The organism is Tardiphaga sp. 839_C3_N1_4, assembly GCF_051811045.1.
In the GTDB taxonomy this organism is placed as follows: domain Bacteria; phylum Pseudomonadota; class Alphaproteobacteria; order Rhizobiales; family Xanthobacteraceae; genus Tardiphaga.
Window position 1 is genome coordinate 1,572,046 of the sequence record NZ_JBPWQD010000001.1, and the last position, 230,686, is coordinate 1,802,731.

The following is a 230,686-nucleotide window of genomic DNA, read 5'->3' on the forward strand; positions in this document are numbered from 1 at the left end:
TCCGGATGGTGCCGACAAGATCGCAGTCGAGACCGTGAAGCTGCCGCCCGGCATCTTGAAGGAAGCCGTGCTCGCCAAGCGCTGGGACTTCGACGCCAAGCCAGCCTGGGACGCCACCGAACGCAAGAGCATCTGGGATACGTTCGAGCGCGCCGTTGCCGCCGGCTTCCATCCAAAGCTGCCTGACGAAGCGATCATCTATGCCCCCTGACGAACCGAGACCTGCCACGCCATTCGAGGAGCCGATCTTCGAAAGGTCACCGCGAAGCCTGATGATCTCCAGCCTGCCGCGCGAGACGATCATATCGATCGTGCTCTTCGCAGCGGTATGGCAGGTCATGTCCTATCTGGCACCATCGCTGGGCATCCCCGCTTTCGCGATCCCGGGCCTCGGCCGTATTGCAGAAAGCCTGACCAAGATCACCCCGCTCGACGTTGCGGTGACGCTGGGCCGCGTGCTGCTGTCGCTGGTCGTGTCATTCATCATCGGCCTGCTGGTCGCAGTGCTGATGTATCTGTCTGACAGCGTCGAGAAATATCTGCGCCCGATGGTGCGTATCCTGATGGCTGTACCGGTCGTCTCATGGATCCTGTTCGCGGTATTGTGGTTTAAGGGCGTCGAATTCCGCATCGTCTTCGTGCTGGTGGTGGTCTGCGCACCGGTCTTCACCGTCGATGCCCTCGACAACATGCGCGAGGTGTCGCGCGATCTGAAGCAGATGATCCGCTCATTCAGGCCGACGCCGTTGCAGTTCTTTCACAAGCTGATGCTGCCGGCGATCACGCCGGGGATCATCACGAGCTGGAAGATCACGCTCAGCCTCGCCATACGCGTCGTGACCATCGCTGAACTCGTCGGCGCAGTGACCGGCATCGGGCATCAGCTCTCGGTCGCGCAGGAATTGTTCTCGGTGGCTGACGTGTTTGCCTGGACGCTGGTGCTGGTCGTGCTGCTGTTCTTCCTCGAAGCATTGCTCGTCAGGCTCGAAACACACGTATTGCGGTGGCGGGCATGACCGGAGCTTCAGCGCCCATTGAGATCTCCGGCCTGCGCAAGGTCTTCCGCCAGACCACATCGGGTCAATCGATTACGGCCATCGACCAGTTGTCACTGCGGATCGATCCCGGCGAACTCATCGCCATAGTCGGCAAGACCGGTTGCGGAAAGTCGACGCTGTTCGATCTGTTGATCGGGCTCGAACATCCTACGGCCGGCAGTATCACCATCGGCGGAAAAACACCCTATGACGACTTCAACGCCTTCCGCGGCAAGATCGCGACGATATTCCAGCAGGACCGGCTGTTTCCGTGGCGTTCGGCCCTCGACAACATCAAGCTCCCGCTCGAACTGATCGGCATCGCCGAAGACGTTCAGCAGGAGCGCGCGATGACCTGGCTGAAACGGCTTGGGCTGGAGAAATTCGCCAATGCCTATCCGCGCGAACTCTCCGGCGGCATGCGCCAGCGCGTGGCCATCGCTCGAGCTTTCGCCGTCCAGCCTGAAATTCTACTGGCGGATGAGTCCTTCAGTGCGCTCGACGAAGTCACGGCCAATGAGCTGCGAAAGACCTTCGTCGAACTGGCACGAGAGTTTAAATCGACCGCGATCCTGATCACGCATCAGCTCGAAGAAGCCATGGCCGTGGGCGACCGCATCGTGGTGTTTGGAAAGTCGGCGACCTTGCTCGCCGATATCAGGATGGCGGACTGGGATCGCGCCGACTATCCCCTGCTCCGCGAAGGCATCCAGAATACGCTGCAGGCAAACGCGCCGGATGCGCGGTTGAAACGCTGACCTCTCAGCCGTCATTGTGAGCGCAGCGAAGCAATCCAGTCATTCATTAAGAAAGAACTGGATTGCCGCGTCGCTTCGCTCCTCGCAATGACCTGGATAGGCCTTACGCCCTCACCCCATAATCGCCTTTGCGGCATTGCCCATGGCTTCCACCGACGCATCGCCGGTATCAGTGAAGCACAGGATACGACACGGGCATGACTCAAGCCCTTCATAGCGCCAGGGGAATGCGCCGATCAGGCAGCGCTGGTTCAGCATCAGCTCGATGTCGCCGCCGATATTCTCGGCATGCAACAGGCCTTCCTGAAACGCGTAGTTGTGGAACGGGAACATGTCGGCAGAGACATGCCGGCCCGAGAGCTTGTGCGTGTATTCGAAAGTGCCGAAGAACTCAGCCGGCGTCTTGCCGTGCTTCTTGGTGAACTGCGCAGCGATGTCCGGACGCATATTGCGGATTGAAGTATTCATCGAGTGATCGCAGGACCCTGTGTCCATACCGAACCACTTTATCTTCTTCTCGAGCATCCAGTGCAAGGTGTCGAGGTTCGGGCCCGGATGATAGCAGAAGTATTTCACCAGATCCTGCTGCGCCTGGCCTTCGTAATATTTGTGCCAGCCGGTGTGCAGGATCAGAATGTCACCTTCGCGAATATCCGCTCCGGACTTCTCAAGCATCTCCGGCGTGATCACCGCCCAGTCGTGCATCTGGCTGGAGATATCGACGACAACGCCGCGATTGAACAGGTAATCCAGCGGCAGCGAGGCCATATCGCCCTTGCGCCCGTCGGTGGCGTGCATCGCGCCGTCGAAATGGGTGCCGGCATGCAGCGCCGTCTCGATCCGCTGCGCCACGATCATCTGCGTCTGCAGGTTCTGCGCATAATACATCTTGTTGCCGGCATAGCCCACCCAGCCGGGCGTGTGGATATTCATGACGTGGGAGAGATCGACGACTTTCATGGTGCTGTCCTTCATCGTTTCGGGGCGCCCACCTGCAGGGTGGAAATCGTAAGCATGCAAACAATTCTGCGCAATGCCCGCAGATGCAGGATCAGGGCCAGAAACAGACCGACAAAGGCTGGGCTGCCACGACAATCCTCGATTGTGAAAGCGCGGTTCAGCGCTTGCGTTGACATCGATAAACCCGGCGGATACGCCAATTTAATGAACTGCTGCAAAGACAGCGTCAGCGATGCGGCCACTGCCGTTTCGGTGCAGGTGCCACGATCAGGCACGTTACCAGGAGTGGCGTTGCCATGATGGATTTCGCCACCCGGGTCCACAATCACAACTACCGGCTTGATCCGATCATCCGGTCATTGCTGGACACCGACTTCTACAAATTCCTGATGCACCAGTTCATCTGGATGCTTTATCCGAAGGTGCCCGTGACCTTCGGCCTGATCAACCGGACCAAGACCGTCCGCCTTGCCGAGATCATTCCGGAAGCGGTGCTGCGCGCGCAGCTCGATCATGCCCGCACGCTTTCATTCCGGGAGAACGAACTGATCTGGCTGGCCGGCAACCGCTTCTACGGCCGCCGCGACATTTTCCGTCCGGAATATATCGAATATCTGCGCAGCTTCAGGTTGCCTGACTACAAGCTTGAGACCATCGATGGTCAATATGTCCTCACCTTCGAAGGTGATTGGGCCGAAGTCACGATGTGGGAGATCTACGCGCTCGCCATCGTCAGCGAATTGCGGTCGCGGATCGCCATGGCCACGCTGGACAAGTTCGAGTTGGATATTCTTTACGCCCAGACCAAGACCAAGATCTGGAACAAGATCAAGAAGCTGAAATCCTATCCGGACATGCGGCTCGCGGAATTCGGCACCCGTCGCCGCCATGGCTTCCTGTGGCAGGAATGGGTGACGGACGCGATGGCCAACGAGCTTGGCCGCAGCTTCGTCGGAACGTCGAACGCCCTGCTCGCCTTCAAGCATTCATTCGAAGCAATCGGCACCAATTCGCACGAACTGCCGATGGTGTTCGCCTGCCTCGCCGAGAATGACGAACAGTTGAAGACCGCACAATATGACGTGCTGGCGAAGTGGCAGGAGGTCTATGACGGCGAATTGCTAATCATTTTGCCCGATACGTTCGGCATGACGCAGTTCCTGCGCGACGCGCCGCCCTGGGCCTCACAATGGACTGGCATGCGCATGGACAGCAAGGAGCCGGTTGCGGCGGGCGAAGAGATGATCGCCTGGTACGCCATGCGTGGCGAAGATCCGCGCAAGAAGCGCGCAATGTTCAGCGACGGTCTCGAAGTCGATCTGATGATCGATCTGCATCAGCGCTTCCGCGGGCGCATTCGCGAGAGCTTCGGCTGGGGCACCATGGCCACCAACGACTTCCGCGGCGCGCATCCGCGCGGGCTCGATTCACTCGACCCAATCAGCCTGGTCTGCAAGGTCACCTATGCCAACGGCCGCTCGGCGGTGAAGCTCTCGGACAATCCGGCCAAGACGACCGGCAGCAGCCCTGCAGAGATCGAACGCTATCTGCGCATCTTCGGCCGTGAGGGCGTCGCCGAACAGCCGGTGATCGTATAGCCAGAACCGCAAACGCAAAAAAGCGCCGCCCGGTTTCCCGGACGGCGCTTTGTTCTTGTGTATCGGAAGGCCGCTTACAGAAGCCCCGCTCCCCGCGCCCACTTGTACTTGGCGCCGAGCACCTCGACCGGAAGTTCAGTCGAATAGGCGTAAGCTGGAATGCCGTTCTGGTAGAGATATTCGGCGGCTTCCTCGACTTCCACGTCGCCCGCGAGCGAAGCCACCATCGGCTTCTCGATGCCCTTGGCCTTCATCTCGTTCTTGATCTCGACCATGTTGCGCGCGAACACCATCGGCGGCGTCACGATCGTGTGCCAGTAGCCGAGGATCAGCGAGTGGATGCGATCATCGGTGAGGCCCAGCTTCACGGTGTTGACGTAAGTGATCGGCGGTTCGCCGCCGGTGATGTCGACCGGGTTGCCGGCGGCGCCGAACGGCGGGATGAACTTGCGGAACGCCGCATCCAGATCCGGCGGCATCGCCATCAGCGACATGCCGTTATCGACCACCGCATCCGACAGCAGCACGCCCGAACCACCGGCACCGGTGATGATCAGCACATTCTCGCCCTTCGGCGTCGGCAGCACGGGAATGCCACGGGCGAATTCGAGCAGCTGGCGCAGCGAGCGGGCGCGAATGACGCCCGACTGCTTCAGCACGTCCTCATAGATCTTGTCGTTGCCGGCGAGCGCGCCGGTATGCGACGAGGCCGCCTTGGCGCCGGCCGAGGTACGGCCGGCCTTCAGTACGACGACCGGCTTCTTTTTGGAGACGCGCTTGGCGGCTTCCGCGAAGGCACGGCCATCCTTCAGATCCTCGCAGTGCTGCGCGATGATCGTGGTGTTGGGATCCTGCTCGAAGAAGGCGAGCAGATCGTCCTCGTCGATGTCGCTCTTGTTGCCGAGACCGACGATGGCCGACACGCCCATCTTGGCGGAGCGCGAGAAGCCGATGATCGCCATGCCGATGCCGCCGGACTGCGACGACAGCGCCGCTGAGCCCTTCACGTCATAGGCTGTACAGAAAGTCGCGCAGAGATTGGCCGGGGTGTAATAGAAGCCGTAGATATTCGGCCCCATCAGACGCACGTCGTATTTCTTGCCGATCGCGACGATTTCTTCCTGCAGCGCAGGCTCGTTGGCTTCGGCAAAGCCCGACGGGATCAGCACCGCGCCCGGAATTTTCTTCTCGCCACATTCGATCAGCGCGCCGGCCACGAACTTGGCGGGAATCGCGAATACCGCGGTGTCGATCACGCCCGGAACATCCTTGACGCTCTTATAGGCCTTGCGGCCCATGATCTCTTCGGCCTTCGGATGAATCGGATAGATGTCGCCCTTGTAGCCGCCGTTGATGAGGTTCTTCATCACCGAATTGCCGATCTTGCCATCTTCGGCAGAGGCACCGATCACGGCGACGGCCTTCGGCATCATGATGCGGTTCATCGCCGTGACGATTTCGGCGTTGGAGCGCGGCGCGGGGCGCGGTTTGTAGTCGAAATCGACGACGATACGCACGTCGGCGGCAATCGCGTCTTTCTTGGTGGCGAAAACCGGGTTGAGATCGAGTTCGACCATTTCAGGGAAATCGCTGACGAGCTGCGACACCTTGACGATGATGTCGGCCAGCGCTTCACGATTGGCAGGATCGCCGCCACGTACGCCATGCAGCATCTCGGCAGCCTGGATGCCATCGAGCATCGACAGCGCGTCATCATTGGTCGCGGGCGCGAGGCGGAAAGTGACGTCCTTCAGCACTTCGACGAGCACGCCGCCCAGGCCGAAGGCCACCAGCTTGCCGAACGAACCATCGGTGATCGAACCGATGATCACTTCGGTGCCGCCCATCAGCATCTGCTGAACCTGGATACCTTCTATCTTGGCGTCGGCCTTGTACTTCTTGGCATTGGCCAGAATGGTGTCGTAAGCCTTCTGCGCGTCTTCGGCGGTCTTGACGCCGACGATGACGCCGCCCGCTTCGGTCTTGTGGAGAATGTCCGGCGAGACGATCTTCATCACGACCGGGAAGCCCATGCCGCTTGCCATCTTGGCAGCGTCAGCGGCTGAGGTGGCCACGCCTTCCTTCGGCACGGGAATGCCGTAGGCGTCACACACAAGCTTGCCCTCGGGGGCGGTCAGGCTGGTGCGCTTGTCGGCTTTGACCGCATCGAGAACTTTGCGGACGGCCTGTTTAGCCGATGGTGTTGCTTCTTTGACGGCAAGATTCGATTGGGACATGGCTTCCTCCTTCACGTCTTTTCCAATAGACGGATTGATGGCATTTGGTATGCCAGAAACTTGATTGTCAAGGCGCGTTGCAGCGCAAAATTGCTGAAATAGCTGTCATCTTGACACGCTGGCATCTGGTATGCCAAAAATTATTGACGTTATTTCTGTGGTAGGACATCTCGACTGGAGATGATTCATGCCCACGCGAAAACAAACCAAGGCGCCGTCCGTCATGTCTGAAGCCGATATCGCGATCGTTCGGATTGCACCGGAGACCAGCTTCAAGACCAAGGCCTATGAAGCCTTGAAAGAAGCCATTCTTAAGATGGACATCTACACCTCGCCAGATCCGGTGATGCTCGACGAGCGCGCTCTGTCGGAACGGCTCGGTGTCAGCCGCACGCCTATCCGCGAAGCCATTGCGATGCTGGAGCAGGATGGCTTTGTAAAGACCGTGCCACGCCGCGGCATCGTCGTTGTCAGAAAGACCAAGGTCGAGATCGTCGACATGATCCGCGCCTGGGCGGCGCTGGAAAGCATGGCCGCGCGTCTGATCACGACCACCGCACGCAAGAAAGATATCTCGGCGCTGCGCGACTTCTTCAAGGACTTCAACAAGGACCGTCTGCCACAGGACCACGTTGAGGAATATTCGAAAGCGAATATCGCTTTCCACCAGGCACTGATCTCGCTCAGCGAATCGCCAGTGCTGGTCGATATGACCAACGATATTCTGCTGCATGTGCGTGGCTATCGTCAGCTGACCATCGGACGCACGGACCGTACGGCGACGTCCCTGCCCGAACATCTGGCCATCATCGAAGCGCTTGAGGAGCGCAACACCGAGCTTGCGGAAAAGCGCGCGCGCGATCACACGCTCGGTCTGGCTTCTTATGTCGAAGCCCACGGCCAGGAATTGTTTACGTAAGCGCCGTCTCGCGACGGTTCACCACTCCGCACCACGTCCAATTGAGCAACGACCAACAGTCACAAGAAAAGTCAGGGAGAGCGGGATGTCCGCAGTAGTCCAGAGCATCGATACCAACGCAGCCGCCGAGCAGGAATTGACCGATGGCTTCCATCTGATCATCGATGCTCTCAAGCTCAATGGCCTCAACACGATCTATGGCGTGCCGGGCATTCCGATTACCGACTTCGGCCGCATGGCGCAGGCCGAGGGGATCCGGGTGCTGTCGTTCCGCCACGAACAGGCCGCAGGCTATGCCGCATCGATCGCCGGCTATCTCACCAAGAAGCCCGGCGTCTGCTTGACTGTGTCCGCCCCCGGCTTCCTCAACGGCCTCACGGCGCTGGCCCACGCCACTACCAACTGCTTCCCAATGATCCTGATCTCCGGCTCGTCCGAGCGTGAGATCGTCGATCTGCAGCAGGGCGACTACGAGGAAATGGATCAGCTCGCGATCGCCAAGCCGCTCTGCAAGGCCGCGTTCCGCGTGCTGCATGCGGCCGACATCGGCATCGGCCTCGCCCGCGCCATCCGCGCCGCAGTGTCCGGCCGTCCCGGCGGTGTCTATCTCGATCTACCGGCCAAGCTGTTCGGTCAGGTGATGAATGCCGATGCGGGCAAAAAGTCGCTCGTGAAGGTGATCGACGCCGCGCCGGCGCAGATCCCTGCCCCGGATTCGATCAAGCGCGCGCTCGACGTGCTGAAATCGGCGAAGAAGCCGCTGATCATTCTCGGCAAGGGCGCCGCCTATGCGCAGGCCGACGATGCTGTGAAGGCACTCGTCGAGACATCCGGCATTCCGTTCCTGCCCATGAGCATGGCCAAGGGCCTTCTGCCTGACACCCATCCGCAGTGTGCGGGTGCTGCACGTTCGACGGTCCTGAAAGACAGCGACGTCGTCATGCTGATTGGCGCACGCCTGAACTGGCTGCTGTCGCACGGCAAGGGCAAAGCCTGGGGCAGCGCGCCCAAGAAGTTCATCCAGATCGACATCGAGCCGAAGGAAATGGATTCCAACGTCGAGATCGTCGCGCCCGTCGTTGGCGATATCGGCTCCTGCGTCACCGCCCTGCTCGATGGCATGGGCAAGAGCTGGCAGAAGGCATCGTCCGACTGGACATCAGCAGTCACCACGAAGCGCGACGAGAACGTCGCGAAGATGGCGCCGAAGCTGATGAACAACAATTCGCCGATGGATTACCACGGCGCGCTCGGCGTTCTGCGCACCATCATCGCCGAACGTCCGGATGCCATGCTCGTGAATGAAGGCGCCAACACCCTCGATCTCGCTCGCGGCATCGTCGACATGTATCAGCCGCGCAAGCGCATCGATGTCGGCACCTGGGGCATCATGGGCATCGGCATGGGTTATTGCATCGCCGCGGCCGTCGAAACCGGCAAACCTGTCCTCGCGATCGAAGGCGACAGCGCATTCGGTTTCTCCGGCATGGAGGTGGAGACGATCTGTCGCTACAATCTGCCGGTCTGCATCGTCGTCTTCAACAATGACGGCATCTATCGCGGCACCGACGTCAATCCGACCGGCGGTTCCGATGTGGCACCGACGGTCTTCGTCAAGGGCTCACGCTACGACAAGATGATGGAAGCCTTTGGTGGCGTCGGCGTGAACGCGACCTCGCCCGACGAACTCAAGCGCGCCGTCAATGCGGCGATGGATTCCGGCAAGCCGACGCTCATCAATGCGGTGATCGATCCGGCGGCCGGCAGCGAGAGCGGCCGTATCGGCAACCTCAATCCGCAGAGCGTGCTCAGCAAGAAGAAATAACACCGCATCCGGCGGGGTCGCGAGACCCCGCCTCCTTTTCTCATATGCCGAGGCGGCAAAACTAGTTTACGGGAGCAAAACAATGACACAGGCGCTCAAAGGCGTTCGCATTCTGGATTTCACCCACGTTCAGTCCGGCCCGACCTGCACGCAGTTGCTGGCATGGTTTGGCGCCGATGTGATCAAGGTCGAACGCCCTGGCGTCGGCGACATCACCCGCGGCCAGCTGCAGGACGTGCCGAATGTGGACAGCCTGTATTTTACCATGCTGAACCACAACAAGCGCTCGATCACCCTCGACACCAAGAACCCGAAGGGCAAGGAAGTCCTCACCGCGCTGATGAAAGAGTGCGATGTTCTCGTCGAGAACTTCGGACCCGGTGTGCTCGACCGCATGGGCTTCCCGTTCGAGAAGATCCAGCAGATCAACCCGAAGATGATCGTCGCCTCGATCAAGGGGTTTGGTCCTGGTCCCTATGAGGACTGCAAGGTCTATGAGAACGTCGCGCAGTGCACCGGCGGCGCCGCTTCCACCACCGGCTTCCGCGACGGCCTGCCACTCGTCACCGGCGCACAGATCGGCGATAGCGGCACTGGCCTGCATCTCGCACTCGGCATCGTCACCGCGCTGTATCAGCGCACGCAAACCGGCAAGGGCCAGAAGGTCACCGCCGCGATGCAGGACGGCGTGCTCAACCTGTCGCGCGTCAAGCTGCGCGACCAGCAGCGCCTCGCTCACGGTCCGCTCAAGGAATACAGCCAGTTCGGCGAAGGTATTCCGTTCGGCGATGCCGTGCCCCGCGCCGGCAACGACTCCGGCGGTGGTCAACCCGGCCGCATCCTGAAGTGCAAAGGCTGGGAAACCGACCCGAACGCTTACATCTACTTCATCACTCAGGCGCCGGTGTGGGAGAAGATCTGCGACGTGATCGGCGAACCGACCTGGAAGACCGACCCGGCCTATGCCAAGCCGGCGGTGCGCCTGCCCAAGCTCAACGCAATCTTCGCGCGCATCGAACAGTGGACGATGACCAAGACCAAGTTCGAGGCGATGGAAATCCTCAACAAGGATGACATCCCCTGCGGTCCGATCCTGTCCATGAAGGAGCTGGCCGAAGACCAGTCGCTCCGCGCCACCGGCACCGTGGTCGAGGTCGATCACCCCGAGCGCGGCAGGTATCTGTCGGTCGGCAATCCGATTAAGCTATCGGAAAGCCCCACCGAAGTGACCCGTTCGCCGCTGCTCGGCGAACATACCGACGAAATCCTCAAGCAAGTGCTGGGCTTCAGCGATCATCAGGTGGCCGAAATCCACGACTCCGGCGCACTCGATCCGCCGCGCAAGGTTGCGGCAGAGTAAAGGCGAAGCGCAAGCATTCAAGTCACGCGAAAGGCCGCCAATGTGCGGCCTTTTTCGCGTCGTCCAAGCGCTGTCCGCTCAGCCGTCATTGCGAGGAACCTTGCGACGAAGCAATCCAGTCTTCGTTTGTGGCGTCTGATTGCTTCGCCGCGCTCGCAATGACAGCTGAGATGTCGCCTCGCACTGCACTTTCGCGGTCTGTTGCTACAGCTCGTAACGATACACGCCGTGAGATCTGAGGTAGGCGTCCAGCCCGGAATCCGAAAGGAACTGGACAAGCTGCAACGCTTTTTCAAGACGGCTTTTCCGATGGACAAACATCGACATATCGATGTGCAGACCGAGTTCAGGCGGAAAGTTCGCAACGGGTGCGACGCCGGGAGCAGCTATAATCCTCGAAAGCGGCGCGATGGCGTACTGTACTTCGCCGTTGGCGACAGCGATCGGCGGCTCGCCAGCGCCCATCGGACGCAAGCGATCTCGGATGTGCTCCTGCAGGCCCATCATTTCGACGGCTTTCAAGAACGTCTTCCCGCTGGTCCCTATGGAGGTGTATGCGATCGAGTCCGCGCTCAACAGGAGCTTGCGCACGGCTTCATGTGAACTGGCGACGCCGTCCGGCGCAGCTGCGGCAGCTCCGATCGTTAGCGGAACGCGCCCGAACGGCACGTGGATATCCGGAAAAACGCACCCAAGCGAGATCATCTCGTCGACATACCAGGGATTAGTCAGCCCGACGTCGAAGTCTTCGCCGTCCATGATACGCTTTGCAACGGCCGGATTCACGTCGTACTTCGCTTGAACCGCAATGCCGTGCTGCCGCTCGAACTGCGGCAGTAGTTCCTCGATCTCCGCATATACTGCCACGGCACTCATGAACGTCAGCCTGTGTTCGGTGGTTGTAGCCATGCGCCCCTCCCCCGCTTCGCTAACATAGTCGGCAAGCCTCCATCCCATGTTGGCGAACGTCAATCTGTCCGAGATGGCCGTCGCCCGCGGCGCCATCTTTGCGAAAGGCTAGCGCCAAACTTCAATAAGAAAATCAAATCGATCCATATCGCACTGCAAAATCCTCATGCTGCCATGCAAACAAGACAATTGTCCTTGGCATCTGGTATACGTACATTGATCCCAGATGATGAGGCGCCAAGACGCGGCGGCCTCCAGCAAAGGATCAAATCATGTCGAAGACTGCTTCTCTCGACCTCACCACGTCCACCAGCTTCTTCGCTCGCTTCATGGCCTCGCTCGATCGCGCGCTGATGGCCAGCGCACGCATCTCGGCCCGCAACGGTGACCTGCCCCGCTTCGGTCTGTAAGGCTGCAACTTCACTAATTTTGCGCGGCCAGCCCGCGCAAAATTCTCTGCGTTCCTCCCGACGACTGGCCCCGGATTTCCGGGGCCGTTTTTTTGTTTGTGTAGTTGCATCGCAGCGACGCCTCGCATTCCCTGCGACATTTCAGCCTGCCCGGCTTTTAACGGCTCTAATCGCTTGCCGCTTGGCATATCGCATACCAAAATGCGCGAACGGTAATGCTTCACGTCTGAATAGAAAGCATACCTGGGGAGGACAAAGGCTGCGCTGCCTTCGCGGGCACGCAATGCCGTATGCGCCATGACAGAGCGATCCAGACCCACTCATCCTTTTTTCAGGCGAGCCGCTTCAAGGCTCGACAGTCTGACGTGCGCATATGGCGCACGCAAGGGCGTGTTTGCACACCTGCAATCAGGACTTTCGAAGGAAGACCCGACCACGCACTGACGATTTCAAAGTCGACGAACGATCGACGCTATCAAAACGAATGGGAGAGAAAAAATGAAACGCCTAGGTTCATGTCTCACGCTGGCCGCCGCTGCATCCATTCTCTGCCTGGGAGCGTCTCTCCCGGCATCTGCTGCATGGGAGCCGACGCGCCCCGTCGAATTGATCGTTCCCGCGGGCACCGGCGGCGGCGCCGATCAGATGGCGCGCACCATTCAGGGCATCATCACCAAGCACAGTCTGATGAAGCAGCCGCTTGTCGTCATCAACAAGTCGGGTGGCGCGGGCGGTGAAGGTTTTCTCGACGTGAAGTCGGCGAACAACAATCCGCACAAGATCATCATCACGCTCTCTAACCTGTTCACGACACCGCTCGCCACCGGCATTCCCTTCAACTGGAAGGATCTCACTCCAGTCGCGATGCTGGCGCTCGACGAGTTCGTACTGTGGGTAAATGCCGACAAACCGTACAAGACGGTGAAGGACTATATCGACGCCGTGAAGGCCGCACCGGCCGGCACGATCAAGATGGGCGGCACCGGCTCGAAGCAGGAAGACCAGATCATCACGGTCGCAGTCGAGAAAGCGATCGGCAGCAAGTTCACTTACATCCCCTACAAGGGCGGCGGTGAAGTCGCGGTGCAGCTCGTTGGCCAGCATGTCGATTCAACCGTGAACAATCCGATCGAGGCTGTCGCGCAGTGGCGCGGCGGCAAGGTGCGTCCGCTCTGCGTGTTCGACAGCAAGCCGATGGCCTATGACGAGCAGGTTGCTGACGGCAAGGGCTGGAAGGACATTCCGACCTGCAAGTCGCAGGGGCTCGATATCGAATATGTGATGCTGCGCGGCATCTTCATGGGGCCGAAAGCGACGAAGGATCAGATCGAGTATTATGTCGAACTGTTCAAGAAGGTCCGCGCGACGCCCGAGTGGCAGGACCTGATGAAGAGCGGCGCCTTCAACACGACCTTCATGACCGGCGGCGAGTACGCCAGCTGGGTTGGCACCGAAGAGAAGCGCCACGAGACCCTGATGAAGGAAGCCGGCTTCCTCGCACAAGCCAACTGACGCGGGCGCTATGAGGCCGGACCTGATCGCACATCAGGTCCGGCACATGCGACATGCTGATCGACGCAGATCTCTCACACAGAGTTGTCCATGACCACGCAGAAATCTCACAACGCAGGCCCGTCTCACAAATCGGTCGAAGCCGGCGTCACCACCGTCATCGGCCTGTTCGGCGCCATCGTCGTCTATGGCAGCGTCAAGGCCGGCATCAACTGGGGCGCAGAGGGACCGAAAGCCGGATTCTTTCCGTTCTATATTGGGCTGTTCATTATCATCTCCAGCCTCGTCAATATTTGGAACACGCTGCGCGAGGACGACGACAGCCTGTTCGCCGAATGGGGCCAGCTGCGCCAGGTCTTCAGCGTCGTCATTCCCACCGGCATCTATGTCGGCGTCCTGCCGTTCATCGGCCTCTATGTGTCGTCGATGATTTTCATCGCATGGTTCATGCGTTGGCTCGGCAAATATGAGTGGCCGATCATCGCCGCTATCTCTCTTGGCATGCCTGTCGTCACCTACCTGATCTTCGAACGCTGGTTTCTCGTGCCGCTCCCCAAGGGGCCCCTCGAGGATCTGCTCGGTCTCTGATTTCCGCGATCTTTAATTCCGTTACGTCTGCCGGTCTCTTTCTGAGGACTACTCGAAATGGAAGAAATTGCTAATCTGTTCCAGGGCTTTGCGGTCGCGCTGCAGCCATTCAACATCGCGGTGATGGTGCTCGGCATCGTGCTTGGCGTCATCATCGGCGTGCTGCCCGGCCTTGGCGGCGCCAATGGCGTTGCGATCCTGCTGCCCCTCACCTTCAGCATGCCGCCGACATCGGCCATCATCATGCTGTCCTGCATCTATTGGGGCGCATTGTTCGGAGGTGCGATCACCTCGATTCTGTTCAACATACCCGGAGAGCCATGGTCGGTGGCCACGACATTCGACGGCTATCCGATGGCGCAGCAGGGCAAGGCTGCCGAAGCACTGACAGCCGCCTTCACGTCCTCTTTTGTCGGCGCCCTGTTCGCCGTCGTCATGATTACCCTGGTCGCGCCGTTGGTCGCAGGCTTCGCCTTACGATTTGGGCCAGCGGAGAAATTCGCTGTCTACTTCCTGGCGTTCTGCAGTTTCGTCGGGCTGAGTAAGGAGCCACCTTTCAAGACAATCGCTGCCATGATGATCGGATTCGCGCTCGCCGCCGTTGGTCTCGATTCCATCACCGGACAGCTGCGGCTCACGTTCGGCTCGACCGAACTCCTCAATGGCTTCGACTTCCTGATCGCCGTCATCGGCCTGTTCGGCCTCGGCGAGATCTTCCTCACCATGGAGGAAGGACTGCGCTTCCAGGGCGGCAAGGCGAAGATCGATCTTCGCGTCGTACTACGTACCTGGATGAGCTTGCCGCAATACTGGATGACGTCATTGCGCTCCTGCGTCATCGGCTGCTGGATGGGTGTTACGCCCGCAGGCGCGACACCCGCGTCCTTTATGAGTTACGGCATCGCCAAGCGCGTCTCCAAGAACGGCAATAACTTCGGCAAGGGCGAGATCGAAGGCGTTATCGCTCCGGAAACGGCCGCGCATGCTGCCGGTACCGCGGCCCTGCTTCCGATGCTCTCGCTCGGCGTCCCCGGCTCGCCAACTGCCGCTGTGCTTCTTGGTGGTCTGCTGATCTGGGGCCTGCAGCCTGGCCCGATGCTATTCGTCGAGCAGAAGGAGTTCGTCTGGGGCCTGATCGCCTCGATGTATCTCGGCAACCTCGTCGGCCTGATCATCGTGCTGACCTGCGTGCCGATCTTCGCAGCGATCCTGCGGGTTCCATTCAGCATCATCGCACCTCTTATCCTGGTGCTCTGTGCGATCGGAGCTTACTCCGTCCACAACTCGACCTTCGACGTGGTGATGATGCTGGTATTCGGAATCATCGGTTACGCACTGAAGAAGTGTAACTATCCCCTCGCCCCGCTGGTGCTGGCCATCGTGCTCGGCGACAAGGCCGAGGAAGCCTTCCGGCAGTCATTGCTGGGCTCACAGGGATCGCTCGGGATCTTCTTCTCGAACACACTGGTCAGCAGCATCATGATCCTCGGCCTGATCGCGCTGTTCTGGTCGGTGATCCAGAACGGCTTCACCCGGCTGCGTACTCGCACTGCAGCAGCGTAAGTAACGATACAAATAACTGTTCAAACCCAAAAGCCGGCGGTCTGGACCGCCGGCTTTGTGCTGTCTTGTAGTATCGCAGTACAGCATTCAGTCATGCGAAACTTGCAGCGGCAAATTGGCAAGATTTCGCTTGTTAGTTGGCATATCATATACCAAACTATCCTTCGCAGCTGTCGAGCTCTCAATAGAACAGCGCTTTAGGAGGAACTATGACTGATGCAGTTCACGGGGTGGCGCCAGCTGCCGCACGTGTCAGCGATGCCTACCGCTGGACACAACTCGCCATCGGCGTTGGCGCGATGGTGATGATCGCCAACTATCAATACGGCTGGACGTTCTTCGTCCCCGACATCCAGAAGAAGTTCGGCTGGGATCGTGCGTCGATCCAGTGGGCCTTCACCCTCTTCGTTCTGTTCGAGACTTGGCTGGTGCCGGTCGAAGGATGGTTCGTCGATAAATACGGCCCGAAGCTCGTCGTCCTCATCGGCGGCATCCTCTGCGGCATCGGCTGGGCGATCAATGCACAGGCGGAAACGCTCAACGGCTTCTATCTCGGCATGATCGTTGCGGGCATCGGCGCTGGCGGCGTCTACGGCACCTGCGTCGGCAATGCCCTGAAGTGGTTTCCTGACAAGCGCGGCCTCGCGGCTGGCATCACCGCTGCAGGCTTTGGTGCCGGCTCCGCCCTCACGGTCGCGCCGATCCAGGCCATGATCCAGGATTCCGGCTTCCAGACCGCATTTCTGTATTTCGGTCTCGGGCAAGGCATCATCATCGTGATCCTCTCCTTCTTCCTGTTCGCGCCAAAGGCTGGACAGGTACCGGCGGTCACGCAGAACGCCAACGTGATCCAGACCCGCCGCAACTACGCGCCGACAGAAGTCATCCGCCATCCGATCTTCTGGCTGATGTACTTCATGTTCGTGATCGTCGGTGCCGGCGGCCTGATGGTGACGGCCAACCTGAAGCCCATTGCGGCCGACTGGAAGATCGACAACGTACCCGTCACGCTGATGGCCATGACGATGACGGCGGTCACCTTCGCAGCCACCATCGACCGCGTACTCAACGGCCTGACACGCCCGTTCTTCGGCTGGATCTCCGACATGATCGGCCGCGAGAACACGATGTTCATCGCCTTCGGCATGGAAGGCGTCGGCATCTGGGCGCTGTATATGTGGGGTCACGATCCGCTGTGGTTCGTGCTGTTGTCGGGCTTCGTGTTCTTCGCTTGGGGTGAGATTTATTCGCTCTTCCCATCGACCTGCACCGACACCTTTGGCTCCAAGTTCGCAACGACCAATGCCGGCCTGCTCTATACGGCAAAGGGGACGGCAGCACTTCTGGTGCCGGTTGCGAACTACATGCAGCAGTCATCGGGCACGTGGGACAGCGTCTTTCTCATTGCAGCCGGCGCCAACATCCTGGCTTCACTGCTCGCCATTGCGGTGCTGAAGCCTTGGCGTAAGGTCGTCGTCAGCAAGGCGCTTGCGACCTAAAAACGCAAAAAGACTAAAGAAAACAACGCGCTCAGCCCCGGCTGGGCGCGTTTTGCGTGGGCGATGCGCTGCTCGCCAAGGCGTGATCGCCTTCACGCAACAATCGGCCAAGACCACCTTGCATCGTGGAATATAATATACCAGTCTTCGACCAAGCGACGCCTGCGGCAATACGCCACAACCTTAGCGACACCACGCCGCAAGGGAAAAAGCGCGCATCGGAGGAAACACGATGGCTCAGCCAGACTTCACCACCGCGTCCAACCCACCCGGCAGCTTCCGCTGGATCCAACTCGTGATGGGCATCGTCTGCATGGCGATGATCGCCAACCTGCAATATGGATGGACGCTGTTCGTCGATCCGATCGACGCCAAGTATCACTGGGGTCGCGCCGCGATCCAGCTTGCCTTCACGCTGTTCGTCGTCGTCGAGACCTGGCTGGTGCCGGTCGAAGCGTGGTTCGTCGATAAATACGGTCCGCGCGTCGTCATCATGTTCGGCGGAGCCATGATCAGCCTCGCCTGGGTGTTGAACTCCTATGCGGACTCGCTGGTGATGCTTTATGCCGGCGCCGTCGTCGGCGGCATCGGCGCAGGTTCCGTCTACGGCACCTGCGTCGGCAACGCCCTGAAGTGGTTTCCCGATCGCCGCGGCCTCGCTGCCGGCGCCACAGCAGCAGGCTTCGGCGCTGGCGCTGCGATCACCGTCGTGCCGATCGCGCATATGATTGCGGAGAGCAGCTATCAACATGCCTTCTTCACCTTCGGCATCGGTCAAGGCCTGATCGTGTTCGTGCTCGCCTTCTTCATGCGTCCGCCTGGGCAGGCCGTGCCGGTGACGAGGAAACAACTCAATCTGCCGCAGACCAAGACGGATTTCACGCCGCCGCAAGTGCTGCGCAGCCCGATCTTCTGGGTCATGTATCTGGTCTTCGTGATGGTCGCCGCCGGTGGTTTGATGACCGCAGCGCAGATCGCGCCCATCGCGCACGACTACAATATTGCGAATTCTCCGGTGACATTGGCCGGCTTCCAGATGGCAGCACTGACCTTCGCCATCTCGCTCGATCGCATCTTTGACGGGTTCGGCCGCCCGCTCTTCGGTTGGTTGTCCGATCAGATCGGCCGTGAACACACCATGTTCATCGCCTTCGGCACCGCCGCGGTGATGCTGCTGACGCTGTCGGCCTATGGTCACAACCCACTCGTCTTCGTACTGGCGACGGCGGTCTATTTCGGCGTGTTCGGTGAGATCTACAGTCTGTTCCCAGCGACGTCAGGCGACACGTTCGGCGCCAAATATGCCGCGACGAATAACGGCATGCTCTACACCGCGAAGGGCACGGCGGCATTGTTGGTACCGCTCGCGAGCCTGATTGCAGCGAGCTATGGATGGCAGGCCGTGTTTGTGATCGCCGTTGCACTCAATGCCACGGCCGCTTTGCTCGCCTTGTTCGTCATCAAGCCGATGCGGCGCGCATTCATTCTGGGAAGCGAACCTGTGGTGACGGAAGCGGCACCGCAGAGCGCCAAAACCGCCTGATCGATCGGGCTATGCCGAGAAGGGGCGCACGCGAGTGCGCCCCTTTTTTTCATGCCCAACTGGCATGCCAGACACCCAACTGGATTCGCCGGTGCGATAGAAGCAGGTCGAAAAACACACGCCACGCAGCAAATAAACGTCAGAAACACTGACTTTCTTTCTTGATCCACCGCCCCTCGATATGCTGGTTTCTGCGTTGACAACTGGCATACCGTATACCAATCTTGCGCTTACAAGATCGATCCTCAGCCGATCAGCCAAGGGAGGTTATTGCCATGCAAGTCGGAGATATCCTGCGTAGGAAGAGCACCCGTATCGCCACTGTCCGCATGAACGAGACCGTCGCCATCGCGGCGCAGTTGCTCCGGACAGGCAATATCAGCGCACTGGTCGTGAAGGACGTGTGCCGCACCGAGGGCAACACCGCGGTCGGCATGTTCTCCGAACGCGACGTGGTTCGCGCGATCGCCGAACACGGCGCCGCCGGCGTCAATCGCAAGGTCTCGGATATGATCTCGGTCCAGGAATTGATTTCCTGCCACTCGACCGACACGCTCGAACACGTCCGCCACCTGATGAACAAGCATCACATTCGGCATGTCCCGGTCATCGACGATCACACGCTGATCGGCGTGATCAGCATCCGCGACATCAGCAGAGCGCTCGACCATGAGGATGCACCGCAAGCGCATGCAGCGGTCGCCTGAGGCCTAGCCTCAAGCTCACTTCGCGTTCCAGACCGCCCGGCGATCTGATCTGCTGCGGCACCTCCATCGGCGTCGGCGTGATGAAGGAGCCGGTCAAAACCGTGACCATCGCCATCGATGGGATCGGCGCGCTGCATAACGAATTCCACCAATAGGAATTAGGCACCCGCCCCGCACTATCCGCATGGCGCACCGCCGGCTGTCCGATGGACATTCCGGCGGTGCAACGGCATCCTCCGCCCCCGAAAGATCAACAAGCCACATCGGGCACACCCGATGCGCCTGCGAGGGAACAGAGGACCAATCATGATCAAGACGCGCTTCACCGAGCTCGTGGGTGTCGAACACCCGATCGTCCAGGGCGGCATGCAATGGGTCGGCCGGGCCGAGCTCGTCGCCGCAGTGGCCAATGCCGGTGCGCTTGGTCTGATCACCGCACTGACCCAGCCGACGCCGGAAGACCTCACCAAGGAAATCGCGCGCTGCCGCGATATGACCGACAAGCCGTTCGGTGTGAACCTGACCATTCTGCCGACCATCAAGCCACCGCCTTATGCGGAATATCGCCAGGCCATCATCGAGGCCGGCATCAAGGTGGTCGAGACCGCCGGCAACAAGCCGCAGGAACACGTCACCGAATTCAAGAAGCACGGCATCAAGGTCATCCATAAATGCACCAGCGTACGCCACGGCCTCTCCGCTGAGCGCATGGGCGTCGATGCCATCTCGATCGACGGCTTCGAATGTGCTGGACATCCCGGTGAGGACGACACCCCCGGCCTGATCCTGATCCCGGCCGCAGCCGACAAGATCAAGATCCCGATGATCGCCTCGGGCGGCTTCGGCGATGGCCGCGGCCTCGTCGCCGCGCTGGCGCTTGGTGCCGAGGGCATCAATATGGGCACGCGCTTCATGTGCACCAAGGAAAGCCCGATCCATCAGCTGGTGAAGGAGCGCATCGTCGCCAATGATGAGCGCGAGACCGACCTGATCTTCCGCACCATGCGCAACACCTCGCGCGTCGCCAGGAACGCGGTGAGCAAACAGGTCGTCGCCATGGAGAAGGAAGGCGCCACTTTCGAGCAGATCAAGGAGCTCGTCGCCGGTGCCCGCGGCAAGCTGGTCTATTCGCACGGCGATGCCGAAGACGGCATCTGGTCGGCGGGCCAGGTCCAAGGCCTGATCCACGACATCCCGAGCTGCCAGGAGCTCGTCTCGCGCATCATGCATGATGCCGAGACGATTATCCGTGCACGCTTCGAAGCTATGCTTGGTGGCGGCCAGCGCCAGGCCGCTGAATAGACGGAACGGAAAGCAGAGCCATGAAAGCTTATGTCTACGGCGCCAACGGCGCTGCGATCGGTGATGCCCCGAAACCCTCACCCACGGGCTCGCAGGTGCTGGTCAAGGTGAAGGCCTGCGGCCTCAACCGCGCCGACCTCGGCATGACCAAAGGCCACGTCCACGGCGCTGCCGGCGGTGTCGGCACGGTGCTGGGAATGGAATGGGCCGGTGAGATCGCCGAACTCGGCCCGGAGGCCAAGGGCGTCAAGGTCGGGGATCGCGTGATGGGTTCCGGTGGTGCGGCCTTTGCCGAATTCGCCGTCACCGATCACGGCCGGCTGTTCCACATACCGGCCAGCATGAGTTTCGAGGATGCCTGCACCCTGCCCGTCGCCATCACCACGATGCACAATGCGCTGGTGACGAATGGCGGACTGCACCCCGGCCAATCGGTCCTGATCCAGGGCGCCAGTTCCGGCGTCGGCCTGATGGCGCTGCAGATCGCCAGGCTCAAGGGCGCAAAGACGGTGATCGGTTCATCCACCGACGCCGCACGTCGCGCCCGGCTGAAGGACTTCGGCGCCGACCTCGCCATCGATTCGAAAGATGCCGGCTGGGTCGATCAAGTGCTCAAGGCCACAGGTGGCGACGGCGTCGATCTGATCGTCGACCAGATCTCGGGGCCCGTCGCCAATCAGAACCTGAAAGCCACGAAGGTGATGGGACGCATCGTCAATGTCGGCCGGCTTGGCGGCACCCATGGCGATTTCAATTTCGATCTCCATGCCGCACGCCGCATCAACTATATCGGCGTGACCTTCCGCACGAGGTCACTGCAGGAGATTCGCGACATCTTCAGTGCGGTGCGTGCGGACATCTGGCCCGCCATCGAAGGCGGCCAACTGAAACTGCCGATCGACAAGGTCTACGCATTCGACGACATCGGAACGGCGTTCGACCACATGGAAGCCAACAAGCATCTCGGCAAGATCGTGGTCACGTTGTAACGCGCGCCCTGCGAGTCATTGATTTCAACGCCGCGCGTGATTCTCATGCGCGGCGTTCCTGTTTCGGACTCATGCAAGTACCGAACAGTGATGAAATTCTCCGGTGGATACGATTTATTTCACGTTAACGTTTCGTTGACTCTCGACAGCCCCCGCAAAGTGGATTCTTATTGGTCTTGCGATTCGAAGTGGCGGGGCAGTTGTTTCGAGCGACGCGGGCGAGATTCTTCGAGGGGGCTTAGGTATGGCGCGTGCGCATGCGGACAACGCATGCGTCCAATCCGATTCGATCAAAGGATTGGCGCAGTCTATCGCGAAGCCGGCCTATCACAGGCTGCTGATCGCAGAGCCGGCACTTCGCCGGGCCGTCCCCACACTCATCATCGCTTTTCTCGTCACGATCTTCTTCGGCGCCTTCGTGCAGGTGGTCGATCAGAGCCGGCAGAAGCAATCCTCGATGAAGCGCGATCTCGCAGCGCTCGCCGATCTGCTCGCCGAGCGTCTCGAACGCAACGGCACCATTCGTCAGGATCGTTCTGCTGCCGTCGAGCGCCTGCAGAGCCTGCTGCCCAGTCTGATCCCATCCTGGGGGATCGCTGGGGGACGCCACGTCATCGTGCTGGGCGCCGATCAGAGCATTCTCGCGCGCGTGCCGATCGACCCGCCACCGGGCGATGCCAATCGCATCCTCGACGTCCTCAGCGCGACGCAGGCAATGGCTGCCCAGGGTCAACGCACTGACGTTGTCGATGTGAAACTGCCCGACAACAGCCATGCATTGGCCACCCGTCGCATCGTCAAGGCGCTGCCGGGTCAGGTAGTTGTCATTCAGGAGAACAACGAGCCGATCTGGCGCTCGGACTCCGCGCTGTCGATCACGCTCTCGGCCACCACCGGTTTCGTGGTGCTGATCCTCGGCTTCGCCTTCCACTGGCAATCGACCCGCGCCCGCGAAGGCGACGCGATCAACGACGCCGTACGCGGCCGTATCGACACCGCCCTCAATCGCGGCCGCTGCGGATTGTGGGACTGGGATCTGTCGCGCGGCCGCATCTTCTGGTCGCAGTCGATGTTCACCATGCTGGGCCTCGACAGCCGCAGCGACCTGCTGACCTTCGGCGAAGTCAACGCGCTGGTACAATCCGACGACATCAACCTGTTCGAGATCGCCGATCAGTTGATTTCGTTCAAGATCGATCACATCGACCAGACCTTCCGCATGCAGCACAGCAACGGCCACTGGATCTGGCTGCAATTGCGCTGCGAACTCGCGCAGGGCCAGAACGATGGCAGCCAGCACCTGATCGGCATCGCCATCGACGTCACCGAACAGAAGAGCCTCGCCGAGAAGACCGTCGAGGCCGACGTCCGGCTGCGCGACGCCATCGAGACCATCCCCGAAGCCTTCGTGCTGTGGGACGCGGAAGATCGCCTGGTGCTCTGCAACTCGCATTTCCAGCGCCTGCACAAGCTGCCGGACTCGGCGGTGTCGCCGGGGACGTCCTACGAGACAGTGCTCGAAGTCGGCAGCATGCCCGAGGTCCGCTCGCGTCTCGCGGAATCCGGCGCTGCGGCCCCTGGCGCCCGGACATTCGAAGCGCAGATCGAGGACGGCAGCTGGCTGCATATCAGCGAGCGCCGCACCAAGGACGGCGGCTACGTCTCCGTCGGCACCGACATCACCCGCATCAAGGAGCACGAGCACAAGCTCGTCGACAACGATCTGCGCCTTCGCGCCAGCGTCATCGATCTCAAGCACTCCCAGGCCGCGCTGGAGAAACAGGCGCTCGAACTTGCGGACCTCGCCCAGAAATATTCCGACGAGAAGAACCGCGCCGAGGAAGCGAACCAGACCAAGTCGAAATTCCTGGCCAATATGAGCCACGAACTGCGCACGCCGCTGAATGCCATCATCGGCTTCTCGGAAATCATGGGCAGCGGCATGTTCGGCAATCTCGGCTCCGACAAATATGCCGAATACTGCCACGACATTCTCACCAGCGGTCACTACCTGCTCGAAGTCATCAATGACATTCTCGATATGTCGAAGATCGAGGCAGGCCGTATGCAGCTGGACCTTGAGCCGCTCGATCTCGGACAGACGCTGTCCGAAGCGCTGCGTGTCGTCTCCGGCCGCGCCGACGACAAGAATCTGACACTCAGCGCCGACATCGCGGCCGATGCACCGGTGGTGGCCGACCGCCGCGCCATCAAGCAGATCCTGGTCAATCTGCTCTCGAATGCCGTGAAGTTCACACCCGATGGCGGCCGCGTTACCGTGCGCAGCCGCGTGCTACGCGACTCCGTGGCCCTGATGATCGCCGATAGTGGCATCGGCATCGCCCCGCAGTCGCTGAAGCGTCTGGGGCGCCCGTTCGAACAGGTCGAGAGCCAGCTCGCCAAGACCTATCACGGCTCGGGCCTCGGCCTCGCTATCGCCAAATCGCTCACCAACCTGCATGGCGGATCGATGAAGCTGCGCTCCAAGCTCGGCACCGGCACCGTGGTCTGCGTCACCATCCCACTCCGCGGCAGACACAGGCCAGCGGAAATCTCCGAGGCCGCCTAGGCGTCGATTGCTTCCCGCCTGAGCGGGCCGAGCCAACGCCCATGGCATGACACTCAAGCGTCAAATGGCCGCTTGGGAGGCGCCCGCCCATACCTATACTAAAGGTTGCAGGTCGCTATATTGGCGCGTCGACACGGCCGATCTGAACTGGGTCCGCGATTCTCCTCAGCACATGGATGAGCCGTCCAGACAAGAGCGACACGGAGATTGTCGCCTGTTCAATAAACAGAAGCATTCCAGTGGAGGAAACGAAGATGAAATTCAGCCATCTCGCCGCGGCGGCATTCTGTCTGACAGTGCCGGGCATGGCCATCGCGCAAGACTATCCCTCGAAATCCGTCACAGTGATCGTGCCTTTCACAGCCGGCGGAGCAAGCGATACGACAGCGCGCATGACCACACAAAAGATGCAGGAAAGCTTCGGGCAGTCCTTCATCATCGAGAACAAACCCGGCGCCAACGGCTCCATTGGCGCAACGCAACTCGCTCGCTCAAAGCCGGATGGCTATACACTGATGGTGGGCTCGATCGGGGTCATCGCGATCAATCCGGTGCTTTACAAGGACCCGGGCTATCACCCGCTCCAGAATTTCGATCTGCTCAGTGTCGCTGTGCGCAATCCCAACGTGCTGATCACCCGCCCCGATTTCCCGGCCAATACCGTCCAGGAACTCATCGACTATCTCAAGAAGAATCCGGACAAGGTCACGTTCGCCTCATCGGGCGTGGGCTCGTCCGACCATCTGACGGCGGTGTTGTTCTGGCAGAAAACGGGGACCACCGGTATCCACACGCCCTACAAGGGCGGCTCGCAGGCCCATACGGACCTGATGGGCGGGCATGTCGACGTCTCGTTCCAGAATCTCGGCGCAGTCGCCAACTACATCCGAGGCGGCAAGATGAAAATTCTGGCCGTTACCAGTGACACGCGCTCCGATTCATTCCCGCAGACGCCAACGATGAAGGAAGTCGGCGTCGACGATCTCAATATCTATTCGTGGCAGGCCTTCGTCGCGCCCAAGGGCCTTCCGGCCGATGTGAAGACCAAGCTCGAGACATCGATCACCACCGCCCTCACCTCGCCCGATCTCAGGAAGCGGCTGACCGATAGCGGCTTCGAGGTCGTCGCCAATACGAGTGCGGAATTTCAGAGCTTTCTGGAAAAAGAGCTCACCCGCTGGAAGACGGTTGTCGAGATCGGCAAGGTGAAGCCGGAGCAGCAATAACCGCATGGCGAAACGCCACGCACATCTGAGCAGGTGAATACGCGCTCACCAAAAGCAAAAGCTGCGGCCGACATCACAGTGGCCGCTCGTCAGACCGATCTGACACGCAGACGATCAACGATATCAGAAATTGAACGTCGTCGAGACCATGTAAGTCCGCGGCGCACCGAGAATGACGTAGCCTTCGTTGGTCGAGGCCTGCCAATAGTTGGTATCGAGCAGGTTCTCGACCGAGAAGCGCACGACCACCGGCTTGGCATTCCACGGCGATGCGAACGTGTAGCGCGCACCGGCGTCATAGCGGGTCCAACTCGGGCCGTAGACCGTGTTGGCCTGGTCCGACCAGTATGACCCCGTATAAATCGCCCGGCCTGTCAGGGTCAGCCCAGGAATGAAGGGCACATCCCATTCGCCGCCCAGATTGAACTGCGTATCAGGAATGTTGAAGGCGTAGCGGCCATCATAGGCGCCCTTCTCTGTCCTTTGCTGGCGCGCATCAAGGAACATGACGCCGCCGAGCAAACGAACACCGTCGGTGACCTCACCGAATGTATTGATCTCGACGCCGCGATTGCGGACCTCGCCGGACTGCGTAAGGATGGACGGCGAAACCGAACTATCGACCAACTGCATCGGCTTCAAAATGTCGAATGCACTAACCGTTGTCGTGATGCGTCCCCAATCCACCTTCACACCCATCTCATGCTGCTTGGTGCGATAGGGCGGCAACACCGAACCCTCGTTCTGATACCCACTCCCGACGATGATCCCCGCCTCCAGTGCCTCAATGTAATTGGCGTAGACCGAGACATTCTCCAGCGGCTTGATGACCAGCGCATAGGCGGGTGTGGTGGCTGACGAATCGTAGCCGCCCGTCCTGATCCCGGTTCCCTGGGCGAAGGATTCAGACTCCACATACTGATGCCGTACACCGACGGTCAGCTGGATACGCCCGTTCAAGACCGACATCGTATCAGCAATGCCGACGCTCGTCAGATCGAACAGACTGGTTGTCCGCGGAGCACCCACATCGCGAATTGAAACAGGGCCCGAGCGCGGATTGTACAAGTTCGAAAAGAAGTTCGTGGCTCCGGAGACATTGATGATCCCGGTATCGGCCGACGATGTCCCCGCATTGACATTGATCGCATGGTTGACCGGTCCCGTATCGACATTGGCACGCAATCCGACCTGCGCCGCGGTCCTCTCATGCTTCTGGTTGTTGCGCCGCGACAATCCGTTGAACTCTCCATCCAGATTCGTCACGCGAATGTCGGAATAGAGATAGCGCGTGTTGCTGGTCCCGATGCCCGCCTGTGCATAGGCCGTCAGGTTATCAGTGATATCCACTTCGCCCTGCACGATCGCATAGCGCGATTCCGAATCCCAGAAGCCCCAGCTCGGCATGTAGTTCGCGCGTGCGTCCGGCGGCGTCGGAACCGCGCGAAGTCCGTTGATATCGACGAAGCGGGTCATCGCCGTGACCCTGTTGTGCTCGTAGCCGATATCCGCGGACAGCCGCACGCGCTCGCCGCGATAGTCCAACCCAAGGAAAGCGTTCCCGACTTCCTGACTCTGATTGGCCAGCTCGGTGCTGCCGCCGTTGTAGCTGCCGTTGAAGCGGACGCCGAACTCCTTGAACTCGCCAAACCGCCGGCCGACATCCAGATGCGTGCCGAACTGCGAAATCGACGAATAGGTATTGGTGAGCTGCGCGAACGGCACTTCGCCGGCACGCTTGGTCACGAGGTTGACGCTGCCGCCAACACCGCCGCCGCTTGGCGGCATGCCGTTCAGCAACGCGGACGGCCCCTTCAACACCTCCACCCGCTCGATCGCCGCAAGCGACGACAGCGAGAACGCCGAGGCAATGCCGTACAGGCCATTGATGCCGTATCCCTCGCTGCCGACGCTGAAGCCGCGGATATTGACCCGATCGAAACCGCTGAGACGCGGCACGGTAACACGCACCGACGGATCGTTCGCGAATACGTCGTCGAGCTTGCGCGCTTGCTGATCCTGAATGGTCTGTGCCGTGTAGCTCGTCTGGTTGAACGGCGTATCCATCACGCCGCGATTACCAAGCAGACCAACCTGGCTACCGGACGCAACTTGCCCGCCGGCATATGCCGCCGGCAGCGCGCCGATCATGCCGGTCGGGGGCGTCGCGGGTACGCGGCGTTCCACGGGCCGAGGCGTTGCCCGCGGCGTGACTGCGGCATTTCGGCGCGGCGCGACACGACGGACCGCACGCGGCGTCGGCGCATGCACTTCAACGGCGGGCAGCGCTTGCGACGTCTGCGCAATGGCGCCCTCACCGGTGTCCAATAACAGCGCAACCATACTGGCTGCAGCTAAAAGGGTTTTCCTGTGAAGTGTAGTCCTGCGCATCATTTGAATAGTCGCCCCAAAAAACATCGTCGACTTCTGTCGACTAACTCAAAGGGGCCTACAGGATGACATGGTGCGGTCACAATGCGGCGCGTCTAGATTCTATCTAATGCTTCACGCCGCTTCATGCGCGCAACGCCGCATGCAACTCACTACCGTTCGCATGCGATTTGACACAGACGATGAATTCTGCAGGACTTTGTTTTACTCTGGAACCTTGCAGACTATCAGATTGGATAGCAACGCGCTCGCATGCCCTCGCGCGCAATCACGATCATCACTGGCGCTTTGACGTGACGTGAACGTGCCCGACCTGATTGGCCTGGGACGTAAACCAGACCACACCATTCGGCCCTTTCGTCATGCCGAAAGGCTGCGCGTTCTCCGTCTTTAGATCGAAGAACGTAACTTCACCCGCTGGCGTAATGCGCCCGATCTTGTGAGATTTGAAAGCAGTGAACCAGACATTCCCATCGGCACCCGCGGCGATACCAATGGGGCGCGTTTCCGCTGGCAATGGAAACTCCTTGATCTCGCCGCCTGTAGAAATTCTGCCGATGTGATCGGAGCCATTCATGGAAAACCAGAGATGACCGTCCGACCCAACCGTGATGTCGCGCGGGCGTGACTTCGGATTACCCAGCGGAAATTCAATGATCTTTCCTGTCTTGACGTCGAGTCGTCCGATCTTCCCGGCCCCGCTTTCCGTGAACCACAAATTCTGATCCGGACCTGTCACCACGCCGTAAGCTTCGGCATTCTCCGTCGGGATTGCGAATTCCAAAAACTCACCGGTCAGCGTCACGCGGCCGATTTTATTCGCCGCCATTTCCGCAAACCAGATCTGGCCATCGGGACCGACCGTAATGCCGCGCGGCCATGATCCCGTGTTGAATTTCGTGGGTGCCGTGGCCCGTGAGGGGATCGCAAATGTTCCGTTGAATTCCCCTTTGGTCGAGATCCGGCGAATGGCGTTCTCTTCGCGTGACGTGAACCAAAGATTGCCGTCAGGGCCAGACGTGATCCCCTGAATAACTCCGACCTGATCGCCCGGAACGCGAAAGGAACTCATCTCGCCGTTCGGCGTAACCCGAAAAATCTGATGCTTGATGACTTCCGTCACCCACAAATTCCCATCAGGGCCGACGACGATCGCCTGCGGGCGCTGCCCCTCTCCGGGAAGTGACTTCTCGATCAGAGAGATTTCATCCGCCTTGGTCCCGTTCGGAGCAAATGCGGCGATCAAGGCAAAAGCAACGGTAGCGGCGCGGAAGCCTAGAACCTGCATGTCGACTCCATATCGGCGGTTTCATTTCAGTGCTGATGCATGACGACATCGCCGACGCTGCGGCATTCGGGCGCAGGCAGCTGCAACATCTCAAGCCGCATGTCATCGGCAAACGAGATGCGGACCTACAGGACGTCAGGGTGCGGTCACAATGCGGCGCGTTTAGAATCTATCCAGCCGTTCACGCGAGATCATGCGCAGCCGGTCACACACAACCCGCGTCATCGCGGAGTGCTGACCGCGCCTCTACTTCTGGCCTGCGACCACCGAGAGGAACACCTGGCGCACGTCAGCCTGCGTCTCACGGACGCGTGCTTGCAGCGAAGAGAAGTCCGGCTCGTTGCTCACGCGTGCGAGCATGCGCAACAGATCAGTGCCTGCGGTCTCCGGCTTGAACTTATCGCTCACGCATAGCCGCAGCACCTGCGTGAGGTCGTGATAGAGCCGCACCGCCGGCCGCAGCACATCGACAGCAGCCGGCGACAGAATGCCCAGTCGCGCCGCATTCTCCAGCACCTGTTGCGTACTGATGCTGAGGATCTCGGTCTTCGCTGCGGCATGCACCAGCTGCAGATATTGCGCGATGAATTCGATATCGACCATGCCACCCGCGGCATGTTTCAGGTCCCAGATATCGTCTTCGCCCTTCTCCTCGGCGATGGCCTGACGCATCTCGGCAACATCGTTGGCGATGATCGTGGTTTCACGCGGACGCGTCAGCACGTCGCGGATGACCCGTTCGATCTTCTCGCGGAACGCGGGCGTCGCCGAAATCACCCGCGCGCGCGTCAGCGCCATGTGCTCCCAGGTCCAGGCCTCGGTCTCCTGATATTCTGCGAAGGAGTCGATGCGCGACGCCAACGGACCAGCCCGGCCCGACGGACGAAGCCGCATATCTACCTCGTAGAGCACCCCATAGTTAGTGCGCGTGGTGAAGGCGCTGATCAGGCGCTGCGTCAGCCGCGCGAAATACTGCGCGCCGTGCAGCGGGCGCGGTCCATCGGAGTCCGGAGCGTCGTGATCGAAGTCGTAAATCAAAATCAGATCGAGATCGGACGCCGCCGTCATCTCGCGGCTGCCGAGCTTGCCCATGGCCACGATTGCGGTCTGCTGGTCCTTGATGCGGCCGTGCTGGGCGACGAACTGATCGAGCACCAGCCCGTGCAGCGTATGCGCAATGCCTTCGGCGACGTCGGCGAACGCAATTCCGGCCTGCTGCGCCGACACCGTGCCCGACAGAATGCGCGTGCCGATCAGGAACAGGCTCTCCTGCCCGAACAGCCTCAGACGATCGAGAAACTCTTCATAGGAATTGGCATCTTCGAGAGTCGCCGCAAGACGCGCCGACAATTCGCGCTGGTCCGGCATGGCGCCGAAGAAGCGCGGATCGATGAGGCCGTCCATGATCTGCGGCTGCCGCGCCAGCATGTCACCCAGACGCGGCGCCGCGCCAAGTACAAGCGCCACCAGCGCGACGAGATCGCGGTTCTGGCTGAGCAGCGAGATCAGCCGGCCGCCGCGCTGCAACGCCTGCAGAAAGCGGTCGAACGCGACGACCGCAAGGTCAGGCTCCTCGGCATCGGCCAGCCCGACGATCAGCGAAGGCACGAATTCCATGAATGCTTGCCGCGTGCCCTCATATTTGAGCGCGCGATAGTCATCCGTCATCCAATGCTGCACCGTCTCCGCCACCATGGCAGGCTTGCGGAAACCGAGCTTGGTGAAATGTTCGAGCAGCCGCTGATCCGTTGCCCCCGCTTTGTAGTCGACAGCCGGAAGATGGACGTTATCGGTGGGATCGCCTTCGAACAGGCGGCCATAATGCCCCTGCACGCAATTGAGATGCCCGAGCAAGTCACTGGCAAATGACTCGCGGCTGTCATAGCCGAAGAAGCGCGCAAAGCGTTCCATGTCACCGACGTCATCGGGCAGCGAGTGAGTCTGTTCGTCGGCCACCATCTGCAGCCGGTGCTCGACACGGCGCAGGAAATCATAGGCGAGCGTCAGTTCGTCGCGCGCCTCAAAGGTGATCCAGTTGCTGGCAGCGAGAATGTTCAGCGCCTCCAGCGTCGGTCGCACGCGCAATTCCGGATGGCGTCCGCCGGCAATCAACTGCTGGGTCTGCGCGAAGAACTCGATCTCGCGGATGCCCCCGCGCCCGACCTTGACATTGTGGCCCTCGACGGAGATTTCATTCTGCCCGCGAAACGTCTGCATCTGCCGTTTCATGTCATGGACGTCGGCCAGCGCGGCGAAATCAAGATGCTTGCGCCACACGAACGGCGCGATCTCGGCCAGCAGGGCCTCACCGGCCTTGAAGTCACCGGCGCAAGGGAACGCCTTGATCATTGCCGCGCGTTCCCATGTGCGCCCCTCGCGCTCATAGTAATGCAGCGCTGACGCGGTCGAGACCGCCACCGGCGTTGAGGCCGGATCTGGCCGCAGCCGCAGATCGACGCGGAACACATAGCCGTCGCCGGTGCGCTGCTGCAGCAGCCGCGACACGCCCTGCGCAATACGCACGAAGAATGAATTCGGCTCGATATCCTCGGCCAGCGTATGCGCCTCGAGATCGAAGAAAACGATCAGGTCGATGTCGCTCGAATAGTTCAGCTCGCCGGCGCCCATCTTGCCCATGGCCAGCACGATCAGGCCGCTGCCCTGCTCCGGATTCTCCGGATCCGGCGGCAGGATGCGCTTGCGTGCCGCGTCATGGCGCAGCAGATAGCGCACCGTCGTCTGGACGGAGGACACAGCGAGATCGGTCAGCGCCCGCGTGACCCGCATCACCGGCCAGACGCCACCGATATCGCACAGCGCAATCAACAAGGCCGCTTCGGATTTCATGCGTCGCAGCAGATGCATGACATCGGGATCGCCGCCAGCGGCAGCGACATTCGCCGAGGTCTCGGCGATCAGAGTGGTGAGATGGCGATCGGGATCGCAATGCAGCAGCCGCAATGCACGTGCGGCATCGGCACGGATCAGATCGAGCAGATAGGGCGACGCCTCGGCGATGCCGAGCAGGATCGCCCTGGCATGCGGAAATTGGTCGGCGATCGCACGAAATGCGGCGGCATCGTCCGGCGCGATATCGGCGAGCCATTCGCCGAAGCGCTGCTCGGCATCGGCGGGGGCGAACAGCTGCGGTCCGCTGACGAATTGCGCGGCCAGCGGAAGCTGGCCCTCGCCTGTTGCGGCTGAAGTCATGCCGACTTCTGTGGCACATTCCCTGTTTGACCCGCAAGGCCTTCGGCGGCCACTGCCGGCAGCGCCAACGTGACCCGCAACCCTGGATGATTGTCGCCGAGCTGCAATTCACCGCCGTGCAGCGTGGCCACGGCAGATGCGAGGCTGAGACCGAGGCCGGAACCCGGCAGTGTACGGCTTGCTTCCAGCCGCACGAAGCGCTCTACCGCATGTTTCCGGTCGGCTTCGGGGATGCCGGGACCATGATCGGACACGCTGAGCAGCACCTGATCGCCCTCGCGCCGCGCCTCGATCACGATGTCCTTGGCAGCCGCAGCGTCCGCGCTATCGGCATTCTCGTCCGTGATCGCAGGTTTGCCATATTTGATGGCGTTTTCGACGAGATTGGCGAGCGCCTGGCTGATCAGTTCACGATTGCCGCGCAGCGGCGTAGCCGCGGTCTTGACGGTCAGCGTAAGATCGCTGTCTTCAGCAAGCGGTTCATAGAGCTCGTGGATGCCCTCGGCCACTTCAGCAGCGTCGAAATTGTCCATATTGCCGCGCGCCTGCCCTGATTCAGCACGTGCGATCATCAGCAGCGCATTGAAGGTCCGGATCAGGCCATCGGATTCCTCAATGGTGCGTTCCAGCGCCGTGCGATATTCGGCCTCATTGCTGGATCGTGCCAGCGCCTCCTCGGCCCGATTGCGCAGCCGCGTGAGCGGCGTCTTGAGGTCATGGGCGATATTGTCCGAGACTTCCTTCAGTCCTGTCATCAGCGCTTCAATGCGCTCCAACATGGCATTGAGATTTTCCGCGAGACGGTCGAGTTCGTCGCCGCTGCGTCCGACCGGCAGACGGCCAGAGAGATCACCCGCCATGATACGCTGGGTGGTGCCGGTCATGGCGTCGATCCGCCGCAGCACGCGGCTGGCGACGAAGATGCCGCCGCCGAGTCCAAGGACGACGACGATCAGCACCGACCACTTCGCGGCATCGCCGACGATGTCGAACAGACGCCGGCGTTCCTCGAGATCATGGCCGATCAGCAGCCGGAAGCCGCTGCTCAATTGCGTCACCTTCACCAGTGCGCGATGGTTGGACGAGTCGGGATCGTCGAGCCGGCGATAGGCGGTCTCGGACCAGCCCGTGGTCGCCATCACGCCGGGCGCCAGTGAGGACACGTTGCCGGCGATGGATTGACCCGCCGGTGTCGTGATCAAATAGAGGTTGGCGCCAGGACGCAGCGCCCGGTTCTCGATGGCGCCCACGATTCCCCGCAAGCCGCGCCGCCCGAATAGATCGCTCAGCTCGATCATTTCGTCATCGACCGTGGTCGTGATCTGATCGTTGATCAGCCGGTGTGTATTCCAGGCGAAATAGCCGAGCAGCGATGCTGCAAACAGCGCGAACAGCAGCAGATAGGCCAACGTCAACCGGAAGGCCGTCGTGCGAAACAGTTTACCGATAGCCGTCACGGGTCACGCTCGGGACGTGCGGAAATGGAAGGTTCTGGAAGTCATGCCCTGTTCTAGCAGGCGCAAGCTGTAACAAACAGGGCATGAATATGAGATGTTGGTAATGTCGCCGTGCTGTGGGAATTTTATCTTTCAGCCGGTTCACTCCGGAAGGCCGGCCTTTCGCAGGCCTTCCGATGCAAGTGCGAAGTCCTGCGGTCGCCGCACCAGCAGCCAGTCGTCAATATTACTGAGCCGCAATGTGGGATCGAGCCGGCGCACATGGCCCATCGCCTCACGCGCCTCTTCCATTCGCCCACCCAGAGCATGCGCGGCCGCCTGGAATGCGGCGACACGGAGAATGTTCGGCACCTCGCGCGACGCCTCCCGCAAGCAATCCAGCGCGACATCGAAGCGTCGCGAATAGAGATGCGACATCGCGATTCCCGTATGCATCTGGAATGTCTCGGGATCGAGCGGACTGAGCCGCATGGCGCGTGAAAAATAGGCGATGGCCTCGTCATGCTCGCCGAGCGAAACGCGTTGATAGCCCCCGAGGTACCAGATCGTCGAGAGATTGGGATTGAGCACCAGCGCACGATCGACATAGGCGACGCAGGCATGCAGGTCGCCGCCGAAATGTGGCCAGGCATGGCCGCCGCGTGTCAGCGCGACCGCGTCGTTCTTGCCAAGCGTCACAGCGCGCTCGGCAAGCCGCGCCGCTTCACGCCCGTCAGCCACACGATCGGAAAGCCAGCGGTTCATCTTGCGCCAGTAGAAGCATCCCGCGGCCATCCCATAGGCCGCAGCGAAGTCGGGATCGAGCTCGATGGCTTTGTAGAAATTCACCAATGCCGCATCGATCCCGTCGCGCGTCGACGCATGAAAATTCGCCAGCCCACGGAGATAGTAGTCATAGGCGTCGAGGCTATCGGTCGGCTTCCGCTTGGCGCGTTCGATCTCAGCGGATTCAAGCTGCGGCGCGATAGCGCCCACGACGCTTTCCGTAACCTGGTCCTGCAGATCGAAGATGTCATCGACGACGCTCTCGAAGCGCTCGCCCCACAGATGCATGCCCGTGGTGGTATCGACGAGCTGTCCGGTGATGCGCACACGGTTCGCCACACGGCGCACGCTGCCTTCCAGTACATAGCGCACGCCAAGTTCGCGTCCGACCTCGCGGACGTCCACGGCACGGCCTTTAAACGTGAAACTGGAATTGCGGGCGATGACGAACAGCCAGCGAAGCCGCGACAGCGCGAGGATGATGTCCTCGACCATGCCATCGACGAAATAGTCCTGCTGCGGATCGCCGCTCAGATTGAGGAACGGCAATACTGCGATGGACGGCCGATCGGGCAACGTCAGCGCGGCGTCCGGGTTCGCCGTCGATGTGGCGTGATCGGCAACCGCCGCGTCAGACTGCGCCGGCATTGCCGTCTCGGTCACATCGCCGACGAAACGAAAGCCCTTGCGCGCCACCGTCTTCAGCAGCCGCTGTTCATCGCCGCTATCGCCCAGCGCCTTGCGTACCGCATTGATGTGACTGGCCAGCGTCGATTCGGACACGATCCGTCCCGCCCACACGGCATCGAGGAGGGCATCCTTGCTGACGACGTGGTCGCGGTTCTTCACCAGATGCAGCAGCAGATCGAAAGCCTGCGGCGTGATCGCCACCTTGTCGCTGCCATGCGACAACTCTCTGCGGTCGGGATCGAGGACATAGCCTGCGAACAGATACGGCACTCGGCGCTCCATGACTGCCTGCGTTTTCGGCCGGCGGCAATGAACCGTCAAGACCTTCAGGAGGCAACAGAACCGACCCCACAACTGGCCTGTCGCGCGCCATCGGCAGCGACGTGCCAGCCGGCCCTTTCTGAACGAACATCCAAGCGAAACTCAAGAGAAAACGAAGGTTGCGGCAAAGTCTTCCTGTGCGCCGCGGCGCATGGTCCGCCCACACGATCGTCACCGTGTAAAAGGGAGAAAATACCATGAAAATCGTCGTCATCGGAGGTAGCGGCCTCATCGGTACGCAGGTCGTGAGCGGCTTGAGAAAGCAGGGCCACAAGGTCTTCGCCGCCTCGCCGTCCACAGGCGTCAACACGCTGACACGGGAAGGACTGGCCGAGGCCATGTCCGGGACAAACGTCGTCATCGACGTGGCGAATTCGCCGTCATTCGAGGACGAGCCGGTGATGGAATTTTTCCAGACATCCAGCCGCAACCTGCTCGCGGCGGAAAAAGCCGCAGACGTCCAGCATCATCTGGCCCTGTCTGTGGTCGGGACCGAGCGCCTTCAGGCTAGCGGCTATTTCCGCGCCAAGCTGGCCCAGGAGGATCTCATCAAGGCGTCCGGAATGCCCTACACGATCCTGCGGGCGACGCAGTTCTTCGAATTCATCCCCGCCATCGTGCAAGGCAGCGTGGACGGCGACGTGATTCGCCTGGCGCCGGCCCTGATCCAGCCCATCGCATCTGCGGACGTGGCAGCCGCCCTGGTGGACCTGGCCCTGGGCACCCCGGTGAACGGCATCGTCGAAGTGGCCGGGCCAGAACCGCTCCCGCTCGACGCACTCGGGCGCAGATATCTGACGGCAAAGCAGGACCCACGCCAGGTCATCGCCGACATCCACGCGGGTTATTTCGGCACGCCGATCAATGATCGCTCCCTGACGCCCAATGCCGGCGCACGCATCGGAGCGATCCATCTCGACGACTGGCTCAAGGGCTGATCGACGCAAGCTGCCTCTCCGCCAACCAAGGACCGACCATGACCGACGACGTTCCGCGCTCGACACCCTCCCGCCGCGATCTGCTCGCAGCTGCCGCCGTCACCGCGATCACTGCCGGCTTGCCCTCGATCGCCGAGGGCAAGGCCGGGGACAAGCCAACCAAACCTCACGCTCACAAAGGACATCGCACCATGAGCACCATCACCACAAAGGACGGCACCGAGATCTATTACAAGGACTGGGGCAAGGGCCCGGTCGTCACCTTCTCCCACGGCTGGCCGCTCAACGCGGACGCGTGGGACGGCCAGATGCTGTTTCTCGCCCAGCATGGCTACCGCGTCGTCGCCCATGACCGCCGCGGTCATGGCCGCTCCAGCCAAGCCTCGAATAACAATGACATGAACGGCTATGCCGACGATCTCGCCGCAGTCATCGAGACGCTCGATCTGAAGGACGCGACGCTGGTCGGCCATTCCACGGGCGGCGGCGAAGTCGCACGCTACATCGGCCGCCACGGCACCAGGCGCGTGAAGAAGGCGGTGCTGATCGCGGCGGTGCCACCGATCATGCTGAAGACACCAGCCAATCCGGAGGGATTGCCGATCGAGGTGTTCGACGGCATCCGCGCCGGTGTGGCCGGAGATCGGTCGCAATATTACAAGGATCTGGCGCTTGCCTTCTACGGCGCCAACCGGCCCGGCGCGAAAGTCTCGCAGGGCACGCTGGATCAGTTCTGGCTGTGGAGCATGCAGGCTGGCGCGAAGAACGCCTATGAGAGCGTGAAGGCGTTCTCGGAAACGGACTTCACGGAAGACCTGAAGAAGTTCGACATCCCTACCCTCGTCCTGCATGGCGAGGACGATCAGATCGTGCCCGTGAAGGATTCCGCGGTGAAATCCGCCAAGCTGATCAAGGGTGCCAAGGATGTCTATTATCCCGGCGCACCGCACGGCATCACGGCGACCCATGCGGATCAGGTCAATGCCGAGCTGCTGAAATTCCTGAAGAGCTAGCACAAGCAACCTTCACGGTCCGGTAGAGCGAGGCGACGAACATGCAACAGATCAATGGCAGGCAACTGGCGGGAGTAACCGTCCCCGATACGGCCATCATCGCCAGCGCGATCGACCACGCCCGAAACAGTTGCGAACCGTACCTGTTCAACCATGTCGTCAGGTCATGGTTGTTTGCGGTGCGGCTCGCTCAACTGCAGAACATCGAGCACGACGGCGAGGTTCTCGCCGTCGCAGCACTGCTGCATGACATCACGCTCAATGAACGTTTCGCCGGGCCGCGTCGCTTCGAAGTGGAAGGCGCCGACCTCGCGCGTCTCTTTGCACGGGAGCATGGCTTCGACCGAAGCCGTGCACAGTTGATCTGGGATAGCGTTGCGCTCAATTCCACGCCGTCGATTGGGCTGTTCAAGGAAGCGGAAGTCGCGCTCTGCACCGCCGGCATCTGCTTCGACGTCGTCGGCTTGCAATATGAGCTTATTCCACCGAGCGAAGTTGCGGCAATTGTCGCGGAATTTCCACGTTTGGGAATGAAGCAGAAAATGACCCGCTGCTTCTGCCATATCGCCCGGACCCAACCCGGCACCACTTACGACAACTTCCTTCGCGATTTCGGCGAACGTTTCGTGGCGGGCTACAAGCCAAGCTCCGTCGTCGAGCGGGTGATGGGCGCGCCGTTCGACGAAGAACAGCCATAGATGCGCGACGCGACCGCTGCTTACTTCATGCCGTCGCGGACCATATAGCCGGCACCGCGGATGGTATGCAGCAGCGGACGCTCGAAACCCTTGTCGATCTTCGAACGCAGGCGCGAGATATGGACGTCGATCACGTTGGTTTGCGGATCGAAATGATAGTCCCAGACATTTTCCAGCAGCATGGTGCGGGTGACCACCTGCCCGGCATGTTTCATGAGATATTCGAGTAGCCGAAATTCGCGGGGCTGCAGGATCAGTTCCTGGCCACCGCGCGTCACGCCATGGGACAGCCGGTCGAGTTCGAGATCACCGACGCGATAGGTCGTCTCTTCGGCGGGACCGCCCTGGCGGCGCGACAGCACTTCGACGCGCGCGAGCAGCTCGGCGAATGAATAAGGCTTCGGCAGATAATCGTCACCGCCGGCGCGCAGGCCCTTGATGCGGTCGTCGACCTGGCCCAGCGCCGACAGGATCAGTGCCGGCGTCCGGTTACCCTTGTCGCGCAGACCGCCGATGACCGAGAGGCCATCGCGCTTCGGCAACATGCGATCGACCACCAGCACGTCGTAATCGCCGGAATCGGCGAGCGCGAAACCTTCCTCGCCATCGCTGGCGTGATCGGCGACATGGCCGACCTCACGGAAAGCCTTGACCAGATAATCGGCGGATTCGCGGTCGTCTTCGATGATGAGCAGACGCATCTGGGGATCGGATTCGCTGTGAATATTGTGAGTCTCGGTCACCATGGCGCGCACCGGGCTTTCATGCAAGGCGGCGGAATGCCCGCCGGTTATCCTTTGGGGCAGAAAGAAGAATAGGCGGTGAAGCTGGGGGAAACTTCACCGCCCATTGACCTTTCAACGGAAGGGGGCTGTTTTCCATCGAAAGGAAGCAGTGGGAGCGAGTTTGTGGCTCGCCCCCTGGAAAGAGCCGTCAGCGGGGGCGACTATGCCGGCGACACTCTCCGTTCATGTGCGGTGATCAGCTCTTCGCGAGGGGAACGGCGACGAACTTCGAGGAGCCGTTCGAGCGAACCCTGATCAGCACGCTATTCTTGTTGTCGTTGTGCGCGGCGACAATCGCCTCGCGCACATCGCCGGGATTGGTCACACTCTTGCCGGCGACTTCGAGAATGACGTCGCCTTCCTTGAAGCCACGCTCGGCAGCGGCGCTCTTCGGATCGACGCCCGTCACGACGACACCGTCCTTGCCGGCACCAGCGACACTGCTCGCGGGCGAGACCGTGAGGCCAAGCCGCGGCACGTCGCTGCCGCGCGCCGACGATCCCTTGTCACCGCTATCGACATCGGCCTTCGCCTCTATCGTGTTCGGCAACTGGCCGAGGGTCATGGACAGAACCTTGTCCTCGCCCTTGTGTAGCACGTTGATCTTCACCGTGTTGCCCGGCGCGAAGCCGCCAATGGTGCGGGCGAGTTCGCGTGCATCCTTGACCGGCGTGCCATTCACCGCGGTGATGACGTCACCCGACTTGATGCCGGCCTTGGCCGCCGGACCATCCGACTGCGGCTCGGCGACAAGCGCGCCTTCCGCCTTCTTCAGGCCGAGACTGTCGGCAATGTCCTGCGTCACCGGCTGGATCTGCACGCCGATCCAGCCACGCGAGACCGACCCCTTGTCCTTGAGCTGCGCGATCACCGTCTTCACGGTGGAGGCCGGAATCGAGAACGCGATGCCGACGCTGCCGCCCGAGGGCGAATAGATCGCGGTGTTGACGCCCATCACCTCACCAGAGGTGTCAAAAGCCGGACCACCCGAATTGCCCTTGTTCACGGGCGCATCGATCTGGATGAAATCGTCATACGGACCGCTGCCGATGTCCCGGCCCGAGGCCGAGACGATGCCTGCGGTCACGGTCCCGCCAAGGCCGAACGGGTTGCCGACTGCCAGCACCCAGTCACCGATCCGCGGCTTGCCGTCGGCGAGCTTGGCGAACGGGAAATCGGTGCGGCCTTCGACCTTGATCAGTGCCAGATCGGTGCGCGGATCGGTGCCGATCACCTTGGCCGAATAGGTCTTGCCGTCATCGGTATTTACCTCAACCTTGTCGGCGCCATCGACCACGTGATTGTTGGTTACGGCGAAACCGTCAGCCGAGATGAAGAAGCCCGAGCCCTGACCGCTGACGACGCCGCGGCCGCCGCGCGGACCACCGCGCATGCCCGGGGGCACGCCGTCCTGGCCGAAGCGCTTGAAGAAGCGCTCCATCGGGGAGCCCGGCTGGAACGGCGAGTCGCCGTTGTTGTCGTCATCCTTCGATGCGACCTTTTCCTTCATGTTGACCTTGACCGAGATCACCGACGGCTTCACGCGCTCGACGATATCGGCGAAGCCGACCGGCTGCGCGGCCTGCGACTTGACCTGCTTGTCGACCTGCGCATGCGCAGTGGTAGTGAAGATATCGACCGGACCGTTGGAGGGCGACAGGCCATAAGCGGCAACACCAAGGCCCGCAACGACCGACGCCATCAGCGCGAATTTACGCGCAGAGAACAGCGAACGGCGGGACGCCTTGTAGGACGGCAATTCGGAAAAATCGTTGGGGCGGTCGGACATCGAGAAAATCTCCAGAGCAACGGCGCGGGGGGCAAGGCGCCTTGTGTGGTCTGAAGATGGAGGTTTCCACCTTACCGCGGGCTGGCAGGGGAATTAAGGTTTGGTAATCTGGGAGATGCAGGTGTGGCGGGGTGACGCAGGGAAAAACGCGCCTGAATCACCCCGATATCGGCAGATGCAGCGGCGGTATCAGCCGGTCTTTTGACCCGTCTCCGGGAACAGACCGGCCAGGATTTCGCCGGCCATGTTGAAGGCTGCAACGCCGCGGAACAGCGCCGCGATTCCGGCGCTTGCGTGCAGTTCCTCGAGCGTGGCCCCGGCCTTGATCGCAGCCTTTGCGTGATTGGCAGCAGCTTCGGACGTCTGGACCAGCAGGATCGCGAACGACATCAGTTGCACTGTCTTCTGATCCAGCGCCGTCGGCGTCAGCGCCGCAATCCGCCAGTCCTCCAGCGCCGTGACCAGAGCGGGATCGACCCGCATGCCCAGTTCCAGCCGCTTGGCGATCTTCGGCGGCGTGAAGCCAATCATCCCCTCGTAGCGGGATTTCAATTCGTCGAGCTCAGCAATTTTCTTCGTCATATGATTCCCGTTTTCAAATCGATCTTGAGGTCCCTACTCGACCTTGGCACCCGCTGTCTTGACCACTTGGCCCCATTTTTCCGACTCGGCGCGCAGAAACGCCGCGAACGCGTCGCCTGACAATGTGCCGGGCTCGGCGCCGACATCGGCGAGACGCTTCACCATGTCGGGGTCCTTCAGCACCTTGGTCACCCCGTCGATCAGCACCTTCGTCACATCCGGCGGCATCTTGGCCGGCGCGACGAGGCCAAACCATGACGACGCCTCGAAATTCGCGACACCCGCCTCCGCCATGGTCGGCAGCTCCGGGAACAGAGGCGAACGTGCTGCGCCGGCGACAGCGATCGCGCGGATCGTGCCGCCCTGAACCTGCGGACGAACCGCCGGCATATTGTCGAACATCATCGGGATCTGACCCGCGATCAGGTCATTCATTGCAGGTGCCGCGCCGCGATAGGGCACGTGGACAATATCGATGCCGGCACGGGCTTTCAGTAACTCGCCCGCCAGATGATTGGTCGATCCCAAGCCGGACGAGCCGAAATTGAGTTTGCCCGGCGACGCCTTGGCGAGCGCGATCAGCTCAGCCACCGTCGTCGCCTTCACGCCGGGATTGACGGCCAACACGATCGGAACCGATGCGATCAGTGCCACCGGCGTGAAGTCCTGCGCGGGATTGAAGGGGAGTTGCGCATAGAGCGACTGATTGACCGCGAGCGGTCCGGGCGCCGTCAGCAGCAACGTATAGCCATCAGCGGGCGAGCGCGCGACTGCATCCGCGCCAATGTTGCCGCCGCCGCCGGCACGGTTATCGATCACCACCGGCTGTCCCCAGAGCTCCTGCAGCTTGGTGCCGAGCAAGCGGGCAACGACGTCGTTCGATCCACCGGCCGGAAACGGCACCACGATCTTGATGCCGCGTTCGGGAAATCCTGCATGGGCCACCTGGCCGACCAGCGAAACCATGACCAGAGCCACCAGTGCAGAAACCACGTGCCGCATGCGAACCTCAAAATAATCGATTTTTCTTGCTTCGTCGATTTTATGTTGGCACTACTTAAGGCTGTCGTCAAATCGACTGATTGCCACCGTTTATTTTCAGCGAACAAAGATCGCTTATTTGAAGGGAGTTGCCACGATGAGTGCGCATACGCCTGGCGCCCCACCGAAGCCCTGCCCCGGCCCCGACCGCCATCCGAAGCGTCCGGCATTCGTGATGCCGCGTGGTGCCTGCGATACCCATGTCCACGTCTTTGGTCCGCAGGCCGAATTTCCGTTCAGCGAACAGCGCAGCTACACGCCCGAAGACTGCACCTATGACGACCTGATGCAGCTCCACGAAACGCTCGGGATCGACCGCGCCGTCATCGTGCACGGCGGTGCTCACGGCACCGACAATAGCGCGACGCTCGCGGCCCTCGACCTCAATCCGCGACGGCTGCGCGGGGTTGCCGTGATCCCGTCGGGCCTGCCGCAGCAGGAGCTGGAAGACATGCACCTCCGCGGCATGCGGGGCTGCCGGATGTCCACCGTCGTCAGCGGCGGCGCATCTTTCGCGCATTTGCGCGGCCTCGCGGACGAGACGTTCGATTTCGGCTGGCATCTCGTGCTGCATTTCAACAGAGCGAGCGAACTGGTCGACGTCGCGCCGCAACTGATGCAGGTCCGTAGTCCGTTCGTGCTGGATCACCTCGCCCGGATCAGCGCTGCGGAAGGCGTTGACTCCGAACCGTTCCGAACCTTGCTGGGATTGCTCGACACCGAGCGCTGCTGGATCAAGCTCGCCAGCCTGTATCGCCTCTCTGCAGAGCCCTATCCGCATCGCGACATGCTGCCGATGATCGCGCGCGTGGTCGAAGCGCGCCCCGACCGCATCCTCTGGGGCAGCAACTGGCCGCATCCGATCTGCCCGGTCGCGATGCCGAACGATGGCGACCTCGTCGATCTCATCCCGCTCTGGCTGCCGGATGCCAAAGCGCAGCAAATGGCACTGGTGGATAATCCGGCTTCGCTCTACGGTTTCGGGAGCATCGGATAGGCCATCATGAGCACCGCACGCACCACCACGGCCGGCGCGATCCCGACCACATTGTCCACCACGCTGGTCGCCCGCTTGCGGGACTCGATCATGCGCGGCGAGCTGATGCCCGGCAGCAAACTCAATCTCGATCGCCTGCGCACCGCTTTCGGCGTCAGCCTCAGCCCGCTGCGCGAAGCGCTGTGTCGTCTGGAGAATGACGGGCTCGTCGCGCTGATCGACCAGCGCGGCTATCGCGTCACGCCAGTCTCTGCGAGCAATCTTGCCGAGATCATCCGGCTGCGCGTCGAACTCGAAGGCCTCGCCGTCAAGGAAGCCATCGAACATGGCGACGTCGCCTGGGAAGGACGCGTGCTCGGCTCGCTGCATCAGCTTAGCCGCTGCAAGCGCGGCTCACGCTCGGCCGCCGAACAGGAAGCCTGGGAGATTGCGCATCGCGCCTTCCACGCCGAACTGATCTCGGCATGCCAGATGCCGCTGCTGCGGCAGTTCTGTGCGACGCTGCACGACCAGAGCGATCGCTATCGTCGCATCTTCCTGAAGAAGCATCAGCCGGATCGCGATGTGCCTGCAGAACACACGGCCATGGCCCATGCGATGATCGAACGGCGCACCCGCGATGCAACGCGGATCTTGAAGGAGCACATTGAACGCACGGGTCGGAATATCCAGGCGGTGTTACCGGCCGAATAGACCGCCGCGGCAACAGCTCCACTAGGTCGATGTCGTCTCGTTCTGCGCCGCGATCAGCTTTTCGATCCGCGCCTCTTCCTCGGCGGTGAGTTTCATCACGGCATCATCATCGCTGCCGCCTGCACTCCCGCGCCGCCGGTTGTGCCACCACAAGGCGAAGCCACCACCGATCAGCACCAGTGGCGTCAGCAGCCACAGCAGCAGCGTGTGCAGGTTGAGCCGCGGCTTCAGCAGCACGAATTCGCCATAGCGCGCCACCAGGAAATCCAGCACCTGCTTGTCGCTTTCGCCGGTGGCGATGCGCTCGCGTACCAAGAGACGCAGGTCGCGCGCCAGCGGCGCATCGGAATCGTCGATGGACTGGTTCTGGCAGACCATGCAGCGCAGCTCCTTCGACAGGTTGCGCGCGCGGCCTTCCTGGGCCGGGTCCTTCATGATCTCGTCCGGCTGCACCGCATGGGCGAGCGGCGCACCGAGCAGGAACATGACGGCGATGAGGCTTGCGACAATGCGTGTCACGCCGTCACTCCGCCGGCTGCAATGCGCGCGATGCCTTTGCCGGCTTCGGCGCGCCGACGCGTAGCCGCCGGTCGGACAGTGACAGCAGTCCGCCAAAAGCCATCAGCACCGGTCCCCACCAGATCATCAGCACCAGCGGCTTGTGATACATCCGCACGGCAACCGCGCCGCCCGCGGCTTCCTCCCCGAGCGAAATATAGAGCTGGCTGGCGCCGCGCGAGAGCAGCGCGGCTTCCGTGGTGGAGGACTGCCGCGCCGCGAAGTTGCGTTTCGACGGTGTCATCTCGCCGATCTCGTCACCACCGCGCGTCACCCTGAAGCGTGCGATGCTCTCACGGAAATTCGGCCCCTGCCGCTGCGTCACATCCTTGAGCGTGAGCTCATAGCCGGCAAGCTTCGCTACATCGTTCGGCTGCATGGTGCCGATATATTCAGTATTCCACGTGCTCTCACAAACGATACCGATCAGCGCGACGCCGATGCCGGCATGAGCGAAGGCCGTGCCCCAGGCGGCACGCGGCAATCCGCGCGCGCGACGGAATGCGGCGCCGAACGGCAGGCGAAACAGCATGGTGCGCTCGGCGATATCGACGATCGATCCGGCAATGACGAACACGCCGAGCCCGATCGCCAGCGGTGCCAGCGCCGCACCGCCCGTGGTCCATGCCCAGATCAGTGCCACCGCCAGCAGCGCAGCAATACCCGCCGCCATCAGCCGCTGCGTGACACCTCTGAGATCGCCACGCTTCCACGCCAGCAACGGCCCGAACGGCATCGCCAGCAGCAGCGGCACGAACAGCGGCCCGAAAGTGAGATTGAAGAACGGCGCGCCGACCGAGATTTTCTCGCCGGTCAGCATTTCCAATGCCAGCGGATACAGCGTGCCGATGAACACCGTGGCGCAGGCCGTGGTGAGGAACAGATTGTTCAGCACCAGCGCGCCTTCGCGCGAGATCGGCGCGAACAATCCACCCTGCTTCAGCGACGACGCGCGCCACATATACAGAGTCAGGCTGCCGCCGATGAACAGGCACAGGATCAGCAGGATGAACACGCCGCGCGTCGGGTCCGTCGCAAAAGCATGGACGGAGGTGAGGACGCCAGAGCGCACCAGGAAGGTGCCGAGCAGCGACAGCGAGAAAGTCAGGATCGCGAGAAGTATGGTCCAGACCTTCAGCGCATTGCGCTTCTCCATCACCACGGCGGAATGCAGCAGCGCGGTGCCGGACAGCCATGGCATCAATGATGCATTCTCGACGGGATCCCAGAACCACCAGCCGCCCCAGCCAAGTTCGTAATAGGCCCAGTACGAGCCCATCGCGATGCCCAGTGTCAGGAAGATCCATGCCACCAGTGTCCATGGCCGCACCCAACGCGCCCAGGCGGCATCGATACGCCCTTCGATCAGCGCGGCGACGGCGAAAGAGAAGGCGATGGAGAAGCCGACATAGCCGAGATAGAGCATCGGCGGATGCACCGCGAGGCCAATATCCTGCAGCACCGGATTGAGATCGCGGCCCTCGAGCGGCGGCTGCGCCAGCCGCAGGAATGGATTCGAGGTCATCAGGATGAACATATAGAACGCCGCAGCGATCCAGCCCTGCACCGCCAGCACATGCGCGCGCAGCGACAGCGGCAGATTATTGCCGAAGGCGGCGACGAGCCCGCCGAACAGTGCGAGGATCGACACCCACAGCAGCATCGAGCCTTCGTGGTTTCCCCACACACCGGTGATCTTGTAGAGCAGCGGCTTTGCGGAATGCGAATTCTCGAACACGTTTGCGACGGAGAAATCCGACGTGACGTAGAGCGTCGTCAGCGCGAGAAACGACAGCCCCGCAAACAGCAACTGCGCCAGTGCCGTGGAGCGCGCGACATTCATCAATGCGGGATCGCGCAGGCGCGCACCGACGATCGGCACCGTCGACTGGATGAGCGCCAGCGCGAGCGCCAGCACCAGTGCGTAATGTCCGGCTTCGGCAATCACTGCGTCACCACGGGCTTGGCAGCGCCCTGCGACATTACCGGCTTGCCGTCAGCGCCTTCCTGCCACCGCCCCTGCTTTTTCAGCGCGTCAGCGACTTCCTTCGGCATGTAGTTCTCGTCATGCTTCGCCAGCACGGTGTCGGCCTTGAACACGCCCGACGCATCCATCGCGCCTTCGGCAACGACGCCCTGCCCCTCGCGGAACAGATCCGGCAGGATGCCCTTGTAGTTCACCGGCAGCGTTGCTCCGCCATCGGACACCTTGAAGCTGACAGCCAGATTGTCGCCGCGCACCAGCGAGCCCTGCTCGACCATGCCGCCGAGACGGAAGCGCTTGCCGACCGGGATCTGCTTTTCGGCAACCATCTGCGGTGTCGAGAAGAACACGATGGAGTCGCGCAGCGCGTTGAGCACGAGCCCGGCCGCGATGGCGAGCACCACGAGCGCTCCACCGATCATCGTCAATCGTCGCTGCTTGCGCGTCATTGGAAGTCACCCATCCAGCCCGGAGTCTTTCAGGCCATCGTTCAGCTTGCGCAGCCGCTCGGCGTCCGTGCCGACCGCCTCCCGTGCATCCGCCAGCGCGCTCTTTGCCTTGTCGCGCTCACCGAGCACCATATAGGCACGCACCAGCCGCAACCATCCCTCGACGTCGCTGCCGTCCTGCTTCAGCCGCGTGGCAAGGCGGTCGACCATGCCTTGGATCATCGCATTGCGGTCGCCTGCATTCATGCCCTGTACCGACGCGATCGTATCTTCCGACAGCGCCGGCAGGTTCGGGCCTGATTTCGGAGCGCTGCCGCCGACGCGCGCCAGAGCCGCCGTGACCACCGGACGCCACGGCGCATCCGCAGGTCCCTTTGCCAGCATGTCGCGCCAGATCACCGCAGCGTCGCTGCCACGCCCATCCTGCTCGGCCGCGAGGCCCAGGAAGTAGCGTGCCTTGACCTCACCGGCATCGAGCGCGACAGCGCGTTCGAATTCGGTCTTGGCATCCGCGGTGATGACACCATTGGCGGCCATCGCCATGGCCTCGCCGAGATCGGCGCGTCGCGCAGCCGTATCGCCGGCATAGGTGATCGCATTGCGGAACGCGCGCACCGCGTCGTCGGTACGGCCGATCTTCGCCAGCACCGGTGCCAGCACGGTCCAGCCGCGACCGTCGGTCGGGTTTTTCTCGAGATGCTGCTCGACCTGTGCGACGAGATTGTCCAGCGGCTGGGTGGGACTCGGCGACTGATTGCGCGCGGCGAGCGGAAAGTCCGGCATGGCAGGCGAACCGAGCGGCAGATAGAAGCCGACGGCCAGCAGCGGCAGGCCGATCAGCGCCACCAGCGCCACCGCGCGGCGAAACCCAGGACTGCTGCCCACGGACGCCGCGCCCTCCGCATCAACGGCCGCCAGCAGACGACGGCTGATCTCGACACGCGCCGCTTCCGCCTCGGTCGGCCCGATCAGGCCGGCGGTGGTATCGCGGGAGATTTCGACGAGCTGATCCCGGTAGACGGTGGCCTCGGTGCCCCCCGCATCGGAGCGGGTCCGGCCAAGCGGCCACAACACGGCGAAAGTCGCCGCGGCGGTCATCAAGGCGAACACAAACCATAAGGCCATCAATGGGTTCCGGCGTAGTCTTGAGTCGATCTAAACGACATCTTTGCCGGGTTACACCATGACCACCGACGCCGCGCAATTGACTTTTATGCCATCGCGACGTCCGGCGGCTTGTTCTGGATCAAGGATTGCGGCGGCTGCGAGCCCGCTTTCCGAGTAACGCCCCTCCGTGACGTGGATGTTCTCCGGGAAGCCCCATCGACGCGATTGACGAAACCGCTATCGGCCCTGTCGCGCGCCGACAAAAGCCGCGGTTATTTCATCCGGTGCAATGATGAAGTGCGCAGAGCGTGCATTCTCGCGCGCCGGATCATGAAGCAACTTGCATTCGCTGAACGGGAATGAACCCGACCACGAATTCAGGATCAAGATAATGAAGCTCTATCACCATCCACTGTCCGGCCACTCTCATCGCGCGCATCTGTTCGCTTCGCTCCTTGGCCTGCCCCACGAACTCATCGAGGTTGACCTGAAGTCGGGCGCACACAAGACGCCGGATTTCCTTGCGCTCAATCCGTTCGGTCAGGTGCCGGTCCTCGATGACAGTGGCACCATTGTCTCCGACTCGAACGCCATACTCGTTTATCTCGCCAAGGCATCCGGCCGAGCCGAGTGGCTGCCCGATGACGCGAAGGGAAGCGCGGCCATCCAGCGCTGGCTGTCTGTCGCTGCAGGCCAACTGGCCTATGGTCCTGCCGCTGCACGGCTGATCACCGTTTTCGGCAGGAACTTCAATCCAGAGGAAGTGATCTCGCGTGCGCACGCCTTGTTGGCACTAGTCGAAGCGCATCTCGCCGATCGCGACTGGCTCGTTGGCAATGGTCCGACCATCGCGGATGTGGCGCTCTACAGCTACATCGCAAGCGCGCCGGAAGGAAATGTCGATCTGTCCGGCTATCCGAAGGTGAACGCCTTCTTGCGCCGCATCGAAGCGCTGCCCGGCTTTGTGCCTTTCGCCAAGACACCCGTCGGCCTCGCGGCTGCGGCTTAACTGCGTGTGTCGGGCGTATCCAGGCATACGCCCGACACCGCTAACGAGAGCGGACCGATGACCGACACCATATCGCTATCAAAACTGGACATCTGGCACGCCGGCGAGAAGGCGATCCAGGAAAAGGTCGGCGTTTCGGCTCATATGGATGAGCTCGGCAAGCGTATCGTGCGCGATTACATGCCGACGCAACACCGGGATTTCTACGCCCAGATCCCCTTCATCGCGCTCGGCAGCGTCGACGGCGCAGGCGACGCATGGGCCACATTTGTCACCGGCAAACCCGGCTTTATCTCATCGCCAACAGCGCAATCGCTCGATATCGATGTCGTCAGGGAGCCAAGCGATCCCGCCAGCGAAGGTATGCACGAGGGCGATGCAATCGGCCTGCTCGGCATCGAACTCCACACGCGCAGACGCAATCGCGTCAACGGCATCATCGGGCCGTCGGACAATGACGCCATTCATTTTGACGTCGACCAAAGTTTCGGCAATTGCCCGCGCTACATCCAGCTCCGCGATTATGAATTCGTCCACGATCCACGCGAACTGTTTACGGGAAATATCGAAGAGAAAGCCGAAATCGACGCAACGGCACGCCGCATGATCGAAGCCGCCGACATGTTCTTTGTCGCGTCCTATGTCGAGCGAGAATCCCGTCGACAGGTCGACGTCTCGAGCCGCGGCGGCAATCCCGGTTTCGTGCGCATTGCCGACGACGGCACGCTCACAATCCCGGATTTCGCCGGCAATCTCTTCTTCGCCACGCTGGGCAACATCCTCGTCAACGGCAAAGCCGGGCTCTTGTTTGTCGATTACGCGACCGGCGACGTTCTGCAGATGACCGGTGACGCCCGCGTCATCCTGGACTCGCCAGAGATCGCCGCCTTCCAGGGCGCCGAGCGCCTTTGGCAATTCAACGCGCGGCGTATCGTTCTTCGGCGCGGTGCCCTGCCCCTGCGCTGGGCGTTCCAGCCGGACGGATGGGCGCCGAGCACACTCATGACAGGCAGTTGGGAGCAGGCGGCCGGTCGTCTGCGGGCTGCAGAACTTGCGACCAAATGGCGGCCGTTCAAGGTCATCAACATCGTCGATGAGAGCGCAACGGTCAGGTCGTTCCATCTGGAGCCGACTGACGGCGCCGGCCTCCTCCCTCATCGCGCCGGACAGTATCTCCCGATCAGACTGCCCATTGACGGAGCGGAAAAGACCGCCATCCGAACCTATACGCTGTCGGTCGCGCCTTCGGATCACGTCTACCGCATCAGCGTCAAACGCGACGGACTGGTATCGCAACGGCTGCACGACGGCATCAAGGTCGGCGACGTCATCGAAGCGCGGGCGCCGGCCGGCGAATTTACAATCGATGCCGCCGAGGAGCGGCCGGCGGTGCTGCTGGCGGGTGGCATCGGCATCACACCGATGCTCGCGATGCTACGGCACGTGGTCTATGAGGGCCTTCGAACGCAGAAAGTTCGGCCGACCGTCCTGGTTCAGGCAGCCCGCGCGAAGCAGGATCGCGCTTTCGGGAGCGAGCTGGACGAACTCGAAAACTCGGCAGGAGGAGCCGTCCGCATTATCCGCGTTCTCGGCGATGTCGCGGATGCCGACGAAGGCACCGACTACGACGCTGCAGGGCGCATCGACATCGCCCTGCTGTCACGCTTCATGCCGATGGAGGACTACGATTACTATCTCTGCGGACCTTCCGGATTCATGCAGTCGATCTATGACGGTCTTCGTGCACTGAACATCGCTGACAACCGTATCCACGCGGAGGCATTCGGCCCCGCGTCACTGGTGCGAACCGTCGACAGCCCGGCGACAGCACCGGCGCGCCGGCCATCGTCGTCGACATCGGTGCATGTGGTGTTCGCGGAGTCTGCGAAGGAAGCGCGCTGGACACCTGTGTCCGGCACGCTGCTCGACCTCGCCGAATCCCGAGGCCTGAGCCCCGATTTCGGTTGTCGGGAGGGACATTGCGGCACCTGCCGAACGAAGCTTCTGGCGGGAACGGTCACCTATGTCACAGAACCTGCCGCTGCGGTGGCCGACGACGAAGTGCTGATCTGCTGCGCCGTCCCGGCCGCACGTGACGGCAGCGAAATCAATCGCATTCAATTGGCGCTCTGATCTCGGGATGAGGCGATGTGGATGTCACGTCGCCCACGAGCCATTTCGCATCGCCTGGCCTAGCCGGCCCGCTTCGGCTTGCGCTCGACCACGACCATGGCCTGTTCGGCGGCGCGGCTCATCAGCGAGGCGTATTCCTGGCCGAACAACACCTGGCAGAAGCGGATAGCGGCCTTGGCCTGCATCTGCCGGTAGCTACGGACGCGGGCATCGCCGGCGCGCAGCGACTGCACCAGCGACTCCGTGGATTTCTCGACATATTGCTGCAGGTCGGAATAGGTCCGCAGCGTCACCTCGTTGATGGCCAGTTCGCTGGCATAGGTCCGGCACACCGCGACGAAATTGATCAGCGCCACGGTCTCCTCGACCTCGGCGAAATCGATCGTCGCCGTCGCGGCAATATCCTTGTCGGGGCGCTGGCGCAGCAGACGCCGCACCCTGCCCGGCACGCTCTCGATCTCCGACTGCAGCGTCGAGGAAATCTCCACCCGGATCGCCGCCATCTGGCGCCCCCAGGTCGAGTCGTTGCGCATGTCGAGTTCGGTGCGCAGGCCGCGCACGCCGTCATGAGTGATCTTGAGATGTTCGGGCGCGCTGTCGAGCTTGCCACGCCTGATATCGGAGCGCAGTTCGGCTGCGACGCGATTGAGATCGGACAGCGCCATGGTCACGGCAACGCCATAGGGCGTGGCGGCCACGCGGATTTCATCGTCCGAGGCCGCGATCTTCACCGCCAGACGAATGATCTGCCATGGCGCCGCCAGCCGCTGCATCACCAGCGAGAGTGCGAAAGGCAGCACCTGCGGCGTGGTCAGCGTCGGCACGTTCAGCGCGCTATTCACCGAGGCGATCTGGCTATCACCGAAGCTGCGCAGCACGCTCGGCAGCTTGCCGGCAAAACCGTCGAGTTGCTCGCGCGCCTTCAGCACCGCGCCGATGGACGGCAGGTCCTCGACAGCATGGGTCGGCCCGATGCGGGCCGCGCCGCGATTGCCCGACGTGGCAGCGGTAATGGCGGCTGCTGCCGCCTGCTGGAATTTCTTGACGGCACGTTCAATGTCAGAAGCGCCCGGCTCAGGCGATGCAGAAACGGCCGCTTCGAACTCGCGCACGGCGTCTGCGGCGTCGCGCTCCAGCCACTGCCAGATCGGCAGCAGCGAGGCGCGCCGGATCTGTCCGGGCCGGACATTGCCGACGCCTTCCACCAGGAACGGCTCGAGCGATTTGAAGACGAGACGGGTCGGATCCTCGACCCGCGGGCGCACTGCATTCTCGTGGCCGCGAACCACGCCGCGCAGCAGGTCGAGCACGAAATTGGCGACCACGACGTCTTCGCCGCGCTCGATCGCGCGCTCATATTCGCGCATCAGCAGCATCTGCGACTGCTCGGGCAGTTGCGCCAAATACTCCCGCAAGCGATCGATCGAGGTTTTGTTCATGCAGCCTAGGAATCCGTGCTTTCCGGTCGATCTACAACCGAAAATCGCCACCGATTTTTGTAGCAGGCGCCCCGTTAAGAAGGCGTTGAGGAACCGGGATCAGGCCGCCGCCCAGGTGCCTTCAGGGCTGCGGCAGGCGGTGCCGCGGGCGGTCTTGAGGTCACCATTGACGGTGACGGTGTGGGAAAAGCCGCGGCATTCCCGTCCCTTCTGGTTGTAGGCCGGTCCGGCAACGATATTGCCATAGCGTCCCGACGTGGCGTTGCGCCACGGGACCGGCGCGCCGGGTGCACCGCGGTCGAGGGCGGCGATCTGGGCCTCGTAGGCCAGCCGGCGATCCTCATCGTTCAACTGCGCGCCCAGCTTGGCGCCGATCAAGCCGCCAAAGGCGGCATTGGTCACCGCCGCCGCTGCGTTTTCCTCGGACAGGCCAACGGCCGACTTGGTGCTGCTATAGGCCCGGGCGATCGTATCGGTGCCGAGGCTCAGCCCGCCGTCCGACGTCGTCACGTCGCACCCACCCAGCGCCAGCGCAACAGCGACAACACAGAAGGCGTTGAACTTGACCATGGACCGCAGACCCCAAACGCAAACCGGAACACAGGAAACGTCAAAGACGTTACGAACGGGATAATTCGGGCGACAACGGGGCGCAAGAAGGCCGGAACTCAGACACCCGGCAGCACCAGTTCGGCCCGCAGCCCGCCGATCGGCGCCTTGCCAAGCGTCAGGCTACCGCCATACAGCGCTGCCAGATCGACCACGATGGACAGACCCAGACCTGACCCCGGCTTGGTCTCGTCGAGCCGCTGGCCGCGGCGCGCGACCTGGGCGCGCTCGGTATCGGACAGCCCGCGTCCGTCGTCATCGACGATGATCCGCAGCTTCGACGCCGGATCGGCACCACCGGTGCGCTCGACCTGCACGCCGATGGTGACGTGGGAGTCCGCCCATTTGCAGGCGTTGTCGACGAGGTTGCCGACCATCTCCTCGATGTCCTGTTTTTCACCACGGAATTTCGCCGCGGCATCGGCCTCAAGGTCGATGGTGATGCCGCGATCCCGGTGAATCTTCTGCATTGTCCGGCACAACGCCTCCAGCGCCGGCGCGACATCGGTGACGGTGCCGACGATGGTGACGCGCGCCGCGATCCGCGCACGCTCGAGATGATGCGTCACCTGATCGCGCATCACATCGGCCTGCTCCAGCACCTTGCTCGCAAAGGCGTCGATACCACGGCTGTTCGCCTCGTTGACGATCACCGACAGCGGCGTCTTGATGGCATGGGCGAGATTACCGACATGGGTGCGCGCGCGCTCGACGATGGCGCGGTTGGCATCGAGCAGCGCGTTCATCTCGCCCGCCAGAGGTGAGATCTCGACAGGGAATGTGCCCTCCAGCCGCTCGGCACGGCCGGACCGGATATCGGCAATGGCATCCGACATGCGCTTCAGCGGCGCAAGGCCGAAACGGACCTGGAAGATCGTGGTGAGCACAAGCACGATCGAGAGTGCAGCGAACGTGCCGCCAAGATAATAGTCGAAGGTGCGGGTTTCCTCGAAAATCTCGGTGGCGTCGCCGGCGACGCTGATGCGGAATTTGCCGTCGGCGCCGAGATCGACGGGACGCTCCACCATGCGCAGGCGCTGGTCTTCCGGCCCGTCAACATAGCCCTGGCGGATGCCCGACGCCGTCAGCTCGATACCTTGATCCTCGAGCTTGGGCAGCTTCTTGTCCCACAGCGAGCGCGACGCCCGCATCTCGGTCTTCGCGCCTTCGGTGGGCGCGATTTCCCAGTACCAGCCCGACAGCGGCAGTTCGAACAACGGCTCACCGAGCGATGGCGCATCGTGATCCGGCGCGTCCGGCGGATTGGCGACTTCCGCCACCAGGGTACGGAGATAGAGATTGAGGCGGCGATCGAAGGCGCGCTCGGTGGCGCTGCGATAGACCGAGGACAGGACGATGCCGGTGATCAGGAGGATCACCACCACCCAGGCCGTCGCCGACAGGAACAGCCGCGTTGCGAGCGAGCTGTTGCGCATCAGCGCATGATCCCGGAGATGATCACGGCTGCGGCGGCGTGAGCAGATAGCCGAGGCCGCGCACGGTCTGGATGATATCGACGTCGAGCTTCTTGCGGATACGGCCGACGAACACCTCGATGGTGTTGCTGTCGCGATCGAAATCCTGATCGTAGAGGTGCTCGACCAGTTCGGTGCGCGAGATCACCCGGCCGGTATGGTGCATCAGATAGGACAGCAGCCGGTATTCGTGTGATGTCATCTTGATCGGATTGCCGGAGACGCTGACGCGGCCGGTGCGGGTATCCAGCGACACAGGTCCGCAAGTGAGCTCCGACTGGGCGTGACCGGTGGAGCGGCGCAGCAGCGCGCGGATACGGGCCAGCACCTCTTCGAGGTGGAACGGTTTGGCGACGTAATCGTCGGCGCCGGCATCGAAGCCCTGCACCTTGTCGCTCCAGCGGTCGCGCGCGGTGAGGATCAGCACCGGCATGATGCGGTTGTTGCGGCGCCAGGCTTCCAGCACCGAAATGCCGTCCATCTTCGGCAGGCCGATATCAAGCACCACGGCGTCGTAGGGCTCGCTGTCACCGAGGAAATGCCCCTCCTCGCCATCGAAGGCGCGATCGACGACATAGCCGGCATCGGTCAGCGCCGTGGTGAGCTGACGGTTGAGATCGGGATCATCTTCGACAACGAGCAGGCGCAAATGACTTCTCCGCGTTCACAATCCGAATTGATGCCCGGACGCGTGAACACTCCATGAATGGCGACGGCGCCAACCTTACTTTTTCTTCACGACCGCTTTCACCAGCTTCTCGACCATGCCGGGTGAATCCTGCCCGGTGAGTGCACTGACCTTTTCGCGGGTACGGCCGCTGATATAGACGCCTAGCACGCCGAAACGGAACCCCCAATAGGTCACCAGCAGCGCCGTGGCATTGACCAGCGCATTGATGGTCTGGATGTCGCCGGTCCAGAATTCGTGCATCAGAACACACCACAGCGCGGCGCATTCTACCGTCAATTCCAGCGCATAGGCCGGCCGCCACCAGCGCTGCAGCGGATCGTCGCTGGCGATCTCGGCGCGGATCGTCGCCTGGGTCTCTGATATCGCCGCGCGCTGGGCCTCCGCCTCGGCGCGGATCATGTCAGCCCAGTGCGCCTCGGCTTCAGCCAGCTTGACCGGATCGGCCGCGGGGAGCGCCGCCTGCACCGCCGCCGGCGTCAGCATCACCGAGCCCACCGCCTTGGCGAGGATCTCGCCGGCCACGCCGCCGAGCGGACCGCCCAATGCCGTCCCCAGCATCGGCGCCCCCAGCGCAATCACCTGTTTGGCAAGGTCACCCCAGTCCATGGTCATGTCCTCCGGAAAGCCGCGACTACAGCGGCAATGAAAGCGGAAAGATTGGTGGGCTTATTGGTGGGCTTGGCTGTCGGCAGTTCGGGCGCCAGCGGCGGCGATGCGATCACGGGCGGTAGCCCCACGGACGGCGCTGGCGCCAGCGACACATCGCGCAGCGCAGCCTTCCATTTCGCCAGCCACGCCTTGCGCTCGGCGAGGCCGATGGTGCCGCCATTGAGCCGACGGGTGACACCGACGATATCGTCGGCTTTCGCGAATGGCAGGCAGCCGCAATTGATGAAATCCGACACGGCGCAAGTGAGGAAGTAACGCGGATCGATCAGGTAGTCGGGTTGGCTGACCACATCGATCCCCGTGGCCTTCTTGACCCGCTCATAGCCTTCGCGGCCCGTCGTCTGCGATCCGCCCCGGCCGCGGAAATTCCAGCCGTCGTCGGAACCGACGCGGTTGCCCATGCGGCCGTTATAGACCTTGTTGGCCAGCGCCCGCGGATTGCCGGCATAAGGCTGCGCACTCGCCATCGTCGGAAACCGCGACGGCCAGACCTGCATCATCCGCCCGGCGCTGTAGTTCATGTTCTCGACGACATCGCGCCCTGCTCCGCATTCGTGTGATATCTGCGCCATCACATGGGCGGCGAGCAGCGACGTGGTGATGCCATAGCGCGCAAACACATCGGGTGCCGCTGCGATGATACCCGCACGCAGTCCGGCCATACAGCTGTCGCCTTGCGGCCACAGACGCATCAACGCCTCAGCGAGTGACGGCTGCTGCATCGATCTCTCCTGCTCATTTGAAGATGGACAACCCGGCCGCCGGGCCAATCGGTCGGCGACGGCGACGCTCGCGCCAACACGCGCAACAAAGTTGCAGCGCCGGCAATGTCGCTGTGAAGAAGTTGTGAAAAACTGCTATTCTTTGATAGCGAATCGCTTTTTGCATTCGGGGCACCTTGTCAACGCGATCTCTCGTTTTGCGTCTTGCCCAAGTCCGATACGACATTTGACCCGTCGAATTATATGAGCTGGGGAGCGTCCATTGCCTATCGCGTTTCATCAGATCAAACAGTTCACCGATTGCTCCGTCACCGCAGATCCGTCAGGCTTCAATATTCAGACCGGCGACCAGCTATGGTCGTTTGCGGCTTTTCTGCCGGTGCTATCGACATCGCGGCGACCCGGAGCAGTCATCATCGAACTCGAATGCCAAGTGCGCAAAGGCATGATCGGTGTCGCGCTGGTAAACCGCGCCCACGAATTCCTCGGCTCCGAACAAGTCATCACCATCGATGACGCACCGTCCATCTTGGTCGAATGCGACCGCGCCGACCTGATGCGTGGCATGATCTTCCGCAACCTCAGCCCTGACGGCCGCAGCGAGGCGCTGGTGCGGAACATAGAAATCGCGCCTTCAACAACCTGAAGTTCCACAATCTAAGGTTTACCTCGCCAAATTCTCCAGATAGCGTTGCGCAATCTGAGGGTGAGGATATTGCGTGTCAAAATTATTGAGCGATCAGATTTCCATTATAGGCAGCAACGCCAGATGCATATTCGATATCGGATCGCATACAGGAGCGACTACCCTAGAGTACTTGGACCATTTTCCGGAGGCGAGACTGCTAGCGCTGGAGCCTGAGCCTAGTAATTTTGACACGGTCTGCCGCACTCTCGCTCCATATTATGAGCGCGTTGACATACTCGACGTTGCATTGGGCCAAAGCGACGGACGTACGGTGTTCCACGTTAATTCTCATAACGGAACACACTCGCTGTTGCCCATCGGGGACATCAGCTATTGGGCGGCGCCCGAAAAGGAAATCGCGAAGATAGAGGTCAGGATGCGCTCTCTCGACAGCATCGCCGCGGAGAGGAACATTGATCTAATCGACATCGTAAAGATGGATATTCAAGGGGGGGAGTTGCTCGCCTTGAAAGGCGCTACGGAACTACTCTCGAAGGCGAGTATTTCGGCACTCGTCCTCGAAGTTGAGTTTAAACCTCTATACGATGGGCAACCCATGTTCTGGGATATCTGCGCCTATCTTCAGAATTTTGGATACTCCTTCTACAATCTATACGAGCCCTTCTATCACCCTCGCAATGAGCGAACTCTTTGTTGGAGTGACGCAATCTTTTTGAGCCCTCGGCTCTGTCAGATCTAGGCTGCGTGGCTGGTGGAGCGCGTTCATGAGTATTTTTAAAGAATTTCTTCGGCGAGTGCGAGAAGGCAAGAACTCGGCAATAGACGTAGAGGGTCTGCTAGCTGACTTTCGAATATCTCATAGCTCATTGAATGATCGAGGAATCATTGTCCATGGACCAATAGGTCCCAGTCGCGTCTATCTAGCAGCAATTGGTCAAACACGCCTCCCCTCTAACACATCACTCTTATCACTCGTTCAGGCTGCGGAGAAACTTGGATTTGCGATAGCTCCACAATCGGACGATTTTGGCGAACTGGTTGCAGTTACAGAAGCGACCAAATTGTCGCTTAATTCGGCACCCGACCGCTGGGTGGAGAAACTTCTTGGCAACAGCCCAAAAGAATATCTGGCCGCACTACATCCAATGATCCGCGAAATATCTCCGATCATTGAAGAACAGATGGTGGCAACACTTCACAAAACGGCCTACCCAAAAAATTTCGTATTCGAGTTCGCCAATGTCTGCAATTTAGCTTGCCCAATATGCCCTCGCCATCACCGAGCAATTCCAGACGCACTTATGAGCCTAGCTTCAGCGAAAGACGTTATTCGCGACCTGGCAGAGGTGAATGAAGAGCTCACTTTGTACCCATATTATCTCGGGGAGACGCTCATTCACCCCGACTTCATCGAATTGGTCGACTTCATTCTTGAGTTCCCAAACATCCAATTGAACATCGTTTCAAATGGAATTCTTTTAGATAAGAAAATCTCGGAGAAGCTACTTTCTCGAAAGATCAAGAGTTATCATTTTTCCCTTCATGACTGCGACACCGCGCTGCACGAAGGCGTCCACCCGAGGCATGCCATATCGGCTCGAAACGTACTGGACTTCCTAAAGATGGCGGAGCCGATCCGCACCAACATTTGGGTTGGCGTATCCATGGTCCCAATCCAACTGGATGAACGAGCGGTCGAAGAATTTCGCGAATTTTGGCAGCCAGTCGTAAATGCCGTAAACATCTATGCGTATCTCACGCCGGAACGGCGCATTTCCGACCCTGCGATCGAGGAAGCTTTCTCCGGCTTTTTTCTCCCCTGTTCGTCCCCATGGGTTCAGCCTGTTATCTCCGTTGATGGGACCGTACTTCCGTGTTGCTGGGACTACGAGCACACAATGAAGATGGGAAACGTCTTCGAAAAACCTTTTAAAGAAATCTACGAGGGAGCCCCCTTTAGGGAACTCCGGCAGGCATCATTGGACAAAAATCTGGATCAGTTTCCCACCTGTGCCAGCTGTTCAAAATGGATCGACTATCTGCCGTCATTCCGGCCCGTCGATATGGAGCATTTCATGTTCCAAAGTACGGGTACCTATCTTTCTTTCCAGACGAAGGACATACAGCCACATATCGTTCACGAACGGCAACGAGAGCTTCAGATCGAAGGAAACGGTAGACAGCACCTCCCGATCCATCGCGCAGGGCGTCCACAAGCGAGGCGCGGATTTCTGCGGTAACTCGCGCCACTCGTCGCTCAAACATCAGAATTTGTCCGTGCATGTGCGTACTAGCTTGCTAGTTAACTTCCTCTATCTCGATTATCTAGCCATCCGAGAGAGACAAGCCAAAGCGAATTTCCAGATCCTATATTGCTCACACCCCGCAACTGGCCGCTGGCATTGGTCTCGATTGCTAATTCGCACATAAAGTAGGTGCCTGCGACGTCGGCTCTCATGTTCCCATTCCCCGCAGGCACATTCGACGTTTGCGTCATCTCGTTCGGTGAATGCCACAAAAACTGCACGCCGCTCACCGACGTATTCCCGAACAGCGCCCGGAATTTCGCTTGCACCTTCACGCCGGTCGGAACGCTCAGCGTGTAGAGCGCGGAGACATTGGTGGGGCTGGCGGCGGCGTAGTCGTTGACGGGCTGGTAGCGCAGGAACAGGTCGCCGTTCTGGTAGACGCGCAGCCAGTTGCTCGAAGCATCGGTGAACAGCGAGAAGATGCGTCGGAACAGTGTGTAGGACGGCGGCAGCACCGGATGCGCCAGCGCGCGATGGGCGCCGCTGCCGGCGCTCGTGGTCGTGATCACCGCCCCGCCCTGCGAGGCCGACACGGTGAAGCTGTCGGCGCCGAGCACGCTGCGAACGAAATAGCGCGTGCCGGCGACGAGGCCTGCCGGCAGCGTGCCGGATGTCGCGAACATCACGGGTGTATTCGGCTTGAGGCCATGATCGATCCAGGTGACGACCGAGGGCGCGGCCTGCGAGATCGTAACTTCAGCGGCGGTGCCGGGCGCAAGCGACACCAGGACATCCACCGCCCCGGTGTCCATGCGCTTGATGAGATGCGCATGATACTGCGTGCTGGCCGTCAGCGTTCCGGCATCCAGAGCGCCATTGCCGCTGCCTGCCGTCCAGGCTGCGCCCGTCTTGCTGAACGTCTGGCCCAGCGTCATCACGTCGCTCTGGCTGCTGTCGGTGGCAACACCCGCCGAGACGCTAAAGATCGCCGCCCCGGCCGTCGAGAAGGTCAGCCCCGACAGGTAGCCACGCAGGATCGAGGCAAGGCCCGCATTGCGCTGCGCCTGGTTCTGTTGAAATGGCGTCAGCGCCTGCGCGGTCGCATAGGCGATGCCGCCGTTGGCGCCGCCGAGAACGCGCCATCGCCCTGCCGTCCCATCATAGCGCAGCAACGCCGCCTGGCCCGCCGCGATTGCGAGATCCGATCCGGCAAACCGGTTCGCCGCCTGCGACGCCGCGTTCTCGCTCAGCAGCGCCAGCGCAGAGTCGCCGACATTGATGACGCAAAGGATGCGCCCTTCCACGCCACCGCCGATGCCCGACACGTTGCGCGCGACATCGGACGACATCTGCAGCACCGCTGCCGTGCCAAGTCCCGCCGGCGCGTAGTCATGGGCGTCGGCCACGATGGGCGGTGGTGCGATCACACTGGCCAGCGCCACGCCGCCTTGCAGCCGCAGCATCGCGTTGCCGGGATCGATGGCGAAAGCCTCGCGCCAGGCGGCGCCATCGGGCGAGACCTTCAGCTTGAACGCGGCATCGCCGACCAGCCCGAACTCGGCGCGGCCGGAATAGGCGTCGGAAAACACCATCGAGGCGGCGTCCGCAGACGTCTCGCGCGACACCTGCAGGCGGATGTCGCCGCTCCCGCCACCGGCCGCGTCGATGGCCGCGAACAGCGCGGCATTCGACTTCACGCTCAGACGATTGCCCGCATCAGCCTCGGTATTGATCCCGAAATGAGGGACGCTATCGAGCGACGGCGTGCCGACATCGCGCCACAGTGCGCCGTCGAACACCATCATCACGTCATCGGCCACCGACCAGACACACCAGCCGGCTTTCGGGACAAGAAAAGCCCAGGTACCATCCTGCCATGTGGCGATGGCCAGCCCATGGCCGCTCCAGGCCCCCGATGCCCCGGCCGCCACGATATGCCGTGCGCCCTCGGCCGGCGACGCCGGCGGAACGGTCCGCGTCACATCGCGCACCGAGATCTGGATCGCCGCGTCGAGAATGCGCAGCGCCTCGTTGTGGGTGACGTGTTTCTGCGCCTGCCCGCTCTCGATGAAGGGCAGCTTGAGATTCGGCGTATCGGTCATGATTGTTCTCTCGATATCGCAGCGGTCATTGCGAGGAGCGAAGCGACGCGGCAATCCAGAAGCAACAAACGCAGGAAGACTGGATTGCTTCGCTTCGCTCGCAATGACGATCAAATTGGAATTATGAGCTCGGAAAAATGTCCGGCGCCAACCGTGCCGGAGAGCTGCGCGACGCGCAGATGCAGGCTCGGCTGCGGCGCGCCGAAATCGGCGACCTCGTCGGCCACCGCATAGAGCGCCTGCGCTGTGGTGCAGGCGATGCTGCGGACGACGGAGCTACCCGAGAGAATCTCCAGCCGGTAGGCCTCGCCGTCCTCGCCGAGGGGCACTTCGGCATTCCAGCCATCGCCATCGAGACGCGTGCGCCTGATCCATGAGATGTGGATGCCATCGAGCTTGCGCGCGGCCTTCATATGCACCGGCGCCAGCGGTAACAGCGCGCTGCGATCCGGCGTCAGCACCAGCGCGACGGCCGAGGCATCGTCATGGCTGCGGCCGTTGCCGACCACGCGCAGCGATAATGGCCGTTCGAGTGCGTCGAGTCCCCGTGCGATCGGTACCAGGCTTCTGTCCAGTATCACGAACGGCGCACCGGCCGGCAATAGCGCTGCCATCGCGGATTCCGACCCCGCCTGTCCGCGCAGCAACCGCGACAGACGATAGGTGTTGGCCTCGACCAGTTCGGCATTGGCAAACTGGATGATCTCCCAATCGCCATCCGCATTCTGCACGGCTGCGGAATTGCTGCCGCCGAGCACCCGCGCATCCGACAGCGACGCCAGCGCGCCGCCATGGAGCCGCACGCGGCATGTCGTGGCATTGTCCCATCGTGCGGTTGGCCCGGCCGGCAGCGCATCCAGCGTCTCGCCGATCACAGCAGGCGTCGCCGCGACCGCAGCCACCTGGAAACTCGCGCCGTCCTTCGATTGCCAGATCACCACCGAGCCCGGCCACGGATTGGCGAAGACAGCGAGCCGCGTCAGCACGTCCGCATTGCCACTGTCGATCACCGGCAGGTTCAGCGCGATCGCCTGCACCGGCCCGAGCGCCGCCGGCACCGGTGGCAACTTGATCTCGGGCGCCAGCAGCGGCACGGCAAACACGTCGGGATCGATACTGCGCGCCGTCACCTGCCGCGCCTGCGTATCGACGAGCCCGCTGATCTCGAACAGCCGTCGCCGTCCGTTCAGCGTCAGCGCAATGACATCGCCGGGTGCGAGCGCCAGCGCCGTCATGCCGACCGCGAACTCCGCGCGCTCGCGCCCGGCCCACAGGTCCTGCAACCAGACCTCGGCGCGCTGCGTCGCCGCCGTATCGCTGGTGATGACGGCGAGATCGGCGTGCAGCATCCGGCTGGCGCCGCCGGTGAGTTTGCGCGATGACACCGCCGAGCGCCGATAATCCGTCAGCGCATCGCTGAAACCGATGCTGACCTGACGGGGCAATTCGGTCTCCTGCGCCCGCACCAGCCGCGCCAGCGCGCCATCATCCGGCGCCACCAGATCGTCTTCGGTGAATTCCGCCACGGGCGCACCGCCGCGCGGGATGAAGCGGAGCGTGCCATCTGCCGCCGTCGCATCGAAAGCATAGGCCACCGACAGCGGCTCGATCATCGCGCGCGGCGCCATTGGCCGGTCCACGACATAACCATCGCAGCCGCCGGCCAGCGCCGAAGCATCGATCCCGGCTATGCCTGCATCCGTCGCGAGCCTGTCGACCAGCGCATCCAGCGGCGCGCCGCCGAGCCGGCCATTCAGCCAGTGGCCGGTATGCCAGTTGGCGCCATCGCCCCAGATGTCATCGGCGGCCGGAAAGATCGGATAAGGCCGCGAGTCCCAGGTCCAGACGTGAATGGCCGATACATCGATCATCCGCCCGCCATAGAGTGGCGACACCGGATTCTCCGCGTCGCTTGCGCCAAAGGCTGGATCGAACATAGAGAGCAGCGCTTCCAGATGGCGCCGCTGCATCAGGTCGTCGCGCGCGCCGCTGGAGAAATACGGCGCAGAGTTCTCCGACGATTTCGGATCGGGAAACACGCTCGGCTGGTTGGCGCCCTTGTCGACGGCGGGACAGCCGACTTCCGTCAGCCAGATCGGCTTGCTGCGCGGGACCCATGCGGTCGAATTGCCCAATTCCGCATGGCCGACGCGCTCGTGATGGGCATTGCCCCACCAGTTCCAGAGATCCTTGACGCGATGGATCCACGGCTTGCCGAGCCCGTCGGTGATCGCAACTCGGTCCTGCGCATCGCGCGCGTTATCATCCGGGTAGTACCAGTCATAGGCCTCGCCGCCCGCCACATTGCTGCGCAGATAGCCGCGATCATAGATCGTGTCGGAGAGATCACGATCGAGATGATCGGCTTCATCGCGCCAGTCGGACAGCGGCGCATAGTAATCGATCCCGACCGCATCGATGGCGGCCGATGCCCACAGCGGATCGAGCGGAAACCTGATCTCCGACGCATCCACGGTTGCGACATGCGCGCCATATTCGGTCCAGTCGGCGCCATAGGTCACCGCCGTGCCGCCCCCGACGATCGCCTTCACGTCAGTTGCGAGCGCAATCAGTTGAGCCACCGCGGGATAGATGCCCGACGCCGAACGCACGCGGGTCAGCCCAGGCAATTCCGAGCCGATCATGAAGCCGTCGACCCCGCCGGCAAGCGATACGAGCTGCGCATAATGCAGCACCATCCGGCGATAGTTCCAGACACCGACTGCAAAGAATTGATCGACCTGCGCGCCGGCCGTTGCGGTGCCATCGGGCGAGCCCGGCTGGCCCGGCGCGGGATCGCAGGTGATGCGGCCGCGCCAGGGATAGGCCGGTTGCGCGCCCGCCCCGCTCCACGGATCGGGCAAACCATTGCCGGATGGCACGTCCATGATGACGAACGGATAGAACGTGATCTTCAGCCCGCGTGCTTTCAACTCGCCGATCAGATGCATGACGCTCTCATCGGACGGCGTGCCGCCGAACGCCGCGCGTCCGTCGATTTGCGACACCACATAGGACGAAGGCCGCGTGACGCCAGCCACCGACCACGACAGCGGGCTAGTCGTCTTGGCGGGATTGTCGATGCCCGGCCGCACGGCGCAATATTCGGCGCGCAAATCCGAACCGAACCACGCCACGACAATGGCGACACGTTGCAGGTTCGGGCACAGGCCCTGCAGATCGTCCAGCGCCGCCACCACATCGGACCGTGCCGAGCCGTGATGGCGGTTCTCCGGCGCGGATTGTCCGGGGCCGAGCAGTTGCACCACCGTGGACGGTTCATAGCCGAATTCGGTCGTGCCGGGGATCAGCGTCACCGCGCGCACCATCGCTTCGAGCAGGCCGATCGGCCGGATGATCTCGAAGGACAGTTGCGGAATCCGGTTGCCGAAATTCGCCAGCGGCAAGCGCTCGAACACGACATAAGCTAGCCCGCGATAGGCCGGCGCGTTCCCCGCGCCTTCCTTCGCGACAATCAGCCCGTCCGGCATCTGATCTTCGGTGCCGCGATAGACGCGAAAATTGATACCGTCGAGATCGAGCGGCTTGCCGTCAGCCCAGATCCGCCCGACGCGGCCGATCACGCCGTCGCACAGGCCCACCGCGAAATTCGCGAAGTAACTATAGGTCGTCGTCGTTGTCGTCGGCCCGCCGCCGAGACCCTTGCCGCCGTCCGTCGGCACCGTCTCCAATGTTGCGACTTCCTCTAGCGGTGTCGCCCAGATCACCTGGCCGCTCAGCCGCGCACGGCCATAAATGCGCGGGATCGGCGCGCCCTCGGTGGACGCCATCACATCGAGATCGGCGAGCTGCGGCCCGCTTGTGCTCTGATCACTTGAGCCGAATAGCGCGCTATCGATCGCGCCACCCAGCGCCGCACCGGCGAGCTGGCCCGCGATCGCGCCAAGCGGGCCGAACATGCCACCGATCGCGCCTCCCGCAGTCGAGAGAACCAGTGTGGACATCAGCTCACTCCGGGAAAGCGGAACGCATAGGCCAGACGACGGTGCCACCACGGCGTCAGCGCGACCTCGCAGACGGCCGCGCCGTCATGGGCGTGGATCATCGTGCCCTCGCCGCTGGCAATGGCCGCATGCTTGGCCACATAACCGTCGCGCCAGCGAAACAGCAGGACATCGCCACATCCGAACCCATCGATTCCGATGGGCACGAGATGCCGCAACGCCGCCTGTGCCAGCGCCTCCTCAGCCCGTGCCTCGGCCCAGTCCGGCGCATAAGGCGGCGGCGCTTCCGGCTCATCGCCAAGGCAATGACGCCAGACGCCGCGCACGAGGCCGAGGCAGTCGCATCCGACATGCTTCACCGAAGCCTGATGCTGATAGCGCGTACCAATCCAGTCGCGCGCCTCGCTGACAATGGCGGCGCGCGTGAGCGTTTCGATCATGTTGTCTGTCCCGCAATCCATAACTGCACTGCGCGCCACGTCACTCTCTGACCGCATTTTGCGACGACACATCTTGTGATCGGCTCTCATTCGATCGAATGACGCTTCGCCTCGCGCGCCGCTGCTAGCAGCATGCCCGGCGCGCCCGCTTTGCGGCGAGGCACGATGCACAAGCAAGAGGAAACGAGAGCAATGACACATGTTGGAAAGTGCTTCTGCGGCGCAGTCGAACTGGAAGTGGATGGTGCCCCGGAAGCGATGGGCTATTGCCACTGCAGTTCATGCCGTTCGTGGTCCGGCGGGCCGGTCAATGCCTTCAGCCTGTGGAAGCCGAACGCCGTGCGGATCACCGCGGGCGCCAAGCATGTTGCAAGCTTCCAGAAGACACCGCTCAGCCAGCGCCAGTATTGCAGCAAATGTGGCGGGCACCTGCTGACCAATCATCCGACGTTCGGCCTGGTCGATGTCTTTGCGGCGACCATCCCGACACTCCGTTTCGAACCCGGTGTCCACGTCAATTATGCCGAGACCGTACTGCCGATGAAGGACGGCCTGCCGAAGTTGAAGGACTTTCCGGCGGAGCTCGGCGGCTCCGGCGAGGCCGTCGCCGAATAGACATCACGCGCGAGGTCCCATGAACGATCACATGAATTGCAAAGTGAAGTGCAGACTGTTCGGGGCGGCGCTCATCGCCGCCCTCGCCGCGTTGACGCATCCGGCCGCGGCTCAGGTGCCGTCCGAGATTGCCGAGCCGGATGCCACGATCGTCGCGATCTATCACGCGGAGGGCGCGCAGGTGTATGAGTGCATGGCCGCCTCCGACGGCAAGCTCTCCTGGACGTTCCGCGAGCCGATCGCCACGCTGCTGTCCAATGGACTGACCGTCGGCCGCCACTATGCGGGCCCGCATTGGCAACTCACCGATGGCAGCACGCTGGGCGGCAAAGCGGTTGGCCGCGCACCAGGTAAAACCGCGAGCGACATTCCGTGGCTCAAATTGACGGTGACTGACCGGCATGGCGACGGCAAGCTCGCAACGGTCGACGTGATCCAGCGCATCAACACCAAAGGCGGCGTTGCCGCCGGCCCCTGCGACGATGCCGGCCAGTTTCTCAGCGTGCCCTATTCGGCAGACTACGCGTTCCTGCACAAGGATTGAGTGTTCCGCATCGGTTGAATTTGGTTCGAATGACGGCGCCGCAAGCGCCGTCATTTTGCTATCAAGGACCGATCGGCGCACGTCCCCGATTTTCGATTTATTCCGCGCATCATCCGGAAAATATTTCGCACGCTGAAACACAGCTTCTGCGCGTTCAGCAACGACATCGCCGCCGGAACCACGTAGCTTTCCAATCACGCATCGTCGGTGTGCCGGCATAGGCACGCATGCAAAGGTGCTGGCTCACCTTCCCGAGAGATAGCTGCAAATGACGTCAGTGACTCCGCTCTGGCCGATGGCCGCCCGGCTCGCATCGCCTGATCTCGCAGAAGGCGCAGAACAGCTCAGCGACCTGATCGGCTGTATCTACGACACCGTCCTCGACTCGTCGTCCTGGACGAATGCGATCGAGCGCGCGATGCAATTCGTCGGCGGCGTCGGCGCCAGCCTCTACACCAAGAACGCCGCCATGCCGTCGGGGCATATTCTCCACGTGGTCGGCATTTCCGCGGACTATCAAAGCTCCTATTTCGACAAATATGTTACGCTCGATCCCACCACGACCGTGCAGTTCTTCGCGGAGATCGATGAGCCGATCGGGATCGAGGACATCCTGCCTTACGCGGAGTTCAGAGAAACCCGCTTCTACAAGGAATGGGTGCAACCGCAGGGACTGGCGGATTGCATCAATTCGGTGCTCGACAAGTCCATCACCAATGTTGCCATGTTCGGCGTGTTCCGGCATGAGCGTGACGGCGTCGCCGACGAGCGCGCGCGTCACCGTATGCGACTGATCGCGCCGCATATCCGCCGCGCCGTGATGATCGGACGGATGTTCGATCTGAAAGCCGCCGAGGCCGCGACGCTGGCGGATACGCTCGACGGGATGAGCGTCGGCCTGTTCCTCGTCGATTCCGCCGCGCGCATCGTTCATGCCAACTTTGCCGGCCATGCCATGCTCGATACTGCGGACGTCCTGCGCGCCTCCTCCGGCCGCCTCAGCGCTCGCGACAGCCAGGCCGATCGCGCCTTGCGGGACGCCCTCGCCGTCGCCGGTGAAGGCGACAGCGCGCTCGGCACGCGTGGAATCGCCATGCCGCTCGTCGGCAGCACTGGCGAACGATACGTCGCCCATCTCCTGCCGCTGACATCGGGCGCACGGCGACAGGCCGGACTGGTCTATTCGGCCACGGCGGCTTTGTTCGTGCGCAAGGCGGATATCGACGCCACTTCGCCGCCCGAACTCATCGGCAAAACATTCCAGCTCACACCGTCAGAGCTTCGTGTCCTGCTGGCGATCGTCCAGGTCGGCGGCGTGCCGGAGGTCGCTGCAGCGCTCGGCGTCGCCGAAACGACGATCAAGACGCATCTCAGCCGCCTGTTCTACAAAACCGGAACCCGGCGGCAGGCGGATCTGGTCAAGCTGTTCGCCGGCTATGCGACGCGCGTGATCGGATGAGCGCCAGATAATTTGCCGCGAGTTCGCCGTATCGGGTCGCGATACGCCGATCGTGCAAAACGGCTTAAGGCCTTACCTGAAGGGCTGGTGACGTTGCGGCGCAGAACAAACACAAGATCCTGACTGAGTTGCGCGACCAGCGCGTTCGCTCACCAGACGATGCGGAAGCCGCCAGTGCCCTTGTAGCTGTGGTTCGCCGCCGCATCCTCAAGGCTCGCGCTATAGGAGACCTCACCGAACACTGCGTAGCGGCCGTTGGCCCAGCTATAGGTGCCGCCGCCGCCGATGCTGCCCCACAGCCGATCTTGCGCGCTGGCGAAGCCGGTGCCGGCGACATCGACACGGGTGCCGTCGAGGAACTCGTAGCGCAGATTGCCGATGCCGTAGATATCCGAGCGCACGATGCCCGCGCCGTCGTTCCAGGTCTTCTGGTGGTTGAGCGCAAGTCCGGCGCGGCCGAGCAGGCTGTCGCCGTCGCGCAGGGACACGGGTGCACCGAACCGATCGGTGAAGCGATCGAACTCGGCCTTCGAATAGGATAGCTGCGCCTGCGGCGTCAGCGACCAGCCGTTGCCGACAAAGAACCGCTTGCCGGTTTCAGCGCTGAAGGCATAGCCCACCCCTTCATTGCCGTGGGTCATGCTGCCGGCCAGCACCGAGGACAGATCGCTGCGATAAAACATCGATTGCGCCTGGCCGTCGACATAGAAGCCGTTGTCGCCGAACCATGTCAGCGTGCCGCCGACGCCCGCTCCTTCGACGCGAATCCGGCCATTGCCGAAGGCCGATGCGATATTGGCGGTTGTCAGGCCATATTGCCCGGCGAGACCGACGATCAGCCTTCCGCGCTCGTTCTCCATCAGGAGACCGTCGAGGCCCGCCTGCACTTTCAACTGGTCGGCTTTGTAGGTGGAGCCTGTGGTGGTGGACGGCTGCAAATCGGATTGGCCGCCTTCGATGCGGCCCCAGAACGCCGTGGGCGTCGGCGACGGCTCACCTGCCGCCGGTGCGACTCCGGCGCGCGCCATGGCATCGCTGCCGCCCCAATAGCGATTGCCGACGCGCTGCTGCATGGTCGGCAGCTCGTTCATGCCGAGCAGCACCTGCGCATAATTTTCGTAAAGCGGAACGCCGGGCTGATAGAGGGGACCAGCCGGAGCAGCCGGCGGAGGATTGATCAGACTGGAGCGCAGATACCAGTCGCCATCGGTTGGCGTGCTGACGCCGTTCTTCTGCAACGTGTAGGCATATGCGCCGCCGACCACCGCCTGCTGGCCCTGAATGACGTAATCGCCGAGCAGCGAGAACGCGCCGTTCGACGCGCCGCCGACATCGATGATCTTGATGCCTTCGACGGTTTGCGCGCCGGTGCCGCCGAGATTGATCACCCGCACATTGGTGCTGCCTGCGGTGTTGCCCGTGACGACAAGCCGATCGGTCGGCGACGCATCGCCACCGAGCGCCGTCTCGATCTGCAACGTTCCGCCATTGCCGGTGTAGTTGCCGGCGACGGTGAGCGTTCCGATGGAATTGCCGGGCGCGACGATGCCTGCGTTCGATGTGTCGCAGACCGTGCCGGTGCCTTGCAGCGTGCCGCCGGCCAGCACGTTCATGGCGCCGCAGACGCTGCCGTTGACCGCGAGCGTGCCGCCGCTCACCGTCGTGCCACCGGTATAGGTGTTCACGCCTGAAAGGGTCTGCATGCCGCTGCTAAGCGTCAGTCCGCCAGTGCCGGAGATGATGCCGGAGAACTGATCGTTCGCATTGGTGATGGTCAGGTTCTTTGCGCCGAGCGCGACGGCACCGCTTCCTGCGAGACTCTGGATGCTAGTGCCCGCCGCAGTAATACCCGAGACATTGAAGGTTGCATCTGCGACCACGCGGCTTGATGCGCTAATCGAGCCAGTACCGGTAAGCGCAAGAGTGCCGGCCTGGATCACCGTCGGGCCCGTATAATCGCTGGATACCCGGAGATTTAATGTGCCGGCACCGATCTTGGTCAATCCGCCGACACCGGAAAACCCGGCGCCCGCGCCCACAGTGAAAGCCTGGGTGTCAACGGTCAGGCCGCCCGCAGCGATATTGAGGTTGCCTGGCAAAAATCCGCTGATGAAGAAGTTGTTGTTTATCCTGGCTCGCAGAATGGCGTTATCGAAATTGACCTGGCCGGTTCCAACACCGGCGCGCGACAGGTTATTGGTCTCGAGCGTGCTGCCACCATTGATGTTGAGCGTACCCGTGCCGCCGGCGAAGGTCCCCAAAGTGACCCCTGATTGGGCCACAACTGCAGCGCCGTTCTGAATGTTAAGGGTACCATTGCCACTGGCGCCGAGGTTGATCTGGCTGCCGGATGTAATCCACTGCGATCCGGCTCCCGTGACCGTCACGGTGCCGTTGCTTCCGCCCGCGACTCCAATCACAAGGCTCGCGCCGTTGCTTGTCAGCGTGCTGCCGTTCTGAATCGTCAGATTGCCAAACGATCCAGTCGTATTGCCGACGAATATTTGACCGGTCGTGCCAACAGCGGGACCGCCCACGCCGAGGATGGTCGGGTTTGGCGACGTCGTGTTAATGTTGACTGAGCTGCCGGCGATTGGGGTTGTTCCGCCCGACCAGTTGGTCCCGACGGTCCAGTCATTGCTCGTTGTTCCGGTCCAGGTTTGAGCCGCGGCCGATCCTGCGGAGAGAGCCGTCAGCGCCGTCGCTGACACGCCCGCCAGGAGCAAGCGAAGCATTTGCGTTCGGGCATTGGCGGATGGAGATAGCCGGGTGCGATTCGGACTCTTGTGGCACCCGTCGTCCGACTGTCGCCCGATCGTCGCAAATCCGATGCATTCGCGCACGCGTTATTCCACTTCGATCGAATCCACACCGTTCGAGGATGCGGATGTTTGTTGTCGTGCAGTCCGCGATGGACACTTCCGAAGCTAGATGAGCCGCAACAATCGGACAATAATCGAAGCGTGTTCACGCTGAACAAACATGCGGCCTGTGCCGTTTGCGCAACGAAAGACGCTTAACAAAGCCTTTCGAGATCGGATGCGGTTGGCACATCGCAAGCTCAATCTATCAGTGCGTGCGCTGGTTCGATGTCTCTCGTGTTGGAACGTCGCCACACACGCAACAGACGAATGTGAAGTCGCATCAGCCGTTCGTAGGACGCTTGATATCACTGCTCCATCGATGATGAGCCACGACAAGCGCATCACTCATCCGGATGGACCATCAATGGCATTACTCGAACGTCTGCTCTACGCCGCCGCGATCGCGTGCTTCGTGATCGTTCACACCATCGCCCTGCAACGAATCGATGCCGTCGCATCACATGCGACCCACACGCCATCCGTCACCCTGCAGGGGACGGATTGATCGTGCTCATCCCCACCCGTCCCTGGCGTCGGGTAACTCATGACGAAATCGTCGCCGGGAATATCGGAGAAGCCGCGGACATTATCGACATTGCCGATACACCAAGAAGCTGTTCGGGGCCGGAGAGCGACCGACGAGTCGGCATCACCGCTCGCGCCTTGCCCCAGCGGTTCATGGAAGCGACGGTGTTATCGACACTAGCTCCGGACGAGATCGCGGCCTTGTTGCTCGAGCCAGTCGCAGAACACGGCGATGTGTGGATCGGTCCGTCGCGCTTCCGGCAGATAGGCGAAGTAGCTTCGCGCCGAGAGACTGATGTCCGGAAACGGCGTCATCAATCGCCCGGCCGCGAGATCATCGGCGACCAATGCGGTCGGACCCATCGCCACGCCGAGTCCGTCGATCGCTGCCTGTATGGTCAGATAGAAATGATCGAAGGTCAGGGATGCCTCCGGGCGAAGGGCGGGCTCTCCGGCCTCAGCCAGCCAGTCGCGCCATAGCCGCGCCATCGAGGAGACGTGAAGCAGCGTGTGACGCGACAGATCGCGGATATCGGTCAGCGGCGCCCGATCCAGGATGGCCGGACTACACACCGGCAGCCGCCGCTCCCCGAACAGGAAACGCGAGGTGTAACCGGGGAAAGTGTCCGGGCCACCTCTGATCACGACATCGAACGGCTCTGCCAGGGCGTCGATCGTCTCGTTCGACGTGCTCAAGCGTACCTCGATGTCGGGATGCTCCGCACGAAAAGCGCCCATCCGTCGCAACAGCCATCGCAGACTGAAAGTTGCGAGAGCGTTCACATGCAGCACGATGGATGGCGCGTCATGCCGTCTGGTTCGATGCTGCTGCACGGCAGCCGAAATACGATCGAGCGCCGGTCCGAATTCGGTGAGCAATGCTGCGCCGGCAGGCGTCAGCACGACCCGGCGGACCGAACGCCGAAACAGCGCCGGAGCACCCAGCCAGTCTTCCAATAGCCGGATCTGCTGACTGACGGCGCCGTGGGTCACGCTGAGCTCAACGGCCGCCTCCTTCAGACTGCCGAGGCGGGCGGCGGCTTCGAAGGCGCGGACCGCATTCAGCGGCGGCAGACTACGGCGCGGGACAAAGGTGGACATACTTGAGAATTTCTAACCCATGACCTGAGTATTACTGATTTGTGACAGCCTGAAGTCTAGTTCAGAGTGACTTTAGCAGCGCCTTGCACGCCGGACACCAGCTCTGGCGCACCAATCTTCAGATTTTCTGCGACTGCGGAGCGTGCGCCGGAAGACCCAAGAAACAGCACATGACCCACAATGAGACCACGGCATCCACCACTACGGCTCCTGCGAACCGGACCCGCGCCGCACGAACGCTTGCGCTGACCGGGCTCAACCACGCTTTGCACGACGGCTTCACGGACGCGATCTATGTATTGCTGCCGATCTGGCAGACCGAATTTGCGCTGAGCTATAGCGTCCTTGCGATCTTTCGCGGTCTTTATTCCGGCACCATGGCATGTCTGCAGATTCCGGCGGGGCATCTGGCGGAGCGGATCGATGCCAAATTCATTCTCTGCTGCGGCACGGCGCTATCGGCGTTGGGCTACGCTCTCGCGGGCATCTCCGGTGGCATCGTCGGACTGAGCTTTGCGCTCGCATTGGCAGGCGCAGGCTCGAGCACCCAACACCCTCTGGCGTCCGCCGCCGTTTCACGGGCTTATGGGCGCGCTGCGCGCAGGCCGCTCGGCATCTACAATTTCACAGGCGATCTCGGAAAGGCGGCCATCCCGGCGCTGATGTCTCTGCTGCTTGTCACCATCGCCTGGCGCCATGCCGTGTTTGCGCTCGCTGCCGCCGGCATCGCCGTGTCTGTCGCCATGGCCGTGTGGATGCCGGCCGTGGGCATGGGGCATGCAGCAGATGCGAAGGAACGATCCAGCAAGACCGGTCGAGGTCGCGGCGGATTCTATTGGCTCCTGGCGATCGGAATGCTCGATAGCGCCGTCAGAATGGGCTTCCTCACCTTTCTGCCATTTCTCCTGATTGAAAAAGGAGCTTCGCTTCCCACCAGCGGTTTCGCTCTGGCACTTCTCTTCATCGGCGGAGCCGCCGGCAAGTTCGCTTGCGGCTGGCTTGGCGACAGGATCGGCACCCGGCGCACCGTTCTCTTCACCGAAGCGGCCACTGCGCTTCTGATCCTCAGTGTTTTGGTGCTGCCACTCATCCCGGTTATCGTCGTTCTGCCGGCGCTGGGGGTGATGCTCAACGGCACGTCATCGGTGCTGTATGGAACGGTTCCTGAACTGACCCCGCCCCATCGCACTGCGCGTGCCTTCGCCCTGTTTTATACCGGCACCATCGGCGCGGGCGCCGGTGCCCCGGTTCTCTATGGTTTTCTGGGCGACGCGTTCGGACCCGCAATGGCAACGGCCGCGACCGCGATGACGGCGCTGGCGATCTGCCCGTTCATGATCCCACTCTCAAGGCATCTGAGCGATGACGTCGAAATCGGTCTGGCATCGCACTCATCCGGACGGCCTATAGCGTTTTCGAGCGAAGTGGAGACCGGTTCGCGTCAAGAAAACGCGTCAAAACAAAAAGCTAGAGCCTGGTTCTGATTCAATCAGAACCAGGCTCTAGATTATGATTTCACCACCACATCAAGGTTCGCAAAATGGATACCGTCTCACAGGCGCCGCTCATTCTGATAACGGGTGGAAGTCGTGGCGTAGGCGCCGCGACTGCGCGGCTTGCTGCCACGCAAGGTTACGATGTGGCGATCAGCTTCGTCTCCAACGAAACTGCCGCCCTTGCGGTGGCGGCTGATGTCGAAGCTGCAGGGCGCCGGGCTTTGACGGTCCGCGCAGATAGTGCAGATCCAGAGCAGGTCGCTCAATTATTCGCGGCGATCGACCGAAAGTTCGGCCGGATCGACGTGCTGGTGAACAACGCCGCGATGCTTGCGCGGCAGTCCCGGCTGGAGGATCTTGGATTCGAGCGGATGCAGCGCATCTTCGCGGTCAACTCCATCGGCCCTATCCTTTGTGCACAGCAAGCCGCAAAGCGGATGTCGTATCGCCACAACGGGCGGGGCGGTTCCGTGATCAACATCTCGTCGGCTTCGGCCCGGCTCGGCAGCCCCGGCGAATATGTCGACTACGCTGCATCGAAGGGCGCCGTCGAGACATTCACGACCGGCTTCGCCAAGGAAGTCGCGCGGGATGGGATACGCGTCAACTGCATTCGCCCGGGGCACATCTACACTGACATGCATGCCAGCGGCGGAGAGCCGGGACGAGTCGATCGCGTCAAGGACTCGATCCCGATGGGTAGAGGCGGTCAGCCTGAAGAGGTTGCGCGGGCGATCCTGTGGCTGGCAAGCGCCGAGGCTTCCTTCGTGACCGGCACGTTCCTCGATGTCACTGGCGGCAAGTGAGCAACAATGTACGGCGCCAGGCCCTGCCCGAAACGCCCTCCTGATCGAAACCGAAACTTTCTCCGGAATAATTGCGGGCGACATTCGCGGTGAGCTCGCGCATATCGGCCACTCGCTAGGGCGTGGACTCATAAGCGCGCAGCCAAATTCGAATGGCTGCGAGCTTTATGAAGGCGAGGTAATTTGCGGCGAGTTTGTCATATCGGGTGGCGACGCGCCGGCATTGCTTTATCCTATTGAAGAAACGTTCCACCAAATTGCGTGCCTGATACAGATATGGGCTAAAGCAGATTGGGTCTCTGCGATTTCGCTTCGAACGAATGTTAGCCCACGCACCTCGGTTACCGGCGAATGCCCTAATCCAGTCTGCATCGTACCCTCGATCAGCCAACAACATCGCGCCTGATTTTAGATCAGACAGCAGCTCGGTGACGAGCCGGTTGTCGTGGGCCTCACCGGTCGTCAGTTCAAGGCGAACCGGCATTCCGTTGCTATCGACGCAAGCGTGTATTTTGGTCGTCAGCCCACCTCTTGACCTGCCGATCAGCCTTGTTTCGGCCCCTCCCGCGCAGCCGCCGTGCTGATATACGCGGACAATGGAGGTGTCGATCATCTGGACAGAGCCATCATGGGTTTCCGCGAGGGCCTCCATGATCGAGTCCCAGATTCCAGCCATCCGCCAACGAACAAACCGGTTGTAGCAGGTCGTGTAAGGCCCAAAGGTCTCTGCAGATCGCGCCATGGAGCTCCCGACCGCAATATCCAGAAGATGCCGTTGAGGACCCTCCGGTCGTCGACCCTCGGCACACCCCGCGGCTTGTTCGGAAGGAACGGCCTGATGGCAGTCCACTCAAAGTCCGTGAGTTCATATCTCATGATTCGAGGCCCCGGTTCGGAAGCTTGAATCATGTCTATCTGAGTGTTCGCAACACCGAACGGCAGGTCCGAGATGGGTCGGATAGCGGACATGCTGCCGACATGTCAAAAGCGACGCGAATGCACCCGGGCCGACATGCTTGCCACCCCCGATACTCGCCCGCATGAACCAAACCGCAGGACCGGGCCACTAATGCACAGCAGTTTGGCCGGTTTTCATTGCCATCGCTTTCGGCCGTGGCACGGTTCGGACGTCACCTTGGCGGATTGGAATCGTCAATGCCCCTTCTCGATTTGCTCTACCTCGTTGTCGTCGAGCCGCTATTGCCGCTGCTTGCCGGCGCCGGCCTGTTCATGCTGACCCGTTCCCACTTGATCGCGGCAGGCCTGTCCGCCCTCGGCTTCGGCGCCCTGGGAGCCTTGTACTTCTCTCGTTTGTCATTGAACGGCCCTTTGTCGGGCGCGCTCTACGGAATAGGAATCGACGGCGTCGCCAGCGGGTTAGTGGCGTTGGCCGGCAGCGGCTATGTGCGCCTGATCGGAGCGGAGGCGCGACGCCTCGGCACGCAGCGCACGGCAATCGTGCACGCCGTCGGCATCGCCTTCGCAGCGACGGCATTTGTTCTGCTCTTCGTGACGCATGGCTCAGACCAGGTCGGGATCGCGCTCTATCTCTTCATGCTCGCGTGGTCGCTCGGGGCCGCGGCTGCAACCGGCAGCTTCGGCGGTGTCGTCGCCACGATGGCGTTGGCGATGGTCGCCATGGTGCATGGCATCTGGGGCGCCGCAATCGCCAGTGGTGTCCGCGATGCCGGCCAAGCCTATATCGCGATCTTCATCGTGCCGCCGTTGCTGGTGCCTGTTCTCGCGATCGCCGCCTTTGGCAGGTGGCTCGGCGGCGCCCTCCGAGTGCGTGGAAGCCTTGGGCGACCAGGATAGGTGGGCCGCGCGGATTAATGTCGCCTGTTGGCACAAAAGGGACCTGAGGCGATGTAGAGCTTGAATCTGCAATGTGCCGAATAGCGGAAACGGGTTGAGCTTGCTTGCGAGCCTCAATTTATGAGTACACGCTCGAACCCACTCATCCCCCGCCCGTCCCCGGCGTCGGATAGCTCATGACGAAGTCGTTGCCGGGGATATCGGGGAAGCCGCGGAAATTATCGACATTGCCGAAGCGATCGCGGCAAGTCGCCAGCGTCTTGTCGCAGCCGGCCGTGACGGTGAATGCATCGCCGGCCGCGATCGGCTCCGCCATGGCCTGCCACAGCGACAGCCGCACATGGCCCGCACTCACGCGATGCTGCTTCACCTCCATGGCGAGTCCGGCATTGGCGCCGCTCGTCCATGTCAGACGCCCGGCAGTGAACAGATCGTCCGCGAAGGCACCGAGGCCACTGACGGAGAACATCGATGTGCCCTCGAGCGCCTCGACCGCGCCAGCCCCTTGCCAGCCTGCGAGATTGATGCGGCATTTGCCGTCGCCGAGATCGGCGCCACATCGCGCCGTATAAAGCCGCCCGCTCTCCTGCGACAGCAGTGCCGCGAGCCCGCGCAATTCGGCAATGAATGCGGTCCCCTCACGTTTCACTTCGCCGAGCGTGCCGCGCGCCGTGAGCACGCGCAGCGAGGTGTCGCTCCAGTCCACCAGCCAGGTCTCCACCTGCGCGGCGTCGTAGCGCCCCGCCGCGAGATCCGCGTCGGTGAGGATGTCGTCGTCCAGCGCACCGGCGATATCGCCGCCATCCACCGACAGATCGAAGCGGCTGGTCGCTTCCGAAGCCGCGAGCCCGGTGCCGGCGCGATAGGTGACGCCATCGATGACGAGATCGCAGTCGTGATCGGTGAACCCCGCAATGACGCCATCGCGCCGCGTCAGCTTCCACACCTGCGCCAGTGTGGTGACGCCGGAATCGAGCCTGGCCTGTAAGGCTGCGGGGATCGCTCTCATAGCCGGATCTCCACCAGCGGAATTTTCGGGATTGCACCGGCGGCAAAGGCCGACAGATCGACTTCGAGATAATCCGTGTCGAACCGCACGGGCACATCGAACTGGAAGCCGGCGGTGATCGCGGCACCTGTCGTGGGAATGTGGCCGCTGGCGAATGTCACGAGCCCGCTCGTCGCATCGCAGGTGAAGGCGCTGCTCGCGATCTCGTCGCCGGCAACGGCAATCCGTACGCTGCCATCGACGGGCTTGGTAATCGGCCGCTGATAGGGCGCAAAACTGCTGCCATAGGTCTTCATCAACTGAAACGACGCGGTCGCGCCGTCGCCGATCCCGATGCCCTGATCCTCAGGCGAGATCGCGCCGCCCGATATGTTCGACGTCTGGTCGAGCCGGTCGCGCCAGCGAAAGCCGTGCAGCCGCCCGCGCCGTTCCTCGAAGAACGCCACAACGCTCTGCAGCGCCGCCAGCGTCCTGATGCCGTAGCCCGCATCGTAGCGACGGCGCGAATGCGCCCAGCGCGCGTTGCGCTCCTCGCGCCCGGAGCCGAACGACACGATCTCCGTGCGTCGCTCCGGTCCGCCCGCGCTTTTCAGCGCGATATCGAGCGGAAACAGGATGTCGTGAAAGGCTGTCATGCAAGTGATCCATCACAGACTGCGCTGTCCGCGCGCCACCGCCCGCGCGATCTGGCCGGTCACGTAGTTCTCCGAACGACGGAAGCCGTCGAGATCCGGCGTCGCGATCTGCACGTTGATCGTGTTGCCGCCGCCCTGCGTGGCGACGCCGAGGCTGCCATCCGCGGCACGTTGCAGCGGCATGATCGCTTCCGGCCCGGATTCACCGGCCAGACCCGTGCCGCCGCCGGGCATCGGGAAATAGCTGGGCGTGCCGATCACGCCGCCCGACGCGAACGCCTTCACCGGACTGCTGACACCAGCCTTGCCCGCGCCGCCGAACAGGCTCGAGACCAGCGAGGAAATGCTCGATGACATCGCGCCCGCGCCGGCCTGCAGCGCGGATTTCATCGTCAGGTCCGACATTTTCAGCGCCAGCGACTTCAGCACGTCGTCGAACTTCTGGCCCGATGCGACCGAACTCGAAAAGGCCTGGGTCATCACTTTCGAGAACGTCGTCGCAGCGGATGTCAGGCCGGCGGTTTTCACCGTCATGCTGTCGAGCGTGCCGGACGCCGCACTGAGGTCACTGGTGTCGCTCATGCAAGGTCTCTCCGGAATCCGGAAACTGTGTCATCAGGTCATTGAGCGCACCGCGATCCATCGGCGTGGACACCGGCCCACGCACCGCCGCGATGGCATACGCCAATTCGCGCGGCGTCATCCGCCAGAACGCATCCGGCGACAGCCGCAGCACGCCGAAGCCGAACTGCATCGCCTCGGCCCATGGAAATGGCGCAGGCTGTGTCATCGCGCGGCCTGCGGCGCGTCGGTGAACGTGGCAGCGATCAGTTCGGCGGCGATGCCGACAAAGCCTGCGGCGCCGCCAGGCACCGTCATGGCCGCAACCTCGTCGTCACTGGTGGCCTCGCCTGCCCCGCGCAACCCGGCGCCGATGATGCGGATGAGATCGCGCGCCGACATCCGCCCGGAGCCGAAACGTTCGGCGAGTGCCGCGAGATCATCGGCGCCGAAGGCGCTTTCCAGCTCCGCCAGCGCGCCGAGCGTCAGCACCAGGTTGCGGCTGCGGCCGCCGAGTTCGGCGGCAATCTCGCCGCGCAATCTGTTGGGCATGGTGATCTCCTCACACCGCCGCAAAGGTCAGCGGCCCCGCCGATTCCAGCGCGAGATCGAAGCTGACTTCGCCGTTGTGCTCGCCTGCGAATTCGAGACTCGCGATCTGGAACAGGCCGGTGATGGTGCCGAAATCGGGCACCAGCACCTGACAGTTATTGATCGTGCCGTCGAAGAACGCCTGCCGTACCAGTGCATCGGAGGCGCCGTCCTTGAACAGGCCGCGGCCGGAGATCGACGCGCGGCGCACGCCGGCGCCAGCCAAGAGCTCGCGCCAGCGATCGACGGATTCCGCATGGGTGATGTCGACGATCTCCGCATTGAAGGCGATGCGCCGGCTGCGTAGCCCCGCCACCGTGACGAATGCCGTGCCACTATGGATCTTGATCAGCAGATCCTTGCCCTTCTGCGCGCCCATCGCGTGCTCCCTTTATACAATAGCGTTTTCAAGCGAAGTGGATGCCGGTTCGCGTCAAGAAAACGCGTCAAGCAAAGATCACTGCGGTTCCGTGATCGCGCGAAACCGCACCACGGCGTGATAGGTCCGGCCATCGGCCTCGCGCCGGATATCGGCGATGGCAAAGCGCAGATTGACGAGGCGATGCCCGCTCGGCGTCAGCGGCGCGTCGTCCAGCGCCTGCAGCAGCGCGCCGGTGATCACATGCGCCTCCTTGTGGCCGCCCTGCCGCGACCAGGCATGCAGCGTGAGCTGATGCTCCTGCACTTGGCCGTCATCGGCGGAGACATCGACGATGCGCGCATCGCCGAGCGTGACATAGGGAAACGCCACATTCGCAGGCGGCTCGTCATAGACCCGGTGACCGCCGAGCGCGAAACCCAGCGCCGTGTCAGCCTTGAGCGCATCAAAGATCGCCGCGCGCAAGGCGACGTGAGCTGCGGGCATGATAGGCTCCGTGACAGCAAAGCGTTTTCGAGCGAAGTGGATGCCGGTTCGCGTGAAGAAAACGCGTCAAGAAAAACGTCAGTCGATGCGCCATTCGGCGTCGATTTCGACGAACCTGCGGTCGTCGATCTCGTGCAGCGCGGTGATGCGATAGATTTTCGCGCCGTCGATGAAGCGATGCCGCAGGGTCAGCGCAAAGCCGCTGCGCAGAACGATGCGCAGATGCACCAGTGCGCCATCGGCGTCGGCCTCGACCTCGCGCGTCATGCGCGCCGGCAGCACCGCGGCCCAGACGGTGGCGACGGCGCTGTAGCTGCGCGCAACGCCGCCCTGTCCGTCATCGGCCTCATCGGGCGCCTCGATCACCAGCCGCGTCTTCAACCGTCCGGGATCGATCATAGCGACAGCCCCCGATACGGCGCGATCAGCGCGTGCAGACCTGCAGGCTGCATCGCAGTGCCGCCGCCGATCGCCGCGAGACCGCGATTGTCGTACCAATGCGCCAGCAGCATCTTCAGCGCGTGAATAAGGTCCGCCGGCACATCGCTCGCCAGCGCGCCGAAACCGCAGATCACATCGAGCTCGATGCCGGCGACATGGCGCCCCGGTGCGGGCAGTGCCCAGCACGGCGCGGCGATGACATTGGCAGCGCTATCGACGACGAAACTCTCGACCTCCAGCGCATGGGCCATGCCCGCCGCATCGAACATGCGCGCCGCGAGCAGCGTCTTGAGCGGCCCGATACGAAGCATGATGCGTCCATCCCCGGGCCATGCATCCAGCACGAACCGCCAGGTCTGTGTCAGCAGCGCACGGCGTGTCAGCGCTTCCACATGCGCGCGGGCGGCGGCGATCAGCGCGGTGATGACTGGGTCATCGTCGGCATGTTCGACACGCAGAAATTGTCTGGCCTCGGCGAGCGACAGCGGTTCGCTTGCCGGCGGCACCAGCAGAATGGCGGACATGGGGGATCTCCGGGTGGCTCGTGTGACCAATCAGGGAATTGACATCGCGGGTCCGCGGGGCTGACATCCCCGCCATGATTCAGACAGGTTCCCGCATGCCGCCGCGCCTACGCGCGACGCGGCGCTCTCTCGCCATTGCCCGCAGCGCCATCGTTAGCCTTGCAATCGCGTCACTATCCGTCCCGGCCTCCGCCCTCGTCGGCGGCGCGAGCGTGCGCGATGACGAGATCGGCCGCGCGGTGATCACCATTGTCGGTTCGCGCGGCAATTTCTGTTCGGGCGCGCTGATCGCGCCGACCCTGGTGCTGTCGGCAGCGCATTGCGTGACGCCCGGCGCCAGTTACAAGATCGTGCTCTATGACGCCCAGCGGCAGCCGCAACTGCTCGCGGTGAAACGCGTCGCCGATCATCCCCAGTTCAATGCGGAAGGCATCAAGGCGCATCGCGCCAGCGCCGATGTGGCGCTGCTGCAGCTTGCAGATCCCTTGCCCGGCAAGACCGCGCTGCCGCTCGGCGTGCCCACCGAGCCCTTCGCCGCCGGGCAGAATTATCTCGTGGCCGGCATCGGCGTTGCCGCGCGCGGCGACGGCAAGAGCGGCGGCACCGTGCGCGCGGCGCAGCTCACCTCCACCAGTCATCCCGGCAAATTGCAGATAAGACTGGTCGATCCCGCGACCGACAATACGCGCGACGGCCTCGGCGCCTGCACCGGCGACAGCGGCGGGCCCGTGCTGCAACAGCAAAATGGCCGCAACATCGTGATCGGCGTGGTGTCGTGGTCTACCGGCGCCAAGAGCAGCGCCGGCTGCGGCGGCCTCACCGGCGTGACGCCGCTGACGCTGTATCGCGACTGGATCCTGCAGACGGCACGCGCCTGGGGCACGCCGCTCTGATCGCAGGCGCCATTCAGGCAACGCTGCGCAAGCAAGCGCCGCGCAAGGCAAGTGTCGTTAAGTTCCGTGAAAGGTTCTCCGCTATGATCCGCGAATCATGGGAGTCTCCGACATGCTGCGCCTGCTCATCCCCGCCGTTTCCGTGGCCATTTCAACCGCTGCCCTGATCGCGGGCGCGCAGGCCGCTGACATGGCCGGCCAGGGCCGCATCGGCCGCCTGTTCGACGAGCCGGTGGTGAAGAGCCGCCGCGTGGTGGTGGTCAAGGACGAAAAGCCGATGGAAGAGCCGATCGTGCAATATGCGCCGGAGGTGGATATCTCCTCCATCGTGCATGGCTATTACGGCAAGCCGAATTCCTATTATTACCGCAACTATTACGGCACACCGTCCGAAACGATCTTCAGCCGCGCGCCCTATGGCTGCGGCTATTACGGCTATTGCTGAGCGCCGCGCGGAACAAGCACGCCGGCCGCGGACGTCTCAGACTGCGACAGCGTTTTCATGCGACAGCGTTTTCATGCGACAGCGTTGTCATGCCACAGCATTGCCTGCGACATTGTGATATTGGCGTCTCTCATTCTTGTGAACTGCATTTCCGAAACGCCTCCCTAGCTAGAGGGGTGCTTCAGAGCATCACGGGAAGCCGGTTATGGGAAAAGAAGAAAAGACCGAAGCCGAACTTGAGGAAATGATCGCCCAGCGCATCGTTGTCGGCGGCGTCTATGTATCGGTCCGCAGGGATGCCCTGCTCGGCTGGCGGCCGATGGTGATCACCGCGCCGAAACACGCCACCTATGCCCAGCAGCTCGCCGACGAAGTGGCCGTGGAACTCCGCAAGAAGTTCGTGCTGAAGGATTGAACCTGTCCGCACCAGGAATTCCGGGCGCATGGTCCCATGCAGCAGTATCGCCTGCGGCAGCAGCCCATGCGCCCGTCTCGCCTAGTCCTTCTTCTCGGTCACATTGCTGATCGTCTTGACGCCATTGCTCTCGGTATAGATCACCGTGACGCGCTCGCCGGCATGCAGCGACTCCGGAACCGTGCGCAGCCTGAATTTCTCCACCGCGCCCGGCGTATTCGCGCCGACGGTCTCGCCAGCCGGCGCCTGCTTGATCACCACTTCGCTGGTAGTGCGATCGAGGATGGTGACGACCCCCGTGAAGGTCTGGTCAGCAGCTTGAGCTGCCGATCCCGCAAAGGACCCCATCACGGCGATTACCGCCGCACACGCGACGCGTTCGGTCAGTCTCATTGTCGTTCTCCCAAGCCTGCGTGAATGGAGGTAACGACGGCAGCGGGGGAATGGTTCCGCAGATTGGCGGAGTGTCAGTGTTATACCGGTTTGAATTCGCCACGATCCAGATAGAGCAGCGTCAATCCGGCCTCGCCGGCATGCGGGAATTCCTTCCGGTCCCGGATCGATTGAAGGACCTCACGCGCCTGTTCTGGAAAAATCGCGAGCGTCGCCATTGCAGCTTCCATACGTACCTGAGGATCGCGATGACTGTAGAACCTCGCCAGGAACCGTCGCTGGTCGCCCTCTCGCGCTTTCAGCTCTTTCCTCACCGCATCAATCCTCCAGTAAAGCCGGTTCGCTTGAGCGGTTTGATCACCCATGATCGCCTCACCTTTGGCTATCGCGAGGGCCAAGAAATCATCGGCGAGCTGTTCTGTTGGCACGCTTTTTAGATCTTTTGTGGTCATGGTTTCAGCACCTCATACAGGATCAGAGCTTCGCGCCCGACACGCATGCGTTCCTCTAGACCCTTATCTGCCAGATACTCCCGCGGTGACAGGCCACCAAATTTGTCATTCTGCCGCCCATACCAGCCTGTGATATCATAGTGCTTCAGCGTCGAATTCTTACGAGATTTTCGCGTGACTCGATTTCACTTCGCGGGAATCCCCAGCGCTCGGCCGCTGTTCGCTCTGCAATATGATGAATCTCCGTGCCCGGCCGGGGCTCATCAACCGCATCCTGCAGCTCCTGCATCGTTCGCGCCGGATCGCGATAAGTCTCAATCTCGGCTGCTTTCTCCTTGATCCACTCTACCTCATTCAACGCACCGAAATATGCATCGACTGCCAAACCCAAACCCAGCGCCCGGCCAATCCAACTCGCGGCGGACCGCAGGAAAGTTGAAGGCGATCGTGAAGGCTTCGTTTCTGGAATTTCCGGCGGATCGCCAAGCGGAGGACCCTGATTATGTCCGATCCCTGGAGGACCCGCTGCAGCCAACAGAAAACTGTCGAGATCATTCCCGAAGCCCGAACCCGAGTCGCCCTCTCCATCGCCTAGTCCTGCGTCTCCAACGCCTTCCCTGCGAGTGATATAGACGCGAGGTCTTTCCGAGCCACTCGTCCCGAACGTGAATTGCCCCCCGCCTTCCTCGCCCTCCGGAATTCGCGGCTGACCTTCATACTTTCGCGCCAGCGCTGGATAGACATCGGCCTTCTCGCTTCCCGGCTTCAGAAATCGCGCAGCGTGCGGATTCAAGTAGCGCGCCGCATCGGCCCGCATGAAGCGCTGCAGCTGATGCCGCAGATAGACGTTCTCGCGCATGACCATGCGAGTCATCCCGGCTATTGGTGAGATAAAACAAAAAGCCGGCCCGCGGGCCGGCTTGGACAAAAGCGTGGGATGGAGTGAGAGGCCCGCCCCTCAGCTCGCCGCTATTTTCAGCAGCTTGATCGCATCGAAGTCCTGCACCCAGCCCCCGACCCGCTTGGTCGTGTAGAACAGCACATAGGGCTTGGCGCTGCAGGGATCGCGCAGCACCCCCACGCCCTGGCGGTCCACGATCAGGTATCCCCTCCGGAAATCGCCGAAGGCGATGGAGAGCGAGCCGACGGCGACATCCGGCATATCTGCGATACACGCCGCGCTTGTCAGATCAGCCTCACACAAGCTCTTTCTGGCAAACATCCATCGCACAACCGTCGCCATCGCTCTCGCGCAGTGACGCGCTGATCAGAAGGAATGCCCGTCGTGCTGCGCCCGCTTGTCTTCGCCTGCATCGCTGCTGCTGTGACGCTGCCGGCGGCAGCCGCCGATCTCTCGGGCACTCCGCGCTATGGCCATGGTCAGGTGGTGGAGCCGGCACCGCTTGTTGGCGGCGGGCGTTTCCTTGCCGTCGAATCCCCGCCATTCGACAAGGTCACCACTTATTCGTCCCCGGTCGGAGCTCCAATTCAGGTTCACCGCTATTTCGGCCCGCCGCAGGTTTCCTACTACTACAGCCACTATGGTGTGCCGCCGGAGCTGCTTGTTGGCCGTCAGCAATTTGGCTGCAACTACCGCTATTGCTGAACCAGGCAATGGCGGGCGACGGCACATCGCCCGCACCGATCGCCCGCCCTCAGCTCACCGCAAACTTCAGCAGTTTGATCGCATCGAAGTCCTGCACGCCGCCGCCCACCCGCTTGGTCGTGTAGAACAGCACATAGGGCTTGGCGCTGTAGGGATCACGCAGCACGCGGACGCCGACGCGATCGACGACGAGATAGCCGCGCTGGAAATCGCCGAAAGCCAGTGCCAGCGCATTCGCCGCGATGTCCGGCATGTCCTCCGCTTCCACAAGCGGGAACGTCATCAGCGTGGCGCGCCCTCCGGCCTGCGCCGGTGGCTGCCAGAGATAGGCTCCGGTGGAGTCCTTGAACTTGCGGATGGTCGCCTGGGTCTTGCGATTCATCACGAAGCTGCCGTTCTGACGATAGCCCGCTTTCAGGCTGTAGATCAGATCGATCAGCACATCCGATGGGTTGGAAGCCGCAAACGCTCCCGCCGCGCCGGAGGCGATGTAACCGAGATTGCCCCACGCCCAGGATGCATTGGCCACCGTGGTGTAGCTGAGAAATCCCTTCGGCTTGTTGACGCCATCGCCTGCCACGAAGGCCGCGCCTTCCTGCATGGCGAAGACCAGCTCGACTTCGGAGGCGATCCACTGGTCGAGATCGACCGCGCTATCATCCAGTAGCGTCGCGGTCGCTGCCGGCATGGCGTAAAGCTCCATCGCCGGAAATGACAGCGCGTCAAATGTCGCCGACGTCGTCTGCGTCCGCGCGTCGGTTTCGCCGACCCAGCCCGTCGCCGGTCCCGCGGTCATGAACGGCTTCTTGTAGACATTGCCCGAGATCTCGCGCACCGACGCAATGCTGCGGATCGGCGAGATCGCCATCACACGCTGATTGATTGCGTGTTCGAGCTCGACCGGCACAAGATAGCCACCGTCAGCATTGCTGCCGACCGACATCGCCTTGGTCTCGATCTGGCGCAGACCATCGACATCGCCGACACGCACATAGGCATCGAAGGCACCCTTGTGCTCGCGCGCGACGCCATCGCGCGGCTGCCGCCGGATGCCATCGATCGAGGGCCGCGCCTGGCGTAGCGCCAGATCATCGAGCCGCCGATGCTGCGCATCCAGTGCCCGGTTGATGCGATCGACCTTTTCCTCCAGCAGCACATCACCGCGCTTGTGCTCGATAACAGCCAGTCGCTCGTCATTTGCGGCCTTGAATTCCTCGAAGGTCTGACGCAACTCGTCATAGTCGTCGCGCACGCCGGTCGAGAAGCCGGCTTTATGTTCCGGGGCAGCATCAGTGATATCGAAATTCATCGGCAGATCTCCATTGAGGGGTAATGGGGGGGGGGTGATGGAACAGAGGTCGCGCGAAGAGAGCCGCGCCAGCACGTTGACGCGCGCCGCGAGGGCTGCGAGACTTGCTGCGCGCGACGTCGAATTTGATCTGGTACAGTGAACCCGCGGGCGGGGTATGGTGTTATCGCCCGGTATGGTGACCAACACGGAGCTGACGTGATGCAACACGCTCAACCACCGATGACGAAATACGAACAGTTCCTGCAGCAGGCGAACGAACAGATGCTCGCCTTCGAGCGGCGCGAAAGTGAATTCCGCAAGAAAGAGCGTGCGGAGCGCGCGGCGGAACTGCACCTGCCGATTTCGCGCAACGAACTGCACTAGGTCCGCTCACGGTTTTCAGGTTTCGGGCGAAATGCGACACAGGCGGTCACCGCGCCGAGGGCCTGCTTGCGATCGGCGCGAGAGCGCAGCGAACAGGTCTGAATAGGCCCGCCTGCTTTGCGCCCGCGCCGTGCCACCGGCGCCGGTGCATCCGTGGCGCCGGTGATGCGTGTAAGATTTAGACTTGCGAGATTTGTCCAGTCGCGCTCGGCCTGCGCGCGCAGCCGCGACATCGGCGCCTCCTTCACGGCACTCACCCGCGCGCCGTTCAGCAGCGGGAATGTGACGATGGACACTTCCCAGAGATCGACCTGATAGAGTTTGCGCACCCGCGTCTTCGGCTCGATCTGGCCGCGCTGGGTGCGATAGCCGATCGACAATCCGTCCACCGCGCCGGCCTGCAGCAGCGCCAGCAATTCGCGGGCGCGTGTCACATCGGGGATCAGCCGGCCCCGCGCCCATAATCCGCGCAGGTCTTCCTTCATCTCGAGCCAGACGCCGACGGGCTCCGAGGGATCGTGCTGGAACAGCATCGGGATCTTTCGCAAGCCCCGCTGCTTCAGCGTCTGCGTGAAGGCGCCGGGCATCACCATGTCACGCGCCTGGTCGATCTCGCCGAACAGCGAGGCATAGCCCTCGATCACGCCATCCGGCGTGAGTGCGAGGCGCGCGGGGGATGGCTGGGGTGATGGCCAGGGAGATGGCAACGGGGCATGCATCGGCGGCCTCGCAACATGCGGGGGAAGAAGAGCGACAATCGATGTCAGGAGTGTCCCCTCCCTCCGGCGCAGCTTCGGCGTGCTTGAGGCAGGGAGAAGAAATCGAACTACACTTTCGCGCGCCGCGCAGGCTTCCGTCGCGCCGCCGGCTTCACCCGCGACTTCACGGCCTGGGCCTTGCGCTGCAACTGATCGAGATGGGCGAGAAATTCTCTGAAGACGCTGAGATGATCCTTGCCCGCTTTGGTCTCCGGGCGGATCGAACGCATCACGTCGTGCAGACTGTCCATGGATGATCCCTTTCAGATGTCATCGGTGTCGTCGCGCATGCGGTGGCGGCGATGCGCACGGCGGTTGAAGCGCGCGAGCTGCCGCACGAATTCGTCGAAGCGGCGCGAGGCGCCGGCGAGTTCGCGCAGTGCGAACAGGGCCGCGGCGCTGGCCACGCTCGCCCACAGAAACAAAGCGAGATGCGCGAGGTCGCCGCGCTCGGTGAAAATGCGGATCAGGTCATCCATGGCGATTGTACTTCCATCTTGCGTGCGCACCCGCTGCCGCGGTCGCGCGCCGTCGAACCTTTCGGCTGACGCCGCCGACCAAGCAGCAACGCCGTCCCGGCTCCCTCGCAATCCGAGCACGACACATGCACCCGAACGCACGATCAGGCCTGTCCTTGCGCCTATCCTTGCGCCTGCCGTTTTGCCGCACGCTGATGGCAATGGCGCTGGCCGCCAGTGCCGCCGCGACGCCGACTTATGCCACCGCCGCCACACTGGCCGGCCCGGGCGGCGATTACGCCATTTGCCTGAAAGGCCGCGGCACGAAGGCGATGGCCGCCTGCGACCGCGCCATCGGGCTCGACTATTACCGCGGCGGCGATCTGGCGGCGCTGCATCGCAGCCGCTCGCTCTTGCATGAGAGCTATAGCGAAACGGATGCAGCCATCGCCGACGCCGACACCGCCATCCGGCTCGAGCCGGACGACGCATCGGGCTACGCCATGCGTGGCCACCTCTGGCAGGTCATGAAAGTGTATGACCGGGCCATCGCCGATTTCAGCGCCGCCATTCGGCTGCGGCCCGACGATGCAGACTTCTACAAGAACCGCGGCAGCATCTGGTTCGACACCGCCAAGCCCGACCAGGCCATTGCCGATTTCGATGCCGCGATCCGCCTTGCGCCGGACGACGCCTCCGCCCATGAGAGCCGCGCCCGGGCCTGGAAGGACAAGCACGATCTCGACCGGGCCATCGCCGATTACAGCGAAGCGATCCGTCTCGATCCCACCAATGCCGTGACAGTCTATTGGCGCGGCCGCACCTTTGACGACAAGGGCGACGGGGACCGCGCCATCGCCGATTTCGAGACAGCGATACGGATCAGCCCGGACTATCCCAGCGCCTATAACAGCCGCGGCGTCATCCACTACATGCGGAACGATCTCGACCGCGCCATCGCCGATTTCGGCATGGCCATCAGGCTCGATCCCGCCTCCGAACTCTATCTGTTCAACCGCGGCGCGGCCCTGATCGACAAGCACGAGCCACTGCGCGCCATCGCCGATTTCGATGCCGTGCTGACGCACACACCCGACAATGCCAAGGCGCTGTATTACCGCGGCGTGCAGAAACGCGTGACCGGCGACGCCGAAGGCGCACTCAACGATATCGCCGAGGCGACCCGCATCGATCCCGACTGGGTCAAGGCACAAACGACGCACTAGACGGCTCTGCGGGGAGCCATGACGCCCTCAGCGCCGCGCATCGGCCATCTCTAGCGATCGCGGTGGACGTCCCAGAAATTGGTCACGCCTTCGTCGTGGTTCCTGCCGCTGGGCGGCGCGCGCGGCGTGTGCAGGAAGGAGCGATATAGAACGGCGAGGATTCCGATCAGCAGCAGCAGCGGCAATACCCAGTCCGGCATCGGCATGTCCCTTCGTGTGTTGCTAGGCCGCGAACAGCGGTTCCATCGGCTGGCCGTCGAGATCGCGCAGATCGTAAGCGGCGCCGAGCGTCACCAGCGCATGATGCAGCAGGCCGAACGGATCGGCGGGAATCCCGAGGCCGAGCTGTTGCTGCAGCAGCGGGCGATTGGTTTCGATGGCCGGATCGTTATCAATGGCGTCCGCGTCCAGGTCAGCGCCCTCGTCATCCAGCATTGCGCGCATCGCGGCCACATCACCGTCGCAGGCCGATGCGATCTGTTCCCACCAGGGATGTTCGACAACGAGTTCGAGGAATTCCTGCAGGCTGGCCGCGACGATGCCGGCCTGCCCTTCGCTCGTCAGGTGCAATACATGCTTGATATCGCCGACCAGCGCGAAGACGCCGCCCGATCCGTTCTGCCCGACGACCTCGAATGGCTGCAGCGCGGTGACATCGATCCAGACCGGACCGTGGGATTGATTGTCCGTGACCGTGAATTCGAACGGCCACAACATGTCGCGCAGCGCCTGGCTGGCGCCGAGCATCGCCGGTGTCACAGTCATGGCGATCGCTCCGTCCGCGTCGTCGCCGCGCGGCGCAGGCGCCAGAACCACACCAGCAGCAACCCACCAGCACCGATGCCGACAAGACCACCAATCACCAGTGCCTGCACGCGCTCAGCGCCGGATGACGACAGTGCCACGGCCGCGCCGGCCACGAGGCAGGTCGCTCCCACGGCGTCCCCGACCCACGGCCATCGCGCTGTCACCCAGCCCCAAACGAGCTCGGCAAAAAATTCGACGACGGTTTCGATGATCGAGGACATGGCAGCGTGCCGGTTCAGTTGCGTTACCGGGTTAGGCGTCGCGGCGCGGTCTTTGGTTCAAGAGGTCACATCCACCTCAAGGCGCCGGCGGCGCAGTGATCTCGATCAGCTCCACCGGCCCGCCCGGCATGTTGTCATCGAACACGCCGATCACCAGCCGGCCGGTTTTCCAGGCATAGGTGTCAAGATTGCTGCGGCCCTGTTTCAGCAGCGGCCCATCGGCATGGCGATCATGGCCATGCACCACATGGCGCGCGCCCTCGCCGGCATCATGGCCGGATGCGTCATCATCCGCATAGCGCTTGGTCATCAGCAATACCGGGTCCTGCTGCGCCAGCGGCAGCGCGGGATCGACGCCGGCATGGACATAAATGCGATGCGCATCCATGTGCCACAGCGGCCGGCCATCGAGCCAGTCGATGTCATGCACCGGCACATCGGCGACGTCGCCGCCATAGGAGGCCAGCGCGGTATCGCCGCCTTTCGTCATCCAGTTCGCCATCGCCACATCGCCGCGCAGCGCCGCGACCATCAGCGCATCGTGATTGCCCTTGAGCATCGCCAGCCGCAGGCCAGGTGCCACCCCTGCCCGCAGCCGCGCAATGACGCGGCGCGAGTCCGGGCCCTTGTCGACATAGTCGCCGAGCACGATCAGCGTGGCGTTTTCACCAGCCCGATGCGTCTCGATCTCAGCCAGCGCGCGATCAAGCAGATCGCGCCGGCCGTGCAGATCGGGGATGACGTAAGTGAGGGGCATGCGCGTATTCAGCCAAATCCCAGCTTGACTAGTGACGGAGCAAACAACTACCTTCAGTTGCATTCCCGCCGAATTTGCTTTGAGCCATGCTATATCCCTTTTTTGGATTTGAGTTCAGTGGCACGGCCGTATTTGGTGCCATTGCAGCCTATGTTTTGCTGAGCCTGTTCGCCATCGTCTTCATTCCGAGACGCGCGGTCCGAGCACCGATTACTAAGCGCCGCCCCTCACTAGATGCGCAAGCAAAACTGATCGAACTCAGATCCAAGGTACGACAGAGTGTCCTCCAGGTCGTGGGCGGCGTCACCGCCGTTTTTGCGTTTATTGTCACGCTACAGCAGATTAGACAGAATGAGGATACGTTCAAGGGAAAGAAAGCCGATCTGTTTTCCAAGTCGATCACCTCACTGTTCGACGAGAAATCGCACCTCAACAGCCGGGCGGGCGCAATGTATTTGTTGTCTTATGTCGCGCGAAGCGACCCCAGCTATCATCGAACAGTATTTGATACTTTGGCCGGGCACATCATTCTGATGTCCTCCAAGGCCTGTCGGAGCCAGACCGTTACCGACTCCAAAACGTATCAAAGAGAGCCGCAGATCCAACTTGCTCTGCGCATCATCGGCGAACGCAATCCGGACCACGATCCAACGGGAAAACGGTTCAACCTTGAAAATTCCTGTCTGGTCGACGTTGACCTCCGCGACGAGGTCAACGTCGTCAAGGGACTTCGAAAGGCCCGCCTCTCAGATTCTCACCTGCTCAGAAGCGACTTCACCAATGCGGACCTTAGCGGGGCTGAACTGAGACGTATCAAAGCAAGCGATTATATGAACAAGGAACAATGGACCGTGGCTATCGGCTTTGAAGTCAATCGCGGTGTCGACGGTGATCGGCGCGGCGCTATCGACTATGCAACAGATCAGCAGCGACGTCAGTTCATCACTATGTTTACCGGCGCCAATTTGGCCGGAGCGGATTTTCAAGATGCCGAGCTTGCTGGCGCCGACTTCAGGGAGTCTGAGCTGCAAGGCGCAATATTTCTCCATGCCAATATTGCCCGCGCCAGTTTCGTGAAAGCGAAGAATATTGAGCCTGACCAGATGATGAAGGCTTGTGTCGGGCAACCCGGGATGGACGAACAGGAATTCGAGGCGCAGCAGCCTTATTTTTCAGCCGCATTTCTCAAGCAGCTTGGAGGTAAGCGTATTCCAAGATGCAAAGCAGAGGATGATCACTCTCCAGACTAGTCCCGCAATATCGAGCACTTTTTTATCGAGCCAGCAAGTTATCATGCCTACGGATCCATAAGCCATGAATGTTAGCCCGCCCCCTATCCCAGCCGATCCCCGCCCTCCACCGGCGCATAGCCCACCGCTTCGCGCTTCTCGTTGAGCGTCAGGAAGTCCGCGCTGCTGACGCGCTCCCACAGCGCGGTGCGATCGGCGGCGAGCGCGTCCACGCGGTCGGTGTCGATGTCGACGCGGATGCCGTCGCCGAACGCAGGCGCCAGCCATTGCGCCAGCGCGTTGCCGGTGCGCGCCGCCAGCGGCAGCACGGTCTGGCGGAAGAACACGCGGTTGGCTTCCTGGAAATTCGCGAATGTGTTGTCGCCGGGAATCCCCAGCAGCATCGGCGGCACGCCGAAGGCCAGCGCGATCTCCCGCGCCGCGTTGTGCTAGGCGTCGAGGAAATCCATGTCCTTCGGCGTCAGCGACATTGCCTTCCAGTCAAGCCCGCCTTCCAGCAGCAGCGGCCGCCCGGCATTCGCCGCGCCCTGATAATTGCCCTCAAGCTCGCGCTTGAGGCGATCGAATTGCGGATCTGACAGCACCGATCCCTCCGGCCCTGCATAGACCAGCGCGCCCGAGGGTCGCGCGGCGTTATCCAGCAGCGCCTTGTTCCATTTCGACGACGCGTTGTGGGTGTCGAGCGCAGTCGCGGCAGCATCGATCGGCGCCAGGCCGTAGTGATCGTCGAGCGGATGAAAGAAGGTCAGATGCAGGATCGGCGGCACGCTGGACGCCTGCTGATCGAAGCGTACACTGCGGCCGCCGACGCTGTAGTCATAGGCCTCGGCCCAGCCATCGCTGCCGGGTACGACTTTCATGCGATCCGGCCGCAGCGCATAGAGTTCGCGGACCTCGTGCTGCCGCGCCTGCGTGTCGAGCGTCACGGCTTCGACATAGGCATTCCCGGCGAGCAGCAGATGCGCATAGAGCGTCTCGAAGAACACGCCGCCATCCTGGCGCGGGTTCGGCCGCGTCAGCAGTTGCGCCAGCGGATGCGCCTCGCGTTCCTGCGCGCCATCGAAGACGAGAAAGCTGCAGGCCGCGGCATTTTCCGCGATCAATCGTACGGCGCGGTGCACGATAGCATTGGAGAGATAGCCCTCACGCGCCAGCGCAGCAAAATCCTTCGGCGTCCAGCGCGCACGCCCGCCGCTCTCGAATGCGAGCACGCGCGCGGTGCGCGACGCCTTCGCCTCGGGCGCCGCCAGATAGGCTTTCAAGCGATCGAACATGATATGATCCCCCTCAGTGGTGCAAAGATACGAGGCTCACAACACCCTGATCCTCGGCCCACCGCCATGCGGCACCAGCGCCAGCGACGCCACGGCCCACACCATGGCGTCGAGACGATCCGGCGAGTGCCCCGACGACAATCCCGAACTCGCGAAGTCGCACATCTCGTCTTCGAGCGCAGCAAAACTGCCGGCATGCTTCACGCGCCCCTGCTCGTACAGTGTCGCCACCGGCTCGGCGCGCAACCATTTTCCGCGCAAGGCGCGCACCGGCGTCACCGGCACGGTGTGATCCACCTCGTTGATCACGCTGCGCACCATCTCGCCGCCCTGGTTGACTTCCACCACCAGCGCATCGGCCTCAAGCCTGCGCCACAGCGCGATGGCCTTGTTGGCCCACGCGGTCGGCGTCACTGCCGAAACGGTGTCATCGGCCATCACATAGACGATGCCGTCCTCGGCGATCCCCGCTGCGACGATGCCGCAGGCATCCGCACGCTTGCCTGACGACACCGGCGGATCGACAGCCACGACGATGCGTCGGAGCGGCGGCACCTCGCACACGCGGCATTGTTCGAGCAGCGCGCGCGACCACAATGCATCGGGCCGATCCTCGATAATCTCGCCGTCCAGTTCCTGCCGTCCCAGCCGCGTGCCGGCATAGCGGCCCATCACGCTCTGCAAGAAGGTCGGCGCGAGGTTGAACGCATTCGCCACCGTCGCGGCGCGCGTCGTCGCCGTCGTCGGATCACCCATCAGGCGCTTCAGCAGCGCGGTCGGTCGCGGCGTCGTGGTGATCATCTGCCGCGGCTGGCTGCCCAGCCGTAGTCCGAATTGCAGCATATCGAAAGCGGCTTCGGCATAGCGCCACTTCGCCATCTCGTCGGACCAGGCGCAGGAGAATTGCGGGCCGCGCAGGCTCTCGGGATCCTCTGCAGAAAACACCTGTGCGACGGCGCCGTTGCTCCATTCCAACCGTTTGCGCGACGGCATCCAAACCGGGCGCTCGTGCCTTTCATGAATCTCCATCAGGCCGGACACGCCTTCGATCATCACTTCGCGCACGTCGTGTTCGGTTTCTCCGACCAGTGCGATGCGCCCGGCCTTCTCAGATGCAAGCGGGGCGCGGCCCATTGCCTGTGCGCGCACCCACTCGGCACCAGCGCGGGTCTTGCCCGCACCGCGGCCGCCGATCATCAGCCAGGTCAGCCACGGCGCGCCATTCGCCGCCAGTACGGGCGGGAGCTGGTGCCGATGCGCAAAGACGTCCCAGCGCTCATTCAGGAATCCCATCTCGCCTCGTGTCAGCCCCGCCAGCAGAAAGTTGCGCCCCTCCTCGGAGGCGTTTTGCAAGACGTTCAGAAAGTCTTTGACGGAGTTCGTCGAGGTCTCGCGGGCGGTCGTCATCTTCTGCAGACCCTTGCTCGTCGTCGACGCGCGCCTTCTTCAATTCGATCAGCGTACGCGCCAGCACCGCCAGCGTGCGGGCGCGACGTTCGGATTCGGTGCGCAGCGCTTCATCCCCGCCTATGCGCCCGACGATGTTCTCGATTAGATCCAGTTCGCGTTCGATGACTTTGGTGACACGCTCAACCAATGAACCGCGCGATCCGGGCTTCGCCCTATCATCGGACGTCATGTTGTCAGCAGGTGCGTCATCAATTGCATCGGGCAATACGAACGCCGGGGTTTCCTCAGTACTCACGACAGCAGCCCGCGCCGGCTTTCTCGCCGGGCGGGCCATTGGCTTTCTGACCATGTTGGGAACTCTTTGCTGCTGTCAGTCGATCATGCCGGACTGACTGAAATTGATCGGCAGATCCCAGGAACCGATCACGTCCTGAAGAACACAAACCAGACCACGCCAAGGATCAGCACAGCGAGGCCGAGGCTGATCGCCAAAAGCGCGAGGATCGACGGGCCCGGTTCGGCCTGGCGTGCCTCTGTCGCGGATTCGACGATCTGTTCGTTTTCCTTGGTTGCCGAATTCCTGATTACCATGGCACCCTCATTTCGCTTGCTGTTGGACGCCGTCATGAAATTTCTAGCGGCACCGTATGGAAAGCAACGCCGGATTGAGGTCGATGTTCCGGGCCATTCACCGCAACTACTCAGCAACGGCGTTTCCTGCGAACCCACTTGTGGAGCATGCCGTAAAGCTACTTCGACAGCGCGACGCTGTCAAGGCTAAAAATCCTATATTTTGAATTTAGTCCTTAAATCGGAATTTTATCCGCGCAATCAACGCGCTGGCTATCGCGGCGGCTGCGACCACGCCGCTCCCGGCGCTCCGGTGATCTTGCCGGGATAGTCGATATTGACCACGCAATTGCCGCGCAGCTCGGCCGCAGCCTGCAGACACTGCTGATAGTCGAAGAACCGGCAGATCTGCGGCACACTCCCCGGCCCGCGAGGGCCGCCGGTCAACACGCAGAACGGTGGAATCCCTGAGCGGGCTGCGACCGATGGCCGCGCCTGCGCAGACTCCACGGTCCGCAACGCGACCGACGCGATGGTGAGCGCAGCCACGGTCCATACGAGCCCACGAATCCATGTTGTCATCGATGCGTCCCTTACGAACGGGCGATCACTTACCGCGCGCGCCGGCGACGTTTTGGCGCCGGTTCCGCAGCAGCTCCGCCGCGATACTCGACATTGCCCACACAGTTGCCTCGCGTACCGACTGCAGCATTGATGCATTGCTGGTAGTCCGAAAAGATGCAGTTGCTCACATAGGAGGATTCGCCGTTGGCGCCACTCTGGGCGATGCAGAATTGCGCACCAGCCGCCGAGGCCGGTGTCGCTCCCGCGAGGACGAATGCCGCAAATCCCAAACCGGCAAATGCCGAAAGATTCAAACGCGAATTCAATGTCATGATGGTCATCCATATGAAAATGCGCAGGCTCCAGGCCCGCGCACGATCATATAGGGTGCAGCAGCACAATCGATAGGACATTCACGACATTGCGTTTCGACAAGACAGCCATGTCCTTTGTCGATTGCAATGGCAGTGCGCCGGCTCCGGCCGGTCTTCGCTGCTCTATTTCAGCGACGTATTCACGGCGGCATAACGCCCGTTCAGCGTGGTGCCAAGGCCCTGCACGGCGACGATGATCGCGAGGCTGATACCGGCAGCGATCAGCGCATATTCGATGGCCGTTGCACCGGACTCATCGTCAATAAATTTCGAAATCAAACGCAACACGGAAATCTCCTCATACGGCCGCGGATTTCTTCCACGCCGTCCCCTGAAAACTGCACTCAACCTAAGCGGCAGAGGTTGCAGGAAGGTTCATGAACAGGATCAATTATGAATTAATCATGCGGTAACTATGTGTGAGCTCGCCCGGGGCAGCGAGACTTGGGAGTATCGTGGAGCCGGGTATCGTCTGCATTTCAGCTTACGCTTAACCAGAAGTGTCGAGGCTTGTCCCAATGGCATTTGAACCTGTCGCAGGCAGCCAATCCGTTGCGGCGTTTATTCCCGAATTCAAAGATCTTGTCGTAGAGGTCATGAAGGAGTGGAAGGTCCCGGGCCTCGCGGTCGCTATCGTGCAAGACTTGGAGGTTGCGTTCGTCGGGACCTACGGCCTTCGCGATATCGAAGCCGGCCTGAAAGTCACGACGGATACGCAATTTCAAATCATGTCGGTCTCGAAGTCGTTCGCTGCTACGGGCCTGGCTCTGTTGGTTGACGAGCAACGCGTGGATTGGAAGAAGCCGGTGCGGGAATACATCCCGGAATTCCGGCTCTACGACGCCGTTGCGAGCGACCGCGTCACGGTGCGCGACCTGCTATGCCACCATTCCGGATTGCCACGTCACGATTGGATCTGGCTGCCCGGCGATCTGTCACCCGCCCAAATGCTGGCAGCGCTGCGCTATCTCGAACCAAGCGCCGACATTCGCAGCGCCTTTCAGTACTCGAACCTCGGCTACCTCATTGCGAGCATGGTGGCCGAGCGCGTCAGCGGCCAGAGCTGGGCCGAATTCACCCGCTCGCTGACCGACAAGCTGGACATGAAGGTGACGTTCACTGTGGAGGAACTTGCCGCAGCCACCGACGCGGCCGTGCCCTACGGGATGATGGGAGACATTTGTCAGCGCACGAAACTCTGGCCCATCAGCGTGCCGGCTGCGGGCGGCATGAGCACGTCGATTACAAGCTTCGCGAACTGGCTTTGTTTTCATCTCGGCCAGGGCGCGTTTGAAGGACAACGTCTTCTGTCATCCGGCTTGATACAAGAGCTCCAGAAGCCGCGCGTGCATGTCGGGGCAACCGGCTTCGCCGAGTACAGCGATGTGCATTACGGTTTCGGCTTCCGCTCGCACTGGTATCGCGGAGAGCGCGTCGTGTGGCACGGAGGCGGCTTCACCGGCACGAACGCGCTGATGATGATGTTGCCCGATCGGGGCGTCGGTGTCGCAGTGCTCGCCAATAATGGCATGGCTCCGATACTCGCTCCGCACATCCTCGCGAATTATGTCTTCGACCGCGTCTGCGGCAAGGAACCGGTACCCTGCTTCGATCGCTTCCGCGAGCAACGCCGCAAATTCGTGACGCAATACGAGGCCTGGCTGCAGGCCGGCAAAGCCGCACCGACGCCGGCCACCCAGCAGCCCCGTGACCTCGCGGATTATGCCGGTGACTACGAGCATCCAAGCTACGGCCGCATGACGATCACGCATGCCGAAGGCAAATTACATTGGGCGTTTCGCGGCATGTCGGAGCCGCTCACGCATCGAAACTCGGACACGTTCGAGCTCCCAGAGGCGCCCAAGTCGCCCGGCGGCCTGATGCCAAGCCGGCTTTCCCTCTCATTTTCCACCGGCCGCGACGGGGATATTGCGAGTGTAGCAGTCCCGTTCGACCCGCTGGTCAAGGACATCGTCTTCACACGCATTGCAGCGGGACATATCTGAAGTCGGCTTTTGGCCATCGCGTCATTTGCGACGCGTGCATCAAACGCAGTCTCGCCCGGCCCCAAACCGGCAGATCACGGCTACTTCTATTCCGAAACCAGTGACGGCTTCGCCTTTGCCGGCCCTGCCAGCGGGCGTTCTTCCATCAGCAGCAGGAACAGTGTCGAGAGCGCCAGCAGCGCTGCCGCGGCTTCGAACACGTAGCGGAAGGCGGTGACCATATCGCTGGCTGCGATTGGATGCGCGCTGCCGGCGTGTTCGCCTGTGATCGAGATCTCCGTGCCCAGCGCCATCAGCAGGATGGTCGTGAAAGCGGCAACGGTGAACGACGCCATCAGCGCGCGGAAGAAGTTCATCGCGCCGGTGGCGGTGCCGATCTGTGGTCGCGGCACGGCGTTCTGGATCGAGACGAGGCTGACGGGAAACACCGTGCCAAGTCCGATGGAGAACAGGCCGAGCATCGTCAGCAGCGCCCAGAGCGGCAGCGGCGTCATCAGCGCCAACAGCAGGCCCATCAGCGCCGACATGGCGGTGCCCGCGATGGCCACGCGCTTGTAGTGCTTGGCCTTGGTCATCATGTGGCCGGCAAAAGCAGCGCCGCCGACCGACACCGCCGCGATCGGGATCAGCGCGACGCCGGCCTCGCCTGCGGTCAGGCCGTAGACCACTTCGTAATAGAGCGGCATGTGCACGGTGAGCCCAAGCATCGCGCCCATGGCGCAGCCGCCGGCGGCCATCGCGAAAGGCACCACCGAGCCCGACATCAGCGGCAACGGCAGGAACGGCTCATCGTGATGGATCGCATGCCAGATGAAGGCGAAAGCCATCACCGCTGCAGCGCCGATCATTGCGACGATGGTCGGCGACGCCCATGAAAATTTGGTGCCGCCCCAAGTGAGCACCAGCATGAAGACAACGGCCGAGGCCATCAGCAGCAGGCCGCCGAGCCAATCGACCTTGCGCCGGCGATGGAACACGGGAAGCTTCTTCATCTTCGGCAACAACAGCGCCAGCGATCCGACGCCGAGCGGAATGTTGATCCAGAAGATCATCGACCAGTGCAGATGTTCGGCGAACAGCCCGCCGATGATCGGGCCGCCGATGCCGGCCGCCACCCACACGCCGCTGAAATAAGCCTGATACTGGCCGCGCTCACGCGGCGAGACCACGTCGGAAATCACCACCTGCACGATGGGCAGGATGCCGCCGCCGCCGAGGCCCTGCAAAGCGCGCGCGATAATGAGCACGATCATGTTCGGCGCCAATGCGCACATGATCGAGCCGACCATGAACAGCGACATCGCGGTGATGATCATGGCGCGGCGGCCATAGATATCGCTGAGCGTGCCGAACACCGGCGCCACCGCGGTCGATGCCAGCAGATAGGCGGTGATGACCCAGGACAGGTTGTTCACGTCCGCAAATTGGCGACCGATGGTCGGCAGCGCGGTCGCGACGATGGTCTGGTCGAGCGCCGCCAAGAACATGGTCAGCAGCAGGCTCATCAGGATGGTGCGGACTTCGGCAGGGGTCAGCGGCGCCTTCGCGAGGAGTGGTGCGTCGCCGGGTTCGATCACTTCTGTGGGGATCCGCGACAGTTCCTGCGCGATTTCGTCCGACAGGAGCTCATCCGACGAGATTTCCTCGGGCAATACCTGATCATCGGCCGCTGACCGGCTCTGTCGCTCGAACTTGTTCATGAAACTTCGGATTCAAGGACTTGGGAGGTAACCGGAGAGCCAGATTGGCGCGAACTCCCGCGCACAGACTCTCTTTGGAAGAAATCTATTCCCCTGCCCCGTGCAGCAACAGTTGTTTCCTTGCATGGGAGCGTCCCGCGGCGATCATCTGACCGTCATATGCGCGCGATCGGACACCGCGCGCCGCGGATTCTACGCCGGCCGCTTCTTCAGCTTCGCCTTGCGCGGCAGCAGCGCCGGCCAGGTCACGATGTGATCCTGCAACTCGTCGTCGGAGATCGTGTCCTCGCTGCCCTCGACCCGCCCCCGCACCGAAACACCGGCCTCATGGACCGTGTCGGCGCTGCCGGAAATCAGCGGATGCCACCAGTAGAGATCGCGCCCCTCGGCCGCGAGCTTGTAACCGCAACTCGGCGGCAGCCAGCTCAGAGTGCGGACATTGTCGGGGGTCAGCCGCACGCAATCGGGAACATGGTCGGAGCGGTTCGGATAATCCTTGCAGGCGCAGAGGCCGGCATCGAGCAATCGGCAGGACACATGGGTGTAATAGATCTTGCCGGTATCCTCGTCTTCTAGCTTCTCCAGACAGCAGCGTCCGCAGCCGTCGCACAGGCTTTCCCACTCGGCGCCGGACATTTCTTCCAACGTCTTGGTTTTCCAGAACATTCCCTCCTGTGCGGAAGGACGCGGGGGACGCGCGGTCATGCGATTTGAATCGATCCAGGTTGCGGCGAAACGCCCTTCTAGGAGTTGCGATGCCGGCTCTGCAAGCAACATCGTGTCGGCCGGCTCGCAAACAAGGGCAAAACCCGGATGTCGTTAGCCCTGCTGCGCGAATGACGAGCAATGCCATTGGTTTATCCGCCCTGCTCGGCTAGAACTTGAACGACTCTCCGGCGGCCGCAAACCTGCCGCCGGGTTGCCGCATTATTTCAGCATGACGTCCGCGCGGTGCCGGTGGGTGCACGCGAGCGCTGCAACAAACCAAGGGCCCCTGTGCCTCAGATCGTGCCATCCCGTTGGAAGACCAAGTTCCGGCATTTCCTGCTGGATCTGGATGCGCGCATCGATTCCGGCCTGTTCTCGTCCGGCCGCGGCACCCGCGAACTCTGGGAACGCTACTCCACCTTCATGGACCGCTTCTATGTCGGTCGCTGGAAGCGCTGGGTGTTCATCGAGCCGCTGTCGGAAATGGCCACCATCGGCCTCGGCGGCCTGATCCTGATGCTCGCTTTGGCGCAGCCGGCGTTTCGCGAAACCGCTGATGAAGACTGGCTGAAGAAATCCGACCTCGCGGTCACGTTCCTTGATCGCTACGGCAATCCGATCGGCAGCCGCGGCATCAAGCACAACGACTCCATTCCGCTGGAAGACTTCCCGGACAACCTGATCAAGGCCACCCTCGCCACCGAGGACCGCCGCTTCTACGATCACTTCGGCATCGACATCGCCGGCACCGCGCGCGCACTGGTGACCAATGCGCAGGCCGGCGGCGTACGCCAGGGCGGCTCGTCGCTGACGCAGCAGCTCGCGAAAAATCTGTTCCTGTCGAACGAGCGCACCATCGAGCGCAAGGTCAACGAAGCGTTCCTGGCGATCTGGCTGGAAACCCGCCTGACCAAGAATGAAATTCTGAAGCTCTATCTCGACCGCGCTTACATGGGCGGCGGCACGTTCGGCGTCGACGGCGCAGCGCATTTCTATTTCAACAAATCCGCGCGCGACGTGAATCTTGCGGAAGCCGCGATGCTCGCCGGCCTGTTCAAGGCGCCGACCAAATACGCGCCGCACATCAACCTGCCCGCCGCGCGCGCCCGCGCCAACGTGGTGCTCGACAATCTTGTCGATGCCGGCTTCATGACCGAAGGCCAGGTGTTCGGTGCGCGGCGCAACCCGGCCGTGGCCGTCGATCGTCGTCAGGAAATCTCGCCGAACTACTATCTCGACTGGGCCTTCGACGAGATGCGCAAGCTCGTCGATACATTCCCGAAATCCTATGTCGAACGCGTCTTCGTGGTCCGCACCGCCATCGACATGAATGTGCAGCGCGCCGCCGAAGCCGCCGTGGAAAACCAGCTCCGCCAGTTCGGCCGCGACTATCATGCGACGCAGGCCGCCACCGTGGTGTCGGACCTCGAAGGCGGCGTCCGCGCCATGGTGGGCGGACGCGACTATGGCGCAAGCCAATTCAACCGCGCGGTGGACGCGATGCGCCAGCCCGGTTCGTCATTCAAGCCCTATGTCTACACGACGGCGCTGCTCAACGGTTACAAGCCGACCTCGATCATCCTCGACGGCCCGGTCTGTATCGGCAACTGGTGCCCGCAGAATTACGGCCACTCCTATTCCGGCAATGTGACGCTGACGCAGGCGATCACCCGTTCGATCAACGTCGTGCCGGTGAAGATCTCGATTGCGCTCGGCAAGGGCGCGCAGAATCCGGCCAAGGCCGGCCGCGTCAAGATCGTGGAGACCGCGCGCCGCTTCGGCATCACGGCGCCGTTGCTTGATACGCCGTCGCTGCCAATCGGCTCCACCGAAGTCACCGTGCTCGAACACGCCGTCGCCTACGCGACTTTCCCGAACAAGGGGCGCTCGTCGAAGCCACATGCCGTGCTGGAGGTGCGCACCGGCGCCGGCGACCTCGTCTGGCGCTTCGACCGCGATGGTCCGAAACAGTTGCAGGCGATCCCCGCCTCCGTCGCCGCCGATATGGCAGGCATGATGAGCCACGTGGTCAGCGAAGGTACCGCGCGCCGCGCTGCACTGGACGGCATTCCGACAGCAGGCAAGACCGGCACCACGAATGCGTATCGCGACGCCTGGTTCGTCGGCTACACCGGCAACTTCAGCTGCGCAGTCTGGTACGGCAATGACGACTACTCGCCGACCAACCGCATGACGGGCGGCTCGCTGCCGGCACAGACATGGCACGACATCATGGTCGCCGCCCATCAGGGTATCGAGATCAAGGAAATCCCGGGCGTCGGCGCGGGTACCAAGAATCCCGCCGCAGCCGTCTCATCCGTGATGGCCGCCAACGCGCAGGACGCCAAGCCCGGCCCGCCGCCGGTGCTGACGCGCCGCGGCGCCGACGTCCTGCTGCGTGTCGAGAAGCTGCTCGACGACGCCAGCAAGACCGCCGGCCGCACATCATCCAACGAACCGTTGAAGCCCCGCGCCTCCTCGGCGCTGGCCTTCCCCGAGAGCTACGCGTCGGCGAATGATGCACCGGATGCCAAGACGACCACATCCGCAACCGCCCCCGCGTCGCGCAAGAACTGAAGCTGCTATCATGACGGTGCGCACGTGCGGCTGATCTTCCTCACGCTTCTGGCGCTCGCGATCGCCACTGCTGTCGGTCTCGGTCTGACCTGGACCACCGCGACCCGCGGCACAGACCTTGGCACGCTCACCATCGGTGCCTGGACTGCGCGCCCGCGCACGGGCACCAGCGAGATCGATCCCTATGCGCGTGCGTCCATTGCACGGTCGGGCGAATTGCCGATCGGCACGGGCGACGGCGTCACCTTTACCGCCACCACCGACGACAAGAAGAAGCCGCTGGACGGTCGCTGCGATATCGTCGTGTCAGGCGTGACACCGGCCGCACGTTTCTGGACGCTCTCGCTCTATGACACCAAGGGCCGTCTGGTGCCCAACACATTGCAGCGCTACGGCTTCACCAGCCAGGAAGTGGTGCGCAATGCCGACGGCGCGTTCGAGATCCGCATCGCTGCACGCTCCCGCGCGGGCAACTGGCTGCCGACATCAGCGCTGGAACGCTATGTGTTGATGCTGCGGCTGTACGATACGCCGGTTGGCGTTGCCACCCGGACGCAGAAAGACGCACCGATGCCCGCCATCGCCACGGTGAGCTGCCCATGATCCGGCTGATGTTCGCGCTCATCGGTGGTGTCGTGCTTGGCGGCATCGTGCATCTCGTCAGCGTGCTGGCGCTGCCGCGCATCGCCACGCAAGACGCCTATTCGCGGCTCTCCTCGGTCACCAAGGAGAATACGGTGTCGCCGCTGCCGCAGACCGAGCCGGCCAATGCGCTGCTGCCATTCATGGACCCGGCCTTCGCCATGGCCGTCTGCCGCTACGACCTGGCCAAAGGACCGATCAAGCTCACCGTGCCGGTCAGCCAGTCCTACACATCGGTGTCGTTCTACACCCGCAGCGACGTCGCCTATTATGCGATCAACGACCGCTCCGCCGGCCGCCGCGTCATCGAGCTCGATCTGATGACCGAGGCGCAGCACGAGGCCCTGCCCGAGGAAGAGGACGTCACGTCCGCCGACCGCCTCATCATCGACTCGCCGACCGCGACCGGCCTGATCGTGCTGAAGGCGCTCGCCGCCGAACCCGGCCTGATGATCCAGGCCCAGGCATCCCTCGCCGCATCGAATTGTCGGGTGCAGACCGATCCGCCGGCTGCGCCGGTGAAGGGCAAGCGCTGAGCGCTCGCTATCGCGCCATCAGCTATACCGAGCTATCCCGTTGCCAGCGGCGTGCCGATATCCGCCACGAGCTTCACGAGATCAGCCTGCCGTGACCTGCCGGTCTTGGCGTAGATCCGGTTGAGATGCGTCTTCAGCGTATTCTCCGAGATCCCGAGCGAAGCGGCGGTCTGGGATGGGTTGAACCCTTTTCCGGCACTCACGAGCACGCGCGCTTCGGCAGGCGTGAGCTCGAACAGCGTTGTCAGGACGGCCTCGGGCATCGGAGAGGCCGAGGTCGTTGTCGAAACGAAGACGGCCGCACATGCGGGGCGGAAAGCGGCGCGCGCCGTACCATCCGTCAAAGGCAAGACATAGGCGACAGCGGGCGGTTGTCCTGCCGCCGACACCGGCAGGCCAATGCCTTTGGCGCCGAGCGAGAGGTCCGATGCAGCGCTTGCGATCGCCTGCAACAAGGCATCGCCCATCAATGCGTTCTGTGCCTGAATGGTTCGCCCCTGACGCAGGATCGGACCATCAGTTGCGAACATGCGTTCGGCGCTTGCATTGGCATGGAGCACAGATCCGACCGCGTCGGTCAGCACGACCGGCACTGCAAGGTTCTCGAGGGATTCGCGAAACAGATGCGCCGTCACGCGCACGTCATCGAGCAGGTCGCTGATCATCGCAGCCCTGCGCAAATGCGGAGACAGCAAGGTCAGAAACCGTTGATCCTGGGCAGACACGGCAGCCTTGTCCGCCCAGGTGGTGCAGCCGAGCAGACCGATGCGATCCGGCGTGTGGACAAACTTGACAATGCACCCTTCCCGCAATCCCTGCGGTCCGGCCCAATTGCGAAAGAACGCGGTCTGCTGCAATTCACTTTCGGGCATCAGCGAGAGCGTGGATACGGGCGTATCGATATCGCCGACAACAGCAGCTTTCAGGCCCGGAATATCATCGAAACTGTAGTCCTGCAGCGCGCGCATGCGCTCGGCATCCCAGGGCGACTGGGCAGCAAACCGGCCGTGATTGTCCGACGTGCCGGCTAGTGCGATCGTGGTGTAGGCCGCGTCCATCGTCTGCGTGATGCGGGTGAGAACACTCGACCATCCCTCACGGTTCAGAACGCAGTCGTAGATATCTCCGATGATTGAAGAGAGTACGTCATTGTCGACAACGTCCATGAACATTCCAAATCCGTGATTACGCGCGCTCTGGTGTGGCAGGGCGAGATCGAAGTCAATTTCCGGACGCGCACACGCAGCATATTTTACCACATCATACTTCGGGGTGATGACACGGAATTCCGCAGCGCTTAGCACTGGCGAAGGCGATTCCGGACTTTCGGGGGCGCATATGAGGGGCCTGCTGTCCGGTGGTCCTGCATGGAAGTCACGTCTCGAAGTGCTGGAGAGCTCGATGTCGAAATCTGCTAAATTGGCCCTGTGATCGGCTGCGTATTGTCTGCTTCAACGCCCGCGCTAACCGCGGACAATCTCGCTCAACCGCACTACAAGGCGCCCCTCGTTGCGCCGGCTCCGTGGAGCTGGACCGGGTTTTATGTTGGCGCCCATGCCGGATATGGCTGGAACGATGCGAAAGTTTCGCTGGTCCCCGGCGCCACCTGGGGAGCCGTGGTGGGCAATGGCTGATCGACAACGGCAGCCCTGCCCTCCAAACATCCGGTGCGCTGGGCGGCCTGCAAGCCGGTTACAATTTTCAGACTGCCAACTGGGTGTGGGGCGTCGAAGCGGACTTCTCGTTCGCAGACATCAAAGGGGGCCGAAGCACCGGTTCATTGGTCCGACCTCCGGCGGCGACGTTGGCAGACCGCTCATTCACCGAGCATGACAACGTGAAATGGGTTTCAACATTCCGCGGGCGGCTGGGCTACGCCGTACAACAAGACCTGCTGGTCTACGCAACCGGTGGCCTCGCGGTTGGACGTCACGATTTCTCGCAAGCCGTCGTTCGATCCGTGGGTTTCAGCTTCAATGATATCCGCAACTCCGTAAGCGAGACCAAAGTCGGCTGGGCGGCAGGCGCCGGCCTCGAATATGCGCTGTCGCGCAACTGGTCGGTCAAAGGAGAGTATCTGTATATCGACTTGGGCAAGGTCGGCACGACCGGGGACAGCAACACGGCGCCCGGTTTTGGCCTCACCATCAACAGCTCAAGCCAGGCCACACTGCATACTGCGCGCGCGGGGTTGAATTATAAATTCGACTAGGACGATCTGCCGCGACCATTTCCCGCGTAGAAAACGTCTAGGGACCCCTCTGGCGTAATCTGCCTGCAATCTCCCGCAGCGAAGCTCCGCATCCATCGCCGACCCACGAATCGGCGCGAATGCGGAGCCTCCATGCAACACGACCAAGAGCCGTCCCATACGGCCGTCACCTATCTCCTGTCCCTGATCTGGTGGCCGCTGCTGTATTTCGGGGCGCTGCTCGGTGCCGGTATGGCTTTCGCCAGCGATGCCCCGCTGTTCTGGTTCAATGTCGTCTATGCCGCGCTTCTGCTGACGATTGTGCTGCTCGAACGCATGACGCCGCATCGCGCCGAATGGCTGGAGCATGATGGCGAAACGCTGAATGATCTCGGTCACACGCTGCTGACCAAGGGGGCGGCGCAACTGGCCGTCGCGGCGACCTCGATTGTGCCGATGGCGGTGGCGACCGTGACGCGTGCAGACGATCACGCCTCGCATCTGTGGCCGACACAGTGGCCGCTGATCGCGCAGGTCGTGCTGGCGCTGGTGATTGCCGAATTCGGCCTCTACTGGTCACACCGGATCGCGCATGAAAACCTGTTCTTCTGGCGCTTCCATGCGCTTCATCACAGCGTGGTCCGGCTCTGGGTGGTGAATACCGGACGCTTCCACGTGATCGACTCGCTGATCAAGATGGCGCTCAGCCAGGCGCCGCTCTACCTGCTTGATGCGCCGTTGCCGGTCTTCCTCTGGGTCGGCGCGGTGACGGCCATCACCGGCCTCCTGACCCATTGCAATGTGGAGACGCGCACGGCGCTGTTCGATCCGATCTTTGCGACGCCAAAACTGCATCGCTGGCACCATTCGAAAACGCTCAAGGAAGGCAACAGCAACTATTGCGAGAACATCATGGTGTGGGATCATGCGTTCGGCACCTATCTCAATCCCGCCAAGGCGTCGCCGGATCGGCTCGGCATCAGTGGCAACGTCGCATCGGATTTTTTGGGACAGATCGTGCAGCCGTTTTCGCGCAAGGGCGCGCGGCAGATTCTTGGCCGCCAGACCAAGCCGGATGATCAGGTGAAGCCAGTGGAAACGTCCGACGCCGTGGCGCGGATCAGCGAAGCGTAATCCGCCCTACGCTTCCAGCCCTACACGTCCAACTATCCGCCGACCTGAAGCACCTTGCCGGGGCGCACTGGCGTGAGACTGCCGGCCACGGCCGTAGTCTGCGCCGCCAATTCGCCGATCAGCATATCGGCGCTGGACGCCATGCCATCGGGGGCGTGGATCACCATGCGTTCCAGCGCCCACTTATAGGACGACACCCGGCGCTGCAGGCATTGCTCGACCCACTGCACGATCAGCGCGTTCTCATCCATGCGCGCGATGGCGTCGACGCGCTCCTTCGGCTCCAGCGCCGACACCAGCTTCAGGCTGGCATTGCGCTTGCGATCGAGCTCGACGACTTTCGCAGCCGTCGCATAGAAGGCTTCGAAGCGAAGGATGTCGTCGCGCGCGTCATCCATCAGCACGCTGTAGCGCGACGTATGCGAGCGATGCGGCTCGTCGATCAGCAGCCGGCCATAGGCCGTGCGATCGTAGGTGACGTTCTGCCGCCATGGCGATGCGATCGGCTTGTAGTCGCCGAACACACTCTTCCACAGGGGGCGCGAATGCGGCGGCTCGATCAGCGGATAAGCGAGATCACGCATCTGGCGCTCCAGATCGGTGAGCTGGAATTCCGACGACTTCAGGCCGACGCTGCCGGTCGCCTCGACACCGATCCAGCGATGCATGTCGTCGGTCACCGCATTGTTGCGGGTACGACCGAAATCGCCGCCGGCGCAGCCGCCGAGCGTGCTGCCGATCAAACTCGCAAATATGAAATACGGCACAAGAAACGACGTCTTGCGCCGAAGCCGTATCCGGTTCGGATGGGATATCGCCGACATCAGAATAATTCCGGGGTCAGGAACGGGCGCGGCGCTTGCGGCGGCGTCCCGGTGCGGTGCCCTCTTCCGGGCCGCTGCCACCATTGCTGTCGTCGATCTGACGTTCGATTCGGATCACCGGCAGGATCAGGATTTCCGCGGAGGTTTCGCGGGGAGATGGCGCCACATTCACACCCAGCCGTCGCGCTGCCGCATCCGCCGGGAACTTGATGATGGTGCTCATTATCCAGTCTCTCCGCGCCGCTTCGCCCGTTTTGCCGACGCACGGTCATTAAGGACATTCATGGTTAATGGCATGTTAACGCCGCGCATCGTCGGGAAAACGGCTCGCAGACACCGCGCGATATCAGCAGATGCGCATGCAGCTTGCGCCGCATGATTGAAGCGACTCGTCGGAATGAGATCTGCCTCGGCCAACGGCCCATGGTTAAACACATATTAATGCGTCTGCGATAATTTGAGGCAAGGTTCCCTTAGTAAGCGTATGCCATGCCTGCCTCACCTCCGATGTTTCCGGGCTTTGACGGATTGCTGACGCTCTCGCGTCGCGAAGGTGTGGACGTGCGACCGACCTTGCTGCGCGTGCTGACGGATCTTTATGTCCAGGCGCCGAACCATACGATCGACGAAGAGAAACAGTTCGTCGAACTCACCGCGCGCCTGATCGATCAGGTCGATGACGCAACCCGCGCCGCGGTGCGCGCGCGGCTGTCGATCTATCCGAACACCCCGCGCGCGATCCTCAACCGGCTCAATCTGCACCCGACCGAACCCGGCCAATCGGTGCCGCTCGCGCAGCCCATTTCCGCCGCGGAATCTCCCGCGCCCACCGTGAAGCAGCCGAGCGAAGCGCAGATGCGCGTCGCCGCCAATATGGCCATGGCACCCAGGGACGCGTCCGAGATCAGTACGCTGTTCTTTGCCGCGTCGAGTAGCGAGCGCGCGCAGATCCTGCATAATCTCGCCGAAACGCCGCTGCGGTCGTCAGCCCGTATTCCCCAGGCGCGCGCCGCCCGCGCCATGCATATCCTCGAAATGGCCGCCTTTGCCGAAGACCGCGACAACTTTGCGCGCGAGCTGAGCGAAGCCCTGATGCTCCCCGCCAGCATCGCCGAACAAGTCGTCAACGATCCCGGCGGCGAGCCGCTTGCCTGCTGCGCCAAGGCACTCGGCATGAAGAGTGAAATCTTCCAGCGCGTGCTGCTGTTCCTCAATCCGGAATTCGGCACATCGGTGACCAATGTCTACCGGATCGCGCGGATGTATGACGTGCTCAGCGAGCGCTCGGCACTGATCATGGTCGCCGCCTGGCGCGGCGCTCATATGGCAGCGACCCGCGCCAAGTTCCGCCCCGCACTCTATGACGATGAACGCCAGCGCGCACGGCCGAGCGCGCCGCAGGCACGGCTGAGCGTTCAGCCGGGCGAGGATGTCACGCGCATCACGCGGAATTCGTCGGGCCGTTAAAATTGAAGCAGTGAAGGCGTCGAGAAAGATACGCTTTTGTACCAAGCTGCCCCGATGAGCGTTTTGCCTTTACCCATATGGGTTCGAAACACACGCAGAACCATCCTATGCGTCGGCATCGGATGGCCCCCGATTGCCTATATGATATCCCTCGACCATGCCGCAGGCGGAACTTGGTTCGCTATAGGCAGCATATTTCTGGCAATAGTCTTTCTTCCGGGGGTTCTGCTTCTAACCTTCGTGCTTCCGACTTACAGAAGCAGAATCATTGCAATTCCCCCGCTTCTACTTTTTATCTTCTGGCTGATATCCCGCCAGTCACACACCTATGACGGCTTCTCGCTACCGGTCCCAATGGTGCTTTGGTTCTGCAGTTTCATGGCCATCGCGATGCTTATTCCGCAATGGTCGAGCATTGAGTTGACCACCCGACGGCTCTTTCGGTGGCAAAGCAATTGGCGCTAAAGAGTTGCCGCTACCCCTTCGCCAATTCCAGAAAATGCCGTCCGGCCTTGTCCTCGGTCTCGACGATCCAGACGTCGGGATCGAACGAGATTTCCTTCTGCAGGCGTTCCTCGATCTTGCGCTCTTCAACGGGCTGAGGCGGTGACGGCGCGAAGACGCGATCAACAGGGCGGCTCTCGTCATAGGCGCTTTGCGGCGCCGGCGTGTAAAGCATCGCGGTGCCATCCAGCAGCGCAACCTTCACGAACACGGCGCCCGCCTCCTCCGCACCACGACGGCGCACGGCGCCGAACACGCCCTCGGTCTGGCAGCGGCGCAAATATGCGGCCACCCATATTGCTGACTTCAATCTCATGGAATCGACGATAAGCCAGCCGCAGGGCTGGCGCTAGTCGATCGCGCGTCCGGTGACGGTGGCGAGTTCGCGCACCATGCGATCGGACACCTGCCCGGTCACCGGAAGCTTGCGTTCGCGCTCGAAGCGCTGGATCGCAGCCGCAGTGTCCGAGCCGACATTGCCGGTCGGCTTGAGCTGACCATAGCCGTATTCGGTGAGCGCCCGCTGAACAGCGGCGACACGGCGCGTATTGGTGATGAGATCGCCAAGCGGATCGGTGCGGGTCGCATTCGGGATCGCCGCAGGCGGGCGTGCCACGGCGCCCGTGGTCGCCGGTGACGCCGGTGGTGCCGGCGCCTTCAGGAGATTGCCGACCGGATCAGCCGCGCGCTGTTCGACGGGCTTTGCCGCGAGCGATGGCTTCGGCTCATTGGCGCTGTTCACCGGCTTGGAATCCAGCATGCGGGAATCGAGCTTGGTGTCCGACGAAGCAGCATCCAGCGGACGCGGCTTGGGCAGCGGATTGGCGACCTGCGCCGGTGCCGGAAACGCAACGACGGTGCTCGAACCGAACATCGGCGACGGATGATGGCCCTTCTGCAGGAAAATGGCATTGGCGATGATGGCGCTGACCGCGGCGAATGCGATCAACCCTGCGAGCATGTCCTTCGGGCTGTGCAGCAGCACGCGCAGGACGATGCCGCGCTCCGCGGGCTCATCGACGATGGCGACGGCGCGGCCGCGTTTGGACTTGATCGCTTTGGAACTGGCTTTAGGCACTCTTCTTCACCTGATGGGCTTGGTCGGACGGCGCGGTGCGCGCCGCGGGATTCAAGATCGCGATATTGCTGACGTGTTCAGCCTGCGGCGTAAACTCCAGCGGCAGCGCGATTGTGATGGTGGTGCCTTCGTCGATCCGGCTCTGCACCTGCATCTCGCCACCATGCATGCCGACGAGGCTCTTCACAATGGACAGGCCGAGGCCGGTGCCCTCATGGCGCCGCTGATAGGTCTTGCCGGCCTGGAAGAACGGATCGCCGATGCGGGCGAGATCGTCCGATGCAATGCCGACGCCGGTATCGCTGACGCGCAGCATCAAGCGTGATCCTTCGACGCCCGCTGCCACGGTGACGCTGCCGCCGCGCTCGGTGAACTTGATGGCATTGGACACGAGATTGAGCAGTATCTGGCGGAATGCGCGCGGATCGCCATTGACCTCAGGCAGATCCTTCGGCGCATCGGTGATGAGATCGATGCCGTTCTCGCGCGCCTTCAGCGCCAACAGATTGCAGCAATTGATCAACGTCGGACGCGGCGCGAAGGGCTCCGGCGAAATCTCGAAATTGCCGGATTCCAGCTTCGACATGTCGAGGATGCCGTTGACCACCGACAGCAGGTGCTGGCCGGAATCGTTGATGAGCTGGGCATATTCCTTGCGCTTGGTCGCATCGAGCATCATCAGCTCTTCCTGCACCAGCATGTCGGAGAAGCCGATAATGGCGTTCAGCGGCGTGCGCAGCTCGTGGCTCATGGTGGCGAGGAAGCGCGTCTTGGAGGCATCGGCGCGCTCGGCTTCGATGCGGGCCTGCGCCAGTGCCTCTTCCTGCAGTTTGCGGTCGGTAACATCGCGCAGCACCGCAACGACTTCCGCATCGGCACTGGGCGACGAGATATCAGCGCCCTGCTCCATCGGCCGGCAACGCATTTCAACCCAGATGAATTCGGCGCCAGACGGGCGCATGCGATCATTGCCGCGCACGACATCGCGGCGCAGGCGGAATTCGACGCTGCGGGCTTCGCCGCCGCGCGCGGCGTCAGACAGAGCCGTCAGATAGGCCGGGCGATCCGCGACATGGACGCGATCGAACAGGCCATGGCCGAGCAGCCGCTGCGCCGGGGCGCCGACCAGTGCTTCAGCCGCCGGCGAAATGAACTGCACGGCGCCATTGTGACGATGACGCGAGATCACGTCGCTCATATTGCGCGCCAGCAGGCGATAACGGTCTTCCTCGACATAAAGCAGCGAGACGCTGGTGCGCGCTAGCGACTCCGCGCCGAAGGCGAGACCGGCAGCGTAGATGGTAGCGGACGCGACGCCGAAGGCCATGAACACGCCATGGCCGGCGACACCGGCTTCGGATACGGGCAACCAATCGAGGCTGGTCAGCACGATGAGAATGCCGACGCAGGATAGCGCCAGCGCCGATGCAAAGGCGACGATACGGCGCGAAGCCGAGAGTGCCGCCTCGATCGGCACCACGACAAGCCAGATCGCCGCGAACGAATTGATGCCACCGGTGGAGATCGCCATCATCATCACGAGGCCGGCGAGTGCGACGGACGACAGCACCTGTGCGCTTTCATAGCGGCCGGTACGCGACAGAAAATATGAGCAGAGGATCGGCGCCATCAGCCAGGCGAAAGCCGCGACCTCAATCGCGTTCGGCGCGCCGCGCAGCGCGAGATAGACAGGAAAAGCCGCAAAGGCCGCAAGGCTGCCGAGCAAACGCGGCGCCATGAATGCACGATGACGCGCACTCGTCAGCGCATCGTAGCGCACTGAAGGGTGCAGCATGGCATCAAGGCAGTCGCGAATGATGGTCGATACTGTCACTGCTCTCGCTTCGGCTTGATCGTCAAATTCAGACGCGCCGAAACGCCTCCTTTTATCGTTGCGCCAACGTGTCAGAGCGACATTAAGCGAACACTAAAGTGACCGCCGCGTTCGCCATGCCTAACGTGTAAGTGCTGATTTAAGAGGAGTTTTCGCGTTTCCATTCGACAACGATGGTGAACGAGACGTTTCAATCGCGGCGCCCATATGGTTTCGAAAGTGTGCATCCCCAACATCGTGTCGGAAAACCCACGCGCCGCTCATCAATGGAAAATTTACGCCAAACCGAATGAAGCGAATTTTCGTCGATTTAACCGCATCGCAAATACTTGCAATTTATCGACTGCTGCTAACTTCGATCCCAATTGCGACAAATCGCAACGGTTCGAAGAGACTAACGGGGTTCGCGATGTTCTTCCTGCTTCGCATGGCATTCTGGCTCGGGCTCGTGCTCGTGCTGCTGCCAAGGGACAAGACGCCAGAGTCGGACAAGCTGCCTCAGATCGGCGCGTCCGATGCGGTATCGGCTGCGAGTGCGGCAATGTCCGACATGGCCCAATTCTGCAAGCGCCAGCCGGCAACCTGCGAAGTCGGCGGCCATGCGGCCACCGTGATCGGCGAACGTGCCAAGGACGGCGCGAAGAAAATCTACCAGATCATCACCGAGAAGAAGCCCGATACCACCGGATCGATCGGTGGCGAAGGCGAAAATCAGGGCGCGGTCGCCATGGCCCGGCCCGACACGCTCACCCAGGACGACCTCGCCGCCGAATGGCAGCCCCCCACCGTTGCTCCCTAAACGGCTGATTGCGGCGGATAATTACCGCAAACGGCGGTCGCTTTCGGCGCTGTTCGTCCCTATATAGGGCCTGACATTGCTTGCAGGCCCCGATGACCACGATTGACGATATCCGCGATAATTTCAAGCTACTCGAGGACTGGGACGACCGCTACCGGTACGTCATCGAACTCGGGCGCAGCCTCACGCCGATGCCGGATGAGGAACATTCCTCCGCCAACAAGGTCAACGGCTGCGCGAGCCAGGTCTGGCTGTCGCGCCAGGTCGCCCGCGACCACGGCACGCCGGTGCTCAGCTATCTCGGCGACAGCGACGCGCATATCGTTCGCGGGCTGATCGCGATCCTGCTGACGCTGTATTCGGGCCGCAAGGCCGAGGATATTCTGGCCACCGACGCCATCAAGGTGTTCGACGAGCTCGGCTTCAAGGAACACCTCACGCCGCAGCGCTCCAACGGCCTGCGTGCCATGGTCGAGCGCATCCGCCGGGACGCCACGGAGACCCTGGCAGATGCGAACCAGGGCGTGACCCCATAGGTTCGAGCGTCCGCAGGCGCTGCGCCAAACGCCCGCCAGGGATCCACTGATAGGAGCGCAGCTGAGGCACGCTTACCGGGCTTCAGCCCCAAGCGCGCCCGACCGAGCCCTCGCCTGCAGCCGGGACACCGCCTCGGCGAGAGGAACGTCGGCCTGCGAGCCGTCGCGCTCGCGCAGGCTCACCCGGCCGTCCCTCATCTCGCGCCCGCCGACGATAGCCATCACCGGCACCGCCATGTCATGCGCCGCCACGATGCGCCGCGAGAGGGTATCGGCACCGTCATAGGCAACGGCCCGGATCCCCGCATCCTCGAACGCCGCCACGACGTCAGCGCCGTATCCGGCCTGGTCTTTCGAAATCGGCGCAACCGCGACCTGGTCCGGCGACAACCAGAAAGGAAGCACGCCGCCGTGGTGCTCGAGCAGGATCGCGATCATGCGGCCAAGCGATCCGAAGATAGCATGGTGGATCATCAGGGGCCTCGCGCGGCTACCGTCGGCGGCGATGTAGGACGCGTCGAGCCGCTGCGGGAGAACGCTGTCGAGCTGCACCGTGCCGCACTGCCAGGATCGTCCCAGCCGGTCGCGCAACGCGAATTCCAGCTTCGGTCCGTAGAACGCGCCTTCGCCAGGATTGATTTGAGGCGCGAGGCCGCATTGCCGCGCGGCATCGCCGAGCTTCGCCTCCGACCAGTCCCACGTCGCGTCGTCGCCAGCGCGCACCGCCGGACGCGTCGACAGCGCCACTTCGTAGTCGGGAAAACCAAGATCGCGATACACCTCGCCCAGCAAAGCGATGAAGCGCGCGACTTCGTCCTCCACGTCCTGCTCGCGGCAGAACACATGCGCATCGTCCTGCTCGAAGGCGCGCGTTCGCATGATGCCGTGGAGCGAACCGGATGGCTCATTGCGGTGGCAAGCGCCAAATTCGGCATAGCGGATTGGAAGCTCGCGCCACGAGCGCAGACCCTTGTTGAAGATCTGCACGTGGCAAGGGCATGACATCGGCTTCAGTGCCATCGTCTGCTCGCCGTCTTCGACCCGGAACATGTGCTCGCGGAATTTGTCCCAGTGGCCGCTGCGGCTCCAGAACTCCTTTGGCAGCAGCTGTGGTGTTTGGACCTCGGCATAGCCGGCTTGACGCATCTTGCGCCGGAGATAGTCCTCCAGCACCCGATAGATTGCGTAGCCACGCGGATGCCAGAACACCATGCCCGGCGCATCGTCCTGTAGGTGCCAGAGTTTGAGTTGTATGCCGAGATTTCTGTGATCGAGATCGTCCATTGCTGTGTCCTTACGAGGGGAAAAGCGCGGACGGGGATCATCAAAAACAGAAAAGGCCCCGTCCGTCGCCGGCGGGGCCTTTTCTGGTTGAAGTACGCTTGTCTCTAGCGCGCGCGACCAGAAGGCGATCCGCCGTGAGCGGTCGCCGTGGTGGTCAATGCAGCTGATCGAATCTCGTTCATGCGCTGTATATGGCGGCAAAACGCACAGGCGTCAACGCAAGCCGCTTGGCGTCGCGGAAACGATGATGCGCGGGCCTGTGAGCGCGGCCAACGACCTGGCCGCCGTCAAGCTCGCATCCATCCGCATCTGGCTGCGTGCGATTGAGTCCATGGCCTAGCTCTCGAACGCCGCATCATCTGCGAGCCAGGTTCGCACTTGCGATGGCTGTCCCCTGACCTCACTGGCGAAGCCGTAATGCCGCGCGAGGCGATCCAGCGCGAGTTGCAACACGACCTTGGCGGAGCGCGCCGGCCAGTTGCGTTCACGCTCGACGTCTTCGAGGCCGCGCAGAAAACAGCACACGTCCATCAAAACCCCTGAAAATTCGGGCCCGCAGGCCTCCAGCGCCTGACTGACGCGCTGGCGCGACGTCACCATGACGTCCGTCATCTCGCCGGGACTGCTGCCGGCCCCGCATGGTCGGCCGCCGGTCGGCGCGGCCCAGTTCGCCGTCATGCGCGGCGCCATGTTGCCGCGCGTGAAATCGGCGCGCAGCTTTTCGCCGGCGATGAACTGATGCGGGCTGATCATGCTGCGGCCATCGCGGCCCTTGCGCCGGGCCAGCCAGCCGAGCGGGCTTTCACTGTCATTGACGAGGACGCTGGCAACGCCGTCCTCGGTGAGTATCTGCCGCGTTTCCAGCGACAGATGCTGCGCGCGATGGTGATCGACGTGATCGGGATGCCTGGTGGTGCTGCGGGACGTTTTCATCGGGGCGACTCCATTTAGGATAATAAGCTCACATCCTGAATGGCCCGGCAAGTAGAATTTTAGACTTTATTCCTTTGTGGGCTTTTATTCAAAAGAACCAGTGCCTTCGCACGATCGCTCGAAGCTGCGGCGTTGAGAAAGCAGGTTTCCGGCGGCGACTGCGATTGATACGCGGCCGGCGCGCGCGCAGAGTTCATCGCAGTCCTCGGCCACGACCTGCGGGCAAAGCCCACTCCCGTCGTCCGACAGATCATTTCCAGAATTCGCGGCACGGTATCGATGCGCGGGATGGCCTCAACGTCTGCTTGAAAGTCTCTCGTCATACCCGCCAAGTTCACGTACCGCCTGCCTGTGTTGTCACACACCAATTGCGCGTGGCGGGAGATGTATCCCGCATCCAGACGTAGAACTTTCTTCGTCTCCGATTTGTTCTATATTGGTTCCTGCGGATGGAACCTGACTTTATTGCTTAGCTTTACTTGTGCGGATTACTTGCCCAGATCGCTTGCCCGGGTCACCTGTCAGGTCACTTGCGCCGGCGGCGCTGCTGGCCCAGCCCCATTTTCTTGGCGAGCTGCGAACGCGCCACCGCATAGTTCGGCGCGACCATCGGATAGTCGGCCGGCAGTCCCCACTTCTCGCGATACTGTTCCGGCGTCATCGAGTACTGCGTGCGCAGATGGCGCTTCAACGACTTGAAGCGTTTGCCATCCTCAAGACAGATCAGATATTCGGCGGTCATCGATTTCTTGACGGACACGGCCGGCTTGGCCGGCTCTGCCGCGACCTCCGGCCGGCCGTTCGACACCCGCACCAGGGCGGCGTGAACCTGACCGATCAGCGCCGGCAGTTCGGACGCCGGTGTTGGATTGTGACCGACATAGGCCGACACGATCGTCGCCGTGAGATCGATGAAGCTCTTGCCGGCGATGTCGTTCATGGTCCGTCGTCTTTCAAGGATTGGAGCCGCACTTTACTTGACAATCATGCGGGCATTACAGCCACAAGGGCAATAACAACGTATAGCGCGCCGGTTTCATTCTGCGTGCAAGATTAGTCGAGATCAGCTGAAAGTGACCGCCAACGGAAATGGCTGAACGGCGTCAGCCCCTGTTGTCGAGATGCTCACGCAACTCGTCGATCGAGGCGAAGCGCATCATGCCTTCGGGCATCTGCGCCTCGATGGAGCCGTCGGAATACAGCGAATAGGCCATGCCATCGACGACCCCCGATTTCAGCACGGTGACGTCCGGTGCTTGCGGCGGCTCTTCAGCCGGCGTCGGCGGAACGTAACGATCCGGGATCAGCGCGGCATCCGGCAGCTTGTCGCTTGGCGAGGACGAGGTACGAGCGGCGCGGCGGATCGCGTCGGAGCGCGACCGATCCGGCTGCGGCCAGGCATCCTCGAAACTCTTCGGCTGCTCGGCGGGCGCCTCCGGCGTTGGCATGGCCGCCTCGAAAGCGGCTGCGGCTTCGGCCCTCTCCCGCTCCCGGCGCGATGACTGGAACAGCAGATTGCGACGCTTCGGCTCCTCAGGCACCGGTGCTTCGGCAGCAGCGGAGGCAAGCCGCTCACGGTCGCGCAGCACTTCGTCCTGCCACGGGGGAACACCAGGCTCCGGAACGGCAGGTCGCGCGGCCGGCTGGTCGCGGCTGAACAGCGGGGCCGGCGCGGGCGCGTCATCCGCCTCCTCTGCGTCCTCCCCCGGAACCGGCGGCAGGCTCAGTTCCCGGCGCGACGACGGAACCGGTTCATCGATCTCGACCTGCGGCCGGAACTTCTTCAACTCCTCAACCGCAAGCGCCATGCTGACCATGATCAGGCCGGTGCAGGCCCCGACCGTCCCGGTCAGGATCAACGTGTTGCCGAAGCCGAATTCCTTGACCGGAATTCCGAAGCCGATCGCGGCAAGGCCCGCCAGAATGACCCCGATCCCGGCAATCAGCAGCAATTTCATAGTCTTCGAACTCCTCGACGGACACCTCGCGAGTCTCGTCACGGGTGCCACGATAGCGTCATATTGCGTGCACCGCCAAACGGCATTTTGCGTTCATCCCTTGTACATCGGCCAGGTGGTAGGTTTTGAGAGAGTTTTCTTCCACCGGAGACAACAGGTTTGGGACAGCCCGCGCCGATCTATCCCTAAACGGTAAAGCTTTTACCTTGTCCTGTTTGTTGCAACGCATTAAGAAACTTCAGCCACAATTCTCAATTACTTCAAAAGAGAAGTGCGCTATATCGATGCCGGGGAAACGAGGCTCAAAGAGCGCTAAAGCCGAGCCATTGGGGACACCGGGTTATCCATCGCCATGTCATCGATTACGACTGCGGCCATCGACACGCCAGTAAGGCGCTCGGTGGAACGGACGTGTGACGACCTCGCCATTCTGGCGCTTGTCGTTGTCAGCATCGTCGCAAGCTTCACGTTCCGGGACTACGGTCTCGGATGGGACGACTATACCCACGCTGAATATGCCGATCTTCTATTGAAGATGTACGGGTCGGGCTTCACCGACACCGGCGCTTTGTCGTTTGCAAACCTCTACATGTATGGCGGCGGCTTCGATATGGCGGCCGCGCTGCTGCACAAGATCATCCCGCTGGAGCTGTTCGAGACGCGACGCCTGCTCGGCGCGATCGTCGGCGTCATCGGCCTCGGCGTCACCTGGCGTCTCGGCCGTCGGGTCGCCGGCCCCGTGGGCGGCCTCGCCGCGCTGCTGCTGCTGGCGCTGTGTCCGACCTTCTACGGCCATATGTTCATGAACCCGAAGGATGCGCCTTTCGCCGTGGCGATGGTCATCCTGATGCTCGGGCTGGTGCGCCTTGCGCAGGAATATCCGAACCCGTCGCCGCGCACGGTCCTGATCCTCGGCCTCGGCGCCGGCTGCGCGATCGGCTGCCGCATTCTCGCCGGCCTTACGCTGATCTACGCAGTGATCGGTTTCATGCCGCTGTGGATCGAGGATGTGCGTACCAACGGCGTCCGCGAGAGTGCGCATCGCTTGCTGCATGTGCTCTACGTGCTGCTGCCGGGCCTCGCTTTCGGCTATCTCGTCATGGGCCTGATCTGGCCGTGGTCGATCCTGGAGCCCGCCAATCCGCTGCGCGCACTGGGCTACTTCTCCCACTTCTTCGAGAAGCCGTGGAAGGAGATGTTCGACGGCGCGATGATCTCGGTGCCGGACATGCCGTGGTCCTATCTGCCGACGCTGTTCGCGCTGCAGCTTCCGGAAGTGCTGCTCAGCCTCACCTTCGGCGGCATCGCGCTGACCATCATGTCGCTGTCGCGCGACACCGTGCCGGCGCGTCGCAAGACCATCCTGTTGATGCTGACCTTTGCCGCCACATTGCCGCTGGTGATCGCCATGGTGAAGCGCCCGGCGCTGTATAACGGCATCCGGCATTTCATCTTCGTGCTCCCGCCGATGGCCGTGCTCGGCGGCGCGGCTTTCGCGGCGCTGATGGATTGGCTGCGCGTCAATCATCGCGGCGCGCAAGCGGCTGCCGTCGCCGTGTTCTCCTTCGGCCTGATGCTGCCGACAGCCGAGATGATCCGGCTGCATCCGTATCAGTACACCCACTTCAACTACATCGCCGGCACCGTTCGCCAGGCCGATGCGCTGTACATGCTGGACTATTGGGGCCTTGCGCTGAAGCAGGCCTCCGACGCGCTGCGCGAGCAGATCATCGAGCGCCAGGAAAGCCCGCCGGTCGGCCGCAAGTGGAAGGTTGCCGTGTGCGGCCCGCAGCGTCCGGCACAAGTCGCGCTCGGTCCCGACTTCACCATCGGCTGGGACAGCCAGTCGGCCGACTTTGCAATGACGCTTGGCGAGTTCTACTGCAAAGGCCTCACGGCCCCCGTGATTGCCGAGATCAAGCGCGACGACGTCGTCTTCGCCAAGGTCTACGACATCCGCGGCAGCAGCATTTCGAGCCTGCTCGCGATCCCCGCGCCTTAGCGTTCCGGCACCATAGGCGCCGGAACAACAGAAGCTCGTGGGTTTCAACGCGCCGCCTGAAACCTGATGTCGCCGTTGTTCAGAAAACACGTCTTGCTGAACAGGCCGAGATCGACAGGATTCGGCAACCGAACATCGTCCAGATCGGGATATGGCTTCACGAAGGGGTCGTAAGACCGGTGGATCTGCGAGATGAAGACGAAGATCAGCCCGCGTTCCCTCGCGAATGACTGCAGCGCGCGCACCTGCACCATCAAGGCCGGGTTCTCGCGTTTCTGATCGAGCAGTTGCAGATAGTCGATCACCACAAGCGTGCCGCGCGGCGCATCCGCCAGTTTCCGGGCGACGTAGTCGGCGCAGATGTCGTCGGAATTGTCGAATTCGAACAGAGTATCGAAACGCGCCCGCTCCACACCGATGGCACTGAAACGGTCCAGCACGTCCTTTTCAGCGTATTCCAGCGAGAAGAACACGCTGCGATGGCCGGATCGCATCGCCTCCACGGCGAGCTTCAGGCTCATCAGCGTCTTGCCATGGCCCGGGCGCGCGCCGACCAGCACGAGATCGCCCGGAGACAGTTGTTCGAACAGTTTCGCGGCGGGTGTCACCGAAGACATCCGCGCTACGAGCAGGCTCCAGGCCGCAAAGCCTTCTCGCACGGCGATGCGGTCGAGTGCCTCGTGCAGCGGAATGTTATCGGTGCGGGATAGAAGCCTGGCCTTGCGCTTCAATTGATAAACAGGCGCAGAAAGACGCATTGTGAGAACCTCCTGGTGCGAGCGTTGTCACAACCCCTCCTTATGCTTGATGCTCGAACAGTTGGTTCGGTGATCAGAGAGCCCGGTATGATCGATACTTTCCCGCTGGAGGGGGGAGGCGTGGGCCGCGCCAGAATCAGAGTGTAGCGCAATCCCCTTCCCCGCGAAATTGCAGATATCCAATCGCTCGCCATCAATTCTCCCTCTTCGCCCGCGAATGACACGCCATGATGATCAATCGACGAACATTGCTGGCGGCTGCGCCGGCGCTCATGGCCTGGCCGGCCTTTGCCAAAGAAGCTGCAAAGGACGCACCGGCGGCGTTGCAAGCCTATGAACGCGACACCGGCGGGCGGATCGGCGTCTATGCCGAAAACCTGAAGACGGGCGCAAAGATCGCGTGGCGCGCCAATGAGCGCTTCGTGATGTGCAGCACGTTCAAGGCATCGCTCGCCGCCTGCGTGCTCGCCCGCATCGACCGCGGTGAAGACAAGCTCGATCAGATGATCCCCTATGCCGCCGCCGACCTTCTGCAATATGCGCCGGTCGCGCGCGACAATCTCGCCAAGGGCGCGCTGTCGGTGGCCGACATGTGCAAGGCCATCGTCGAACTCAGCGACAACACCTGCGCCAATATGCTGCTGGCGCGCGTCGGCGGTCCGGCCGCCCTCACCGCCTTCTGGAACAGGACCGGCGACAGCGTCTCGCGCCTCGATCACAACGAACCGCTTTTGAACCGCTCGCGTCCCGGCAATCCGCAGGACACAACCACACCTGCCGCCATGGCCGGCAATGTCAAACGCTTCGTCACCGGCAATGTGCTGACGCCCGCATCGCGCGATCGGCTCACCGACTGGATGGTGAACTGCAAGACCGGCGACAAGCGCTTGCGCGCCGGACTCCCGAAGACATGGAAGATCGGCGACAAGACCGGCAATAACGGCAAGGACGCCGCCGGCGACATCGCCGTGACCTGGCCGAAGCCGGACCAGCCCGTCGTCATCGCCGCCTATACGCAGGGCGGCACGCCGACGGCTCCACAATTGGAGACGGTGTTCACGGCGATTGGCGAGATGGTCGGGCAGAGGCTGGGATAGGCTGCACGGCGATTGCAGCATCCGGCTTTGAACGCGACATCGTTCCGATGACAATCCCGCCCAGGATCATGGCCATGGCGGCGATCAGCGACAGCTCGATCGCCTCGCCGAGCACTAGCGCGGAGATCGCAACGCCCATCACCGGCGTTGCCAGCAGACCGAGCGATGTAATAGTCGCCGGCAGGCTGCGGTTGATGATCACCATCGCCCAATGCGCCAGCGCCGTGCCGAAGATCCCGCCGAACAGCAGTGCTCCCGCAAGTTCGCCCGTCCATGCGATATCAGGGACACCTTCACGCATGAGCGCCAGCGTGGTCAGCAACACGCTCGCGAGCAGCGCCTGCCAGAACACCAGTTGAAACGGCTCGGAGATCCAGCGGTGGCCGCGGACATAGACGATGTTCGCCGCCCAGCACAAAGCCGCGAGCAATAGCAGCCCGCTGCCGATCAGCGCATTGCCGTTGCTCCAGTCGAATGCCGACGGGTTGAACATGACGGCGATGCCGGCAAGCCCGAGCACGATGCCAATCAGACGTTCTCTCGGAACGGGCTCGCGCAGCAGCAGCCAGGCGGCCGGCGCGACCCATAGCGGCGTAGTGTAGCCGAGCACGATCGAGCGCCCGACCGGGACGAATTGCAGGCCGAAGGCAACCAGCACCGAGAATAGGCCCATATGCAGCACCGCGACACTGACGATCACAGGCATGTCGCCACGCCGCGGAACGATGAATTGCCGGCGCGCGAGCGTAATGGCCGCCAGAGCGAGCGTGGCAACGATCGCACGGATGGCCACCGACCACACCGGCGAAATGTGCTGCACCAGAAATTTCGTCAGCGTCCAGTTCAGCCCCCACATGGTCACGACGACGGCAAACAGCAGCAGCGCCGTGCGGCGCGATGGCGGATGTTCAGACATGGCTTCATCTCACGGCTTCGGTGCATGGCGCACTCGACAGACCGATGACACTAGGTTTTACTGGTCCCAATCAAAGATCCATTTCTGTAAAAATGACTGAGCCAGTTTGATGGACGACATTCTCGCGGGGCTGATCGATATCGAGCGCGGGTCCGCAAGCGGCGAAACGTTGACGCGGCAGCTCTACGATCAGCTCCGCGCGTCGATCCTGAGCGGCGCGCTGCCGCCGGGCCATCGCCTGCCGTCGAGCCGCGACTGCGCGCTGCAGCTCGGCCTCGCGCGCAACACCGTCTCGACCGTCATCGATCAGTTGGCCATGGAAGGCTATCTCGACGTCGCGCAGGGACGACGCCCGACGGTCGCCGCCGCCGAGCGCAAGGCGCTGCTCACCGGACGCAACATCGCCGGCAAGACGCCGAAGCCGCTCGGCCTGTCGCGCTGGGCCGAGCGCGTGCAGAAGTCGGATTGGCCGTTCATCAACAAAGGGCGGCCACTGCTGTTGGCTCCGGCGCTGGCAGATGCGCGGCTGTTTCCCCACGACATCTGGGCGCGCTGCCTGCGCCGCGCGGCGCGACGCGGATCGACCGGCGATCCCGCCATCAATCGCGCCTCGTTGCGCAACGCCCTGCTCCGCCATCTCATCGCCTATCGCGGCGTGCGGGCCGAGGCACGACAGATCATCCTGATGCCATCGGCGCAGTCTGCGCTTGAACTCATCGCGCGCGTGCTACTCGATGCCGGCGATCTCGCCTGGGTCGAAAGCCCCGGCTATGGCGGCGCATATGCGGCGCTCAATGCGGCCGGCGCGACCATGCGCGGCATTTCGCTGGATCGCAGCGGCCTCTCCATCAAGGGCCGCCGCGATCGCCCACGGCTTATCTTCGTGACGCCGTCGCATCAGCATCCCACCGGACGGCTGATGCCTGTCAGCCGGCGGCAGCAATTGCTCGCATTTGCCAATGACATCGGCGCGGCGATCGTCGAGGACGACTACGACAGCGAATTCCACTATGACGGCCGCCCTGTCGCCGCCCTGCAGGGCCTCGATGACAATGGCCGCGTGTTCTATGTGGGCACCTTCTCGAAATCGATGTTTTCGGATGTGCGCAGCGGCTACGCCATCGTGCCGCCGGATCTTGCCGACCTGTTCGAAAAGGCGCAGCGCCACGGCAGCCATATCGTGCCGGCGCCGGTGCAGGATGCGCTGGCCGAATTCATCGACGACGGTCACTTCGCGGCGCATATCCGCAAGATGACGCGTGTCTATCGCAGCAGGCGCGATCACCTGCTGCAGGCACTGCAAGTTCATGCCGGCGATCACCTGACGATCGAACCGCCGGCCGGCGGCATGCAGTTGCTCGCCCATCTCGATCTCGATCGCGACGACCGCGCCATTTCGGCACGACTTGCCGAGCTCGGCGTGACCGGCCGCCCGCTATCGATGTATTTCACCGGACCTGTGACCAGCCAGGGATTGTTCATGGGCTTTTCCGCCTGGAACGAACAGGAGATCGACAAAGCCGCCGCCATCGTCGGGCAGGTCCTGCGCGACACCGCCACGCCGCGCGGCCGCTCCGGCAAAGTGTCGAAGCGGCCCAAGAACTAACACCGCCTTACGCGGCTGCCGCCAGCTTCTTCTCCACCGCTAACGCCGCCGGCAGCGGTCGCCACAGCACCGTCATTTCCTGGATCAGACCGGCATCGTTCAGACGCCAGTAGTCGACACCGTCGAGTTGTTCCGTACCGACGGTGATGCCGAAGAAGGCGGACACGTGTTCGGGGCCTTGTAGCACTTCGCGAAAGTCGAAGCTGTCGACGACACCCAGCAGCGCCGTGACCACCGGCCGGATTGCTGCCTTGCCCCTGAACGGCTCGGCAGCGAGCGGCGTCTTCAGCACGATGTCGTCGGCCATGTGACTGAACATGGCGTCGAGGTCTTTACGCTGCATCGCTTTGGTGAATTCATGGATATGCGTGAGGTTCATGGTCATGATCCTTTCGATCATATTAGAAGCGGCTTGCGCCGCTCACTCCGCCGGTGTGGGCACGATGATGCCGAGCTTTGTCGCGATACGTTGTGCGGTTGCCTCGCGCTGCGCGGTCATGCCGGCCACGGCCGTTCGTGCCTGCTGCAACACGGCAGCCGGCGCCGTCTCCGGCGTACCGCTGTTGAACGGCGGCTCCGGCGCATATTCCATGTAGAGCTGGATGCCCTTCGCCACGTCGTCGCCGCGCAATTCGGCGGCCAGACGCAGCGCGCCATCGATGCCGGAGGTGACGCCGGCAGCAAAGATCCAGTCGCCGTCGATCACCACGCGCTCGTTGACCGGCGTCGCACCGAAATAGCGCAGCAGATGAAACGACGCCCAATGCGTGGTCGCGCGGCGCCCCATCAGCAGGCCCGCAGCGCCGCAGATCAGCGCGCCGGTGCAGACCGAGAAGACGCGCGCGTGTCCGGCCTGTGCGCGGATCCAGTCGAGCACGACCGTATCCTCCATCAGCGCTTCCTGACCGAAACCGCCGGGCACATGCAGCACATCGAGCTGGGGCGCATCGGCGATGGCGGCATCCGGCGTGATACGGAGCCCCCTGTGGTCGCGCACGGGATCTGCGGTCTTGCCATAGATACGATAGGTCGTGTTCGGAATGCGCGACAGGACTTCGAACGGGCCGGTGAGATCGATCTGGTCGAGGCCCTCGAACAGCAGCGAGCCGATCTGAAGATGCTGGTCTGTCGGGATCATCGGTTCCTCCGAATATTTGTGAATGGACAAGCCGACCCTAGCCAGGCACACTCTGGCGGAAATGCCAAAGACCCCTCGTTCTCCGCCAAACACCGTTTCGACGATCCCGCGCGCCATCGACGTGCTGGCGTTCCCGATGGTGCAATTGCTCGACGTGTCCGGCCCGCTGCAGGTGTTCGCCTCGGTCAACGAGATCATGCAGCGCCAGGGCAAGCCCGCGCCCTACAAGCTGCGCGTGATCGCGCGTGGCGGCCATGGCGTCACCGCCTCTGCCGGCCTCGGACTGGCTGCAAGCGATCTGCCACGCCACGCCGAGCCGATCGATACGCTGCTCATCGCCGGCGGTCCCGGTGTCCATGCCGCGGCGTCCGATCCCGCGATGGTTGCCTGGGTGCGCAAGCGCGCGGCCAAGGCGCGGCGTACCGCCTCGGTCTGCACCGGCGCCTTCCTGCTCGCCTCGACTGGCCTGCTGGACGGCCGCCGTGCCGCGACCCACTGGTCCTGGTGCTCCGAACTCGCGCAGCGCTTTCCCGACGTGCATGTGGAGTCCGATCCGATCTTCGTGCGCGACGGCGCGTTCTGGACATCGGCCGGCGTGACTGCGGGAATCGATCTCGCACTGGCACTGGTGGAGGAAGACCTCGGGCGCAGCGTCGCACTCATGGTGGCGCGTCATCTCGTGGTGTTTCTCAAACGCCCCGGCGGCCAGTCGCAATTCAGCGCGGCATTGTCGCTGCAGACCGCCGACGACAAATTCGGCGCGCTGCATGACTGGATCGGCAAACATCTCGCCGACGACATTTCGCTGCCCATGCTGGCAGAACAGGCCGGCATGAGCGAACGCAGCTTCAGCCGGCACTATGCGGACGCCACCGGCATCACGCCCGCCCGCGCCGTCGAGCAGTTGCGCGTCGAAGCCGCACGGCGGCTGCTCTCGGAAACGAAACTGCCGGTGAAACGCATTTCGCAACGCTGCGGCTTCGGTTCCGAAGAGACCATGCGGCGCAGCTTCCTGCGATTGCTTTCTGCCACGCCGCAGGACTATCGCGCGCGTTTCAGTTCCTGAATGTCGCGATCGGGCCTTCTGCCACCCTGGTAAGCATGTCTGCCGCGCAAACCGTCCGGCTTGCTGCCGCAACAGGGCGGGATTAGGCTGGGATCAGCCAAACGCCAAAACACTGCCAGTCAATCCGGGAGCACTCAACATGTCACCAGCCGAAGCCCGCCTCAAGGAAGTGCCGTCGCATATGAGTGAGGGCGAATGGGCCCAGCGCGTCAATCTCGCCGCTGCCTATCGCCTCGTTGCGCTCTACGGCTGGGACGATCTCATCGACACCCACATCTCCGCCCGCGTGCCCGGGCCCGACCATCACTTCCTGATCAATCCCTATGGCCTGATCTTTGAAGAGATCACGGCATCGTCGCTGGTCAAGGTCGATCTCGACGGCAACCAGCTCTCCGAAAGCGAATACAGCATCAACCCGGCCGGCTTCACCATCCATTCCGCGATCCATGAAGTCCGCGAAGACGCCGGCTGCGTGATGCATCTGCACACGCCGGACGGCACGGCCGTGGCCTCCTGCATGGAAGGCCTGCAGCCCCTGAACCAGACTGCTCAGCTCGTGATCCCGGAACTCGCCTATCACGACTATGAAGGCGTCGCGCTCGATCACGACGAGCGCCCGCGCCTGCAGAAGGATCTCGGCACCAAGAACGCCATGCTGCTGCGCAATCACGGCACGCTGACCGTCGGCCGCTCGGTCGCCTCGGCCTTCGAGCGCATGTATTATCTGGAACGTGCCTGCACCATGCAGGTCCGCACCCGGATGCTCGGCCCGACCGCCTATCCGGTCGACCAGATCGTGATCGACAAGAACGCCGAACTGGTCTCGAACCCTGAGAGGTCGGAGCTGCGCTCCACCAAGCTGGTCTGGCCGCCGATGCTGCGCAAGCTCGACCGCCGCGATCCGTCTTACAAGACCTGAGATTTGGTGCTATAGAGGGGTTACATACCTCTACACAGTGATTCAAAACGCCGTCCAATTCCGGGCGGCGTTTTTCTTTGTTCTGGTTTTCTCGTCATTCCGGGGCGCCCGCACCTGCGAGCGAACCCCGAATGACGAGTGCGCATCACGGCCGCATGAACGCAAAGTCCGTATCGGGATCGCAATTATCGGCGACGAAACGCAGCTCCGACTGGACGTCAGCCGCGGTCCTCGTCTCCAGATATTTCGAAACCACGAGATTCACGAGAGAGCGACAGACGCTGTCCTGATCGACCCCGGCGGCCTGCGCTGCCGCCATCGCGGCAGAGAAATGAGTATTGGCGATTTCGGATGCAGACACGGCGCTCTCTCCCTCTTTTGTTTGTCTTTCGATCAGGAAAGCCTGACGCAAGCCTTGATGTGGGTCAACGCGAAGGCATGCTCGTCATTCCGGGGCGCGAACGCCGCTTGGCGATCGCGAACCCGGAATCTCGACATCGGAATCTCCGACAGTGCCAGGCTACATCGGGATTCCGGGTTCGCCCGCAAGAGCGGGCGCCCCAGAATGACGAATGCGCGGCTTACTTCTTCACCTCAGCCAGCGCAGCAATGATCCGCGCCCACGACCGGATGCCCTTATGGAAGCTCTTGAGGTCGTACTTCTCGTTCGGCGAATGGATATTGTCGTCATCGAGGCCGAAGCCGATCAGGAGCGAGTCCAGACCGAGCATGCGCTTGAAATCGGCGACGATGGGAATCGATGCGCCGGAGCCGATCAGCAGCGCCTGCTTGCCCCATTCGTCGGTCAGCGCATCGCGCGCAGCGGCGAGCGGCTTCATGTTCCAGTCCAGCGCGATGGCCGGCGCATTGGAATGATCGAGAAACTCCGCGCTGCAATCGCCCGGCAGTTGCGACGTGACGAAAGCCCGGAACGCATCGCGGATCTTCCCGGGGTCCTGGCCCTCGACGATGCGGAACGAAACTTTCGCCGAAGCATGGGAGGCGATCACTGTCTTGGAGCCCTCGCCCGTATAGCCGCCGACAATCCCGTTGATGTCACAGGTCGGACGCGACGTGATCTGTTCGATCAGTTCGCGGCCCTTCTCGCCGGCCGGAATAGAAAGACCGATCGGCTTGAGGAAGCTCTCCGCGGTGAGACCGAGGCCCTTCCACTGCGCCAGAATATCGGCCGGTAAGTCCTTCACGCCATCATAGAAGCCGGGAATGGTGATGCGGCCATTGTCGTCGTGCAGCTTACCGAGAATATTGGTCAGCACGCGGATCGGATTGCGCGCACCGCCGCCATAGATGCCGGAATGCAGATCGCGATTGGCCGCGGTGATCTTCACCTCTTCATAGACGAGCCCGCGCAGCGACGTGGTGATCGCTGGGGTACTCGGGTCCCACATGCCGGTGTCGCAGACCACCGCGAAATCGGCGGCGAGATCTTTCTTGTTGGCTTCGAGGAACGGCACGAAGTTCTTCGAGCCGACTTCCTCCTCGCCTTCGATGCAGATGGTGAGATCGATCGGCAGCGAGCCCGTGACATTCACCCAGGCCCGGCAGGCTTCCACGAAGGTCGAGAGCTGGCCTTTGTCGTCCTGCGCACCGCGCGCAACGATGATGTCGCGGCCATCGGCATGTTTGGTGACCACCGGCTCAAACGGCGGACGATGCCACAGGTTCAGCGGATCGACCGGCTGAACGTCATAGTGACCGTAAAACAGAACATGCGGCCGCTTGCCGGTGTTGCCCTTGGCGGTGGCGACGATGGCCGGATGGCCCGCGGTCGGCCGTACCTCGGCGTTGAAGCCCAGGCCCTCGATCTCGCCGGCCAGATGCTTTGCCGCCGCCTTGCAGTCCTCGGCGAAAGCCGGATCGGCGGAAATCGACTTGATCCGCAGCAGCGCGAACAACCGCTCCAGAGCCTTGTCGAAATCGGCATCGACGCGATCGAGAACGGATGCAAGCTGCGTATTGGACATGAGCGAATTTCCTTAAGCGTGATGGTCCGGAACTTCGGTGGAATCTAGCAGCACCGGCGGGTGGTGCATATGCCAGATCAGGCCGCCTGCCAGCAGCGCGGTCGCCAGAAGATTATTGCCCCAGGCCTGCAGCATGGCCGGGAAGACCGGGATCGACAGCGCCATCAGCACGCCAACGATGCCAAGCAGCCACCATGTCCCGCTCCGTACATTCGGCCTGGGATCATCGGCGGCGCGATGCATCAGCACCGTGAGCGGCAGGAACAGCCACATGAAGTAATATTGCCGCGCCAGCGGCGATGCCACCGTCATCAGGCAGAACAGGATGCCGAGTTCTTCGGCACGTGAGCGCGGCGTGAGTTTCGATCGCGGCAGCAACGACCAGATGAAGCCGAGGCCGATCAGACCGGAGACTGCGAGCACGATCAGGTTCGCGGTCTTGTAGCTGACATCGATCACATTCATCGTGGCCGATCCACGCTTGCGATCGTCCTGGAAATAATCGATCGGCCGCACCAGGCGATGCGTCATCGCGATGATCGACTGGTTGACCCAGGACCAGTTCTGTTCGTCGCGCTGCCCGAAGCCTTTCTCGGAGCTGGAGCCGACCATTTCGGTGTACCAGGTCTTCACCTCGGCAGCATTGCGTTCGAAGCCGCGAAACGGCGCCGGCACCACATAGAGCAACAGCAGCGTGCAGATGATCATGCTGGCCGAGGCCGCCCAGTGCCGCCGCCACAACAGATAAGGTAGCACCGCCACCGGGAACACCTTGATCGCGGTTGCCAGCGCGAACATGCTGCCGCCGAGCCACGGCCGATCCTTCTGCATCCACCAGAAGCCGAGCAGCATCATCGCCAGCAGCACCAGATTGGGCTGGCCGAGATCGTACATGTCGAACACGAAGGTGATGGTCGCAAAGCCCGGCAGCGCCGCGAGCCACGCCGTTGGAATCTTCTTCGAGCCGGTCATTGCATTGGAGAGCTGGCTGGTGATCGCCCAAGCCGCCGAATTCAGGATCGAGAGCAAGAGATAAAGCGGGACCTTGCCGAACCAGCTCGGGAGCGCCAGCAAAACCGCCGACAGCGGCGGATAGATGAAATCCAGCGCGCCATTGGTCTTCGCTTCATATAGCGGCGCACCATGCAGCACCTGTCGCCCGGCCCAGAACCACAGCGCGTAGTCCTTGGTCTTGCCGTGACCGAAGATTTCCGGGACGAGCACGTCCGCCGTCAGCAGGACGCAGGTCAGAAGAAACAGTACGTCCAGCGGCTGCCGCAAGGACGGCCACCGCAAAACCGGCATGTCGCCGTCACTTTTCGTCACTTCGCAGTCCCGTTCAAAGACCCGCCGGCACGGCGCGGTTCAGACCGCGGTGGGTAGCAGATGGCGCCGCGACCTGCAAAGCCGCGGGCGGGTGCATAATGGACAGTCTGGACGGTCCTTACCGCTTCAAAATCCCGCCCAGCGTCCCGCGCACGATCTCGCGGCCGATCGAGCTTCCCAGCGAGCCGCCGATCTGCTTGCCGACATTGGCGACGATGCCGCCGACGACCTTGTTGGTCACGCTGCGGGTGACGCTGCGCGCAATCACCTGGCCGGTGGAGAGCCTGTTGCGGCCGGTATTGGTGCCGAAGATGGTGCCGACGATGGCACCGAGCTGGCCCAAAAATCCACCACCGCCGCCACCACCGCCCGCCGCGTCGCCGGCCTCGGCGGGCGTCGCCGCCGTGCCGGCGATGCGCTTCTGCAGTGTCTCGTAGGCGGATTCGGAATCGATCGCGGTGTCGTATTTGCCCTTCACCGGGCTGGCATTCATGATCGCCTTGCGCTCCTCAGGCGTGATCGGCCCGATACGTGCGGTCGGCGGACGCACCATGATGCGTTCGACCATCGCAGGCGTGCCGTTGCCTTCGAGGAACGAGACCAGTGCCTCGCCCTTGCCGAGTTCGGTAATAACCGTGGCCGTGTCGAGTTTCGGATTGGCACGGAAGGTCTGTGCTGCCGCCTGCACCGCCTTCTGATCCCGCGGCGTGAAGGCGCGCAAGGCGTGCTGAACGCGGTTGCCAAGCTGGGCGAGTACGCGATCGGGCACATCGATCGGGTTCTGGGTGACGAAATAGACACCGACACCCTTGGAGCGGATCAGGCGCACCACCTGTTCGATCTTGTCGAGCAGTGCCTTCGGCGCATCGTTGAACAGGAGATGCGCTTCGTCGAAGAAGAATACCAGCTTGGGCTTCGGCAGATCGCCGACTTCGGGCAATTCCTCAAACAGTTCCGAGAGCAGCCACAGCAGGAAGGTTGCATAGAGCCGAGGGCTCGACATCAGCTTGTCGGCGACGAGGATATTGACCATGCCGCGGCCGTCGCGGTCGGTCTTGAGAAAGTCTTTCAGCTCCAGCGCCGGCTCGCCGAAGAATTTATCGGCACCCTGGTTCTCCAGCACGAGCAATTGACGCTGGATGGTACCGATTGTCGCCTTGGTGACGTTTCCGAAGCTCAAGGCCGACTTGCGGACATCGGCAAGCGGATCGACCTCGTCCTTCTTCGCGGTCATCGGCACGATGGCGTCGAGCAGTGCGCGCAGATCCTTCATGTCGAGCAGCGTCAGGCCGTTCTCGTCGGCGACGCGGAAGGCGACGTTGAGCACGCCTTCCTGCACATCGTTGAGATCGAGCAGCCGCGCCAGCAACAGTGGCCCCATCTCCGAAATGGTCGCACGCACCGGATGGCCCTGCTCGCCGAACACGTCCCAGAACACGGTCGAGAACTGATCGGGCTGGAACGTCAGCGCCATCTCCTTGGCGCGCTGCAAAATGAAGTCCTTGCCCTCGCCGACTTCGGCGATACCCGAGAGGTCGCCCTTGATGTCCGCAGCGAAGACCGGCACACCGGCACGTGCAAAGCCCTCCGCCATCACCTGCAGCGATACGGTTTTACCTGTTCCCGTCGCGCCGGTAACGAGACCATGGCGATTGCCGAGGGCCAGCGTCAGCCATGCCGGTTGGTCGCCCTTGCCGATGAAGATCTTGCCGTCGGTATCGCCTGACTTCAGTTCGGTGGTCGCCATCGGATCGCCTCTGTCGCACGCATCAAGAAAAAGATTTCAAAAAAATTTGCGGCTCACCATGATCTTACCGCATCTTGGCGAGCGATTGAAACGCAAAGCGTTCCCGCCACACCTGAAACCCGTCCGTTGTTTCTACTGACGAAACGCAAGCCATATTTTTTTGCTGTTTCCAAAGTACGGCGCTGTCGCATCTGCGAACAATTGACCAAAATTTCACGTTTGCTCTTGCATTGGTGCAACACTCGATACGCGATCACACTGAATCGCACGTCGGGCGAGTTGGCGCGCTTGTAATTCGAATCGCAGCGGCTCAAGATCACTTTTCAACATAAGGGCATCGGCACTCAACCGGTGTGAGGCGGGGCATCATGGACGAATTAATCAAAGCGCTGACCGCAAAGGTCGGCATCGATGAAGCCGTGGCTGAAAAGGCTGTCGGCATTATCTTGGGGTTCCTGCGCAAGGAAGCACCGGCCGCGCCGGTCAATGCGCTCATCGAAAAAATTCCGGGTGCGGATGCAGCCATCGCATCGTCAGAGGGCGGCGGTGGATTGAGCAGCCTGATGGGCGGCGGCATCATGGCCCTGGGCAGCAAGCTGATGGGTCTTGGCCTCGGCATGGGCGAGATCCAGAGCGTCGCGCGCGAACTGTTCAAGTTCGGCCGCGAGAAGATCGGCGCCGATGCCATGGACGAGATCGTTGCCGGCACACCTGGCCTGAGCCAGTTCTCCTGACCGTCTGTTACGTCAGCAGCCGCGCGTAAGCGTCAAGCATCTTCATACGTCTGAGTACCATGACATATCCCATCTCCAAGATTGACGGTTTGACGGCCTTCGCCGCGACCAAACTTAAAAAAGCAGGCATCCGCACCATGGAAGGGCTGCTGGACGCCGCTCACTCTGCCAAATGCCGCAAGGAACTCGCCGCCAAGACCGGGTTCAGCGAACAGCAACTGCTCGAATGGGCGAACCTCGCCGACTACCTGCGCATCCCCGGCATGGGCAAGGCCAAAGCCGAACTGCTCCGCGCCTCCGGCGTCAACACGGTACGCGAATTGACCCACCGCAACCCGTCCCGCCTCGCTCAGGCGATGCGCGAGGCCAATGACAAGCGTAAGCTGGTCCGGGTGATGCCCTCGGAGAAGTCGGTCGGCGACCTGATCGAGAAGGCCCGCCAGCTGCCACTGAAAATTTCGTACTGAGGCAACCCATTCTGTCAGCGAAGGCGCGACAGCGCTCCCTCTCCCCGCGCTTTGCGGGGAGAGGGGTGGGGTGAGGGGCGAGGCACACGACCAACCTCTGCTAAAGATCTCTCGGATCGATAAGGCGTTAATTCAAACCGACCCGCGGGTGCGGCCTCTGTTCTTTCTATCGCGCATGGCCCCTCACCCGCCGCGAAGACGCGGCGACCTCTCCCCGCCTAGCGAAGCTTCGCTTCGCAAAGGGGCGGGGAGAGGTTAGGCATCCCCCACCTTGACTCCCTCCCCCCGACCGCGCAAAGCGACCTCATGATCGCGCGTCCGACAACGTCTGCTCCGACGGTCCACCCGGTGCTGGCCGCGCTGCTGGCATCGCCGGTGCCTGCCGTGATGGGCATCCTGAACGTCACCCCGGATTCCTTCTCCGATGGCGGCCAGTTCGATGCCCCGGAGCGCGCGCTGGCGCAGGCGCGGCAGATGATCGCCGAGGGCGCCGACATCATCGACATCGGCGCCGAGTCCACGCGGCCCTATGGGTCCCGGCCTGTCACGGCAGATGAAGAATGGGCGCGGCTCTTGCCGGTGCTGGCCGACGTCGTCGCGCTCGGCACGCCGGTATCGATCGACAGTATGAAGGCGTCCGTCGTCGCCAAAGCGCTCGCCGCCGGCGTCGCCATCGCCAACGACATCTGGGGCCTGCAGCGCGATCCCGACATGGCGCGCGTCATCGCCGAGCACAACGCGCCTGTGGTCGTCATGCATAACCGCGACGACGTCGATGGCAGCATCGATATCGTCGCCGACATGAAAGACTTTTTTGCGCGCTCGCTGGAGATCGCCGCCAGGGCCGGCATCCCCGCGGGCCACATCGTGCTCGACCCCGGCATCGGCTTCGGCAAGACACCTGAGCAGAGCATGATTGCGCTGGCGCGGTTCGACGAGCTGACCAGTTTCGGCCTGCCGGTGCTGATCGCCGCCTCGCGCAAGAAATTCATATCGACCGTCGTGCCGTCGGAGCCGCAGCGGCGCATCGGCGGATCGCTCGCCGCGCATCTGCTCGCGGTGCGGCACGGCGCGAAAATCGTCCGCGCCCATGACGTCGCGGAAACCGTTCAGGCCCTGCGCGTCACCGCAGCCATCGAGGACTTAAGATGACCGACATGATCTTCATCAAGGGCGTATCCGTGCATGCCCATCACGGCGTGCTCGATTACGAAGGCGTCGTCGGGCAGCGCTTCGTCATCGATCTCGAACTCAATGCCGATATCGACCTTGCCTCGCGCACCGACCGCCTTGCCGATACCGTATCCTATGCCAATGTCGTCGCCACCGCGATTGCCGCGTTCAAGGATACCAATTACAAGCTGCTGGAGCGCGCCGCCGGTGCGGTGGCCGATGCGGTGCTCGCGGATTTCCCGCGCATCAGTTCCGTCAAGGTCACCGTGCACAAGCCGCACGCGCCGATCGCCGCGATCTTCGACGATGTCGGCGTAGTGCTGCGCAGGTCGCGGGCGTAACCGATGGCCAGCGTCCTCATCGCACTCGGCGGCAATGTCGGCGATGTCCGCATGACCTTCCGCAAGGCGATCGGCAATATCTGCGGCATGACGCAGGCCGCGCTGATCGAACGCTCGGCAGACTACAGCACGCCGCCGGTGGGCGATGTGCCGCAGGACCACTTCGTCAATGCGGCCATCGAGATCGAGACCGAACTCGATCCGCACGCGCTGTTGTTCACGCTGCACAGGATCGAACACAAATTCGGCCGCAACCGCGTTGCCGAGGGCCACTGGGGTCCGCGTCCGCTCGATCTCGACATGATCGCTTATGACGACGTCGTCATCGCCAAGCCGGAACTACACCTGCCGCATCCCCGCGCCACCACCCGCGCCTTCGTCCTGGTGCCGCTGGCCGAGATCGCCCCGGACCGGGTGATATCAGGCAAGACCGTAAGCGAGCATCTCAAGGCCCTCTCAACCGACGGCATCGAGCGGCTGCCGGATCTGGATTGAGCGCCGGCCCTCTAACCTCTTCCTCGCATCCCGTGCACAGCGAAGCTTCGCTAGGCGGGGAGAGGTCGCCGCGCCTTCGCGGCGGGTGAGGGGCAGCGCGCCGCCCTATCGTCACGACGTCATTCGCGGATCCCACCGTGCGATCCGCTCCGACCAGATTGGTTTAGCTCTGTGCCCCGCCCCTCACCCGTCGTCGCTGCGCGACGCCACCCTCTCCCCGCATTGCGGGGAGAGGGAAGAACGCCCCAATTCCGCGCAGGGCCATGCCCGAACAGGCATTGGCAACCCCTTCTCGGCATGGCATTTTCCGGCTCAACAACGAAGCAATACCGGGAGTGAAGTTCCTAAATGTCGACTCCGACTGACGACCTGCGGCTGGCCGCCGATTTTGCGCCTGCGACCTATGACGACTGGCGCAAGCTCGTCGATGGCGTGCTGAAAGGCGCGCCGTTCGAGAAGCTGATCAGCAAGACCTATGACGGCGTCAAGATCCAGCCGATCTATCCGCGCGCCCGGGATGCGGCGCCGATCGCCGGCCGCCCGCCCGCGGCCCCATGGCAGATCATGCAGCGGATCGACCACCCGGATGCCGCGAAATCGAACAAGCAGGCCCTGCACGATCTGGAAAACGGCGCCACTGGTCTCACGCTGGTGTTCGAAGGTGCCAATGGCGCGCGGGGTTTCGGCCTCGTCGCCTCGCCTGAAACCATCGAGACACTGTTCGACGGCATCTATCTCGATGCCGGGATCGGCATCGAACTCCATGCCGGTCCGCAGTCCCGCATGGCCGTGACGCATCTGGCCGACTACATCAAGACGAAGGGCATCGATCCCGCCACATGCGATATCCGCTTTGGTCTCGATCCCATCGGCGCCACCGCGGTGTGGGGCACCAGCGCCTATAACTGGTGGGAGATGGCGCCCGCCGTCACCGACACCATCAAGAAGCTCGCCGCGCAAGGCTTCAAGGGCCCGTTCGCCGTTGCCGACGGCCGCATCATCCACGATGCCGGCGGCTCCGAAGTGCAGGAACTGTCCTACGTCCTCGCAGTCATGGTGTCCTATCTGCGCGCGATGGAAGACCATAACATCCCGCTTGAGACGGCCCGCAGCATGGTCTATGCGCGTCTCGCGGCTGATGCCGATCAGTTTCTCACCATGGCGAAATTCCGCGCGCTGCGCCTGCTCTGGGCGCGCATCGAGGAAAGCTGCGGCCTGACACCGAAGCCGCTCTTCATCGCCGCCGACACCGCATGGCGCATGCTCACGCAGCGCGATCCCTATGTGAACATGTTGCGCGCGACCATGGCGACCTTCGCCGCCGGCCTCGGCGGCGCCAATTCCATCTGCGTGCTGCCGCATACGCTGGCGCTCGGCCTGCCCGACGGTTTCGCGCGCCGTGCTGCGCGCAACACCCAACTGGTGCTGCTGGAAGAGTCCAATCTCGCCAAGGTCACTGATCCCGCCGCCGGCGCCGGTGGCATCGAGGCGCTGACGCGCGAACTGTGCGACGCCGCATGGGCACAGTTCCAGGACATCGAAAAAGCCGGCGGCGCCTTCCCGGCGCTTGGCAACAATCTGATCCAGCCGAAAATCGCCGCCACCCGCGCTGCGCGTCAGGCCAGCGTCGCCAAGCGCCGCGAAGTGCTCACCGGCGCCAGCGAATTCCCGAACCTGCATGAGTCCCGCGCCACCGTGCTGAAGGTCAAGCCGATCCCCGGCAAGCCCTATGGCAAGGACAAGATCAAGTTCAACCCGCTCGAACCGATCCGGCTGGCCTCGCCCTTCGAGGCGCTGCGCGACAAATCGGATCATCTGCTGGCGCGCAAGGGTGCCCGTCCGAAGGTCTTCCTGGCCAATCTCGGCACGCCCGCCGATTTCACGGCCCGCGCGACCTTCGCCAAGAGCTTTTTCGAGACCGGCGGCATCGAAGCCCTCGACAGCGACGGTTTCTCCGATCCGGCCGAACTCGCCAAGGCCTGGAAGGCCTCAGGCGCCGCACTGGTATGTATCTGCTCGTCCGACAAGCTCTATGCCGGCCAGGCCGCACCCTCAGCAAAAGCGCTTCAGGCCGCCGGCGCGAAGCATATCTATCTGGCAGGCCGCCCCGGCGACCTCGAGGCGCCCTTGCGCGACGCAGGCGTTAGGGATTTTATCATTGCCGGCGGCGATGCGCTGGCGATGCTGGTGCAGGCCTGGAGCCTGATGGAGTAAGCCATGACGGCAACGGCGAGCAAACCCGCGCTGACCGGCGGCTGCCAATGCGGCGCGATCCGCTTTGCGCTGTCGGCTGCGCCGACCCGGGTCAGCATCTGCCATTGCCGCATGTGCCAGAAGGCCACCGGCGCGCCATTCGCCTCGCTTGCCGATATCCCGAACGAGAATTTTGCGTGGACCCGCGGCAAGCCAGCGGCGTTCAAGTCATCGTCAATTGCGGAGCGCGACTTCTGCGCCAAATGCGGCACGCCGCTGAGCTACCGCGCCATTGGCGGCACCAAGATCGAGATCATGACCGGCGCCTTCGACCGGCCGGACCGCGTGGTGCCAACTCAACAGTTCGGAAGCGAGTCCCGTTTGGGCTGGGTCGGCAACGTGTCGAACCTGCCGAGCAAGACGACCATGCAGAATTTCGGACCGGAGAAATGCGCCAGCGTGTTCAGCTATCAGCACCCGGATCATGATTGAGATGATGGGAACTGACTCATGTCTCACCAAAACGAGCTGGATAAACTCGAAGCGGAGCGAGCCCGCTTGCAGTCGATGATCGACTATCACAATCCGACAGTCGATTATCGCAATCCGTCGACTTCCACGACGACCCCGTCGTGGGTCGTCGGGTTGTGTGCCGGAATGCTCTTACTCCTCGGGTGGATTTTCGTGTCCGGAGTGATAGCAGGTGAATACAGTTTGTTGAACGTTGTCGCGCTGACCATCGTCCTGGCGCTCATGGCGTTGACCGGAATGCGCAAGATAACCGTCTTCGGCATTCCGATTACAGTATTCGAACTCATCTTTCTCGTCCCCGGCGGACAAACGGCCGGTGAACCCCAAATACGCCAACGCCTCGCTGACTGCGAAACAAGAATCAAGAAATTGAAGGAACGCCGCTCGTGAGCAAGATTCCAAACTTCGCCGAGATCGATTTCGCCACCCGCGCTGCCGGCGCGCCATCGCAGGGCGAGCCGTGGCTGACGCCCGAAGGCATCCTGGTGAAGCCGGGTTACGGCGAGGCCGACGTGAAGGGCATCGATTTCCTCGACACCTATCCGGGCATCGCGCCGTTCCTGCGCGGCCCCTACCCGACCATGTATGTCAACCAGCCCTGGACGATCCGGCAATATGCCGGGTTTTCCACCGCGGAGGATTCCAACGCCTTCTATCGCCGCAATCTCGCCGCCGGCCAGAAGGGCCTCTCGGTCGCCTTCGATCTCGCCACCCATCGCGGCTATGACAGCGATCATCCGCGCGTGTCCGGCGATGTCGGCATGGCCGGCGTGGCGATCGACTCGATCTATGACATGCGCACGCTGTTCGCCGGCATTCCGCTCGACCAGATGAGCGTGTCGATGACCATGAACGGCGCGGTGCTGCCTATCCTCGCGCTCTATGTCGCCGCCGCCGAAGAACAGGGCGTGCCGCCGGAGAAGCTCACAGGCACCATTCAGAATGACATTCTGAAAGAGTTCATGGTGCGCAACACCTATATCTACCCGCCGACGCCCTCAATGCGGATCATCTCGGACATCTTCGCCTACACCTCGCAAAAGATGCCCAAGTACAATTCGATTTCGATCTCCGGCTATCACATGCAGGAAGCCGGCGCGACGCAGGATCTCGAACTCGCTTACACGCTCGCCGACGGTGTCGAATATCTCCGTGCTGGCCTCGCCGCCGGTATCGATGTCGACCGCTTCGCACCGCGCCTGTCGTTCTTCTGGGCAATCGGCATGAACTTCTTCATGGAAGTCGCCAAGATGCGCGCCGCGCGGCTGCTCTGGGCCAAGCTGCTGACGCAGTTCAATCCGAAGGATCCGAAGTCGCTGTCGCTGCGCACCCATTGCCAGACCTCCGGCTGGTCGCTGACCGCGCAGGACGTCTACAACAACGTGATGCGCACCACCATCGAGGCGATGGCGGCGACGCAGGGCCACACCCAGTCGCTGCACACCAATGCGCTCGACGAGGCGCTGGCGCTGCCGACCGATTTCTCGGCCCGGATCGCCCGCAACACGCAACTATTCTTGCAGCAGGAAACCGGCACCAACCGCATCATCGATCCGTGGGGCGGTTCCTATTACGTCGAGCGCCTGACGCATGATCTCGCGACCAAGGCCTGGGCGCATATCCAGGAAGTGGAAGAACTCGGCGGCATGGCCAAGGCCATCGAGGCCGGCGTCCCCAAGCTGCGCATCGAGGAAGCCTCGGCCAAGACCCAGGCCCGCATCGATGCCGGCCGTCAGGCGGTGATCGGCGTCAACAAGTTCAAACCCGAGAATGAAGAAGCGCTCGACGTGCTCAAGGTGGAAAACTCCACCGTGCGCCGGCTGCAGATCGACAAATTGAAGAGGCTTCGTGGCGAGCGCAGCCAGACCGATGTCGATGCCGCGCTGGCGGCGCTGACGCGCTCGGCCAAGGACGGCAACGGCAACCTGCTGGCGCTGGCCATCGACGCCGCCCGCGCCAAGGCCACCGTCGGCGAAATTTCCGACGCGATGGAGAAGGTGTTCGGCCGCCACCGCGCCGAGATCAAATCCATCACCGGTGTCTACAAGCGCGAGGCGTCCACCATGAACGACAAGGTCCAGAAGGTTCAGGCGCTGATCGATGCCTTCGAGGACGCCGAGGGCCGCCGCCCGCGTATCCTCGTCGCGAAAATCGGCCAGGACGGCCATGACCGCGGCCAGAAGGTGATCGCTTCGGCCTTTGCCGATGTCGGTTTCGACGTCGATATCGGGCCGCTGTTCGCCACCGCCGACGAAGCCGCGCGGCAGGCCGTCGAAAATGACGTCCACATCCTCGGCCTCTCCTCCCTCGCCGCTGCTCATCTCACCGCAGTGCCGGAGCTGAAGGCCGCGCTCAAGAAACAGGGCCGCGAGGACATCATGATCATCATCGGCGGCGTCGTCCCCCCGCAGGATTACGACGAACTCTACAAGGCTGGCGCCGAGGCGATTTTCCCGCCGGGCACAGTGATCTCCGAGGCCGCCGAGGAGCTGATCCACAAGCTGAATGCGCGGCTGGGGCATAGCGAGGCGGCGGAGTAAGGGTGTTGAAGACATTTGCGCTGGTCGCCCTCACCTCTCTGTTCTTCGGTGGGGCAACCCTCGCCGCCGAGCCGACACCCGACATCCAGCTCAAGGCCAAATACACCGAGGTTGCCGTCTTCTTCGATGCCGCGATCAAGTCCGATGCGCCGCTGCTGAAATATCTTACCTCCGCCAGCAATGGCTGGGCTGCGAAGACGCTCAAGGAACTGGCCGAGCAGCGCAAGGACATGCGGGATCTGCCTGCGGACATCCGCAACCGGCCCTGGGAATCGGAGCGCAGCTATACGCAGAGCTCGCTCGTCTCCGGCCGCTATGTCAGCATCATCCGCGCGGACTACAACTACACCGGCGGTGCACATCCCAATCGGGCCAATGACACGCTGCTGTGGGACAGGCAGGGCGGCAAGATGATCAGCATCCGCCCGTTCTTCAACGAACTTGCCGATGGTGGGCCGGCGATGACGGCGATCCGCGATGCAGTCGTCGCCGATCTCAAAGTCGAGAAGAAAAAGCGCGACAACGACAATCCCGACATGAGCCTCGTCGATGCGCTGGAGCCGAAGCTGCTCAAGATCGGGCCGGTATCGCTGGCGCCATCGACATCGGCCGGCAAGAGCTCCGGCCTCAGCTTCCATTACGGCCCCTATGCGGTCGGCTCCTATGCCGAAGGCGATTACGACGCCTTCGTGCCATGGGAGAAATTGAAGCCCTATCTGTCGGCGGAAGGTAGCACGATCTTCGCCGGCGAGCGGCCGAAGGACGACGACAAGGGGCCGCAGTGACGACAGCGCCCCTCGACATCGACGCCCTCGCCAAAGGCCTCCGCGCCGGCAGCCGCGCCGCGCTGGCGCGGGCGATCACGCTGGTCGAGAGCCGCCGCGCCGATCATCAGGCCGCCGCGCGCGAACTCGTGCAGGCGCTGCTGCCCGACACCGGCCGTGCGTTTCGCGTGGGGATCACCGGCTCGCCGGGCGTCGGCAAATCGACCACCATCGATGTGCTCGGCATGTATCTGATCGAGCGTGGCCACAAGGTCGCGGTGCTGGCCGTCGACCCCTCCTCGGCACGCACCGGCGGTTCGATCCTCGGCGACAAGACGCGGATGAACGATCTCTCCGCCCATCCGAACGCCTTCATCCGCCCCTCGCCGTCCTCCGGCACGCTCGGCGGCGTCGCGGCGAAAACGCGCGAGGCCATGTTACTGTGTGAAGCCGCCGGCTTCGACGTGGTGCTGGTGGAAACCGTCGGCATTGGCCAGTCGGAAACCGCGGTCTGCGACATGACCGATTTCTTTCTTGCGCTGATGCTGCCCGGCGGTGGCGATGAGTTGCAGGGGATCAAGAAAGGCCTGATCGAACTCGCTGACATGATCGCCATCAACAAGGCCGATGGCGACAACCTGAAGCGCGCCAATATCACCGCTGGGGATTATCGCGGCGCGCTCCATATCCTCGCGCCGCGCTCGGAGCACTGGCATCCGCCGGTCGTGACCTATTCGGCATTGACCAAGACGGGTATCGCCGAGCTCTGGGACAAGGTCGTCGCGCATCGCACGGCGATGAACGCGTCCGGCGATTTCGCCGCCCGCCGCCGCGAGCAGCAGGTAAAATGGATGTGGACCATGCTGGAGGATCGTTTGAAGGCGCGGCTGCGCAGCGATCCCGGCATTCGCAGCAAGGTCAAACAAGTCGAACGCGACGTCGCCGACGGCATGATGACGCCTGCCGTCGCGGCGGAGGCGATCGTCACGCTGTTGAAGGATTGAGATGAGCAGCGCCCCGCGCATCCTCATCACCGGCTTCGGCCCGTTCCCCGGCGCGCCGTTCAATCCGACACAGGCGCTGGTGCGAAAACTCGCAACGCTGCGCCGTCCTGCTTTCGCCGACGTCACCCGCATCGCGCATATTTTCGACGTCACCTATGCCACCGTCGACCGCGAATTGCCCGAGCTGATCGCGCGCCATCGTCCGGATGCTCTGCTGATGTTCGGCCTCGCCGCGCGCACGCCCTATATCCGGATTGAGACGCGGGCGCGCAACGCGGTGTCGATGCTGTGGCCCGATGCCGGCCACACAACGGTGCGCCGCGCCAGCATCGTACCTGGCGCCGGTGCGCAGATGTTCGGCCCGCACACGGCGCGCCTGTTCCGGGCGGCCCTCGCCAGCGGCGCCGACGTGCGCCCCTCACGCGATGCCGGCCGCTACCTCTGCAATTACCTGTCCTGGCGCGGCATCGAGGCTACCCGCGCGCCGAACGGGCCACGCCTCGCGGCCTTCGTCCATGTGCCACTGCTGGCACAAGACACTGCGTCGCGTCGCATGACCTCCGACGAGCTTACCGATACCGGCGAAGCGATCCTGCTGGAGATGATCCGCCTGACCCGGGTCAAACTGCGTGAGCCAGCCCGGAATTCCGGGGTTTGAGACCGCCGAGACGACGCCCCCGACTATTCTCTGAACATTAATTCATAAATTGGGGAAATTCCGCCGGTTTCCGCGACGCAGCCATGCCGAAAGTCAACTTGTGCATCGCAGCATGAAGACCCTAATGGCGAGAAGCTCTCAAGGACAGTTTTGTGACCGACATCAACGCCGACGCGCCCCTGGCGGTGTCATCGACCCATAGCCCAATGAAATTTGGCGAATTCGTCGTCGTGATCGCTTCGATCATGGCGCTGAATCCGCTTGCCATGGACATCATGCTGCCGGCGCTGCCGCATATCGGTGCAGCCTTCAAGGTTCCTGATGCCAACCACCTTCAGACCGTCCTCTCGGTCTTCCTGCTCGGCTTCGGCGTGGCCCAATTCGCCATCGGCCCGCTGTCGGACCGCTACGGCCGGCGTCCCATCCTGCTCGGCGGAATGGCCGTCTATTGCGCTGCGAGCGTGCTCGCGCTGTTCGCACCGTCGTTCGAAATCCTGCTGCTTGCCCGCCTGCTGCAGGGCGTCGGCACCGCGGCGACGCGCGTGATCGCGGTGTCGATCGTCCGGGACTGCTATGCCGGCCGCCGCATGGCCAGCGTCATGTCACTGGCCATCATGGTTTTCATTTCCGTGCCGGTCATCGCCCCGTCTCTCGGCCAAGCCCTGATGGTTCTCACGGAATGGCGCGGCATCTTTGTCGTGCTGATGCTATACGGCCTGCTGACGCTGGCCTGGAGTGCCTGGCGCATGCCGGAGACACTGCCGGTCGCCAAACGCCGCTCGCTCGCCATTCGTGATGTGCTCTATGCCTATCGGCAAACCGTCAGCCATCGGCAGACGCTCGGTTACGGCCTCGCTGCCGGCATCCTGCAGGGCGCACTGTTCGCTTTCGTGTTTACGTCGCAGCAGGTGTTCACCGAGATTTTCCATCTCGGGCCATATTTCCCGCTTGCCTTTGCTTCCATCGCTTTCGGCGTCGCTGCGGCCAGCTTCTTCAACTCGCGCGTCGTCCATCGCCTTGGCATGCGGGCACTCTCCCACGGCGCCCTGCTCGGTTTCGTCACTGCTGGCGCGGCGATGTTATTGGCCGTGGCGATGGGCTTCATGCCGCTATGGTTGTTCATCGCGCTGTCGATGCTGATGATGTTTGCCTTCGGCCTGATGTTCTCGAATTTCACCGCACTGGCGATGGAGCCGCAGGGCCACATCGCCGGCACGGCCTCCTCGCTCTACGGGACGCTGACCACGCTGCTGGGTATCGCCATCGGCACGGTTATCGGCCAGCACTATGACGGCACTCTACTGCCGCTCGCGACCGGCCTTTTTCTTTGCACCCTCACTGCATTCGCGGTGATCCTCGTGGTGGAAAAGGGCCGCCTGTTCAAGCCTCACAAGATGGTGAGCTGAACGCTCTCGCGACGCAGCCGAATGGCCGTCGCGCAATTTTGAAATGTCTGGGAATACGTCGGGGCGAACCCGGCGCCGCCATGAACGTTATCAATTTTTACCGGAGCAATCCGATGCCCTACGCACTCTTCTGTGACGACGCGAAACTGAGTAAATCCTATCCGACCGAAGCCGACGTGTGGAAACTTGCCGCCGAGAGCGGCCTTGTCACCGATGTCGAAGCCAAGAATTCGAAGCCGACACCGCGCCGCGTGCTCGACAACGACTACGAGATCCGTCCCTGCCAGGCAGAGCCCGGCGAATGCCCGGAAAAGAACGAGCGCGACGCCCAGGCCGAGAAGGACTTCCAGCTCGCGCTGACGGGACGATAACAGCACGACCTCGCGCAGGCCCGCGCGAATGTCATTCCGGTCATGTAGCAATAGACTCTTCGGCGTGACGCAGGGATGGTGACGGTGCTCCGTTCAGCTTCTGCATTCACCAGGGGATAGCGCCCATGACGAGGCGTCCAGCCGCGGCAACCAGAGCCACGTAAGTAAAGAGCATCCCGAAGCCGCGCACTGGCGCGGATGCCCGAAACATGCCGATCGCATGCAGCAGCCGCCCAAATGCAAGCGTTGCTCCGGTGGCGACGACCAGCCAGACCGGGGCGGCATGAGCCTCGACGAGGCCCAGCGAGATAACCCCGAGAGGCACGTACTCGATAAAATTCCCTTGGGCACGGATGCGTCGGCGCAGCGTTTCATCTGCGCTGTCGCCTATCATCTCCCCGACCTTTGCGCGGCGAAGGGAAACTGGCAGTGACAGAGCGACAAGGGACACGGCGAAAGCCGCCACAAAGATGGACGTGACAGGAAGCTCTGTCATGGCTGGCGCACGCTGTCGATGATCGCGCCGCCATCGGCGGTGATGCTGTTCATGTTCATCTCCTTCGATGATTGTTGTCGTCTTGGTTGTCGTCTGCGCGTCAGAACATCGCCGCCAGCACATAGGGCGACGGGATGTCGCGAGCCGCGTTCTGCGTGACAAACGAGGTGACGAGCAATGCGAGGCCGATCACGGCGGGCAACGCGGCGCCGGGTTTCCGGACGGCGACATGCGCCAGGCCGGCCAACAGCAGATGATAGAACATGCCCGCATAAGCGAGATCGCTGAGCGCCACGTTAGCGTGCAACAGGATTGCTGCCGGGCCCAGGATCTTCACGATGATCATGAGTGGCACGAGATAAGCCGGGTATCCGAGGTCGGCCAGAGCCTGCCGAACCCAATTCCCTTTCGTGAGGTACATGAAGGCGGAGGTCAGATACAGCAGGGCCAATAGCGCCGTGCTGATCCAGTAAGTGTAGATCGTGGCCATGTGGTTGTCATGATTGCTGGCGGGACAGCAACATCCTTTCGACGTGTTGATTTGCCTTGCAGGCGCCTTTGCGCAGCGCCCTTGCGACATGCATCGAAAATGTCGAACAAGATTGATTTTCACAAGTAGGATGAATAACTTGATGCAAGTATGGAAAAGCAGACTATGGCCAATAAAGAGAAAAACATGCACGAAGAGATGCGGCGCGCCTTCGCGCTGCTCTCAGGCAAGTGGAAGCTTGAAATCATGTGGCTGCTCAATCAGCGGGTCTACCGCTTCGGAGAGCTGCGAAAGGCGATCCCCGGCATCACCCAGCACATGCTCACGGCACAACTCCGCGAGCTCGAATCCGACGGTCTGATATCACGCACGGTGTTCGCAGAAGTGCCGCTCCGGGTCGAATACGAGATTACGCAGAAAGCGCGCGGACTCGGCCCCACGATGGAAGCGCTGACGGCCTGGTGGAACAAATATGGAAAGACCGTCCCGGCGAAGCCGAGCGCCCGTGGCCGCAAGCCTAGGGGCGGCTGAATCCTGCGACACGGTCTGTCGGGGGCGCAGGGAATCCCGTCCCACACTCGTCATTCCGGGGCGCGCGAAGCGGCGCAGCCGCGTAGTGCGAACCCGGAATCTCGAAGTGTTTTGCTGAACATGTTGGGATTCCGGGTTCGCGTCCGGCTCGCGCCGCCCGCGCCCCGGAATGACAAGCTTGGGGCGGCAAGACAGCACCCAAACATATTTTCCTATTTACCGTTGACAACATCCCTATAAGGTTTATATTCCCCTTCGTCCTGCCCCACCGAGAGGGGCGATCGCGATCGTCACGTTCGCGGGGTGGGATGCGGTGGACGCCGGAGATGCGGCGTTACGCGGTTTGGGGGTGACGTCTGTCTTCGGGCAGGACGGATCTGCGCCAGCACTGCCACTGGCAAGAAGACGGCTGGCCTTGAGATCGAAAGACCTCTGGACAGTGTGACGGACGACCAAATCGAAACGCGTTCGGCCCAGTCGCTTGAGGCTCCCTTCCCATCGCCTTGGGACTTTAATTCGGTGATCGGATCGTTCGCTGAGGCAAAGTGCAAGCAACCGAAAAAAACACCGCAGGCGGAACGTCGGGCACTTGCTCGGCGCCTCCGAAAGTCCTGATGCATTACCCCCTTGCGGAAGACCGCATTCGCATCAGGCCTAAGGGTGCAACGGGCACCCGGCGTTCCGCACGCCCTCTCGCAAGGGGGCGGGAATGCAAGAGACGACGGCGCCCCCGCGCCGCAAATAATTGGGGTGATGGCGCATGTCTGAAGAGCAGTGGCTGTTTGACAGTTAAATCCGTGAAGACGTGACGCGCTATGGGCGCCACACACGCCGTCATGCGCGGGCTTGTCCCGCGTATCCACGTCTTGGCGACAAAGGAAGACGTGGATGGCCGGAACAAGTCCGGCCATGACGACCGAAAACGTAGCGCGAGGCCGTCGGCAGGTGAGCGCCTCATTAACCCTACCCTGCACATTCATCGCGGCCGCTCTCGCCTGGCAACGTCACACGCATCATCTTGCGTTACGCCATCAGCGGACATCCACCGGGACCTTGAACCATGGACCTGCATCGCCGCCATCTGCTGACTGCGTCCGGCGCGGGTCTCGCTGCCGGCGCATTTGCCGTATCGAGCGATGCGGCGCGGGCCGCACCGCTGACGTCGACGCTCGGGCGCGACGCCACGCAATATGGCGTGCGCGCCAATAGCCAGGACGACCAGACCCGCGCATTGCAACGCGCCATCGACGAGGCGGCACGTGCGCAGGCACCGCTCGCATTGCCGCCCGGCAACTATCGCACCGGCATGCTCAGGCTCGCGCGGGGCTCGCAGATCATCGGCATGCGCGGTGCAACGACCCTCACCTTCAGCGGCGGCGCGTCACTGCTATCAGGCGAAGGCGCGGACTATGTCAGCCTCAGCGGCCTCACGCTGGACGGCAACTTCGCCAAACTGCCGCCGCGGCGCGGGCTGCTGCACATGGTGCAGGCGCGCGAACTCCGCATCACCGATTGCACCGTCACCAATAGCGGCGGCGCGGGCATCTGGCTGGACAACGCGGCGGGCGCGATCACCGGCAATACACTTACCAACATCGCCACCACCGCGATCGTCTCCTTCGATGCGCAGGGATTGATCGTCGCGCAAAACACCATTTCCGGCACCAGCAGCAACGGCATCGAGATACTGCGCACCGCCATCGGCGATGACGGCACGCAAGTGATCGACAATCGTATCGAGGACATCAAGGCCGGTCCCGGCGGTTCCGGTCAGTATGGCAACGCCATCAACGCATTTCGTGCGGGCAATGTCATTGTGTCCGGCAATCGCATCCGCAACTGCGACTACTCGGCCGTGCGCGGCAATTCCGCATCGAACATCCACATCACCGGCAACAGCGTGTCGAGCGTGCGCGAAGTCGCGCTCTATTCGGAATTCGCCTTCGAGGCTGCGGTGATCGCCAACAACACTGTCGATGGCGCAGCGCTCGGTGTCTCCGTCTGCAACTTCAACGAGGGCGGCCGCATCGCTGTCGTGCAGGGCAATATCATCCGCAACCTGCTCCCGAAACGGCCGATCGGCACAGCTCCCGATGACGATGCCGGCATCGGCATCTATATCGAGGCGGATGCCAGCGTGACGGGCAATGTCGTCGAGAACGCGCCGTCATTCGGCATGATCGCGGGCTGGGGCAAGTATCTGCGCGATGTCGCGATCACCGGCAACGTCGTGCGCAACAGCTTCATCGGCATCGGTGTATCGGTCGCGCCGGGCGCTGGCACCGCGCTTGTGAGCAACAACATGATTTCAGGCGCGCCACGCGGCGCCGTGGTCGGCCTCGACCATGCAAAGCCGGTGACCCCTGACCTCACGGCGGATGGCGCACAGCGCTATCAGCAGGTTGCGGTGTCCGGCAATACGGTGCGCTAAAGCGCTGTCCGCAGCATCGGATAGCGCGCGCTGATCACCAGAGGATCGAGCGCCTTCTGCCAATCCAGATCTGCCGGCGTCACCGTCGCCTGCCGAGGCGGCGCCCGCTGCAACAGGGTTTCGATCGGGATCAGGACGGGCGTAGCCGCTTCAGCCACCGGCTCGATGTCGGGCTGCAGTGGCGCAACCGCAGGCGCTGCTATCGCAGGAGCTGCAATGGCGGGAAGCGCGACGGCAAGAGCTGCGACGGCAGCAGGCCGAGGCTCAGCGGCGCGCGGCGCCCGGTAGATCACCCCTTCCGAAGACAGAACGCGCCTCACGGCAGCTGTCTCGCCCTCGACCATCAGCCGCCAGCGTTCAACCGCTTCCTTGGCTTCCTGAATGTTGTCGAGAAACTCGGCTTCGCTGTGAAAACGGCGCCACCGCCCGCTCTCGAACAGTTCCGTCAAGTAATCCAGCCGGCTCTCGGCAAGAGCACACCAGCGCTGGGCCAGAGGCCGACCGATGCCGGCATGCGGGTAAGGAAAATTCAGGTGAGATGACATGGAAATGTCCGCAAGAGAAAAAACGGACGCAAAGCAACAAACGAATCACTCACCAATACTTGGAGAGTTTCTGTGGAAAAGTTTCCCCGGTCCAGCGCGATGTGGTCAAACCTGAATAATTGCGTTGGAAACACGTGAAAAAGCCCCGTCAAACCTTGAGTATTGCAGTCAAGCCTTGCTTGAGCCTTGCTCGACGCCAAGCCATGCACCGGCAATCTATGACCTGAAGGTTAAAATTTTTGGTTAACAAAAACGAAAGACCCGCCCGGGGGGACAACCGGGCGGGTCAAACTATACCGGCGCGAATGTTTGGGCGCATGCGCCGGATACGGCCTCGTTGGGGAGGGAATGCCGCTCCCACATCCATATGTCCGGTCCACCCGGCCAAACGTTCAACGATCAGGCGATTATTTTTGGACGTCTGACGCCATCGACGGCGACGACGCCTCGACCGCACGTGTCGTCGGCGCAGGCGCGGTGACGACAACAGGCGTCACAGGCGCAGGCGCTGTCGCCACGGGTTGCTGAGCGCCCTGCACTGCCGATACCGCACCATAGGCATCCGCTGCGCCGGCACCGAACAGGTCGTCACGGCCGGGCGCACCAAGATCACGCGCGGTTGTCATCAGGATGCTGCGGATCTCGTTCGGCCGCAGTTGCGAATTGCGCTCGATCATCAATGCGGCGAGCCCACTGATGTAAGCCGCCGAGAACGAAGTGCCGGACGTCATCTGGTACTTGTTGTCCGGCGCGGGCAGGAAAATATCGACGCCCGGCGCAGCTACCGCGATATGACTGCCACGGTTCGACGCAGTGAACAGCCTGTCATACGCATCGGTGGCGCTGACAGCGATCACGTTGGGGTTTGCAGCGGGATAGAGCGGCGGCGATTTCGGCCCGGCATTGCCCGAGGCCGCGACCATCACGATGCCCTTGCTGGCTGACGCCGCAATACCGCGTTCGATCAGCGGATCCTGCGGGCCGGCAAAGCTCATATTGATGACCTGGGCGCTATTCAATGCCGCGTGATTGATACCCTTGAGGATCACGAAAGACGAACTCTCGGCACCGCCCTGCGAAACGCCAAAGGCGCGAATGGCAAGAATGCGCGCGCGCGGCGCACTGCCCATCAGCCGCGCATGCGATACGATCGCCCCCGCAATGCCAGTTCCGTGGACATGCGCCCCTTCCTTGCTGCCAAGCGCATCGAACGAACCCGCGATGGCATCAGCGAGTTCGGGATGCGCGACGTCGATACCGGAGTCGATGACAGCGACCGTGACATTGGCACCGGCGGACAGCTTGTGCGCCTCGGGCAGACGAAGCTTCGCCAGCGCATATTGCGCAGGATCGCCCTCACCCGGTGCCGGCGTTGTCACCTGGTCCTGCAGCACATAGCGGAAATTGGGTTGCACAGCGCGCACGTCGGCTTCGGCGCGCATCTGGGACTCGACAGTCTCGACCGAACGGTTGTCGGAGATCCGGAACAGGCTGATATTGGCGCCGATCAGCGGAAAATCCTGCGACGACAGACGCTCCAGGCGCAGACGGCGCGCCAGCGCATCTGTCTGGTCGGGCGTCAGCGCGCTGTCGAGTTCGGCAATGATCTGCCGTGGGACATAACGCGTGTTCAGGGCCGCCTGCGGGCCGTTGCTGCGCGGTCCACCACCAGCGTTCTGACTGCGCGGCGTCGGGCCGCCGCCGAGATCAGCAACGAATGGTTTCTCGTTGCATTCGCCGGATGCCGCGCGATTGGCATAGGCGCAACTCGGATAGGTGTTCGGCGAATAACGCACATAGGGAATGGTCGGCAGCACGCCCACGATCTTCGGCGGCGGCGTACGCCCTGGCCGCGAGGATATGGGCGGTGTCCGGCTGGCTATCGTCCCGACCGCCGCCCCGCGCGGGCCGACGCTGGTGATACCGACGCGACCGGCAATGGGTCCGCGGCTCGCGATATTCGGGCCACGGCCAGCGATGCGGCCTGCGCCGGCAGCGATGTTCGGATTGATGCGCGGCGTTGTGCTGGGAGCGATCGTGGGAACGCGCGATCCGATATTGAGGCTCGGCGAGCGCATCATGCTCTGCGCGCCTGCGACCGAAAGGCCAATCGGCCATGCGACGGCGAGCGAAAGCACAGCGGCCGTGCATTTCATCATTGGTCCGGAGGCACCACGATCATGTCTCATGGAACAGGCCTCGCACGCATAATGCGGATCGGATCAACCGACGGCGCCTACTGCGCCTGAACCGCCATGCTGACGATCTTCTCGTTCTCCAGCCGGCGGATCAGCCCGGCGATCTGGTCCTTGGTCATCACCCGATTGCCGAACTGCAGCCGGAACAACCCGTCCTTGCCGCTATCGACAATCGTGCCCTGATAGCCATCGAGCAGCGCTGTGATATCAGACACCCGCGCAGTCGGCGCAAAACGGACGAACAGGCGCGTCGGGGCTTCTACAGAAACCGGTGCCGGCGCGAGCGACCGGGTGACAGTGGTCGGTGCACTCGCTGGCGACGGCGCAGCTTCATAGGACGCGGTCTGGAATGTGCGTGTGTCGCGCTGCATCAGCACGGTGCCAATGACACCCGCCTGCAGCATGATCGCGAGCGCGCCAACGGCGGCCGAAGCCGCCAGCGTCCGCGGCGAAAGCGATGCGAAAAATCCGGAAATCCGCGCCGACAGACCGACCGATGTCGATCCACTGCGTACCGGCTCGGCGTCAATCGCAGCAAACAGCTTCTGCATCGCCCGTGAGGACGGCGCACCGAGGCTCTCATTGAGGCCAATGGTCTCCGCATATTCTTCCTGGATCACGGCATATTGCTTCGCCAGTTCCGGATCCTTGGCCAGTGCATCATCGACGCGGCGAGCATCACGCGCGTTGAGCGTGCCCGCGGCGTGCCAAGGCAGCAATGCCTCGATCTCGCCTGGCTCCTGGGTCGGCACTTTGTTGCTCATCGCCATCATGGCCAGCCTCGTTCAATGCCGGCTGCCTTGAGCAGATCGGCTAATTTCTTGCGCGCATAAAACAGGCGCGTCTTGACGGTGTTCTCGGGAATTCCAACGATCTCGGCCACCTCTTCCACGGACTTCTCGTGGTAATAGACGAGATCGACGATTTCCCGATGCTCGGGCGAAAGAGATGTCAGGCACTTCCGCAACGCGTCACTGGTATCCTTTTTCTGAACCGACACTTCGGGATTATCGGACGTATCCTCGATCGCGTTGGCCGTCTCGTCGTCCAGTTCGGCGTCCTTGCGCTTGCGCAGCGCGGACAGCGCCTTGAACCTCGTAATCGCCAGGAGCCAAGTCGAGACCGCCGAACGGCCTTCGAATTTGCCTGCCTGCCGCCACACATCCAAGAACACCTCGCTGATAAGATCCTCAGCAATCTGTTCGTTCCGCACCAGCCGAAGGCCGAAGCGAAACACCCGGACATGGTGCCTGCCATAAAGCACCTGCATGGCAAGACGGTCGCCTTGCGCAATCCGGGCGATCAGAATCTCATCCGATGCCGCCTGTGTTGCACTCACTGCCCGTCTCGCAATGTTGGTCTGAATGAGGATGTAAGAGGTTCGATTGACAAGATAAAATCTTCTCGAAAGGGCAGGAATATACCGGTCGCGGCTGTTATAACCGCACCGAACGGGCTTTTACCGCCCTTTTCTTGGGCGGAACGGGTAACAGGTAGCATAATGCTGGGGCATTTCCGACCCGAACGCCAGCGATTCACACGGCAACCTTACCAAGTCGTGGCTTCCGGAACAGCCTTGAGACGGCGGAACCTGCATTTTGCAGCCATATCCCGAAACCCTCGTCAATGAATACCGTAACTTATCCTTGCGGCTTGTCCGCCACATCAAGTCAACTCGCCCGCCCGTCATCGGTCCGGGCATTTTTACTTAAACAACAAAGCTATTCTTGAAACCTTCTGGCAGTCCCGCTGGACGCGACCTGTCAACATTTGTCGCCGAGGGCAGCTAATGAGTAGCCGGTTACCAGATTTGGCTCACGGCAATAGATACCAAACCTAAAGGCTTTGAGCACTAGAGTTCCATCAGCAAACCCCATCGATGGGCTCAATGACCGCAGCCGCTTCATCAGTCTTGAATCCAGTCAACGGCGACTTCGAAGCCGTCGATGGAGAGTTGCGGTCTGATATGCTGGCACGTCGCCTGAAGCGGCGGCGCCAAATGCTCGCATTGGCGGCCGCCAGTCATGCCGTCAACGTCGTGCTGCTTTTCGTCTTCCTTGCAGCAGGCACCATCGATGGCACGATCGTCGCGGCCTATGCCGGCTGCGCTTTTGCCTCTGTCCTGATCTTCCTCGCGATCTCCGAAAGCGGCCTGACGGATGACTGGCGCGATCACTTCTTCGCAGCGCCCTACACGGCTGTCACTTACGCACTTCTGCTCGCCTTCGTTTACACAGCGCCCAATGTCGCCGTCGTGTTTCTCTGCGCATTGTTTCTTGTGGCCAATGTCATCGCCTTGCGTACCTCGCCCCGTGAAGGTGTCGGCGCGTGGAGCGTCATGACCGGCGGCCTCGCACTGCTGTATTTCTTCGTCGATCTGCCCTTGACGTTGCCCTCCGGCAATTCCCTTGAGCGCTTCGGCACCTTGCTGACATTCTCGATGACCATCGCCCGCAGCATGTTCATTGACATTTTCTCCAGCTCGCTACGCGATGCGCTGTTTCGGCGCCGCGTTGAGCTCGAAGCCGCCTACAAGCGCATCGAAGAGCTCGCAGAGCTCGACGAACTGACGGGATCGTTCAATCGCCGCTGCATCATGCGACTGCTCGACGACGAAATCATCCGCGCACAACGCAGCAATACGCCCTGCACGGCCGCGCTGATCGACCTCGACTGGTTCAAGCGGATTAACGACAATTTCGGGCATCCGACCGGTGACGAAGTGCTGCGCACCTTCGCCATCACCATTTTCGCCAATATCCGCAGCATCGATAAATTCGGCCGCTATGGCGGCGAGGAATTCCTGCTGGTGCTGCCGGACACGCCGCATGACAAGGCCGTGCAAATGCTCGACCGTTTGCGGGGGATTGTCGAAGCCCTGGATTGGAGCGCATTTTCCGACGGCTTGATCGTGACGATTTCGGGCGGCGTTGCGACTTTGGGTCCGAACGACACGCCAGACACCTTACTCGCACGTGCTGACAGCGCACTCTATGCCGCCAAGGAGCGCGGACGAAATCGAATTGCAAGCGCTTGAACGAATTTCACGACCCCTGGCCGCAACATATTAGCGGCAGGACACGATTAGAATTACGGGATTTGATTTATGTCTTCGAAGTCACCGTTATCGGCAAATTTACTCGACGAACTTGACGCCGCACTGGCCCACGGAACGGTCGCTCGGCGCGTGGAAACGCTGCGCCGTGTCACGGATCTGTTCGTCAATAATGCCGTGGATTACTCCGACGCGCAGATCACAGTGTTCGACGACATTTTCGATTGCCTGCTGACGCATATGGAAGCGTCTGCAAGGGCCCTTCTAGCCGAGCGATTGGCACCCGTCTCTGTCGCACCGCCCCGGGTCGTCCGAACCCTTGCATTCGACGATTTGATCGAGGTCGCCGCGCCCGTGCTCTCCCAGTCGGAGCAGCTCGACGACCATGCGCTGATCGAGAATGCACGCACCAAGAGCCAGGACCATCTGCTGGCGATTTCAACGCGCAAGGTCCTGAGCGGCGCCCTGACGGATGTTCTCGTCGAGCGCGGCAATGACGCCGTCGTCACCAGCACCGTCAACAACCGCGGCGCCGACATTTCGGAGCGCGGTTACAATACCCTCCTCGCGCGCGCTGACGGCAACGACACGATTGCGACGTGTGTTGGCCTGCGTCCCTCCATTCCGCGCCACCACTATCTGAAGCTCGTCGCCAAGGCGTCGGCCTCGGTTCGGGCGAAGCTGGAAGCCGCCCGCATACACCACACCGCCGACATATCTCTGGTGGTTCAGCAGGTCGCGCGGCGGGCTCGCTCCGCACCAGGCAGCATCAGTCAGCAGACCGTCATAGCCCATGGTCTCGTGCGCTCGCTGTTTGAAGACGGTCGGCTGGATGAAAACGAAGTGGCGAAATTCGCCGAAGCCGGCAAGTTCGACGAGGCTAACGCCGCGCTCGCCTGCCTAGCCAACGTGCCAATCTCCGTCGCGGAAACCATGATGGTCGAATCCCGCAGCGAGGGCATTTTCATTCTGTGCAAGGTCGCGAATTTTTCGTGGAAGACGGTCAAGACCATCATCAACATGCGCGAGCAACTCGCTGGAGCGCAAATGTCTGACAGCGCGACCGACCGGGAGACCTATGAGCGCCTCCGCATCTCCGCGGCGCAACAAGTCCTACGCTTCCATCGTATGCAGCAGGCGACGTCCGACCTACCTGCCGCCTGACGTTTGTCAGTCGACATGTTTCCACGCGAATGGCCGCAGTCTGGCCATTGCCACCGAGCGCCGCAACGCCAATTGCGCTGAGCAGCCATTCCGTCAGCAGGCATCGACTTGCCGGTGAAGGCGCTGATAGTGATGCCTCGATCACGGCGAACAACGCCAGAACGGGTAGGCATCAAGCAGGGCGGGATTCATGCGCGTCTTGATTACAGGCGCCGGTGGCTTCATCGGCAGAATGCTCACTTCTGCACTGCTTCGAGCAGGCGCGCTCTCCAATGCTGCGGGCACAAGCGAAACAATCGAGGAGCTCCTCCTTCTCGACACACATTTGCCGCCCGCATCCGACCCACGTGTGAGGCACCTGCAAGCCGACATCGACGCACCCGATACGCTGAAGAAAATCGCAGCATGGAAACCCCATAGCGTGTTCCATCTCGCCGCTGTGCTGACCAGCGCCGCAGAACAGGACCCGACGCGCGCGCTGGCGGTGAATGTTTCGGCGCTGGCGGAATTGATCGACGCCATCGGCGCGAAGGATGCTCCGCCCCGCCTGATCTTTCCAAGTTCGATCGCGGTCTTCGGCGGGTTATTGCCTGATCATGTCGATGACGATCATTTGCAGCGCCCACAAACGTCCTATGGCACGCACAAGGCCATCGCCGAATTGATGCTGGCGGACGCCACGCGTCACGGAATGGTCGATGCACGTGCCCTGCGCCTGCCAATCGTGCTGGTGCACCCCGGCCCGCCAACACAGTCGGTATCTGACCGTATCGCAGGCATCGTTCGTGATGGCGTCGCCGGAAAGCCGTCGATTTGCCCATTGCGCGCGGACACGAAAGTGCCGGTCGTCTCGGTCGAGACCGTTGCGCAGAATTTGATCACGCTTCACAATGCCGATCCAGCCAAGATGCGCGGCAAACGCGCGCTCAATCAGCCTGCTTTGACGATCAGCATGGAAGACATTATTGAATCGATCGCACGTGTCACCAACACCACGCCGAACGTGACCTATGCCCTCGATCCCGATCTCAAGAAGATCGTCGATAGCTGGCCGAAAGGTTTCATCTCCACCCGCGCGCCATCCCTCGGCGTCGTCGCTGACAAGAGTTTCGAGGACATCGTGAGCCAGTATCGCCAGCGTCTTGCCGAAAAATCTGCTGCATGACCGAACCTGCAGTCGACATCTGCATCATTGGCGCCGGCTCATCCGGCATTGCCGTTGCCAAGGCCCTGTACGACAAGGGGCTCAGTTTCGATATCTACGAGAAGGGTTCAAATATCGGCGGGATGTGGCGCTACGGCAATGACAATGGCCTGTCTTGCGCCTATCGCAGTCTGCATATCGACACCAGCCGCAGCAATCTCGGCTATTCCGATTTTCCGATTCCAGCCGACAAGCCTGATTTCCTGTCACACCAGCAATTGCTGGATTATCTTGAAGCCTATGCTGACCGGTTTGGCGCACGATCTCGCATCCGCTTCAACTCCGAAGTGATCTCGGTCGAAAAGACCGACGACGGCTGGCGCGTAACGACGAAGGAAGGCACCCGCGAATACAAGATGGTGATTGTCGCCAACGGCCATCTCTGGGATCCGCGTTGGCCGACCTTCTCTGGCACATTCAACGGCACGGCGATTCATTCCAGCCAGTATCGCACCGCGCAGCCTTTCGAGGACAAGAAGGTGCTGGTCGTTGGCATCGGAAATTCGGCCGTCGATATCGCCGTCGATCTTTGCAAGCGCGCCAGCAGCGTCGTGCTGTCCGCGCGAACCGGCGCCCATATCATGCCGAAATACATGATGGGCATCCCGATCGATCGCTGGTCGGCCTTCTTCGCGCGCAAGCTGAAATTCTCGACACTGCTGACACGCATGATCATGGCACGTCTGATCTATCTTGCCGTCGGCGATCAGACCCGCTTCGGCGTGCCAAAGCCGAAACATCCCATGTGGCGCGAACATGCGACGTTGAGCCAGGAGTTGCTGCCTTATATCGGCCATGGCTGGATCAGCATCAAGCCGAACGTCACCTCGCTGGAGGGGGACGCCATCGCCTTCGCCGATGGTACGCAGGAAAGCTTCGACGCGGTGATCTACGCAACCGGTTACAAGACCAGCTTCCCGTTCCTCGCGCCCGAGATCTTCTCGGTGCCGGAAGACGGTGGCATGGTCGATCTCTATCGGCGCATCACGCCGCCGAACCAACCCGGCCTGTTCTTTGCCGGATTGGTCCAGCCCATCGGGCCGACCATCCCGCTGGTGGAAATCCAGGCCCGGTGGATCGCAGCCGTGCTGACAGGAAAAGTCGCCCTGCCCAGCCCCGGCGATATGGCGCTGGAGGTCCGCGACTTTCACCAGAAGAAGATCAGCACCTGGCTGAATTCCCCGCGCTATACGTTGGAAGTCGATTTCAAGGACTATACCGGCGAGCTAAACGGAGACATCGCGAAGGCGGCGAGCGGCCGTCCTGCGGCCGTGGCATCGGCCTGACCGGATTCATTTTCCGCGAAACGCGTGGCTCACGCGCCGTTCAATAGCGCAGTACTTTCGAACCGATAGCTGCACCCAGCGCCGCCACGACGAGGGCTGCGAGCGTGTACCAGGTTGCGACAAACAGCGGCGAGTCGTCCGCGCAATGCGCGGCGTAAAACGTCGCCCCTAGCCCGGCTGACATCAATCCAGCGAGCGCACCAGCAACGGCGGGGCGTGACGGCGCGCCGTGGCGCAGCGCGATCATCGCGCCACCGAGGATCGGCAGCGACAGCAAGGTGATCGCCGCCGAACACAGCGACGAGTTTCTGCCGATAATGCGCACCATCATCGGCGCGCGCTGCGGCATCGTCATTTCGACTATCAACGCGACGATCAGAATAAACGGCGACAGCAGCAACAGCCAGATCCAGCGGCCCAACGACGCCTCGGGCCGGGACAGATGGACACTGATCACGATGGCTGGAATGGCAAGCGCCAGAGTCACCAGAAACTTCGTATCGAAGAACGGATTGCGCATGGCCGACATGAAGTCCGGGCGAATGCCAAGCGTCACCAGCAACATCGCCGCCACGACCGGCAGCGTGACCAACAAGGCCATCGCGAGCTGCGTGCTCACGGGACGTGCCCTTTGATCGTTGTCGGCAGCCAGCGTCTGAATCAGGCGATCGGTATCCATAGTCAATCCTTTCGCAGCTTGGCTGCGAGGCTCGCGAGCCCACGATGCAACGCCACGCGCACGGCGCCTTCGGTCATCGACAATTTCGACGCCGTAGTCTTGATGGATGCGCTCTCCACCGCGATCGATCGCAACACGTCGCGCTGCCGCGGCGGAAGATCGGCGAGATGATTGGATATCTCGACGGTGGGCAATGTTTCAGCTGGCGGCTCGCTCGGAATCGTCTCGGCAAAATCGTCGATATTGACGAAGATCCGACGCCCGCGCCGGCGGAGCGCATCGATCAGTTTGTTGCGGGCGATCGCAAACAGCCACGGCGCAAACGGCGCGTTCGTGTCCCAGGTTTGCCGCTTCAAATGCACCGCCAGCAAAATATCCTGCACAATATCCTCCGCCTGATCGGGCGGCTGGCCAGCCCGTGACAGGCCCTGCCGCGCTCCGGCACGCAGCACGGGCGTAACCGACTTCAGCAGGCGATGATAAGCAACGCTATCCCCTGCATTGGCCGACCGCATCAGATCGGTCCATTCGTCGTCACGTCCGCGCACGCGCGCTCCTAAAGCCAATTCGGCGGATAATTCAGTTTGTTACGCCAGCTGAGAGAAAAATCACGGAACCGTGAAACCCTTGCCTGCGCCCCACACCCCCGAGCCGAAGATTTCAAAGACATCCGGCTCATAGCATCGAACCGTCAGAGTGACATCCGTCGCCTTGATTTCAAAGGCAGATTTTTGCTGACGCCTGTGGAGACAATGATTGCGGCGGTGTTCATGCCCCGTTTTTGCCGGACTCGTCCGAAGATTCCCTTTTTTTGCCCCGGTGTGAACACCTGCGCAGTTTCCCTTGCGACCATTGGGGGCCGGTATTTTGGGGAGATTTCCATGAACATCAGAGCCAGCGGGCGTGCTGCATTGGTCATCGCAGCCGGATTGTGGATCTGCACATCGGCACCGCTTCACGCGACCGAAAACGACACCGCGGCATCCGAGCCGGCCGCAGCGGTCGGCAGCGCCGCAGACACATCCGCCGAACCAGCAGCGAAGGCCACCAAGCACCGCAGTGCCAGGAAGAGCGAAACGAAATCGCGCAAGTCCGACCGGCAGGCAACCAAGGCGTCGAAAAAATCGGCTGATGAGGACACCGCCAAGACGGAAGACGCGAAGCCGGGAAGCAGCGATACTGCCATCCCGTCATTGGTCGCCAATGCCAATGCGCAATGGCCCTCTGAGACCGCAGCCACCAACACCTACAACATGTCATCGCAAGCAGGCAGCGCGCTTGGCCAAATCGGCGGCCAGCAGGAACAGCCCGCAACGACGTCGCCGGATTCCAGCGCCAGCAACGCGCAGCTCGTTGCCGCTGACCAGCTCAACGACCTCGATCGTGCCATCAGCAACGACAAGCCGCCGCTGACGCTCGCAAAGGCCACCATCGATACGCCGGCACCGGAAGTCGCCACCGAGAGCAGCACGACCTGGGACAAGACCTCCCTTGTTGGTAAGATCTTCATCGCATTTGGCGGTTTGCTGACCATGGCCTCTGCGGCCCGTATGTTTATGGCTTGAACCCCATCCCCCGAGCGGGCAAATTGCGCGGGGCTGCCGATCCTGGCAGCTTCGGCAAAAAATCCGCGGGATGGAACATGAGCAGCTACGAACACCTAATCGTTGAGCGCAAAGGCGCGGTCGGCATCATCACGCTGAATCGCCCGAAGATGCTGAATGCGCTTTCTTTCGGTGTGTTCGGCGAAATCAAGATCGCCATCGACGAGCTGGAAGCCGACACCGCCGTGGGCTGCATCATCGTGACCGGCAGCGAGAAGGCATTTGCCGCCGGGGCAGATATCAAGGAGATGCAGCCAAAGAGCTTCATCGACATGTTTTCCAGCGACTTCACGTCAATCGGCGGCGACCGTGTCGCCACCTGTACCAAACCGACCATTGCTGCCGTCTCGGGCTATGCGCTCGGTGGCGGCTGCGAACTCGCCATGATGTGCGACATCATGATCGCCGCCGACACAGCCAAATTCGGCCAGCCGGAAATCACCCTCGGCACCATTCCCGGCATCGGCGGCACGCAGCGCCTCACGCGCGCCATTGGCAAATCGAAGGCAATGGACCTTTGCCTGACGGGCCGCATGATGGATGCGGCGGAGGCCGAGCGCTCTGGCCTCGTCAGCCGCATTGTCCCAGCCGACAAGCTGATGGAAGAAGCCATCGCCATGGCGGAAAAGATCGCCGCCATGTCGCGCCCGGTGGCGACGATGGCGAAGAACGCCGTCAATCGCGCCTTCGAGACGCCGCTCACCGAAGGCCTCAAGGTCGAACGCGATCTGTTTCACGCGACATTCGCGCTGGAAGACCGTTCAGAAGGCATGGCCGCCTTCATCGAGAAGCGGAAGCCGGTCAACAAGAACCGCTAGGCTCAGCCGCCGCGCGCGAGCGCGGCGGACACAAGCACACGATAGGCACGTTCGGCCCATGTGGCCGGACGATCGAGCCCGAGCCGCGCCAGCGCCGCTTCATCTGACGCACTTGGTGCGTGTGTTATGCCCTGCCAGAACAGGCCTGCGAGCCGTTGTGGCGACACCGATGCCGCGCTCAGGACCTGCAGCGCAGGGATCAGGCGCTGCTCCACATCAGTGAAATCGCTGCCAAACGGGAACATGGGCAGCAGACCGGCGTCCCGCGCCGGCCTGAGCGCAGCGGAAATCCGCTCAGGTACATTGTCGCGATACGCAGGAGGAATGTCATAGCTCTTGGGAAGCTTTCCAGCCTCCTTGGCTTGTCGGATCAGTTCCGGCTGAAAGCGCGAGTCCGACACCTGCAGCATGGCCGCAATCACATCGGCGTCTGATTTTCCGCGCAGATCGGCGACTCCATACTCAGTCACGATGATATCGCGCAGGTGTCGCGGGATCGTGGTGTGACCATAACTCCAACGAATATTGGAGATAGGCTTTTTGCCGGCACGTGTCGCTTCAAGAGTCAGGATCGAGCGCGCGCCGTCCAGAGCGAAAGCCTGTGAGACGAAATTGTACTGCCCGCCGACCCCGCTCACGACCTGGCCGTTCTCGAGACCGTCGGAGATCGCGGCGCCCATCAGCGTCGCCATCATCGTGTTGTTGACGAAGCGCGCATCGACGCGCGCGCGTCGTTTGGCATCTTCATCACCGTAGAGTTCGTTGGTGAATGACACCGGCATCATCTGGATTTTCGCCAGACGCTCCGGCGTCATGTCGCGCAGCGCCTGATAGAATGCCTTGGGCCCTAGAAAAAATGCGCCATGCACGATGGTGCCATCCACCTCGCGCTTGAGAATGCCGGCGTCGATCAGGCCGAGAAATGCTTCGAACAGCATTTCACTGACGCCATAGAGGCCACGTTCGAACGTCGCGACTTCCTTTGGAGGCGCGTCGGGGGCAAGACGCTGCATCAGATTGCGAAACGCCGCATTGTCGCGGTGACGAACGATCAGGCCCTGCGCCAGCGCATCGCCCACTTGCCCAATGCCGATCTGCAGCGTGCCGCCGTCGCGCACCAGGCCGGCAGCGTGCAATCCAATCGCGTATTTGGTGTCGTTGACCGGTTCGGACGGGGGCGCAAACAGCGGAAATTCAGTCTCCGGACCTTCGAGCATCGCGTGAAACTCATCGCCGGTGAGATCACCCTGCCCTGGCATGAAGGGCAATTCCGAATTGACCTGACCGATCAACTTGAATGAGACACGCCCTTCGTTGCGCGCCCGCATCAGATCAAGCGTGGTGTCGGTATTGCAGCTCAGGCTGTAGCGCGCGGCACCATCGACCACACGCTTCGACACCAGTTGCGTGATCACGTTAAGCCCACGCGTCAACAGATAAGACGCCGCATGAGTGTAGTTCGCTGAAATATAGTGTTGCTGTGCGTCGGCGACCCGCAGCCATTTTCCCGCAAGGAAGAAGAATTCGTTGACCTGAATGTTTGGCGGGAGCTCGCCTTTGTGCAGCGCGTTTGCATAAGCGAGATTGGGATAGCCCCCGAACAGCCGTTCGATCACCGGGTTGATGAAGCGCTTCTCCAGCTCGCTGGGTGGTCTCGGCTTCTCCAGTGTCAGGGCAGAGAAGAACGTCAGCCTGATGCTGCGATCGGCCAGCGCGCGCTGATAGAGCGCATTGATGATATGGTTGGCCTTGCCAAGCCCGAGCGGCAGCCCGACCACGAGCGTCGTCCCGACGTCGCGAATGATGTCTTCGGCGATGGCGTCGGGGTCAGTGAATATCTTGGGCATAAGCATTCCGGCTGAGCAGGATCGGCAGCTCCTCAGCGCAATCGCGCAGCAAAGCCGGACAGAGTTACCACTGCGTGCGGTTATTCAGAAATGTGCCCGACATGCAACACACGCGGCCATGTGAAGCGGGTTTATTCGTCGCATTCACCGAGCGCCTCATCCACCCTAGGGTCCTGATCAATCAAGCAAATCGGGGCAGCCAAATGCCCTGTGGGGAAAGCGCAAAAGCCCGGAGGTTCTTCGCCGGATGGTTTGCCTGCAAAGGCAACGCCCTCTAAACATACCTAGACGTCAGCGGGGGCGGACGTCCGAAGATTGCTTTGGGATAATATGGTTCGTCACGGCATATTTGGCCTCGCCGCAAGGCGCGCGCTTCGGACAGGCATGGCCCTGAGCCTGATTGGCTATGGCATTTTTGCTGCGGTCGATGCCCGTGCCGAAACGGTGTCGGAAGCCCTTGCCAAAGCCTATCAATCCAATCCGCAGCTGAACGGCGAACGGGCTCGCCAGCGCGCCACCGATGAGAACGTTCCGCAGGCGATGGCCGGCTACCGGCCTCAGGTGGCAGCCACGCTGAGCTATGGCCTTCAGGCCGTACGCAACCTGCTCGTAGACAACACCATCCAGGGCGCGACGCTGAAGCCATGGACCATCGGCGTCACGGTCACCCAGACGCTTTATAACGGAAACAAGACAGCCAACAGTGTCCGCGTCGCGGAATTGCAGGTCCAGTCCGGCCGGGAAGCGCTGCGCAATGTCGGCCAGGGCGTGCTGCTCGATGCTGTCGTTGCATATACCAATGTTCTCGCCAACCAATCGCTGGTTGAAGCCCAGCGCGCCAACGTCACCTCCCTGCGCGAAACCCTCGGCATCGCCCAGAAGCGGCTCAACGCCGGGGACGTCACGCCCACCGACACGTCACAGGCCGAAGCGCGACTGGCACGTGGCCAGGCCGATCTCAACGCCGCCGAGGTCAATCTCGCCATCAGCCAGGCGACTTATACGCAGGTGATTGGTGCTGCACCCTCGCGGCTCAGTCCGGCGGAACCGATGGATCGGCTGCTGCCGCGCAACCGCGACGATGCCGTCAATCAGGCCTTCAAGGCGCACCCCGCCGTGCTGGCAGCCGGCTACGATGTCGATGTGGCGACCACGACGATCAAAGTGGCGGAGAGCAGCCTGTTGCCTACTCTGACGCTGCAGGGCAGCGCCAGCAAATCCAGCCAATCGGATCCGACGCTTGGCACTTTTGGCACCGACCAGGCTTCGATTGTCGGCCAATTGACTGCGCCGATCTATGACGGCGGCCTCGGTGCTGCGCAGACGCGCCAGGCCAAGGAACTGTCGTCGGTCAGCCGCTTGGTGCTCGAACAGGTCCGCAATCAGGCCCGCACAGCAGTTGTCGGTGCATGGGTGTCAAATGAAGGCGCCAAGACCGCTGTCAGCGCTGCGGAAGCCGAAGTACGCGCCGCTGGCGTTGCACTACAGGGCGTACAGCGCGAGGCCCAGGGCGGTCAGCGTACCACTGTCGATGTCCTGAACTCACAGCAGGATCTCGTACAGGCAAAGGCACGCCTGATTGGCGCGCAACGTGACCGGGTCATCGCATCCTATTCGCTGCTCAGCGCAATCGGCAGGCTGGATGTGAAGACGCTTGGGCTGAACACGCCAGACTATCTGCCAGAAGTTCACTATCATCAGGTGCGCGACGCCTGGCACGGGCTGCGCACGCCCTCGGGGCAGTAAACTATCCGGGCGAATTCTTCTTCGCCATCGCCGTGGTCATCGCAGCGACAAGCGATGCGAGGTCGTAGGGTTTGCGTACAATCGGCACGTCCTCCATCGACGCCGGGATCAGGCTGGTTTCGCCATAGCCTGTGGCGAAGACGAAGGGGATGCCCCGCTCGCGCAATGCCTGAGCCACCGGCACCGAACTGCCATTGCCGAGATTGACGTCGAGGATGGCCACATCAGGCCTCCTGATCGTCAGCGCGATCAATGCCTCCTTGACCGAAGATGCCGTCTCGACCGATGCCGCGCCCTCGTGAGTCAACATGGTCTCGACGTCCATGGCAATCAGAAGCTGATCCTCGACCATCAACACCTTCAAGCCGCGCATCGACGCCATCGGCTTGTCGTCCTCGCGTTGGGCGCGCACGTTGCGCGCCGCCACCGGCGCGGGCCAGACAACGAAGCGCGCCGGGATGAGCAACCGCACGCGCGTGCCGGCCGGCTCATAATCGACATCGCTTTCACCCCCGAGATCATAGGGAATGCTGCGACTGATCAGCATCGATCCAAAGCCCGGCCGCAATGGCGGTGTGACAAGGGGGCCGTCGCGCTCAAGCCAGTGGATTTCGCAATCGCCGATATCGGTGCGTTTCCACTGGAGCGACAAGCGCCCCGTGCTTACGGAAAGCGCACCATATTTGGCGGCATTGGTGGCCAGTTCGTGCAGCACGAGTGCGAGTACTGAATAGGCTCGAGCGTCGAGCGAAACATCGGGACCGGCCACCTCGATCGCTTTTACCGACTCGCGATACGGCGAAAATTCCGCATCGAGCAATCCCTTTAACGCACCGCCACCGGCGCCGCGGATGACCTGATCATGCGCAAGCGACAAGGCCTGAATACGTCCCTTCAGGGAGGCGACATAATCCCCGATGCTGCGGCCATCCTCGACCGGGTGCGAGACCAGCGATTTGATCAGCGCCAGAATATTCTTGACGCGATGATTGAGCTCCTCATTCAGCATTTTCTGGCGCAGGTCGGCCTTGTGCCGCTCATCCGCCAGCAATTCGTTGTGGCGAAGCACCACTTCCACCAAAGCCGAGCGCACGGCCTCGGCGGTGTCGCGCTCGTTTTGCAGCCATGGCTGTGACTGGCGTTGCACGATCTCCTTCCAGATCGCGAAGCTCTTGCGCGGCGTCAGCCGATCGCCCAACGGGCCAATTTCGTATGTCTTGTTGGGATCGCCTGCCCAATTCAGGGTTTGCGTCACTTCGCTGCGAAAGAACAGAAGATAGTCGCGCGGCAACTGCGACAAGGGCACCGCCAGCACGCCGGAGACGGTAGCGGCATAGTCTTCAGCCGCCGGTAATCGATCTGACAATGCGCTCGTCGCCCACACCCTGCCCTCGGCCACCGAATTGATGAAGCCCATCAGCACCGGCACTGCCGCAGCCGGCGGCGCGGTGCCATAAGACGTCCAGGTCTTGTTGAGATATAAGCCAATGCCGTCACATGGCATCAGTACGCTAAAATCGCGAATGCTTTCCTTGAGCAGATCTTCGACATCGCCATGATGCGAAACATTATGCAGCAGCTGATCGAGATAGCGACGTGCGCTTTCGCTAGCGGCCAGCTTGCGTTTTTGAAGAAGCCCGGCCAGTTGCATGGAAAAGAACTCGCCAAACATCTCTGCAGCGACGCGCTTCTCCATGGAAAGCGCGCGCGGTGCATAATGATGGCAGGCGATCAGCCCCCAGAGCACGCCGTCGTGGATGATGGAAATCGACATTGACGCACCGACGCCCATATTGCGCAGATACTCGCAGTGGATCGGCGAAACGCTGCGCAGATGTGCAAAGGACAGGTCGAGCGGTTCACCGGACGTGTCGAACTCCGGCTCAATGGCCACGCGCTCACCGCTTGCATCCGAGACGATACGCACCGTGTTCTGGACGTAAAGCACCCTCGCCTGCTGCGGGATGTCGCCAGCCGGGAAGTGCTGTCCCAGAAAGCTCTCGAGATCGCCGCGGCGCGCCTCGCTGATCACCCGGCCGGAGCCATCATGAGCGAATTGATAGACCATCACCCGGTCGTAGCCGAGTGCGCCACGCAGCAGCCGCGCCGCATTGTCGAACAGCACGTCGAGATCGTTGCATTGGCCGATGCGGCCGATCAGCAAGCGCGACAACTCCAGAGGCGGTGTCGCTTCGCTGGCGTCCACAGGCTCGAATTCGATGATGTTGACGCCCTTGTGCCGATGCACAGCGACGTTGAACGCGGTCGGCGAATGCGCGACCTTAAAATCGATCAGCAATCCCGGGCGCTGCTGGTTGCCCCATTTGGCGATGGCATTGCGAATGTCGTGCGCCGGCCTCTCGCCGATCAGATCATCCAACCTGCGGCCATTTATGTCGCCTGATCCCACACCAAGCATCGCGCCGGCATTGACCGAATGGCGCCGGACCATCCCGACGGAGCCATCGCAGGCGAGCAGACAACCATAGGGTTGAACACTGCCGGGGATGTGGATTGGCTCGCGGTCGCAATTTGTCAGGTCGACAGAGGCGATCTTGGTGAGCATCAAAAAGTCTCTGAAAAGATGCGGCGCTCGAAACGACGGCCGCCAGCATGGCACGGCTGCACGTTTGAAAAAAGATCAGCAAATAAAGCGTTCAAGAGCACCTACCGAAACGCACACGGGGGCTGGAATAGCCCGATGGGAAACCGGTCAACGGGCAAGCGCCGGTTTCGATCCATGCCGAGGCCGGTTTTTTGGATATGGGCCATTGGGCTGCCTCAGGGACAGCCCGAGCAGCTCCCGTCGCAAGCCGGTTTAACGCGCCCGGCTTGAGAAGAACGAGATCAGCACCGGCAGGGTGATCAGGATCACCAGCGGCGCCAGCATCATGCCAGTGACGACCACGACCGCGAGCGGCTTCTGGACCTGAGACCCGATTCCCTCCGACAGCGCCGCCGGCAGCAGGCCGACGCCGGCTACGATACAGGTCATGAGCACTGGCCGCAGTTGCAGTTCGCCGGTCCGGATCACAGCCTTGATGCGCTCGTAGCCCTCGTCGATCAGCTGATTGTATTGCGACAGGATCAGAATGCCGTCCATGACCGCAATGCCGAACAGCGCGATGAAGCCAATCGCCGCCGATACGCTGAACGGAATACCCGTGATCAGCAGACCAAGCACACCGCCGAAGATCGCCATCGGGATCACGCTCATGGCCAGCAGCGTGTCGGCCATCGATCCAAAGTTGAACCAGAGCAGCACGCCTATCAGAGCGAGACTGATCGGCACCACGATGGAAAGCCGCGCGATAGCGTCCTGAAGATTGCCGAACTCGCCCACCCATTCGGTCCGCGAGCCCGGCGGCAGCTGAACGAGCGCGGCGACCTTGTCCTGCGCTTCCTGAATGGCGCTGCCGAGATCGCGTTCGCGTACCGAGAACTTGATCGGCAGATAACGTTCCTGGTTCTCGCGATAGATATAAGCCGCACCCGAGACGAGATTGATCGACGCCACTTCACTTAGCGGGATCTGCGCGATCGTGCCGTTTGGACCGGGTGCGCCGATGCGCAAATTCTGGATCGCCTCAGCGCTACGACGATATTCCGGCGCTAACCGCACCATGATCGGGAAATGCCGATCGCTACCAGGCTCATAGAGATCGCCTGCAGAGTCGCCGCCGATGGCTACCTTGATGGTGGCGTTGATATCGCCCGGCGACAATCCGTAGCGCGCGGCCTTGGCGCGGTCGACATCGATCTGGATTGTTGGTTGCCCCAGCGATGTGAACACGGCGAGGTCCGTCACCCCCTGTACCGTCGACAGCACGGCCTTGATCTCATTAGCCGTCTTGGTGAGCGCTTCCAGATCGTTGCCATAGAGCTTGATCGAGTTTTCGCCCTTCACGCCGGAAACCGCTTCGGACACGTTGTCCTGCAGATATTGCGAGAAATTGAATTCGACGCCGGGGAATTTCGTCTGCAATTCCTTGAGCAAACGCGCCGTCAGCGCATCCTTATCCTGCGGCGCCGGCCATTCAGAGGCGGGCTTCAGCGGTGCAAAGAATTCCGCGTTGAACAGGCCAGCCGCATCGGTGCCGTCATCGGGACGGCCGTGCTGCGAGACGACGGATTCCACCTCGGGCTGCTGGCGGATCAGCCTGCGCATCTCGTTGACGTAAGTGTTGCCTTCCTGCAGCGAGATCGTCGGCGGCAGCGTGGCGCGGATCCAGAGATTGCCCTCTTCCAGCTTCGGCAGAAATTCCAGGCCGAGGAAACGCGCCATGAAGAAAGTCACGACGACAAGACCGATCGCAATGCCCAACACCAGTTTACGGCTCACGACCGCCCAATTCAGCACCGGCATATAGAGGCGGTGAAGCTGGCGCATGATCCAGGTTTCGGTCTCCTGGACATGCGCTGGCAGAATGATCGCGCTCAGCGCAGGCGTGACGGTGAATGTCGCGATCAGGCCACCGGCGAGCGCATAAGCGTAGGTCCGCGCCATCGGCCCAAAGATATTGCCTTCAACGCCGGACAGCGTGAACAGCGGCAGGAACGCGGCGATAATGATCGCGGCGGCAAAGAAAATCGAGCGCGACACGTCAGCGGATGCGCTGAGGATGCCATGCTTCTTCATGCCCATGATGGTCTCGGGCGAGATGTGGCTACGCTCCGCTTCGGAAAGCTCCGTTGTCTGGGTCAACCGTCGGAAGATGGCCTCGACCATGATGACCGTCCCATCGACGATCAGGCCGAAATCGATGGCGCCTACCGATAGCAGGTTGGCGGATTCGCCGCGTAGCACCAGAATGATGACAGCAAAAAACAAGGCGAACGGAATAGTGGCGCCCACGATCAGCGCGCTGCGCAGGTTGCCGAGGAACAACCACTGCAGCAGCACGATCAGCAGGATGCCGACGACCATGTTGTGCAGCACCGTATGCGTGGTGGTGTCGATCAGGTCCTTGCGGTCATAGATGCGTTCGATCCGCACGCCGGGCGGCAGGATGCCTCCGCGATTGATCTGTTGCACCAATTGTTCGACGCGCGCGATGGTCGGAGAACTCTTCTCACCGCGGCGCATCAGAACGATGCCCTGGACGATATCGTCCTCCTGATTGAGACCGGCAATGCCGAGGCGCGGCTTCTCGCCGACCGACACCGTGGCGACGTCCTTGACCAGAACCGGATTGCCACTGGTCTGGGAGATCATCGTATTGGAAAGGTCGTCGATCGACCGAATGAGGCCGACGCCGCGCACCACGGCCGATTGCGGGCCGATATTCACGGTGTTGCCGCCGACATTGATATTGGCGTTGCCGACGGCGATCAGCAGTTGCGGCAGCGTCAAGCCATAGGCAACGAGCTTGCTGAAGTCGACCTGGATTTCATAGGTTTTGGTCTTGCCACCCCAACCAATGACGTCGATAACGCCTGGCACCGCGCGAAAGCGGCGCTGCATGATCCAATCTTGCAGGGTCTTGAGATCGAGTACGCTGTAGTTCGGCGGTCCCACCAGACGGTAACGGAAGATTTCACCCACAGCAGAGATCGGCGAGATTGTCGGCTGCGCATTGCCCGGCAAAGTCCCGAGTTGCGATAGCCGGTTCAGCACCTGCTGCAATGCTTCGTCATAGGTATAGTCGAACGAAAACTGCAGTTTGACGTCCGAGAGGCCGTAGAGCGAGATGGTGCGGATCGTCTTGAGGTTCTTGATGCCCGCGACCTGCGCTTCGATCGGAATCGTGATGTAGCGCTCGATTTCCTCGGCAGAGAGACCGTTGCTCTGCGTCACAATATCGACCATCGGCGGGGTCGGATCGGGATAGGCTTCGATGTTCAGCTGATTGAACGCGAACAAACCGCCGACGAATACGGCGACGAACATCGCCACCATCAGGAAGCGACGGTCGACGGCCAGGGCAACAAGACGATCCATCCAGATCGGACCTTTCAGAAGAGCCGAAGCTGGGAGTTAGCTGGCGGAGGCCGCGCGATCGATAAACAGGCTGCCTTTGGTGACGATGCGTTCACCGGCTTTCAGGTTGCCATGGACCTCGACGAGATTGCCATTGGTCATACCGGTCTTGATTGTGCGCAGCTCGATGGTCTTGTCGTCATGCGCCACCCAGACGCGGACCTGATCGCCTTCATAGATCAGCGCCGTTTTCGGCACGCCTATCGTTGGCTGGTCGCCAGGCGCGTAGATCGTCACGGTGGTGAACATTTCGGGCTTCAGCAAACCGTTGCTGTTGTCCAGCGTAGCGCGGACCAGCAGTCGGCGCGTCGCGGGATCGAGCGCTGTCGCGACATAGCTGATGCGGCCAGTGAGCACGCGGCCCGGCAGCGCCAGTGCGGTGAAGCTCATTTCCTGACCGATCTGCACGGCAGCAGCTTCGGTCTCACGTACGAAGGCCGTGAGCCACACTGATGAGAGATCGCCGATCACGAAAACCGGATCGGCAGCGCCGGCGCTGATGTATTGGCCGGGGCCGATCTTGCGCTGAACCACCGTGCCTGCAAGCGGCGCATAGATCGTCGTTTCCGGATTGATGCGGCCCTTCTCCTGAAACGCCGTGATGGCGTCTTCCGAGAGGCCAAGAATACGCAGGCGATTGCGTGCGGCTTCGAGTGCCGTGTCGGCGGTGCGCAGATCGTTCTGTGCCTGCAGCAGCGTGGCCTGGCTCTGCTGATAGTCTTTCAGCGGCACAGCCTTGCCTTCGAACAGGTCGCGGGCGCGCTTGTCCTGGATCTGTGCGAGGTCGAATTGCGACTTCGCCTTGTTGAGCGCCGTGGTCGCGGCAACGAAATCATTCTGCGCGCCAACGGTGTCGGCCGCTTCGATCACAAAGAGCGGTTGGCCCTTTTCGACGTGGTCGCCTGGTTTGGCGAGCAGCTTGGTGACGCGGCCGGCATAGGGTGAAAAGATCGGGGTCGAGCGGTCTTCATCGACGGCGATCTTGCCCTCGGTGACGTGTTCGGCACGGAAGGCACGCACGGTGACCGGCTCGATGGTCAGGCTGGCCCATTCCGACGGCGACGTCGTATAGCGCTGCGGATTCTTCCGCGACTGGCTCGAAACGTCGGAATGGCCCTTCGACGGGGTGGACAGCCGCGCGTAGCCGATGCCTGTGGCGACCAGCATGGCAGCAATGCAACCGCCCGCAATCAGGCGCTTTCCGCTAAACAGCTGAGATCGTTGATCTAAATTCGTCACTGTCCAGTCCTTGGTAGGAAACGCACTTATTCCGCGGCGATTTGTCCCATTCACGCGCTAATAGTGCGCATCTGGGCGTTCAGACAATCTAAAAACGCGTGTGCACTTACGAATCTTCGTTAAAATTTTGAAATCCTGCGAATGGGTTTCAATTGCCGGACGGCCATACCGCCGGATGGCTGCCGAGGGGCATGGCCGGACGCGCCCACGATGCCGGGGTTCGCGATAACACGGCTGCATGACGGACCGCCGACAACTGGCCAAATCCGGACGGCATATCCTCAGTAAAGGCTTTGACCATCTCTCCCTTCAGGTCTTCGACCGCGAGACCCTCCGCGATCCTTCCCATATCCCACAGCCATTGACCGGTGCGGGCAAGAGAGACCTGCACGTGCCAGCTGCCGCCTTCGCGCGCCTGACGTGCACGTGCGATCATGGCGCCGAATGCCATTAAGTAGCCTGTGGCGTGATCAAGCATCTGGGCCGGTAACTCCCTGGGCCCATCGACGCCGGCCGCCTGCCCTTCGGCATGGTTGAAGCCGGTCGCGCATTGGACAAGGGAGTCGAAGCCGCGGCGCCCGGCCCATGGCCCGGAACGGCCATAGGCGGAGAGCGAGACATAGACGATACCGGGACTGACACGGGCCGCCTCCTCCGGCGAGAAGCCGAGCGCCGCGAACGACTGCGGGCGATAGCCCTGCGAGAAGATATCCGCCTGCGCGAGCAATCCTCGTAAGGTGTCGCGCCCCTGCTCGCTCCGGAGATCCACGAAGCTCGAGAGCTTGCCGCGGCCGGTATCGACGGTGAGCCACGGGATCGCCGGCAGATCTGGACTGGAGACCAGCATGACATCCGCGCCATGGGCCGCAAGCGTACGACCAGCGACGGGACCGGCGATGACGCGTGAGAGATCGAGTACGCGCAGACCGGCAAGCGGCCGGGCGCCGATCGGCCACAGCTTTGGTTCGGCGTCACCGATCCGGGTGATCTCGACCAGCGGCAGTTCAGCAACAGCTGTGGCCTGCGGCAGCGCCATCCATTCGTCGCGCGATCGCATCAGCGCCACGACACCGCCGGCCGCATAGGCCGCGGTCTCGAAGGCCTCGCCGTTCCAGTGCATCAGAGCGGCCTGCACGGCTTCGCGCTCCGGCGCGCATGACAGCACCTGGCAGACAGCGTCGCGATGATGCGGAAAATTGGTATGCAGCCGGACGAATTTTCCGTCGCCGGTCTTGTAGACACCAGCGATTACGTCCCAGGCGGGCGGCGGCGGGTTACCGTCGCAGCGCAGATAGCGCTCGCTGCGGCACTCGACGATGGCGTGGCGCATGTCGACGGCGACAGTCTGCGTCTGCCCACTACGTAGCCGCCAGATTTCGGCAGCGGCCATTCCAGCCGCAGCGATGCTGACCTGAGCGGCCGCACCGACATGGAATGAAGATGGCAATTGCGGGTCATTGCCGGTCAGCGCGACACGCTGGAGCGCCGCAATATCACCGCCAACCTCCCGCCAGAGGTCGGCGAGCAGTTCACGAATGCCGTACATCAACGCTCTCCCCCTTTCCCACGACATCGATTCAGCTCACGCTTCCAGGTGACCACATCCGTCATCGCATCATCCTGTACAAGCATGGAGGAGAGACCATGGCCACCATCGATCCATTGACAGCCGGTGCCGTGGTGCTGGCCACGGCTGCCACCGACGCGGTCTATGTGATGTTCACCTCTGCGGTGGTGGCCCGTCGGCGCATACCTGCGGCCACCTGGAGCAGCGTCTGGTATGTACTCTCGTCCTATGCCGTCATCAGCTATACCGAAAACTGGATGTATGTGGGTTTCGCCGCCGTCGGTTCATGGATCGGCGCCTATGCCACTATTACTTTCCTGCACCGGCCACCCGGCGGACCGCCAGTCGGTGCATCACCTGAATAGGTAATATCGGCTGAATGGTTTCTGAACGGCGCTTAATGGAAATCCCGCGAGCGCGGCAGTATCCGGACATTGCGCGGATGGCGAATGCGCTGGGCGGGATTGTCGGGATGCTCGCGGCGATCGTCATTGACCGGTTCGGGGCCTGACAGCATTTGTCGGGGTCCGCCAAGCGCATCGTTGCCAAGATACTTCAGGTCGTCCGAGCGATCGATCAGCCGTTCGGCAACCAGATGGACGACCTTTTCTGGACTACTCTGGATGCGCCCCTCGACCAGGATGAGTCTGGAACCCATCACCTCCCTGCGGAACTGCTCCATCACCTTCGGCCATACCACGATATTGGCGATACCGGTCTCGTCCTCCAGCGTCATGAAGACAACGCCATTGGCGCTGCCCGGCCGCTGCCGCACCAGCACGACGCCGGCACAACGCACGCGCCGTTTGTCATTGGCATCCACAACGCTCGCGCAAGTCACCACTTTTTCCCGTGTGAAATTCGCGCGCAGGAACTCCATCGGATGTCCCTTCAGCGACAGCCGGATGGTCTGATAATCGGCGACCACCTGTTCGGGCAAAGGCATCTCAGGCAGAGGCTTCGCATTCTCGTCTGGCTGCTCCCGCGCGGTCGCGACTTCGAACAGCGGCAGTGCCACGTCATCGGGCAATCGCCTCACCGCCCACAGTGCGGCACGGCGATCCAGGCCGATGGAGCGAAATGCATCGGCATCGGCCAGCATGATCAGCGCACGTTTTGGCAAAGCGGTATCGCGGGCGAAATCTTCCAGCGAGGTGAAAGGCTGTCGCTCTCGCGCGGCAACGATGCGCTTGCCCCAATCTTCTCCCGGCGGCTTGCCAGCTTTTTCACGTTCGCGCTCCTCATCCGGATCCGCCCATTTGAATCCGTCGATCTGGCGAAAGCCGAGGCGAACGGCGCAATAGTCTCCGCCTGGTTCTTCCAGCGTATTCTGCGAATGACTGAAGGACACATCGATCTCCCGCACATCGACGCCGTTGTCGCGCGCATCGCGCACGATCTGCGATGGCGCATAAAACCCCATCGGCTGTGAGTTCAACAGCCCGCAGCAGAATGCATCGGGGTGGTAGTGCTTCAACCATGATGAAACATAGACAAGCTGCGCGAAGGCGGCCGCATGGCTTTCCGGAAAACCATAGCTACCGAAACCTTTGATCTGATCGAAGCAGCTCTGGGAAAATACCGGATCGTAGCCGCGGTCGACCATCTTGCCGACCATCTTCGCCTCGAACGTATGCATGGTGCCGACATTGCGGAACGTCGCCATGGCGCGACGCAGACCATTGGCCTCTTCTGAAGTAAAATGTGCCGCTTGGATGGCAATGCGCATCGCCTGCTCCTGAAACAGTGGCACGCCAAGGGTCTTGTGCAGGACATTCTTGAGTTCGTTCTTGTTGCCCCCTTTCGGAAATGGATATTCGATATCATCAGGGTTCATCGCCCGCCGCTTGAGATAGGGATGCACCATGTTACCCTGGATCGGGCCCGGGCGAACAATCGCGACTTCGATGACGAGATCGTAGAAAGTGCGCGGTTTCAGGCGCGGCAACATGTTCATCTGCGCGCGACTTTCGACCTGAAACACGCCGAGGGATTCACCGCGCTGGAGCATCGCGAAAACTGGCGGAGCATCGTCGTCTTCCGCTTTGATATCTTTGAGTTCGTACCGCCTACCCTTATGGTGAAAGATCAGCTCGAAACAGCGGCGGATGCAGGTCAACATGCCCAGCGCGAGCACATCAACCTTCATCATCTTCATCGTGTCGACGTCGTCTTTGTCCCATTCGATGAAGGTGCGGTCGTCCATCGCCGCATTGCCGATCGGCACATAGGTGTCGAGCCGGTCCTGCGTCAACACATAGCCGCCGACATGCTGCGACAGATGGCGCGGAAATTCGATCAGCTCGGTGGCAAGCTCGACAGCGCGCACGATCATCGGATTGGACGGATCGAGACCGGCCTGCTTGACCTGCATCTCGTTGAGGCCCTTGCCCCAACTGCCCCAGACAGTATCGGCCAATGCCGAGGTGACGTCCTCGGTCAATCCCAGCGCCTTGCCGACATCGCGGATTGCCGAGCGCGGCCGGTAGTGGATGACGGTGGCGATGATTGCCGCGCGATGACGGCCGTATCTTTTGTAGACATACTGCATCACCTCTTCGCGCCGGACGTGTTCGAAATCGACGTCGATGTCCGGCGGCTCAAGCCGCTCCTTGGAGATGAAGCGCTCGAACAAAAGGTCGACCTCGGCGGGATTGACCGAGGTGATGTCCAGCATGTAGCAGACCGCGGAATTGGCTGCCGAGCCCCGCCCCTGACACAGGATGTTCTGACTGCGCGCATAGCGCACAATGTCATGGACGGTCAGGAAGTAATGCGCATAACCGAGCTCGGCGATGAGCGCGAGCTCCTTGCGTAAGGTGGCTTCGAGCGTCTCATCGACACCATTCGGGAAATGCCGGGCATATCCCTCCCAGGTCAGATCCGCGAGATGCTGCTGCGCGGTTTTTCCCGGCGGGACCGGTTCGTCGGGATATTGGTATTGCAGTTGGCTCAGTGAAAACGTGATGCGATCGGCAAAACGGATGGTCTCGCGGATCGCATCCGGATAATCGCGAAACAGCCGCGCCATTTCAGCAGCCGGCTTGAGATGCCGCTCGGCATTCATTTCCAGCACGCGGCCGGCCTGCTCGATGGTGGTCTTTTCACGGATACAACTGACCACGTCCTGCAGGATGCGGTGATTTGGCGTGTGATAGAGCACGTCATTGGTGGCGATCAGGGGCACACGCGCAGTGGATGCGATGCGCTGCAGCTTTGCCAGACGACGCTTGTCATCCCCGCGATGAAACGGACTGGCGCCAAGCCAGATGCCTTCCGCCGGCAGGCCCGATAGTGCATCGAGCGTGCGCAGGACAAGATCACTGTCGATCCGATAGGTCGGCATTAGAACAAGCAACACCCCTTCGCTAAACTCCGCGAGATCGCCGAGCTGCAGCAGGCATTCACCCTTGTTGCCACGCAGCTTGCCCATGCTGAGCAACCGGCACAGTCGACCATAGGCAGCGCGATCGCACGGATAGGCAAGGATGTCGGGCGTAGCGTCATTGAAAACCAGCCGCGTGCCGATCAGAAGCTTCGGTTTGTAGACCAGATCCTTGTGGTCCAGCTCGGCAAAGGCCCGCACCACACCGGCCATGGTGTTGTGATCGGCAATGCCAATGGCATAAAGCCGCTCGGCACTGGCCTGATGCACATAGTTCTGCGGATGCGACGCGCCGCGCAGGAACGAAAAATTGCTGGTGACGCCAATTTCAGCATAGTCAGGCGCGCCAGCGCCGCCCGTGCTCATGCGAACAGTCCATGCACGAACCATTGCGGCGAAACGACTTGATCGTTCGCATCCCTGATCTCGCCATACAGCCCGTCGCGAAAGAGCCAGAAGCGTTGACCTGCCTCATCCTCGACACGAAAGTAATCGCGCGTCGGCTTCGCCTCCTGCGCACGCCACCACTCCATCGACACACGCTCCGGACCTTCCACATGAACGACGTTGTGAGAAACGCGTCGCCAGGTGAACTTCTTCGGTGGCTTGTCTGGAAACTCCGCGAGCGGAACATCGATCAGTTCGGGCTGCTCGAACAACCGTAACGGCCGCAAAGGCGGCTCGTCTTCACGCGCCGGCCATGCTGCCTGCATGGCGGCAGCCAGATGATGCTGTGCCGGCACACCCAGCATCGCGCGTTCCGGAATGTGGCTCTCGACAGGCAGATAGACCAGCACACGTCGCGGTCCGATCCGTGCTGCGATACGGTCGATCAGATCGGCCAGTTCATCGTTTGCATGCACATTGGCATCGAGGTCGCGTTGCTGTTGCACGACAATCTCGGTGCGGCTGGCCGACAGGCGAATCATATCGAAACCGAAACCGGGATCGAGCGGATCGGCAATCGCGTCCAGTCGCTCGCGGAACAACCGGTCGATCACCTCGCCCTTGGTCACCGGCAGGCCGGTTTCGGCGGTGATCACCCGCACCGCGCCATCGGTGCGGAAGAACGCCGCTTCCAGCCGCCGCGCGCCCTTGCCCTGCCTGTCCATCGCATCGATCAGCGTGCGTGCCAGCTTGGCCAATGTCAGCGTAATCACGCCATCGGTGGCAATCGGTTCGGCGAAACGTTGCTCGACGATATAATCCGGCAGCGGCTTGCGCGGCGAGATCGGTGCATCGCTTTGCCCCAGCGCCTGTTCCAGCAGCGTCGTGAATTCCGCGCCGAAACGTGCGGTGATTTCGGGACGCGAGCGCGAAGCGACATCCCCGATGGTCTTCAAGCCGGCACGGCGCAATCCACGGATGATCGCCTCATCGGCGCCGAGCGTGAACAGCGGCAGCGGCGTCACTGCCTTGGCCTCCTCGCCCGCGGCGACGATCCGGCCATGTGCATATCGACTGAGCGTGCGCGCGCATGTCGATGTCCCCGCAATCGCTGCACTGACAATAAAACTCTGCCGCGACAGCGCCGCGCAGAGCAGCTGCATCAGTGCGGCCTCGCCACCGAACAGATGGGCACAGCCGGTGATGTCGAGAAACAGACCATGCGGCAGATCCAGCGCCACCAACGGTGTGAAGCGGTCGCACCAATCGGCGATGTCGGTCAGTACCTGCGTATCGGCGACAGGATCAGCATCGAACACCTGAATGTCCGGACAGACCGCACGGGCATTGGCGAGCGGCAGACCTGGTTCAAGGCCGAGCTTCGCCGCGGCATCGTCCAGCGCGGAAATCTGCAGCGCATTGCTTTGCTTGGCGACGACAATACTTGCTTGCAGATTAGCTGGCGCGCCGTTGCGCGCGAGCTGACGTTTGATGCGATCGGTTGGCAGGCGCGGCAGCCACAGGCTGAGGATGCGCCGATGTGTCACGGAAAACGCACTCATCACACTTCCATTCCATGATCCATTGCCCGTTCGGGCCGTGACGATTTCGAACCAGTTGCACGTCGAGCATGGGCACGCCCCATGATTGCCAGGGCCTGAATGGCGGCGAATGCGCGGAGCGGATGATCCAGCGCGTCTCTGCCGTACTCGAGACCGGAACGCCTGCAGTCCGCAGCAACAGGCACGTGACGCCCGAGCCCCGCGCTGCCAGCGTGAGTTTGCGGCTGGCGACCAAGTCGAACTGCTTGCTGTCGCCCCAGGTCTCCAGCACGACGCTGCCCAGCGCATCGCAGGCCAGCGCATCAGCCGTGGTCCGCAATGCCGTCTCCACATCGGGCGCGCGCACGGTGACCAGCAAGCGCGGATCGAGACCGAGTTCCCGCCAGCCGCTCATGGCCAGCGCGCCGCATTCGCGTTCGGAGAAATCCTGCCGGATCCACAGCAGCGGCCGCTTTGCCGAGACACGATGCGCGAGGGCCGCGACAAAGCCCGTGGCCGCCGCGCTGTGACGGCCTTCGGCGAACACCTCATGCATCGTGCCACGTGCGAGCCCGCCTTGCAGCGCCGCGTCCGCCTCGGCATGACCGAGCGACACGCGATCCGGCGCATAGGTATCGCTGTGGGTCTCGATGCGCTCGATACTGCCGCGCAATTGCGCGAGCGTGGCCATGCGTGCGCCGGTCATGCGCCGCTCCTCGAAATTGTTTTGCCGTGGCGGGTTTTTAGTGAACCCATTGCCGGCCCATTTGTTCATGATATGTTCTAATATAAAGCTAAGATGGCAAACCAAGTCAATCGGGATCATCAGCCACTTTTTTAGCATTTGAAATCAAAGGGATTTTTGAACATGGACGTGAAGCGCAAGCTGGAGATCCTGGCGGATGCCGCGAAATACGACGCGTCCTGTGCGTCCAGCGGTACCGAGAAACGGGACTCCCGCGACGGCAAAGGCATCGGCTCGACCGATGCAGGCATGGGGATCTGTCATTCCTATGCGCCGGACGGCCGCTGCATCTCGCTGCTGAAGATCCTGCTCACCAATGCCTGCAATTACGATTGCCTTTATTGCGTCAACCGGGCCTCCAGCAATGTGACGCGCGCCCGCTTCACCGTCGACGAAGTGGTGCAACTGACGCTGGATTTCTATCGACGCAATTACATCGAGGGACTGTTTCTTTCCTCGGGCATCATCCGCAGCGCCGATTACACGATGGAACAGGTTGTCGCCGTCGCGCGAAAACTGCGCGAGGAGCATCACTTCCGCGGCTATATCCACCTCAAGACCATTCCGGAAGCCGACGATGCGCTGATCACCGAGGCCGGCAAATATGCCGACCGGCTCTCCATCAATATAGAGGTGCCGGAAGAAGACAGCCTCGCGAAGCTGGCGCCGGAGAAAGACGTCCGCGCCATTCGTCGCACCATGGGTCGATTGCGGTTGAAGCTCGATGAAGCCCGCGAAGAACGCAAGCCGACGCCACGCGGCAAAGTCGGGCCGCGTTTTGCGCCGGCCGGCCAGAGCACGCAGATGATCGTCGGCGCCGACAGCGCCAATGATTCAACCATCATCCGGACCTCGGCCAATCTCTACGGGTCCTACAATCTCAAGCGCGTCTATTACTCCGCCTTCAGCCCGATCCCCGATGCCAGCCGTTCGCTGCCGCTGCGCGCCCCACCGCTGATCCGAGAGCATCGGCTGTATCAGGCCGACTGGCTGATGCGCTTTTACGGCTTCGACGCCGACGAAATCGTCGATGACAGCCACGGCATGCTGTCGCTGGAGATGGATCCGAAGCTCGCCTGGGCGCTGCGACACCGCGAGCGCTTCCCGCTCGACGTCAACCGCGCCAGCCGCGAAGACCTTTTGCGCGTGCCCGGCTTTGGCGCCAAGGCCGTGCAGCGGATCATCGAAACGCGCCGCATCTCGTCGATCCGCGTCGGCGACCTCGCTCGGCTGCATATTCCGCGGAACAAGGCACTGCCTTTCATCGTTCTTCCGGATCATCGCCCCGCCGTGAATTTGCTGGACAGCGCAAAACTGGCGGAGCGGTTCAAACCGAAGGCAACCCAATTGGGATTTGGATTCTAGACTTTCATTTCAGGAGACCCGATGCACACCATCGTGCTGGAGAGCGACACCGACTTTGAAGGCTGGCGCAAGGCGGCACGCAAACTGGCGCTCAACGACATTGCTCCCGGCGATGTGACATGGACGGTTGCAGGCGCCGAGCCTGAATTGTTCTCTGCCTCGCCAGCAACGTCGCTATCCGACGCTGCAAAAGGCACGTTCAACGTTCCGGCCAAATTCGTCGAACTCGCCGACACTGCGATCCTGCATCGCGATCCCGAACGCTTCGCCCTGCTCTATCGTTTGCTGTGGCGCCTGCGCGACAATCCCGATCTGATCCATGTCGCGATCGATTCCGACATCGCTAAATTGCAGGCGATGGCTAAGGCTGTCCGGCGCGACGAGCACAAGATGCATGCTTTCGTACGGTTTCGCGAAATCGGCCGCGAGCCGAATTCGCATTTCGTCGCCTGGTTCGAGCCCGAGCATTACATCGTCGAACTCGCCGCGCCATTCTTCGCGCGGCGCTTTGCCGACATGGCGTGGTCGATCCTGACGCCGGATCGCTGCGCGCATTGGGACGGCCACGCGATTTCCATCACGCCCGGTGTCAGCAAGGCCGATGCGCCGACCAAGGATCGGCTCGAAGAGGTATGGCTGACTTATTACGCCAACATCTTCAATCCGGCGCGGTTGAAGACCAAGGCGATGCAGAACGAGATGCCGAAGAAATACTGGCGCAACCTGCCCGAAGCCGCGCTGATCAAGCCGCTGATCGCGCAAGCTGAACGCATCACGGGTGACATGATCGCGGCAGAAGCCAGCGCGCCCAAGAAACCGCAACGTCGGGAGGAGACGATGGTCAAGTCGCATGCGACCAAAATGGCCGAACATACCGGGAAGGAAAATCTTGCCGCATTGCGCGACGAAGCCGCCGACTGCCGTGCCTGCCATTTGTGGAAAGATGCGACGCAGACTGTATTTGGCGAGGGACCACAACATGCATCGGTGATGATGGTTGGCGAACAGCCCGGCGACAAAGAAGACCTTGCCGGCAAGCCATTCGTCGGACCGGCCGGGCAGATGCTCGACAAGGCGTTGAAGGAAGCCGGCATTGTCAGGGACAAGGTCTATGTCACCAATGCCGTGAAGCACTTCAAATTCGTGCCACGTGGAAAATTCCGTCTGCACCAGAAGCCAGCAACGCCGGAAATCAAGGCGTGCCGTCCCTGGTACGAGCGCGAAAAAGCGTCCGTGAAACCCGAGCTCGTCGTCGCGATGGGCGCGACAGCCGCGCAAAGCGTGCTCGGCAAGATCACGCCGATCGGCAAGACGCGCGGCCGGATCATCGAGGCTGACGACGGCACGCAGGTCTTGGTCACCGTGCATCCGTCCTATCTGCTGCGCCTGCCCGATGAAGATGCCAAAGCGCGCGAATACGCGCACTTCGTCGACGATCTGCGGATCGTCGCCGCGCATCTCAGCAAATCAGCGCGCGCTGCCTGACGGTCAGATCACGAATTCACGCATCACACGCCGCGTATCCATCTCGAATTCGAGATCGACCACCGGCGGCCGCGCAAAATGCCAGGTCATGCCCTGCCGCGACGCACCGCGCTTGACCAGTTCATCGGCCACCACGGGATGGAAATCCTGCACCGTGTAAATCTGCGTTGCGGTGGTGTCCTTCCACGAGAAGCCGAAGGTGCCGAGGCGTTCTTCCATATTGCTCATGGTCATCCGCGTTTTCTCCCGGAACGCGTCCGGCGAGGTCTCGCGATAGCGCGTGATGCGCTCGGGATATGTGCCGGGACCGCCCCGCGCTTCAGCGCCGCCGGCGATCACGAAACTCGATTTGGCGCCCAACGCCGGCCGCGTGAACGAGAACGCGTAAAACGACGGTTCACTCGGCGGATCGATCTCGAGGCACACATTGCTGCGCGCGACGGGATTGTTGGTGCCGTCGAAGATGCCCCATTCAGCAAGCGTCTTGACATAGTGCTCGTTGAACTTCCGAAAGCCCGCTTCGTCGACCACTGCAGGCGAGCGCAGTTCGCAGGCGCAGAACGATGTCAGCGGGCGATCGGCCGCGAGAATGTAATCGGCAATACGCGCGAACCCATCGGCCAACGGCAGCCATGTGTCGAAACGCACGCGCTCGATCTCGAAATCCGCATTGGCGGCAACGCCGCTGGAATACTGAAACACTGCGGGAATATAGCGATAATTGCCGGCCGGAAAATCGCGCGTCATGGGGTGGGTCCTGTGGGGGCAATGCGGGCCGCCAAAAGATAATGGCGGATCGCATGAAGCGATCCGCCATCCAACCTCAAACCATGTGGCCCCGCAAGCTCAGCTTCGCAAGGCCGCGTCGGTGCGATCAAGCTGTCCGCGTGTGCTCCAGATCGAACTCCTCGATCTGCTTGGCGCGTTCCGTTTCCTTGCTGGCGCGGTGATCGGTGGCGACAGCGACATACACCGCGGGCAGCACGAACAGCGTGAACAGCGTGCCGATCATCATGCCGGAGACGACCACGAGGCCGATCGAGAAGCGGCTCGCAGCGCCTGCGCCCGCTGCAGTCAGCAGCGGCAGCAGGCCGGTGACCATCGCGGCCGTGGTCATCAGAATCGGACGCAGACGCACGCGGGCGGCCATCTCGATGGCCGAGCGACGATCGAGGCCTTCCTTGAGCTGCAACTCGTTGGCGAACTCCACCATCAGGATGCCGTGCTTCGAGATGAGGCCCACCAGCGTCAGCAGACCGACTTGGGTATAGATGTTGATCGTCGCCAGACCGAAGAACAGCGGGATCAACGCGCCCAGGATCGCCATCGGCACCGTGATCATGATGACCAGCGGATCGCGCAGACTTTCGAACTGCGCCGCCAGCACCAGGAAGATGATGATCAGCGCGAAGCCGAACGCCACCGCGAGCTGGTTACCCTCCTGCACATATTGCCGACTGTCGGCGAGATAGTCGTGGTTGAATCCCGAGGGCAGTTGCTTGGCCGCCCCTTCGAGGAAGTCGACCGCCTGCCCCACCGTCACGCCGGGCATCGGCACCGCCTGGAAGGTCGCCGAGTTCAGCTGGTTATAGTGCGACAGCGCGTTCGGGTTGGTGCCCGTTTCGACCTTAACCAGCGTCGATAACGGCACCTGCTGACCCGTGATCGTCGGCACATAGTAGTTCGCCAGCGAATCCTGCGAGAGCCGCATGCCGCGCGGCACCTGCGGGATCACCTGGTAGGAGCGCCCCTCGAGGTTGAAGCGGTTGGTGTAGTTGCCGCCGAGCAGCGTCGCCAGCGTATTGCCGATGCTCGACATCGTAATGCCGAGGTCGTTGGCCTTGGAGCGATCGATGGAGACGCGCACCACTGGCTGATTGAAATCGAGATCGCTGTCGCTGACGATGAACAGGCCGCTCTTGCGCGCGGTGTCCTTCAACTTGACCATCTCTTCATAGACCGACTGGAAACCGTTGGTCGAGCTGATCACCATCTGGATCGGCAGACCGCCGGGACCGCCCGGCAGCGCCGGAAGGTTAAATGCGAAGGCGTTGACACCCTCGATCTTGCTGAGTTCGGCCTGCACCAGCGGCTTCAGCTGCGTGGACGAACGCTTGCGCTCGTCCCACGGCTTCAGCAGCATGCCGGCGATGCCGTTGCTCGGACCGTTGGTGCCGTTGATGATGAAGCGCAGATCGGTTTCCGGGAACTTCTTGAACGCCTCATCCATGCGATCGCCGTAGAAATCCGCGTAGTCGATATTGGCGTATTTCGGTGCCTTGGTCACCGCAAACAAAATGCCCTGATCTTCCTCGGGCGCCAGCTCCTTCGACGTATTCATGTACATGAAGCCGACGAGACCGAGGATCACAACGGCGAACATGGCCGTGATGGGGCGATAGTCCAGCGAGCGATCGAGCTGCCGGCCATACCAGCGCGTGGTAGCGCCGAACACCTTGTCCACCTTCTTGGCGAACCAGCCCGGCTCTTCCTGCTTCAACAGCACCGAGCACATCATCGGTGACAGCGTCAGCGCGATAACGCCGGATACGATCACCGAGCCCGCCAGCGTGAAGGCGAATTCGCGGAACAGCGCACCGGTCAAACCGCCGATGAAGCCGATCGGCGCATACACCGCCGCCAGCGTGATGGTCATGGAGATGACCGGGCCAACGATCTCGCGCGCACCTTCGAGCGACGCCTGCACCGGCGATTTACCCTCCTCCAGATGGCGGTGGATGTTTTCCACCACCACGATGGCGTCGTCGACCACGAGGCCGATGGCGAGCACCATCGCCAGCAGGGTCAGCAGATTGATACTGAAGCCCATGACGAGCATGAGGCTGCAGACGCCAACCAGCGACAGCGGGATCGTTACCACCGGAATGATGACCGAGCGGAACGAAGCCAGGAACAGGAAGATGACCACGATCACGATGCCGACGGCTTCGATCAGCGTGTGCTCGACTTCCTCGATCGACGACGTGATGAACTTGGTGGAATCGTAGGCGACCTTCATCTTCAGCGATGGCGGCAGGTTACGCTCGAGTTCGGGGAACAGCGCGCGCACGCCCTTGACGATGTTGAGCGGATTGCCGAGCGGCGTCGACTGCACGCCGATAAAGATCGCGCGCTCACCACTAAACGCCACGCTCGCGTCCGTACTCTGCGCGGCAAGCTCGACGGTGGCGATATCTTCCATACGGACAAAGCCGCCATCCTTGGCTTTCACCGTCATGCGCTTGAATTGCTCGACGTTCTGCAGGTCGGTATTCGCCGTCACATTGGAGACGATGTAATAGCCTTTGGTCTGCCCCGCTGCCGCCTGGAAGTTGTTGGCGCGGATCGCCGCAGCGACATCGTCCGGAGATACACCGCGGCCCTGCATGCGCAGCGGATCGAGCCACAGGCGCATCGCGAAGGTCTGACCGCCGAGGATTTCGGCCGACGCCACGCCGTCCACCGTCGACAGGATCGGCTGCACCGCGCGCGTCAGGTAGTCGGAGATCGCCGAGCCGGACAGTTCCTCACTGGAGAAGCCGAGATACATGACGGCCGTGGTCGAACCGGTCGATTTCAGAATGACGGGGTCGTTGGCTTCCTTCGGAATCAGGTACTTTACCGAATTGACCTTCGACAGCACTTCGGTGAGCGCGGCATTGGGATCGACGTTGAGCTTGATATAGACCGAGATCAGGCTCTGGCCCTGCGTCGATGCCGACGTCATGTAGTCGATGCCTTCGGCAGCCGCGACGGCCTGCTCGATCGGCGTGGTGATAAAGCCCTGCATCAGGTCCGGCGACGCGCCGGGATACACCGTGGTGACGGTGATCACGGTATTCGACAGTTTCGGATACTGACGGATCGGCAGGCTGGTTGCAGCCTTGAAACCGATCAGCAGGATCAGCAGGCTGACGACCAGCGCCAGCACCGGGCGCTTGATGAAGATATCCGTGAAGACCATTGCGGTCGCTCCGTCATCGGCACCATCTGCCGGCCATCACAGGCCGCGCGACGATGCGAGAAAATTCATTCAGATGAACCGGGACGGACCGCATTTCGCGGCCCGTCCATCGGGTTTCAGTTCAGCGGCGGCTTCGCCGGAATCTGCGGCAATGGATCGGTCGAGATCGACACCAGCGCACCGGACTGCAACTTGAGCTGTCCGACCGCCACGACGCGATCACCGGCTTTCAGGCCCTGCGTGATCACTGCACGGCCATCGATGCGGTCGCCAGTGCGCACAAAGGTGCGCACCGCCGAGAGCTCGCTCTTGCCATCGTCGGTCTTCTTCTCGGTGATCAGGTAAACCGAGTCACCATAGAGCGTGTAGTCGACTGCAGTCTCCGGCACGGTGATGACAGCCGGTTTGTTCGGCAGCACCACGGTGGTGGTCGCGAACATGCCCGGCTTCAGGATGCCTTCCGGATTCTGCAGCGTCGCCTGAACACGAATGTTGCGCGTATCCGCGCTGATCTGCGGCTCGATCGTGGTGATCTTGCCCTCGAACTTGCGGCCCGGATAAGCGTCCACCGAAATGCGCACAGCCTGACCGACCTGCAGCTTGCCGGAGTCTTTTTCCGTAACCGTGAAGTTGTTGTAGACGGCGGACAGGTCGGTGAGCGACACGATCTGCGTGCCGGCCGTCAGGTACTGGCCGACTTCGACCCGACGCGTGCCGAGCACGCCGTCGAACGGCGCGCGCACCTGCTTCTGCGAAATCACCGCTTCGGTCTTGGCGATATTGGCCTGTGCCTGATCATATGCCGCCTGCGTGGTGTCGACGGTGGCCTGCGGGCCAACCTGACGCTCGGCGAGCTGTTTGGCGCGGTCGAGATTGATGCGTGCCACGGTGGCAGCCGCCTTGAAGTTGGCGAGGTCGCCCTGGTCCGGTCCGTCGAACAGTTGCACCAGCGGCTGGCCGGCCTTGACGGTCGCGCCCGCGGTGAACTGGATGTCGGTAATGCGGCCGTTGACGTCGGAGGTGACGTTGACCTGATGCACGGCGGCCAGATCGCCGACGGCGCTGATCAGGTTGGGCACGACCTCGGACTTGGCATCCGCAACACTCACCACAGTCGGCGGGGGCTTCATGGTGGCGAAGAACTGCTTGATCATGTGGGCGCGGAATGCGTTGAAGCCAACCAGGCCGCCCACCAGGATCGCCAGCAGGATGCCGACAATGATGAACCAACGCACCATCCGCGGACGCGGACGGGGCTTCTCGACAGTCGCGCGCGGCGCCGTAGTGCTGTTGGGTTCGGTCGTGAGTGTCATGTCATGCGCTTTCTGTCGTAGTCGCTGGCATCAGGTACGCCGGAAGCTCGCGATCGATATACATCGCGATCGCCGTGTCTTTCAGTCCGATACCGCGGAGAATAAACTCACAAAGTTGCCGCTCGTTGTCGGCGGTGCTGGCATAAGGCAAACAGGGAACCGAGGGAAGGCGCGATAACGCCGCCATCATCGCAGTGTGGTGCGCAAACCAGAAAAGACCCATCGGCTCTTTTCCGATCCGGACCGCATCGCCCGTCCGGACAGCGTCTTCAAGTGACGCCGTAAAGGTCGGGCCGATCAGTTCGCCGATCTTGTCGAACAGCAGCCGGGCGAATTCGCCGTCCTGCAACTGGCTGATGACCATTAGCCGCAGGCGCTGCGCCTCTTCATGATCGGGATCGGGATCGCGCGGAATGTCGAGGAAGTGCCCGACCATGCCGCGAATCAAAATCACCAGCGTCTCGGTCGACGGCGGCAAACCGAGCAACTTGTTCAGTGCGGGATCGGCTTCGCATTCCTCCGCCAGGATCTCGGCATAGAGCGCCGACTTGGTCGGGAAGTGCTTGAACAGCAAGCCTTCTGAAATTGACGCCGCAGCCGCCACGCTCTTGGTCGTCGTGCCGGCAAATCCATTGCGCGCAAAGCATCGCTTCGCCGCGCTGAGGATCAGCTCGCGCCTGAGGTCATGGGTCATTCGAAGTGTGCTCATAGCGTCGTGAGTAAGCACTCACCTCTATTCGTGTCAAGAAAATGGTGCGTTGCATCCGGAGAATGACTGCAGGTGGTATCTGGCCGCCACAGTGTTGCATCCTCACGACGCAAATGCGCCCGAGCTATGCGCCCCCCTCAAGATGAGGGGTGGCAGCGCGCCGTGAGGCGCAAAGGGTGGTTTCTGTCGCGATTCGCTCCACCGGAACGCCGGTAAGCTGCAACCGCGCAACGCCTCACGGCGCGCCACACCGCAGACAAGTTTACGCAGTCTGCGACTGCTATGGGCGATTTCTGTTCCTGGGGCCGCGCTTCCTGGGACGCGGCCTCTGCAGGTTTCCCCGCTTTGGCCTGTCAGGTTCGTGCGTTTCGACGCTAAACCGTGCTTTACACCACCGTCTTGTGCCGCTCGATACAGGTCGTCAGCACCTCGTCCATCGACTTGCTCCACCAGTTCTCCGAGAAGATCTCGATCTCGGAATAACCGGCGAAGCCCTGCGCTTCCACAGCAGCACGTGCGCTGCGGATATCGATGACACCGTCGCCCATCATGCCGCGGTCGTTGAGGATATCCTTCGTCGGCACCAGCCAGTCGCAAACGTGAAATGCGAGCAGACGGTCCTGCCCTGCCCGCGCGATCTGCGCGTGCAGCTCCGGATCCCACCAGATGTGATAGACGTCGAGGGCGACGCCGAGCATGCCGGTGCGGTTGGGATCGAGCCGGTCGCAGATATCAAGCGCCTGTTCGGTGGTGTTCACGCAGGCGCGATCGGCCGCGTAAGCCGGATGCAGCGGCTCGATGGCCAGTGGCATCTTCGCCTGCCTCGCATATTCCATCATCTCGGCGATGCCGTCATCGACCTGCGCGCGCGCATTGATGATGTTCTTCGAGGGCGCAGAGCCCGGCCGCGAATATTGCGGCAACCCGCCGACCACGAGCACGATGCATGGCGAGCCAAGCGCCACGGCCTCGTCGACACAGCGGCGGTTGTCGTCGCGCTGCTGCTGGCGATGGGCTTCGTCCGAGACGAACATGCCGCCGCGGCAGTAGCCGGACAATTCGAGATCGTGATCCCGCACCGCCTTCACGGCCTTGTCGAGCCCGACGGCCGCCACCTGATCGCGCCACGGCGAGACGCCGCGGATCTTGTGACGTGCACAGGCCTCGGCGATGGCGACGAAGTCGCCCTGCTTGCGGACTGTCGCCGTGTTCAGCGACAGCCAGCGATGGTCATTCGAGAAGTCACGCATCTCAGGCTTCGATCCCGCGTGTAGCCATGATCGCCTTCATGCGCTGCGTCGCCAGTTCGGGATTGGCCAGCAGACCTGCCTTGTCGGCGAGACGGAACAGTTCGGCGAGATGCTGGGTCGAGCGCGTGCTCTCCTGCCCGCCGATCATAGTGAAGTGGTCCTGATGGCCGTTGAGATAGGCCATGAACACGATACCGGTTTTGTAGAACCGCGTCGGCGCCTTAAAGATGTGACGCGACAGCGGCACGGTGGGGCCGAGCACGTCGTGGAAGCCGGCCTCGTCGCCTGCCGCCAGACGCGACAATGCATAAGACGCGGCCGGCGCGATGGCATCGAAGATGCCGAGCAGCGCGTGCGAGAAGCCCTTGTCGTCGCCGGCGATCAGTTCCGCATAGTTGAAATCGTCGCCAGTATACATCTTGACCTTGGGATCAAGACGGCGACGCATGTCGATCTCGCGCTGCGCATCGAGCAGCGACACCTTGACGCCGTCGACCTTGGCGGCGTTACGGTTGATGACATCGACCGCGATATCCATCGCGGTGTCGAGGCTCGACGTGCCCCAGTAATTCGCCAACGCCGGATCGAACATGTCGCCGAGCCAGTGGATGATCACCGGCTGCGCCGACTGCGACAGGATGCGGTCATAGACGCGGCCGTAATCCTCGGCGCTCTTGCCGAGCTTGGCCAGCGCACGCGACGCCATCAGGATGATGCGACCGCCGACCTTCTCGATGGCTTCGAACTGCTGTTCGTAGGCCTTGATCACGTCATCAATCGACCTGGCATCCTCCACCGCGAGGTGATCGGTGCCGGCGCCCGAGAATACCAGCGCGCCGCGCGGCTTGGCCGCCGCGACGGAGCGCGTGATGAGTTCGAGCGAGGTCGGCCAGTCCATACCCATGCCGCGCTGAGCGGTGTCCATCGCTTCTGCGACGCCGAGACCGAGATCCCAGACGTGTTCACGAAATGCGATGGTGCGGTCCCAATCGATGGTCTGATTGAGCCACGGATCGCACTCCGCCAGCGGGTCGGCGACGATATGCGCCGCCGAGAAGGCGATGCGGTTCAGCGCGCCTTCCAGCTTGGCCGGAAACGTGCGCGATGCTGCGAGACGATAGGTCTCGATCGAACGATCGGCCTTCGGCAGTTTCAGCGACAGCGACGACGCAGTCGACGTGGGCATGACTGGCTTGTTCATGGCGAACCTCAGACCTTGAGTGCGGGAACGTCGATCCAGCGGCGCTCCTTCCAGCTTTCCAGCGCGCATTCGACGAGCTGCACGCCCTTGGCGCCTTCGAGCAGCGTGTACTTGTAGGGCGCATCCTCACAGACGTGACGGATGAACATTTCCCACTGCTCCTTGAAGCCGTTGTCGTAGACGGCGTTGTCCGGAACCTTCTGCCAGTCGGCATAGAAGTCGTGGGTGCGCTTCTCGTCGGGATTCCAGATCGGGCGCGGCGTCGCCTGACGGGCCTGGATCATGCATTCGGTGAGACCGGCAACGGCTGAACCGTGGGTGCCGTCGACCTGGAAAGTCACGAGGTCATCGCGATAGACGCGCGTGGCCCAGGACATGTTCATATGCGCGATGACGCCGCCCTTCAGCTTGAAGGTCGCATAAGCCGAGTCGTCGGCGGTCGCCGTGTACTTCTTGCCCTGCTCGTCCCAGCGCGCCGGGATGTCAGTGGTGCCAAGGCAAGTGAGGCTCTCGACTTCGCCGAACAGGTTGTCGAGCACGTAACGCCAGTGGCAGACCATGTCGAGGATCATGCCGCCGCCATCTTCGGCGCGGTAGTTCCAAGACGGGCGCTGGGCTTCCTGCCAGTCGCCTTCGAACACCCAGTAGCCGAATTCGCCGCGCACTGAGAGCATCTTGCCGAAGAAACCGCTGTCGCGCAGCATCGCCAGCTTCTTCAGACCGGGCAGGAACAGCTTGTCCTGCACCGTGCCGTGCTTGAGACCCTTTGCGTTGGCCTTCTTGATGACGTCGAGTGCCGCCTCGAGATTGGTCGCGATCGGCTTCTCGCAATAGATATGCTTGCCGGCCTCGATGGCGCGGTTGAGCAGGCCCGGGCGTGCCTGCGTGGTCGCCGCATCAAAGAAGATGCTGTCGTTCTTGTCGGCGAAGGCCTTGTCGAGATCGGTGGTCCAGCGCTCGATGCCGTACTTTTTGGCGAGGCCTTCGATCTTCTCGGCATTGCGGCCGACCAGGATCGGATCCGGCATCATGCGGTCGCCGTTCTTCAAGGTCACGCCGCCCTGCGCACGGATTGCAACGATCGAGCGCACGAGATGCTGGTTGAGACCCATACGGCCGGTGATGCCGTTCATGATGATGCCGAGGCGGTGGACAGCCATAGTCAGGACTCCTGGAGAACTTTAGTTTGAGAATGATCGGATGAAGCGAGCTGGAGCGGCGCCAGCGCCGACCAGTCCGGATGTGCGCCGGATGCAAATCCGGCGGAGGTCAGCGATTCCGTGAGGAGATCGCCGTCGTGAATCGATAGACGGATGGTGTCGCCGTCCCTGCTGTAGAGGTCGGGATGCGCCGTCAGGAAGGCCTCGGCTTCGCCAGCCGGCGCGGTGCCGAAACCATCGACGTAGTGATGGCCGTTGCGCTCGGCATGGGTGACGCCAATCAGCGCACCGAGCGCCAGATCCTGCTGCACGCCGAGGCCGGCCTGGCAGGTGAGATCCTCGCCGGTGATGAAATGGTCGACACCCTGCGCGCTCCACGCGGCAGCACGGGTCGCATTCGCAATCGACTTGTAGAAGCCCTTGCAGGATTTCGACGAAATGCCGCGATAGCCCAGCGCCTTGACGGCGGGGAATGCGTCCCAATTGTCGTCGGCTTCGTCGATGATGAAATTGCGCGACGACAAACTGCCGAGCGGCGACTCGCGCGTGATGTCGCGCGGCATGGGCTGTTCGATGTAAAGTAGCTTGGATGCAATCGGCGCCAGTGCGCTGTCATTGTCGAGGCGATCGACCAGCGCGCCGAGCGCGTTGAGGTCGGCATATTGCTCGTTGGCGTCGAGCGTCACCTGATAATCGTATGGCAGCATCGTCAGTGCGTCGCCGATCCGGGTCAAACGTGCGGCATCTGCCGCGGGATCGCCGTTCATCTTGAGCTTGAAGTAACGCGCTCCACTGTTCTCTCCGGGGTCGGCGACACCGCCCTCGCCTTCGATCACATCATCGAGGCCGACGGTGTGGCGCAGCGCGACGCGCTCAAGCCGGTGACGGCTGGCCAGGAACGTCGCGATGTCGTCGGCGCCGAGATCGGGAGCAAGACGCGCGGTAAGACCGGCGACGTTGGCCTTCATGCCCGTGAAGAAATCCGTGCCCAAGCCACGTAGCAGTGCGTCGAGCACAGCCTTGTCGATTTCCGCCGGACCAAAGCTTGCAGCCAGCGGTGGAATGTCCAGTTCGGCGCAGGCCTTCATCTGGTCGCCGATGCAGGCCGCATGCAGACCAAAGGCCGAAATGAAACCCGACTGCGCGCGATAGAGCTCTTTCGCGATTGCGAGCGACTGCCGGAGCTCATTCACGGTGTCATCGATAGCGAGATGCGGCCGCTTGTCGAACCACTTCGGCACCATCAGCTCGGCGGATGCGCCGACGAACACGCCCCTGCCCTCGACCTCGAGCTCGACTCGCACGAAAGCCTGCGGCGCGGCATTGACCGTCACGGCGCCAAAGCGAAACGGCCGCACGAACGCCACGTGGCGCTCGAACAGCGTAATGTCTCGCAAGGCGATCCGTGCCGACATGGACATGGGCCTTAGTCCAGTGTGCTGTTGGTCATGAAATGCTTGCGGATGCGCGCGACCAGATCGGTGAAGATCGGGTTCGACATCGCATCGAGCGTGCGCTCGCGGCCGAGCGGCACGTCATAGATCGCGGCGATTCCGCCGGGGCGCTCGGTCATCACCAGCACCTTGTCGGCGAGGAACACTGCTTCGGGAATCGAATGGGTGATGAGGAGGATTGTCTTGCCGGTGGTGCGCTGGATACGCGACAGCTCGACATTCATTTTCTCACGCGTCATGGCGTCGAGCGCGCCGAACGGCTCGTCCATCATCATGATCTTGGGATCGTGCACCAGCGCACGGCAGATCGAGGCGCGTTGCTGCATGCCGCCGGACAGCTGCCACGGTAGCTTCTTTTCGAAACCTTCGAGGCCGACCATTTTCAGCAGCTGCTTGGCGCGGTCCATATACTGCGCGCGCGGCAGATTCTTCATGTCGATGGGCATCAACACGTTGTTGATGATGTTCCGCCACGGCAGCAGCAGCGCATTCTGGAACACGATTCCGACATCGCCATGGGGCTCGGTGACCTTGTTGCCATCGACGTGGATTTCGCCTGATGTCGGCGCAAGAAGGCCCGAGATCAGTTTGAGCAGCGTGGACTTGCCGCAGCCGGACGGGCCGACCACGACAAAGAACTCGCCGTCATTGATATGGAAGTCCAGGGGACGCAGCGACTGCACTTGGCCGTCGCCGGTCCCATAGGTCTTGGAGACGCCGGAGAGATTGATCCCCGACGCCTTCGATGGTGCGGACTGCTCGGATACGACGCGAAGATGCGCACTCGGTTGATCGACGCTCATGGTCCTCATCGCTGCAGTCATTAAGGCTAGTCCTGTTGGTTTCGTCAGTTCGGTCGAGATCGCCGGGCCGATTACTTCGGCAGATATTCGTTGGTGTAGAAAGCCTTCGGATTTTCCTTGGCCTTGGCTTCCAGACCGCCGTATTCGACCATCAGCTCCACCGAGTCCTTCATGTTCTGGTCGGTGACCTGGAACGGGCGCTTACCCTTGGTTTCCGGCGTGGTGTAGAGCGGGATGGTGAGCTCGAAGCCCTGGGTCAGGGTCTCGATCTTGCCGCCCTTCGGGTTGGCATCGAGGATCGCCTGCGCAGCAGCCTTCGGCTCCTTCGACGCAGCTTCGACGGCCTTGGTGGTGGCCGACATGAAGCGCTTCACAAGATCCGGATTGGCCTTGGCATAGTCGGTATTGGTGATGATGCCCGACGACACCAGATGAATGCCGTAATCGGCGAACTTGATCGGATACACATCCTTGCCGGTGGCATCCTTGATCTTCATGGACTGGTCCATGACGTAGCCGAGCAACAGGTCAGCCTGGCCGTTGATGACGGCGTTGAGCTTGGTCTGGCCGTCGCCGGCGACGGTCTTGAAATCGGATTCCTTCAGGCCCGCCTTCTTGAGGAACAGCGGCCAGATTTGGGTCATGGAATCCGCCGGCGTAATCGCCACGGTCTTGCCCTTGATGTCGTCCGGCTTCTTGATGTTCTTGTCGACGAAGCCCATCACCGACATGGCCGAGGTCTGCAGCAGCACGCCGGTGGCGATCACCGGAGCGCCCTTCACGGCCGCGCGCATCATGGTGGGAACGTCGACATAGCCGAAATTCACGCTCTTGGCAGCGACAGCCTGCACGGTGGCAGCCGAACCGCGGCCTTCCTGAATGTCGAGATCGATGCCTTCGGCTTCATAGATGCCCTTGGCCTTGCCGTAATAGAACGGCGAATGCTCGCCATAGACATACCAGTTGAGCATCAGCGTCACCTTGTCGGCCGCAGCGGCCGGCGTGGCGAGTGCAAGCGTGACGGTGATCGCGGCAGTCGAAACAGCAGTAACCCATTTCAGCATTTTTAGCCTCCCATTGAAGCAGGTGATCGCGGCCCGTTTCGCCGGACCGCTTGTTTGGAATTGCAGGTCCCGATCAGGACCCGATGAAGACATCCGCGCGCTGACTGACGTGCCAGGGAATCGCAAAGCGTTCGATACGATCGACCAGCCAGAACAGAATGACGCCGAGCAGCGCGAGGATGACGAGAGCCGCAAACATCGTCGGCAGATCGAAGGTGCCGATCGAGCGCTGCAGCACATAACCGATGCCGGAATTGGAGCCGACGAATTCACCGACCACCGCACCGACAACGGCGAGCGTGACCGACACCTTGAGACCGGAGAAGATCGCCGGCAGTGCGTGTGGCAGGTTCACGGCGCAGAACACGCGCAAGCGGCTGCCCTTCATGGCGCGGGCGAGATCGACCATATCGGGATCGACCGACTTGAAGCCCTGCACCGCTGACACCACGACGGGAAAGAAACCGAGCAGAAAGGCGGCGATGATCTTCGGCACGATGCCGAAGCCGAACCACACCACGAACAAGGGCGCGATGGCGACTTTGGGAATCGACTGCGAGAACACCAGCAGTGGATAGACATAACTCTCGACGGTCCTGGAGCCGGCGATCAGCATGGCGATCGGAATGCCGAACACGGCCGATGCGAGAAAGCCGAGCAGCGTGGCGTAGGTCGTCGGCCCTGACTGCGCAAGCAGTTCGGGCCAGTCGGTGTAGAGCACCTTCACGACGTCGCCGGGCGCAGGGATCTGATAGGCGGGAATGTTGAAGATGCGGATCGCCAGATCCCAGCCGACAACGATCATCACCAGCAACAGGAATGGGCGCAGCCATGAGGCGTTCAGCAGCTTCGATACACTGCCGGGTGCTTTCTTCTCACTCACGCGTCTCGTCTCCCAGATGCCGGCTTCGCGGTCGCATTTAACTCGTTGGATAAATACAGCGCATGGCTTCGCCGTTGTCAATTGGGCGCTTAACTAGCGAAAATTATACAATGATTTCAGGCGCTTTGGCGGGCTGGCGTGTGGACAACCGGCGCCGGCGGGAGCTGGAATTCGGCCACGGATCGGCCGGTGAGCGCCGCCAGAACGAGCGCCACCATATGCGCCAGCCGCTCGTCCCTCGCCTCTTTCGCGAGGAGATCCCTGCCGAAAATCACGCTGAGCGTGGCGTTGTTGCCGATATAGAAAAAGCTCAGCGCAGCGATGGAAATGTAGAGCTGCACCGGATCCATCGCGACCTTGAAATCGCCTGACGCGACGCCGCGCAACACCACCGTGCGGATCATCTCCACAAAGGGCGAATGCATCGACTTCACCTTGGTGGAGCGCTTGATGTGCTTTGCCCGCTCCAGATTCTCGGTGTTGAGCAGCGCGAGGAATTCCGGGTTGCGGATAAAATAGTTCCAGGTGAAGGCGATCAGGCTCTCGATGGCCTCGGGCGGATCGAGATGTTCGAGATCGAGCGTGCGTTCTTCGGCGCGGATCTGCTCATAGGCACCTTCGAGTACCGCAAGATAGAGCGCATCCTTGTTGCCGACGTGATAGTAGAGCATGCGCTTGTTGGCGCCGGCCTGTGCGGCGATGCGATCGACGCGCGCACCGGCGAGGCCCTTGCTCGCGAATTCCTTCTTGGCAGCCTCGAGAATGCGCAGACGCATCCCTTCCGGGTCGCGCTGCCACTTCAATGCTTTCTTCGGAGCTTTTTTAGTTGTTTTTGCCAAACCCGGATCCCGTCGCTCAGCTAAATGACGCAACAGCCGCACGTCTATCGCGTGTAGCATGCGTTTGCCCGCTTGAGAACAAAGCATGTTCCGGGCCATATGCGCAAACGGGCATCGCCTTTTGCGGGCGCCGTCGCTATCACTGCCCTGCCCCAACCGGACCTGCTTGTGCCTGCCATCATCACAGACCCGTTCTTCTATGCCGTCGCCATTCCGGCAGTGATTTTCCTTGGCCTCTCCAAAGGCGGCTTCTCCGGCGTCGGCATTGCCGCCACGCCGCTGCTGGCGCTGTATCTGCCGCCGCTCGAAGCAGCCGCCTTGCTGCTGCCGGTGCTGATCACGCAGGACCTGATCTCGATCTATGTCTATCGCCGCGAGTGGGACGGATCGAATCTGAAGATCATGTTGCCGGGCGCGGTCGCCGGCATGACGCTGGCGTGGCTGCTCGCCTCCTATATATCCGACAATGCCGTGCGTATCACCGTCGGTCTGATCGGCCTCATCTTCGTGATCGATGTCTGGCGCAAGCGCGCGAGGATCGAACCAACGCGCATGGGCCCGGCCGGCGGCGTGTTCTGGGGCGCGGTATCTGGCTTCACATCCTTCATGACCCAGGCCGGCGGCCCGCCATTCCAGGTCTATGTGCTGCCGCAGCGGCTGCCGAAGCTGGTGCTGGTCGGGACCACCACGATCTTCTTCGCCGTGGTCAATGCGCTGAAGATCGTGCCCTATTTCGCGCTCGGCCAATTCCACGCCGGCAATTTCGCGACATCGCTGGCACTGCTGCCGATGGCCATCATCGCGAACTTCATGGGCATCTGGCTGGTGAAACACACGCCGACCAACCTGTTCTACAACATCGCCTATGCACTGCTGCTGGTGATCTCGCTGGTGCTGCTATGGCAGGGCTGTTCGGTGTTCTTCAAATAAGCGACGAGCTCAGCTCACACATCCTTCCCCGTCCGCTCGATCAGCAGCGTCGGAATTCCGCAGGTGCCATCGCGCAGGCTGACCACGCGGGTGCCCGGCTTGCGGCCATTACGCACCTCCGACACGTTGACATGCGCGGCGAGCAAGCGCTCGCGGACGGCATCGACGTCGGCAACGCGCCAGGTCATACCCCAGAGCTTGTCGCGATTCTTGTCCGCCTTGTCGTCGGGGCGATGCACGACCTCGACGATCAAATCGCCGCAGCGGAAGAACATCAGATGGCCCCACTCCGGATTGGAGCGATCCAGCGCCATGTCGAGGCCTAGTCGCGCGCCATAGAGCGCCGCGGCGCGCTCCGGATCCTGCGTGGCGACAACGATATGGTCGAGGCCAAGGAACGGCGTATCGCCCACCGGGGACGACACCGGGCGCTCGTCGGACAGTTCGAGAAAGAATTGCCGGACGCCGCGCGTCGCGTCCGTTGCCGCACGGGTACGCTTCCAGGAGAGTGTGGCGCCGGTCTCGGTATCCCTGCTCTCGACCTCGGCGATGGGATCAGGCTTCAGCGCCAGGCGATCGAGCCGGCGATGCATCTTCGCGATATCGCCAGTCCGGAAACAGATGCTGGCCAGCGTCGCACCCTGCTCCGGCAGCACGGCCCTGATGCGATCGGCGGCCGAACCGTGACCGACAGGCGCCATCAGCTCGACCGACATATTGGCCACCGTGAAGATCGCCATGGCCGCACCGTCGCTGGTGCTGCGCCAGGCAGGCGCGCGGGCGAACAGGGTCTGATAGGTGGCGATCCCCACCTCCAGGTCCTCCAGCAAAATGACGACGTGATCCAGCCCGGTGATCATCGCATCCCTCCCCTCTTCGTGGCGTTGTTGTGATCGAACTATGCCAGTTTTCGAGCCGCAATGCCGAAAACCAACTCCGCCCGGCTGCGGCATCCTGCGGCATCGCACAATTTCGGTGGTGACCTCGTCGCAGGCGCTGTTAAGCTGACTGATGCGCCGTCTCCGGACGGGTGCAGCCATCCCTCAGGCGAGACGGACGGATTCATGAAGGCACTCTTTATCGGACAGACCTATATCGACGTCACGTTCATCACCGACCATATGCCGACCGGCGACGAGAAACACGTCGCCTCCGACTATGCCGTGTCGTTCGGCGGCAATGCGGTCACCGCCGCCTTCTGCTGCGCCAAGCTGGGCATCGTGCCCGATCTGATCGCCACCGTCGCCAATGACTGGCTGGGCCGCATGTTCATGGACATGTCGGCGAAATACGCCATCGAGGTCCATCCGCGCAAAGTGGCTAGTTCATCGCTGTCCTTCATCATGCCGAAAGACGGCAAGCGCGCCATCGTCCGCTGCCGCGACGACGAGCATATCCATCCGTTCCCGCTGCTCAATCTCGGCGCTTGCCGCGCGCTGCATATCGACGGCCATCAGCCCGATGCCGCAATCCACTATGCGAAACTGTGCCGCGAAGCCGGCATTCTCACCTCACTCGACGGCGGCGGCTTACGCACCAACACACACGAGCTGCTGGAATTCATCGACGTCGCCATCGTCGCCGAACGTCTCTGCGAGCAGATGGATCTAACGCCGGAGAAGATGCTCGACTATCTCAAGAGCCGTGGCTGCCGCGTCGGCGGCGTCACGCTCGGCGAGAAAGGCCTGCTCTGGTATGACGAAGCAGGCACAGTGCACACACTCCCCGCGCTGCCGATCCCGCGTGAGAAGGTGATCGATACCAATGGCGCCGGCGATGTCTTCCACGGCGCTTACGTCTATTCGTATCTGGCCAATCCCGGCCATAGCTGGGCCGAGCATTTCAAATTCGCGCGGGCCGCATCGACCTTCAAGATCCAGCGGCTTGGCAATGAAGCGGGCCTGCCGACATTGGCTGACATCGCAGCGGTGCGTGAGGAATATCGGGCACAGGTGTGACCACCATGAGCCGGATTGTCGTCGCCGGCAGCATCAATATGGACGTGGTCGCGACTGCTGACCGCCATCCGGCAATCGGTGAAACCGTGGCAGGCCGCGAGATATTGTATTTTCCCGGGGGCAAGGGCGCCAATCAGGCCGTTGCTTCGGCGAAACTTGGTGCAGCGACCATGCTGATCGGCTGCATCGGCGCGGATGCCTTTGGCCGCGACACCAGGGCATTTCTGGCCATGCAGGGCGTCGATCTCGCTTACGTGCGTGAGGTCGCTGGCGCCGGCACCGGAACGGCAATCATCACCGTTGCGAATGCCGACAACACCATCATTGTGGTTCCCGGCGCCAATGCGCTGGTGAATGCGGCCAATGTCGCCGCGCCCCCACTCCGGCAGGGCGACGTTGCCGTCAGCCAGTTTGAGATTCCGCTGCCAGCCATCACGGCTTTCTTCGCACGGGCTCGCGCGGCCGGCGCGATAACGATTCTCAATCCGGCACCGGCGATGCCGATCGACCGTGAGCTCTTGGCTCTGGTCGATGTCTTGATCCTCAATGAAAGTGAGCTCGGCCTGCTCGCAGGTGTCGAGCTGCATGAGACAGATCCCGATGCGCGATTTGTCGATGCCGCTTCGACATTACAGACTGATCATCGGCCGAACATCTGCATCACGCTGGGCAAGCGCGGTGCGATCGCGCTGATCGACGGCCAAGCCCACCTCGAAGCCGCCCGCCTCGTGAAGGCGATTGACACCACCGGCGCCGGCGACTGCTTCGTCGGCGCTATAGCCGCACGGCTTGCGGATGGACATTCCCTGCAGAGTGCCATTGGCTATGCCAATGTCGCCGCGTCGCTTTGCGTACAGCGAATGGGCGCCGGCCCGTCGATGCCGACAGCGAAAGAGGTGTCAGCGGCAGCCGGTTAGCGTCAGCCCTTCCCCTTTGCCGTCATAAAATCGAAGTCGCAGCCGTCATCGGCCTGCAGGATCGTGGTGTGAAACAGATGCGCATAGCCGCGCTTCGCCCAGTCCGGCGTCTTCGCTGGCGGGAGCGCAGCCTGGCGCTTCGCAAGCTCGGCATCGTCGACCAACAGATCGATGGATCGCTTTGCCACATCCAGCCGGATCATGTCGCCATTCTTCACCAGCGCCAGCGGACCACCCACGGCGCTTTCCGGCGTGATGTGCAGCACGATGGTGCCGAAGGCTGTGCCGCTCATGCGCGCGTCGGAAATGCGGACCATGTCCTTCACGCCGGCGCGGGCCAGTTTCATGGGGATCGGCAGATAGCCGGCCTCCGGCATGCCCGGTGCGCCCTTGGGACCGGCATTGCGCAGCACCAGCACGTCATCCGCAGTCACATCGAGATCGGGATCGTCGACGCGGTTGGTCATGTCCTCGACGGACTCGAACACAACGGCACGGCCGGTGTGCTGCATCAGCTTCGGCGACGCGGCGGAATGCTTGATGACGGCGCTGCGCGGCGCCAGATTACCGTGCAGGATCGCCAGCCCACCTTCGCGCTTGATCGGATTGTCCTTCGAGCGGATCACGTCCTGGCCCGGCACCTCTTCGGCATTGGCAACGATCTCGCGCAGCGTCTCGTCGGTGACAGATTTTGCATCGAGGTCGATGAGATCGCCGAGCTGCTGCATCAGCTTGGGCACGCCGCCCGCGTGATGGAAGTGCTCCATATAGTGATCGCCTGACGGCTTCAGATCGACCAGCACCGGCACGTCGCGTCCGAGTTCGTCGAAAGCGGCGAGATCGATCCGGTTCGGCGTGCGGTTGGCCATGGCCGTGAGATGAATGAGGCCGTTGGTAGAGCCGCCAATCGCCTGCAGCACGACCTGCGCATTGCGGAACGAGCCCGGCGTCAGAAATTCGCTCGGCTTCGGCCCCTTGTTCTTCGCGAGCGTTGCGGCAACCTTGCCGCTGGCTTCTGCAGAGCGAAAGCGCTCCGCATGCGGTGCCGGGATCGTCGCGCTCATCGGCAGCGACAGGCCCATGGCTTCGGTGATGCAGGCCATGGTGGAGGCCGTGCCCATCACCATGCAGGTGCCGACCGACGGCGCGAGGCGCGCGTTCACATCGTCGATTTCCTGCTGGTCGATCTCGCCGGCGCGGAACTTGCCCCACATGCGCCGGCAATCCGTGCAGGCGCCCAGCACCTCGCCTTTGTGATGGCCGACCACCATCGGACCCACCGGGATCACCACCGTCGGCAGATCGACCGACAGCGCCGCCATGATCTGCGCCGGCAGCGTCTTGTCACAGCCGCCGATCACCACCACCGCATCCATCGGCTGCGCCTTGATCATCTCCTCGGTATCCATCGCCATCAGATTGCGCAGATACATCGAGGTCGGATGCGCAAAGCTTTCGCCGATCGAGATGGTCGGAAACACCATCGGCAGCGCGCCGGCCAGCATCACGCCGCGCTTCACCGCTTCGATGATCTGGGGCGAATTGCCGTGACAGGGATTGTAATCGCTATGGGTGTTGGTGATGCCGACGATGGGCCGGTCCAGCGCATCGTCGGAATAGCCCATGGCCTTGATGAAGGCCTTGCGCAGGAACAGCGAGAACCCGGCATCGCCGTAACTGGTCAGCCCCTTGCGCAATCCGTCGGCCATGTCGCGTTCCCATTCCAAGCTTGTTTTGAATGCTTCTTATGAAGCCGCCAAAATTCTTGTCAATGTGCGGGACGGACTGGCTGTGCCCCTATTTCGGCTCCCACACCTTGCTGAAATCACCAGCGAATTCGGCACTGCAAAACGCCCCGCCCTGATAGAAATCACCGACCGGATCGGGTTTCATCCTCGCCTGTTCCGCCATTGCGTGTTCGCGATGATCTTCGGCTTTGCCAGTTGGGCGATAGCCGAGCTCATAGGCGCGGGAGTTATCCCACCAGGCACGCTCGTTATAGGAGGCGCCATACAGCACCTCGAAATGGATGGCGGGATGTTCGAGGCCGATCTGGCAGAGCTGCACCAGATCCTCCGGCTTCAGCCAGATCGACAGCCGGCGCTGGTCCAGCGGACGGTCGCCGAAATTGCCGATCCGCAGACACGTCACCGACAGCCCGTATTTATCAGCATAGAGCGAGCCCACCGCTTCGCCGAACACCTTGCTGACGCCGTAGCGGCTGTCCGGCCGCGCCGTGACATCCGGGGGAATCTTGCTGTGGCGTGGATAGAAGCCGACCGCGTGGTTCGATGACGCGAAGATGATGCGCTTGACGCCCTTCTTGCGCGCAGCCTCGAACAGATTGTAGCCGCCGATGATATTGGCCTGCAGGATGGTGTCCCATGGCCCCTCCACCGAGAAACCGCCGAAATGCAGGATGCCGTCGACGCCCTCGCAGATCGCCTCCACGGCGGCGAGATCGGCCAGATCAGCCTGCTTGAAGTTCTCGGTTGGCTTGAGATTTGGCGGCGTTGTGAGATCGCTCAGCACGAGGTCCGGATAGATCGGCGGCAGCAATTCGCGCAAGCGCGTGCCGATTCCGCCAGATGCGCCCGTCATCAAGATCTTCATTCCGTCCCTCGTGATGTTGTCAGTTGTCAGACAAGTATGGCGCGGCGCGGGCGCAACGGCAAGGCAGTGCAAACGGCATTGCTTGCCGCTCACCCTCGCCGATGTTAGCAAACACATCCAAGGAAACGACAGGGAACGAGACGCCAATGTCCGACACATCATCGCCCGGTTGGCGCCCGGCGACCTATTATCCCGATCCCGCTATTCACGCCCTCGATCCCCGCTTCGAAAAATACTGGATCAAGCTCGGCGCCATCGAACGCATCGCCACCGGCATGCGCTGGGCCGAAGGACCGGTATGGTTCGGCGACGGGCGATATCTGTTGTGCTCCGACATTCCCAACAACCGCATTATCAAATGGGAAGAGGAAACCGGCGCGGTCAGCGATTTCCGCAGACCGTCGAATTACGGCAATGGCAACACGCGAGATCGCCAGGGACGCCTGATCACCTGCGAGCACGGCCGCCGCATCACCCGCACCGAATATGACGGTTCCATCACGGTACTGATGGATAATTTCGAAGGCAGAAAACTGAACTCACCGAACGATGTCGTCGTGAAATCCGACGGCTCGATCTGGTTCACCGATCCGCCGTTCGGCCTGATGAGCGACTATGAGGGCAACAAGGCGCCATCCGAGATCGGACAGAATATCTATCGCATCGACGGCGATACGTTGACGTCCACCATCGTCGCCGATGATGTGCTCGGCCCGAACGGACTGTGTTTTTCACCTGACGAGAAGCTGCTCTATGTCGTGGAATCCCGCGGCGTGCCGAACCGCAAGATTCTCGCTTACGACGTTGCCGCCGACGGCAAGACGTTGAAGAACAAGCGCGTACTGATCGATGCGGGCCCAGGCACGCCCGACGGCATGCGTTGCGATATCGACGGCAATCTGTGGTGCGGCTGGGGCATGGGCAAGCCGGAGCTCGACGGCGTCTTCGTCTTCGCGCCCGACGGCGAACAGATCGGCCGCATCGCGCTGCCCGAGCGCTGCGCCAATGTCTGTTTCGGCGGCGTGAAACGCAACCGGCTGTTCATGGCATCGAGCCAGTCGATCTATGCGGTGTATGTCAACACGCAGGGGGCGCTGGGGGGATAGGCACGAACCTCTCTATTGTCGTCCCCACGAAGGCGGGGACGATGGTCGATAGTGATGTGCCAGAAACAAAAACGCCGGGGCGTTACCGCCCCGGCGTCTATCAGTCACGAAGCTGTTGCTTCAAATGCGCGGTCTTACGCCGCGGTGTAGCCTGCGATCGCCTTGACTTCGAGGAAGTCCTCGAGACCGTGCTTGCCCCATTCGCGGCCGTTGCCCGACTGCTTGTAGCCGCCGAACGGCGCGGTGCGGTCGTTCGGAGCACCCTGCAGGTTGACGTTGCCGGCGCGGATGCGACGGCCGAACTTACGGGCGTTCTCGACCGTGTCAGCCGAGACGTAGCCAGCGAGGCCGTACGGGGTGTCATTGGCGATGCGGAGCGCATCGGCTTCGTCCTTGGACCCCATGATCACGAGCACCGGCCCGAAGATTTCCTCGCGCGCGATGGTCATGTTCTCGGTGACGTCGGCGAAGATCGTCGGACGCACATAGAAGCCCTTGTTGACGCCTTCCGGCAGGCCCGGGCCACCTGCGACCAGCGTGGCGCCTTCCTCGATGCCCTTCTGGATCAGGCCCTGGATCTTGTCCCACTGGCCGCGATTGACCACCGGACCGATGACAGTGCCGTCGGCACGTGGATCGCCGGCCTTGGTCTTGTCGGCCTGCGCCTTCGCGATGGCAGCGATTTCCTTCATCTTCGCCTGCGGCACGATCATGCGGCTCGGCGCGTTGCACGACTGTCCGGAGTTGTTGAACATGTGCGCGACGCCGCCGGTGACGGCCTTCACGAAGTCGGCGCCGTCAAGGATCACATTTGGCGACTTGCCGCCGAGCTCCTGGCTGACGCGCTTCACGGTGTTCGCGGCGCGCTTGGCAACGTCGATACCGGCGCGGGTCGAACCGGTGAAGGAGATCATATCGATGTCCGGGTGTTCGCTCATGGCGACGCCGACGTCGGGGCCCAGACCATTCACGAGGTTGAACACGCCCTTCGGCACGCCGGCTTCATGGAGGATTTCCGCGAAGATCAAGGCCGAGGTCGGGGTGTATTCCGACGGCTTCAGCAGCATGGTGCAGCCGGCGGCGAGCGCGGGAGCGACCTTGCAGGCGATCTGGTTCAGCGGCCAATTCCACGGGGTGATCATGCCGACGACGCCAATCGGCTCCTTCGTGATCATGGCAGCGTTGTGCGCCTCGTCGAACTTGTAGGTCTTCAGCACGTCGAGCGTGGCGACGAGGTGACCGAGGCCGGCACCGGCCTGCAGCTTCTCGGCCATCGGCAGCGGAGCGCCCATTTCGTCGGAGACCGACGCGCCAATATCCGACATGCGGGTCTTGTAGACCGCGATGATCTTTTCGAGCAGCGCGATGCGCTCTTCACGGGTGGTCTGGGAGAACGTCTCGAAAGCGCGCTTGGCAGCGGCGACAGCCTTGTCGACGTCAGCCTTGGAGCCCAGCGCAATGTCGTACATCGCATCTTCAGTCGCCGGATTCACGACAGGGGTGGTCTTCTTGACGACGGGATCGACCCAGGCGCCATCGATGTAGAATTGCAGGCGGTTGACCATTGGTAACCTCTTTGATTTCGGGAACGTCTGTCGTCGGAAAACGCTGTGCAGCCGGGTCTATCTGGGAAGGAACGACACGTCCGGCAAGCACCCTTGCGCGGTCATTTCGCCTCATGAGCCCGTCATGCACGGGGTGCCGCGTGAAAGCAGCAAATGCATATAAATCCAGCCGCGTGGCAGGAGCAAGGCCCCGTGATTTGCGCGCGTTCTAAAATCGAAATGTCGTAGCTTGCCAGCAAAGCGCAGTGTGCATTGCAACAAAATTGACCGAAAAATCAGCGCGACTTTGCGCGGACGGCAATAGGCGCATCCGGATCGGCTTCATCATCGGCCATGGTGGAAATCGGCGACATCGGCGTGTCACGCAGCCGCTTCAGGCCGAGATGGCGCTCACGCAGGATGACGAAAATGCCTGCGCCCGCGACGATCACCGCGCCGCCAACCACATAGGGCGTCGGCACCTCGCCGAACATCCAGAAGCCGAGCAGGAAGGCCCACAGCATCGCCGTGTAGTCGAACGGCGCCAGGAAGGACGCCGGCGCGTAGCGATAGCTTTCGGTGAACAGCATCTGGCCGAGGCCACCGGAAATGCCGATGCCGACCAACAGGGCCAGTTCGAAATCCGTCGGCCAGCGCCAGCCGAATGGCGCCGTGAGCAGCGACGCCGCCATCACGATCAGCGTCATGAAGATGACGATCGCGGATGAGGACTCCGTTGCGGTCAGTCGGCGGATCTGGATGGTCGCACCGCCTGACGAGAAAGCGTTGAGCAGTGCCAGCGACAGACCAATGATCATCGACGTGGTCAGCGCCGCGTGGTCGTGGAAATACGGCGACAGCATCAGGATCACGCCAGAAAACCCGATCGCCACCGCCGACCAGCGATAGGCATGGACCTGCTCTTTCAGGAAGATCGCGGCGAATACCACGGTGATCAGCGGCGCGATGAAGGCAATGGCAGTGACATCCGCGATCGGCAATCGCGCCAGGGCGCCGAAGGTGCAGAACGTCCCGATCACGCTGAATGAACCACGCACCAGATGCGCGGAGACGCGGTTGGTACGCAGCGCGCCGCGCAACTGACCGCGCAAGCCGAAGAACAGCACAATCGGAATCAGCGCAAACAACCCGCGCGCAAACACGATCTCGCCGAGCGGCACGTCGCTGCCGAGATAGCGCCCCTGCGCGCCCATGATGGCAAACGCCATGGTGCTGGCAATCTTCAGCGACACGGCTTTGAAGATGTTCATGAGTTCGGGGAAATGGAGATCGGGGGAATCGTGGGGGTCTTCATGTTGCAGCACACAATCACGTGAGCCTCCTCACGAAAACCGCCGATGCGACATGGCTTGGCGGGTTTCCATGCAGGGCTGCACCTCGCCACAACCCAACCTTGCGCGGGCGGCTTTAGCCCTTTTTGGCAGGCCTTGGCGGCCCCTCTACCGGGGGCAGCGACTTCAGATAGAGCGCCATCGCCGAGCGGTCGTCTGCGCTCAACTGGGAGGTATTGCGGATCACGCGGGCCATGGCGCCGCCGGCGGTGTCGCCGTCCGGGGTTTGTCCGGTTTCGAGGAAATACGCGATGTCCTTCTCGCTCCAGTCGGAGAGGCCCTTCTGGGTGATGTTGGGCACCCAGCCCTCGCCGTCGGGGTTCGGACCTCCGGCAAAGCGTTGTGCCGTCACGATGCCGCCCAGCGCGTTGCGCGGGCTGTGGCACTCGGCACAGTGGCCCAGCGCATTGACCAGATAGCTGCCACGATTCCACTGCGGTGACTTCGACGGATCCGTCACGAACGGCTTGCCATCCAGGAAGAGCAATTTCCAGATACCGAGGCTGCGGCGGATGTTGAATGGAAATGGCACCGCATGATCCGGCGCCTTGCTGGCCACTTGCGGCAGTGTCTTCAGATAGGCAAACAGATCCCTGATATCCTCCACCTTCATGTGCTGATAGGACGTGTATGGGAACGCCGGAAAGTAGTGCGAGCCGTTCGGCGAAGTGCCTTTCATCAGTGCCGTGACGAAATCAGCTTCACTCCAGCGTCCGATACCGGCGGCAGGATCAGGCGAGATATTGGGCACATAGAATGTACCGAACGGCGATGTCAGCGGGAGCCCGCCCCCGAGCTTGAGCCGATCCTGCTGCGCCGGCGTCGCATGGCATGACGAGCAACCACCGGCATTGAAGACCACCGCGCCGTTGCCGGGATTGGGCGTGTGCGGCGGGAGCGTGCTCGCAGCCACTGTCACTGGGATCGTCAGCCACCAGAACACGCCAAGACCGATAATGGCCGCGATAAATGCGAGAATGAAAAGCCGTTTCAGCACGTGCATGTCCAATCGGTATCCTGGTCAAACTTCAGCACATAAAGCGCGTCGAACAGCCGCTGCCGGAACGAAACCGTGATCCATCCCTTAGACCCTTGGGGGAATGAATTGGCGTATCGGATGTTTCCAGCCATGACGACCTCACCATCATCAGGGAGAAAACCATGTCACCTCGTTCGATCATGCTCGCGTCCCTCGCGCTCGGCGCCAGCATCGTCCTCGCCAGCCCCGCTTCCGCCGATAAGATGAAGGCGACGCTCGACGGCGCCTCCGAAGTGCCCGCCACAACCACCGCCGGCAAGGGCACCGCCGATATCGACTTCGATCCCGCCACCAAGAAGCTGACCTGGAAGCTGACCTATTCCGGCCTCACGGGTCCTGCGACCATGGCGCATTTCCACGGCCCCGCCGAAGCCGGCAAGAATGCCGGCGTCGCCGTACCGATCACGCCGGCCACCAGCGGATCCGAAGGCAGCGCCACGCTGACCGACGCACAGGCCGCCGACCTGTTGGCCGGCAAGTACTATGTCAACGTCCACACTGAGGCCAACAAAGGCGGCGAGATCCGCGGACAGGTGACGAAGTAACATTCGAAGCGAAGATGGTTGAACAAAAGGGCGAGCGCTGCGGCGTTCGCCCTCTCATTCAGAGTTCACAATTGAGTTCAGACCTTTAGCCTGAACGTCTCGTGGCAGCCGCCGCATGCCTTGCCGATGCCGCCGACATTCGCCTTGAGGCTGTCGAGATCCTTGATCTTGGCCTTGGCGTCGGTGACGGCCTTGGCGAAGGTGACGATGTGGGCATCGAAACCGGCCTTGTCTTCCCAGACCTTCGGCGACGTCGAATAGTCACCCTCGGCCTTCAGACCCTTGGTGCTGTCCGGAAACAGTGTCGGCAGCTTCTTGGCGGTTTCGTCCAGCACGGTCAGCGCGGCCTCGACCGCGGCCTGATCATAGGGCTTGTCGCCCTTGGCCATCGCGCTGAGCGTGCCGCCAAGAGCGCGACCATTGGACTTCATCAGCGTCTGGCGTTCCTTGACGATCTCCTGCTGGGCCGAGACCGCCCCCACACCCAACAGCAAAGCTCCGACAACGAGAAGCGCACGTTTCATCAACCAATACCCCTGTTTGGAATTCAACTAGGACTAGTTCGCAACATGTAGATGAACCCCGCCGCCATCCGGCTATTCCCGGCGGCGGCGCTCTACAGCGTGTGGAGCCGTTCGTGCTCGCGGATCGCCATCCACACCCGCTCCGGGGTTGCAGGCATGTCGATGTGCTCGATTTTGTATTCGCGATAGAGACCATCGATAATGGCGTTCACTACGGCGGGACAGGAGCCGATGGCTCCGGCCTCGCCCGCCCCCTTCACCCCCAGCGGATTGGTCACGCAGGGGATATTGTGGGTCTCGAACGAAATCGGCGCGCCGTCGGCCGCGCGCGGCAGCGCATAGTCCATGAAAGTGCCAGTGACCAGCTGGCCGTCCTCGGGATCATAGACCGCCTGCTCCATCAGCGCCTGGCCGATGCCCTGCATGGTGCCGCCATGAACCTGGCCGGCCAGCAGCAACGGATTCAGCGTGACGCCAAAATCGTCAACGATGACGTAATTGACAATGGCGATCTTGCCGGTCGCGGGATCGATCTCGACTTCGACCAGATGGGTGCCGTTCGGAAAGGTGCCGTCGGCGCTGCTGAAGGTTTCGGACGCATTGAGCTTCGACGGATTGGCCTTCTTAGCGAGATCGGCGAATGACACAGAGCGGTCGGTGCCGGCGATCTTCACCACGCCGCCATCGATTTCTAGGTCCGCGGCGCTGGTTTCCAGCACATCCGCCGCGAGCTCCTTGAGGTTGATACCGAGCTGCCTGGTGGCGCGCTGCACGCTGACGCCACCGGTCGGGATCGATGCGGAGCCGCCGGTGCCGAGACCGGTCGCGACCTTCGCCGTGTCGCCCTGAATGATGTGCACGCGATCCGGCGTCACGCCGAACTGTTCGGCAACGATCTGCGCGTAGGCCGTGTGGTGGCCCTGTCCTGTGGATTGGGTGCCGATCAGGATGGTGATGTCGCCATCAGCGCCAACAGCAACGTTGGCGGTCTCGTCGCCCATGGTGCCGCAGACCTCCACATAGGTGGCCATGCCGATACCGCGAACCAGGCCCTCTTTCTTCGCAGCCTTGGCCCGCTTTGGAAATTCCTTCCAGTCCGCCACATCCATCGCGCGTTTCATATGCGCGGTGAAATCGCCGGAGTCGTACACCTTGCCCGTCGCGGTCTTATACGGCATCGCCTTCGGCAAAATGAAATTCTTGCGGCGGATCGCATCCGGCGTCATGCCGAGCTTGCGCGCGCATTGATCGACGAGACGCTCGACGACATAGGCCGCCTCCGGACGGCCGGCGCCACGATAGGCATCCACCGGCACTGAATTCGTGAACACCGTGCGGACGCGGCAATGGAATGTCTGGATATCGTAAAGACCCGGCAACATGCCGGCACCGCCATGCGGAATGTACGGCCCGAAGGTCGACAGATACGCGCCCATGTCGGCCATCAGGTCGACATCCATGGCGAGAAACTTGCCATCCTCGCTGAGCGCCATGCGTGCATGGGTAACGTTGTCACGGCCCTGCGCGTCGCCGAGGAAGTGATCGGTGCGGTCCGCCGCCCACTTCACATTCTTGCCGAGCTTCTTGGCGGCAAAGGCCACCAGCGCATATTCACGGTAGGGAAACAGCCGCGTACCGAAACCGCCGCCGACATCGGGACAGATCACGCGCATCTTGTCCTTGGGCATCTTCAGCACATTATCGCAGAGGATGTCGCGCAGACGATGGCTGCCCTGGCTGCCGATGGTCAGCGTCATGTAATCGCGCTTGGCGTCGTATTCACAGATCGCCGCGCGGGTCTCCATATAGTTGATGATGACGCGCGGATTGACGATCTTCACTTCGGCAATCACGGGTGCCTTGGCGAACACCGCATCGACCGCCTTCTTGTCGCCGATCGGCACATCGAACAGCACATTGCCGGGATGCTCGGCCCACACCTGCGGCGCGCCTTTGGCGACGGCATTGACCAGACCGTTCACGGACGGTAGCGGCTTCCAGTCGACCTCGATCGCCTCAATCGCATCGCGCGCCTGCGCGACAGTCTCCGCAACCACGAAGGCCACGGCGTCGCCCACATGGCGGACTTCCTTGGCAGCGAGGATTGGATAATCCGGCCCGGTGAAAGGATGATCTTCGAGATTGAACAGGCACGGCAGACCGCCGAGGTCCTTGGTGTCCTCCGCCGTCAGAATCGCGGCGACACTTGGAAGCATGCGCGCCTTGGTCACATCGATGGTGAAATGAGCATGGGCATGCGGCGAGCGCAGCATCAGGGCATGCAGCGCGACCGGCGCATGATCGTCGGTATAGCGGCCACGGCCACGAATGAGGGCGTCGTCTTCTTTGCGCAGGACACTCTGTCCGACGCCGAATTTGATGGGGGCCATCGTTCCTCCGCATGCAGTTTAGACTCAATCTACACTGCGGGAGGACGGCGGCAAGTGGCACGGGGCGTCACCCTGCCCGACTTTGGGACACGATGAAGCGAGCTATCTGGCGCGGACCAGGCTGCGCAACCAGCTTTTGCCGAAAAGCGTCAGGACCAATGCCGAATAGACCAGGATGGTCACGATGATGAGAACTCCCAGCGTCGCTTCGTCGCGGAGGCTGGTGAGGCTGGTGAGGCCCGCGAACTGCTCCGCCGCAAGACGCGCGGTCCCCCATAGCGCCGCAGCGAGGACCACGCCGGTCAGCGCGAATTTGCCGAGCGCCAGCATAAAAGCGCGATCGAATTCGAGATAGCCGGCCCGCATGGCGAAGAAGATGACCAGCAACAGATTGATCCAGGCTCCTGCCGCGGTGCCAAGCGCGAGGCCGATCTGCGCCAGAGGTCCCATCAGCAGAATCTTCAGCGCGACGTTGACTGCGATGCCGGTGAGCGCGGCAATCATCGGCGTCGTGGTGTCCTTGCGGGCGTTGAAAGTTGCAACCGCGCTGCGGATCATCACGAAGGGGATGAGCGCAATGGCATAGGCGGCGAGTGTCGCCGCAGCGACGGCAGCATCAGCCTTGGTGAAGGCCCCGCGGGCAAACATCGCGCGCATGATGACATCGGGCACCACGAGGAATGCAGCGACGAAGGGCAGCGAGAACAACAGCGTGAACAGGAAGGCGCGGCGCTGCGCGCCCATGGCGCCGACATGATCGTCTGCCGCCATCCGCCGCGACATTTCCGGCAAGAGTACCGTGCCGATGGCGATGCCGATTACCCCGATCGGCAACTGGTTGAGACGGTCGGCATAATACAGCGCCGACAGCGCGCCGACCGGCAGGAAGGTCGCGATGATGGTGTCGGCAAACAATGCGACTTGCGTGCCCATGGAGCCCAGCGTCGCCGGGCCGAGCGCGCGGAAGAAGCCGCGCACGTCCTCGTCGAGACGCAGCGGCGCAAAACGAGGAAGTCCGCCATGACGCTGCAAGTCACCGGCGAGCAGGAAATACTGCAGAAAGCCCGAAATCAACACGCCCCAAGCCGCCGCGTGACCTGAACTCGGAAAGAACGCGGCCAGCGCCAGCGTCGCCATCATGGAGACATTGAGGAAGATCGAGGCCGCCGCGGCACTGGCAAAGCGCTGCATGACGTTCAGCATGCCGCCATAGAGCGTCACCAGCGTGATCAGCAGCAGATAGGGAAAGGTGATGCGTGTCAGCTCGATGGCGAGATGACGCTGCGCGGGATCATCGGTGAAGCCCGGCGCGAGGACGCTCATGGCCTGCGGCATGAACAAAATAGCCAGGATGAGCAGCACGACCTGTGACGCAAACAGCAGCGTGAAGATGCGGTCGGCAAACAGATGCGCCGATGCCGGGCCGCCCTTACCGGTCACATGGGCATAGGCCGGCACAAAAGCGGCATTGAACGCGCCTTCGGCGAAAATAGCGCGGAAGTGATTGGGCAGTCGCAGCGCCACGAAGAAGGCGTCAGCCACCGGCCCGGCACCAAGGATCGCCGCGAGCATGATGTCGCGCGCGAAACCGGTGATCCGCGAGAGCAGCGTATATCCGCCGACGGTGAAAATGCGTCCCAGCATCAGCCGCTTCTACAGCATGAAGCGGCGGTGCAAAACGCTCAACTTAGGTCGCCAGCGCGTCGCGCACAGCCTGGATGACGCGGTCCTGGGTGGCCTCGTCGAGATAGGCGTGCACCGGAAGACTGATGACGTCGGCCGACAGCGCCTCGCAGACCGGCAGACCGCCATCGACAACCGGATAATCCCTGTAGGCGGTCTGCATATGCATCGACTTCGCGTAATAGATCGCAGTCGGCACGCCCTGTGCCTTCAGCGCATTGGCAAAGGCGTCGCGGTCGGTGCCCTTGGGCAGGCGGATCACGTAGCAGGCCCAGATCGACGTATTGCCTTCGGCGACACGCGGCACCGTGACGATATTGCCAAGGCTGCGGGCGTAGCGGTCGGCTACTTTGTTGCGGGCGGCGATTTCGTCGTCGAAGATCTTCAGCTTTTCCAGCAGCACCGCGGCCTGGATGGTGTCGAGGCGGCCGGTAATGCCGAGGCGGATATTGTCGTATTTGTCGGAGCCCTGGCCATGGATGCGGATGCTGCGCAGGTCCTCGGCGAGTTGGTCGTCATCGGTGAAGATCGCGCCGCCGTCGCCGAAGCAGCCGAGCGGCTTGGCCGGGAAGAAGCTGGTGGTAGTGGCCAGCGCCGAGGTGCCGACGCGCTTGCCCTTGTAGGTCGCGCCGAAGGCCTGCGCGGCGTCTTCCAGCACGAACAGCCCCTCAGCCTCGGCGATGGCGTTGATCGCGTCGAGATCGGCGGGCTGGCCGAACAGATCGACCGGGATGATCGCCCGGGGCTTCAGGCCGGCCTTCCTAGCCGCGGCAATGCCACGTTTCACGGACTCTGGGCTGATGTTGAAAGTGACGTCGTCGACTTCGACAAATACGGGCGACGCGCCAACCAGTGCCACAGCCTCGCCGGTGGCGCAGAAAGTGAAGGACGGGCACAGCACGGCATCGCCCGGGCCGATCTTCTTAGCCATCAGCACCATCATCAGCGCGTCGGTGCCGCTGGCGCAGCTGATCACATGCTTGGCGCCGCAATATTTGGCGAGTTCGGCCTCTAACTTGGTGACTTCCGGGCCGTTGATGAACTGGCAGTGATTGAGCACGCGGGTGACCGCCTCGTCGATCGATGTGCCGAGCCGCTGACGCTGCGCATTGAGATCGATGAAGGGAACGGGGTCGATACGGGTGTGCTGGTTCATGATGCCTGGCCTGCAGAATGTCGTCTTGAAGTCTGAATACTGGAAACCGGCGCATGCTTGCGCCGGGTCGCGCTTGCGTCAGCCAACCACCTTGCGGGGCGCCGGGCGTGATGCCGTGGCCGCGCGCTTCTTCGGCGCTTCCAGGCACTGGATCGCGATCTCGAGGGAGGCGACGCCCTCCTCGCCGGTCACAGCCGGCACGCCGCCGGTGCGCACCGCATCGAGAAACGCCATCAATTCGGCGCGCAACGGCTCGTCCTGCCCGACCGGCAGATGGCGCATCGAATAGCTGCCATCGGTCTTGAAGCCGAAACATTCGGTGACCTGCCGGGTCAGCAGATCTCCCATCACATATTTGCCGCGCGTTGCGACCGTGACGGTGCGCGCCTTGAACGGCGTCAGCCAGTTGGTGTTGATATGGGCAAGCACGCCGGATGCCGTGCGGAACTGCAGCAGCGCGATGTCTTCGCGCTCGGCGACGGCGGAGGCGAGCTGCGGCTGCACCTCGACGATGTCGCTCTCGGTGAACCAGCGGATCAGGTCGATGTCATGCACGGCGAGATCGATGACAACGCCGACATTGGACATGCGCGGCGGGAACGGGCCGACGCGTGTGATGCCGATCGACAGAATATCCTCGCCCTCGATCGCCTTCTTGATGGTGGCGACGGCGGGGTTGAAACGCTCGACATGGCCGATCATCAGAGTCACGCCAGCCTTTTGCGCGGCATCGACGATCTCGCGTCCCTCTTTCACGGTCGATGCTATCGGCTTCTCGACCAGGACATGGATGCCCTTGGCGATGCAGGCGAGCGCAACTTCGTGATGCAAGTGAGTGGGCGCTGCGATGGTCACGGCATCGACGCCAGCGGCCAGCAGTGCGTCCAGATCGGCAAAGGTCTTGCAGCCGATCAGTTTCTCGGCGCGGGTGCGATGTTCGAGCATGGGATCGACGATGCCGACCATTTCGATGCCCGGCAGCCCGGCCAGCACGCGGCCATGATTGGTGCCCATGACACCTGCGCCCACGACGCCGACACGCAGCGTGCGCACCGCATCCTTCGCTGCGGAAGTTTCTTTCGACACCATTCAACAAACCTCAGAATTCTTAAGAGCCGGCGCGGCGATTCACCATACTTGCGCCGTGAGTTCTCCTAGCATGCCCGCCACAGATGTGGCGATTGCCCCGCGGAGCTACCCAAACACGTTTTGATTCAAAGAATTACACCAAGTCGTGAGACCGGCCAACCGCCCCTCATTAACCCGGCCCATGGGCGCCCCATCCATTGATATGACAGCACTTTTGCTGCATCCTTGGGATGTCGCGACGCGCTGTTATCACCCGCCAATCGAGAGAAATTCCATGTTTCGGAAGCCGGTCGTCGCGCTGAGTCTCGTCATAAGCACTCTGGCGGGAACCGGTTCCGGAACCGCCCTTTGGGCGCAGACGCCCTCGCCGGTGCCGCCTGCAGCGACACCGTCTGTCGTCGAGCGGACCGCCAAGGGCCCGACCGCGCGCAACTTCCAGGTCGGCGTTTATCTTAACGTCCAGCCCGACTGCACCTCGGGCACCCTGCCCGCTTTGCGCATGGTGACCCCACCTGCGAACGGCACCGTCAGCATCAAGCGCGGCAAGGTGAGCGCCACCAACTACAAACAGTGCCTCGCGCTCGAAGTGCCAGGGTTCATCGCCTTCTATCAATCGAAGGCGGACTTCGTCGGCAGTGATGAAGTGACCATCGAGGTGAAGTATCCGGCCGGGCGCACGGAGGTGCAGCGGATCAGGATCGATGTGGGCGGGAGTGGCAGCGTTCCGGCGGGGCCGAAGACACCGGCGGGGCAGAAGATTTAGGTACACCAACGAGTTCAATCATACGTAACCAAATGAAAAGCCCCCGATCATCGGGGGCTTTTGCAATTCGTTGAAGCAACACGGCCGGGATCGCCAGCCGCGTCGGTCATCAGACAGTCATTGAGTGATCTGTGTTCTTGAACACCATGTTCACGATATCAGCATTGCTGGTGCCATAGCCGACCAGCGTTGCAACATCATGCGTGTTGCCGGAGAAATTGCCGGCACCGGTCGTATCGACCTGCACGAGGACATTGCCTCCGTTCTGCGTCAGATGAACGTAGTTATTGATGTTCGAACCATCCGCTTGCACGCCAGCAATGCCGTCGAGCAAGCCCGATATATCGATCTTGTCGCCTTCGGCGTTGCTGAAATCGAGGATCGAATCGAGGTTCGCCGCGCCAATGTGACCCGCACCGAACTTGAACGTGTCGGCTCCCGAGCCGCCCCGCAAGACGTCGTTACCAAGCCCCCCCATCAAGATATCGTCTCCGGCTCCGCCCTGGATCAGATCATTCCCGGCACCGCCCGACAGTGTGTCATTCTGGCTGCCGCCGAAGATCAGATCCTTGGCGCCGCCGCCCGTGATCACGTTGGCAGCACCATCCTCGCCCGCAATGAAGTTCTGCGCGGACGACGCGGAGAGGTCGATCGTGCGGGCACCGCCTGCGTTACTCGGATCGGCGTTGCTGATGGCGTAGGAGGAGGTACCTAGGTCGTAGCCGTAGACCGAGCCACCATCGAATGCGATCGATTCGATCGAATTCGCGCCCGACGAACCGCCGTCAAAATGATTCATCACCGTGACCTGCTGGCCATTGTACTGGATCACCAGATCGCCGTGCGTGGTGCCGTTGTTGTTGTCCGTCGCCGTGAGCATCGACATCGCGGCACCGTGCGTTGCGATGAAGATCGCATCGGTACCGCTGACGTCGGTAATCCGATCGGTCCCGTCGGTCATGCCGAAAGCGTAGACGTCGTTGCCAGTACCGGCGCTGAGCGTGTCATCGCCATGTCCGCCAACGATCAGATTATTGCCGTTTCCGCCGGCGAGGATATCGCTCTGGTCTCCGCCGAAGATTAAATCATTGCCGCTGCCGCCAGTGATCTTGTTAGCGGTATCAAGTTCGCCGGCAACGAAGTTGTTTCCAGATGACAGGGAAATCGTGCGGTAGCCGTTGACTTCGGACGGATCCGCAGTGAGGCCGTTCACGATCGCATAGTCGCTGGTCCCGAGGTTGTAACCGTATACCGAACCACCGTCGAAGTTGATCAACTCGACCTGGAAGCCATTCATATAGAAATGGTTCTGAATCGTGACCTGTTGGCCGTTATACTGGATCACCAGGTCGCCGTAGAACGTATTGGGATCATTGTCATAGGCGAACAGACCGGACATCGCCGCGCCACCTGTCTTGATGACGATACGGTCGAAGTCGCTATTGCTGGCCCAGTAATCATTGATCGTGTCGTTGCCGTCGGCGAGGCCAAACACATAGGCGTCGCTTCCGTTTCGACCGCTCAGCGTGTCGTCGCCGAGACCCCCGACGATCAGATCGTTGCCGAAACCGCCGGTGATGGTGTCGCTGCCGCCGTTACCGAACAACAGGTTGTTGCCGTTGGAATTGAGAGTGCTGATGGTATCTCCCGCCTCCGATCCAGCGATAATGACCATGCCAGCGGTCGTGGTCGTCATTGCGCGCGACACAACATAGGCAGACGACGAAAGCGAGTACCCCAAGTAGCTCCCACCATTCTGAAATTGGAAACTCTCGAACGTATTATTGTTGCTGCTGCTGGTGAAGACATACTCGTCAAGCAGTGTCGCATACCCCGTCGCAGAACTGGTAGACCAGCCAACCTCAAGATTGTTGCTGCTCTGCAGGAAGTTCAGGTTTGTGAATGTCGTAGCCGACGACGCGTTGATGCGAAGCGTATCGCCGCTACCGCCGTTCTCGAAGTAAGAGACGTAGCCGGAGTTCAGCGTAACCTGGGTTGTATCCGTGCTCCCACCGCTTGCCGTAGTGTCAGTACGATCCGTCCCGTCGAATGCAAGAGTCATGGTACGGGCCGTGGCGTCGCTCATGCCAGTTGCGTCCTTTACCTTGAAGGTGAAGGTGCCACTGCCGCTAAAGTTATTATCCTTCGGCGCAAAACTCAGCATGCCGGCAGCAATGTCGGCCGCAGAGATGAACTGGTTAGCCGTGACCGCGGAACTTCCATACAGCAGTATGCCCCGGCTGCTGCTGATCGATAGCGATGTAATGGTCACGCCCGCGGCTACGTCGCCGTCGGCATCGCTGTAGCCGAAATCGCTCAGCGTCAGGACGCGCGTCACGTCTTCGGTAATAGCGAGCGTACCTGCTTGACCCGTCGGTGCGACCGGCTCGTTGGTGCCGTTGATCGTGATCGTCACCTGCTGGGACGTGGTGCCGCCCTGGCCGTCATCGATCGTGACCGTATAGGTCTCGGTCAAGGTCTGGCCTGCGTTCAGGAACTGGATCGCACTGTCAGCGATGCTGTGTTTCCACGCGACTGATCCCTGTCCGGTCCCCGTGCTGTCGGTCGCGTTCAATGTCAACGAGCTGGCATTTGTCAATGCGGTGATCTGGGCCTGCGACAGCGAGCCGCCCGACCATGTGAACGTCGGCCCACTCGCCGCGACGGTGTGGGTGTCCATCAAATCGGCGTCGGTATAGGTGATCGTTCCCGCGTTCGTTTCGATCCCCTCGACGATGTGCTTGGTTCCCGCCTGGACCGAAACTTCGTCAATGTCGGCGCCGTTCACGCCCGTGGTGGCGAAGGACAACACGGTCGATGTCGACGTCGCAGTAAACGTCACCGAATATTCTGTCCAATTCGGGACGACGTTGCTCGTTGTCCAGACGGGTGTTCCGTTGACGCTGACGCTGAACGGCGTGCCGTAATTGTGCATGAAGAAGTCGATCGTGTAGGTCGTTCCGATCTGCGTCGTGATGGTCTGGCTGAGCGTCGTGTTTTGATCGAGGTAGGCTGCATCGACGCTGCCGTTGGCGCCGCTGCCATAGATGTGCGCCACGCCGGCACCGCTGACGGTCCACGGCGTCAGCACAGGATTGTAGATGTTCGGCAATTCGAAGGTCGGGTTCTGGACCAGATTGACGATGCCGACCGACGCATCCTCGGTTGCAAAGCCGGCCTGGGCCGACGAGGTGATGACCGGCGCCGCGTCGATATGCTTGGCAAGCGTCACCGTCACGTTCTGCGTATCGAACCCGCCATGGCCGTCGTCGATCTTCAACGTGTAGGTCTGATCGACAGAATTGGAGGACAACGCCTGCAGGGCACTGTCGCTGGCGTAGAAAGTCCACTTGACCTGATGGGTGGCCTCATCGACCGTCGACACGAAGTTGCCGATATAGTTGCTTCCCACCGGCGTCGTGACCGTTACCGAGTGAACGTCCGACACATCGGCGTCGCTGAACGCGATCGTTCCGCTGGTCGCTTCGTAATGCGTAGCCGGCGTCAGCGAAACCGCGTCAAACCGCCAGGAATCGTAGGTTGCAGGATTGTTGTTCGGATCGTCGACGGCGAACTGAAGGGTGTCGTGTCCTGTCCCCGTGACCGTGGCGGTGAAGGTGTGATAGCCGCCTATAGCCTGACCAGTTGCAACGGCCAGGACCTGCGTGCCGTTCCAGTTCACGAAGACATGGCCACCGGGGGTCGTCGACACCGTATAGACTTGGAAAGACAAGGTGTATTGGAGACCCGGAAGCGTATCGACGACCTGCGTCAATTGCGTCTGGATGCCTGTGACCTGGCCAAATGAGTTGGCGGTGAAATTCCCCGAACCATCAGCCGGGAAGTTCGACGAGAAGGCCGCGCCACCTGCCTGGCTTGCAACGGTCCATCCCGTGCCCCCTGACTCGAAGCTGCCGTTGACCAGCGCGCTGGCTGGCAACGCATGTACCTGCCCCGTCACCGTGCCACCGTAGGTCCCATTGACGAGATCTGGCGCATGGTTGTTGTCGGTACCAAGGATGTTCACGGTCAAATCATGCGCGGTGCCGTCGGCCGAGTGGACCGTCAGCTTGTCGGTGTAAGTCTGACCCGCGACGAACTCGCCATGCGCCGAGTTCATCGTGTAGGTCCAGGTGCCGTCGGCATTGACGTTGAAGACGCCGTAGTTGTTGCTGCCTGCCGCGTTGGCCTGCGGCACGAGCGTGTCGGCGCCGTCGACGTCATTGACAACAAGCGTGCCGCCGGTCGACTGGGCCACGTTTGACTCGGTCAGACCCGTCGTATCGATGCCGGTGAACACCGCGGGATCGTTGCCGCCGGTGATGTGGAACGTCAGGAAACCGCCATGGGCACTGTTGCCGTCCGATGCGCCGTACTTGAACACGTCAGTGGCTGATACGCCCGCTCCGAGCGCATCGTAGTTCGCATTGGGCGTATAGGTGTAGGTGCCGTCCGGATTGATCGTGAGATCACCATAGACGCCGTGCGCAACCGTCGTGGCGCCGTTGAGATAGGTCGGGCCTGACTGCGCATCTGGCCGGATCGTGATCACCGTGAGCGGGTCGTTCTCTGCGTCGTGATCGTTGGCCAGAACACTGCCGGCGAACGTTTTCACCGTACCCGCGTCGATAGCCGCGGTATCGGTCAGGTTCTGATCGTCGTCGACCGGGACCGGAGTATCATTAACACCGGTGAGGTGAACCGTCAGGTACTGCGCGACATCGCCGCCGTTACCGTCGGTCGCGACATACTTGAAGACGTCGGTCTTCTGGACGCCATCCGCCAGCGCATCGAAGGCGGCATTCGCTGTATAGGTGTAGCTACCGTCCGAATGCATCACGAGATCGCCGTAGATGCCATGCGAAGTCGCATTGCCGCCCGGAGCGATGGCGATGGGACTTTCATCGGTCGGGACGCCGTTCGCCGCCCGGATGGTCTTGACGCTGAGCGTGTCGCCATCGACGTCGTGATCGTTGCTCAGGATATTGCCGGTCGTGCTCAGCAGCCCGGCGTCCGTGCCCGCCGTTTCGGTGAGCGTCGCATCGTCCGCCGTCAGCACCGGCGCATCGTTAACAGGATTGACCGTCACTGCGATCGTGCCAGTCGACGTCGCAGTATCGGTTACGAGGCCCGTGGTGAGCGTGGCGTGATCGACGACCGTCACACTTACACCGAGGTTGAACGTACCGTTGTAATTGGTGGGTGTCGTTGCGGTGAGGTGCGCGAGGTCGATCCCGGCAGGATTGTCGATGACCCAAACGCCGCCCTGCAGCGAACCCTGATTGAAGGTCGTCCCGGCGGGATAACCGCTGAGTTCGATATGGGTGGCCTTCTCCGAACCGTCGGTATCGCCCAAGGCAATGTGGATGGCAAAGGCGTTGTCTTCGTTGCCGCCCGAGGCCGTCAGCACCGCCGCGTCGGCGACGGGGCGAACATTGACCGTGATGGTGCCCTGGGTTGACAGGGTTCCGTCGGATGCCTGATAGGTCAGGACCACGATGCCGCTACCGTTCACGGTGGGCGTTACGGTCAGATCACCGCTTTGCGTCAGACTCGCCGATGCAAACGGCCCCAAGAAGCCACCGAGATTGCCGACCCTCTGGAGGGTACTGCCCTCGGGATCGCTGTCGTTCGCCAGAACGTTGACGCCCGTCAGGATCTGATCTTCATTGATGGTGTAAACGTCATTCACCGTCACCGGCGCATCGTTGGCGCCGTGGATGGTGACCGTCACCACTTGCGGCGTGCCATCCGCGGTCTTGACCGTAAAGGTGTCGGTCAAGACCCCACCAGCGCCGAGCGCCTGAACCGTCGGATTGGCGTTGTTGAGCGTATAGGTCCACACGCCCCCAGCAGTCAGCGCATAGGTGCCGTAACCACCCGTTGTGGCCGCACCGGCCGCGACCGCCTGGAACGTATTCGGCGTGTTGTCGACGTCCGTATCCGTCAGCGTGCCGGTCGCCGTCGGCGTGCCAACAATGCCGTTGTCGACGCCACCAGCCTCGATCACACTTCCGGAGGTAATGCCGGAGATCACTGCGGCATCGTTGGTGCCATTGATGGTCACGGTCACCACCTGCGACGTGCCATCCGCCGTCTTGACCGTGAAGGTATCGGTCAGCGTGTTACCAGAGTTCAGCGCCTGAACCGCAGGATTGCTGTCGTTGAGCGTATAGGTCCACACCCCGCCGGCAGTCATCGTATAGGTGCCGTAACCATTGGTCGTGCCGGTCGCGGACGACACTGCCTGGAAGGCGTTCGGCGTGTTGTCGACGTCGGTGTCGGTCAGCGTGCCCGTCGCAGTGGGCGTGCCAGCCGTCGCGTTGCTGACACCGCCGGCCTCGATCACACCGCCGGTGGTCGTACCCGAAATCACCGCAGCATCGTTAGTGCCGTTGATAGTCACGGTCACCGCCTGCGACGTGCCATCCACCGTCTGCGCGGTGAACGTGTCCGTCAGCGTCTGGCCGACATTGAGCGCCTGCACCGCGGCGTTGGCATTGTTCAGCGTGAAGGTCCACACCCCGCCTGCGGTCATCGTATAGGTGCCGTAACCGTTGGTCGTACCGGTCGCCACCGATACAGCCGTGAAGGTGTTCGGCGTATTGTCGACATCGGTGTCAGTCAGCATGCCTGTCGCAGTAGGTGTGCCGGTTACCGCGTTGTTGACACCTCCGGCCTCTATGACCGAGCTCGTGATCGTGCCCGAAATCACTGCCACATCGTTGGTGCCATTGATGGTGATCACAAGTTGGGCGGTATCGGTCAGATTGCTCGGATCCTTCACCGTGTAGGTGAAAGTATCGGTCAGCGTTCCACCGACATTCAGCGCCTGGACGGTGCCGTTGTTATCGTTGAGAACATAGGTGTAGCTGCCGTTAGCATTCAGCGTCAGCGTGCCATAAGTGCCCAGCAGCGACGAACCAACCGTGCCGGACGCGCCGCTGCCGGCTTCCGTACCGGTCCGAACGGCAGAGACGATCAGCGATGCGCTGGGAGTCTCGGCATCGGTGTCGTTGCTCAGCACATTGCCGGTAGCGTTGCTGCCGCCGGTGCCGTTGGCCACGCCGCCCTTTTCGGTCGCCGCGCCGGTGTCGTTCACCGCCAGCGGTGCGTCATTGACAGCGATCACATGGACGACAGCCGTTCCGGTATTGGAATTGTCGTGTCCGTCATTGACGGTGATCTGGAACGAGCGATCCGTCGTGGACGGATTCTCGCTGGTGCTGGCGTATTTCACCGCCTCGATGGCCAGCTCATAGGCCGCCTTGGTCGCGGCCCCGCTGAAGGTAATGGTGATTGCGCCAGCGGATTCCGCCACCAGGTAGGACACGCCGTTCACGGTGCCGGTCGAACCGTTCGACAGAGCCGTGCTGTTGATCCAGAGCTGATCACCCGCTTGCTTGTTGGTCAGGACAACTGTGGCCGACGCCATGTTTGCATCGTCGACATCGGACAGCGTCGCGTTGGTGATAATCGCGACCGCCGAGCCGTTCTCGGTGAAAGTTGGCTCGTTGCTGTAGGAGATATTGACGTTATCGAGATAGACGTAATCGCTGTCGCCAAGCCCACCCGACGCCACAAAGCGAATCGTCGTTGTGCTCGAACGGTAGGCTGAGAGATCTATGCTGGCGCTCAAGAAGCCATTGTCGTCGAAGTTTCCACCACCGATCACAGCAATTTGCGTGAAGTTCACGCCATCGGTCGAGACCTGCACGAAAACCTGGTCACTCGAACTATCGAGATCAACGCGCCGATAGTCGAAGGTCAGCGTGGCCGATGACGTCCCACTGAGATCGACCGTGCGTTGCAAGGATGAATTTGAACCGTCGCTATCACCCAGTCGGACGTAAGAGTTACCGCCGCTGGATGAAATTCGGATGTCGCCGTTGCTTGATGAGTTGTTGTCGCCGACTTCGGTCCAGTTGGTGGTCCACAGGTTCGGGCTGCCGGTCGAGCCGGTATAGCCGCCGCTCTGGAAGCCGTCGCCGATGCTGCCGCTGCTGCCATTGGTCACGGTCAGCACAGGCGCGTCATTTGTGCCGGCGATGTTGATCACAACCGTGGTCAGGGTGCCATCCGCTGCGCTGACAGAGAACGTGTCGGTATAGGTCTGACCGACCTGGAACTCGTCATGGGCGTTATTAGCGGTGTAGGTCCATGCCCCTGCAGAGGTGATGGAGAACTTGCCGTAAGTGCCGTTGACATTGTTCTGGGCGACAAAGGTCGCAGGGTTGTCGACGTCAGTGATCGTCAGCGAGCCCATGGTGCTGATGGACGCAGCCGAATTGGTCTCGGTGAGGTTCACCGTTGCGGAAGACACAACTGCAGCGTCGTTGGCACCGTTGATGGTAACGTCGATCTGCTTCGACGTACCGTCCGCCGTTGTGACGGTGATCAGGTCGTGAAGCGTGCCGCCGTTGTTAAGGCCCTGAACCGTGCTGTTGGCGTTGTTCAGATTATAGGTCCAGGCGCCGTCGGCACCGATCGAGAAGGTGCCGTAGCTGGTCGTGACATTGCTCTGCACCGTGAAGATCGCAGCATTGTCCACATCGGTCACGTTGAGATCGCCGGTCGCAGTCGGGATTCCGGGCGTAGCGTTGGCAACGCCGCTCGCTTCCGTCACCGAGCCGGTGACGTTACCGGTGATGACAGCCGCGTCGTTGGCGCCATTGATCGTGATCACGAGCTGGGCTGTGTCGGTAAGACCACCCGCATCGCGCACCGTATAGGTGAAGGTTTCGGTGACAGACTGACCGACGTTCAGAGCCTGGACCGTGCTGTTCGTTTCCGTGACCGTGTAGGTGTAGCTACCGTCGGAATTGAGCTTGAGGCTGCCATACTGGCCAGCCAGTGACGAACCGACTGTACCTGCCGTGCCCGTGCCGGCTTCTGCGCCGGTGCGAACGGCAGAAATGACCAGCGAGGATGTCGTGTTGTCGACATCGCTGTCGTTGGTCCGCACATTGCCCGTCGCGGTGACACCGCCGCTACCGTTGCTGACGCCGCCCTTTTCGGTGGCGCTGCCCGTATCGTCGGTCGCCACCGGTGCATCATTGGCACCGTTGATGGTGATCGTGAGCTGGGCCGTATCGATCGCACCGCTCGGATCCCGGACCGTATAGGTGAAAGTATCCGTGATCGTGCCATTGACGTTCAGTGCCTGCACCTGCGCATCGGTCTCGTCGATGACATAGGTGTAGGTCCCGTTGGCATTGAGGACCAGCGAGCCATGCGCGCCGGTCAGAGTCGAACCGACGGTCCCGGTGCTGCCAGCGGTGCCGACGCGCACGCCGGAGACCACCAGCGAGGTCTGGAGATCGTCGACATCACTGTCGTTGCTGAGCACGTTGCCGGTGGCATTGCTGCCGCCGGTGGCATTGGCAACGCCGCCCCTCTCCGTAGCCGAGCCCGTGTCGTTGATGGCAACCGGCGCATCGTTCACCGGCGTCACATGGATGGTGACAGTCGACGTATCGGACAACGCCGGGCCGCTGCCGTCATTGCCGCCGTCGTTGAAGGTAACGGTCACCGTACGATCTGCTCCGGTCGGGTTCTCAGAGGTCGACTGATAGGCGAGAGCCTTCAGCACCGTTTCCACATTGCCGTCGGTGGCGCCGGCCGCGAGGCTGACCGTCATGTTTGAAGTGCCGTAACCGCTCACGGTTCCGACCACGGTGAAACCAATCCAGATGACATTGCCGACCAGCGAGACGCCGCTACTACCGGCGAATACCAGCTGGTCGCCGCTGACCGCGGTCGCACCGAGCGAGGCGGTGATCGAACCGCCCACGAAGCTCGACGGGCTATCCGGATCGGTCACAGATGCAGTCGGCATCAGCTTCAGCGCGCTGCCGTTTTCCGTGTAGCTGACGGAATTCGAGTTCGGCGCCAGCACCGGCGCTTCGTTCACATTGGTGACGGTGACGTTGATGGTCTGAACGGCCGTACCCCCATTCCCGTCCGACACGCGAACGTCAACCTCGTAGGTGTTGTTGCCGTTGGTGCCGCCAACATCGGTCGGATTCTCGTAATCGGGCGCGTTGACGAAGCTCAGGGCGCCTGTAACCGGATTGATCGTGAACTTCGCGCAGTCGGTGCCTGCGGTCTGCACAATCGAATAAGTCGGCGTGCCGCCATCCGGATCGGTCGAGGTCACAGTGGTGACCGCCGTGCTATTTTCAGCGACCGAAACCGAGCGCTCGGAACCGCCGGCGATCACCGGCGCATCGTTGACCGGCGTCACATGGACGGTGACGGTTGAGGAGTCGGACAGTGCGCCGCCGCTGCCGTCATGGCCGCCATCATTGAAGGTGATGGTCGCCGTGCGGTCCACGCCGGTCGGATTGTCGGAGCTCGAATAGAACGCCAGGCTGCGGACGACAGTCTGCACATCAGCCACATCGGCATTCGAATTCAGTGTGATAGTGACGGACGTACCGCCGAAGCCGCCGGCCGAAATCGTGCCGATCGTCGTCCAGCCGCCGAAGCCGTTGGAGATCTGCACGTTATTACCTTGCAGGCGCACATTGCTGTTGTCAGCAATCTGCAGCTGGTCGCCAGCAACGGTGTTGCCGAGCGTGACGGAGATGAAGCCGCCATTGAGCGAGGTCGGGTTGTCCGGATCGGTAATCACTGCGTTCGACAGCAGCTTCAGATCGTTACCGTTCTCGATATACGAGACTTCACGCGTTTCCGGCGTGATGACGGGCGCATCGTTCACCGGGTTGATGGTAATGGCGATCGTATCGGTGTCGCTCTTGGCGCCCCCCACGCCATTATTGCCGTTGTCGTTGGTCACGATCGTTAGCGTATCAGCGCCGTTGTAGTTGTCGGACGGCAGATAGCTCAGGCCGTTCAGCGCGGAATTGATTGCCGCAACC

General features: G+C 62.0%; 204 protein-coding genes and 3 pseudogenes (2 of these 207 running past the window's edge). 90 read left to right on the forward strand and 117 right to left on the reverse strand.

The genetic code is table 11. The features are described from left to right. The 3 genes in view from AB8A38_RS07865 to AB8A38_RS07875 are tightly spaced (each overlapping or abutting the next) and all read left to right on the forward strand, a layout consistent with a single transcriptional unit that may run on beyond the window. Positions 1–211 carry the 3' portion of an ABC transporter substrate-binding protein gene (locus tag AB8A38_RS07865; RefSeq protein ID WP_439085596.1) on the forward strand. 770 nt of this gene lie to the left of the window's left edge, so the window shows 211 of its 981 coding nt (coding positions 771–981); the start codon falls outside the window, past its left edge; it ends in the stop codon at positions 209–211. Next, positions 201–1,016 (forward strand): ABC transporter permease, encoded by an 816-nt coding sequence (locus tag AB8A38_RS07870; protein ID WP_439085597.1) that lies wholly within the window; start codon positions 201–203, stop codon positions 1,014–1,016. Before AB8A38_RS07865 ends, AB8A38_RS07870 begins: the two co-directional genes overlap by 11 nt. After that, positions 1,013–1,795 carry an ABC transporter ATP-binding protein gene (locus AB8A38_RS07875; protein WP_439085598.1) on the forward strand — a complete coding sequence of 261 codons (783 nt, stop codon included), beginning with the start codon at positions 1,013–1,015 and terminating at the stop codon, positions 1,793–1,795. The genes AB8A38_RS07870 and AB8A38_RS07875 overlap by 4 nt, the downstream gene beginning before the upstream one ends. 111 nt (positions 1,796–1,906) lie before the next feature. Here AB8A38_RS07875 and AB8A38_RS07880 read toward each other — a convergent pair whose 3' ends face one another. Then, on the reverse strand, positions 1,907–2,755 hold the full coding sequence (locus AB8A38_RS07880) for a cyclase family protein (RefSeq protein ID WP_439085599.1): 849 nt from the start codon (positions 2,753–2,755) through the stop codon (positions 1,907–1,909). A gap of 11 nt (positions 2,756–2,766) precedes the next feature. Beyond that, positions 2,767–2,997 carry a hypothetical protein gene (locus AB8A38_RS07885; RefSeq protein WP_439085600.1) on the reverse strand — a complete coding sequence of 77 codons (231 nt, stop codon included), beginning with the start codon at positions 2,995–2,997 and terminating at the stop codon, positions 2,767–2,769. A 54-nt stretch (positions 2,998–3,051) separates the two neighbouring features. Between AB8A38_RS07885 and pncB the strand changes: the two genes are divergently transcribed. Then, the gene (gene pncB, locus AB8A38_RS07890; RefSeq protein ID WP_093758946.1) at positions 3,052–4,353 is read left to right on the forward strand and encodes a nicotinate phosphoribosyltransferase; all 1,302 of its coding nucleotides are present in this window, start codon (positions 3,052–3,054) and stop codon (positions 4,351–4,353) included. Between the two features lie 74 nt (positions 4,354–4,427). Here the strand turns inward: pncB and AB8A38_RS07895 are convergent, their stop codons facing one another. Further along, positions 4,428–6,590, reverse strand: a complete 2,163-nt coding sequence (locus AB8A38_RS07895) for an acetate--CoA ligase family protein (protein ID WP_315841620.1) — start codon at positions 6,588–6,590, stop codon at positions 4,428–4,430. Between the two features lie 187 nt (positions 6,591–6,777). Here AB8A38_RS07895 and AB8A38_RS07900 point away from each other — a divergent pair, with 187 nt between their 5' ends. The 3 genes from AB8A38_RS07900 (at position 6,778) to frc (ending at position 10,694) form a co-directional block, all read left to right on the forward strand. Further along, positions 6,778–7,509: a GntR family transcriptional regulator gene (locus AB8A38_RS07900; protein WP_068730533.1), complete on the forward strand. Its 732-nt coding sequence runs from the start codon at positions 6,778–6,780 to the stop codon at positions 7,507–7,509. Positions 7,510–7,594: 85 nt separating this feature from the next. Continuing rightward, a complete protein-coding gene (oxc, locus tag AB8A38_RS07905; protein WP_439085601.1) occupies positions 7,595–9,334 on the forward strand; it encodes an oxalyl-CoA decarboxylase in 1,740 nt (579 codons plus the stop codon). Between the two features lie 82 nt (positions 9,335–9,416). After that, positions 9,417–10,694 (forward strand): formyl-CoA transferase, encoded by a 1,278-nt coding sequence (gene frc, locus AB8A38_RS07910; RefSeq protein ID WP_439085602.1) that lies wholly within the window; start codon positions 9,417–9,419, stop codon positions 10,692–10,694. Between the two features lie 204 nt (positions 10,695–10,898). Here the strand turns inward: frc and AB8A38_RS07915 are convergent, their stop codons facing one another. After that, a complete protein-coding gene (locus tag AB8A38_RS07915; protein WP_315841618.1) occupies positions 10,899–11,603 on the reverse strand; it encodes a substrate-binding domain-containing protein in 705 nt (234 codons plus the stop codon). Positions 11,604–11,875: 272 nt separating this feature from the next. Between AB8A38_RS07915 and AB8A38_RS07920 the strand changes: the two genes are divergently transcribed. From AB8A38_RS07920 to AB8A38_RS07975, 12 genes and pseudogenes are all read left to right on the forward strand, one after another. After that, positions 11,876–12,013, forward strand: a complete 138-nt coding sequence (locus tag AB8A38_RS07920) for a hypothetical protein (protein ID WP_170849697.1) — start codon at positions 11,876–11,878, stop codon at positions 12,011–12,013. A 498-nt stretch (positions 12,014–12,511) separates the two neighbouring features. Beyond that, on the forward strand, positions 12,512–13,525 hold the full coding sequence (locus tag AB8A38_RS07925; RefSeq protein ID WP_439085603.1) for a Bug family tripartite tricarboxylate transporter substrate binding protein: 1,014 nt from the start codon (positions 12,512–12,514) through the stop codon (positions 13,523–13,525). A 90-nt stretch (positions 13,526–13,615) separates the two neighbouring features. Beyond that, entirely contained in the window at positions 13,616–14,113 is a 498-nt protein-coding gene (locus tag AB8A38_RS07930) for a tripartite tricarboxylate transporter TctB family protein (RefSeq protein WP_315841616.1), read from the forward strand. A 57-nt stretch (positions 14,114–14,170) separates the two neighbouring features. Then, positions 14,171–15,676 carry a tripartite tricarboxylate transporter permease gene (locus AB8A38_RS07935; RefSeq protein ID WP_089267113.1) on the forward strand — a complete coding sequence of 502 codons (1,506 nt, stop codon included), beginning with the start codon at positions 14,171–14,173 and terminating at the stop codon, positions 15,674–15,676. A 209-nt stretch (positions 15,677–15,885) separates the two neighbouring features. Further along, positions 15,886–17,175, forward strand: coding sequence for an oxalate/formate MFS antiporter (oxlT, locus tag AB8A38_RS07940; protein ID WP_089267112.1), 1,290 nt, complete (start codon positions 15,886–15,888; stop codon positions 17,173–17,175). A 232-nt stretch (positions 17,176–17,407) separates the two neighbouring features. Continuing rightward, on the forward strand, positions 17,408–18,718 hold the full coding sequence (oxlT, locus tag AB8A38_RS07945) for an oxalate/formate MFS antiporter (RefSeq protein ID WP_439085604.1): 1,311 nt from the start codon (positions 17,408–17,410) through the stop codon (positions 18,716–18,718). 275 nt (positions 18,719–18,993) lie between these two features. Then, positions 18,994–19,425, forward strand: coding sequence for a CBS domain-containing protein (locus AB8A38_RS07950; protein ID WP_089267110.1), 432 nt, complete (start codon positions 18,994–18,996; stop codon positions 19,423–19,425). A 35-nt stretch (positions 19,426–19,460) separates the two neighbouring features. After that, a pseudogene (locus AB8A38_RS07955) lies at positions 19,461–19,580 on the forward strand (fumarylacetoacetate hydrolase family protein); the annotation flags it as partial. 151 nt (positions 19,581–19,731) lie between these two features. After that, on the forward strand, positions 19,732–20,727 hold the full coding sequence (locus tag AB8A38_RS07960) for an NAD(P)H-dependent flavin oxidoreductase (RefSeq protein WP_439085605.1): 996 nt from the start codon (positions 19,732–19,734) through the stop codon (positions 20,725–20,727). 20 nt (positions 20,728–20,747) lie between these two features. Further along, positions 20,748–21,716 (forward strand): zinc-binding dehydrogenase, encoded by a 969-nt coding sequence (locus AB8A38_RS07965; RefSeq protein ID WP_439085606.1) that lies wholly within the window; start codon positions 20,748–20,750, stop codon positions 21,714–21,716. A gap of 244 nt (positions 21,717–21,960) precedes the next feature. Further along, positions 21,961–24,285, forward strand: a complete 2,325-nt coding sequence (locus AB8A38_RS07970; protein ID WP_439085607.1) for a PAS domain-containing sensor histidine kinase — start codon at positions 21,961–21,963, stop codon at positions 24,283–24,285. Positions 24,286–24,539: 254 nt separating this feature from the next. Next, on the forward strand, positions 24,540–25,511 hold the full coding sequence (locus AB8A38_RS07975) for a Bug family tripartite tricarboxylate transporter substrate binding protein (protein WP_439085608.1): 972 nt from the start codon (positions 24,540–24,542) through the stop codon (positions 25,509–25,511). 123 nt (positions 25,512–25,634) lie between these two features. Here AB8A38_RS07975 and AB8A38_RS07980 read toward each other — a convergent pair whose 3' ends face one another. The 5 genes from AB8A38_RS07980 to AB8A38_RS08000 all read right to left on the reverse strand — a co-directional run bounded on the left by AB8A38_RS07980 (position 25,635) and on the right by AB8A38_RS08000 (position 35,582). Beyond that, positions 25,635–27,854 carry a TonB-dependent receptor gene (locus AB8A38_RS07980; protein ID WP_439085609.1) on the reverse strand — a complete coding sequence of 740 codons (2,220 nt, stop codon included), beginning with the start codon at positions 27,852–27,854 and terminating at the stop codon, positions 25,635–25,637. A 325-nt stretch (positions 27,855–28,179) separates the two neighbouring features. Continuing rightward, positions 28,180–29,190, reverse strand: coding sequence for a Vgb family protein (locus tag AB8A38_RS07985; protein ID WP_439085610.1), 1,011 nt, complete (start codon positions 29,188–29,190; stop codon positions 28,180–28,182). 246 nt (positions 29,191–29,436) lie between these two features. Further along, positions 29,437–32,400, reverse strand: a complete 2,964-nt coding sequence (locus AB8A38_RS07990) for a bifunctional [glutamine synthetase] adenylyltransferase/[glutamine synthetase]-adenylyl-L-tyrosine phosphorylase (RefSeq protein WP_439085611.1) — start codon at positions 32,398–32,400, stop codon at positions 29,437–29,439. Next, the gene (locus AB8A38_RS07995) at positions 32,397–33,857 is read right to left on the reverse strand and encodes a sensor histidine kinase (protein ID WP_439085612.1); all 1,461 of its coding nucleotides are present in this window, start codon (positions 33,855–33,857) and stop codon (positions 32,397–32,399) included. Before AB8A38_RS07995 ends, AB8A38_RS07990 begins: the two co-directional genes overlap by 4 nt. Positions 33,858–33,998: 141 nt before the next feature. Continuing rightward, on the reverse strand, positions 33,999–35,582 hold the full coding sequence (locus tag AB8A38_RS08000) for a winged helix-turn-helix domain-containing tetratricopeptide repeat protein (protein WP_439085613.1): 1,584 nt from the start codon (positions 35,580–35,582) through the stop codon (positions 33,999–34,001). A gap of 248 nt (positions 35,583–35,830) precedes the next feature. Between AB8A38_RS08000 and AB8A38_RS08005 the strand changes: the two genes are divergently transcribed. Genes AB8A38_RS08005 through AB8A38_RS08015 form a run of 3 tightly spaced genes read left to right on the forward strand, consistent with a single transcriptional unit; the run spans position 35,831 to position 38,282 of the window. Beyond that, positions 35,831–36,571, forward strand: coding sequence for an SDR family oxidoreductase (locus AB8A38_RS08005; RefSeq protein ID WP_439085614.1), 741 nt, complete (start codon positions 35,831–35,833; stop codon positions 36,569–36,571). A 38-nt stretch (positions 36,572–36,609) separates the two neighbouring features. Next, entirely contained in the window at positions 36,610–37,584 is a 975-nt protein-coding gene (locus AB8A38_RS08010; protein ID WP_439085615.1) for an alpha/beta fold hydrolase, read from the forward strand. A gap of 41 nt (positions 37,585–37,625) precedes the next feature. After that, positions 37,626–38,282 (forward strand): HD domain-containing protein, encoded by a 657-nt coding sequence (locus AB8A38_RS08015; protein WP_439085616.1) that lies wholly within the window; start codon positions 37,626–37,628, stop codon positions 38,280–38,282. A 20-nt stretch (positions 38,283–38,302) separates the two neighbouring features. Here AB8A38_RS08015 and AB8A38_RS08020 read toward each other — a convergent pair whose 3' ends face one another. The 4 genes from AB8A38_RS08020 to AB8A38_RS08035 form a co-directional block, all read right to left on the reverse strand. Further along, entirely contained in the window at positions 38,303–38,983 is a 681-nt protein-coding gene (locus AB8A38_RS08020) for a response regulator transcription factor (RefSeq protein ID WP_068730718.1), read from the reverse strand. Between the two features lie 280 nt (positions 38,984–39,263). After that, positions 39,264–40,856 (reverse strand): Do family serine endopeptidase, encoded by a 1,593-nt coding sequence (locus AB8A38_RS08025; RefSeq protein ID WP_439085617.1) that lies wholly within the window; start codon positions 40,854–40,856, stop codon positions 39,264–39,266. Positions 40,857–41,045: 189 nt separating this feature from the next. Then, on the reverse strand, positions 41,046–41,438 hold the full coding sequence (locus AB8A38_RS08030; protein WP_315841602.1) for a carboxymuconolactone decarboxylase family protein: 393 nt from the start codon (positions 41,436–41,438) through the stop codon (positions 41,046–41,048). A gap of 33 nt (positions 41,439–41,471) precedes the next feature. Beyond that, positions 41,472–42,440 carry a Bug family tripartite tricarboxylate transporter substrate binding protein gene (locus AB8A38_RS08035; protein WP_315841601.1) on the reverse strand — a complete coding sequence of 323 codons (969 nt, stop codon included), beginning with the start codon at positions 42,438–42,440 and terminating at the stop codon, positions 41,472–41,474. A gap of 136 nt (positions 42,441–42,576) precedes the next feature. Here AB8A38_RS08035 and AB8A38_RS08040 point away from each other — a divergent pair, with 136 nt between their 5' ends. Then, the gene (locus AB8A38_RS08040) at positions 42,577–43,476 is read left to right on the forward strand and encodes an amidohydrolase family protein (protein ID WP_315841600.1); all 900 of its coding nucleotides are present in this window, start codon (positions 42,577–42,579) and stop codon (positions 43,474–43,476) included. 6 nt (positions 43,477–43,482) lie between these two features. Then, positions 43,483–44,169 (forward strand): GntR family transcriptional regulator, encoded by a 687-nt coding sequence (locus AB8A38_RS08045; protein WP_315841599.1) that lies wholly within the window; start codon positions 43,483–43,485, stop codon positions 44,167–44,169. A gap of 21 nt (positions 44,170–44,190) precedes the next feature. Here AB8A38_RS08045 and AB8A38_RS08050 read toward each other — a convergent pair whose 3' ends face one another. The 4 genes from AB8A38_RS08050 to ccmI are packed head-to-tail and all read right to left on the reverse strand — an operon-like array spanning position 44,191 to position 48,285. Continuing rightward, the gene (locus AB8A38_RS08050; protein WP_315841598.1) at positions 44,191–44,688 is read right to left on the reverse strand and encodes a cytochrome c-type biogenesis protein; all 498 of its coding nucleotides are present in this window, start codon (positions 44,686–44,688) and stop codon (positions 44,191–44,193) included. Positions 44,689–44,692: 4 nt separating this feature from the next. Further along, entirely contained in the window at positions 44,693–46,675 is a 1,983-nt protein-coding gene (locus AB8A38_RS08055; protein ID WP_439085618.1) for a heme lyase CcmF/NrfE family subunit, read from the reverse strand. After that, a complete protein-coding gene (ccmE, locus tag AB8A38_RS08060) occupies positions 46,672–47,160 on the reverse strand; it encodes a cytochrome c maturation protein CcmE (protein WP_315841596.1) in 489 nt (162 codons plus the stop codon). Before ccmE ends, AB8A38_RS08055 begins: the two co-directional genes overlap by 4 nt. A 6-nt stretch (positions 47,161–47,166) precedes the next feature. Beyond that, positions 47,167–48,285, reverse strand: a complete 1,119-nt coding sequence (gene ccmI / locus AB8A38_RS08065; protein ID WP_439085619.1) for a c-type cytochrome biogenesis protein CcmI — start codon at positions 48,283–48,285, stop codon at positions 47,167–47,169. A 373-nt stretch (positions 48,286–48,658) separates the two neighbouring features. Here ccmI and AB8A38_RS08070 point away from each other — a divergent pair, with 373 nt between their 5' ends. Beyond that, the gene (locus AB8A38_RS08070) at positions 48,659–49,276 is read left to right on the forward strand and encodes a glutathione S-transferase family protein (RefSeq protein ID WP_315841594.1); all 618 of its coding nucleotides are present in this window, start codon (positions 48,659–48,661) and stop codon (positions 49,274–49,276) included. Positions 49,277–49,333: 57 nt separating this feature from the next. Further along, the gene (locus AB8A38_RS08075) at positions 49,334–51,409 is read left to right on the forward strand and encodes a 2Fe-2S iron-sulfur cluster-binding protein (RefSeq protein ID WP_439085620.1); all 2,076 of its coding nucleotides are present in this window, start codon (positions 49,334–49,336) and stop codon (positions 51,407–51,409) included. A 59-nt stretch (positions 51,410–51,468) separates the two neighbouring features. Here AB8A38_RS08075 and AB8A38_RS08080 read toward each other — a convergent pair whose 3' ends face one another. The 6 genes from AB8A38_RS08080 to AB8A38_RS08105 all read right to left on the reverse strand — a co-directional run bounded on the left by AB8A38_RS08080 (position 51,469) and on the right by AB8A38_RS08105 (position 57,014). After that, on the reverse strand, positions 51,469–52,848 hold the full coding sequence (locus tag AB8A38_RS08080) for a hypothetical protein (protein WP_439085621.1): 1,380 nt from the start codon (positions 52,846–52,848) through the stop codon (positions 51,469–51,471). A gap of 99 nt (positions 52,849–52,947) precedes the next feature. Then, entirely contained in the window at positions 52,948–53,418 is a 471-nt protein-coding gene (locus AB8A38_RS08085) for an RT0821/Lpp0805 family surface protein (RefSeq protein ID WP_315841591.1), read from the reverse strand. Positions 53,419–53,516: 98 nt separating this feature from the next. Continuing rightward, a complete protein-coding gene (locus AB8A38_RS08090; protein WP_439085622.1) occupies positions 53,517–54,893 on the reverse strand; it encodes a sensor histidine kinase in 1,377 nt (458 codons plus the stop codon). 22 nt (positions 54,894–54,915) lie between these two features. After that, entirely contained in the window at positions 54,916–55,581 is a 666-nt protein-coding gene (locus AB8A38_RS08095) for a response regulator transcription factor (protein WP_089267078.1), read from the reverse strand. A gap of 75 nt (positions 55,582–55,656) precedes the next feature. Next, positions 55,657–56,229 carry a 3TM-type holin gene (locus AB8A38_RS08100; RefSeq protein WP_439085623.1) on the reverse strand — a complete coding sequence of 191 codons (573 nt, stop codon included), beginning with the start codon at positions 56,227–56,229 and terminating at the stop codon, positions 55,657–55,659. A gap of 2 nt (positions 56,230–56,231) precedes the next feature. Continuing rightward, on the reverse strand, positions 56,232–57,014 hold the full coding sequence (locus tag AB8A38_RS08105; RefSeq protein WP_439085624.1) for a glycoside hydrolase family 19 protein: 783 nt from the start codon (positions 57,012–57,014) through the stop codon (positions 56,232–56,234). 262 nt (positions 57,015–57,276) lie between these two features. Between AB8A38_RS08105 and AB8A38_RS08110 the strand changes: the two genes are divergently transcribed. The 3 genes from AB8A38_RS08110 (at position 57,277) to AB8A38_RS08120 (ending at position 59,903) form a co-directional block, all read left to right on the forward strand. Beyond that, positions 57,277–57,660: a hypothetical protein gene (locus AB8A38_RS08110; RefSeq protein ID WP_439085625.1), complete on the forward strand. Its 384-nt coding sequence runs from the start codon at positions 57,277–57,279 to the stop codon at positions 57,658–57,660. Positions 57,661–57,733: 73 nt separating this feature from the next. Next, on the forward strand, positions 57,734–58,402 hold the full coding sequence (locus AB8A38_RS08115) for an FkbM family methyltransferase (RefSeq protein ID WP_439085626.1): 669 nt from the start codon (positions 57,734–57,736) through the stop codon (positions 58,400–58,402). A gap of 25 nt (positions 58,403–58,427) precedes the next feature. Further along, positions 58,428–59,903, forward strand: a complete 1,476-nt coding sequence (locus tag AB8A38_RS08120; protein WP_439085627.1) for a radical SAM/SPASM domain-containing protein — start codon at positions 58,428–58,430, stop codon at positions 59,901–59,903. Positions 59,904–59,965: 62 nt separating this feature from the next. On the opposite strand, the gene AB8A38_RS08125 is transcribed toward AB8A38_RS08120, so the two are convergent. The 3 genes from AB8A38_RS08125 to AB8A38_RS08135 all read right to left on the reverse strand — a co-directional run bounded on the left by AB8A38_RS08125 (position 59,966) and on the right by AB8A38_RS08135 (position 66,419). Beyond that, positions 59,966–62,014 carry a DUF2793 domain-containing protein gene (locus AB8A38_RS08125; protein WP_439085628.1) on the reverse strand — a complete coding sequence of 683 codons (2,049 nt, stop codon included), beginning with the start codon at positions 62,012–62,014 and terminating at the stop codon, positions 59,966–59,968. 110 nt (positions 62,015–62,124) lie between these two features. Next, entirely contained in the window at positions 62,125–65,979 is a 3,855-nt protein-coding gene (locus AB8A38_RS08130; RefSeq protein WP_439085629.1) for a baseplate multidomain protein megatron, read from the reverse strand. Further along, a complete protein-coding gene (locus AB8A38_RS08135) occupies positions 65,979–66,419 on the reverse strand; it encodes an NlpC/P60 family protein (RefSeq protein WP_439085630.1) in 441 nt (146 codons plus the stop codon). The genes AB8A38_RS08130 and AB8A38_RS08135 overlap by 1 nt, the downstream gene beginning before the upstream one ends. Positions 66,420–66,611: 192 nt before the next feature. Between AB8A38_RS08135 and AB8A38_RS08140 the strand changes: the two genes are divergently transcribed. The 3 genes from AB8A38_RS08140 to AB8A38_RS08150 all read left to right on the forward strand — a co-directional run bounded on the left by AB8A38_RS08140 (position 66,612) and on the right by AB8A38_RS08150 (position 69,037). Further along, a complete protein-coding gene (locus tag AB8A38_RS08140) occupies positions 66,612–67,034 on the forward strand; it encodes a GFA family protein (RefSeq protein ID WP_439083619.1) in 423 nt (140 codons plus the stop codon). A gap of 19 nt (positions 67,035–67,053) precedes the next feature. Continuing rightward, the gene (locus AB8A38_RS08145) at positions 67,054–67,578 is read left to right on the forward strand and encodes a DUF3455 domain-containing protein (protein ID WP_439085631.1); all 525 of its coding nucleotides are present in this window, start codon (positions 67,054–67,056) and stop codon (positions 67,576–67,578) included. 268 nt (positions 67,579–67,846) lie between these two features. Continuing rightward, positions 67,847–69,037, forward strand: a complete 1,191-nt coding sequence (locus AB8A38_RS08150; protein ID WP_439085632.1) for a helix-turn-helix transcriptional regulator — start codon at positions 67,847–67,849, stop codon at positions 69,035–69,037. Between the two features lie 149 nt (positions 69,038–69,186). Here the strand turns inward: AB8A38_RS08150 and AB8A38_RS08155 are convergent, their stop codons facing one another. After that, positions 69,187–71,772, reverse strand: coding sequence for an autotransporter family protein (locus tag AB8A38_RS08155; RefSeq protein WP_439085633.1), 2,586 nt, complete (start codon positions 71,770–71,772; stop codon positions 69,187–69,189). Between the two features lie 493 nt (positions 71,773–72,265). Here AB8A38_RS08155 and AB8A38_RS08160 point away from each other — a divergent pair, with 493 nt between their 5' ends. Then, positions 72,266–72,406, forward strand: coding sequence for a hypothetical protein (locus AB8A38_RS08160; protein ID WP_158550502.1), 141 nt, complete (start codon positions 72,266–72,268; stop codon positions 72,404–72,406). 197 nt (positions 72,407–72,603) lie between these two features. Here the strand turns inward: AB8A38_RS08160 and AB8A38_RS08165 are convergent, their stop codons facing one another. Continuing rightward, positions 72,604–73,527 carry a LysR substrate-binding domain-containing protein gene (locus tag AB8A38_RS08165; protein WP_439085634.1) on the reverse strand — a complete coding sequence of 308 codons (924 nt, stop codon included), beginning with the start codon at positions 73,525–73,527 and terminating at the stop codon, positions 72,604–72,606. A 170-nt stretch (positions 73,528–73,697) separates the two neighbouring features. On the opposite strand from AB8A38_RS08165, the gene AB8A38_RS08170 reads away from it, so the two are divergent. Then, positions 73,698–75,011 carry an MFS transporter gene (locus AB8A38_RS08170; RefSeq protein WP_439085635.1) on the forward strand — a complete coding sequence of 438 codons (1,314 nt, stop codon included), beginning with the start codon at positions 73,698–73,700 and terminating at the stop codon, positions 75,009–75,011. A 56-nt stretch (positions 75,012–75,067) separates the two neighbouring features. Continuing rightward, positions 75,068–75,829, forward strand: a complete 762-nt coding sequence (locus tag AB8A38_RS08175) for an SDR family oxidoreductase (protein ID WP_439085636.1) — start codon at positions 75,068–75,070, stop codon at positions 75,827–75,829. 115 nt (positions 75,830–75,944) lie between these two features. On the opposite strand, the gene AB8A38_RS08180 is transcribed toward AB8A38_RS08175, so the two are convergent. Next, a protein-coding gene (locus AB8A38_RS08180) for an IS5 family transposase (protein ID WP_439085637.1) occupies positions 75,945–76,705 on the reverse strand; the annotation gives its coding sequence in 2 pieces (ribosomal slippage) (positions 75,945–76,558 and positions 76,558–76,705; 762 coding nt in all). Positions 76,706–76,984: 279 nt separating this feature from the next. Here AB8A38_RS08180 and AB8A38_RS08185 point away from each other — a divergent pair. Next, positions 76,985–77,644 carry a hypothetical protein gene (locus AB8A38_RS08185; protein WP_439085638.1) on the forward strand — a complete coding sequence of 220 codons (660 nt, stop codon included), beginning with the start codon at positions 76,985–76,987 and terminating at the stop codon, positions 77,642–77,644. A 142-nt stretch (positions 77,645–77,786) separates the two neighbouring features. Here AB8A38_RS08185 and AB8A38_RS08190 read toward each other — a convergent pair whose 3' ends face one another. The 9 genes from AB8A38_RS08190 to AB8A38_RS08230 all read right to left on the reverse strand — a co-directional run bounded on the left by AB8A38_RS08190 (position 77,787) and on the right by AB8A38_RS08230 (position 82,270). Next, a complete protein-coding gene (locus AB8A38_RS08190) occupies positions 77,787–78,653 on the reverse strand; it encodes a DUF2163 domain-containing protein (RefSeq protein ID WP_439085639.1) in 867 nt (288 codons plus the stop codon). After that, positions 78,650–79,288: a phage distal tail protein, Rcc01695 family gene (locus AB8A38_RS08195; protein ID WP_439085640.1), complete on the reverse strand. Its 639-nt coding sequence runs from the start codon at positions 79,286–79,288 to the stop codon at positions 78,650–78,652. The genes AB8A38_RS08190 and AB8A38_RS08195 overlap by 4 nt, the downstream gene beginning before the upstream one ends. 12 nt (positions 79,289–79,300) lie before the next feature. Further along, the gene (locus tag AB8A38_RS08200; RefSeq protein WP_439085641.1) at positions 79,301–79,870 is read right to left on the reverse strand and encodes a phage tail tape measure protein; all 570 of its coding nucleotides are present in this window, start codon (positions 79,868–79,870) and stop codon (positions 79,301–79,303) included. Further along, on the reverse strand, positions 79,854–80,078 hold the full coding sequence (locus AB8A38_RS08205; RefSeq protein WP_439085642.1) for a rcc01693 family protein: 225 nt from the start codon (positions 80,076–80,078) through the stop codon (positions 79,854–79,856). The genes AB8A38_RS08200 and AB8A38_RS08205 overlap by 17 nt, the downstream gene beginning before the upstream one ends. After that, positions 80,075–80,401: a gene transfer agent family protein gene (locus tag AB8A38_RS08210; protein WP_439085643.1), complete on the reverse strand. Its 327-nt coding sequence runs from the start codon at positions 80,399–80,401 to the stop codon at positions 80,075–80,077. Before AB8A38_RS08210 ends, AB8A38_RS08205 begins: the two co-directional genes overlap by 4 nt. A gap of 10 nt (positions 80,402–80,411) precedes the next feature. Continuing rightward, positions 80,412–80,819 carry a phage major tail protein, TP901-1 family gene (locus AB8A38_RS08215; RefSeq protein WP_439085644.1) on the reverse strand — a complete coding sequence of 136 codons (408 nt, stop codon included), beginning with the start codon at positions 80,817–80,819 and terminating at the stop codon, positions 80,412–80,414. Between the two features lie 78 nt (positions 80,820–80,897). Then, positions 80,898–81,305 carry a DUF3168 domain-containing protein gene (locus tag AB8A38_RS08220; protein ID WP_439085645.1) on the reverse strand — a complete coding sequence of 136 codons (408 nt, stop codon included), beginning with the start codon at positions 81,303–81,305 and terminating at the stop codon, positions 80,898–80,900. Positions 81,306–81,383: 78 nt separating this feature from the next. Further along, the gene (locus AB8A38_RS08225; RefSeq protein ID WP_439085646.1) at positions 81,384–81,704 is read right to left on the reverse strand and encodes a head-tail adaptor protein; all 321 of its coding nucleotides are present in this window, start codon (positions 81,702–81,704) and stop codon (positions 81,384–81,386) included. After that, positions 81,701–82,270, reverse strand: coding sequence for a head-tail connector protein (locus AB8A38_RS08230; protein ID WP_439085647.1), 570 nt, complete (start codon positions 82,268–82,270; stop codon positions 81,701–81,703). The genes AB8A38_RS08225 and AB8A38_RS08230 overlap by 4 nt, the downstream gene beginning before the upstream one ends. Before the next feature lie 95 nt (positions 82,271–82,365). Here AB8A38_RS08230 and AB8A38_RS08235 point away from each other — a divergent pair, with 95 nt between their 5' ends. The 3 genes from AB8A38_RS08235 (at position 82,366) to AB8A38_RS08245 (ending at position 84,023) form a co-directional block, all read left to right on the forward strand. Next, on the forward strand, positions 82,366–83,163 hold the full coding sequence (locus AB8A38_RS08235; RefSeq protein WP_439088477.1) for a S1 family peptidase: 798 nt from the start codon (positions 82,366–82,368) through the stop codon (positions 83,161–83,163). A gap of 112 nt (positions 83,164–83,275) precedes the next feature. Continuing rightward, positions 83,276–83,608 (forward strand): hypothetical protein, encoded by a 333-nt coding sequence (locus AB8A38_RS08240; protein ID WP_439085648.1) that lies wholly within the window; start codon positions 83,276–83,278, stop codon positions 83,606–83,608. Positions 83,609–83,813: 205 nt separating this feature from the next. After that, the gene (locus AB8A38_RS08245) at positions 83,814–84,023 is read left to right on the forward strand and encodes a hypothetical protein (RefSeq protein WP_089267048.1); all 210 of its coding nucleotides are present in this window, start codon (positions 83,814–83,816) and stop codon (positions 84,021–84,023) included. 81 nt (positions 84,024–84,104) lie between these two features. On the opposite strand, the gene AB8A38_RS08250 is transcribed toward AB8A38_RS08245, so the two are convergent. From AB8A38_RS08250 to AB8A38_RS08265, 4 genes and pseudogenes are all read right to left on the reverse strand, one after another. Next, entirely contained in the window at positions 84,105–84,416 is a 312-nt protein-coding gene (locus tag AB8A38_RS08250) for a hypothetical protein (RefSeq protein ID WP_439085649.1), read from the reverse strand. A gap of 80 nt (positions 84,417–84,496) precedes the next feature. Continuing rightward, positions 84,497–84,868: a DUF2019 domain-containing protein gene (locus AB8A38_RS08255; RefSeq protein WP_120290844.1), complete on the reverse strand. Its 372-nt coding sequence runs from the start codon at positions 84,866–84,868 to the stop codon at positions 84,497–84,499. A 145-nt stretch (positions 84,869–85,013) separates the two neighbouring features. Beyond that, positions 85,014–85,733, reverse strand: coding sequence for a hypothetical protein (locus AB8A38_RS08260; RefSeq protein WP_439085650.1), 720 nt, complete (start codon positions 85,731–85,733; stop codon positions 85,014–85,016). A gap of 93 nt (positions 85,734–85,826) precedes the next feature. Further along, positions 85,827–86,033: pseudogene (locus tag AB8A38_RS08265) on the reverse strand (phage major capsid protein); the annotation flags it as partial. Between the two features lie 120 nt (positions 86,034–86,153). Here AB8A38_RS08265 and AB8A38_RS08270 point away from each other — a divergent pair. Next, a complete protein-coding gene (locus AB8A38_RS08270) occupies positions 86,154–86,474 on the forward strand; it encodes a hypothetical protein (RefSeq protein WP_439085651.1) in 321 nt (106 codons plus the stop codon). 49 nt (positions 86,475–86,523) lie between these two features. Here the strand turns inward: AB8A38_RS08270 and AB8A38_RS08275 are convergent, their stop codons facing one another. Further along, complete coding sequence (locus AB8A38_RS08275) at positions 86,524–87,783, reverse strand: phage major capsid protein (RefSeq protein ID WP_439085652.1); 1,260 nt, start codon at positions 87,781–87,783, stop codon at positions 86,524–86,526. Positions 87,784–87,984: 201 nt separating this feature from the next. Here AB8A38_RS08275 and AB8A38_RS08280 point away from each other — a divergent pair, with 201 nt between their 5' ends. Next, the gene (locus tag AB8A38_RS08280) at positions 87,985–88,149 is read left to right on the forward strand and encodes a hypothetical protein (RefSeq protein WP_439085653.1); all 165 of its coding nucleotides are present in this window, start codon (positions 87,985–87,987) and stop codon (positions 88,147–88,149) included. Here the strand turns inward: AB8A38_RS08280 and AB8A38_RS08285 are convergent. The 3 genes from AB8A38_RS08285 to AB8A38_RS08295 form a co-directional block, all read right to left on the reverse strand. Then, on the reverse strand, positions 88,146–88,868 hold the full coding sequence (locus AB8A38_RS08285; protein WP_439085654.1) for an HK97 family phage prohead protease: 723 nt from the start codon (positions 88,866–88,868) through the stop codon (positions 88,146–88,148). The two genes, AB8A38_RS08280 and AB8A38_RS08285, sit on opposite strands and share 4 nt — an antisense overlap. A 107-nt stretch (positions 88,869–88,975) precedes the next feature. Continuing rightward, complete coding sequence (locus AB8A38_RS08290; RefSeq protein WP_439085655.1) at positions 88,976–89,158, reverse strand: hypothetical protein; 183 nt, start codon at positions 89,156–89,158, stop codon at positions 88,976–88,978. A gap of 12 nt (positions 89,159–89,170) precedes the next feature. After that, on the reverse strand, positions 89,171–89,386 hold the full coding sequence (locus AB8A38_RS08295; RefSeq protein WP_089267037.1) for a hypothetical protein: 216 nt from the start codon (positions 89,384–89,386) through the stop codon (positions 89,171–89,173). A 125-nt stretch (positions 89,387–89,511) separates the two neighbouring features. On the opposite strand from AB8A38_RS08295, the gene AB8A38_RS08300 reads away from it, so the two are divergent. Next, complete coding sequence (locus AB8A38_RS08300; protein ID WP_439085656.1) at positions 89,512–90,591, forward strand: tetratricopeptide repeat protein; 1,080 nt, start codon at positions 89,512–89,514, stop codon at positions 90,589–90,591. A 50-nt stretch (positions 90,592–90,641) separates the two neighbouring features. On the opposite strand, the gene AB8A38_RS08305 is transcribed toward AB8A38_RS08300, so the two are convergent. The 4 genes from AB8A38_RS08305 to AB8A38_RS08320 form a co-directional block, all read right to left on the reverse strand. Then, positions 90,642–90,791, reverse strand: coding sequence for a hypothetical protein (locus tag AB8A38_RS08305; RefSeq protein ID WP_439085657.1), 150 nt, complete (start codon positions 90,789–90,791; stop codon positions 90,642–90,644). Positions 90,792–90,813: 22 nt separating this feature from the next. After that, the gene (locus tag AB8A38_RS08310) at positions 90,814–91,356 is read right to left on the reverse strand and encodes a hypothetical protein (protein WP_439085658.1); all 543 of its coding nucleotides are present in this window, start codon (positions 91,354–91,356) and stop codon (positions 90,814–90,816) included. Then, positions 91,353–91,619 carry a hypothetical protein gene (locus tag AB8A38_RS08315; protein ID WP_439085659.1) on the reverse strand — a complete coding sequence of 89 codons (267 nt, stop codon included), beginning with the start codon at positions 91,617–91,619 and terminating at the stop codon, positions 91,353–91,355. The genes AB8A38_RS08310 and AB8A38_RS08315 overlap by 4 nt, the downstream gene beginning before the upstream one ends. Positions 91,620–91,695: 76 nt before the next feature. Continuing rightward, a complete protein-coding gene (locus tag AB8A38_RS08320; protein ID WP_439085660.1) occupies positions 91,696–92,376 on the reverse strand; it encodes a metallophosphoesterase in 681 nt (226 codons plus the stop codon). Positions 92,377–92,462: 86 nt separating this feature from the next. On the opposite strand from AB8A38_RS08320, the gene AB8A38_RS08325 reads away from it, so the two are divergent. Next, on the forward strand, positions 92,463–93,626 hold the full coding sequence (locus tag AB8A38_RS08325) for a pentapeptide repeat-containing protein (RefSeq protein ID WP_439085661.1): 1,164 nt from the start codon (positions 92,463–92,465) through the stop codon (positions 93,624–93,626). Between the two features lie 83 nt (positions 93,627–93,709). On the opposite strand, the pseudogene AB8A38_RS08330 reads toward AB8A38_RS08325, so the two are convergent. The 7 genes and pseudogenes from AB8A38_RS08330 to AB8A38_RS08360 all read right to left on the reverse strand — a co-directional run bounded on the left by AB8A38_RS08330 (position 93,710) and on the right by AB8A38_RS08360 (position 98,106). Continuing rightward, a pseudogene (locus tag AB8A38_RS08330) lies at positions 93,710–94,900 on the reverse strand (phage portal protein). 36 nt (positions 94,901–94,936) lie between these two features. Then, on the reverse strand, positions 94,937–96,193 hold the full coding sequence (locus AB8A38_RS08335; protein ID WP_439085662.1) for a DNA-packaging protein: 1,257 nt from the start codon (positions 96,191–96,193) through the stop codon (positions 94,937–94,939). Then, on the reverse strand, positions 96,177–96,605 hold the full coding sequence (locus AB8A38_RS08340; RefSeq protein WP_439085663.1) for a hypothetical protein: 429 nt from the start codon (positions 96,603–96,605) through the stop codon (positions 96,177–96,179). The genes AB8A38_RS08335 and AB8A38_RS08340 overlap by 17 nt, the downstream gene beginning before the upstream one ends. A 128-nt stretch (positions 96,606–96,733) precedes the next feature. Continuing rightward, positions 96,734–96,901, reverse strand: coding sequence for a hypothetical protein (locus tag AB8A38_RS08345; protein WP_315841587.1), 168 nt, complete (start codon positions 96,899–96,901; stop codon positions 96,734–96,736). 252 nt (positions 96,902–97,153) lie between these two features. Then, the gene (locus AB8A38_RS08350) at positions 97,154–97,462 is read right to left on the reverse strand and encodes a DUF3551 domain-containing protein (RefSeq protein ID WP_315841586.1); all 309 of its coding nucleotides are present in this window, start codon (positions 97,460–97,462) and stop codon (positions 97,154–97,156) included. A 29-nt stretch (positions 97,463–97,491) separates the two neighbouring features. After that, on the reverse strand, positions 97,492–97,776 hold the full coding sequence (locus tag AB8A38_RS08355) for a DUF3551 domain-containing protein (RefSeq protein ID WP_315841585.1): 285 nt from the start codon (positions 97,774–97,776) through the stop codon (positions 97,492–97,494). A gap of 165 nt (positions 97,777–97,941) precedes the next feature. Then, entirely contained in the window at positions 97,942–98,106 is a 165-nt protein-coding gene (locus AB8A38_RS08360; RefSeq protein ID WP_093759013.1) for a Flp family type IVb pilin, read from the reverse strand. A 230-nt stretch (positions 98,107–98,336) separates the two neighbouring features. On the opposite strand from AB8A38_RS08360, the gene AB8A38_RS08365 reads away from it, so the two are divergent. After that, positions 98,337–99,824, forward strand: coding sequence for a serine hydrolase (locus AB8A38_RS08365; RefSeq protein WP_439085664.1), 1,488 nt, complete (start codon positions 98,337–98,339; stop codon positions 99,822–99,824). Positions 99,825–99,910: 86 nt separating this feature from the next. Here the strand turns inward: AB8A38_RS08365 and AB8A38_RS08370 are convergent, their stop codons facing one another. Together AB8A38_RS08370 and AB8A38_RS08375 are read right to left on the reverse strand one after the other, a co-directional pair. After that, a complete protein-coding gene (locus AB8A38_RS08370; protein ID WP_439085665.1) occupies positions 99,911–101,524 on the reverse strand; it encodes an MDR family MFS transporter in 1,614 nt (537 codons plus the stop codon). Between the two features lie 192 nt (positions 101,525–101,716). Next, a complete protein-coding gene (locus AB8A38_RS08375; protein WP_068730717.1) occupies positions 101,717–102,229 on the reverse strand; it encodes a YcgN family cysteine cluster protein in 513 nt (170 codons plus the stop codon). Positions 102,230–102,520: 291 nt separating this feature from the next. Here AB8A38_RS08375 and AB8A38_RS08380 point away from each other — a divergent pair, with 291 nt between their 5' ends. From AB8A38_RS08380 to AB8A38_RS08390, 3 genes are read left to right on the forward strand one after another with little or no spacing between them, the layout of a single operon-like run. Next, positions 102,521–104,809 (forward strand): transglycosylase domain-containing protein, encoded by a 2,289-nt coding sequence (locus AB8A38_RS08380; RefSeq protein WP_439085666.1) that lies wholly within the window; start codon positions 102,521–102,523, stop codon positions 104,807–104,809. A 24-nt stretch (positions 104,810–104,833) separates the two neighbouring features. After that, positions 104,834–105,412: a DUF1214 domain-containing protein gene (locus tag AB8A38_RS08385; protein ID WP_068730494.1), complete on the forward strand. Its 579-nt coding sequence runs from the start codon at positions 104,834–104,836 to the stop codon at positions 105,410–105,412. After that, complete coding sequence (locus AB8A38_RS08390; protein ID WP_068730493.1) at positions 105,409–105,987, forward strand: DUF1254 domain-containing protein; 579 nt, start codon at positions 105,409–105,411, stop codon at positions 105,985–105,987. Before AB8A38_RS08385 ends, AB8A38_RS08390 begins: the two co-directional genes overlap by 4 nt. Positions 105,988–106,019: 32 nt before the next feature. Here AB8A38_RS08390 and AB8A38_RS08395 read toward each other — a convergent pair whose 3' ends face one another. Next, positions 106,020–107,153, reverse strand: a complete 1,134-nt coding sequence (locus AB8A38_RS08395; RefSeq protein ID WP_439085667.1) for a LuxR C-terminal-related transcriptional regulator — start codon at positions 107,151–107,153, stop codon at positions 106,020–106,022. Positions 107,154–107,509: 356 nt separating this feature from the next. Here AB8A38_RS08395 and AB8A38_RS08400 point away from each other — a divergent pair, with 356 nt between their 5' ends. Both AB8A38_RS08400 and AB8A38_RS08405 read left to right on the forward strand, forming a co-directional pair. Next, a complete protein-coding gene (locus AB8A38_RS08400; protein ID WP_315841577.1) occupies positions 107,510–108,199 on the forward strand; it encodes an outer membrane protein in 690 nt (229 codons plus the stop codon). A gap of 132 nt (positions 108,200–108,331) precedes the next feature. Continuing rightward, entirely contained in the window at positions 108,332–109,312 is a 981-nt protein-coding gene (locus tag AB8A38_RS08405; RefSeq protein WP_315841576.1) for a sterol desaturase family protein, read from the forward strand. A gap of 32 nt (positions 109,313–109,344) precedes the next feature. Here the strand turns inward: AB8A38_RS08405 and AB8A38_RS08410 are convergent, their stop codons facing one another. Beyond that, positions 109,345–110,136, reverse strand: a complete 792-nt coding sequence (locus tag AB8A38_RS08410; protein ID WP_439085668.1) for a hypothetical protein — start codon at positions 110,134–110,136, stop codon at positions 109,345–109,347. 16 nt (positions 110,137–110,152) lie between these two features. Further along, complete coding sequence (locus AB8A38_RS08415) at positions 110,153–110,359, reverse strand: hypothetical protein (protein WP_068730489.1); 207 nt, start codon at positions 110,357–110,359, stop codon at positions 110,153–110,155. A gap of 266 nt (positions 110,360–110,625) precedes the next feature. On the opposite strand from AB8A38_RS08415, the gene AB8A38_RS08420 reads away from it, so the two are divergent. Next, positions 110,626–111,603 carry a DUF2336 domain-containing protein gene (locus AB8A38_RS08420; RefSeq protein WP_439085669.1) on the forward strand — a complete coding sequence of 326 codons (978 nt, stop codon included), beginning with the start codon at positions 110,626–110,628 and terminating at the stop codon, positions 111,601–111,603. A 475-nt stretch (positions 111,604–112,078) separates the two neighbouring features. Here the strand turns inward: AB8A38_RS08420 and AB8A38_RS08425 are convergent, their stop codons facing one another. The 3 genes from AB8A38_RS08425 to AB8A38_RS08435 are packed head-to-tail and all read right to left on the reverse strand — an operon-like array spanning position 112,079 to position 115,019. Beyond that, on the reverse strand, positions 112,079–112,423 hold the full coding sequence (locus tag AB8A38_RS08425) for a DUF1491 family protein (protein ID WP_439085670.1): 345 nt from the start codon (positions 112,421–112,423) through the stop codon (positions 112,079–112,081). 33 nt (positions 112,424–112,456) lie between these two features. Next, a complete protein-coding gene (locus tag AB8A38_RS08430) occupies positions 112,457–113,185 on the reverse strand; it encodes a peptidoglycan-binding domain-containing protein (RefSeq protein ID WP_439085671.1) in 729 nt (242 codons plus the stop codon). After that, positions 113,178–115,019: a PAS domain-containing sensor histidine kinase gene (locus AB8A38_RS08435; RefSeq protein WP_439085672.1), complete on the reverse strand. Its 1,842-nt coding sequence runs from the start codon at positions 115,017–115,019 to the stop codon at positions 113,178–113,180. Before AB8A38_RS08435 ends, AB8A38_RS08430 begins: the two co-directional genes overlap by 8 nt. A gap of 409 nt (positions 115,020–115,428) precedes the next feature. On the opposite strand from AB8A38_RS08435, the gene AB8A38_RS08440 reads away from it, so the two are divergent. Beyond that, entirely contained in the window at positions 115,429–115,818 is a 390-nt protein-coding gene (locus tag AB8A38_RS08440) for a DUF5330 domain-containing protein (RefSeq protein ID WP_315841569.1), read from the forward strand. Positions 115,819–115,910: 92 nt separating this feature from the next. Further along, positions 115,911–116,354 (forward strand): SufE family protein, encoded by a 444-nt coding sequence (locus AB8A38_RS08445; protein ID WP_439085673.1) that lies wholly within the window; start codon positions 115,911–115,913, stop codon positions 116,352–116,354. 72 nt (positions 116,355–116,426) lie between these two features. Here AB8A38_RS08445 and thrS read toward each other — a convergent pair whose 3' ends face one another. After that, positions 116,427–117,638: a threonine--tRNA ligase gene (gene thrS, locus AB8A38_RS08450; RefSeq protein WP_439085674.1), complete on the reverse strand. Its 1,212-nt coding sequence runs from the start codon at positions 117,636–117,638 to the stop codon at positions 116,427–116,429. 157 nt (positions 117,639–117,795) lie between these two features. Between thrS and AB8A38_RS08455 the strand changes: the two genes are divergently transcribed. Beyond that, a complete protein-coding gene (locus AB8A38_RS08455; protein ID WP_439085675.1) occupies positions 117,796–117,978 on the forward strand; it encodes a hypothetical protein in 183 nt (60 codons plus the stop codon). Here AB8A38_RS08455 and AB8A38_RS08460 read toward each other — a convergent pair. The 3 genes from AB8A38_RS08460 to AB8A38_RS08470 all read right to left on the reverse strand — a co-directional run bounded on the left by AB8A38_RS08460 (position 117,975) and on the right by AB8A38_RS08470 (position 120,529). Next, positions 117,975–118,571: a DUF6456 domain-containing protein gene (locus tag AB8A38_RS08460; protein WP_439085676.1), complete on the reverse strand. Its 597-nt coding sequence runs from the start codon at positions 118,569–118,571 to the stop codon at positions 117,975–117,977. The two genes, AB8A38_RS08455 and AB8A38_RS08460, sit on opposite strands and share 4 nt — an antisense overlap. Positions 118,572–119,097: 526 nt before the next feature. Then, positions 119,098–119,511 carry a MucR family transcriptional regulator gene (locus AB8A38_RS08465; RefSeq protein ID WP_315841566.1) on the reverse strand — a complete coding sequence of 138 codons (414 nt, stop codon included), beginning with the start codon at positions 119,509–119,511 and terminating at the stop codon, positions 119,098–119,100. Positions 119,512–119,674: 163 nt separating this feature from the next. Then, positions 119,675–120,529, reverse strand: a complete 855-nt coding sequence (locus tag AB8A38_RS08470) for a hypothetical protein (RefSeq protein ID WP_439085677.1) — start codon at positions 120,527–120,529, stop codon at positions 119,675–119,677. Between the two features lie 352 nt (positions 120,530–120,881). Between AB8A38_RS08470 and AB8A38_RS08475 the strand changes: the two genes are divergently transcribed. Then, positions 120,882–122,531, forward strand: a complete 1,650-nt coding sequence (locus AB8A38_RS08475) for a glycosyltransferase family 39 protein (protein WP_439085678.1) — start codon at positions 120,882–120,884, stop codon at positions 122,529–122,531. Between the two features lie 44 nt (positions 122,532–122,575). Here the strand turns inward: AB8A38_RS08475 and AB8A38_RS08480 are convergent, their stop codons facing one another. Beyond that, positions 122,576–123,289, reverse strand: a complete 714-nt coding sequence (locus tag AB8A38_RS08480; protein ID WP_439085679.1) for a DNA helicase — start codon at positions 123,287–123,289, stop codon at positions 122,576–122,578. Positions 123,290–123,516: 227 nt separating this feature from the next. Here AB8A38_RS08480 and bla point away from each other — a divergent pair, with 227 nt between their 5' ends. Further along, on the forward strand, positions 123,517–124,386 hold the full coding sequence (gene bla, locus AB8A38_RS08485; protein WP_439085680.1) for a class A beta-lactamase: 870 nt from the start codon (positions 123,517–123,519) through the stop codon (positions 124,384–124,386). Here the strand turns inward: bla and AB8A38_RS08490 are convergent. Beyond that, positions 124,346–125,302: a DMT family transporter gene (locus AB8A38_RS08490; RefSeq protein WP_439085681.1), complete on the reverse strand. Its 957-nt coding sequence runs from the start codon at positions 125,300–125,302 to the stop codon at positions 124,346–124,348. The genes bla and AB8A38_RS08490 overlap by 41 nt on opposite strands. 109 nt (positions 125,303–125,411) lie before the next feature. On the opposite strand from AB8A38_RS08490, the gene AB8A38_RS08495 reads away from it, so the two are divergent. Beyond that, positions 125,412–126,908, forward strand: a complete 1,497-nt coding sequence (locus AB8A38_RS08495) for a PLP-dependent aminotransferase family protein (RefSeq protein ID WP_439085682.1) — start codon at positions 125,412–125,414, stop codon at positions 126,906–126,908. Positions 126,909–126,915: 7 nt separating this feature from the next. On the opposite strand, the gene AB8A38_RS08500 is transcribed toward AB8A38_RS08495, so the two are convergent. Continuing rightward, positions 126,916–127,293: a nuclear transport factor 2 family protein gene (locus AB8A38_RS08500; RefSeq protein ID WP_439085683.1), complete on the reverse strand. Its 378-nt coding sequence runs from the start codon at positions 127,291–127,293 to the stop codon at positions 126,916–126,918. 36 nt (positions 127,294–127,329) lie between these two features. Continuing rightward, positions 127,330–128,046 carry a DJ-1/PfpI family protein gene (locus AB8A38_RS08505; protein WP_439085684.1) on the reverse strand — a complete coding sequence of 239 codons (717 nt, stop codon included), beginning with the start codon at positions 128,044–128,046 and terminating at the stop codon, positions 127,330–127,332. Between the two features lie 61 nt (positions 128,047–128,107). Here AB8A38_RS08505 and AB8A38_RS08510 point away from each other — a divergent pair, with 61 nt between their 5' ends. Together AB8A38_RS08510 and AB8A38_RS08515 are read left to right on the forward strand one after the other, a co-directional pair. After that, positions 128,108–129,112, forward strand: a complete 1,005-nt coding sequence (locus AB8A38_RS08510; RefSeq protein ID WP_439088478.1) for a GlxA family transcriptional regulator — start codon at positions 128,108–128,110, stop codon at positions 129,110–129,112. A gap of 139 nt (positions 129,113–129,251) precedes the next feature. Next, a complete protein-coding gene (locus AB8A38_RS08515; protein ID WP_068734284.1) occupies positions 129,252–130,031 on the forward strand; it encodes a class II aldolase/adducin family protein in 780 nt (259 codons plus the stop codon). 145 nt (positions 130,032–130,176) lie between these two features. Here the strand turns inward: AB8A38_RS08515 and AB8A38_RS08520 are convergent, their stop codons facing one another. The 4 genes from AB8A38_RS08520 to AB8A38_RS08535 all read right to left on the reverse strand — a co-directional run bounded on the left by AB8A38_RS08520 (position 130,177) and on the right by AB8A38_RS08535 (position 135,089). Continuing rightward, positions 130,177–130,392: a hypothetical protein gene (locus tag AB8A38_RS08520; protein WP_439085685.1), complete on the reverse strand. Its 216-nt coding sequence runs from the start codon at positions 130,390–130,392 to the stop codon at positions 130,177–130,179. 220 nt (positions 130,393–130,612) lie between these two features. After that, complete coding sequence (locus tag AB8A38_RS08525) at positions 130,613–132,016, reverse strand: M20/M25/M40 family metallo-hydrolase (protein WP_439085686.1); 1,404 nt, start codon at positions 132,014–132,016, stop codon at positions 130,613–130,615. Positions 132,017–132,028: 12 nt separating this feature from the next. Beyond that, on the reverse strand, positions 132,029–133,321 hold the full coding sequence (locus tag AB8A38_RS08530) for a glycosyltransferase family 87 protein (RefSeq protein ID WP_439088479.1): 1,293 nt from the start codon (positions 133,319–133,321) through the stop codon (positions 132,029–132,031). 139 nt (positions 133,322–133,460) lie between these two features. Then, a complete protein-coding gene (locus tag AB8A38_RS08535; protein WP_315841554.1) occupies positions 133,461–135,089 on the reverse strand; it encodes a helicase HerA-like domain-containing protein in 1,629 nt (542 codons plus the stop codon). Between the two features lie 368 nt (positions 135,090–135,457). Here AB8A38_RS08535 and AB8A38_RS08540 point away from each other — a divergent pair, with 368 nt between their 5' ends. From AB8A38_RS08540 to AB8A38_RS08605, 14 genes are all read left to right on the forward strand, one after another. Further along, positions 135,458–135,823 carry a hypothetical protein gene (locus tag AB8A38_RS08540; RefSeq protein ID WP_068734292.1) on the forward strand — a complete coding sequence of 122 codons (366 nt, stop codon included), beginning with the start codon at positions 135,458–135,460 and terminating at the stop codon, positions 135,821–135,823. A gap of 59 nt (positions 135,824–135,882) precedes the next feature. Next, entirely contained in the window at positions 135,883–136,290 is a 408-nt protein-coding gene (locus tag AB8A38_RS08545; protein WP_089267001.1) for a DUF4332 domain-containing protein, read from the forward strand. Between the two features lie 306 nt (positions 136,291–136,596). Beyond that, positions 136,597–137,442 carry a dihydropteroate synthase gene (gene folP / locus AB8A38_RS08550; RefSeq protein ID WP_439085687.1) on the forward strand — a complete coding sequence of 282 codons (846 nt, stop codon included), beginning with the start codon at positions 136,597–136,599 and terminating at the stop codon, positions 137,440–137,442. Continuing rightward, positions 137,439–137,804: a dihydroneopterin aldolase gene (folB, locus tag AB8A38_RS08555; RefSeq protein WP_439085688.1), complete on the forward strand. Its 366-nt coding sequence runs from the start codon at positions 137,439–137,441 to the stop codon at positions 137,802–137,804. The genes folP and folB overlap by 4 nt, the downstream gene beginning before the upstream one ends. Positions 137,805–137,807: 3 nt before the next feature. Continuing rightward, positions 137,808–138,299 carry a 2-amino-4-hydroxy-6-hydroxymethyldihydropteridine diphosphokinase gene (gene folK, locus AB8A38_RS08560; protein ID WP_439085689.1) on the forward strand — a complete coding sequence of 164 codons (492 nt, stop codon included), beginning with the start codon at positions 137,808–137,810 and terminating at the stop codon, positions 138,297–138,299. A 348-nt stretch (positions 138,300–138,647) separates the two neighbouring features. Next, complete coding sequence (locus AB8A38_RS08565) at positions 138,648–140,513, forward strand: methylmalonyl-CoA mutase family protein (protein ID WP_439085690.1); 1,866 nt, start codon at positions 138,648–138,650, stop codon at positions 140,511–140,513. Between the two features lie 3 nt (positions 140,514–140,516). Continuing rightward, positions 140,517–140,984: a GFA family protein gene (locus tag AB8A38_RS08570; protein ID WP_439085691.1), complete on the forward strand. Its 468-nt coding sequence runs from the start codon at positions 140,517–140,519 to the stop codon at positions 140,982–140,984. 18 nt (positions 140,985–141,002) lie between these two features. Next, positions 141,003–141,413 carry a hypothetical protein gene (locus AB8A38_RS08575; protein ID WP_439085692.1) on the forward strand — a complete coding sequence of 137 codons (411 nt, stop codon included), beginning with the start codon at positions 141,003–141,005 and terminating at the stop codon, positions 141,411–141,413. Further along, entirely contained in the window at positions 141,410–143,563 is a 2,154-nt protein-coding gene (scpA, locus tag AB8A38_RS08580) for a methylmalonyl-CoA mutase (RefSeq protein ID WP_439085693.1), read from the forward strand. Before AB8A38_RS08575 ends, scpA begins: the two co-directional genes overlap by 4 nt. A 2-nt stretch (positions 143,564–143,565) precedes the next feature. After that, positions 143,566–144,348: a DUF3298 domain-containing protein gene (locus AB8A38_RS08585; RefSeq protein WP_439085694.1), complete on the forward strand. Its 783-nt coding sequence runs from the start codon at positions 143,566–143,568 to the stop codon at positions 144,346–144,348. Further along, complete coding sequence (meaB, locus tag AB8A38_RS08590; RefSeq protein ID WP_439085695.1) at positions 144,345–145,331, forward strand: methylmalonyl Co-A mutase-associated GTPase MeaB; 987 nt, start codon at positions 144,345–144,347, stop codon at positions 145,329–145,331. Before AB8A38_RS08585 ends, meaB begins: the two co-directional genes overlap by 4 nt. A gap of 1 nt (position 145,332) precedes the next feature. Next, positions 145,333–145,989: a pyroglutamyl-peptidase I family protein gene (locus AB8A38_RS08595; RefSeq protein WP_439085696.1), complete on the forward strand. Its 657-nt coding sequence runs from the start codon at positions 145,333–145,335 to the stop codon at positions 145,987–145,989. Positions 145,990–146,141: 152 nt separating this feature from the next. Further along, positions 146,142–147,395: a multidrug effflux MFS transporter gene (locus AB8A38_RS08600; protein WP_439085697.1), complete on the forward strand. Its 1,254-nt coding sequence runs from the start codon at positions 146,142–146,144 to the stop codon at positions 147,393–147,395. Between the two features lie 113 nt (positions 147,396–147,508). After that, a complete protein-coding gene (locus AB8A38_RS08605; protein WP_120291172.1) occupies positions 147,509–147,766 on the forward strand; it encodes a hypothetical protein in 258 nt (85 codons plus the stop codon). A 106-nt stretch (positions 147,767–147,872) separates the two neighbouring features. Here AB8A38_RS08605 and AB8A38_RS08610 read toward each other — a convergent pair whose 3' ends face one another. Both AB8A38_RS08610 and AB8A38_RS08615 read right to left on the reverse strand, forming a co-directional pair. Continuing rightward, on the reverse strand, positions 147,873–148,262 hold the full coding sequence (locus tag AB8A38_RS08610; protein WP_439085698.1) for an MAPEG family protein: 390 nt from the start codon (positions 148,260–148,262) through the stop codon (positions 147,873–147,875). Positions 148,263–148,362: 100 nt separating this feature from the next. Beyond that, complete coding sequence (locus tag AB8A38_RS08615) at positions 148,363–148,752, reverse strand: DoxX family protein (RefSeq protein ID WP_439085699.1); 390 nt, start codon at positions 148,750–148,752, stop codon at positions 148,363–148,365. A gap of 150 nt (positions 148,753–148,902) precedes the next feature. On the opposite strand from AB8A38_RS08615, the gene AB8A38_RS08620 reads away from it, so the two are divergent. Together AB8A38_RS08620 and AB8A38_RS08625 are read left to right on the forward strand one after the other, a co-directional pair. Then, positions 148,903–149,283, forward strand: coding sequence for a winged helix-turn-helix transcriptional regulator (locus tag AB8A38_RS08620; protein WP_439085700.1), 381 nt, complete (start codon positions 148,903–148,905; stop codon positions 149,281–149,283). A gap of 1,060 nt (positions 149,284–150,343) precedes the next feature. Beyond that, on the forward strand, positions 150,344–151,714 hold the full coding sequence (locus tag AB8A38_RS08625; RefSeq protein ID WP_439085701.1) for a TIGR03808 family TAT-translocated repetitive protein: 1,371 nt from the start codon (positions 150,344–150,346) through the stop codon (positions 151,712–151,714). Here the strand turns inward: AB8A38_RS08625 and AB8A38_RS08630 are convergent. The 4 genes from AB8A38_RS08630 to AB8A38_RS08645 form a co-directional block, all read right to left on the reverse strand. After that, complete coding sequence (locus AB8A38_RS08630) at positions 151,711–152,259, reverse strand: TIGR03809 family protein (RefSeq protein ID WP_439085702.1); 549 nt, start codon at positions 152,257–152,259, stop codon at positions 151,711–151,713. The genes AB8A38_RS08625 and AB8A38_RS08630 overlap by 4 nt on opposite strands. 407 nt (positions 152,260–152,666) lie before the next feature. Next, a complete protein-coding gene (locus AB8A38_RS08635; RefSeq protein ID WP_439085703.1) occupies positions 152,667–154,415 on the reverse strand; it encodes a S8 family serine peptidase in 1,749 nt (582 codons plus the stop codon). A gap of 80 nt (positions 154,416–154,495) precedes the next feature. Beyond that, positions 154,496–155,230 (reverse strand): hypothetical protein, encoded by a 735-nt coding sequence (locus AB8A38_RS08640; protein ID WP_439085704.1) that lies wholly within the window; start codon positions 155,228–155,230, stop codon positions 154,496–154,498. Continuing rightward, positions 155,227–155,796 (reverse strand): sigma-70 family RNA polymerase sigma factor, encoded by a 570-nt coding sequence (locus tag AB8A38_RS08645; protein ID WP_089266985.1) that lies wholly within the window; start codon positions 155,794–155,796, stop codon positions 155,227–155,229. Before AB8A38_RS08645 ends, AB8A38_RS08640 begins: the two co-directional genes overlap by 4 nt. A 549-nt stretch (positions 155,797–156,345) precedes the next feature. Here AB8A38_RS08645 and AB8A38_RS08650 point away from each other — a divergent pair. The 4 genes from AB8A38_RS08650 to AB8A38_RS08665 all read left to right on the forward strand — a co-directional run bounded on the left by AB8A38_RS08650 (position 156,346) and on the right by AB8A38_RS08665 (position 161,166). Then, positions 156,346–157,494: a GGDEF domain-containing protein gene (locus tag AB8A38_RS08650; protein ID WP_439085705.1), complete on the forward strand. Its 1,149-nt coding sequence runs from the start codon at positions 156,346–156,348 to the stop codon at positions 157,492–157,494. 69 nt (positions 157,495–157,563) lie between these two features. Next, the gene (locus AB8A38_RS08655) at positions 157,564–158,676 is read left to right on the forward strand and encodes a DUF2336 domain-containing protein (protein ID WP_439085706.1); all 1,113 of its coding nucleotides are present in this window, start codon (positions 157,564–157,566) and stop codon (positions 158,674–158,676) included. A gap of 190 nt (positions 158,677–158,866) precedes the next feature. Next, complete coding sequence (locus AB8A38_RS08660) at positions 158,867–159,841, forward strand: NAD-dependent epimerase/dehydratase family protein (protein ID WP_439085707.1); 975 nt, start codon at positions 158,867–158,869, stop codon at positions 159,839–159,841. Next, complete coding sequence (locus tag AB8A38_RS08665) at positions 159,838–161,166, forward strand: flavin-containing monooxygenase (RefSeq protein ID WP_439085708.1); 1,329 nt, start codon at positions 159,838–159,840, stop codon at positions 161,164–161,166. Before AB8A38_RS08660 ends, AB8A38_RS08665 begins: the two co-directional genes overlap by 4 nt. Positions 161,167–161,206: 40 nt before the next feature. On the opposite strand, the gene AB8A38_RS08670 is transcribed toward AB8A38_RS08665, so the two are convergent. Beyond that, on the reverse strand, positions 161,207–161,845 hold the full coding sequence (locus AB8A38_RS08670) for a DUF1109 domain-containing protein (protein ID WP_309949085.1): 639 nt from the start codon (positions 161,843–161,845) through the stop codon (positions 161,207–161,209). Positions 161,846–161,847: 2 nt separating this feature from the next. After that, positions 161,848–162,393 (reverse strand): sigma-70 family RNA polymerase sigma factor, encoded by a 546-nt coding sequence (locus AB8A38_RS08675; protein WP_439085709.1) that lies wholly within the window; start codon positions 162,391–162,393, stop codon positions 161,848–161,850. Positions 162,394–162,726: 333 nt separating this feature from the next. Between AB8A38_RS08675 and AB8A38_RS08680 the strand changes: the two genes are divergently transcribed. Together AB8A38_RS08680 and AB8A38_RS08685 are read left to right on the forward strand one after the other, a co-directional pair. Then, complete coding sequence (locus AB8A38_RS08680) at positions 162,727–163,410, forward strand: hypothetical protein (RefSeq protein WP_439085710.1); 684 nt, start codon at positions 162,727–162,729, stop codon at positions 163,408–163,410. Positions 163,411–163,487: 77 nt separating this feature from the next. Further along, positions 163,488–164,267 (forward strand): enoyl-CoA hydratase, encoded by a 780-nt coding sequence (locus AB8A38_RS08685; RefSeq protein WP_439071126.1) that lies wholly within the window; start codon positions 163,488–163,490, stop codon positions 164,265–164,267. Positions 164,268–164,269: 2 nt separating this feature from the next. On the opposite strand, the gene AB8A38_RS08690 is transcribed toward AB8A38_RS08685, so the two are convergent. Next, positions 164,270–166,114, reverse strand: a complete 1,845-nt coding sequence (locus tag AB8A38_RS08690; protein ID WP_439085711.1) for an acetyl-CoA hydrolase/transferase C-terminal domain-containing protein — start codon at positions 166,112–166,114, stop codon at positions 164,270–164,272. A 330-nt stretch (positions 166,115–166,444) separates the two neighbouring features. Here AB8A38_RS08690 and AB8A38_RS08695 point away from each other — a divergent pair, with 330 nt between their 5' ends. Then, the gene (locus AB8A38_RS08695; protein WP_439085712.1) at positions 166,445–167,860 is read left to right on the forward strand and encodes a TolC family outer membrane protein; all 1,416 of its coding nucleotides are present in this window, start codon (positions 166,445–166,447) and stop codon (positions 167,858–167,860) included. A 1-nt stretch (position 167,861) separates the two neighbouring features. On the opposite strand, the gene AB8A38_RS08700 is transcribed toward AB8A38_RS08695, so the two are convergent. From AB8A38_RS08700 to AB8A38_RS08715, 4 genes are all read right to left on the reverse strand, one after another. After that, the gene (locus AB8A38_RS08700) at positions 167,862–170,426 is read right to left on the reverse strand and encodes an HWE histidine kinase domain-containing protein (RefSeq protein WP_439085713.1); all 2,565 of its coding nucleotides are present in this window, start codon (positions 170,424–170,426) and stop codon (positions 167,862–167,864) included. 252 nt (positions 170,427–170,678) lie between these two features. After that, positions 170,679–173,801: an efflux RND transporter permease subunit gene (locus tag AB8A38_RS08705; protein ID WP_439085714.1), complete on the reverse strand. Its 3,123-nt coding sequence runs from the start codon at positions 173,799–173,801 to the stop codon at positions 170,679–170,681. Between the two features lie 36 nt (positions 173,802–173,837). Beyond that, positions 173,838–175,007: an efflux RND transporter periplasmic adaptor subunit gene (locus AB8A38_RS08710; RefSeq protein ID WP_439085715.1), complete on the reverse strand. Its 1,170-nt coding sequence runs from the start codon at positions 175,005–175,007 to the stop codon at positions 173,838–173,840. A 220-nt stretch (positions 175,008–175,227) separates the two neighbouring features. After that, a complete protein-coding gene (locus AB8A38_RS08715) occupies positions 175,228–176,625 on the reverse strand; it encodes a CoA transferase (protein WP_439085716.1) in 1,398 nt (465 codons plus the stop codon). 98 nt (positions 176,626–176,723) lie between these two features. On the opposite strand from AB8A38_RS08715, the gene AB8A38_RS08720 reads away from it, so the two are divergent. Continuing rightward, entirely contained in the window at positions 176,724–177,011 is a 288-nt protein-coding gene (locus AB8A38_RS08720; protein ID WP_089266972.1) for a hypothetical protein, read from the forward strand. Between the two features lie 32 nt (positions 177,012–177,043). Here AB8A38_RS08720 and AB8A38_RS08725 read toward each other — a convergent pair whose 3' ends face one another. From AB8A38_RS08725 to AB8A38_RS08735, 3 genes are read right to left on the reverse strand one after another with little or no spacing between them, the layout of a single operon-like run. Next, complete coding sequence (locus AB8A38_RS08725; RefSeq protein WP_439085717.1) at positions 177,044–180,397, reverse strand: error-prone DNA polymerase; 3,354 nt, start codon at positions 180,395–180,397, stop codon at positions 177,044–177,046. Beyond that, complete coding sequence (locus tag AB8A38_RS08730; protein ID WP_439085718.1) at positions 180,394–181,980, reverse strand: Y-family DNA polymerase; 1,587 nt, start codon at positions 181,978–181,980, stop codon at positions 180,394–180,396. Before AB8A38_RS08730 ends, AB8A38_RS08725 begins: the two co-directional genes overlap by 4 nt. After that, positions 181,874–182,665: an ImuA family protein gene (locus tag AB8A38_RS08735; protein WP_439085719.1), complete on the reverse strand. Its 792-nt coding sequence runs from the start codon at positions 182,663–182,665 to the stop codon at positions 181,874–181,876. Before AB8A38_RS08735 ends, AB8A38_RS08730 begins: the two co-directional genes overlap by 107 nt. A 162-nt stretch (positions 182,666–182,827) precedes the next feature. On the opposite strand from AB8A38_RS08735, the gene AB8A38_RS08740 reads away from it, so the two are divergent. Both AB8A38_RS08740 and AB8A38_RS08745 read left to right on the forward strand, forming a co-directional pair. Continuing rightward, positions 182,828–184,069 (forward strand): putative DNA modification/repair radical SAM protein, encoded by a 1,242-nt coding sequence (locus AB8A38_RS08740; RefSeq protein ID WP_439085720.1) that lies wholly within the window; start codon positions 182,828–182,830, stop codon positions 184,067–184,069. 21 nt (positions 184,070–184,090) lie between these two features. Next, the gene (locus tag AB8A38_RS08745) at positions 184,091–185,554 is read left to right on the forward strand and encodes a UdgX family uracil-DNA binding protein (RefSeq protein WP_439085721.1); all 1,464 of its coding nucleotides are present in this window, start codon (positions 184,091–184,093) and stop codon (positions 185,552–185,554) included. Between the two features lie 3 nt (positions 185,555–185,557). Here the strand turns inward: AB8A38_RS08745 and cnbZ are convergent, their stop codons facing one another. The 12 genes from cnbZ to AB8A38_RS08805 all read right to left on the reverse strand — a co-directional run bounded on the left by cnbZ (position 185,558) and on the right by AB8A38_RS08805 (position 200,131). Then, complete coding sequence (cnbZ, locus tag AB8A38_RS08750; RefSeq protein ID WP_315841515.1) at positions 185,558–186,301, reverse strand: 2-amino-5-chloromuconate deaminase CnbZ; 744 nt, start codon at positions 186,299–186,301, stop codon at positions 185,558–185,560. Positions 186,302–186,428: 127 nt separating this feature from the next. Next, positions 186,429–189,518, reverse strand: coding sequence for a MexW/MexI family multidrug efflux RND transporter permease subunit (locus tag AB8A38_RS08755; RefSeq protein WP_315841514.1), 3,090 nt, complete (start codon positions 189,516–189,518; stop codon positions 186,429–186,431). A 116-nt stretch (positions 189,519–189,634) separates the two neighbouring features. Further along, on the reverse strand, positions 189,635–190,831 hold the full coding sequence (locus tag AB8A38_RS08760; protein WP_439085722.1) for an efflux RND transporter periplasmic adaptor subunit: 1,197 nt from the start codon (positions 190,829–190,831) through the stop codon (positions 189,635–189,637). 1 nt (position 190,832) lies between these two features. Then, entirely contained in the window at positions 190,833–191,540 is a 708-nt protein-coding gene (locus AB8A38_RS08765; RefSeq protein ID WP_315841512.1) for a TetR/AcrR family transcriptional regulator, read from the reverse strand. Between the two features lie 386 nt (positions 191,541–191,926). Then, entirely contained in the window at positions 191,927–192,790 is an 864-nt protein-coding gene (locus tag AB8A38_RS08770; RefSeq protein WP_439085723.1) for a sugar phosphate isomerase/epimerase family protein, read from the reverse strand. Between the two features lies 1 nt (position 192,791). Beyond that, positions 192,792–193,991: a dihydrodipicolinate synthase family protein gene (locus AB8A38_RS08775; protein WP_315841510.1), complete on the reverse strand. Its 1,200-nt coding sequence runs from the start codon at positions 193,989–193,991 to the stop codon at positions 192,792–192,794. An 8-nt stretch (positions 193,992–193,999) separates the two neighbouring features. Continuing rightward, complete coding sequence (locus AB8A38_RS08780; RefSeq protein ID WP_149533759.1) at positions 194,000–195,151, reverse strand: Gfo/Idh/MocA family protein; 1,152 nt, start codon at positions 195,149–195,151, stop codon at positions 194,000–194,002. Positions 195,152–195,153: 2 nt separating this feature from the next. After that, entirely contained in the window at positions 195,154–196,566 is a 1,413-nt protein-coding gene (locus tag AB8A38_RS08785) for a hypothetical protein (RefSeq protein ID WP_439088480.1), read from the reverse strand. An 11-nt stretch (positions 196,567–196,577) separates the two neighbouring features. Then, positions 196,578–197,429, reverse strand: coding sequence for an ABC transporter ATP-binding protein (locus AB8A38_RS08790; RefSeq protein ID WP_320443673.1), 852 nt, complete (start codon positions 197,427–197,429; stop codon positions 196,578–196,580). A 50-nt stretch (positions 197,430–197,479) separates the two neighbouring features. Further along, positions 197,480–198,472, reverse strand: coding sequence for an ABC transporter substrate-binding protein (locus AB8A38_RS08795; protein WP_439085724.1), 993 nt, complete (start codon positions 198,470–198,472; stop codon positions 197,480–197,482). 73 nt (positions 198,473–198,545) lie between these two features. Beyond that, complete coding sequence (locus AB8A38_RS08800; protein ID WP_246297556.1) at positions 198,546–199,277, reverse strand: ABC transporter permease; 732 nt, start codon at positions 199,275–199,277, stop codon at positions 198,546–198,548. A gap of 194 nt (positions 199,278–199,471) precedes the next feature. Next, complete coding sequence (locus AB8A38_RS08805) at positions 199,472–200,131, reverse strand: TetR/AcrR family transcriptional regulator (protein WP_439088481.1); 660 nt, start codon at positions 200,129–200,131, stop codon at positions 199,472–199,474. 231 nt (positions 200,132–200,362) lie between these two features. Between AB8A38_RS08805 and AB8A38_RS08810 the strand changes: the two genes are divergently transcribed. After that, positions 200,363–201,124 (forward strand): sulfite exporter TauE/SafE family protein, encoded by a 762-nt coding sequence (locus tag AB8A38_RS08810; RefSeq protein ID WP_439085725.1) that lies wholly within the window; start codon positions 200,363–200,365, stop codon positions 201,122–201,124. 14 nt (positions 201,125–201,138) lie between these two features. On the opposite strand, the gene AB8A38_RS08815 is transcribed toward AB8A38_RS08810, so the two are convergent. Next, positions 201,139–201,984: a VOC family protein gene (locus AB8A38_RS08815; RefSeq protein WP_439085726.1), complete on the reverse strand. Its 846-nt coding sequence runs from the start codon at positions 201,982–201,984 to the stop codon at positions 201,139–201,141. A 204-nt stretch (positions 201,985–202,188) separates the two neighbouring features. Here AB8A38_RS08815 and AB8A38_RS08820 point away from each other — a divergent pair, with 204 nt between their 5' ends. Further along, entirely contained in the window at positions 202,189–203,082 is an 894-nt protein-coding gene (locus AB8A38_RS08820) for a sugar kinase (RefSeq protein ID WP_120291164.1), read from the forward strand. A gap of 5 nt (positions 203,083–203,087) precedes the next feature. Then, positions 203,088–203,999 (forward strand): ribokinase, encoded by a 912-nt coding sequence (locus AB8A38_RS08825; RefSeq protein ID WP_439085727.1) that lies wholly within the window; start codon positions 203,088–203,090, stop codon positions 203,997–203,999. Between the two features lie 2 nt (positions 204,000–204,001). Here the strand turns inward: AB8A38_RS08825 and AB8A38_RS08830 are convergent, their stop codons facing one another. Both AB8A38_RS08830 and AB8A38_RS08835 read right to left on the reverse strand, forming a co-directional pair. Next, a complete protein-coding gene (locus AB8A38_RS08830) occupies positions 204,002–205,708 on the reverse strand; it encodes an IlvD/Edd family dehydratase (RefSeq protein ID WP_439085728.1) in 1,707 nt (568 codons plus the stop codon). Positions 205,709–205,796: 88 nt separating this feature from the next. Continuing rightward, positions 205,797–206,612 carry an NAD-dependent epimerase/dehydratase family protein gene (locus AB8A38_RS08835; protein ID WP_439085729.1) on the reverse strand — a complete coding sequence of 272 codons (816 nt, stop codon included), beginning with the start codon at positions 206,610–206,612 and terminating at the stop codon, positions 205,797–205,799. Positions 206,613–206,758: 146 nt separating this feature from the next. Here AB8A38_RS08835 and AB8A38_RS08840 point away from each other — a divergent pair, with 146 nt between their 5' ends. Continuing rightward, on the forward strand, positions 206,759–207,718 hold the full coding sequence (locus AB8A38_RS08840) for an SMP-30/gluconolactonase/LRE family protein (RefSeq protein WP_439085730.1): 960 nt from the start codon (positions 206,759–206,761) through the stop codon (positions 207,716–207,718). 134 nt (positions 207,719–207,852) lie between these two features. Here AB8A38_RS08840 and AB8A38_RS08845 read toward each other — a convergent pair whose 3' ends face one another. The 3 genes from AB8A38_RS08845 to AB8A38_RS08855 all read right to left on the reverse strand — a co-directional run bounded on the left by AB8A38_RS08845 (position 207,853) and on the right by AB8A38_RS08855 (position 211,611). Beyond that, positions 207,853–209,283: an aldehyde dehydrogenase family protein gene (locus tag AB8A38_RS08845; RefSeq protein WP_068738114.1), complete on the reverse strand. Its 1,431-nt coding sequence runs from the start codon at positions 209,281–209,283 to the stop codon at positions 207,853–207,855. A 275-nt stretch (positions 209,284–209,558) separates the two neighbouring features. Further along, positions 209,559–210,533 carry a DMT family transporter gene (locus AB8A38_RS08850; RefSeq protein WP_439085731.1) on the reverse strand — a complete coding sequence of 325 codons (975 nt, stop codon included), beginning with the start codon at positions 210,531–210,533 and terminating at the stop codon, positions 209,559–209,561. A gap of 157 nt (positions 210,534–210,690) precedes the next feature. Next, positions 210,691–211,611: a c-type cytochrome gene (locus tag AB8A38_RS08855; protein WP_439085732.1), complete on the reverse strand. Its 921-nt coding sequence runs from the start codon at positions 211,609–211,611 to the stop codon at positions 210,691–210,693. Between the two features lie 164 nt (positions 211,612–211,775). Between AB8A38_RS08855 and AB8A38_RS08860 the strand changes: the two genes are divergently transcribed. Continuing rightward, the gene (locus AB8A38_RS08860; protein ID WP_439085733.1) at positions 211,776–212,198 is read left to right on the forward strand and encodes a CHRD domain-containing protein; all 423 of its coding nucleotides are present in this window, start codon (positions 211,776–211,778) and stop codon (positions 212,196–212,198) included. 77 nt (positions 212,199–212,275) lie between these two features. Here AB8A38_RS08860 and AB8A38_RS08865 read toward each other — a convergent pair whose 3' ends face one another. The 5 genes from AB8A38_RS08865 to AB8A38_RS08885 form a co-directional block, all read right to left on the reverse strand. Continuing rightward, positions 212,276–212,722, reverse strand: a complete 447-nt coding sequence (locus AB8A38_RS08865; protein ID WP_315841496.1) for a c-type cytochrome — start codon at positions 212,720–212,722, stop codon at positions 212,276–212,278. A gap of 92 nt (positions 212,723–212,814) precedes the next feature. After that, a complete protein-coding gene (locus tag AB8A38_RS08870; RefSeq protein WP_439085734.1) occupies positions 212,815–215,112 on the reverse strand; it encodes a xanthine dehydrogenase family protein molybdopterin-binding subunit in 2,298 nt (765 codons plus the stop codon). Positions 215,113–215,214: 102 nt separating this feature from the next. Continuing rightward, a complete protein-coding gene (murJ, locus tag AB8A38_RS08875) occupies positions 215,215–216,756 on the reverse strand; it encodes a murein biosynthesis integral membrane protein MurJ (protein ID WP_439085735.1) in 1,542 nt (513 codons plus the stop codon). 43 nt (positions 216,757–216,799) lie between these two features. Further along, positions 216,800–217,951: a DegT/DnrJ/EryC1/StrS family aminotransferase gene (locus AB8A38_RS08880; protein WP_315841493.1), complete on the reverse strand. Its 1,152-nt coding sequence runs from the start codon at positions 217,949–217,951 to the stop codon at positions 216,800–216,802. A gap of 78 nt (positions 217,952–218,029) precedes the next feature. Then, entirely contained in the window at positions 218,030–219,040 is a 1,011-nt protein-coding gene (locus AB8A38_RS08885; protein WP_315841492.1) for a Gfo/Idh/MocA family protein, read from the reverse strand. Positions 219,041–219,314: 274 nt separating this feature from the next. Between AB8A38_RS08885 and AB8A38_RS08890 the strand changes: the two genes are divergently transcribed. After that, on the forward strand, positions 219,315–219,803 hold the full coding sequence (locus tag AB8A38_RS08890) for a hypothetical protein (protein ID WP_315841491.1): 489 nt from the start codon (positions 219,315–219,317) through the stop codon (positions 219,801–219,803). Between the two features lie 109 nt (positions 219,804–219,912). Here AB8A38_RS08890 and AB8A38_RS08895 read toward each other — a convergent pair whose 3' ends face one another. Then, positions 219,913–230,686, reverse strand: partial view of a VCBS domain-containing protein gene (locus AB8A38_RS08895; protein WP_439085736.1) — the 3' portion only. Its footprint extends 7,289 nt past the window's final position; 10,774 of the gene's 18,063 nt are visible here — the last part of the coding sequence; its start codon lies beyond the right edge, outside the window — the gene reads right to left on this strand; it ends in the stop codon at positions 219,913–219,915.

Coding starts and splice junctions, on each gene's coding strand:
- AB8A38_RS08635 (WP_439085703.1), bottom strand. CDS start 154,415: ATGAAATGCACGGCCGCTGTGCTTTCGCTCGCCGTCGCATGGCCGATT.
- AB8A38_RS08690 (WP_439085711.1), bottom strand. CDS start 166,114: ATGCCCAAGATATTCACTGACCCCGACGCCATCGCCGAAGACATCATT.
- AB8A38_RS08760 (WP_439085722.1), bottom strand. CDS start 190,831: ATGACACTCACGACCGAACCCAACAGCACTACGGCGCCGCGCGCGACT.
- AB8A38_RS08835 (WP_439085729.1), bottom strand. CDS start 206,612: ATGAAGATCTTGATGACGGGCGCATCTGGCGGAATCGGCACGCGCTTG.
- AB8A38_RS08250 (WP_439085649.1), bottom strand. CDS start 84,416: ATGAGACTGACCGAACGCGTCGCGTGTGCGGCGGTAATCGCCGTGATG.
- AB8A38_RS08320 (WP_439085660.1), bottom strand. CDS start 92,376: ATGCCCCTCACTTACGTCATCCCCGATCTGCACGGCCGGCGCGATCTG.
- AB8A38_RS08625 (WP_439085701.1), top strand. CDS start 150,344: ATGGACCTGCATCGCCGCCATCTGCTGACTGCGTCCGGCGCGGGTCTC.
- AB8A38_RS08020 (WP_068730718.1), bottom strand. CDS start 38,983: ATGCGTCTGCTCATCATCGAAGACGACCGCGAATCCGCCGATTATCTG.
- pncB (WP_093758946.1), top strand. CDS start 3,052: ATGATGGATTTCGCCACCCGGGTCCACAATCACAACTACCGGCTTGAT.
- AB8A38_RS08695 (WP_439085712.1), top strand. CDS start 166,445: ATGGTTCGTCACGGCATATTTGGCCTCGCCGCAAGGCGCGCGCTTCGG.
- AB8A38_RS08090 (WP_439085622.1), bottom strand. CDS start 54,893: ATGCGCAACAGCTCGCTCGCAACGCGGCTGTTCCTGTCGGCGACGGCC.
- AB8A38_RS08840 (WP_439085730.1), top strand. CDS start 206,759: ATGTCCGACACATCATCGCCCGGTTGGCGCCCGGCGACCTATTATCCC.
- AB8A38_RS08850 (WP_439085731.1), bottom strand. CDS start 210,533: ATGAACATCTTCAAAGCCGTGTCGCTGAAGATTGCCAGCACCATGGCG.
- AB8A38_RS08390 (WP_068730493.1), top strand. CDS start 105,409: ATGATCCGGCTGATGTTCGCGCTCATCGGTGGTGTCGTGCTTGGCGGC.
- thrS (WP_439085674.1), bottom strand. CDS start 117,638: ATGGACGATCTCGATCACAGAAATCTCGGCATACAACTCAAACTCTGG.
- AB8A38_RS08120 (WP_439085627.1), top strand. CDS start 58,428: ATGAGTATTTTTAAAGAATTTCTTCGGCGAGTGCGAGAAGGCAAGAAC.
- AB8A38_RS07965 (WP_439085606.1), top strand. CDS start 20,748: ATGAAAGCTTATGTCTACGGCGCCAACGGCGCTGCGATCGGTGATGCC.
- oxlT (WP_089267112.1), top strand. CDS start 15,886: ATGACTGATGCAGTTCACGGGGTGGCGCCAGCTGCCGCACGTGTCAGC.
- AB8A38_RS08775 (WP_315841510.1), bottom strand. CDS start 193,991: ATGAACAAGCCAGTCATGCCCACGTCGACTGCGTCGTCGCTGTCGCTG.
- AB8A38_RS08445 (WP_439085673.1), top strand. CDS start 115,911: ATGACCACGATTGACGATATCCGCGATAATTTCAAGCTACTCGAGGAC.
- AB8A38_RS08665 (WP_439085708.1), top strand. CDS start 159,838: ATGACCGAACCTGCAGTCGACATCTGCATCATTGGCGCCGGCTCATCC.
- AB8A38_RS08745 (WP_439085721.1), top strand. CDS start 184,091: ATGCACACCATCGTGCTGGAGAGCGACACCGACTTTGAAGGCTGGCGC.
- AB8A38_RS08730 (WP_439085718.1), bottom strand. CDS start 181,980: ATGAGTGCGTTTTCCGTGACACATCGGCGCATCCTCAGCCTGTGGCTG.
- AB8A38_RS08255 (WP_120290844.1), bottom strand. CDS start 84,868: ATGACCACAAAAGATCTAAAAAGCGTGCCAACAGAACAGCTCGCCGAT.
- AB8A38_RS08200 (WP_439085641.1), bottom strand. CDS start 79,870: ATGAGCGACACCAGTGACCTCAGTGCGGCGTCCGGCACGCTCGACAGC.
- AB8A38_RS07915 (WP_315841618.1), bottom strand. CDS start 11,603: ATGGCTACAACCACCGAACACAGGCTGACGTTCATGAGTGCCGTGGCA.
- AB8A38_RS07930 (WP_315841616.1), top strand. CDS start 13,616: ATGACCACGCAGAAATCTCACAACGCAGGCCCGTCTCACAAATCGGTC.
- AB8A38_RS07925 (WP_439085603.1), top strand. CDS start 12,512: ATGAAACGCCTAGGTTCATGTCTCACGCTGGCCGCCGCTGCATCCATT.
- AB8A38_RS08595 (WP_439085696.1), top strand. CDS start 145,333: ATGAGCAGCGCCCCGCGCATCCTCATCACCGGCTTCGGCCCGTTCCCC.
- AB8A38_RS08075 (WP_439085620.1), top strand. CDS start 49,334: ATGACCGACACCATATCGCTATCAAAACTGGACATCTGGCACGCCGGC.
- AB8A38_RS08540 (WP_068734292.1), top strand. CDS start 135,458: ATGGACGAATTAATCAAAGCGCTGACCGCAAAGGTCGGCATCGATGAA.
- AB8A38_RS08260 (WP_439085650.1), bottom strand. CDS start 85,733: ATGGTCATGCGCGAGAACGTCTATCTGCGGCATCAGCTGCAGCGCTTC.
- AB8A38_RS08185 (WP_439085638.1), top strand. CDS start 76,985: ATGCCCCTTCTCGATTTGCTCTACCTCGTTGTCGTCGAGCCGCTATTG.
- cnbZ (WP_315841515.1), bottom strand. CDS start 186,301: ATGACGCGCGATTTTCCGGCCGGCAATTATCGCTATATTCCCGCAGTG.
- AB8A38_RS08405 (WP_315841576.1), top strand. CDS start 108,332: ATGCAACACGACCAAGAGCCGTCCCATACGGCCGTCACCTATCTCCTG.
- AB8A38_RS08040 (WP_315841600.1), top strand. CDS start 42,577: ATGAGTGCGCATACGCCTGGCGCCCCACCGAAGCCCTGCCCCGGCCCC.
- AB8A38_RS08195 (WP_439085640.1), bottom strand. CDS start 79,288: ATGACAGCCTTTCACGACATCCTGTTTCCGCTCGATATCGCGCTGAAA.
- AB8A38_RS08535 (WP_315841554.1), bottom strand. CDS start 135,089: ATGGCGACCACCGAACTGAAGTCAGGCGATACCGACGGCAAGATCTTC.
- AB8A38_RS08825 (WP_439085727.1), top strand. CDS start 203,088: ATGAGCCGGATTGTCGTCGCCGGCAGCATCAATATGGACGTGGTCGCG.
- AB8A38_RS08325 (WP_439085661.1), top strand. CDS start 92,463: ATGCTATATCCCTTTTTTGGATTTGAGTTCAGTGGCACGGCCGTATTT.
- AB8A38_RS08660 (WP_439085707.1), top strand. CDS start 158,867: ATGCGCGTCTTGATTACAGGCGCCGGTGGCTTCATCGGCAGAATGCTC.
- AB8A38_RS08005 (WP_439085614.1), top strand. CDS start 35,831: ATGAAAATCGTCGTCATCGGAGGTAGCGGCCTCATCGGTACGCAGGTC.
- murJ (WP_439085735.1), bottom strand. CDS start 216,756: ATGCTGGGACGCATTTTCACCGTCGGCGGATATACGCTGCTCTCGCGG.
- AB8A38_RS08275 (WP_439085652.1), bottom strand. CDS start 87,783: ATGAATTTCGATATCACTGATGCTGCCCCGGAACATAAAGCCGGCTTC.
- folK (WP_439085689.1), top strand. CDS start 137,808: ATGGCCAGCGTCCTCATCGCACTCGGCGGCAATGTCGGCGATGTCCGC.
- AB8A38_RS07875 (WP_439085598.1), top strand. CDS start 1,013: ATGACCGGAGCTTCAGCGCCCATTGAGATCTCCGGCCTGCGCAAGGTC.
- AB8A38_RS08765 (WP_315841512.1), bottom strand. CDS start 191,540: ATGAGCACACTTCGAATGACCCATGACCTCAGGCGCGAGCTGATCCTC.
- AB8A38_RS08755 (WP_315841514.1), bottom strand. CDS start 189,518: ATGGTCTTCACGGATATCTTCATCAAGCGCCCGGTGCTGGCGCTGGTC.
- AB8A38_RS08025 (WP_439085617.1), bottom strand. CDS start 40,856: ATGTCCGACCGCCCCAACGATTTTTCCGAATTGCCGTCCTACAAGGCG.
- AB8A38_RS07900 (WP_068730533.1), top strand. CDS start 6,778: ATGCCCACGCGAAAACAAACCAAGGCGCCGTCCGTCATGTCTGAAGCC.
- AB8A38_RS08100 (WP_439085623.1), bottom strand. CDS start 56,229: ATGGACTGGGGTGACCTTGCCAAACAGGTGATTGCGCTGGGGGCGCCG.
- AB8A38_RS07985 (WP_439085610.1), bottom strand. CDS start 29,190: ATGCAGGTTCTAGGCTTCCGCGCCGCTACCGTTGCTTTTGCCTTGATC.
- AB8A38_RS07870 (WP_439085597.1), top strand. CDS start 201: ATGCCCCCTGACGAACCGAGACCTGCCACGCCATTCGAGGAGCCGATC.
- AB8A38_RS08880 (WP_315841493.1), bottom strand. CDS start 217,951: ATGAACCAGCACACCCGTATCGACCCCGTTCCCTTCATCGATCTCAAT.
- oxlT (WP_439085604.1), top strand. CDS start 17,408: ATGGCTCAGCCAGACTTCACCACCGCGTCCAACCCACCCGGCAGCTTC.
- AB8A38_RS08815 (WP_439085726.1), bottom strand. CDS start 201,984: ATGATCACCGGGCTGGATCACGTCGTCATTTTGCTGGAGGACCTGGAG.
- AB8A38_RS08210 (WP_439085643.1), bottom strand. CDS start 80,401: ATGCCCAACAGATTGCGCGGCGAGATTGCCGCCGAACTCGGCGGCCGC.
- AB8A38_RS08790 (WP_320443673.1), bottom strand. CDS start 197,429: ATGACTGCAGCGATGAGGACCATGAGCGTCGATCAACCGAGTGCGCAT.
- AB8A38_RS08720 (WP_089266972.1), top strand. CDS start 176,724: ATGGCCACCATCGATCCATTGACAGCCGGTGCCGTGGTGCTGGCCACG.
- AB8A38_RS08285 (WP_439085654.1), bottom strand. CDS start 88,868: ATGCATGCCCCGTTGCCATCTCCCTGGCCATCACCCCAGCCATCCCCC.
- folP (WP_439085687.1), top strand. CDS start 136,597: ATGATCGCGCGTCCGACAACGTCTGCTCCGACGGTCCACCCGGTGCTG.
- AB8A38_RS08685 (WP_439071126.1), top strand. CDS start 163,488: ATGAGCAGCTACGAACACCTAATCGTTGAGCGCAAAGGCGCGGTCGGC.
- AB8A38_RS08300 (WP_439085656.1), top strand. CDS start 89,512: ATGCACCCGAACGCACGATCAGGCCTGTCCTTGCGCCTATCCTTGCGC.
- AB8A38_RS08640 (WP_439085704.1), bottom strand. CDS start 155,230: ATGATGGCGATGAGCAACAAAGTGCCGACCCAGGAGCCAGGCGAGATC.
- ccmI (WP_439085619.1), bottom strand. CDS start 48,285: ATGGCCTTATGGTTTGTGTTCGCCTTGATGACCGCCGCGGCGACTTTC.
- AB8A38_RS08280 (WP_439085653.1), top strand. CDS start 87,985: ATGCAACACGCTCAACCACCGATGACGAAATACGAACAGTTCCTGCAG.
- AB8A38_RS07880 (WP_439085599.1), bottom strand. CDS start 2,755: ATGAAAGTCGTCGATCTCTCCCACGTCATGAATATCCACACGCCCGGC.
- AB8A38_RS08150 (WP_439085632.1), top strand. CDS start 67,847: ATGACGTCAGTGACTCCGCTCTGGCCGATGGCCGCCCGGCTCGCATCG.
- AB8A38_RS08615 (WP_439085699.1), bottom strand. CDS start 148,752: ATGGCCACGATCTACACTTACTGGATCAGCACGGCGCTATTGGCCCTG.
- AB8A38_RS08310 (WP_439085658.1), bottom strand. CDS start 91,356: ATGACTGTGACACCGGCGATGCTCGGCGCCAGCCAGGCGCTGCGCGAC.
- AB8A38_RS08490 (WP_439085681.1), bottom strand. CDS start 125,302: ATGTCTGAACATCCGCCATCGCGCCGCACGGCGCTGCTGCTGTTTGCC.
- AB8A38_RS08295 (WP_089267037.1), bottom strand. CDS start 89,386: ATGGATGACCTGATCCGCATTTTCACCGAGCGCGGCGACCTCGCGCAT.
- AB8A38_RS07895 (WP_315841620.1), bottom strand. CDS start 6,590: ATGTCCCAATCGAATCTTGCCGTCAAAGAAGCAACACCATCGGCTAAA.
- AB8A38_RS08785 (WP_439088480.1), bottom strand. CDS start 196,566: ATGTCGGCACGGATCGCCTTGCGAGACATTACGCTGTTCGAGCGCCAC.
- AB8A38_RS08145 (WP_439085631.1), top strand. CDS start 67,054: ATGAACGATCACATGAATTGCAAAGTGAAGTGCAGACTGTTCGGGGCG.
- AB8A38_RS08620 (WP_439085700.1), top strand. CDS start 148,903: ATGGAAAAGCAGACTATGGCCAATAAAGAGAAAAACATGCACGAAGAG.
- AB8A38_RS08770 (WP_439085723.1), bottom strand. CDS start 192,790: ATGCGTGACTTCTCGAATGACCATCGCTGGCTGTCGCTGAACACGGCG.
- AB8A38_RS08175 (WP_439085636.1), top strand. CDS start 75,068: ATGGATACCGTCTCACAGGCGCCGCTCATTCTGATAACGGGTGGAAGT.
- AB8A38_RS08525 (WP_439085686.1), bottom strand. CDS start 132,016: ATGTCCAATACGCAGCTTGCATCCGTTCTCGATCGCGTCGATGCCGAT.
- AB8A38_RS08480 (WP_439085679.1), bottom strand. CDS start 123,289: ATGCGTCTTTCTGCGCCTGTTTATCAATTGAAGCGCAAGGCCAGGCTT.
- AB8A38_RS08860 (WP_439085733.1), top strand. CDS start 211,776: ATGTCACCTCGTTCGATCATGCTCGCGTCCCTCGCGCTCGGCGCCAGC.
- AB8A38_RS08505 (WP_439085684.1), bottom strand. CDS start 128,046: ATGATCCCGACAGACCAGCATCTTCAGATCGGCTCGCTGCTGTTCGAG.
- AB8A38_RS08415 (WP_068730489.1), bottom strand. CDS start 110,359: ATGAGCACCATCATCAAGTTCCCGGCGGATGCGGCAGCGCGACGGCTG.
- AB8A38_RS08470 (WP_439085677.1), bottom strand. CDS start 120,529: ATGAAATTGCTGCTGATTGCCGGGATCGGGGTCATTCTGGCGGGCCTT.
- AB8A38_RS08125 (WP_439085628.1), bottom strand. CDS start 62,014: ATGACCGATACGCCGAATCTCAAGCTGCCCTTCATCGAGAGCGGGCAG.
- AB8A38_RS08800 (WP_246297556.1), bottom strand. CDS start 199,277: ATGATCGTTGTCGGCTGGGATCTGGCGATCCGCATCTTCAACATTCCC.
- AB8A38_RS08515 (WP_068734284.1), top strand. CDS start 129,252: ATGTCACCAGCCGAAGCCCGCCTCAAGGAAGTGCCGTCGCATATGAGT.
- bla (WP_439085680.1), top strand. CDS start 123,517: ATGATGATCAATCGACGAACATTGCTGGCGGCTGCGCCGGCGCTCATG.
- AB8A38_RS08225 (WP_439085646.1), bottom strand. CDS start 81,704: ATGATCGATCCCGGACGGTTGAAGACGCGGCTGGTGATCGAGGCGCCC.
- AB8A38_RS08105 (WP_439085624.1), bottom strand. CDS start 57,014: ATGCAGCAGCCGTCACTCGCTGAGGCGTTGATGCGTCTGTGGCCGCAA.
- AB8A38_RS08395 (WP_439085667.1), bottom strand. CDS start 107,153: ATGGACGTTGTCGACAATGACGTACTCTCTTCAATCATCGGAGATATC.
- AB8A38_RS08700 (WP_439085713.1), bottom strand. CDS start 170,426: ATGCTCACCAAGATCGCCTCTGTCGACCTGACAAATTGCGACCGCGAG.
- AB8A38_RS08795 (WP_439085724.1), bottom strand. CDS start 198,472: ATGCTGAAATGGGTTACTGCTGTTTCGACTGCCGCGATCACCGTCACG.
- AB8A38_RS08830 (WP_439085728.1), bottom strand. CDS start 205,708: ATGGCCGACGGATTGCGCAAGGGGCTGACCAGTTACGGCGATGCCGGG.
- AB8A38_RS08845 (WP_068738114.1), bottom strand. CDS start 209,283: ATGGTCAACCGCCTGCAATTCTACATCGATGGCGCCTGGGTCGATCCC.
- ccmE (WP_315841596.1), bottom strand. CDS start 47,160: ATGACGCGCAAGCAGCGACGATTGACGATGATCGGTGGAGCGCTCGTG.
- AB8A38_RS08205 (WP_439085642.1), bottom strand. CDS start 80,078: ATGACACAGCCTGCGCCATTTCCATGGGCCGAGGCGATGCAGTTCGGC.
- AB8A38_RS08680 (WP_439085710.1), top strand. CDS start 162,727: ATGAACATCAGAGCCAGCGGGCGTGCTGCATTGGTCATCGCAGCCGGA.
- AB8A38_RS08465 (WP_315841566.1), bottom strand. CDS start 119,511: ATGAACGACATCGCCGGCAAGAGCTTCATCGATCTCACGGCGACGATC.
- AB8A38_RS08440 (WP_315841569.1), top strand. CDS start 115,429: ATGTTCTTCCTGCTTCGCATGGCATTCTGGCTCGGGCTCGTGCTCGTG.
- AB8A38_RS08070 (WP_315841594.1), top strand. CDS start 48,659: ATGAAGCTCTATCACCATCCACTGTCCGGCCACTCTCATCGCGCGCAT.
- oxc (WP_439085601.1), top strand. CDS start 7,595: ATGTCCGCAGTAGTCCAGAGCATCGATACCAACGCAGCCGCCGAGCAG.
- AB8A38_RS08705 (WP_439085714.1), bottom strand. CDS start 173,801: ATGGATCGTCTTGTTGCCCTGGCCGTCGACCGTCGCTTCCTGATGGTG.
- AB8A38_RS07990 (WP_439085611.1), bottom strand. CDS start 32,400: ATGACTTCAGCCGCAACAGGCGAGGGCCAGCTTCCGCTGGCCGCGCAA.
- AB8A38_RS08135 (WP_439085630.1), bottom strand. CDS start 66,419: ATGATCGAAACGCTCACGCGCGCCGCCATTGTCAGCGAGGCGCGCGAC.
- folB (WP_439085688.1), top strand. CDS start 137,439: ATGACCGACATGATCTTCATCAAGGGCGTATCCGTGCATGCCCATCAC.
- AB8A38_RS08510 (WP_439088478.1), top strand. CDS start 128,108: ATGCCAAAGACCCCTCGTTCTCCGCCAAACACCGTTTCGACGATCCCG.
- AB8A38_RS08605 (WP_120291172.1), top strand. CDS start 147,509: ATGCCCTACGCACTCTTCTGTGACGACGCGAAACTGAGTAAATCCTAT.
- AB8A38_RS08710 (WP_439085715.1), bottom strand. CDS start 175,007: ATGCTGGTCGCCACAGGCATCGGCTACGCGCGGCTGTCCACCCCGTCG.
- AB8A38_RS07980 (WP_439085609.1), bottom strand. CDS start 27,854: ATGGTTGCGCTGTTATTGGACACCGGTGAGGGCGCCATTGCGCAGACG.
- AB8A38_RS08215 (WP_439085644.1), bottom strand. CDS start 80,819: ATGGGCGCGCAGAAGGGCAAGGATCTGCTGATCAAGATCCATAGTGGC.
- AB8A38_RS08805 (WP_439088481.1), bottom strand. CDS start 200,131: ATGCGTCTGCGCATTCTCGAGGCTGCCAAGAAGGAATTCGCGAGCAAG.
- AB8A38_RS08155 (WP_439085633.1), bottom strand. CDS start 71,772: ATGCTTCGCTTGCTCCTGGCGGGCGTGTCAGCGACGGCGCTGACGGCT.
- AB8A38_RS08630 (WP_439085702.1), bottom strand. CDS start 152,259: ATGTCATCTCACCTGAATTTTCCTTACCCGCATGCCGGCATCGGTCGG.
- AB8A38_RS08035 (WP_315841601.1), bottom strand. CDS start 42,440: ATGCGGCACGTGGTTTCTGCACTGGTGGCTCTGGTCATGGTTTCGCTG.
- AB8A38_RS08870 (WP_439085734.1), bottom strand. CDS start 215,112: ATGGCCCCCATCAAATTCGGCGTCGGACAGAGTGTCCTGCGCAAAGAA.
- AB8A38_RS08220 (WP_439085645.1), bottom strand. CDS start 81,305: ATGCCCGCAGCTCACGTCGCCTTGCGCGCGGCGATCTTTGATGCGCTC.
- AB8A38_RS07935 (WP_089267113.1), top strand. CDS start 14,171: ATGGAAGAAATTGCTAATCTGTTCCAGGGCTTTGCGGTCGCGCTGCAG.
- AB8A38_RS08165 (WP_439085634.1), bottom strand. CDS start 73,527: ATGTCCACCTTTGTCCCGCGCCGTAGTCTGCCGCCGCTGAATGCGGTC.
- AB8A38_RS08030 (WP_315841602.1), bottom strand. CDS start 41,438: ATGACGAAGAAAATTGCTGAGCTCGACGAATTGAAATCCCGCTACGAG.
- AB8A38_RS07975 (WP_439085608.1), top strand. CDS start 24,540: ATGAAATTCAGCCATCTCGCCGCGGCGGCATTCTGTCTGACAGTGCCG.
- AB8A38_RS08820 (WP_120291164.1), top strand. CDS start 202,189: ATGAAGGCACTCTTTATCGGACAGACCTATATCGACGTCACGTTCATC.
- AB8A38_RS08420 (WP_439085669.1), top strand. CDS start 110,626: ATGCCTGCCTCACCTCCGATGTTTCCGGGCTTTGACGGATTGCTGACG.
- AB8A38_RS08140 (WP_439083619.1), top strand. CDS start 66,612: ATGACACATGTTGGAAAGTGCTTCTGCGGCGCAGTCGAACTGGAAGTG.
- AB8A38_RS07920 (WP_170849697.1), top strand. CDS start 11,876: ATGTCGAAGACTGCTTCTCTCGACCTCACCACGTCCACCAGCTTCTTC.
- AB8A38_RS08885 (WP_315841492.1), bottom strand. CDS start 219,040: ATGGTGTCGAAAGAAACTTCCGCAGCGAAGGATGCGGTGCGCACGCTG.
- AB8A38_RS07950 (WP_089267110.1), top strand. CDS start 18,994: ATGCAAGTCGGAGATATCCTGCGTAGGAAGAGCACCCGTATCGCCACT.
- AB8A38_RS08460 (WP_439085676.1), bottom strand. CDS start 118,571: ATGAAAACGTCCCGCAGCACCACCAGGCATCCCGATCACGTCGATCAC.
- AB8A38_RS08565 (WP_439085690.1), top strand. CDS start 138,648: ATGTCGACTCCGACTGACGACCTGCGGCTGGCCGCCGATTTTGCGCCT.
- AB8A38_RS08575 (WP_439085692.1), top strand. CDS start 141,003: ATGTCTCACCAAAACGAGCTGGATAAACTCGAAGCGGAGCGAGCCCGC.
- AB8A38_RS08890 (WP_315841491.1), top strand. CDS start 219,315: ATGTTTCGGAAGCCGGTCGTCGCGCTGAGTCTCGTCATAAGCACTCTG.
- AB8A38_RS08655 (WP_439085706.1), top strand. CDS start 157,564: ATGTCTTCGAAGTCACCGTTATCGGCAAATTTACTCGACGAACTTGAC.
- AB8A38_RS08305 (WP_439085657.1), bottom strand. CDS start 90,791: ATGCCGGACTGGGTATTGCCGCTGCTGCTGCTGATCGGAATCCTCGCC.
- AB8A38_RS08735 (WP_439085719.1), bottom strand. CDS start 182,665: ATGACCGGCGCACGCATGGCCACGCTCGCGCAATTGCGCGGCAGTATC.
- AB8A38_RS08130 (WP_439085629.1), bottom strand. CDS start 65,979: ATGTCCACACTGGTTCTCTCGACTGCGGGAGGCGCGATCGGTGGCATG.
- AB8A38_RS08455 (WP_439085675.1), top strand. CDS start 117,796: ATGCAGCTGATCGAATCTCGTTCATGCGCTGTATATGGCGGCAAAACG.
- AB8A38_RS08740 (WP_439085720.1), top strand. CDS start 182,828: ATGGACGTGAAGCGCAAGCTGGAGATCCTGGCGGATGCCGCGAAATAC.
- AB8A38_RS08865 (WP_315841496.1), bottom strand. CDS start 212,722: ATGAAACGTGCGCTTCTCGTTGTCGGAGCTTTGCTGTTGGGTGTGGGG.
- AB8A38_RS08080 (WP_439085621.1), bottom strand. CDS start 52,848: ATGAACAAAACCTCGATCGATCGCTTGCGGGAGTATTTGGCGCAACTG.
- AB8A38_RS08780 (WP_149533759.1), bottom strand. CDS start 195,151: ATGGCTGTCCACCGCCTCGGCATCATCATGAACGGCATCACCGGCCGT.
- AB8A38_RS08570 (WP_439085691.1), top strand. CDS start 140,517: ATGACGGCAACGGCGAGCAAACCCGCGCTGACCGGCGGCTGCCAATGC.
- AB8A38_RS08530 (WP_439088479.1), bottom strand. CDS start 133,321: ATGCCGGTTTTGCGGTGGCCGTCCTTGCGGCAGCCGCTGGACGTACTG.
- AB8A38_RS08010 (WP_439085615.1), top strand. CDS start 36,610: ATGACCGACGACGTTCCGCGCTCGACACCCTCCCGCCGCGATCTGCTC.
- AB8A38_RS08500 (WP_439085683.1), bottom strand. CDS start 127,293: ATGACCATGAACCTCACGCATATCCATGAATTCACCAAAGCGATGCAG.
- AB8A38_RS08345 (WP_315841587.1), bottom strand. CDS start 96,901: ATGGTAATCAGGAATTCGGCAACCAAGGAAAACGAACAGATCGTCGAA.
- AB8A38_RS08670 (WP_309949085.1), bottom strand. CDS start 161,845: ATGGATACCGATCGCCTGATTCAGACGCTGGCTGCCGACAACGATCAA.
- AB8A38_RS08410 (WP_439085668.1), bottom strand. CDS start 110,136: ATGTCGGCGATATCCCATCCGAACCGGATACGGCTTCGGCGCAAGACG.
- AB8A38_RS08725 (WP_439085717.1), bottom strand. CDS start 180,397: ATGAGCACGGGCGGCGCTGGCGCGCCTGACTATGCTGAAATTGGCGTC.
- AB8A38_RS08495 (WP_439085682.1), top strand. CDS start 125,412: ATGGACGACATTCTCGCGGGGCTGATCGATATCGAGCGCGGGTCCGCA.
- AB8A38_RS08355 (WP_315841585.1), bottom strand. CDS start 97,776: ATGACATTGAATTCGCGTTTGAATCTTTCGGCATTTGCCGGTTTGGGA.
- AB8A38_RS08370 (WP_439085665.1), bottom strand. CDS start 101,524: ATGAACAAGTTCGAGCGACAGAGCCGGTCAGCGGCCGATGATCAGGTA.
- AB8A38_RS08170 (WP_439085635.1), top strand. CDS start 73,698: ATGACCCACAATGAGACCACGGCATCCACCACTACGGCTCCTGCGAAC.
- AB8A38_RS08375 (WP_068730717.1), bottom strand. CDS start 102,229: ATGACCGCGCGTCCCCCGCGTCCTTCCGCACAGGAGGGAATGTTCTGG.
- AB8A38_RS08290 (WP_439085655.1), bottom strand. CDS start 89,158: ATGGACAGTCTGCACGACGTGATGCGTTCGATCCGCCCGGAGACCAAA.
- AB8A38_RS08610 (WP_439085698.1), bottom strand. CDS start 148,262: ATGACAGAGCTTCCTGTCACGTCCATCTTTGTGGCGGCTTTCGCCGTG.
- AB8A38_RS08545 (WP_089267001.1), top strand. CDS start 135,883: ATGACATATCCCATCTCCAAGATTGACGGTTTGACGGCCTTCGCCGCG.
- AB8A38_RS08475 (WP_439085678.1), top strand. CDS start 120,882: ATGTCATCGATTACGACTGCGGCCATCGACACGCCAGTAAGGCGCTCG.
- AB8A38_RS07960 (WP_439085605.1), top strand. CDS start 19,732: ATGATCAAGACGCGCTTCACCGAGCTCGTGGGTGTCGAACACCCGATC.
- AB8A38_RS07970 (WP_439085607.1), top strand. CDS start 21,961: ATGGCGCGTGCGCATGCGGACAACGCATGCGTCCAATCCGATTCGATC.
- AB8A38_RS08335 (WP_439085662.1), bottom strand. CDS start 96,193: ATGGGATTCCTGAATGAGCGCTGGGACGTCTTTGCGCATCGGCACCAG.
- AB8A38_RS08350 (WP_315841586.1), bottom strand. CDS start 97,462: ATGACAACATGGATTCGTGGGCTCGTATGGACCGTGGCTGCGCTCACC.
- AB8A38_RS08160 (WP_158550502.1), top strand. CDS start 72,266: ATGGCATTACTCGAACGTCTGCTCTACGCCGCCGCGATCGCGTGCTTC.
- AB8A38_RS08240 (WP_439085648.1), top strand. CDS start 83,276: ATGCTGCGCCTGCTCATCCCCGCCGTTTCCGTGGCCATTTCAACCGCT.
- AB8A38_RS08045 (WP_315841599.1), top strand. CDS start 43,483: ATGAGCACCGCACGCACCACCACGGCCGGCGCGATCCCGACCACATTG.
- AB8A38_RS08230 (WP_439085647.1), bottom strand. CDS start 82,270: ATGTCCGCCATTCTGCTGGTGCCGCCGGCAAGCGAACCGCTGTCGCTC.
- AB8A38_RS08315 (WP_439085659.1), bottom strand. CDS start 91,619: ATGTCCTCGATCATCGAAACCGTCGTCGAATTTTTTGCCGAGCTCGTT.
- AB8A38_RS08015 (WP_439085616.1), top strand. CDS start 37,626: ATGCAACAGATCAATGGCAGGCAACTGGCGGGAGTAACCGTCCCCGAT.
- AB8A38_RS08425 (WP_439085670.1), bottom strand. CDS start 112,423: ATGAGATTGAAGTCAGCAATATGGGTGGCCGCATATTTGCGCCGCTGC.
- AB8A38_RS08715 (WP_439085716.1), bottom strand. CDS start 176,625: ATGTACGGCATTCGTGAACTGCTCGCCGACCTCTGGCGGGAGGTTGGC.
- AB8A38_RS08245 (WP_089267048.1), top strand. CDS start 83,814: ATGGGAAAAGAAGAAAAGACCGAAGCCGAACTTGAGGAAATGATCGCC.
- AB8A38_RS08190 (WP_439085639.1), bottom strand. CDS start 78,653: ATGAGAGCGATCCCCGCAGCCTTACAGGCCAGGCTCGATTCCGGCGTC.
- AB8A38_RS08650 (WP_439085705.1), top strand. CDS start 156,346: ATGACCGCAGCCGCTTCATCAGTCTTGAATCCAGTCAACGGCGACTTC.
- AB8A38_RS08235 (WP_439088477.1), top strand. CDS start 82,366: ATGCCGCCGCGCCTACGCGCGACGCGGCGCTCTCTCGCCATTGCCCGC.
- frc (WP_439085602.1), top strand. CDS start 9,417: ATGACACAGGCGCTCAAAGGCGTTCGCATTCTGGATTTCACCCACGTT.
- AB8A38_RS08085 (WP_315841591.1), bottom strand. CDS start 53,418: ATGGTCAAGTTCAACGCCTTCTGTGTTGTCGCTGTTGCGCTGGCGCTG.
- AB8A38_RS08365 (WP_439085664.1), top strand. CDS start 98,337: ATGGCATTTGAACCTGTCGCAGGCAGCCAATCCGTTGCGGCGTTTATT.